Raw genomic sequence first — 161969 nt, 5'->3', positions numbered from 1 at the left:
TTTTGCAGAGGCCGTCCGGATGGTGAACGAGTCGGTGCAGATCTATAACAACGAGCGGCCTCATCTGTCGCTGAAATACAAAACGCCCGATGCGGTGCATCGGGCGTTTTGAGGCTGAAACAGGTGTAAACCTATTTCAGGACTAGACACAATCCAAAATCACTTGCTCAGCCAGGACTCAACAGTCGCGGAGCCCTGTTCTGCTTTCCACTCTTTCAGCGTTTTGTGATTGCCGCCTTTGGTTTCTACCACTTCGCCGGTGTTAGGTTTTTATAGACCCTCACTTGCAGCAGATTACGAGTGCCGACGCTATAGGGTTAGGGCCGAGTGAAACGCTCCATGCTCCCCAGTGAATGCTGAGCATTCAAGGTAACTGATAAAGCCGAGTGCGCACCGTGACTCTATCTCCCACCCTCAGTTAGCCCTCCTGCTACGCTGACTTCTTTCACGGAGGAATCACGATGTCGAACGCAGACCTACTCCCTTCCCTACTCTTCAAGATCAATCAAAAACAGTTGGCTCTCGAAGCCGCCATCATGGAGCTGACGATGTGGGTCGAGCAGCGCGGCTCGGGTGAGATTGGAGGCAATGTGCGCAGCGCGCTGGCAACGATCAGCAAGAACGAGGAATTCATCAACATGACGTTAGCAGTGCTGATGACGCCGGAATGACTTCTTCCTTATAGACACAAATCGGGTAAACGTTCATTTCCCTGGAAATACGTTCTCGGCAGAAGGCCCACGGTGTCTGTGGCGGCTTCTAATCTCAACAGTTGCTGCTGCCATGACTCGCCATCTATACGACCGTCAGAGATAGGCCAATCTCGGTCATCTCTGACGTGCAGACGAGGCATCAATACCTTGGCGCCGATTGTTCCAGTCAGACAGACCACTACACGAGTCACTCTGTTTCGCCGACTCGCCCAAAGGGCGGATACCATAGCTTTTCAGGGCGGGCTAGAGGACACCGCCGGACGGATACAGATTACCGAGTTGCTGCCGCATAGATGGGCGCCCGTTTAACCACGCAAGGTCTGTTGGGCGGACGTTTGCTGTCCAGGGCCTGGCCAGAAGGCTTTAGAAAATGCATAAGGGGGCTTGAAACTTGAAGCAGGCTGCAGCTTCCGCTCTCTAGATGCTGACCGTTCAGTTGGAAGAGTTGTTCAACTGCTGAAGCTCAAGTTGTTTGGCAGCACTGGCTTCGAGGTTTGCACGCTCTTCATCCAGATACCGATAAATACTTTGGAGGTTGGCGATTTTCTGTTTGACTTCTGCCATCTTCTTTTCAATTAGCTTGGCGCCGTCAGCACAATCGATCAGCTTGTTCCGCTGCGCATCCAGAATCTCGCCTATTTCCCCCAGGGAAAACCCCATGCTTTGCGCGCGCTGGATAAAGTCCAGATCCTGCAGAGTTTGCGCTGTGTAATCGCGATAGTTGTTAGTTCGCCGCTGCGGTGAGATCAGGCCGATTTGCTCGTAGTAACGTAGCGTATGGCGGCTGGCACCGCTGCGGGCCTCGAGTTCGCCGATTTTCATGAAAACACCGCTTGACCATAGAGTTGGGTCGATAGTTTACGCTTGGTTCCTCACCTTAAACAAGGAACAGGGAAATGAGCGTGGAGTGCTTTGTCACGGGGGGTACCGGTTTCATCGGTCAACATTTGGTGGCGTACCTGAGTGCAAAAGGTCACACCATTCGGGTGTTGATGCGTCGCCCGGAGCGACTAGCTGAACTGCGGGAGCAAATCGACAATTTGGGCGGGTGCGCAACCCGGGTATTTGCCGTAGCTGGCGATCTGGAACGGGACAACCTGGGGCTGAGTCTTGCTGATCGAGAAGTGCTAAGGCACGCCAGCGTCGTATTCCACCTGGGCGCCCACTTCGCCTGGGGACTTTCAGTGGAGCAATCTCGTGCGGTGAACGTAGAAGGGGCAAAGCGCGTGGCGCTGTTGGCGGCTGAGCAAAAAAGCCGGTTAGTGATGATCGGCGGCTACATGCTGAAAAATCATGAACATCTGCAACGCATCGGGATTGATCCTCGTAATCCGGAGCTGACGAATTGGCCTGCCGTCTACCGGCATGTCGGTGGTTACGAGGCGAGCAAGCTGGAGGCGCATTTTGCGACCCTGGAGGTCATGTCCGCCAAGGGTGGGGAGATTACCGTTGTCCACCCCGCGACGGTCTGTGGCCACAGCCGCACGGGGCATATCGTTGACGGTCAGCCGCTAGTGGAGCTGATACGCAACCTTGTGCAGGGAAAGCTGACTGCAGTGCCTGGTACCGCCAAGCACTGGCTGCCACTGGTCACCGTGGATTACCTGGTTGAACTGGTGGCGGTTTGTGCTTTTGATCCTGCCATGGTGGGTCAGGAACTGCTGGCGCTTGATGACCAAACTCCCAATTTGCGAGAACTCCTGGTACAGGTGGCACAACCTTTGGGCTTAAAGTCTCCCAAGCATTACATTTCACTCCGATTGCTGAAGTTGCTACTGAGTATTCCTCCCGTCGCGCGGATTTTGAATACAAAACCCGAAGCCTTGGACTTTATCCAGACCACTCGTTTTGATACAGCGGCGGTCGAGCAATTTGCCAACAGGTATGGAATAGCCAAACCGGATATACGTCAGTCTTTGCAGCACACTGCAACGTTCGTCAACTCATATTGCATAACCAAGGGCTAAGCCCTCTGACTTCTCCCTTGGGGGCGACAAAGTCGTTAGCCCCGATTAAATGGACTCAGGCGGCTATCTGCGCGTTCCTTGGCATCTTTGTGCTGTTCCACTTCGAAACGTCCGCCTATCGACATTACGCTGCAGCAGGTGTGGTGGTGGTGCTGATGGCCAGTGCCTCGATTTCCTCGATCATTCTGGGGCGCATTTTTCTCAAGGATGCCATCACCGCGAACGCGACCGTGGGCGCCGCACTGGCTATCGCCGGGATCGCGGTGATCTTCGGCGCCGACCTGCAGCAGGGCTTTACCCTGCAAGGTGCTGCGCTAGCCTCCATGGCTGGCTGCGGCTATGGGGCGTTTTCGGTTGCCATGAAGCGGATGGGCGTGTCGGGGGGACTGCACTTCACCCGGCAATTGCTGTTCTTTGGCAGCCTGTACCTGCTGATGCCGGCCGCGGCCGATGATTTCGTGATCGGCGAGCTGTCGCCGCTGGCGATCGCCGCACTGCTGGCGCTGGCCGCGCTGCCGACCATCCTCGGCTTCTTCTGCACCACCAAGGCCATCGAGTATCTCAAGCCATCCCAAGTGCAGGCGCTGGAACTGACCGAGCCGCTGTTCGCCGCCCTGCTGGCGTTTGTGGCGCTCAATGAAGTACCGCGCGAAAGCCTGTACGCGGGAACGGCACTGATCATCGTCGGCCTGTGTTTCTCCAATGAACTAATCCGCTTGGGCAGCAAAGCATCCGTACCTTCGACCGAGTGAGCTATTTTCGGATCCTGATTACTTTAGCAACCAGTGGTTTTTAAGTGTTTTGAGCTACTGACCGCTTCTGGCCGATTCTGTTGAAAAAGTCGGTCTGACCAAACTGCCTGATCATTGACTGGTGAAGACGCCTTTTTTGCAGGCTGCTACGTGAAATCCGAGTCCGGAAGCCTCTGCCAAAAGTGAAGATTTCAATCTCGGACGCGTACTTTTCCGATGCGCAAACCATGGCCGACTTTTTCAACAGAATCGGCCAGGAGCAGTCATTCGACACTCCTCGTGCCAACGTTTAAATTGACCCGTTTAGTTACCTGGCCACCTCAAAAAATGACCGGCACTTTCCAAGGCAGCTGCCTCTGCGGCGCCGTCAGTTACGAAATCAAATCACGCCCCAAAGCGCTTTCACATTGCCATTGCAACCAATGCCGTAAAAGTCATGGGGCAGCGTTTGCCAGCTATGGCAGCGTGCTGCGAACTGACCTGCATATCATCCAGGGCGCGGAGTGCATCACGACTTACCGCTCTTGCGAATCAGCGCTTCGTCAGTTCTGCGGCCAGTGCGGGTCGTCGCTGTTCTGGTCGCAAAGCCGGGGTGAATACGCAGACTGGATATCTATAGCGCTGGGTTCGCTAGACACGACCTTTACTACCGACAAGCAGCAACATGTCGAAGTGACGTCCAAGGTGCCCTGGTATGAAATCCAGGATCAGTGGCCACAGTCTCGATGACAGCTTCGGGTCAACCGCTACCAGTCCTCGACAAAGCGCACGCGCTCAACGGTCAACCCAAACCTGCGACAATGCTGCCTCTTCGGGCTTCGTAACTTGCGTGGCAATCGTTCAGGTATTTGAATAACAAATTCGCGGGGAGCAGCCACATTGGAATTGAGACAACTGCGCTATTTCGTAAAAATCATCGAGCTTGGCAGCCTGGGGCGTGCGGCACTTGAACTGGACGTTGGTGTGTCAGCCCTCAGTCAGCAAATCTCCAAGCTGGAAAGCGAACTGTGCACCCGCCTCCTGAATCGAACCTCTACCGGCGTGACGCCCACTAGCGCCGGATTTGCGTTTTTACACCATGCCCAATTGACGCTACGCCAGGCGGAAAACGCAATCATGGCCGCCCATCGCGGGCGAATGAGCGGTTATGTCAGCGTCGGCTTACCACCGACTACCGCGACGGTGCTCGCGTTGCCGTTGATCAACGCAATGCGTGCGCGTTATCCGGACATACAACTGCATTTGGTGGAAATGCTTTCCGGCCACTTGGCGGCGCAGCTCAACGCACGGCAAATCGACTTGGCCATCCTGTTCCAGCTCGAAGGGGGTAAACGCTGGAGCGTGACTCCGCTGCTGGATGAAAAGCTGTTTGTCATTGCCTCGCCCAGTCTGCCACAAGCGCCCTCTGGTGACAGCGTGCAGTTAGCCGACCTTGGCGGCCTGCCGCTGGTGATGCCCAGCGCGCAACATGGATTGCGCTCGGCATTGATGAGCGCGTTCGAGCGGGTCGGGCTAACACCCAATGTCATTATGGAAGTCGACGGTCTCGCTGTTTTGATGAACGCCGTTCGGGCCGGTCATGCGGCGACGATACAACCGGGGGCGGCCGCTGCATTGAAAGACGGGTCCGGACTTTCACTGATCAGGATTGCCGATCCCCATGTGGGCCGACGCAATCTTCTGGCGACGCTGGCTGACGACGAACTCTCTCCGGCGGCGCTGGCAACGCGGTTGGTCATCGTCGACGTGGCGCGACAGTTGGTCGTCGACAAACAGTGGCCTGGAGCTACGTGGATAGAAGGGGTAGACGCGTAATCCTCCTTCAACCCCGGACACATAAGTCTCTCCTGACGACAAAGCCTTTAGAAAAACTAAACACCCCGCGTCAAAAGCAGCCTTTCGGCCACTCCTTCCCCACCCTATCGTTCTCCCCACTCGCAAGGAGCACTTCGTTCCCGCTTCCTTGCCAATCGAGGAGCGATAATGATCGATGTCTTAATCATAGGGGGTGGCAACGCAGCCTTGTGCGCCGCTCTGATGGCGCGAGAAGCGGGCGCCAGCGTGATGCTGCTGGAAGCCTCTCCGAAAATCTGGCGCGGTGGCAACTCCCAACACACCCGTAATCTGCGGTGCATGCACGACGAACCGCAGGACGTGCTGATCGATGCCTATCCGGAAGAAGAATACTGGCAAGACCTGTTGAAGGTCACCGGTGGCCTCACGGATGAAAAGCTTGCACGCATTGCAATTCGGGCATCGTCTTCTTGCCGCGATTGGATGCGTTCACACGGCGTGCATTTTCAGCCACCGCTGTCCGGCGCGCTGCACGTGGCGCGGACCAATGCATTTTTTATGGGCGGCGGCAAAGCGCTGGTCAATGCGTATTTCCGCAGCGCCGAGCGCCTGGGTGTAAAAGTTCGCTACAACACGCAAGTGACCGACATCGAGTTGGATGAGGGGAAATTCGTCGCCGCCCATGTGGGCGAACATGAGGTCGATGGCCAGCGTTTCGCCGCAGAACGCATTGAAGCCCGGGCCTGCGTGTTGGCGGCCGGCGGCTTCGAATCCAACCGTGAATGGCTGCGCGAAGCCTGGGGTCAGAACGAGCGCGGTGAATGGCCATCGGACAATTTCCTGATCCGGGGCACCCGATTCAACACCGGCATTTTGCTACGGCGCATGCTCGACCTTGGCGCAGATGTGATCGGCGATCCGACGCAAGCACACATGGTCGCGATTGATGCCCGCGCGCCGCTCTACGACGGCGGCATCTGCACCCGAATCGACTGCGTATCGCTGGGAGTGGTGGTCAATCGTGATGGCGAACGCTTCTACGACGAAGGTGAGGATTTCTGGCCAAAACGTTATGCGATCTGGGGACGTCTGGTGGCCGGACAACCCGGTCAGCAGGCGTATTCGATCATCGATCAACAAGCCATCGGCCGCTTCATGCCGCCGGTCTTTCCCGGCACCACCGCCAATACTCTGCAAGACCTTGCCCGCCAGTTGAAGCTTCCTCAAGAAAAATTCGTCAAGACTGTCGAGGACTACAACCGCGCCTGCCGCGTTGGCACGTTCGATCACACGGCGTTGGACGACTGCCACACCCAAGGACTGATGCCCGCCAAAACTCATTGGGCGCGGCCATTGGTGAAACCACCTTTCTACGCCTACCCGCTTAAACCGGGTGTCACGTTCACCTACCTCGGCCTCGCCACCGACGAAACTGCTGCCGTGCATTTCAACGGCAACGCGAGCCCCAACCTGTTCGTCGCGGGAGAAATGATGGCCGGCAATGTTCTGGGCAAGGGCTACACCGCCGGCATCGGCATGGCCATCGGTACCGCGTTTGGCCGCATCGCCGGTGTGCAGGCGGCCGCTTCGGTGGGCTTTGGCGTTTCATCTGCAAACACGGAGTCTCGACATGCAACTGTTTGATCCCCAAGCGTCGGGCGGGTTGATCCCGGTGTTGAATCTTGACGAAAGTGAAGTCCAGCGGCAGATGACCATCTGCAATGCCTGCCGTTATTGCGAAGGCTTTTGCGCGGTATTTCCGGCGATGACCCGGCGCCTGGAATTCACTCAGGCCGACATCCATTACCTGGCGAACTTGTGCCATAACTGCGGCGCGTGCCTGCACGCCTGTCAGTACGCCGCCCCACACGAATTCGACGTCAACATACCCAAAGCCATGGCCAAAGTGCGCCTGGATACTTACGCCGAATACGCCTGGCCGCAAGTGATGGGCAAGTTGTATCAGCGCAACGGCCTGACCCTGGCGCTGGCTTCCGGTGGGGGGCTGACCTTGTTTTTATGCCTGACCCTGATGCTCATGGGCAACCTGTTCACGGCCATTCCCGGGGGCGACTTCTACAAGATTTTCCCGCATAACACCCTGGCGCTGATGTTCGGCTCAGTGTTCGGCTTTGCGGTACTTGCCCTGACCCTGGGGGTACGGCGCTTCTGGCGCAACGTTTCACCGGTCGCAGCGCCACTGCCATTGAAAACGTCCGCTGCATTGGAGGCTACGGCCAACGTCGCGAAGCTCAAATACCTGGACGGCGGCCATGGCGAAGGCTGCAACAACGCCAACGATCAATTCACCTTGTGGCGACGCCGATTCCACCACCTCACCTTCTACGGTTTCATGCTGTGCTTCGCCGCCACCGGCGTCGCCACGCTCTTTCACTATCTGCTGAAGTGGTCGGCACCTTATCCGATCTTCAGCTTGCCGGTGATGTTGGGTATTGCCGGTGGCATCGGCCTGCTGATCGGCCCGGCGGGTCTTCTTTGGCTGAACCTGCGTCGCAACCCTGCGCACGGCGATGAGAACCAAAAACCCATGGATCGCGGCTTCATCGCGCTGCTGTTTCTGGTCAGCGCAAGCGGCCTGGCGCTACTGGCTTTGCGTGAAACCAGCGCTCTGGGCTTGACGCTGGCTATCCATCTCGGTCTGGTCATGGCGTTTTTCTTGACCATGCCCTACAGCAAATTCGCCCATGGAATATTCCGCAGCGCAGCGCTGCTCAAACACGCCATCGAGAAGCGTCAACCCAACCCGATCAACGCCGGCAGCGACTGACGGTTAAAGCACTCATTCCAAAAACAATAGTGAGCATAACGGTAGCCATGATGAAAACGACAACGGCAACAACCCGAGCAAAGGGGTCCAAATTAGGCGCCATTTTGCGGGTCACCAGCGGTAACTTTCTCGAGCAGTTCGACTTCTTTCTGTTCGGGTTCTACGCGACCTACATCTCCCAGACTTTCTTTCCAGCCACCAGCGAGTTTGCCTCGCTGATGATGACCTTCGCGGTATTCGGCTCCGGATTCCTGATGCGTCCGTTAGGCGCCATTGTGCTGGGGGCGTACATCGACAAGGTGGGCCGTCGCAAGGGACTGATCGTAACGCTGTCGATCATGGCCGCCGGTACCGTATTGATCGCCCTGGTGCCGGGCTATGCCGCCATCGGCGTGGCGGCACCGATTCTGGTGTTGTTGGGCAGGCTGCTACAGGGCTTCTCCGCCGGCGCGGAAATGGGCGGTGTTTCCGTGTACCTGGCGGAAATTTCCACCCCTGGTCACACCGGTTTCTACACCAGTTGGCAATCGGCCAGCCAACAGGTGGCGATCGTCGTCGCGGCGGCGTTGGGCTACACGATCAATGCCACGATGCAAGCCGCTGAAATCGCCGATTGGGGCTGGCGTATTCCGTTCTTCATTGGCTGCGTGATCATCCCGTTCATTTTCATTATTCGCCGCTCACTGGAAGAAACCGCTGCCTTCACTGCTCGCAGCCATCGTCCAACAACTCGCGAAGTTTTTCGCTCGATGCGTGACAACTGGCGCACCGTACTGGCGGGCGGCTTGCTGGCGTCCATGACCACCACCACGTTCTACCTGATTACGGTCTACACACCGACGTTTGGCAGGACAGTTCTGAACCTGAGCACCACCGACAGCCTGGTGGTCACACTGCTGGTCGGCATCAGCAACTTTATCTGGCTGCCTATCGGCGGCGCCCTCTCCGACCGCATTGGCCGTCGGCCACTCTTGCTGGCGATATCGTTGCTGTGCATCTTCACCGCCTATCCCGCCATGCACTGGCTGGCAGAGGCGGCGAGTTTCGAACGACTGCTCGCTGTTCTGCTGTACTTCTCATTCTTCTTTGGCATTTACAACGGCGCCATGGTCGCGGCACTGACCGAAGTCATGCCACAGAACGTGCGGGTGGTCGGGTTTTCACTGGCCTTCAGTTTGGCCACCGCGGTGTTTGGCGGTTTTACCCCGGCAATCTCGACGCTGCTTGTCCAGGCCACGGGCGACAAGGCATCACCTGCCTACTGGCTGATGTTCGCGGCGGTGTGCGGGTTCACGGCGACGACGATTCTGTATCGTCGGCAAAAAGCTTTGGCAGTCAGAACCGTTTAGTTCCTCGATCGCCGACGCTTACCACGCGTCGATCCACGGCGGGAACCGAATTAATTTCGGCCGGTAACGTAAGGCAGAAACCGGCCAATAGCACCGTTAACATGCGACAGGGATTATCCCAAAAACAGTCGTCAATTCACTCATAAAGCAGGGACCATAGCCCTCCCCCAGGACACATTCCGGCCTTGATATCTGCTGAAGATTCCACCCAGAGCCAGTCGTTTTGCAGGGGTAAAAACCAAAAAAATAAAAGGGGTCGCGAGATAAAATCTCGCAACCCCTTGAATTATATGGTCGGGACGGAGTGATTCGAACACTCGACCCCTAGCACCCCATCTCCTTTTTCATATTTCTTGAAAGATCCAAAAATTTTACTCTGGATTTTTCCAAGCCAGTATTTGCTTGAGCTCCAGCGGTGTTCTGCTCCACGAGAGTCCAGTAACGTCCATCAAGAGCCGACGTTTTTGTGGGGGGGAAAAGTAGGGGGAGTCCATTTCATGGCCAAAATTACCATCAAAGAACTCGAGTCGCTGACCTCCAATGATGCCGGCCGAATCCTCCGGGAGGATGGCAATCTCGCCGGTCGAATCTCCGTGCGTAAGGACGGTGTGTCGGTCAGCTTTTTCTATCGGTATCGCTGGGGCGAGCAGAACAAAGAGTACGCCTGCGGAACCTGGCCGCGCAAATCCCCGACGGACATCCGTAAGGCGCGTAACCAGGCCAGGGCGCTCATTGATGAGCAGATCAATCCCAACGAACACAAGAAAACCGCCAAGGCACAGGCATACGCCGCGGCTAACGTAGAGGCCGAACAAGTAAAAACGACGAAGGTGCAAACACTGACGGTCCAGGATCTGGCCAAGGCCTGGTTGCTGGATGGCGTGACGCGCAAAGACAGCAATGCCGAGTTGCAGCGCCGTTTTAACAAGGACCTATACCCGGCCCTCGGCAAAACGGCGGTGAGCAGTGTGTCGGAACACGATGTTCGGGCGCTGATCCGCACCGTGGTCAACCGCGGCGCTCACCGGCAAGCCATCAGTTTCTTCGCCGACCTCACCCAGATGTTCAGCTGGGCCAGAAAGCGCCAACCTTGGCGGGCCTTATTGGTCGAGGGCGACCAGGCCGATGCCGACCAGGCCGATGCCGACCAGGCCGAGTTGATCGATCGCCCGGTCGATTTCGGCAATGGAGCCATCGACGCCTTGCAGCGTCGGGTCAATGCCGGCGATGCCCAGCAACTCCTGATGGGGATGGGTGATTGCGTGGATAAGATCATTCGGCAGGTGCTGGCCGGGGGTGTGTCGCCCCACCACCACCGCCTGGCTCAAACCGGCTTCACGCACTTCGGCAATAAAGCCTTCTGGCGTCAGTGAGCGGCGAAATGCTCGTCGCTGCCGCGAGTGCCAACGCGGCGGTTGAGCCAGCGCGCGGTAGCGTATCCCGCCGAGCCGGGATTGGCGCCAAAGAAGTCGTGCAGGTAGGCCGGCCGGCAGCGCATGTCGATCACTTTCATACTGCGGTTTCCTCTTGTTTGGCCTTGGCCCGTACATCAAAGGCTCCGCCCGTGAGTACTTCATTGACGGTCACTGCCTGCTTGCCGGGCAGCAACGGGAACACCAGTTCGGCGAAGCGGTAGGCCTCTTCCAGGTGCGGATAACCCGAGAGCACGAAGCTATCGACACCCAGGTCGACGTATTCCTGCAGCCGGGCGGCGACGGTCTGCGGGTCACCGACCAAGGCAGTGCCGGCACCGCCGCGCACCAGGCCGACACCGGCCCACAGATTGGGGCTGACTTCCAGCTGGTCGCGACGGCCCCCGTGCAGCGCCGCCATGCGACGCTGGCCTTCGGAGTCCATGGTTGCGTAGTTGGCCTGGGCCTGGGCGATGATCTCGTCGTCCAGGTACTGGATCAGTTCGTTGGCAGCAGCCCAGGCCTGCTCGTTGGTTTCACGCACGATCACATGCAAACGCACGCCAAAACGTACCGTGCGGCCATGCTTGGCGGCGCAGGCACGTACATCGGCGATCTTCTCGCCCACCGCCGCTGGTGGCTCGCCCCAGGTCAGGTAGGTGTCCACGTGTTTGGCGGCCAGTTCGTGGGCGGCCGGCGAGGACCCGCCAAAGTACAGCGGCGGATAGGGCTTCTGCACCGATGGGAAGAAGTTCTGCGCCCGCTTCACCTTGATGTGCTTGCCCTCGAAGTCGACCGTTTCCCCCTGCAACACTCGGCGCCAGACAGTGAGAAACTCATCGGCGGCCTCGTAGCGCTCATCGTGCTTGAGGTACACGCCCTCGGCGGCCAGTTCGGACGCATCACCACCGGGCACCACGTTGAGCAGCAGACGCCCACCCAGGGCTTCGTCCAGGCTGGCGGCTTGGCGGGCCGTCACGGTCGGGCTGCTGACTGACGTGCGCAAGGCCACCAGCAATTTGATCCGGCTAGTCACCGGCACCAGGCTGGCGGCGGTGACCCAGGGGTCAAGGCAGCTGCTGCCGGTGGGAATCAACAGGCCATCGTAGCCGAGGCTTTCCGCAGCCACGGCGATCTGCCGCATGTACTGGTTGGTGGCCGGGCGGCCGGACTCGGACTTACCCAGGTAGCGGGTGTCACCGGAGGTGGGGAGAAACCAGAAAATATCCAAACTCATGGTACAGGCCTCAGGAAGTAATACAGGGCTGGATCACCAGGCGCACGACACATCGGCCGGCAGATGTAGAAAACGAGCACTATGTGGCGCTCTGATCAGCACTGTTGCTGGAGAGTCAGGTGCCTGAGCAAGAGGCATACCAGAAGCTCTGAAGCCCTGCGTCGCGGGCCTGCAGGCACCGTACCCAACTATCTGAGCGGCGACGGTGGAAGGTGAATGCCGTACGCTTGGGTCGACCGCACTGTTGCCCGCCCAACAGTGATGCTGAGCCGCTATTGGCTGAGCAACACTTGGCCGCTGCTAGGGGCGCTCCCCGCTGATATCGGCCTGCCAAGGCCAGCCAAAGGCGACTCACCCGGCACTGGCGGCCAGACAAAGCCTTAAGCTAATAACCAAAAAGTATTTATTTTATTATTTTTAGATCATTTACATTCAATTCATGGATGCCGCAGTGTTTCCCGGTAAACAGCAGCGTCATTGTTGCTCAGGCAACAGTCGCTTAACAGTTAGCTGCCCGGGCAACAGCAGCCGAGATAACAAGTTAATCCATCTTATTGTTTTTAATAATTATTTTAACCTTGGAACAACTCTTGCTCTGATGCCTGCACATCCCGCAACTCGAACAGGAACAGACCCCATGAGCACCCCACTTAAAGTCGTCGCCGTTTCCGGTGGAACCTATCGTCCGTCGCGCACCCTGGTGCTGGTCCAGGCCATCGTTGCCGAGCTGAGCCAATACCTGCCAATCGAAAGCCGCATCATCGAACTGGGCGACATTGTCCGCCCGCTGGGCAGCGCCATGTCCCGTCAGGAGCTGCCGGAAACCGTTGAGTACGAGTTGAGTGCGATTGAGTCGGCGGACCTGCTGGTGGTGGCCGCCCCCGTCTACCGTGGCGCCTACCCGGGCCAGTTCAAGCACCTGTTCGACCTGATTGGCCAGGACGCATTGATCGACACCCCGGTGTTGCTGGCCGCCACCGGTGGCAGCGACCGGCATGCGCTGGTAATCGATCATCAGTTGCGCCCGCTGTTCAGCTTCTTCCAGTCGGTGACCCTACCCCTTGGCGTGTATGCCTCGGAGGCCGATTTCACGAATTACCAGATCAGCAGCGAAGCGCTGAAAACACGCATCCGCCTGGCAGTCGAACGAGCCGCACCGCTGTTCACCGCCAATGCCGCCGACTTGCGGAAAACAGCCTGAGGAACAGCCTGTGACTGCTATCCATACATCCAGACTTGAAACCCCGCTGCAGATCGCCCGGACGCTCGCCGCCGAGTTTTCCCGAACCGCCGCCGAACGCGACCATCTGGGCGGCACGCCGAAAGCCGAGCGCGACGAGTTGCGCCGCTGCGGTCTGCTGGCGATGAAAATTGACCAGCAATACGGTGGCCTTGGCGCCAGCTGGAGCGACACCCTGGAAGTGGTGCGCGAGTTCGCCAGGGTCGACAGCTCGATCGCCCATGTGTTCGGCTTCCAGCACTTGATGCTGGCCACGGTACGGCTGTTTTCCCGGCCCGAACAGTGGCAGCCCTGGTTCGAACAGACCGCGCGCAACAACTGGTTCTGGGGTAATGCTCTTAACCCGCTGGACACCCGCACCCTGTCGAAAAAATTTGCCGGCTATCGCGAATTTTCCGGGCGCAAGAGTTTCTGCTCCGGCTCCGCCGATTCGGAAATGCTGATTGCCTCGGCGCTGGATGAATCCACCAGCGGCAAGCTGTTGATCGCCGCCATTCCCAGCCATCGCACCGGCATCACCTTGCACGGCGACTGGGACAACATCGGCCAACGGCAGACCGACAGCGGCAGCGCCACCTTCGAACGGGTGCGCGTGGAAGAGAATGAACTGCTGCTGGATCCCGGCCCGCTGAGCACGCCCTTTGCCTGCCTGCGCCCGCTGATCGCCCAACTGACCTTCGTCAATATCTTCCTCGGCATTGCCGAGGGCGCGTTCGAAGAGGCCCGCAATTACACCCTCAAGGAAACGCGCCCCTGGTTCAAGGCCAACGTCAGCCAGGCCAATCAGGACCCCTATGTCCTGCGCCACTATGGCGAATTCTGGGTCGGGCTGGAAAGCGTGCGCCTGCTCACTGAACGCGCCAACGCCCTGCTCGACCAAGCCTGGAGCAAGGAGCACCGGCTCGGCGCCGAGGAGCGTGGCCAACTGGCCTTGGCCATTGCCACCGCCAAGGTCGCCGCCACCCGCACCGGCCTGGACCTGACCAGCAGCCTGTTTGAAGTGACCGGCGCCCGCGCCACCCATGCCGCGCTGCGCCTTGATCGTCACTGGCGCAACCTGCGTACCCAGACCCTGCACGACCCCGTGGACTACAAGCTCCATGAACTGGGTGACTGGGCGCTCAACACGACGCTGCCCACTCCGTCCTTTTACTCATAGGCCCGACCATGCAACTACTCACGCTGCCGCCCTCACCAGCCCTGGCCACCTCGATACGCGCCACTGCGCAAGTCTTCGAAGACCCGAAATCACAGGCGCTGCTGGCGCACCTGCAACAGGTCGCGCCCAGTGACGCCAGCGTGTTGATCATCGGCGAAACCGGGACCGGCAAGGAACTGGTGGCCCGTCATCTGCACAACCTCAGCGCCCGTCGCAACAAGCCGTTTATCGCGGTCAACTGCGGCGCGTTTTCCGAAAGTCTGGTGGAGGCCGAACTGTTCGGCCACGAAAAAGGCGCCTTCACCGGCGCCCTGAGCGCCAAGGCCGGCTGGTTCGAGGAAGCCAACGGCGGCACGTTGTTCCTCGACGAGATCGGCGACTTGCCGATGCCGATCCAGGTCAAGTTGCTGCGGGTGCTGCAGGAGCGTGAAGTGGTTCGCCTGGGTTCACGCAAAAGCATCCCCATCGATGTACGGGTGCTGGCTGCGACCAACGTGCAGCTGGAAAAAGCCATCAACGCCGGGCACTTTCGCGAAGACCTCTATTACCGGCTGAACGTGGTCAGCCTGGAGCTCAGCCCGCTGCGCGAGCGACCGGGCGACATCCTGCCGCTGATCCGCCACTTCATCGCCGAGTACAGTCGTCGGCTGGGTTATGGCGAAGTGGTGCTGGATACCGAAGCCGAACAGAAGCTGGTGAATTACTCATGGCCGGGCAATATTCGCGAGCTGGAAAACGTCATTCACCACACCCTGTTGATCTGCCGTAACAATCTGATCCGTGTTCAGGACCTGCACCTGTCCAACCTGCGTATCGAACGCCAGGACGCCAGCAATACCGTCCAGGACGACAGTGCCGACGCCCTGTTGCAGCAAGCCTTCCAGAAGCTGTTCGAGGAAGAAAGCGGCGCCCTCCACGAGCGGGTCGAGGAAGCGCTGCTGCGCGCGGCCTATCGCTTCAGCCACTACAACCAGGTACACACCGCCAGCCTGCTGGGGCTGAGTCGCAACATCACCCGCGCGATGCTGATCAAGGTCGGTGAACTGGTGGTGAACAAACGCCGCCCGGCACAAGACGCCCGGACGGTCAAAGTGGTCAACCTGTCGATCTGACTGGTGCTTGCGGTCAAGCAGCAGCTCCTTTACCTGCTGTCCCGCCCCCCAGATAGAAGTCCTGAATATCACTGCGCGCGGCCAACTGCCCGGTCGTGCCTTCGCTGACGACCCGGCCGCTTTCCAGCACGTAGCCGTACTGGGCGTAACGCAGAGCCAGGTTGATGTTCTGCTCGGCAATCAGGAAGCTCACACCGTCGCGCCGATTGAGCTGATGGATGATCTCGAAGATTTCTTCGACGATCTGAGGTGCCAGGCCCATCGAAGGTTCGTCCAGCAACACCAGCTGTGGCCGGGCCATCAGCGCCCGCCCGAGCGCAACCATCTGCTGTTCACCGCCGGAGGTGTAGCCGGCCAGGCTTTTGCGCCGCAGCTTGAGGCGCGGAAACTGGCTGTAGATACGCTCCAGATCGGCCTTCAGTTGCCCGCGGGACACCTGACGCGCAAAGGCACCCGTCAGCAGGTTTTCCTCCACTGTCAGTTGGGCAAAGCAATGCCGGCCTTCCAGTACCTGCACCAGGCCGCTGGCCACCAGGCTATGGGGCGTGCTGCGGGTGACATCCTCGCCTCGATAAATAATCCGCCCCTGCACCACCTCGCCCCGCTCGGCCCTCACCAGATTGGAGGCGGCCTTCAAGGTGGTGCTTTTGCCAGCACCGTTGGCCCCCAGCAACACCACGATCTGTCCTTGCGGCACCGCCAGGGATACCCCGCGCACGGCGAGGATTGCCTGTTCGTACAGGACTTCAATCGCATCGATCTGCAAGATCGGTACTTGGTTCATGTTGCTCTCCCCCAAAAAACCGGGACGCCTCCCGCTTCACATCTCAGCTGTCCTGACTGCAATCGCGCGGTGTGATGCCCTTTTCCCTGGCGTACTGGTGCGACGAGGCTTCGATGATCGGCCTGAGCAAGGCACGGTCGGCCTGCACCCAGTCACTGATCAGTTTCCACTGGCTGCCATCCCACCGCTGGAAGCGCACCGCACCGCCCCCTTCATGGTCCGAGCACGACAGCTGCAAGGGTTGCACCAGGCCCAGTGCACCTAGCTCCTTGAGGCGGGCATCGTCCAGCTTGAGGTGCTCGAAGCCCCAGCGCACCTGCTCGCCGGTGAGCGGCTGCTTGCCGAATTTTTCCTGGGCAATGCGCACGGCTTCAACGTTGAGAATGCCGTTCACCACCCCCAGGTTGTAATACACGGTGCCAAAGCGTTTCGGATCGGCCAGGTCACCATTGCCCTTGGCCACCACCTGCTGCTGGATGCCTTGCAAGACCGGGAAATCGGTGCCCGAGGGGTGCGTGGTGATCGCAATAAAGCCTTTGGCGGCGGCACCGGCCGGGGCGGCATCGTCCTCGGAATTGCTCCAGATGTTGCCGATGATGTGATCCGCCGGGAAGCCGACTTTCTGCGCGGTTTTCAACGCCACCGGGTTCATCACGCCCCAGCCGCGCAGAATCACCCAGTCGGGTTTTTCGCGGCGAATGTTGAGCCATTGCGACTGCTGCTCGTTACCCGGATGGGGCACTTCCAGCAGGGTCAGCTTGAACCCGTACTTGTCGGCCAGGGTCTGCAACACCTCATTGGTTTCCTTGCCGTAGGGCGAGCCGTGATACAGGGTGACGATCTTCTTGCCCTTGAGCTGGTCCAGCCCCCCGGCCTGCTGGCCGATGTAGTTGATGATCGCCGAGACTTCGGAGTACGGGTTCAGCTGCAAGGGGAAGGCGTAGGGGAAAACGCTGCCGTCAGTGGAGTCGGTGCGGCCGTGGTTGATGGTGATCAGCGGCAGTTTGTCCGCGGTCGAGCGCTCAAGGGTGGCATAGGCGATGCCCACCGACAGCGGGTTAGTGGCGGCAGCCGGCGCACCATTGAGGCCTTTTTTCAGACGCTCGTAGCACTCCACGCCCTTCTCGACCACATACTCGGTTTCGCACTCGCTCCAGGTCAGCTTGACGCCGTTGACCCCGCCATTGGCATTGACGTACTTGAGGTAGTCGATAAAACCACCAAAAAACCCGGTACCACCGGCGGCATAAGGACCGACCCGATAGCTCTGCAGCGGGAAGTACTGTTCGTTATCCGCCTGCGCGGTCAATGTGGCAGTGCTCAGGCTGACGGCCAGGGCGAGGCTACTTAGTAGAGATCGTTTCAACATCAATGTTTTCCTTATCAAGTAATCAAGTGAAGGATCAACCAAAGGGATTCAGAGCAACCGGCACTTACGCCGAGTCGCTTAGTAGCGCAGCGGCCACAACCGAGCGCGCTCGCGGAACTTCTGCCAGAGGCGCGCCAGGCCCTCCGGCTCCTTGATCAGGAACACAATGATCAGGGCGCCAAATGCCATCTTCTGCAGGTTTTCTATCTGTCCGGCATCGATCAGCCCGGCCGGCAACAAGGCCACCAGGTTCGACAGCAGCACCGGAAACAACACGATGAACGCCGCGCCCAGGAAGTTGCCGAGGATGCTGCCCAGGCCGCCGATAATGATGATGAAGAGGATCTGGAAAGATCGATTCAGGTCAAAACCGTGGGGCTCCACGGTCCCCAGGTAGGTGAAGGCCCAAAGCGCCCCGGCCACCCCGAGAAAGAACCCACTGATGGCAAACGCCAGCAGCTTTGTCTTGAACAACGCAATGCCCATCACCGCAGCGGCGGTGTCCATGTCACGCACCGCCATCCAGTTACGCCCCAGCTCGCTGCGCACCAGGTTCTTGCCCAGCCAGAACAACGCCACCACCACGCCCAGGGTCAGCAGGTAACGCCCCACCGGCGAGTTCAGATCCACACCAAGAATCTCCAGGTGCGGTGCGCTGATCACTCCCGAAGCGCTGTTATTGGAGAACCAACTGAAGCGGGTCAGCGCCCAGGTCACAAAAAACTGCGCGGCGAGGGTCGACACCAGCAGATAGAAACCCTTGATCCGCAGGCTGGGCAGACCGAACAGCACCGCCACCAGCGCTGCCACTCCCCCGCCCAGGGCCATGCTGAGCAACAACGGCGAGCCCGGCACCCGCAGCTCAACGTTGTAAGTGGCAAAGGCGCCCACCGCCATGAAGGCCGCCGAGCCCAGCGACAACTGCCCGGCATAGCCGGTCAGCAGGTTCAGCCCCAGCCCGGCCAGTGACAGAACCAGAAACGGAATCAGAATGGCGCTGAACCAATAGTCGTTACCCAGATACGGCACACCGACAAAGGCCAACAGCAGCAAGGCAACCAAGCCATAACGGTCCTGGCGCAGGCAAAATACCCGGCGGTCCTGGGCATAGCGAGTACTGAACTGACCGGCTTCCTGATAAAACATCACGCCTCTCCTTAAACCCGCTCGATTGCGCGTTCGCCAAATAACCCGGCCGGCCGCACCAGCAGGAACAGCAACGCCAGCACATAGGGAAACCAGTTCTCGATACCGCCACCGATGACGGGGCCCAGGTACACCTCGGCCAGCTTCTCCGAGGCGCCGATGATCAACCCGCCGACAATCGCTCCACTGATCGAGGTAAAGCCGCCGATGATCAGCACCGGCAAGGCCTTGAGCACCACCAGCGACAGCGAAAACTGCACCCCCAGCCGAGCGCCCCAGAGCAGGCCGGCCACCAGACCGACAAACCCGGCCACCGCCCACACCAACACCCAGACCCGTTGCAGACGGATGCCCACGGCCAACGCCGCCAGCGGGTCATCGGCCACGGCACGCAACGACAAACCGATACGGGTTTTGTTAAACAGCAGCGAAAGCGCCAACACCAGCAACGCGGCAGTCACGGCAGCAAAAATGTCGAACGGCGACAGCAGCATGCCGCCCAGTTCCAGGGGCTCGTCACTGATGCCCAGTTCCAGGCCATGTACCTGGGCGCCCCACATCGCTTGGGCGAACCCTTCGATCACGTAGGACAAGCCGAGGGTCGCCATGAACAAGGTGATCGGTGAACGGTTGACCAGCGGGCGCAACACCACCCGCTCCACCGCCACCGCCAGCAGCACCATCGCCGCCAGGCTGATGACAAACGCCAGCCAAAACGCCACCCCGCGCTCCAGCAGGCTGACAAAGGTCAGCGCCGAAAACAGCACCATCGCGCCCTGGGCGAAGTTGAAGACGCCGGACGCCTTGTAGATCAGAACAAAACCAATGGCCACCAGGGCGTACATCACCCCGGCCAACAGCCCGCCGATCAGCACCTCGAAGAAAAATTCCATGAGCCTTCCTGTTTTGCGGGCAAAGAGTCCCCTGCCACCCGATAGCTGGCGGCGCTGTCGACTCGGGGGTTAGTGGCGCGTGCCGAGATAGGCGGCAATCACCTCGGGATTTTGCCGCACCTCATCGGGCGGGCCGTCGCCGATCTTGAGGCCGTAGTCGAGCACCACAACGTGATCGCTAATGCCCATGACCACGCCAATGTCGTGCTCGATCAACACCACGGTGGTACCCAGCTCACGGTTGATGTCGACGATGAACCGGCTCATCTGCTGCTTCTCTTCGGCGTTCATCCCGGCCATCGGTTCGTCCAGCAACAGCAAGCGCGGTTCGGAGGCCAGGGCACGGGCCAGTTCCACCCGTTTCTGCAAGCCATAGGGCAGCTTGCCGACAAGGGTGTCGCGCCACTGTTGGATGTGCAGAAAGTCGATGACCCGTTCGGCCGCCTCCCGCTGGCGGTCGTCTTCGCCCGCAGCGCGGCCGATGCGCAGGGCCTGCTCGATCCAGTTGCTGCGACGCTTGAGGGTGCGTCCGGTGAGCACGTTGTCGAGCACACTCATGCCTTTGAACAAGGCGATGTTCTGAAAGGTGCGGGCAATGCCGCGCACCGCCATATCATGCGGGCGCATGCGCCGGTGCTCTTCTCCGGCAAAGCGGATGCGTCCCTGCTGGGCCTGGTACACGCCGTTGATCACATTCAGCAGTGAGCTTTTTCCCGCACCGTTGGGGCCGATCAAGGCGCAAATCTCCCCGGCTGCCACGGCAAAGCTGATGTCGGTCACCGCCTTGACGCCCTTGAAGGACAAACCAATGTTTTCCAGCACCAGCAGATGTTCAACCTTTGTCGCCTGTGTCTGTGCCATGAATCATGTCCTTGTCAGGCCGGTTGCGTGCTGTCTTCGATCCAGCCGTTGACCAGCGGAGCTGGCCACGGCGCGGGGCGGTGCCACTGAGCCGGATCCGGCCAGGTGCGTACCTCAATAGCCAACGCCTGGAAAAACGCCAGGGTTGGCGGTGCAAGTGCCTCGCCCACCAGCAACGGCGCACGGGTACGAGAAAAGCCGAGGACATCGCGCAACGGCCGGCGGATCAGCCAATACCCCAGGTGCCGTTGCAGCGCACCGGGGTGCGGCACCAGCGCCCAATCCACCATTCGTCGGCGCCAGCTGCCTGGCTCCGGCAAGCGGGCCAGGACCTGGTTATGCAGGCGCTGGTAGGTTTCCCGGGTGCCGGCCACCAGCGTCGGGCCCAACTCACGACGGTCCTGGTCACGAGTCGACAGGTTCTCCGGAAAGTTCAGGCGAAAGCCGGCAATCAACCAAGGCGCCAGCAAATAACGCGCTTGACCGCCCGCGGCAAACGCTCGCGCCGCCAGGGCTTCGTCCTGCCGCCCCAGCTGCTCGCTATGCACCAGGCGCCGGCCTTCCAGTAGCAACTCGGCGTGGCTGATGCGCTGCTGCTCGATGCCCTGCCCCGCGTCCAAACGATAGAAAGCAAAGGCTGTGCGCTCGGCGCGGGCCTGGGGCTCCAGCCGGTGATCGCTGCCTTGCTGCTGCAGTTGTGCGAACGCCAGGGTGTCACAGGCCTGACTCACCTCAGCCAGGCCGCGGCCGTCGGCGTAAATCAGCAGCCTGGGCGCCAGTCCGGCGGCGCGCAGGCGCTGAATCTCCTCATGACCTTCGGCGAACACCCATTCACTGTGCAGCTCACGCAGCAGCAGCACCTGCGCGGCCGCAGCTTCCAGCGGATCCAACAGCGCGGCCACGCCGCCCAACCACTGTGCCGCCAGGGCAGCGATCAATGCCTCCGGCCGCGGGCGGCTGACAATCACCAAAGTCGCACCAGGCACAAAACCACGCGCCTGCAAGGCCGTGGACAGACGTTGAACCTCAGCGGCCAGTTGGCGCCAGGTAAGCACCTGCCACACCCCCAGGCGCTTATGGCGCAGGGCGACGCCCGTCCCTTGCTGACGTGCCTGCTGTTGCAGCCACTGCGGCAAGGTACCCGCGGCGGGTTGCGGGTTATCGGTGAATGTCGGCATGACCTTTCCCGTCCCTTACGCCAGTGCCGCAGCTTTGGTCGACACCGCCTCGCGCTCCAGCTCACGCACCAGCGGCAACACCTTGCGGCCGAAGTACTCCACCTCCTCCTGAAAGTGCAGGAAGCCACTGAGCACCAGGTCCACGCCCACCGCCTTGAGTGCGACGATGCGTTCGGCAATCTGCGCAGGCGTACCGATCAGGTTGGTCTTGAAACCATCGTTGTACTGCACCAAGTCTTCGAAGGTGGACTTGGCCCAGTTGCCTTCGCCTTCCGGGCTTGCGGCACCGGCGTTCTTCGCCTCGCTGCCGAAACCGTTGACGGCCTCTGGGTCGGCCTTGGCGATAATTTCCTGCAACACCGCGCGGGCCTCGGCCTCGGTTTCACGGGCGATGACAAAGGCGTTCACCCCTACTTTCACCGAGTGGCCATTGATCGCGGCCTTGGCCCGAATGTCGTCGACCTGGGCCTTGATGCCTTCGACAGTGTTGCCGTTGGTGAAGTACCAATCGGAGACCCGCGAAGCCATGTCCCGCGCCGCGCGCGAGCTGCCACCCTGGAAGATTTCCGGGTGCGGTTGCTGCAGTGGCTTGGGTTTGAGGGTGTAGTCGTGGAAGCGGTAGAAATCGCCATGAAAACTGAAGTTGTCCTGGGTCCAGATGCCCTTCAGCGCCTGGATGAATTCTTCCGAGCGACGATAGCGCTCATCGTGGTCCAGCCATGGCTCGCCAATGGCGCGGAACTCGCCCTTGAACCAGCCCGACACGATATTCACCGCGACGCGACCGTTGGTGAACTGGTCGATGGTGGCCAACTGCTTGGCCGCCAGCACCGGACTCCATGGGCCAGGCAGGATGGCCGCGATCACCTTGAGCTTCTCGGTGGCGGCCAACAGTGCGTGGCTGATGGTCACCGATTCGTGTTGGTTTTCGGCGCCATAACCGGCGGTGAAGCGGATCTGTGACAAGGCGTATTCGAAGCCGGCCTTTTCGGCGATTTGCGCCAGCTTGCGGTTGTAATCGATGTCCCAGCCAGTGCGCTGTTCGATCTTGCTGACCACAAGGCCGCCACTGACGTTGGGAACCCAGTAGGCAAACTTGATGTTGTCCTGGCTCATTGCATGTACTCCATTGATTCGTTGAAGTGAGGGTTGACCGGGGACGTCAGGCTGCGCTGGCGTCCGGTTGAACAGTCGGATTGAGGCTCAGGACCGCCGACTCGACAGCGCGCTCGATGCGTTCGAGCAACTGCGGGCTGGTGATCTGGTAGTCGGTGAAATCGGCTTCGGCGGCATACACACCGATGGGCAAGTTCAGGGCCTGGAAAAAGCCGAACAGCGGGCGCAACTGGTGATCGATGATCAGGGCGTGGCGGTCCGAGCCACCGGTAGCGGCCAGCAACACCGGCACGTTGTTCAACGCCTGGTGATGGACGAAATCGAACAGGTGCTTGAACAGTCCAGTGTACGAGGCGCGGTATACCGGGCTGGCAGCAATCAGCAGGTTGGCCGTTTCAATGGCCTGCAGATCGGCCTCGACCGCAGCGGGCAAGTCTTCACGGCGCAGCACCCCGGCAAACTGCGGGCCGACCTCGGACAACTCGATCAGGTGCAGCTCGATCGACAGTTGTTGCGCAAGACCGGCGATCAGCGCCTTGAGCAGCACCAGGGTGCGCGTAGGCCGCTGCACGCTCCCGGATACCGCGACCACTTTCAGTGTGTTGCCCATTGCCTGTCCTCGTGGTGGCAGAGGCCACCGCGGCACCTGCACCAGGACTAGAGCAGCAACCGTGCCACTTCAATAAATCAATATAAATCAACTAGTTATGAAGTTTTCGTAAAACGCCGCAGTGTCGTCCAACACACAGGCTGTTGATCAACTGTTGCGTTCACAACAGTTGTCTCTTGGCGTTTGGCACGAAGCCCCGCCCGGGCCGCTGTTGTCGGGCGGTCAGCGCTTCAACAAGTTGCCCGGCAGGCGACAGGAATGAGCGCCGTTGACACCCCGCACGCCCTGTAAAACGGCTTCTACAGCGCCAGGCACGACCTGTGCACTGACAGCAGTACGCAACAGATCGACCGCTCTGTTGCTTCTCTTGCCTTCCATAAGGAGCTGCACCATGACAGTCCAGCAACAACACCTGCCACACCCCCTCTCCACCGGTACCGACTACCAGGCCCTGGCCGAGCGCTTCCGGCCGATATTTGCACGCATCGCCGCCGGCGCACTGGAGCGCGAGCAAAGCCGCAGCCTGCCCTTTGAACAGGTGAAATGGCTGAAGGAAGCCGGCTTTGGTGCTGTGCGTGTGCCGATCCAGTACGGTGGCGCTGGCGCTTCCCTGCCCCAGCTGTTTGAGTTGCTGATCGAATTGGCCGAAGCGGACTCCAATTTGCCACAGGCGTTGCGCGGTCACTTTGCCTTTGTCGAAGACCGCCTCAATGCCCAGGTCGACGCACCACAGGACACCTGGTTCAAGCGCTTTGTCGAGGGTGATCTGGTGGGCAATGCCTGGACCGAAATCGGCAGCGTCAAGATCGGCCAGGTCGGCACTCGCGTCTCGCGCCTGGGCGAACACTGGGTGGTCAACGGCACCAAGTACTACAGCACCGGTAGCATCTTCGCCGATTGGATCGACCTCTATGCCCAGCGCGATGACAACGGTGCCGACGTGATTGCCGCCGTCCGCGTGCAACAACCGGGCATCACGCAGAGCGACGATTGGGATGGCTTTGGCCAGCGCACCACCGGTAGCGGCACCTCGGTATTCGAAAACGCCGTGGTGGAGCCCGAAAACCTGCTCGACTTCGCCACCCGCTTCAAGTACCAGACGGCCTTCTATCAACTGGTGCTGTTGGCGGTTCAGACCGGTGCCGGCCGTGCCGCGGTGCACGACATCACGCAAGAAGTGCGCAAGCGCACGCGCATCTTCAGCACCGGCAATGCCAGCCACGTCAGCCAGGACGTCCAGGTGCAGCAAGTGGTGGGAAAGGCATCGGCGCAGGTCTACGCCGCACACGCCACCACCCTGCGCGCGGCGGCCGCCTTGCAGGTGGCGTACGAAAGCCGCTTCGCCCATGACGAAGTCGCCGAACGCGAGGCCAACATCGCCGCCGAACTGGAATCGGCCCAGGCCCAAGTGGTGATCGCCGACCTGGTACTGCGCGCCACCAGTGACCTGTTCAACGCCCTCAGCGCCTCGGCCACCAGCACCGGCAAGGCCCTCGATCGTCACTGGCGCAACGCCCGCACCGCGGCCTCGCACAACCCGCTCATCTACAAGGAACGCATCATCGGCGACTGGGAAATCAACGGCACCGAACCGCCCTACGTCTGGCAGATCGGCGCTGGATCGAAGTAAGCCGACATCACGCGGGTGCCAGATACCCCAGCACCTGCATCCGATCGGCCAGCGACGAAGCACGGGGCAGCAACGCGTCTGGCGTCTGGCTCGTCGCTACGCCCAGGAACCAACGTTCCTGGGCGCGGCTCTGGATACGCTCGATACCGCGATGCAGCAAGCTGACCTGCCCACCCAGTGCCTGGGCGCAATCCTAGACACTCAAAACCTCAGGAGGGAAGAGAAAGACCAGACGCCGCCACTGGACCCCTGCTGCCTCAATCGGATAGGTAGGCTTCCCGAATGTATCAACTGAAAGCGGATGGAGGAACGCTCAAGATCGTCAGCCCCCCCTAGGAAAAAAACGAGCCGGGTTGATGTACAGAGATCGACTGACCGGTAATTTTCTCCAGAAACTGTTCTGGAAGAATGCGCTCAACTGCTGAGAGGAACGTCTCGATCAGTGACCTGAAATGATCAAGCTCCCCTTCCTGTATCTGCCGCCATAGGCTTGGACGATAGCGAACCAGAATGGACAACGCATAGAGCAACACCAAACATGTCGCTCGATACTCATTTATCGTTCCAAAGAGAGGCAGCATTAGCGCATGTCTTTTAAACGGACTGTGATGTAGCTGAAGTGCATCCCACCAAATACTCGACTCCGGATGATCAATTGCCACACGGAAATGGCTTGCTGATGACCTAGACGAAACTTGGATGATCTCGCGAATTGCCCCAGGAAAAGCAGCAATATCATCCGCAGTCATTCGCCCAGACTCATCTATCAAAAGAGCGTAGGTCGTCGTCGCACGGTGGTGCCGACCATTACTTTCTTGATCGTATGCAGGAGTAACCCAAGAAGGTTTACCTTCAAATATGTCCTCAAAAAGATCCGCAACCTCAGGTATCCGAGAAAACAGCTGTTCCATCGTAAGCCAGCTTTCAACGGGCAGTGCTTTCAGTGCATCCAGACCGTCTGGTTTCCGTTTGGCAGCGACAAGTGAGTTTGCAGACATCGATTTAACCCAACTTGGGAAAAAACCCGAGACAAGCGCGCCAATGGCCAAACTCTCAAATCGGTCATCTAAGCCATCATGGGTATAAAGGCCATGCCCTTTTTTGGTTGTTGCCTCCAACTCTGAAAGGGTTTGAGGACCACCTGGTGAAGCAAGCATCTCGGCAAATGCGAACGACATTGTGCCGTAATACAGATTGAGTACACGTTGACTGACATTTCTTCGATCAATGGCACTGAAATAATCGGTGGCATTTCGGAGCGCGAAAGCAACGCCCTCTCCCTTTGACACAATGGTCGACGGCTCAAGACTTAGGCTTTCAAGTTGAGCGCGACGGTCGACCATCTTTCGAGCAAGAGTCGCACTTTTTAACTGAGCAAGCCTCGCCCAGACTGCTTCTATCGGAGTTTCTGAAAGCAGCACTCGCCTCGGTGCCTGCAACTCTTCAATGCTCGTCTCTTCTGCTTTCGTTGTCGTAGGAGCAAACTTTCCAGTGCTGCTTTCACGGTTCCATTCGATGAGAAGGGGTTGAAAATCGTCAATCGGCTTAACGGGAATGGATACCCCAAAGCGAATGACTCAACCATGTACGGCTGTCCGTTAAAAAAGATAACGGACACCTCTCCAGCCAGTTGCTTGTATACATTGTTGCTCGTCGCTGACGAATAGAGTACTGCGGCCGAACGCTCCGCCCCGCCTCTAGACGCCTTTACGACCACATACTCTCCTGCGGCAACCTCACGGACTATGGACGCTTCCCAGCCATGTCCGACTAGCTTATCAAGCATATTTCTTTTCACTGCGTCCCGCAGAATATCTAAGCGCGCCTTCCATCCGCTGTCTTACATATGCCTTCTCCATGCTCTGTCTTTCTACTAAACACTATCGCAGCTTCAGTCATAGCATTGATTGATCGAATCCACAGCCAATAACGGCCATTCACGCTACGTTACTGAATAATTGGTTTTCGTAAAAAGCGGGTGGCAGAAGCCGACGCGACATTGCGCTCCGGCTACTTCCATTACCGCCATTTCACTTTTTGATGGATACAATCGTGGCTCGGCCACCCTCTAACCGAAAGGAAAACGACACTCGGTCTCCGGCTGTCAGCCCTTTCAATTGATCCTCCGTTACGGAAAAGGCCATGGTCATCGGTGGCCATTGCACAGCTGGAACAGCGCCGTGAGCGATGGTCACCGTATGCTTCGTAGTATCGATAGCCTTGATCGTTCCGTCGGCGGTGGCGACTGGAGCCTGCTTTGTTTCTTGCTTCATCTGCATGCCCTCCATACCGTCCATTTTCATGCCCGTCATGTCCTCAGCCAAGGCAGAAAAAGACAGCGTAACGACGGTGCTGGCAGCTGCAATCAGGGTCAGTTTCATACGACTTTTCCTTGAGGGGGGTTGGGTTCAACTTGGAGGTGACGGCGACGCATCAGGCGATACGCTGCCGGAATGACAAACAGGGAAAGCAAGGGTGCCGTGACCATACCGCCGACCATGGGCGCGGCGATGCGGCTCATGACTTCGCTGCCGGTGCCGCTGCCCAACAGGATGGGTAACAGACCGGCAATGATCACGGCCACGGTCATGGCTTTGGGTCGAACGCGCTGCACAGCGCCTTCACGAATCGCCGCCACCAGACCGCGCTCAGTGCTGTCGCCGAGGTCTTCACGTTCGGCCCAGGCGTTTTTCAGGTAGAGCAACATAATCACGCCGAACTCGGCAGAAACCCCGGCCAAGGCGATAAAACCGACCCCGGTGGCGACCGACAGGTTGAAGCCCAACAGATAGAGAAACCATGCCCCCCCGGTCAGCGCGAATGGCAGAGTGGCCATGATCAGCAGGGCCTCATCGAATCGGGCAAAAGTCAGGTAGAGCAACACGAAGATGATCAGCAGCGTGGCAGGCACCACCAGTTTGAGGCGTGCGTTGGCCCTTTCGAGAAACTCGAACTGCCCTGAGTAACTGAGGCTCATGCCTGGCTGCAACTTGACCTGCTCATTGACGACCCGGCGTAGATCGGCGACCACCGAGGCAATGTCTCGCCCGCGCACATCGATATACACCCAGCCCGAAGGCCGTGCGTTTTCGCTCTTGAGCATCGGTGGGCCGTCGCTGACCTTGACCTTCGCCACCGTGCCAAGGGTGATCTGGCTACCCAGCGGGGTGTAGATCGGCAGTTGTTCCAGTGCGCCGAGCGAGTCGCGCCACTCCCGTGGGTAACGTACGTTGATCGAGAAACGTGCCAGACCTTCAATGGTCTCCCCGACATTTTCACCACCGATGGCACCGGCCACGATGGACTGCACATCGGCGATGTTCAGCCCGTAACGAGCAGCGGCCTTGCGGTCGATATCCACGTCAATGTAGCGGCCACCGGTCAGTCGCTCGGCCAGGGCCGAACTGACACCGGGCACGTCCTTGGCCACTCGCTCGACCGCCTGAGTCGCGGCATCGATCTCCGTCAGATTGGTGCCGGCAACCTTCACTCCAATGGGGCTCTTGATACCCGTAGCCAGCATGTCGATACGGTTTCGTATGGGCGGTATCCAGATATTGGTTAGTCCAGGGACTCGTACCACTCGATCCAGTTCTTCCACCAATTTTTCCTGGGTCATGCCTGGGCGCCATTGCTCGTGTGGCTTGAATTGAATGGTGGTTTCGAACATCTCCAGCGGTGCCGGATCGGTAGCGGTTTCGGCACGGCCTGCTTTACCGAAGACGTGTTCAACCTCTGGAACGGTCTTGATCAGGCGGTCGGTCTGTTGCAGCAACTGCGCCGCTTTCTGCGCCGACAATCCCGGCAGGGCTGAAGGCATATAGAGCAGATCGCCCTCGTCCAGCGGGGGGAGAAACTCGCCGCCCAAGCGCGACATTGGCCATAGCGCACTGACAAACACCAACAGCGCCACTAGCATTGTGATCTTTGGTCGACGCAAGACTGCGTCCAGGGCTGGCTGATAGATCCGAATCAACCACCGGTTCAACGGGTTCTGTTGTTCACCGGGGATTCGTCCCCGAATCCAGTAACCCATCAGCACGGGCACCAAAGTCACTGACAATCCCGCCGCTGCGGCCATGGCGTAGGTCTTGGTGAAAGCCAATGGGCCGAACAATCGCCCTTCCTGTGCTTCCAGGGTAAAAACCGGAATGAACGACAGGGTGATGATCAACAAACAGAAGAACAGTGCTGGGCCTACCTCCGCTGCCGCTTCAGTCATCACGTGCCAATGATGCTCACCTTTCAGTTCCTCCCCAGGATTGGCCGCGTGCCAGGCCTCAACCTTCTTGTGGGCGTTCTCAATCATCACCACGGCGGCATCGACCATCGCGCCAATGGCGATGGCAATCCCGCCCAAAGACATGATATTGGCGTTGATCCCTTGGTAACGCATGACGATGAAGGCAATCAACACACCAACCGGCAGGGAGATGATCGCTACCAGCGACGAGCGTAAGTGCCAGAGGAAGATCCCGCAAACCAGCGCGACAACGATGAACTCTTCGATGAGCTTGTGGCTGAGGTTTTCCACAGCGCGGTCGATCAGCTTGCTGCGGTCGTAGGTGGTGACGATTTCCACCCCAGCCGGCAAACTGCTTTTCAGTTCGTCGAGTTTGGTCTTGACCGCCGCAATGGTCTCGCGAGCGTTCTTGCCGCTGCGCAAAATAACCACGCCGCCGACAGTCTCGCCCTCACCGTCGAGTTCGGTGATGCCGCGCCGCATTTCCGGACCCAACTGGATCGTGGCGACATCGCCAAGGGTCACCGGCACACCACCCGCACCCAACTTGAGCGGGATCGCCCGAAAGTCATTGAGCGTCTTCAGGTAGCCGGAAGCGCGCACGATGAACTCGGTCTCCGCCATCTCCAGCACCGCACCACCCGTTTCCTGATTGGCCTTGCCGATAGCGTCGGTCACCTCCGTCTGGGTGATGCCAAGGCTGGCCAGTTTGAGCGGATCAAGCTGGACCTGGTATTGCTTGACCATGCCTCCCACCGTAGCCACTTCTGCAACGTTGGGCAGGGTCTTGAGTTCGAACTTGAGGAACCAATCCTGAAGTGCGCGTAGCTGCGCCAGATCGTGTCCGCCACTGCGATCCACCAGTGCGTACTGGTAGATCCAGCCCACCCCCGTCGCATCCGGTCCCAACGCCGGCTTGGCGCCAGCCGGCAACCGACTTTGTATTTGGCTCAGGTACTCCAACACCCGCGAGCGAGCCCAGTACAAGTCAGTGCCGTCTTCGAACAACACGTATACGAAGCTGTCGCCAAAAAAGGAATAGCCGCGTACGGTCTTCGCCCCCGGCACCGAAAGCATGGTGGTGGCCAATGGATAGGTCACCTGATTTTCGACGATTTGCGGCGCTTGTCCTGGGTAAGGGGTGCGGATGATCACCTGCACATCCGACAGGTCCGGCAGCGCATCGATAGGCGTGTTCTGAACCGACCAGATCCCCCAGGCCGTGACGAAAAGTGTCGCCAGCAACACCAGAAAACGGTTGGCCACCGACCAACGAATGAGGGCAGCAATCATGGCTGGCTCCCCGATTTGCTCAGGCGCTCAACGCGTAAACCATCATCGGTCTGGCTCACCGCGACCCGAACCTTGTCACCAGCCTTGAGGCCCTGCATCAGTGCCGGACTGGCGAGAGGGAACGTCATCGTCATGCCAGGCATGCCCAACGTCTTGAAGGGGCCATGGGCAAGCGTGACGTCTTTACTGTTGATCTCAACGATCTGCCCGTCAGCCTCATGAAGAGCGGAGGCTGCTGCACGTGGCGGTGACATTTCCATTGAACTGGCGACAATGCCTTTGAGACTGGCCTCCGAGTCGAGCAGGAACTGGCCAGAGGTCACCACCTGCTGCCCTTCTTCCAGCCCTTTCAATATTGCCGTCTTGCCGTCGTTGTCCTGTCCCAACTGCACCTCTACCGGGCGGTAGCGACCAGCGTCTTCAGCGAGCATTACCAAGGCACGTCGGCCGGTGCGAATGACGGCCTCGCCTGGCACCCACAACACATTTTGCTCCGTCAAACGGTTGAGGCTTACCTGCGCGGTCAAACCTGGTCTGAGATGGCCATCCGGGTTGGGCAACTCGACACGAACGCGAAGCGTGCGGCTGTCCGGGTTGGTTTCAGGCAGAATTGCGCTGACAGTGCCCTTGAGTACAACCCCCGGGAAGGCCGGAAAGTGCGCTTCGGCCGCTTGCCCCATGACGATTGATCCAGCCTCTGACTCTGGAACGGCTACGGCCAACCAGACACTACTCAAACCATTGACACGTGCCAGCGTCTCGCCGGCGACTACCGTCATACCCTCGCGCACATTAAGCTCTTGCAGTACACCGCTGATGGGGCTGGTGAGGGTCAGGTTCGGTTGGACTTTTCCACTGCGTTCTACCTGGGCGATTAACGCAGCCGGCATCCCGGTGAGCCGCAATCGTTGGCGGGCGGCCGTCAGCAAGCCAGCATCGCCATTGCGCTTGAGGGCAAGAAACTCCTCCTGGGCCGCAGCCCACTCCGGTACCAGGATATCCGCCAAGGCGGCATTGGTTTTGAGCACATCGCCAGGAGCACGGGCATAAACCCGCTCAACAAATCCCGCAGTACGGGCCTGAATGACTGCAACGTCTCGCTCGTTGAACGCCAACACACCGACTACGTCCAGGCTCGAGGCAAACACTCCACGGCTGACTGTAGCCAGTCGCACACCGAGATTCTGAGTCAGGCTCGGATCAATGCGCACGGTCGCACTATCCCCTTTGGCATCGGCGTACTGAGGGACCAGTTGCATGTCCATGAAGGGGGACTTGCCCGGCTTATCGAACTTTTGCTGCGGGTACATGGGGTCGTACCAATACAGTGCTTTGCGTTCGTCCGGTGAATTGAGGCTTTGTTCCAGGGCGGTAACAGGTACTGCGCTCACGCCCTGGTGAGCGAACCAATAACCACCGGCAACACCCAATGCCAGCGAGATGCCTACCAGCAATGCCCCGTTCCATTTTTTAAGGATCATTGGCTGGACTCCCCATAAGCAAAATACAGACGCGCACTGGTCAGCGCCCGCTGCTCTTCCACCTCGATCTGTTTGAGGCGCGCTTCGATGAGTTCACGTCGGGCGGCAACAACGGCGTTTAAATCGCCTTTACCGGCACGATAACTGGCCATGCTGAGTTCGACCTTTTCCTTAGCCAGCGGCAACAGACTTTCCTGGTTTCGGCGCACGGCACGATTCAGGCGCTCATAGTCAGCCAGTTCGTTTTCCAGTTGCTGAGTGTGCTCGCGTGACAGGGCATCGCGCTCAGCCTCAAGCTGACTGAGTTCAGCCTGTTTGGCTGCGATTTTGGGATTTTGCCGAGAGTCAGGAAACAGCGGTAGATCCCAGGAAAATTGCACACTGACCATGTCGCCAAACTCACGGCCACGGCGCTGGTAATCCAGTTCCCAGCTCCAGTCCGACTGTTTTTCCGATACGGCTTCACGAACCTTGGCTTGCGCTTCGCGGGTCATCGGCGCAAACGCTGCCAACTCGGGGTGGTGTTGCAGTTTATGGGCGTAGCTTGAGGTATCGACAGGCCACTCCGGCAAGCTGCCCACAGGCTTATCGTTGGCGGCGGAGCCAATCCAGCGTTTGAGGGCCGCTCGGGCCTGCGCTCTCTGGAGAACCAGATCGTCCTGCTGCTCCGCCAGTTGAGCCGCTTCTTGCTTGGGCGTCACCGCATCGGCGGGTTGAGCGCGGCCACCGGCAATCTGGGCGCGGACGGTATCGGTCAGCAGGCGGTTTTCTTTGTAGAAGTCCTGGAACAGCGCATCTTTGCGCTCAACCGAGTAGCTGCTGATCCAGGCCAACGCCGTGGACTGGCGTACCTTCAGGCGTTCGACCCGACGCTCTGCCGCAGCTCGATCAACGGCTGCATCGGCGACCTCAATACGCGCGTTGCGCTTGTCGCTGTTGGGCATCTCTTGCCTGACCCCGACCATTTGCATGGTCATGAAATCCTGGTCAATGCTCCAGCGATCCGGGCCGCCGATGGGGTAGTTCTGCACACCTGCCAGCAACTTGGGGTCAGGTAATTCACCCGCTGGAATTGCCGCACTGCTGGCAGCCTGAATTTTGGCGTCTTGTGCGGTCAGCGAAGGTGCATTGTTTTCGGCCAGCCGCAACGCTTCATCGAGTGTCAATGCGTCAGCGAGGCTCGGCAATGCCAGTACGCTTGCCGCCAGACCGGCCATGAGGGACCAACCTGTGCAATAGCACTTGGAGTTCATGTTTACGATTCCTGTGATCATCCACTGCACGCGTCAAAAGACATACGCGCAGCTAGTCCATCCCGCTAAATGCGGAATGAGGCTCAATATGGAACAGGAATCAAACGCGAGGCGGTCGCCATACCCCGGACGGGGTCTGTACGGGTAAGGAATCACTGAAGAAGGAAAGCACTACGGGGCTGAACACGGTGACAGGAGGCTTGAGGATCGAGACTTGCAGCATGCCGCCGGTCTTGCATTCCTGGCCCGGCTTGCAGGGTTTGCCATGCTCTGTCGGGCTTTTCATATCGTTGCAGCAGTCCATCTCCATGTCGTCCATCATGGCCATGCCCATCGTCTTCATTGGGCAAGGCTCTGTCGGTGCCTGAACGCCCGCCATCCCGCTGAGGGGAAGCGTCAAGCTAATCATGAAGATGATACAAAACCGCAGATAGCGTTTCATGGGCTGGAGTGTAGTCGCTGCAAATGGCTCTTACAATTGAATGCATGGTCTCAATGGCCTCCCGACGGCCCTGATTCCGGCGATATCACCGTATCTGAATTAAGCCAGCATTATCGCCAATATATGATTTACGGAGCATTGAGCGTGAAGGCGGTATTGGCCGTTTGCAACATAGCGGTAGGTTCCAAACGGCCAAAAACAGTCATTCACTAAGCGCGTGACGTGGCAATGCAACCGAAATCAAAGCTGCGAGCAGCACGAAGGCACTCGATATCCACAAGCACGCTCCCAGCCCATACACCTGAAAAACCCACCCGGAGAGCACCGTGCCTATCAACCGTCCCATGGCGTTCGACATGTAATAAAACCCCACATCGAGCGACACGCCGTCTTCCTTGGCGTAGGAGACGATCAGGTAGCTGTGCAGCGACGAATTCACCGCGAACAACGCACCAAAAACCATTAATCCGCCGAGCAGCACCATCTGCTGCGACAGCCCAGTGTTCAGCCCGAGAGCGATTGCCGCAGGCAGACCCGCCAGTGCCAGTGCCCACAGAAATGCCGCACGACCATCCGGTACGTGCCCACGCTTCTTTCCAGTGATGTGGGGCGCGAAGGATTGCACGATGCCGTAGCCAATCACCCAGGCCGCCAGGAAGCCGCCAACCTTCCAGAAGTCCCAGCCGAAAACACTACTCAAGTACACCGGCAAGGCCACCACGAACCAGACATCGCGGGCACCGAACAGGAACATCCGCGCCGCTGAGAGGATATTGATCGCCCGGCTCTTGGACAGGATGTCGCGAAATTTGGGCTTGGCTTTCGCTTTGCCCAGGTCCTTCTTCAACAGGATCAGACTGCTGATCCAGATCAGCGCCAGGACACCCGCCATGGCCAGCAAGGCGCCTTTGAAGCCGATCAATGCCAGCAAGGCTCCGCCAAGAAAGAAGCCGACACCCTTGAGTGCGTTCTTCGAGCCGGTGAGGATCGCCACCCACTGGTAGAGCTTGCCCTGCTGCCCATCCGGGACCAGAAGTTTGATCGAGCTTTTGGCACTCATCTTGTTCAGGTCTTTGGCAATCCCCGACAGCGCCTGAGCGCCCATCACCCACGGGATGGTTAGCCAGGCTACCGGAACTGTCAGCATCACCAGCGCCGCGACCTGGAGACCCAGCCCGATGTTCATGGTTCGGTTCAGGCCTAGCCGGGCGCCGAGGTAGCCACCCACCAGGTTGGTGATCACGCCAAAGAGTTCGTAGAACAGAAACAACGCCGCGATTTGCAGTGGACTGTAGCCCAACGCGTGAAAGTGCAGCACCACCAACATGCGCAAGGCGCCATCGGTGAGGGTGAAGGCCCAGTAGTTGCCCGTCACGAGCAGGTACTGCCGCACTTCCGGAGCGAGGGCTGACAATGCTTTCATGACCGCTCCTTAGACTGCCAGACCGACCATTTTCGCCAGTTCGACGGTGCGGTTGGCATAGCCCCACTCGTTGTCGTACCAGGCATAGAGTTTGACCTGGGTGCCGTTGATGACCATGGTCGACAGCGCATCGATGATCGATGAGCGCGGGTCGGTGCGGTAGTCAATGGACACCAGCGGACGCTCCTCGAAACCGAGGATATCTTTCAGTTCATTCTCGGAAGCGTCCTTGAGGAACTGATTCACCTCTTCGACCGTGGTGGCGCGCTCGACTTCAAAGACACAGTCAGTCAGCGAAGCGTTGGCCAGTGGCACACGTACAGCGTGACCATTCAGGCGCCCACGCAACTCCGGGAAGATTTCGGCAATGGCGGTGGCCGATCCGGTGCTGGTTGGGATCAAGCTCATTCCGGAGGCACGCGCACGACGCAGATCCTTGTGCGGCTGATCGAGAATGCTTTGGGTGTTGGTCAGGTCATGGATGGTGGTGATCGAACCGTGGCGAATGCCCAGCTTCTCGTGGATCACTTTCACCACTGGCGCCAGACAGTTGGTGGTGCACGAAGCGGCAGTAACGATGCGATGTTCAGCAGGGTCGAACAGGTGCTGGTTAACGCCCATCACCACGTTCAAGGCACCTTGCTCCTTGACCGGTGCGCAGACCACCACACGTTTCACGCCTTGGTCGAGGTAAGCCTGAAGCACCGCGACGGTTTTCATCTTGCCGCTGGCTTCAATCACCAGATCGCAGCCCGACCAATCTGTGTCGGCAATCGCCTTGTTGGCCGTTACTTTGATCCATTTACCGTCGATGACGACGCTGTCGCCTTCTGCGCTGGCTTCGTTGTGCCAACGACCATGCACAGAGTCGAAGTTGATCAGGTGCGCATGGGTTACTGCATCGCCTGCCGGATCGTTGATCTGCACGAATTCGAACTCCGGCCAGTTCCAGGCGGCTCGCAGCGCGAGGCGACCAATCCGTCCAAAACCATTGATGCCAACTTTGATAGTCATGTTGTTGTGCTCTGTATCTATTGTCAGTGGGAGTTCGACTGGGTGTCGAACTGGCCGATGTATTCAATGTGGGCAGGATGCTGAATAGCGCGCGGGCGCAGCGACTGAACATCGCGGATGGCATCGCTGAATGGCACACCGCTCTCGATCAACAATTGAGCGGCGACCAATCCGGTACGACCCGAGCCGCCCTTGCAATGAATGGCGATGGTTTTCCCTTCGGTCAGCAGCTGCTTGAGTCGCGGATGGTGTTGCGCCCATGCGGCTTTGAATGCTTCGCCAGGAGCTTGATCATCTTCTACTGGCAAGTGAAACCACTCGATGCCAAGCATCTGACACTCTTCGGGCAGCAGGTCGATCTCGTTCTGGAGCAGCTCCTCGGTCGGCATCAGCGTCAGCAAGGCCGATGCCCCCGCATCCTTGAGGGTCTGCAACGCCTCAAACGGCTTGGTGCCCTTCGTGCCTGGGCACGGGGTAAAGATCAATTGGCCACTGAACTGTGTCAGGGGCAGTACTGAATATGGGTGTTGTTGCACAGTAAAAAATCCTCAGATGGAGCGCTGATCAACACGTTTCATGAGTTCTTCCGCCGACTCCTTGCGCTCGGAATAACGATCAACCAGATAGTCCTGACGGTCGCGAAGCAGCAGCGTGAATTTCACCAACTCTTCCATCACATCAACGACACGGTCATAGAACGGAGAAGGTTTCATCCGGCCGTTGTCGTCGAATTCCATATAGGCCTTCGGTACGGAGGATTGGTTAGGGATGGTAAACATGCGCATCCAACGACCCAGCACTCGCAGCTGATTGACCACGTTGAACGACTGCGAGCCGCCGCACACCTGCATCACGGCGAGGGTTTTACCCTGGGTCGGGCGGACCGCGCCCATTGCCAGTGGCACCCAGTCGATCTGAGCCTTGAAGACGGCACTCATTGAGCCGTGACGTTCTGGAGAGCACCAGACCTGCCCCTCGGACCACAGCATCAGCTCGCGCAGTTCCTTCACACGTGGGTGATCGTCAGGTGCATCATCTGGCAGCGGCAAACCTGACGGATTGAAAATCCGCGCCTCGGCGCCGAAGTGCTCCAGCAGCCGAGCGGCTTCCTCTACCAGCAGACGACTGAAGGAGCGCTCACGGGTCGACCCGTACAGCAGCAAAATGCGCGGCTTGTGGATGGAGGTCTTTTCGATACCAAGCTTGTCTGCCGATGGGAGATCAACCAGTTCGGTATCAAGTTGGGGGATATGGTCATCAAACATAGTCTTTGTCCTGCGCAACGGCGCTGTTGGATTCATCGAACCAGCGGCGTTTCAGCCAGAGGGCAACAGCGACCAGGGAAATCAGTACCGGCACTTCCACCAGCGGGCCAATCACCGTGGCGAAAGCGACCGGGGAAGCCAGGCCGAAGGTGGCAATGGCCACGGCAATCGCCAGTTCGAAGTTGTTGCTTGCGGCGGTGAAAGCCAGTGCAGTGGTGCGTGGGTAATCAGCTTTGAGCAATTTGCCCATCCAGAAGCTGATGAAAAACATCACGACGAAGTAGATCGTCAGAGGAATCGCGATGCGCAATACATCCAGCGGCAATTGCAGCACCACATCACCCTTGAGGCTGAACATGGCCACGATAGTCAACAGCAGTGCCACCAGCGTCAGCGGGCTGATCTTGGGAATGAAACGCTCCTGAAACCAGACTTCACCTTTACGGGCGATAAGGATCTTGCGAGTCAGGAAGCCCGCCAGGAACGGCACACCCAGGTAGATCAGGACCGACTCGGCAATATTGACAAAGCTGGTCTCAATCACGCTGCCTTCCAGCCCGAACAGGGGCGGCAACAGCCCCAGGAAAATCCAGGCATACAGACTGAAAAACAGGATCTGGAAGATGCTGTTGAACGCGACCAGCCCGGCAACGTATTGATTGTTGCCTCCCGCGATCTGATTCCAGACCAGCACCATCGCGATGCAACGAGCCAAACCGATCAGGATCAGGCCCGTCATATATTCCGGTTGGTCTCGAAGGAAGATGATCGCCAGCGCGAACATCAACACCGGGCCGATGACCCAGTTCTGGACCAAAGACAAAACGAGGATGCGCTTGTCCTTGAAGACTTCCGGCAGTTCTTCATAACGAACCTTGGCCAGAGGCGGATACATCATCACGATCAAGCCGATAGCGATGGGGATGTTGGTGGTGCCCACAGAAAGACTGTTGAGCCACTGCGGCCAGCCTTCGAACAGGCTCCCCAAACCGATGCCCAAGGCCATGGCGAGAAAAATCCACAGGGTCAGGTATCGGTCCAGGAAGGAAAGGCGGCTTTTACTCATGATCATTGCTCCTGTGGTTACAGCGTGCCAATCAGGGCCAGCTCTGCCTTGAGCTGTTCGGCACTCAGTTGGGAAAGCGGCAAGGCCAGGAAGGCTTCAATACGGGTTCTGATCTGCTCCAAGGTGGCTTCAAACGCCGCCTCGATCTCTTCTTGAGTTCCGAGGTATTCCGAAGGGTCAGCCAGCCCCCAGTGGGCCTTGGTGGCCGGCCCGAAAAATACCGGACAGGCGTCACCCGCAGCCTTGTCGCACACCGTGATGACGAAATCAGGTACCAAATTCACATGGACATCGCTGGACTTACTGATCAACCCGTCCGTCGAAATACCGGCGTTTTCCAACGTCTTGAGACTCAGCGGATGCACTTCGCCTTTCGGTTGACTACCCGCGCTGTAGGCTTTCATGCCTTCCGGTGCCAAGTGGTTGAAGACCGCTTCACAGAGGATGCTGCGGCAGCTGTTAGCAGTGCAGAGGAACAGGATTTTCATCGAGCGATCTCGTAGTCGAAGGCGGAATCAGATGATTTAGCTTTCACAGCAGGCGAGTGCCCGCTCAGGACGGTCGCCCATTTCATCAAGGCGTTTGGCGTCAGGGCTCAACCAATGCTTGTTGCTTTCGAGCACAGTGGTCAGCACTTGATGGACCCAATCTGGGAGATTCGGGTGCAGTCGGTAATACACCCATTGACCTTGTCGACGATCCGACAGCAAACCGCAACTGCGCAGCTGCGCGAGGTGTCTGGAGACTTTTGGCTGACTCTCATTCAACGCAAAGGTCAGTTCGCAAACACAAAGCTCTCCTTCACGGGTGATGAGCATCATCGTGCGCACCCGAGTGTCGTCAGCCAGGCATTTGAAAACAGTGGTCGGTGTCAGATGGTCAGCCATATCGTTTCTCAGTGTTTGTTTTTGACCAAGACGAACATCTTGATGCGCTCATGGATTTCGTGAAGGGTGTGACGGAAGGCATCGGGTTTGGTGCTCGTAACCGGGTCCTCAAAACTCCAGGTCAATGCCTCACCGGCTCCAGATAAAGACAGGCATTCCGCTGCGGCTTTATCACACAAGGTGATGACGTAATCGAAACGCTCACCACGAAACTCGTCTATCGACTTGCTGCGTAATCCTTCGGTGCTCACACCGATGTGTGAAAGCGCCTCAAGGGTGCGTGGATCTACCTGAGTCGGAATTGTGCCCGCGCTAAACGCCTCGAAATGCTCTGAGTCGGTATGCCTCAGCAACGCTTGGGCCAACTGGGAGCGGGCAGCGTTGGCGGTACAGACGAACAGGACACGGGCTTTGCTGGTCATAGTGAAGCCTCAGCTCATATACGGTTTAACAAATATATGTTTTTCCGTATACAAGGTAAAGAGCCAACCACACATTAATCCATCAAAGCGATTGGACTCCGCAGTTAACCTTCAACCAAAGCCGTGTATTAAGGCGTAAGCTGCGCAAATTGCTTATCGAGACTCTTCAAACATCTGCGGCGTCATATATATGGTTTCTGTAATGAGTCCGTCATTCACGCAGAAACAGGTCGCTCCTCGGCTTAAGGACTACCCGAACATGCAGAAGAAATAAGAAGGTCGCCCCTAACCCGCCCCGGACATCGAGGGCGGGCTTGGTGGCAGTGCACTAGGCTTTGCAACAACCCGGCGAGGTACGAGGTGCAACCTCAGGAATTGTTCCTCCAGTCCTGCAACAAGACGCCTGACTTGCCGAATCCTTCAAGCGATCATCGACTTCTTCGAAATCCGAGTTGCAAATGCCAGTCTCCGGGAGGACCAGCTCAACCCTTTTGGCCGCATCCCAATCGCCCGCCAGCGCCGCGGTGACGGAGCGAACTTGCTCATACCCAGTCATCAACAAGAACGTAGGCGCCCGGCCATAGCTCTTCATCCCAACAATGAACAAACCTTCCTCAGGATGGGCCAGCTCTACCGCGCCATGGGGCTTGACCGTCCCGCAGCTGTGCTCGTTGGGATCGATCATTGGAGCGAGCAACACGGCGCTTTGGGTCGCGGGATCAAGTGCAATACGCAGCTCGGCGAGCAGGCTCAGGTCTGGACGGAATCCAGTCGCCACAATGAGTTCGTCCACTGGTGGAAGCAACTGCTCTCCCGCCTTCACAACCAGCCCTTGGCCATTGCCTGCAACCTGCTCGATAGCGACGTTTTTGAACAATTCGATCACGCCGTCATTCAGTAACTGGCGAATCTTCAGGCCGAGCTTTCCGCGCTCTTCCAACTGGTCATTCGCACCACCACCCAGAATGCGCTCAAGAGAATTGCCCCGGATCGCCCAGAGCACTTTGGTTTGCAGCGCCTCCTGAGTCAGCCGCACCAGATCCTGGAGGGTGTTAAACGCGGAGTGACCACCACCCACCACCAGCACTCTTTTGTTGGCATAGCGATTCCGGGCGCGACCCAGTACCTCCGGAATGCCGTACGCGATGTGTGCTGCATGTTCGATCTCGCCCAAGGCAGGGATACCATGGGCGCCCATCCAATTGGGCGTCAGGTAGGTGCCCGAGGCATCAATGACAGCGCTGGCCAGCACATCCTGCTCACCCGTTGGCCCTGCGACACGCAGCAAAAAAGGCGCTGCCGATCTGCCCTGAGTCTTCATCACATCCTGACCGACGCGAGTGACGGCCAGAACACGGGTATTGAGCTGCAAGTGACGCTTGATCTGATCGAGGTCCGCGAGAGGTCGAACAAAGCGATCCAGCAGTTCACGACCCGTTGGATACTCGTTCTCCGGTGGTGGAGTCCAACCATCGGCCAGCAGAAGCTTGGCCGCCTCCTTGTCCACGTTGAACTGCCACGGAGAGAACATCTTCACATGTGCCCATTCTTCAATGCTGGACCCCGCTTTCGGGCCAGCTTCCAGAATCAGCGGCGTGAGACCTCGGGCCAGCAGGTGAGCGGCTGCCGCCAGGCCCACCGGACCTGCTCCAATGATGGCGACGGGAAGGTGAGTGTTATCCATGATCAACTCCTTCTTCAGGCTGGCTGATTGTTCGGGAACAGGCGCTCGACAATCGCGCAGTCGAGCCAGCGTCCTTCAAGGCAGGCGTGTTTTTCATACACCCCAACTTGGCGGAAACCGCAGGTTTCGCACAATGCTAGGCTGGCGTGATTGAAGGTAAAAATGCGTGACAGGACTTTCCAGAATCCACGAACTTCGGCTTCTTCCAACAGTGACTGAAGTAACTGCTTACCGAGCCCCTGGCCGCGAACACGGCGATCCAGGTAAATGGAAAAATCCGCAATGCCGTCGTAACAGGCACGAGCGCGATAACTACTGAGTCCTGCCCACCCAACCACCAGATCCGCCTCATCGACCATGACCAACACTGGATAACGCTCCATGGAGTTGATGCGATCAAGCATGTCCGCCGGACTTCGAGGCGTCGTTTCAAACGTAGAGCTACGCTCCTCAATTCCCTGGTTGTAGATGGCGGCTATTGAAACAGTGTCTCTGGCTTCAGCTAGACGAACTCGCATTGTTGGCGCCCCATTAAGTTGGTAGTAACAACATTATTGGCAAAAAAAGGGAAGCTCCTCCCTTTCAATCCTTGCTCTTCACGGCTGGGCAGCACTCACTCACGAGCCCGCAGCGAATCTCCGTGGCCCGCGTGATCTGCCTGAGCAAACTCAGCGCTCCCTGCCTGGCTTCAGCCGAGAGGTTCTCGATCATCGCTCGCTCCTCTGCAATCAGGTCAGCTCTGATTTTCTCGTATAGCTCACGCCCAGCATCCGTTGCCTGGATTCGCACCGCACGCCGATCTTCATCATCCTCAACACGGGACACATACCCCTTGCGCTCCAGGGTATCGATCACTCGACTCGCCGTGCTCTTGTCCAAAAACATTTCTTCCGCCAAGACCTGAAGGCGCAGTGCGCCCCTTTTGACCAGCGTCTCGACGGCATAGCATTGGGTGACAGATACGTCGTAACAGCAGATCCGATCACGATCACGGAACTGATGGACGCGAACCAACTGATTCAACGCTTCGTATAGGTCCTCGGAATCCTGAGTCAGTTGATCGTTTTTACGCTTCGTCATAACCGTCACAAATTAGTTGTTAGCTGCAACAATAATCCTGGTATCCCGGAATCGTCAACACCGATCTCTCGGTTGACGATGACCAAAGGAAGGCGCTAGCTTGTTGTTACTGACAACAAAAAACGAGCACGTCGGTCATGACACTTCCAGAACAGATCCATCCCCCGATCAATCGCTCCAGACTCGTATGGGCGATGGGTTTCACTCAAATTCTCGCCTGGGGTTCGACCTACTACTTGCCCGCAGTGCTTGCGTCTCCGATAGCCAAAGAGACGGGATGGTCCATCACCAATGTGGTGGGCGGTCTGTCCTGGGGACTTTTGGTAGCGGGAGCTTCTTCGCCGGCCGTTGGTCGTCAGATTGACCGCCACGGCGGGCGCTCTGTCCTGGCGACCAGCTCACTGCTGCTGGCTCTCGGCATGCTACTGATGGGACTGGCGGGCAACGTTGCCACTTACTATGTCGCCTGGACGTTGATCGGCGTTGCCATGGCGGCGGGTTTATACGACGCAGCCTTCTCAACCCTGGGACGGCTGTTCGGCGAAGGGGCTCGAACGTCAATTACCGGGCTGACCTTGTTAGGTGGGTTCGCCAGTACCCTAGGTTGGCCGGTGATCGCAGGACTGGAAAGTTGGATCGGCTGGAGAAACGCCTGCTTTGTTCTCGCGGCTGCTCATCTCTTGATTGGGCTGCCCATCCACTCGCTGTTGATTCCTGGAAGCACAAAACAACCACCCCACCCCGTCATGACAGAATCACCCAGCGCGTCCGAGCTTCCCCCCGAGACCCCCAATCATTTGCTCTTGTTGATTGGCGCCATGCTGACGGCTCTGGCGCTGGTCGTATCAGGTATCTCAGTACACCTGCTCAATGTCCTCAAGCAACTGGGAATCGCGACCGCTGTGGCCTTGGCCATCGGCATGGTGATTGGTCCCTCGCAAGTCTTGGCACGGGTGGCAGAGTTTTCCATCGGCAGAAACCTTCACCCGACCTGGTCAGCACGGGTCGGTGTGTTTCTATGCCTGGCCGGGTTGGGGCTATTGATCTCAGAGACGCCCTGGTTGGCCTTCGTGGCGATCGCACTCTACGGCGCAGGCAACGGCATCCTGACGATCGCTCGCGGCACCCTCCCCTTGGCGCTGTTTGGCCCGCAAGGCTACGGAGCAAGAATGGGGCTTCTCGCCAGGCCGGTACTCGTGGCTCAGGCCTGCGGCCCGATAGCCGCTGCATTTGTTTTGCAAAACTTTGGAGCGTCGGCACTGCTTGTCGTTATGTGCGGTTTTGTTTTGCTGTGCTTCATCGCCAGCTGGCGCCTACCAACGACTCGTCGCACTGAGTAAATGTTGTTGCGGTTGAGATACGTCAACCACCAAGTTGTCTTCTAAACAGGTAAATTGCGAACAAATCGCATCAAGCTGGGCATGATGTAAGACGCATCCGGTCCGACACCTCTGAGTGTCGCCGAAGCAAAGTTCCGTTGCTTTGGCAGACCGACAAAATACAGCCCAGGCAGGTGCTCGGCCAGCCCGTTACGATGAGCCCAGTATTCATTGCCAGGGCATTTCAACCCGCTCAAAAATTCCAGATTCGGGCGAAATCCGGTAGCAAACACCAGGCTATCGACTTCAGTGTGCTGCCCATCAGCCCAGATCACGCCGGTTGCTGTTATCGCCTCGAACATCGGCTTACGCTCGAAAAACCTTTGCTTAAGGGCTCGACGATAGATCCCCTCATCAAGCACCGGCGTACTTTGGTCGCTCAACCAACGGGTCTTTTCCAGCCCCGACCATTTCAGCCACGCATGAAAATCCAGGCCCAGTATCTTTTGCGGAAAAAACCGAATTGGCTCCCTGCTTGCCAGCACGACTTTACTCACATGGGCCAGTTCATAAGCAATTTGAACAGCCGAGTTTGCAGCACCGACCACAACTACTCGTTGATCACCAAAGCCATTGGCATTTCGATATTCCGCGCTGTGCAAACTGCGCCCGAGAAAGCTCTGAAACCCTTGAATATCTGGAATGAACGGCTGATTGAATCCCCCCGTACACACGACCAGCGCCTTGGAGCAGAAGATTTCTCCATCGTCCGTTTGAAGCTGAAACAGCCCGCGCTCTCTTCGTACATGCTGCACGCGGGTGTACTGACGAACTGGCAATCTGAATGCCTTTGCATAGTCTTCCAGATAGCGTACGACATCATCACGAAGCGGGTAATGATCAGGCTCTGCCGGGAAGCGCATGCCTGGCAATGACGAGTAAGCAGCTGGAGAAAACAGCTTCAGACTGTCGTAGTAATTGCGCCAATTCCCTCCCGGCGACCGCTCAGCATCCAAAATCAGGAACCTGAGGTTTTGCTGCTGTAAGTGCCAACCGCACGCTAACCCTGCCTGGCCTGCGCCGATCACAATGACATCCAGGATTTCATTCATTACATTCATATATGCACACTCATGCACACTACAGAGCAAAAAAACTATCCGGACGTACCTGGGCAGCAAAATGGGGCGAGGCTTTTCATATGCTGAAGAATGGCTTCGAGGCGTGTCACCACCGCCGGACCATCCACCTCGTAGAACATCTGCCTGCTGACCTTGGTGCCGCGGACAATACCTGCCTCTAACAGCACTTGCAGATGTCGGGAAACAACTGAGCGCTCCTGGGGTAGTGCTTCCGCAATCTCTCCGATGTCGGCGCGCCCCAGTTGCATCACGCGCTTGAGCACAGCTACACGCGAAGGCTCGCAAAGCGCCTTGAAGAAAGCGCCATCGAGAGACTCGATTGCAGCGTCAATCGCGCTGGCTCGGTTAAGGATTCGATTGGTCATGCAACTGACTATATGTGCATATCCATGCACACGTCAACACTCTGCAATTGCGCCTCTCCTAGGGCTAGAAGCTGTGCCGTGAAGGTAACTAACTCCCCGAGAAAGCCAAACAATTTAGGGTGTAACTCCATATGGTGTTGGTAAAGATTCCACCGAGAGCCAGTCGTTTTGTAGGGGTAAAAACGCTAGAAAATAAAAAAGGGTCGCGAGATAAAATCTCGCAACCCCTTGAATTATATGGTCGGGACGGAGTGATTCGAACACTCGACCCCTAGCACCCCATGCTAGTGCGCTACCGGACTGCGCTACGCCCCGACTAGGCGTGAAACTCATCCCTCATCTCGAGGAACGCTCAAGAATATATCGCAAGCTTTTGAAAACTGGAAGTATTTAAAAGCAGGAATTTATTTCTTGAGTACCACCAGAACATCTTCGAGCTCGGCGATCATCTGGCGGATCATTTGCTTGTATTGGGTGGTGTCGTCTTTGGCTTCATCACCGGACAAGCGCAGGCGCGCTCCGCCGATGGTGAACCCCTGATCGTAAAGAAGCGCGCGGATCTGCCGGATCATCAGCACGTCCTGGCGCTGATAATACCGACGGTTTCCGCGGCGTTTGACAGGGTTGAGTTGAGGAAACTCCTGCTCCCAGTAGCGCAGCACGTGTGGTTTTACCGCACACAGCTCGCTGACTTCACCAATGGTGAAGTAGCGTTTGCCCGGGATGACGGGGAGCTCGTCGTTATGACTTGGTTCCAGCATAAGCCTCAACTCGGGCCTTCAACTTCTGCCCTGGACGAAAGGTGACCACACGGCGAGCCGTGATCGGGATTTCTTCCCCCGTTTTCGGATTGCGGCCAGGCCGCTGGCGTTTGTCCCGAAGGTCGAAATTGCCGAAACCGGACAATTTGACTTGTTCGTTGTCTTCAAGAGCGTGCCTGATTTCTTCAAAAAACAGTTCGACCAATTCCTTGGCCTCCCGTTTGTTCAGGCCCAGCTCTTCATACAGACGTTCCGCCATCTCAGCTTTCGTCAGAGCCCCCATACGTCACTTCCTTAACGTGGCGTTCAACCTTTGTTCGAGCGAGGTGAGGATGTTTTGCGTTGCGGTATTCACCTCATCGTCATTAAGAGTGCGCGATGGATGCTGCCAGGTCAAGCCGACTGCAAGGCTTTTTCTATCAGGATCAATGCCTTTACCCTGATACACGTCAAATAGCCTGAGGTCTGTCAGCCATTCGCCTGCATTTTCACGGATTACGTCCAGTACAGCCGTGGCTGCAACGTCTTTGTGTGCAATCAGTGCAAGGTCACGACGCACTTCAGGAAAGCGCGATAACTCGTGGAATTTTGGCATTTTGCCCGACGCCACTTCCGCCAGAACCAACTCGAAGACGAAGACCGGACGGTCGAGACCGAGGGTTTTCGACAATTCAGGATGGATCGCGCCGATGAAGCCAACCAGACGACCATCACGCTCGATGCGCGCGGTTTGACCCGGGTGCAACGCTGGGTGTTTGCCCGGCACGAAAGTGAACGCTTCCAGAGCACCGGCGAAGCCCAGCACCGCTTCGACGTCAGCCTTGACGTCGAAGAAGTCGACGGTATCGCGACCCTGCGCCCAGCCTTCCGGCAGGCGACTACCGCAAACAACACCCGCCAACATCGGCTCTTGCTTCAGACCTTCGAGCTGACCAACGAAACGCAGGCCGCTTTCGAACAGACGCACGCGATCCTGCTGACGGTTCAGGTTGTGCTGAAGCGCCTTGACCAGACCTGGCCACAGCGACGAACGCATGGCAGCCATGTCATTGGAGATCGGGTTAGCCAGCAGCAACGGCTCAACACCCGGATTAAACAGTTCGAACTGTTTCGGATCGATGAAGCTGTAGGTAATGGCTTCCTGATAACCACGGGCAACCAGCAGACGACGCAGTTCAGGCAGGTCGCTACGGGCTTCTGCCTTGGCTTGCGGCGCCAGACGCGCTTGCGGATAACGAACCGGCAAACGGTTGTAGCCGTACAGGCGTGCCAGCTCTTCGATCAGGTCGACTTCCAGGCTGATATCGAAGCGATGGCTCGGTACGTCTACACGCCACTGCCCTGCCCCGTCGGCAGTAATGGTCAGGCCCAAGGCATTGAGCAGACGCTCCACCTCAGCCGAATCCATTTCCATACCCAGCATCTGGGTAATGCGCTGGGCACGCAGGGTGATCGGAGCAATTTTCGGCAGGTGCTGTTCGCTGACGGTCTCGATGATCGGACCCGCTTCACCACCGGTGATCTCCAACAGCAAGCCAGTCGCGCGCTCCATGGCTTCGCGGGCCAGTTGCCAGTCCACACCACGCTCATAGCGATGCGATGCATCGGTGTGCAGGCCATAGGAACGGGCCTTGCCTGCTACGGCGATCTGGTCGAAGAAGGCGCTTTCCAGGAACACATCACGGGTGGTCGCGGAAACACCGCTGTGCTCGCCACCCATGACGCCGGCGATTGCCAGTGCGCGGGAGTGGTCGGCAATCACCAGCGTATCGCTACGCAGGCTGACTTCCTGACCGTCGAGCAGCACCAGTTTCTCGCCCTCTTCGGCCATGCGCACACGGATGCCACCGTTGATTTCGGCGAGATCGAAGGCGTGCAGCGGCTGACCCAGTTCCAGCATCACGTAGTTGGTGATGTCGACGGCAGCATCGATGCTGCGCACATCGGCACGACGCAGGCGCTCAACCATCCACAGCGGCGTAGGCCTGGACAGGTCGACGTTACGAATCACACGACCGAGGTAGCGCGGGCACGCGGCTGGCGCCAGCACTTCTACCGAACGCACTTCGTCATGCGCGGCAGGCACCGAAGCCACCACCGGACGAACCACCGGAGCGGCGTACAGCGCACCCACTTCACGGGCCAGACCGGCCAGAGACAGACAGTCACCGCGGTTCGGGGTCAGGTCGACCTCGATGCTGGCATCTTCCAGGTTCAGGTATTCACGAATGTCCTGACCGACCGGCGCATCGGCCGGCAGCTCCATCAGACCATCATTACCTTCACCGACCTGCAACTCGGATTGCGAGCACAGCATGCCGTTGGACTCAACGCCACGCAGCTTGGCCTTCTTGATCTTGAAGTCGCCTGGCAGCTCGGCGCCGATCATGGCGAAAGGAATCTTCAGGCCCGGGCGCACGTTTGGCGCACCGCAAACGACCTGGAAGGTTTCCGAACCGTTGCTGACCTGGCACACGCGCAGCTTGTCGGCGTCCGGGTGCGGTTCGGTGCTCAGCACCTCGCCAACCACCACGCCACTGAAAACACCGGCGGCCGGCGTAACGCTATCGACCTCAAGACCGGCCATCGACAGACGAGCAACCAGCTCGTCGCGACTTACCTGCGGGCTAACCCAGCCACGCAGCCATTGTTCACTGAATTTCATCCTGCTCTCCTAAGAATTCGTTACGACTAGCGAAATTGCGCGAGGAACCGCAAGTCGTTGTCGAAGAACAGACGCAAGTCGTTCACGCCGTAACGCAGCATGGCCAGACGCTCGACACCCATGCCGAAGGCAAAGCCCGAGAACTCTTCCGGGTCGATACCGGACATGCGCAGCACGTTCGGGTGCACCATGCCGCAGCCCATCACTTCCAGCCAGCCGGTCTGCTTGCAGACGCGGCAGCCTTTACCGCTGCACATCACGCACTCCATGTCGACTTCGGCGGATGGCTCCGTGAACGGGAAGTAGGAAGGACGGAAACGCACCGCCAGTTCCTTTTCGAAGAACACCCGCAGGAACTCTTCGATGGTGCCTTTGAGATCGGCGAAATTGATGTCGCGATCGATCAGCAGGCCTTCGACCTGGTGGAACATCGGCGAGTGGGTGATATCGGAGTCGCTGCGATATACACGGCCTGGGCAGACGATGCGGATCGGCGGCTGTTTCGACTCCATGGTGCGGACCTGTACCGGCGAGGTATGGGTGCGCAACAGCATGTTCGCATTGAAATAGAAGGTGTCATGCATCGACCGGGCCGGGTGGTGGCCTGGGATGTTGAGCGCCTCGAAGTTGTGATAGTCGTCTTCGACCTCCGGGCCTTCGGCGATGCCGTAGCCAATACGGGTGAAGAACTGTTCGACGCGTTCCAGAGTGCGGGTAACCGGATGCAGACCACCGGAGGTCTGACCACGGCCAGGCAGGGTCACGTCAATGGACTCGGCGGAGAGTTTGGCAGCCAGATCGGCTTCTTCAAACAATGCCTTGCGCGCATTAAGGACCTCTGTGACACGCTCCTTGGCAACGTTGATCAGCGCACCGACCTGCGGACGCTCTTCTGCCGGTAAATTCCCCAGGGTCTTCATCACCTGAGTCAATTCACCCTTCTTGCCAAGGTAGTGAACCCGGATTTGCTCCAGGGCATTGATATCTTCAGCGCTTTGCACAGCCTCTAGAGCTTGAGAGACGAGCGCATCCAGGTTTTCCATGTACAGACTCCAGATACAAAATAGGGGAAGAGCTTGAAGGCTCTTCCCCTATTTATGACGTTTAACACCTGGCCCCACAGATGCGAGGCCGGGTGACTGTCGGGGGTACTTAAGCCAAGGTGGCTTTAGCTTTCTCGACAATCGCAGCAAACGCCGCTTTTTCGTTCACTGCCAGATCAGCCAGAACCTTACGGTCGATCTCGATGGACGCTTTTTTCAGGCCGGCGATGAAACGGCTGTAGGACAGACCGTTGATACGAGCACCAGCGTTGATACGAGCGATCCACAGAGCGCGGAACTGACGTTTTTTCTGACGACGGTCACGGTAGGCGTATTGGCCTGCCTTGATTACCGCTTGCTTGGCAACACGGAATACGCGGGAGCGTGCGCCGTAGTAGCCTTTAGCAAGTTTCAGAATTTTTTTGTGACGCTTACGGGCAATGACGCCACGCTTTACACGAGCCATGAGTTACTTCCTCTATTCTTGACTAAAATTAACGAAGGCGCAGCATGCGCTCGACTTTTGCCACGTCAGACGGATGCAGCAAGCTGCTACCGCGCAGTTGACGCTTACGCTTGGTCGACATTTTGGTCAGGATGTGGCTCTTGAAAGCGTGCTTGTGCTTGATACCGTTAGCAGTTTTCAGAAACCGCTTAGCAGCACCACTTTTGGTCTTCATTTTTGGCATGTTCGGATACTCCGCATTCAGTTGATAAACATAATCAGAAGGCCTGCCGTGCCCTGTTGATTACTTCTTCTTTTTCGGGGCGATGACCATGATCAGCTGGCGTCCTTCCATCTTAGGATGCTGTTCGACCGAACCGTACTCGAGCAAGTCACCTTCAACTCGCTTGAGGAGTTCCATCCCCAGCTCCTGGTGGGCCATCTCACGGCCGCGGAATCGCAAGGATACCTTGGCCCTGTCCCCATCACTCAGGAAACGTACCAGGTTGCGCAGTTTTACCTGGTAATCCCCTTCCTCCGTCCCTGGACGAAACTTGATTTCTTTAACCTGGATCTGCTTCTGGTTTTTCTTGGCCGCGGCAACCTGCTTCTTCTTTTCGAAGATCGATTTGCCGTAGTCCATCAGTTTGCAAACAGGGGGTACTGCATCGGCGGAAATCTCCACCAGATCCAGCTTGGCCTCTTCAGCCTTAAGAAGCGCGTCTTCAATTGACACAATCCCAAGCTGTTCACCTTCAGCTCCAATTAACCGAACCTCGCGTGCCGAGATATTCTCGTTGATCGGGGCTTTCGGTGCAGCTCGTTTATCTTGTCTCATTTCACGCTTAATAATAATTACTCCGAATCTGGGCGACCACGCCGGGAAACCGCTTGCGCGAGAAACTCAGCGAACTGGGCGACGGGCATCGAGCCCAGGTCAGCACCTTCACGAGTACGCACAGCGACAGTCTGCATCTCGACTTCCCGATCTCCGATAACCAAGAGAAAAGGAACCTTGAGCAAAGTATGCTCGCGGATTTTAAAGCCGATCTTTTCATTTCTCAAGTCAGACTTGGCACGAAATCCGCTTTCGTTGAGGGTTTTTTCAACTTCGGCGGCAAAATCGGCCTGTTTATCAGTGATATTCATCACCACTGCCTGGGTCGGCGCCAGCCACGCAGGGAATGCACCCTCGTAGTGCTCGATCAGAATTCCGACGAAACGTTCGAAGGACCCCAGGATCGCCCGGTGCAACATGACCGGGTGCTTGCGGCTGTTGTCTTCGGAGACGTATTCGGCTCCCAGACGGACAGGCAGGTTAAAATCGAGCTGCAGGGTACCACATTGCCAGACGCGACCGAGGCAATCTTTCAGCGAGAACTCGATCTTCGGACCGTAGAACGCACCCTCGCCCGGCTGCAGATCGTACGGCAGGCCCGCGCTATCAAGGGCTGCGGCCAGCGCAGCTTCAGCGCGATCCCAAAGCTCATCGGAACCGACGCGTTTTTCCGGACGAGTGGACAGCTTCATCTCGACATCTTTAAAGCCGAAATCGGCGTAGACGTCCATGGTCAGCTTGATGAACGCAGCGGATTCAGCCTGCATCTGTTCTTCGGTGCAGAAAATGTGCGCGTCGTCCTGGGTGAATCCACGCACGCGCATGATGCCGTGCAAGGCACCCGATGGCTCGTTACGGTGGCAGGCACCGAATTCGGCCAGGCGCATCGGCAACTCGCGGTAGCTCTTCAGGCCCTGATTGAACACCTGCACGTGGCACGGGCAGTTCATCGGCTTGATCGCGTAGTCGCGGCTTTCCGACTGGGTGGTGAACATGTTGTCGGCGTAGTTGGCCCAGTGCCCGGACTTTTCCCACAGGCTGCGGTCAACGACCTGGGGCGTCTTGATTTCCAGGTAACCGTTGTCGCGCTGCACCTTGCGCATGTACTGCTCGAGCACCTGGTACAAAGTCCAGCCATTCGGGTGCCAGAACACCATGCCCGGCGCTTCTTCCTGGGTGTGGAACAGGCCCAGGCGCTTGCCGATCTTGCGGTGGTCGCGCTTCTCGGCTTCTTCGATGCGCTGGATGTAGGCGGCCAGTTGCTTCTTGTCGGCCCAGGCGGTGCCGTAGACGCGCTGCAATTGCTCATTCTTGGCATCGCCGCGCCAGTAGGCACCGGACAGCTTGGTCAGCTTGAAGGATTTCAGGAAGCGGGTGTTCGGCACGTGCGGACCGCGGCACATGTCGACGTATTCTTCGTGATAGTACAGGCCCATGGCCTGCTCGTTCGGCATGTCCTCGACCAGGCGCAACTTGTAGTCTTCGCCACGGGCCTTGAACACTTCGATCACTTCGGCGCGCGGAGTGACTTTCTTGATCACGTCGTAATCTTTCTCGATCAGCTGCTGCATGCGCTGTTCGATGGCCGCCAGGTCGTCCGGAGTGAAAGGACGCTCGAAGGCGATGTCGTAATAGAAACCTTCGTCGATGACCGGACCGATGACCATTTTGGCGGTCGGGTACAACTGCTTGACCGCATGGCCAACCAGGTGGGCGCAAGAGTGGCGAATGATCTCCAGCCCCTCTTCATCCTTTGGCGTGATGATTTGCAGCGACGCGTCGCTGTCGATGATGTCGCTGGCGTCGACCAGCTTGCCATTGACCTTGCCGGCCACGGTGGCCTTGGCCAGGCCAGCACCGATGGATGCGGCGACCTCGGCTACGGAAACCGGGTGATCGAATGAACGTTGACTGCCGTCGGGAAGAGTAATAGTTGGCATGGCGCCTCCTCTCCTAGTGGTGACCCCTACCAAAGGTCACGTGGGTTGGGATGAGCCAGTACAAGATCCGGTCCAGGCCATTCAATGACGAACGCCTGCCTTACAGCGGCAGGAGCCTTGCGGCCAACCGGAAAACCGAACCAGAGTGACTGGGATTCAAATCAGGGTTAATCGCGCATCTGCCGCCGCCGGGACTGAAGGTCATCCGGAGCTTGCAAACGCCCGAGCGAGGCATGCTAGCACAGATGAACGGTCGTCGATGCACGCAGACTTTGTGCGGGGGCAAATCGGTCATTTTTATGCCAGAGTGATGAACTTGAACACCGCTTCGCCCCTCAGATAACACGTCATTGACCCACAAGGAGCATCCCAGCATGCGTCTGAACCGTTTGTTCGCCGTAGTCGCACCCATCGTTCTGCTGCTGCCATTGGCCGCCCACGCCGACTGGCCAAAGGGTGAGCGCGAGAAATACATGGCGCAATGCGTCCCTGCAGCGGCACAAAAGATCGGTGATGCGAAGGCAAAAGCCGTCTGTGGTTGCGGCGCCGACCAGCTCAAATCCTATCCTGCCAAAGACCTTCAGGCATTGATGGACGGCACGGCAAGTCAAGAACTGGGAAATCAGGCGATGCAGAAAATCGCCACTTGCAGGGTCGATGCCGGGGCGAAGAAATAAGCTTCTCGCATTGATTTTTTCACCTGCAATGACCGAAAAAACAGGCCGAATGTCGCTTTGCCTGACATTTTATGAAGGTTTTACAGCTTTTTTTATCGTCTTTACTTTCGGCTGAAAGCCTTTTAAAACGGGGCTTCCAGCCACATGAAGCACTAAAGAATGCTCGTCTGCAAAGCAAACAACTCGCCCGGGGGGCTCCCAAAGCGAACATTTCGACTATGATATCCGGGTGTGCCCAGTTGGCCTGAGCAGCACAGTACTACTGAAAATATATGTTTCTTGGAGATACACCATGTCTAATCGCCAAACCGGCACCGTTAAATGGTTCAACGATGAAAAAGGCTTCGGCTTCATCACTCCTCAAGGTGGCGGTGACGACCTGTTCGTACACTTCAAAGCTATCGAAAGCGACGGTTTCAAAAGCCTGAAAGAAGGCCAGACTGTTTCCTTCGTGGCTGAGAAAGGCCAAAAGGGTATGCAAGCTGCTCAAGTTCGCCCAGAGTAATTTCCAGGCGCACTAAAAAAACCCCGTCCATGTGACGGGGTTTTTTATGGGCGAAACAAAAGCCGGGCGATCAGCCGCAGTTGACGCGAGTGACCACTTTATTGGCATCGGTGTTCAGGTTAAGACGGTCTGAACGGTACTCCAGCGTCACCATATCGGTTGGCAGCAGGAACCGCGCGTTTTGCGCTCCTGCGCGGGTACGCGCCTGCTCGAGCAGCTGCGGCGATGCCTGTTTGCCGATGGTGAACTCGGCAGCCTTTGCCTCACAGCGACTGTGACCCGTGTCAGTCGTCGCAACATCCGTTGTTGCCGGCTCCGTAGAGGTAGTGCTGCAACCGGCCAGCATGGCAACGGCCAACAAAGTACCCAATGACGCGAGCTTCCAAGGCATGAAGCCTCCTTATTCAATGATTAAGCTGAGATCGTGCGACAACCAGACTGGCGTTTGGTTTCACAGGCAGTGCTAGCACCCTGCCCATGATCCGGACGAGCCGCGATTCTGCCTGAGCGCGGCGCTGCCCTTGATCATTGAATCGTGACTGAATATGAACGACGCTCAATAGACGTCGATGTAGTCGTAAGGAGGGTTGGGCCAGTTCTCATTCAACGCATTGAAGATTTGCATGACCCAGACTTCATCGCTGGCCGCGACCCGCCCGACATAACCGGACCCCTTGGCCCAGGTTTCGAGTCGAAACAACAACCCGTCGATATCGGTACCGCCCACGACACCCGAGGAGATATAGGCAATGCCTCCTTTGGTGACCCGCAACTGGGTGTGCTCATCGTCACTGGCGCCGGCCAGCAACTGACGCACCGCCTCAAGGGTCAGGCCATCCGGGGAGTTCAAATCGATCTGCACAGCGCATTCCTTGAATATTCGTCAGAGACCAAGTGTCGCACAGCCCTCCTTTCATGCCTAAGTCGACGTGTCAAAAGCCCCGTAAAATGGTTAACTCGGCACTCAGACTTCCCCGACCTCACGAGCGCCATCATGACCACCGTAAGCATCGACGCTGACATCAAGGCCAAGTGGCAAGACGGCCACAGCTCCTACAGTCCAGGCAGCACGGAAGAGCTCGCCATTATCGGTATCGACCTGCTGGTCAGGGACCTTGGAACCGAAGCCGCCCAATCGTTCATCGAGCAGATTTTCGAGAAACATCTGTCCGGCCAAAAGGCCGAAGCCGTTAGCGGGCGGGAGTGAAACCCGCTGGCAGGCACCCGTGGGACATTAGGCTCATTTCAGGCGGGCCAGGCGCTCGGTCAGCAGATCGAAGAAGCCCTGGGCATCGCCGCCTTCAACCCAGAAGGCATTCTTTGGCGCTTTCAAGCTGTCATACCAGTCGACGATGGTTTGTCCAAAGGTCGGTCCTTCGCGGCTGTCGACCACCACGTTGACCGAGCGACCGCTGAACAACTGCGGCTTGAGCAGGTAAGCGACGACCGTGGCGTCATGCACCGGGCCGCCCGGAATGCCGTAGTGCTCCATGTCGCCCTTGATGTATTCATTGAGAATGTCGCCCACCAGACGGCTGGCGTTGTTGTTCAGCGCGGCAATCTGGTTCAGGCGCGCTTCGCTGGTAAGGATCTTGTGGGTCACATCCAGCGACAGGTAGGTCAGCTTCACGCCGCTGTTGAGCACCACTTCGGCCGCTTGCGGGTCGGCGAACAGGTTGAACTCGGCCACTGGCGTGATGTTGCCGCCGTTGAAGTGCGCACCGCCCATGACCACCACTTCCTTGATGCCCTGAACGATACCCGGCTCCTGGATCAGCGCCAGGGCCAGGTTGGTCTGCGGGCCTAGCATGGCGATGGTAATGCTGTTGGGCCTGGCCGATTTCAGGGTATCGATCAGGTAGGTGATGGCGCTGCCCTCGGCCAGACCTTGTCTGGGCTCATGCACGGCAATGCCCGACAACCCTTCCTTGCCATGAATGTCCTCGGCGTAGATGGGTGTGCGCATCAGGGGCTTGGGCGCCCCCGCATAGACCGGAACCTCTTCGCGCCCCGCCCACTCCCGGGCCAATCGCGCATTGCGCGAGGTCTTGTCCAGGCGAACGTTGCCGGCAACGGTGGTCAATGCGCGGACATTCAGCTCGTCCGGCGATGCCAGGGCGAACAACAGGGCAACGACATCGTCAGCCCCTGGATCGGTGTCGATGATCAGGTCGATCTTTGGTGCCGCCTGGGCGTTGGTTGCGGTCATCAGGGACAAAAGCAGCAGACTCCGGAGCAGTGGGTGCAGTTTCTGAGCATAGCGATACGGGGCGCACTCCTTGTGCCTGGGACATCAAAACGCGGACAGCCAGTCAAAACGTAACGCCGGCGACCAGCACAATGTTGCAGTACGGTTGGCATTCGCCTGTACGAACAATCGCCTTCGCTTGTCGGCTCAGGACCTTGAATTGTTCATGGGTGAGCACTTCACGCCGACCCAACGCGCCTTCGCCGTTCAGTTCTTCCAGCGCGACCAGGGCCGACGGCTTTTTATCGAAGATTTCCTGTGCCAGCACATGGCTTTCGACCTGCATCTCACTGAGCACGACCTTCAAGGTGCTGACAAAATCCGGTATGCCGGGGGTCAAGGCCAGGTCGATCAGTTCAACGCCCGGTGGAACCGGCAGCCCCGAATCTCCGATGACGACCAAGTCGCCATGTCCCAAAGACGCGATCAGTCGCGACAGCGCAATGTTGAGCAGGGGTGTCTTTTTCATGGAATTTTAAACGCCTGTACATCGCTCAAGGTGGGAATCGAAGGTTGCGCGCCGGCACGGGTGACCGACAACGCCGCAGCCACCTGCCCGAAGCGGATCGCCGACACCTCATCTTGACCCGCGGCCAGCGCCGCAGCGAAACCGCCGACAAACGTATCGCCGGCCGCCGTGGTATCGACAGCCTTTACCACGGGTGCGGGGAAATGTTCGAAGCGTTGGCCATCGGCAAACAGCGAACCTTGCGCACCGAGGGTGATGATCACCTTGCCGGCGCCCAGGGCTATCAGGCGGGTCGCCGCGGCTTGTGCGGTGTCCAGGGAGTCCACCGACAGACCGCTCAGGGCCGACGCTTCGCTTTCGTTGGGAATCAGGTAATCGATGGACGCGTACCAGTCCGATGGCAACGGACGACTGGCCGGTGCCGGATTGAGGATGACGGTCTTGCCCAACTCGCGACCGCGCTTGAGCGCATGGCCAACAGAAGCATCGGGCACTTCCAGCTGACAAATGAGCACATCCGCCGCGTGTATCACCGAATCAAAACGGTCAATGGCTTCTGCGGTCAATGCACCGTTGGCACCGGGGACGATCACGATGGTGTTCTGACTGCTGTCGTCGACCACAATCAACGCCACGCCGCTGGAACCGTCAATGGTGCTCACCGCCTGGCAATCGATCTGCTCGGCCAACAGCGCCCCGCGCAGCGCCTCACCATAGGCGTCACTGCCCACGCACCCGATCATCGACACCCGGGCTCCCAGCCGCGCCGCAGCCACGGCCTGATTGGCGCCCTTGCCGCCGGAGACGGTGGTAAACGACTGACCAATCAGCGTTTCACCGCCCTTGGGCAAGCGCGGCGCCCGGGTCACCAGGTCCATGTTCAAACTGCCTATTACCACTACTTTTGCTGGCATACATTGCTACTCACGATTCTGTTTCGGCGGCGCTGTTGGTTCAGCGACGTTCTATTTTCAACGGCTTTCTGTTTTCAACGGCTTTCTGTTTCAACGGAAGTGGGCAAACACGCCGGCCAGCGGCGCCGTCGATTCACGTATGACGATACTCGGCGTCACGATCCGCTGATCGGTCGCCAGGCCCGGCGTGGCGATTCGCCGTAAAAGCACTTCGGCGGCCATTTCACCGAGTTGCAGGATCGATTGCCCCACCGTGGTCAACGACGGATAGACATACCGACTCATCTGGATATCGTCGAAGCCGATCACCGACAACTCAATCGGTACGCGAATATTGCGCTCGGCGGCGGCCCGTAGCACGCCGATGCCAATCATGTCGTTGGCCGCAAAAATGGCGGTAGGCGGCTTGTTTTCCAGCAAAATCGCGGCAGCGCTGTAACCGCCAGTGCTGGTGAAATCGCTTTCCAGCATGCGCTCGGGAGAGACTTCGACGCCCGCCTCCTTCAAGGCCCGGCGATAACCCGCCAGACGCATCTGCGCCACGCTGGTGTTCTCCGGCCCGCTGATCGTGGCGATATCCCGATGCCCCAGTTCCAGCAGGTGCCGGGTCGCCAGATACGCGCCGTATTCATGGTCGATGCGCACCAGGTCCGCATCGATACCGTCCAGTCCGCGGTCGACGATCACCATGGGCGTGCGGACGCCTTTTAGACCTTGCACCAGGCCACTGTCGCCGCCGGCCGAGGCGACAATCAGGCCGTCGATACGCTTTTCCAGCAGTACACGCAGATAGCTGCGCTGCTTGTCTGGATTGTCGTCGGAGTTGCACAGGATGACGCAGTAACCGTTTCGCTCGCAGTAATCCTCGATACCCCGGGCCAGCTCGGCGAAATACGGGTTGAGGCTGTTGGGCACCAACAGGCCGATGGTCGCTGTGGTCTTGGCCTTGAGCGAACGGGCCACGGCGCTGGGGACGTAGTCGAGGGTCTGGATTGCCGCCTCGACCTTGATCCGGACCTCTTCACTGACCGGGCGGGTCTTGTTCACCACATGGGAAACCGTGGTGTAGGAAATGCCGGCAAGGGCTGCCACATCTTTGATAGTCGCCATGACTCAGGTCCGCCGGCTTGCGCGTTGACTGCGATAGGTGTCCAGCACCACCGCCACCACGATCACCGCGCCGGTAATGATGCGTTTGGTCGGCTCGGTTGCGCCGATCTGCGCCAGCCCCGCGGCCAGCACGGAAATGATCAGGACGCCAAAAAACGTGCTGATCACCGAACCGCGCCCGCCCATCAGACTGGTCCCGCCGATCACGACGGCTGCAATCACCTGCAACTCAAGGCCGGAGCCGGCATTCGGGTCCGCGGCTTCCAGGCGAGAAATCTGGAACAACGCGGCAATACCGGCCAGCAACCCCATCAAGCTGAAGACCAGGATTTTGTAGGGCTTGGGATTGATCCCCGCCAGCCGCACGGCCTCTTCGTTGGTGCCGATACCGATCAGGTAACGACCGAACACCGTGCGGGTCAACACGGCCTGGGCGATGAAAATGATCAGCAACGCGATGATGAACGACGGTGAAATGCCGAAGGCGATCGGGTTGGACAACCAGGCGAACGCATCGCCGATGTAGGCCGTACGCGAACCGGTCATCTGGTACGCCACCCCGCGAGCCATTTCCAGCACGCCCAGGGACACGATGAACGACGGAATCCGCCACGCCACCGTGATCGAGCCGGTGACGGTACCGGCGAACGCCGCAACGGCCATGCCCAGCAGCGCCGCCGGCAGAACGCCCCAGCCCCAGCCTAAAATCGCCACGCTCACGGTCGAAGCCGCCAATGCCAGCACCGAACCTACCGACAGGTCGATGCCACCGATGATCAACACAAAGGTCATGCCGACCGCCAGCACCATCAGGTCCGGAATCTGGTTGGCCAGGGTGCTGAAAGTATCGTAGGACAGGAAGTGACTGCTCAGCACCGAGAACAGCACGATCATCGCCAACAAGGCACCTGCCAGGCCCAGATAGGTGCCCAGGCCGTAGAAGTTGCCATTGCGTTTGCCGGCGAAAGAAGCGGTTTTCATGGAAGATCCCTAGGCGCGGCTTCAAAGAGCTGCGCATCACGTTTTTGGTAGCCGGCAAAAGCAGCGGCGAGCAACTCATCCTGGGTCCAGCTGTCGCGATCGAATGTATCGATCAGCCTCCCCGCCGACAGCACACCGATCCGGTCGCAGATCAGCATCAGCTCGCGCAAGTCGCTGGAGACCACCACCAGCGCCTTGCCCTGGCGGGTCAATTCGCCGAGCAGGTTGTAGATATCGAACTTGGCGCCGACGTCGATGCCGCGGGTCGGCTCGTCGAACAGCAGCACCGAGCAATCGCGCTCCAGCCAACGGCCGATGACGACTTTCTGCTGATTACCGCCGGACAACTCGGACACCAACTGTGCCGGACCGGAACTGCGAATGCGCATGGCGTCGATCTGACGCTGGGCCAGGGCGTTCTCCTCATCGTTGTCGACCAAGCCAGCACTGGAGATGCCGGGCATGTTGCCCAAGGCGATGTTGGCGCCGATCGATTGGGTCAGCAAAAGGCCTTCGCCCTTGCGATCTTCGGTGATCAACGCGATACCGTGCCCCACCGCATCCACCGGCGAACGGATGCCGACAACCTGCGCCGGCGAGCCCAGGGCAATCGTGCCGCTGTCGGCGATATCGGCACCGAAGATCAGGCGCAGCAACTCGGTGCGCCCCGCGCCGATCAAACCGGATATCCCGAAAATCTCACCGGCACGAACTTCGAACGACACGTCGCGAACCTTGTCGGCACGGCTCAGGCCCTTGACCGTCAACACCGCAGCGCCAATCTTGCGCGCCCCCATATCGATGTGTTCGCCGAGTTCGCGACCGACCATCAAGGTAACCAGTTGCTCACTGTTGTAGTTGGCCATCGGCTCGACACAGACCAGGTTGCCATCGCGCAGCACTGCAATGCGTTGCGCCACCCGCGCCAGCTCTTCGAGGCGGTGAGAGATGTAGATGATCGATACGCCGCGAGCCTGCAGGCGGGTGATCTGTTCGAACAGCATTTCGACTTCGCGCGCAGTGAGCATCGCCGTCGGCTCGTCGAGAATCAGCACATGGCAATCGCCAATCAGGTTGCGGGCGATCTCCACCATTTGCTGGTGCCCAATGCCCAGTTCGCCGACCAGGGTGTCCGGGTCAATGGCGTCGAGCCCGACCTGAGCCATGGCCTCGATCGCAGCCTTGCGCAATTGCTTGCGGCTGATCCAGCCACCTTTGCTGGGCAGATTGTCGAGAAACAGGTTTTCCGCCACCGACAGGGTCGGCAGCAGATTGAGCTCCTGCATAACCATGCGGATACCCAGCGCTTCAGCCTGAGCCCGGCTATCCGGACGATAGTCCTGCCCCTGAAACTGCATCTGGCCGGTGGTCGGCGTGACCAGCCCGCCAATAATCTTCGAAAGCGTGCTTTTGCCTGCGCCGTTCTCGCCGGTTAACGCCAGCACCTCACCGCGCATGAGCGTCAGGTCGATGCCGGCCAGGACCGGTTGGGCGTAGGTCTTGCCGATACCGCTGACCGAGAGGACAGCGTTCGGAGCGCAAACTGACATAAAAACTCTCCATGCGCTCGTCCGGCTGGACGAGCGCCGTTATGTCGCCAGAAGGCTACTTGGTGACCAGCTCTACCGGCGTTTCAATCACGCCATTGACGCCGCCGTCGACCTTTTCACCCTTGAGAATTTTCAGTGCAGTCTCGATACCGAACACCGCCTGTTTGGCCGCGAACTGGTCCGCGGTGGCCAGCACGCGACCGTCCTTGAGCATTGGCTGGATGGCATTGATGTTGTCGTAGCCGACCACTTGCACCTTGCCGGCCTTGCCCGCGGCGCGCACGGCAGACACCGCACCGACCGCCATGCTGTCGTTGCCGGCCAACAGGGCCTTGGTTTGCGGGTATTCACTGAGAATCGAGGCGGCCACCTTGTTGCCTTTGTCGATTTCCCAGTCACCGGATTGCAGGGACACGACCTTGATCTGTGCCGCCTCCATCGCATCCTTGAAGCCCGCGGTCCGCTGCTGGGCATTGGTGGTCGTGGACACACCTTCGATGATGCCGACTTCGTCACCGGCCTTCAGCTGTTTGGCCAGGTAATCGCCCACCAACCGCGCACCCTTGCGGTTGTCCGGGCCTACGAACGGCACATTGATGTTTTTACTTTTGACCACGGCGGGGTCCAGCTGGTTGTCGATGTTGATCACGGTGATACCGGCATCGATGGCTTTCTTGATCACCGGGACCATGGCTTTGGAGTCTGCCGGCGCAATCACCAGTGCATTGACCTTGGCCAGGATCATCTGCTCGACGATGCGCGTCTGGCCTGCGGTGTCGGTTTCATCCTTGATGCCGTTGGAGATGAGCTCGAATTCGCCGGAGTGATCTTTCTGGTAGGCCTTGGCGCCGTCTTCCATGGTCAGGAAGAACTCATTGGCCAGGGATTTCATGACCAGTGCGACTTTCGGTTTTTCAGTGGTTTCAGCAAAAGCCGAAGAGACAGGCAGTGCAGCGGATGCGGCAGCCAATATAGCGACAGCGAGAAGACGTCCAGCGAATGGCAGCTTCATGGGTTCACTCCGATCTTATGATTATTGTGAGCAACGCTTGCGCTGGCGTAAGCTTCACGGCCCACTGCGATGAAAAGCCATCACTGGAGCCGCGCAAACGTTTGCGTGAAGCAAACTATGCGAACCCTGCCGGTATTTGTCAACGACCTGAAAAGTGCTTTCAGAGATGTTCAGGGAAAAACGGCATCCCGTTCACGCCGTGGTGTTGACTACCGATCCCGTGCCAGAACCCTTGGCCAGCTCTTTGATCAGGCTCGCACTCACTTGCAGGATGGCGCCGTTGGTGTCGGCAACCTCCCCCTGAATGGCCGCTACCGCGGTGGTCTTGGCTTGCGGAGTCGGATAGGCCGCCGCCTGGGCTTGCGCCAGTTGCTGCTGTTGCTCGCGCAATTGCTGCTGAAGCTCCTTCAAGCGCTTGAGCAGGACCTTCACCGTAACGCTGGTGTTATCGCCGCTTTGCGATTCGGCCTGTGCGCCGGCACTTTCTTCCAGACCTACCGGGCCCGTTTTAACCTGGGTACTGTCGCCTTCCTTTGCACCCAGCGCTTGAGCAGCCGCATCCTCTGTCGCATCGCCCAAAGCACGAATGGTCGTCGCAGACTTTCCCCCGATGGTGATGCCCGCGGCATTTGGGAAGCCAATAGATAACGACATGTGAACTCCTGCAGAAAAAGACCCCTTGAAGGAGCATCGACCGACGCACGCGTTTCTTTAGTCGTTAACGACGATTAGAGGCGTTGAAATCTTAAACAGAACTGCAATCCGTTTCGGAGAGCCGAACGCGAAAGTTAAACATGTTCGGTAATCCGGACGCCAAGACCCAAAACCGCCTCCGGACACAAACAGCAATACCGTTACAAATCATTAAGTTAAGCGTTTTTTTCGATTCAGAGTGTTGCTGGTACAGATCCTGCTCTTCCCCTCGCACCCCAGCGTTCAGATTCGCCTGGGGGCGTATCTAGATGAACTTGCATCTGCACCGCCTCACAACTAGAAGAGAAAAATAATGACATCTGCACTCAAGACCTTTGTTCCGGGCGCCTTGGCCCTCCTCCTGCTTCTGCCCACCGCCCTTCAGGCCAAAGAAGCCGAAACCCAACAGAAACTGGCCAACGTGGTGATCCTGGCCACCGGCGGCACCATTGCCGGCGCAGGGGCCAGCTCCGCCAACAGCGCAACCTATCAAGCGGCGAAAGTCGGCATCGAACAGTTGATCGCTGGCGTTCCTGAGCTGAGCCAACTGGCTAACGTTCGCGGCGAACAGGTCATGCAGATCGCCTCCGAAAGCATTACCAACGAAAACCTGCTGCAACTGGGTCGCCGCGTGGCTGAACTGGCCGACAGCAAAGACGTCGATGGCATCGTGATCACCCACGGCACCGACACCCTGGAAGAAACCGCGTACTTCCTGAACCTGGTGGAAAAAACCGAGAAGCCGATCATTGTCGTGGGCTCGATGCGCCCGGGCACCGCGATGTCCGCCGATGGCATGTTGAACCTGTACAACGCGGTGGCCGTGGCCGGCAGCAAAGACGCGCGGGGCAAAGGCGTGCTGGTGACCATGAACGATGAAATCCAGTCGGGTCGCGACGTCAGCAAGATGATCAACATCAAGACCGAAGCGTTTAAAAGCGCCTGGGGTCCGCTGGGCATGGTAGTAGAAGGCAAATCCTACTGGTTCCGCTTGCCAGCCAAGCGCCACACCATGGATTCCGAGTTCGACATCAAGACCATCAAGAGCCTGCCTGACGTCGAGATCGCCTATTCCTACGGCAACGTCAGCGATACCGCTTACAAGGCCCTGGCTCAATCCGGCGCCAAAGCCATCATCCACGCCGGCACTGGCAATGGCTCGGTATCGTCGCGGGTAGTTCCATCCCTGCAAGCCTTGCGCAAGGACGGCGTGCAGATCATTCGCTCCTCCCATGTCAACGCCGGTGGCTTTGTATTGCGCAACGCCGAACAGCCTGACGATAAATACGACTGGGTCGTGGCCCACGACCTGAACCCGCAAAAGGCCCGTATCCTGGCGATGGTCGCGCTGACCAAGACCAACGACAGCAAAGAGCTGCAGCGGATGTTCTGGGAATACTGATTTGCCCTCGCCCGACCGATCCGGTCGGGCACCCCATGCGCCATTCGCCAGCCTTGGCGAGTGGCTGCCGCTGGATCTGACAAAAAAACTCCCTTCGCCTTATGCCAAACGGAACAAATCGCTGTCAGACGATTTTCTTGATTTTTAAGCAGTTGCGAAATGGCCTACAGTTAAATACTGTATGCACGTACAGCTTAATAAGGATAATTCCGTGGACACCACCTCCTCCTCTCCTGACACCTATGTACGCATGGGCCTGCGCGTTCAGAAAATCATCAACTCTCCCACCGCACAAAAGGCCAGGGCAGCACTGATCTTCCGCCTTCCTGACGAGCCGGTGGATGAATGGGAACGCTTGCTGGAAGAAATCGACGAAAACGACAACGTCACCCTCGCCTATCGCGACGATGGCGGCGTGCAGATTTTCTGGGTTGTGCCGAAGGAAGACTGAGTCGATGAGTGCCCGCTGGTTTGCTTGGTTGTTCCTGTTTTTTGTCATGTGCGCGCAAGCCGACGCCCCGCGCACCTTCACCGAAGCGAAAAAGGTGGCGTGGAAGCTCTACGCGCCCCAATCCACCGAGTTTTACTGTGGCTGCAAGTACACCGGCAACCGGGTGAACCTTGCCGCCTGCGGTTACGTGCCACGTAAAAATGCCAAACGCGCATCCCGCATCGAATGGGAGCATATCGTTCCTGCCTGGCAGATCGGCCATCAACGCCAGTGCTGGCAAGAAGGTGGCCGCAAGAACTGCACCCGCTACGACCCGGTTTACCAAAAGGCCGAGTCCGATCTGCACAACCTGGTGCCCAGCATTGGCGAGGTCAATGGCGATCGCAGCAACTTCAGCTTCGGCTGGCTGCCCGAGCAGTCGGGGCAATATGGTTCCTGCCTGACCCAGGTCGACTTCAAGGCCAGGAAAGTCATGCCCCGCCCGTCCATCCGCGGCATGATCGCCCGAACGTACTTCTACATGAGCAAGCAGTATGGTTTACGTCTGTCGAAACGGGATCGGCAACTGTACGAAGCGTGGGACAAAACCTATCCGGTTCAGGCCTGGGAACGGCAACGCAACCAGAGCGTGGCGTGTGTCATGGGGCGCGGCAACGAGTTCGTCGGCCCGGTAGACATGAAGGCCTGCGGTTGAATCCAGGCGACACCTGAAACAAAAAAGGCCTCGGGACTAACCACCCGAGGCCATTTTTTTCTTCAACGTCTGCGCTACTGAATGTTATTGAGCGGCCGGACGCTCAAGCACCAGCAATTCGATGTTCTGTTTCTTCGCGCGAGTGAGCGCGGCACGGACTTCATCCTGTTTGGCTTCGGCCTCGGCTTTCGAATTGAACGGCCCCATCAGGATTCGTGTATTGCCATTTTCCTTGACGACGCTGGACATGAAGCTGTGCTCGATCAGCCAGCCACTCAAATCGCTGACCGCCTGAGGGGTTTCACCTCGCACTTCAAGATCCCATTGCGGGCCGGACACCGCCGCGGGTACGGCAGCCATGGCCGGTTCAGGCTTCGGCGCATCCACACTACTGCCCTCGCCACATCCCGCCAGCGCCAATATCGCGATTACCAAAACCATTTTGCGCACGGCGTTTCCCTCTAAATCCATAAAGCAGGGATTTTAACATCCATGAATACTTCGCGAGTGCCGTAAAATGGGCTCAAAACAACGAGAATGATGGTTGCGGCCTCTGTATAGTTACGCCTTGGGAATTAATGCCGCATCTGCACGTCAGAAAGAGGCACCCAAACCGCGAGACTTCGCACTAATCTATACGTACCACCGACCTCTGCACTGTCCGAATCAGGTGCCCCACAAAGCAATCAAGGAGAAGACCATGCTGATACTCACCCGCAAAGTCGGTGAAAGCATAAACATTGGTGATGACATTACGATCACCATCCTGGGCGTAAGCGGCCAGCAAGTCAGGATCGGCATCAACGCCCCGAAGGACGTTGCAGTGCATCGTGAAGAAATTTATCAGCGCATTCAGGCTGGCCTGACCGCCCCGGAAAAGCCGCAACCCTGAATCCTGTTGCAGTCAGTAGCCAGCCCGTTCAGTCCGGAATCACGGCTGGCTAAAGATTCGGCATTGCATCGCTTCCGCCTGCTTTCCACACAAGCCTCCAAGGTCCGATACTAGCGACAAGCTCAACGCTCTGGCTGTCAGACATTTCTGGTTCACCCCACGGAAGTACGCGTTAGCTGCGTGATCAACCAAACATCACGCCACGCGCCATACCAGTCGCCGCCACCACCATCAGCAGCACCAGCAGCGCCTCGACATGACTGATCCGCGCAAATAGCTTCGCGCGGCCTGTATCGATCGCCACTTTACGGGCAAGCGCTATCCGCCATTTGATCAGCGTCACCATTGGCGCAATCTCCAGCAGCAAGATCAGGACGAACAGCGTCATCTTCAGATGAAACAGCGGCTGATGCAGGTAATAGTCCGTGCCTTTCTCGTACCCGCCAAAGGCTCGCATCCCCCCGCTGACCAGCAAAACGACAGCTGAAATACCCCAGATATTGTCCGCCATCAGAACACTACGCACTTGCGCGGCCCCATCGGCCAAACGCCGAAAAGCTGTGCCTCGAACCAACACAGCCCAAAATCCCAAGGCAAATGCCAAAAGATGAACCGCCGCTAGAAACCAGTGAGTCAGCATCGAGAAACTCCTGCCAGGTCGAAGTTGTATGAGCCTGTCAGTAGTAGCCCATGAAATGGCTGCTTGCACGGCATCTGCGGACATTGTCCGGAACACAAATGACAGACCGACTAGACTCCATTGCGCTGGTATTGAGTGTCCGTGACAGTACCGGCCCCAACGACAACTCACTCTCACCGCATTGAACTGAGTAAACAAAATCATGTGTGAATCATGTGATTCAAGCTCTGCTTCAAACACAACAGGCCGTCGTCGTTTTCTTCAACTTGCCGGATTGGGCGCAGGCGCCCTGCTGCTGACCGGCACACTGCCCGGCAAGCTCATCCAGGCAGCCGAAAAAGCGTCAGCCCCACCCAAACCTCAAAACGTAATCAGTCCCGATATGGCGCTGAAAAGACTGATGGAGGGCAATGAACGATATATAAGCGGTACTTCCACTACACACGATTTCAAGGCTGAGCGAGAGGCCCTGGTGTCCGGTCAAAATCCGTTCGTGGCAGTACTGAGCTGCTCCGACTCGCGGATCGCCCCGGAATATGCGTTTGATACCGCGCGAGGCGATCTTTTCTCCATCCGCGTCGCGGGCAACTTCGTGACCCCGGAAGGCCTGGCCAGTCTTGAATACGGGGTTGCCGTACTGGGCGCACCGCTGATTCTCGTACTCGGTCATGAGAGCTGTGGCGCCATCGAGGCAGGCATCAAGGCCGTCAAGGATCAGACGATTTTCCCCGGCCACATCCCGAAACTGACTGACGCACTCAAGTCGGCAATCGAGACAGTGCTGAAGCAACCCGGGAGCTTGATGGAAAACGCCACCGCGCAAAACGTCAAAAACTCTGTCAACAGCCTGAAACAGGCCTCGCCATTGCTGACAGATGCGCAGAGCAAGGGCAAGTTGAAGATAGTGGGAGGCATTTATCGCCTGGCAAGCGGCAAGGTAGAGTTGATCGTTTGAACCGCAACACGCCCATCGCCTGCATCGGAGCACAACCCCGCATGCAAAGAGCCCAGCGCGATGGCTGGGCTCTGTTTATTTTCGATTTTCCATCATTTTGTCGGCGAGGGCTTTAGCCCTCTCGATCAACAGGTTCTGCCTGTCTTCGTGCGTAGCACCGCCCACAATCGGGGCAGTCAGATTGCTTTCCGCAATCAATGCAGTGCAGAAGTATTGATCCCAAACAGCCTTGTCCACAGATGCCTGCTTGCTGATTTGATCGACGTTCATAGGCGGCTCCTTTCGATGAGGCAGCCCCACCAGTTTACGCCTGAATGGCAAAGAATCCGGACTATCATCCACAGTGGCCCGCCATTCGTCGCCTACGAAAACACAACGAAGAACTCACCCACATCCGCGGCTTGAGGATTGCTAAGATCGCGCGTAGCAGCGGCCGGAACGACATGATTCTGACGCAGTAGCCATTCAACCAATGCTTAAGGACTCCAGCGATACGCTTGGCCAGTCACCAGGAGATGTAACGTGTCAACGCTCAACGAAATCGCAATGAACCACGCAAGAATGGCTAGGGAAAAGGCAGCAGAATCGACCGAACCGAGCGAGCGGCAGCTCCAGATTGTAGGAAGCATCGAGGTACCGTCCATTGAAGTACAGCAGAACATCCCACTGCACCTGATCGCGGGAGTGCAGGAGGGACATCTTGCCCATGCGACGGGTTTCGCGCTCTGACCTTTTTTGAGGTTCTTCACGCAATCCCGGGAAACTGTAGGAGCCAGCTTGCTGGCGATGGACTCAAGTACGCCGCGTTTATCCGGTTCACACGCGTCTCGGAGCCACACGGGAGTCACTCACCAACAAAAAAGGGCCCTACTTTCGGTGAGCCCTTCCAGACCGCCCGGTAGAGCGGATTTTGCCTGTTAGTCTCGATGACCAATTGATCGATAGCCAAAAGCTACTTCACGACATACCTCGTGCCGTGTGGATCGTTGAGTTTTGCCTGCAATATCCCCCACTCGCGCTGAATGATCGAGTAAGGAATAAAGATGCTGATCCTCTCAGCCTCCTTTACGCCGGAGTGAGTGCTCACATCGTTCAGAGTGGTTGAGTAGAAACCGATATTGATGCCAACAATACAGCCGTCACTGGTGAGGACCGGCCCACCCGACATGCCCTTGATCAGCGGGGCATCATGAATGGCATAGAGATCACCGCTGTGTTCGTCGGCATTGACGAAAGGCGTTTGATACACCTTGCCTTTCCCGGTAGTGGTCATGAGGTAAGGACTCGCCCCAACGGCAGTGATGCTCTCGCCCACACGCGGTGCGCGCCATGATGGGTAGCGGCCGCTGGCCTTGTGCTGGATGAAGACGAGATCGCAGCCTGTACTGCAGCTGTACTTCACGTTGGGGATGAACGGAGTGTGGCGGGTGGTTACCGCATAGTCATCGTTCCATTGCACGGCCGAGGCCACGTATAGATACGGTGCGGGAAACCCCGAGTGGACTAAAAAGTATGAATCATTGGCAGGACCCGAAAAGTCGGGTTTTACGATGCCGTTGCATCCTGCAGTTACAGTTCCAATTAAAAAGTAGGCCATGATCTTGATCATGATATATCACCGACTTAATTGGGAGAATGCGACTGTTTTTTGTTGTCATTATTTTGGCTTTTGTCGGATTGCAGTACTCCTCGCCGCTTGCTCTAGTTGGACGTTTTCTTACTTATGGCTGAGATTGTAATTACGCGTATGAATAAATCGTGCTAAGGCCAATCGCTTTTCGATCAACTTCAAAGTTCAAATATTTGGCGCCTGAAAATTGTTAAAGACGAGAGAAAAAACCAGGCGTTGCTATCGACGCCTTCGTTAATGGCACCAACGATCATGGAAAGCGGCGTCTACCTGAATCAATCGCTATGCCCGTCACCCACAAGAGCGACAAGTGCAAGCGGTCGCGGTCGCAAGCGCGAGAACATTTACATCGGGCACCTATACAACAGGCAATTCGCCAATAGCAAACCCGGACCGTTTCAATATCGACGGAACGGGTTTTAGCGGTAGTACCAAGTCAACTAACCTTTCTAAAGAGCAGTCATCCATAGCCGGCAATCCAGACACTACCGGAGTTAAAGGCATGGTTATTCCTCACTGTTTTATTGATACGTCCAGGCGCCAGGATATTAAGCCGTCACTGACAGGGTTAATGGTAAAAACATTGGAGCCTGGCTGCATGCGCTGTTATGTAGTGGGCACTACGAACATCACGATTGAATATCGGGTGGTAACACCGGCTATAGGGGGGATCATGAGTATCACCGTACAAACGACGGCGCAGTAACGCGAGGCAAGAGGCTTAGGCCTCCTGCTTTTAGCAGACCAGGAAAAATCTCATAAAATTTCAAACAACAAAAAAGGGCCCACCTTTCGGTGAGCCCTTCCAGACCGCCCAGCAGAGCGGATTTTGTTTGGTAGGCGCGATTGGACTCGAACCAACGACCCCCACCATGTCAATGTCTGCTTGAGCAAGCTGCAAGCCTTGGTGCTCAAGGGTTTCACAGAACGCCCATTCACAATATGAGGCGTCAAAAATGGCCAATTTCCGCTTACTTCCGTCCGGCAACTGGAACGCTCAGGTACGGATCAAGGGTAAATCTCCCCAGTCGAAAACTTTCAGCACCAAAGCTGAAGCAGAGTTATGGGCGAGCCAGGTCGAAGCTGTGACGATGGATCGCAAGCATCACACCATCTTTACGCTGGGCATGACCTACTGCGAAACGATGCTCAAGGGCAAAGGCAGCTACGACCACGCACTGAAAATCGTTGAGCATCTGGGCAGGCATTTCACGCAGCCCATTCACGAAATCACCCCGCAGATGATCAACGACTTCAAGATCATGCGATTGAAGAAGGTGAAGCCGTCTACGTGTAGGACGCAGCTCGCATTCATGTCGCGGTTCTACCGTTTCGCAAAACGCGGATTGCTGATCGACATACACAACCCTGTGAGTGATATCGCACTACCGAAGCCTGATCGGTCTTCAGACAAGGTGATCCGTGCTAGCGAGCTTGAGCGACTACTAGCGAAGCTATCTCCAACAATGAAACTGATTGTCGAACTGGCATACGAGACTGCCATGAGGCGATCTGAAATTCTGAAACTGACGAAAGACTGCCTTCACCTCAAAGAACGCATTGCCGATGTAATCGATGGAAAGAACGGCACTCGATCAGTTCCCCTCACCCACCGAGCCGTTGAGATTCTTGAACTCGCCCAACTGTGGGCAACCGTGGAACGCCACCCGAACGGCCAAGTATTCACGGTAACTCCGCACGCCGTTACTCAAGCTGTACGCCTTGCACGTGTAAAGGCTGGACTTGATAGCAGCGTTAGGCTTCATCAGCTCAGGCATACCAGAATCACTAACGTGGCGAAGAAAGGGTTTAACAACGCACAGATCATGATCATATCAGGCCACAGGGACACTCGATCCGTAGCTCGATACTCCCACCTGAACGTCAGGGACGTACTGCACCTCATCGACTGATCAACCGAACGGACTGCCAACCTTGACGAACTTAGTGTTGGCGGCTCCAGAAAACTCGTTAGAAACCATCGATAAACCCGAGCATAACCTGCTCTTGATTCGTCATATTCTTAGTACGAACTTCCGTCCAGCCCAATGTTTACGGGCTTCCATGGCTATCTGGACTAAGCAGGATGCTTTCTCGTCGCAAGAAATTGGTTTTCCTGAAAAAGGTCAATCGAGAAAGTCAATAGGGAAGGTTGACTTTTTACCTAGAAAGTGTATGATGATCGCCTACCCAGTAGGTAGACAGACAACTTAGAAGCCTCCACCGCGACCACCGAATCGGTGCCTTGCAAGGGGGCTTTTTAACGCCTGTGATTTACCAAACCAATCAGGCTCAACCCGAGAGGACAATGCCCATTTATTGAACTGAAGAAGGAGAAATAAAATGCAAGTATTTAATATCGCTACACCTGAAGTGACCCCCCCAGTCGATCTGATCGCCTATTTCCGGGCTAATGGCCAGCACGATACTGCCGATAACATCCTCATTGAAAGTGGCTCATTGGAGCTCTGCTCTGATCAAAGCTATCACCACTTAGATGAGCGCCCCTCCGTCTCCGAGATGGAAAAAGAGCTCGCATTCATTCGCCAGCATATGATCGCGTTAAAGACTCATCCTGAAGAAGTCACGCCAGAACGCTCAGATGCAGTTATTCGGGCTTTGTACCATTTGGCCCAGACCGCCTTGGAGCATTTGACTGACAGCGAATAGCTGTCAGAGAAAGGCTATCGACTTTAGTTTTCGAGTCGTACAGGCACGCTTGAAGTAATAAAACCTTAGAACGCTGATCATCCCCTAGCGGAGTACTCCGCTGGATGTGACTCGTCATACCCCGGCAATTACGCCAACGGCACAACCAATATTAGAGGTGAACGCCAACCAAAATCAACATAGGAGAAATATACAAATGCCTAACTACATCGTCATAGATAAACAATCGAACCTGATCATCAAGGTGATTTGCTCAAGCATCAAACTGAGGGTGATTGCAAAGTATCGAGCAATACGAGTATCCGATGCCATTTTGGCCAAGTACGATAAGCGAGCCAGGCTGAAGTCCCGCAATGGCACCTTGGTAGACGCTGGAGAGCTAGCGAACGTCAGCCCTGCGTTCTTTGAGCTGTTACAGGTTCGCAGCTAACGCCACTGTTTACTGACGCAAATCCATGTAAAAGAGCCTACCCCTACCTACCCTATGGGCTGGGAGTTTTTACATGGGTTTCAGCCAGTGAATACGGGGGTGTAATTGCCGATATCAGGCAAAGCACACCCTCAACAAAATATTGAAATGAACAAACGGCAATACCCGAGGTAACGCCTATCGAAATGAACTGAAGAGGAGAAACGAAAATGACCAGCATCGCCCCCAAAAAAGTGATTCACACCACTGTATCGGCAACCGATATTCGCTCCACACTCATCAAGCACAGCACCTCAACCATTGATAACCTTGTCTTCGACAAGAATACAGGCGAGCTGCTGGGCTGCTACACCTTCTCGGACTATGATCCCGAACCGATTCATTATCCATCGGCGGCCAATCAAGCACAGATTAATTACATTACTGACGAGGATGGTAGTCCAATCCCGCTTTTTATATCAGTAGCGAATAACAATAGTATAGCGAAAGTCTCCGCCCTACCCGCCCCAAATGCTCAACCGCTCACCGGCGTAAAAAGTGGAAAAGGTCGAAAAGAGCAGGTCATTAAGAATCCGATGCACGCGTTATTTTCGATAGCCATGGTTGAAGAGACACCCATCCCTTGGCTGGACGACTATGTCCGAGGGGCCATCAATACGGGGCCAGGAGTGATTAACGGCAAGTACAGCGTATCTCCTGCTGACGTCACTAGATTACTCAGACTGCCGGAAATATCAGTAGATAGCGCGTCAAAATGGTTGCTGAACCACGACCGCAACCCCATGAGCGTGAGACAGATTCAGCGTGTCGTCGAAGCCGCGAGAGTAGCATTGAAGGGGATCGCACTGTATTTGGAGCGTCATCCGAAGACACTCCCCAACCTCGGTGCTGAGATTGACTTCAGCTCGTTCTGGACAAGCTACGCACCTGAGAAAAAGCAGCAAGGGCGAAAGGAGCACCCGAAGCGACAGGAAGTATTACGCCTGCTGGAGCAAGGCGAAGATATAAAAGCGATTGCACGGAATACTGGCGTCTCAAGACACACTATTCGGAAATGGCAACGAGAACTGCTCGCTGCCTGAATCAAGCTTACTCACCCCTGACGGGAAGACTGTCGGGGGGGGGGGGGGGCAGTAACGTGTATTAACGACAGATATATAAGAGAGAGCGAAGCGAACGAAAGCTTTGTACTGGAGACGGGACGTCTCGACGTAGCACAGTCGGCGGAGCCGAAGAGTTAGCACAGTCAAGGCGGCAGCCTGATGGTATTACTCTTGAAAGTCTATCATTGCTAGAATAGTAATAAAAATTACTTATGAACGAATTGAATCACTTCCAACCTAGCACCTACCATCAAGCTTGCTTGATGATTTTATACCTTCTGAACTTCGTTCATGGTTTAGCACGGACAGGCGACAGCCTGAGAGCAACCTTCTTAAGTACGGGATTCACTGACATTCATTAGTACCCGTAATAAATTTCAATTGTGATCCCTCCTACAGCTCACGCTGTACGCTATCTTGGAAGTGGACCGCCAAACCCTTTAACTATCTCCTTATGTGCAAGACCTTCATCAACAACGTACTTTGTTCCTGCTGGAGTGAGCTGAAGCATTCTTCCCTTCTGAAAATTATCATAAGTTTGAATATAGCGATTAATCTCAAGCTCATTACGTGCATGATCGAAATTAACTTGATCCATTCCAGCAAAATCAAAAATCTTCTTAAGCGTGAGCGGCACACCTGCATTAGTTGCATCAGTAACAACCTTCAGAAAATGTCGCTGCTCGTCAGTTACTGTCCATTTAGGCTTGGATTTGGATAACGCAACTTTTGAGCTCGCCTCATCAACTCGCTGCCTGTAAATCAGCAATGCGATGTAGCTCAGCGATAAAACAAGAGCAGCAACCCCTACAATCAACCATACAAGTGCAAAGCTTACAGGCTGCACCAACCAAGCTTTGGCTTCAAGTGCAAACCCATCAACTAATTCTTTAACACTAATTTCATTGAAATACCTGTCAATTGCTAACAGGCTGACAGCAACAAATCCCGCCCAAATCTTGGCCCCCAAGCTTAGGCCAGCAAACCACTTCCAAATCTTCATCCCTGCCGTCTCACTGACTGTTATCAGCCAATGATAGGCGCTTGCACTGATGGCGGGAAGATCATCACACGGACGCTCATAACCCGATAACAACCTAGGGAAACCCTTTCCCCTAGCAGCTTCCATTGAGCCAGTACGCGCCACCTGAGAAGTGAATCCCCGCATTCATTGGGGTTGACCGCCCTTGTGCTAAGCCTGATCACCTGACACATCTCAATAATCGCTTTTGTGCAAAATCGAATCTAAATGCATGCCCACCTGAGCCAAATCCTGGCCTGATCAACAACGACTGCACCCACCCTGTTTGCACCAACTTCAACGTGGACTAGGATCAGTGCCGACTCTTTCAAGGACGATGCCCATGACCACTCAGAATCAAGCCGTAGCCACTGCTGACGCATTAACCCTGATGCTGTACAGCCAACACGGCATCGCTGCTGCGTTAGAAGAACTTGCCGGATGGGTGTACAGCCAAGGAGGCACTGTTGCTGCTGACAATGCTCTGACTGCATTACAAGTGTTGGACACGAACAGCCAAGCCCTCACAGACGCCATCATGCGTCTACGCCAATCGTAGGCATCATCAAACGGTCGTTAAACGATACGATCCACACAGGCGGCATCAGGCATCATCAAATTAGACCTTGTTAATTCTTGATGCCCTGGTACACTGATACCACGTTAAATGATACGCCTCGGAGCTACCCGCCATGTCACGCACCTTCCTTTATGCACGAGTGTCGACTTCCAACCAGTTCACAGAGAACCAGTTGCAGGAGGTGAAATCTGCCGGATTCGATGTACAGGCGAGCCGTGTAGTGGAAGAAACCATTTCAGGCAGCATTGCAGCCAAGGAGCGCCCCGGCTTTCAGAAGCTGCTTGATCGTATGGAATCTGGAGACGTGTTGATCGTTACCAAGCTTGACCGGCTGGGACGTAACGCCATGGATGTACGCGCTACAGTTGAGTATCTGGACTCAAGCGGCATCCGTGTTCACTGCCTAGCTCTTGGCGGCGTAGACCTCACCAGTGCAGCAGGCAAGATGACCATGCAAGTGCTAGGAGCTGTTGCGGAGTTTGAGCGTGATTTGCTGATTGAGCGTACACAAGCTGGACTGGCACGAGCCAAGTCAGAGGGCAAGAAGCTTGGTCGTCCCGAAGCCCTCGACACAACAGCTGATGTGCAACGCCTCAAGGCCAAGGACATGACACAAGCTCAGGTAGCAACAGACCTCAAGATCGGTATCGCTACAGTCAAACGCCATTGGAACAAGGTTGTCTGAGGCTGTAGAAGCTTCCAGCAGCCTAGGGGCTCTCAGGGGCGTCCAATGTTATTTCTGAAAAGCACAGCTTTCTAATTCAGGTCTGTGCTTCTTGCTTAACGGGTGTCGCTCATAAACCGTGCTCACCTTACTGGCGAAGCCGGATGGCGCTAGTCATTATTTTCCCCAGCCCAGTGCTAGAACTCTTTGAAGAAGCTCACTTGCTCCCGGCGGCGGATTTGGGAAATCACATCAGAAGGGACGTGGCTATCCGACCCGGTTTTTCTTGTCATAGGGAGCGGATTCCCAATCCAACTGGTCAAGCTGGTGCTTGATGTTGATGCACTGCTGCCCAATCGTCTCATCGATCCAACCGTATTGCTGGATGATTCGAGGGTTCACCCACCCATTAAAGGCTAGAGACAAAATCTGGTTTCTCCAGCCTTTCAGGTATGCCGGAACGTCAAACCTCCTGCATCCCCTGATCGCATCCTCACCGCCAAGCGTATGCCACGGGCCGTCGTACGCATTTTCGAAGACAGAATTGACGCTCTTCAGTTTCCAATAGTTGTTGATTTCCCGTTGATAGTCTTCGAAGTTGAAATGCCCGCCGTACGTCAACTGGTGCACAGCCTGCTTAACGTGAACCTGGGCCAGCTTACGGGCTTTATAGCGAATGATTTCATCGAAGATAGTCGGCATAGAGGCTCCTTGGTCATTTCTTGCAGGGGTAAGCATTCTGGAATGCTGCCATCGTTAGGAAAGCGCCATCTCGATGTAACGATGCTGGGTTATCTTGTAGATAGTGAACAACAATCCTTGTGAGCTGCTCATTTTTAATACCTTCCGGGAAACAGGCTCTCTCATTCTTAGGTAGATAATCGCCCATGGCATCCATCATATTCCCGACACCATTTACCAAGCCGAAACAATAGCCAACATCGGTTCCGCTTTCGCGCTCTCCATCGAGAAATTGAGCCGTCTTCTGACAAGCCATTAACAGTTGATTTCCATCTCCCGCCATAGCAACCCCACTAGCCAGCATTCCAGCCAGTGCAACCGCCCTAACCCACGCCTTCATGTTGAAATCCTTGTGAGGGAGTTTGCAGATTAATCAGCCCTATCAGCAAATCATTTATCTATGTAATTTTAAATGAGCCTGGGATAGGGACAATGACTGGCATTTCGGCCTCCACTGGAGACAATTCGGCGAGCGATGCGGCCCAAATGCTTAATTTTTCTAGACAAGAGTTAGCATAAGTCAACGAATCTAGGGCTGAAACCGCATCGTCTTTTTCGATGATGTTATGGAAGCGCGCCAGTCGGAGTGAAGGATCGTCAAAATGCTTGCCTGAATTACGGTCATCTTTTAATTTTCCCGGGTCAGACGGCAACGGCAACTTGACGAAAGGTAAAGACTCCGAGTTAGACAGTTTGACGATTCCTGTAATGGCAAAGAGCGTTGCTCCTGCCGTTGCTAATGGCGCTGCGTGAATTATCAAATTCCGGTAACTACCAAGGACATCTAGCCAGTTTCCCGGAGAGGATATCCTTTGAATTTCCACTCCGTGCGGGTCAGTCGGCGGGGCCTTTCTCCAATGACTACATAGTGATCCAATGCTCGTAATGTTTGCTGAGCCTGTAGGCTTAACATGCCAGTAAAATTCGATCAGGTAATCTCGGAGAGTGCAAGCGTCAATAAGAAAGGTTTGGGCGGCCAAGTAACAGAGCTCTGTAAATCCGTCAAGGAAGCGCTGGCCATCCTTGAAGTCTCCCGATTGCAATTTGGCGTTCAACTGATCCATATAGGATTCCGATAGCTGTCGGACTCGCCACTCACAACTCCTGAGCTGATGAGATATACGAGTGGCTATATCATAAAGTTTGCTATCGCCCTTTTTAAACGCACCATTTGCAATAAAGGACCAATCTCTACCTTGATCCCATGTGAGCCAGCCTGAACCTGATGACGGTTTGATGCGCCATTCAGGTCGTGCGTGTGAGTGTGCTCCCGTGAAGAAATCGCATCCTACGATCTCCAATCCGAGCCTTCTAATGTCTGAGAATAGCGAGGTGTAGTTTTGTACTTCAATAGCTGTCCTCTCGCCGGTCATATCGCCCGGATAGAGAAAATTACACGACCTGTCATAACTCAGAACTCTGATGCCTCCACTGATATGAACCTCGCGTACCGATAACCATTCCATGAATCCCCCTCCTTGATACTGTTGGCTTTTATCGCCACTCAGTGCAATCCGTGGAACCCCGTGGGCAAATCCAGTGTTGGTTTTCGGTGACCGCTACGCCAGCACCGTGCCATCACGTCACACGCTCACCCGGGGCTCAGGATTTCTCACTACGACTAGCCATTTACCACCCATCTCGATGATAGCAAAATGACAACAACTCAAACCACGCAGGAAGCAAAGACAATGAAAGACATCGTGATCACCGTAGTAAATTTCTTCGCCTGGATAGGGATCATCGTGGCAACAGCTGTGGGATATTTTGTAATGAAGGGCAATTACGAGTATATCGGCGCCCTGATTGGCTTCGCCGTTGGGTGCCTAGGCTCTGGTGTGTGGTTTGTACTCTCGGCAATCCACCAGAATATCCAGACCATCCGAGACATCGCAGTCAGGCAGTCGCAAGGCTGATCACAACCTTCAACACCCGATTCAACCCCCACCGGTCCGAGCAGAATCCCATCCGTGAATGAACTGATATCGGCGTTCACATTGCCCAGTGTGAACGAACCCGATATTTTGTGAACGTTCTGATGAAATCCAGAAGCACAAAAAAGGGCCCACCTTTCGGTGAGCCCTTCCAGACCGCCCAGCAGAGCGGATTTTGTTTGGTAGGCGCGATTGGACTCGAACCAACGACCCCCACCATGTCAAGGTGGTGCTCTAACCAACTGAGCTACGTGCCTGCTGTGAGGCGGCATTCTACGGAATTCCGGAGGGGTGTCAACACCTTTTTTCGAGCTAACCCTATGAATATGCAAAATATTTAATTTTGCCGGTGCAAAGAAGATTTTCCGGGTGGCTGGCGGGCGATTTTCAACTCGGGTACGATCGGCGCACTCGTAAAATATATTAAACAGAGGCTGCCGGATGGCTAACACTCCCTACCCCGAGTCCTACTACGCCGCATCGGCCAATGCGGTTCCGCCGCGCCCGGCGTTGCAGGATGATGTCGAGACCGATGTCTGTGTGATTGGCGCCGGTTATACGGGGTTGTCCTCTGCCCTGTTTCTGCTGGAGAGCGGCTTCAAGGTCACGGTGCTCGAAGCCGCCAAGGTGGGTTTCGGGGCGTCCGGACGTAATGGTGGGCAGATCGTTAACAGCTATAGCCGCGATATCGATGTCATCGAGCGCACGGTCGGTCCCAAGCAGGCCCAGTTGCTGGGGCAGATGGCGTTCGAGGGTGGGCGAATCATTCGTGAGCGCGTCGCCAAATACAACATTCAGTGCGACTTGAAAGACGGTGGCGTGTTCGCCGCGATGACCGCCAGGCAAATGGGGCACCTCGAATCCCAGAAGCGCCTGTGGGAGCGTTTCGGGCACACCCAGCTTGAGTTGATGGATCAACGTCGCATCCGCGAGGTGGTTGCTTGCGATCAGTACGTCGGCGGGATGCTCGACATGAGTGGCGGCCACATCCATCCGCTTAACCTGGCACTGGGTGAAGCGGCGGCGGTCGAGTCCCTGGGCGGCACGATTTACGAGCAGTCGCCCGCTGTGCGCATCGTGCGCGGCGCGAATCCGGTGGTGCACACGCCGCAAGGCAAGGTCCGGGCTAAATTCATCATCGTCGCCGGCAACGCTTATCTGGGCAATCTGGTGCCGGAACTGGCCGCCAAATCGATGCCTTGCGGCACTCAAGTGATTACCACCGAGCCACTGGGCGAAGAACTGGCGAGGACCCTGCTGCCTCAGGACTACTGCGTTGAAGATTGCAATTACTTGCTCGACTACTACCGCCTCAGCGGCGACAAGCGCCTGATCTTCGGTGGCGGCGTGGTGTACGGCGCGCGGGATCCGGCGAACATCGAAGCGATCATTCGACCGAAGATGCTCAAGGCATTCCCGCAACTCAAGGACGTGAAGATCGATTACGCGTGGACCGGAAACTTCCTGCTGACCCTGTCGCGCCTGCCCCAGGTCGGACGCTTGGGCGGCAACATCTACTACTCCCAGGGCTGCAGCGGCCATGGCGTGACCTACACGCACCTGGCGGGCAAGGTACTGGCCGAAGCGCTGCGCGGCCAGGCCGAGCGTTTCGATGCCTTTGCCGACCTGCCCCACTACCCGTTCCCCGGCGGACAAATGCTGCGCACACCGTTTGCGGCATTGGGTGCGTGGTATTACGGATTGCGGGACAGGTTCGGGTACTAAGCGACACGCAATACATTGTGGGAGCGAGCTTGCTCGCGATGGCGGACTGGCAGGCGACATCCCTGTTGAATGTGCCGGCCTCATCGCGAGCAAGCTCGCTCCCACAATGATTGTTGGATATTCGCAGATGTTGCGTACACCCGCTCCCACAGGGGTTTTGGGTTAGAGCCGATCCCGAGGGATACCGCTGCGAATCCGCAGGATGTCCGCCAGCACTGCCAGGGCGATCTCCGCCGGCGTCTTGCTGCCCAGGTTCAGCCCGATGGGCGCATGAATCCGCGCCAACTCGGCATCTCCCAGACCACCAATGCGCCGCAAGCGCTCGAAGCGCTTTTGCGAGGTCTGCAGGGAGCCCATCACACCGATGTAAAACGCCTCGGTGCGAACAGCCTCCAGCATCGCCAGGTCATCGATACGTGGATCGTGGGTCAACGCCACCACCGCCGTGTCGCTGTGACAGCCGCCATCAGCGATGAACATCGACGGCAGTTGACGGCGAATCTCCACGTTATCCAGCACGACGCCTTCCAGGACTTCGTCCCGCGGGTCACACAGAATCACCTCGAAGCCCAGGCCCACGGCAAACTCCGCACAGGCCTGGGCGACACTGGAATACCCCGCCAGCAGCAAGCGCTGGGCCGCGCCGACGCGCACGCGCACCCGGTCGATTTCACGCTCGATACGCACACCCTGCTCACGATCATCGAACAGGCTGCACGCACCGCTTTGCAGATCCACTTCGCGGATCAACCGCCGTCGGCCCGACAGCGCCGACTCAAGCTCGCGCAGATGCGCTTGCACCTCGCAATCGGCATCCAGCTTCTCGACCAGCACATCGAGCACCCCGCCACACGGCAGGCTGACGCGCGAGCGTGGGTCGTCGCCTTCGCCGTAACGAACAACGCTGACCGGCTGCAGAAACGCGCCCTCGGCGACTCGCTCGAGAAAGTCCTCCTCGACACAACCACCGGACAGCGAGCCAATCCAGTGCCCCTGCGTGTTCACCGCCAGCAGCGAACCCGGTGCGCGCGGTGCCGAGCCATAAGTGGCCAGCACCGTACACAGCCAGATGCGCTGACCGGCCGCCGACCACTCCAGTGCCCGGCGTATCACTTGCAGATCGAGATGCTGCATATCAGTGGGCCTTGTGCTCGAGCGGCGGCGCATCGGCCCGCAGCTTCTGCACGTCGTTCACCGCCAGATCATTCGGCTGACCGCCCCAGCCCTGACGCAGGTAGTTCAGCAGATCCGTGAGTTGCTCGTCGCTCAATTTCCCGGCGAACCCTGGCATCGGTTGCATGTGCTCGAAACCGGAGAACTTCTGCTCACCGATACCGTCGTCGATCACCCGCACCAGGTTGCGCGGATCTTCCAGGCGCAGTGTGGTGTTGCCGCGCATGGCCACGGCGATGTGCGGCTTGCCCTCACCGCCCGGCGCGTGGCAACCGGCGCAGACATTCAAATATTCCTGACGGCCGCGCCGGGCGCTCGGGCTCAGCTTGTCCAACGGCACTTCGGTGAGCATTCTCGCCGCCGGCGGCTGATCGCCGAGCAGGAAAGTCGCCATCGCCGCCAGATCCGGATCGCTGAGGCCCTGGGTGCTGTTGTGGAACACCGGGAACATCTCATTGAACATCGTGCCCTGGGCGCTCATACCGTGCTTGAGGAACGAGCTCAGGTCCTGATGATTCCAGCCACGGGCCGCCAGGTCAGTGGCCAGCAGGCTCGGCGCCAGATAACCATTGAGAATGCCACCGGTCATGCGCTTGTCCTGCTGCATCGCGCCCGGCAAGCCGCGTGGGGTGTGGCATTCACCACAGTGACCCAGCACGTCGACCATGTACTGGCCACGCTTCCAGGCATCGCTCTTGCCTTCAGCCGGCTCCAGCTTCACGTCCTTGCCGTACATCATGTTCCAGCCCATCAGGCCCAGGCGCACGTTGAACGGGAAGCTCAGGCTGGTGACCGGTGCGGCACGCTCGATCGGCTCGACGGTTTTCAGGTAGGCATGAATCGCGTCGGAGTCTGCTCGCGGCATCAGGTGATACGAGGTGTAGGGCATCGCCGGATACAGGTTGGCGCCATCACGGCGCTTGCCTGCGGTCAGCGCGGCGAAGAACTCGTCATCGTTGTACAAGCCGATGCCGTGCTCTTTGCTCGGGGTGATGTTGGTCCCGTAGATCGTGCCGAACGGCGACACGATCGGCAGGCCGCCCGCGTACGGCGCACCACCCGGCGCAGTGTGGCAGGCCATGCAGTCGGCGGCACGGGCGAGGTACTCGCCTTGCTTGACCTGCGCATTATCCGCGTGAGCCACCACCACAGGCGCAGCCAGACCTACCGCCAATGCCAGGCGGCCAAGTAGAAACTTCATGCTTAACCCTCCTTGACCAGGCCGAGATCGGTCAGCACGTTGCGCGTGGCGCTGTAGTAGCGCACGTACCCGGTGCAACGGCAGATGTGATGACCGAGGCTGTCCTCGATGACTTTTTCCAGCTGGCTTTTGACGATGGGCTGACGCTGCAGCTTTTCCACCAGCACGGTCGCGGCATTCACGAAGCCCGGCGCGCAGTAGCTGCACTGGAAGGCGAATTCGTCGACGAAGCGCTGCTGGATCGGGTTCAGCTCGGTGACCTTGCCCTGCTCGTCGCGGGTCGCATGGCCTTCGATGGTCCGAACCTTCTTGCCTTCGAAATAGTGTGCGCCAGTGATGCAGGTGCGCACTTCTTCGCTGGTGCCGTCGGGGTTGTCGACGATCACCACGCAGGCGTGGCAGATGCCCTGGCCGCAGCCCAGGCGCGAACCGGTGAGGTTCTTGTATTCGTGCAGGTAGTCGATCATCGGCAGGTCATCAGGGATGTCCACCGGGCCGACGGATTGACCGTTGAGGGTCAGTTGAAGCGGACGGTTAGCCATTGAGGGCCTCCTTGATGCGTGCAGAAGTGATAGGCAGGTCGCGGACACGTTTACCGATGGCATGGGCCACGGCGTTACCGATGGCACCGACCACCGGGATCATCACCACTTCGGCGATGCCCTTGGACGGGTCGCTCGGCGACAATGGCGGCAAGATGTCCGCCGTCTGTTTCCACACCGCGACGTGACGCGCCATCGGCAGGCGGTAACGGTTGAAGTTCCAGTCACCCTCCCCCGGCCCGCCTTCGTACAAAGGCATTTCTTCCATCAACGCGTGGCCGATGCCCATGGCGATCCCGCCTTCGAGCTGGCCCCTGACCAGTTCGTCCACCAGCACCCGACCGCACTCGACCCACGAGTGATGATTGAGCACCGACACTTCGTTCGAACCCTTGTTGACCTTCACTTCCACCAGCGTCGCCACCGGGCTGTAGTAAGTCACCGCCGCGTTGTTCAACTGGGTTGCCGGGTAGGCGATGTTCTGCCGATCCAGCAGATGGAAACCGGCGCTGTTCATCTGCGCCTTCTTCGCCTTCGGTGCACCGTCGCCGTACTTCACGGCCAGGCCATCGAGCGGCAAGCGCTCACGTACGCCGTCGATGCTGAACTCGGCCTCGGCCCAGCTCCAGCGGTTGAAACCGTGCACGGTGGCGCCGCTCACCAGGCCACGTTCGTGAACGCGCTTGGCGAGCATGGCGAATGGCAGTGGCTCCATGCCGTTGGCGGTGAGCTTGCCGTCGACCCAATGGGCGTCTTCGCGGCGCACCACGTAAGGGTTGGCCTGGCCGCCATAAGGGCCTTGTCGCCAAATCTCCAGCGCCGCCGGCCACAGCCCGTGGTTGAACAGCACGCGCGCCGCTTCGCGGGTGGCGTGGCTGAAGTAGTACGCCGAGTTGGTGGCCGACGAAGCCGAAGCGACCTTGCCGACCCAGCGTGGATTGCGCAGGAAATTGTCCTGCTCGGCCTGGCTCATGATGTACGGGTTGCCGCCACTGATCAGCTGCAACTCTTTCCATTCGGTTTCGCCAGTCTTCACTTCGTGCGCAGGGAGACCAAGGAAGTCGGCCACGACCATGGCCTGGGAGGTGGACATGCCGGTGCCGATTTCGATACCGATGTGGCGCAGGCTGATGCGACCTTCGGCAGTGAATTCAATGCTGGCCATCGGCGCTTCGGAACCGGTACCGAAGTCTTTCTGGCAGATGGCGAAACCCACCCCGTACCAGCTGTCCGGATCGGCGGCTTCGCGCTGCTTCTTGATCGCGTCGCGGTTTTTCCAGGTGTCGTGGACCGCCGCCTTGTCGAGAATCTCGTGCAGGCGCAAGGCACCGGCCGGGATCGCACCCTGGGTGTTTTTCATGCCCGAGCGCAATGCGTTCTTGCGACGCAGCTCAATGGCATCGACACCGAGGCGACCGGCGATTTCATCGACCATCATCTCGGTCGCCGCCATGCTTTGCAGGGTGCCGTAGCCGCGCATCGACCCGGCTTCAACGGCGCGGGAGTGATAGGCCGTGACCTGCAGATCGTTCTGCGGCATGTAGTAAATCGACTGGGCTGCCGTGGCGCCTACCGCAGCCACCGACGGGCTGTAGTTGATTCGCCCGCCACCGTCGACGCTCATTTCAGCGCGGAAAATTTTGAAGCTGTGGTCGGTCTTGTCCACCGCCAATTGATAGCGAATGTCGAACGGGTGCCGCTTGATGCCGCTCTGGAACTGCTCGTAGCGGTCGTTGGCCAGGCGCACCGGTACACCGGCGCCGTACAACGCTGCTAGAGCTGCGTAGTAGACGAAAATGTTGTGGTCTTTGGAGCCGTAACCGACGGTATAACCCGGGTGCATGTTCAGGTTGGCCAGACCGAAACGCGACGGCGCGATCATCTTCGCGGTCTCGGTCGCGGCTTCCAGCGGGCATTGGGTAGCGACGACGAAATGCAGGGTCTTGGTGGCCGGGTCGTACCAGCCGTTGCCGTTGTCCGGCTCCAGGGCGGCCGGCTCGATCGACGGCGTCTTGTAGCGCTCGTCGAACACCAGCCAGTTGTCCGGCGGCGTATCGATCTGCTGCTTCATACGGTCGGCGTAGAACAACCCGCGCTCGGTCAGGTTGCCGTGCAGGTTCGGCTGGGAGTTCCACACCGGACGCCGGTTTTTCAGCATCGGGAACAGGATCGAATCCTTGAGGCTGGCGAACTCGTCTTCGTCGGCCGAGGTCGCACCGCCGACGCGTACGTAGCGGAAGCTGCCGTAAGGATCGCCTTCGTAGAACGGCGCTATATCGCCGTAGCGGATTGCCTTGTCATTGAATTTGAGCTTGTTCTTGGCCTGACGGAAACGCTCGAAGTCGTTCCAGATCAGGATCGCCACCGGGTGACCGATGAACATTGGCACCTTGCCGGCCGGCAGCAGTGGGTCCGGGGCGTGCTCCTCTGGGAACACGATGCCGTCCTTGACCAGGTCTTCGGCGGTGACGATGCGGTCCGGCTGCAACTCGGCACCGAGCCATGAAAGGTCCAGACCCGCGTAGATGCGGTCCGCCTTGATGGTTTTGAGCAGCATGGCGTGGCCTTGCTGCTGCGGCCAGCCCGGCATGTCCTTGGCGCGGATGTCGCGGGCAAAGACTTTGCTGCCGCAGACCTTGGACAAGGCATCGTTACGGGCGCGCGCCTTGCCGTTGTTGCCGAGCCACTGCTCGGACGGCACGGTCACGCTGTTTTCCATCAAGGCGGCCAGCGCCTGGCTGCTCAATGGCGTGAGCGTCACGCTCACGCCCGCTACCAGCCCGCCCTGAAGGAACGAGCGCCGGGATATATCACGGTTGGACATGGATCATCCTCTGGGCGGTTATGGGGTCCGCCCTTCTGGTTATCTACTGGAAAATCTCGAGTCTTGCAGAAGCCCTTTTCGACGATGCAAAGGGCTGTGTTGACAGTGCAAAGCTGACCGAAAGGTTAAGTTTATAGACTTATGACCTTACGGAAAACCAAAAACTGACCGACAAATCAAAAAAATGCGACTATTCAACGCAGCACGTTAACAGTAGCCATGAATCTCGGTAGCGCGAGGTCAGAGGCGCCGCTGAACGACGGCGTCGTCAGCTCCAATCGGCCACTCATGCAAAGGGGCATGCAGAAAGGTCCGTTTGGAAAAAGGCGAGAGGAGAAAAACCTGAATTTCAGACACAAAAAACCCCGGTCTTTCGACCAGGGTCTTTGCTATCGACTCGAAGTAAACCAACGGCTTTCTTCGTAGCTCCAAGGCGTTCAGTGGGCCTCGGGGCAGATATGGCGCAGCGGACGGGACTCGAACCCGCGACCCCCGGCGTGACAGGCCGGTATTCTAACCGACTGAACTACCGCTGCGTATCGCTTTGAGCAGATGCCCAAGTAACTCGTCTGATTGAAAACTCAGTAGCTTTTCAATCTCGAGCCAGGCATGCCCGACTCGGAAAATATGGCGCAGCGGACGGGACTCGAACCCGCGACCCCCGGCGTGACAGGCCGGTATTCTAACCGACTGAACTACCGCTGCGCGTCGGTGGAGGCATTTCAGCCTACCTCTTGCTTTCGCAAGTATCTCGGGAGTGGTGGGTGATGACGGGATCGAACCGCCGACATTCTGCTTGTAAGGCAGACGCTCTCCCAGCTGAGCTAATCACCCGTTTGCATCTCCGAGGCCGCGAAATTTACGCAGGTAGCGAACCTAAGTCAATAGCAGGATTGAAGTTTTTCTGAAAAAGACAAAATCATTTCATTCCGGCCAATGTCGGCAACCATCAGTCCGCCATCGCGAGCAAGCTCGCTCCCACAGTTAAAAGCATGCTCTCTCCCTCTGTGGGAGCGAGCTTGCTCGCGATGAGGGCAGCACATTCAACATCAAATGCTGAAGACCGCACCCTGCCCCCATCACTCGCTGTAAATCATCTTCTTGGTCATGCCGCCATCGACCACGAATTCCTGGCCGGTGACAAACCCGGCATTTCTCGACAGCAGCCAGGCCACCATCGCCGCGACATCCTCGACCGTCCCTACCCTGCCCGCCGGATGCTGGGCATGATCGGCTTCGGTCAAGGGTTCGGCACGCCGCACCGAAGGATCGCGCGCGTCGATCCAGCCAGGGCTGACGGCATTGACCCGGATCTCCGGGCCAAGACTGATTGCAAGTGCATGGGTCAGAGCCAACAAACCACCCTTGCTCGCCGCATAGGCCTCTGTGTCGGGTTCCGACTGCCCGGCGCGGGTCGAGGCCAGATTGACGATGGCACCGCCATGAGCGCGCAGGTACGGCGCACAGTGCTTGGCCAGCAACATCGGCCCGCTGAGGTTCACCGCCAACACCCGATTCCAGTGAGCCAGATCGAGGCTTTCCAGGGTGATGTTATGCGGATCGGCAACCGCGGCATTGCAGACCAGCGCATCCAGGCGCCCGAACTGGCCGAGCACCTCGGCCACCCCCAGCGCGACCTGCCCTTCATTCGAGACATCCATGGCGATGAACCAGGCGTTGTCACCCAGCACTTTCGCCACTTTCGAGCCGCGCTCGCGGTCCAGATCCGTCAGCACGACTTGCCAGCCTTCGCTGAGCAGCCAGGCCGAGATCCCCAGGCCAATGCCCCGCGCAGCACCGGTCACCAGCGCTACGCGGCCATTTGAGCCTGCGATCGGCGCAGACAAGTCGATCACAACGCAGCCAAGCCGCGCGCCAGATCGGCTTGCAGGTCCGCCACGTCTTCCAGACCGACCGCAATGCGGATCAGGCTGTCACGAATACCCGCCGCTTCACGCTCCTGCGGCGCCAGGCGGCCATGGGACGTGGTGCTCGGATGGGTGATGGTGGTTTTGCTGTCGCCCAGGTTGGCGGTGATCGAAATCAGGCGCGTGGCATCGATAAAGCGCCAGGCGCCCTCTTTGCCGCCCTTCACCTCAAAACTGACGACCGCACCAAAACCCTTCTGCTGGCGCAGCGCCAGTTCGTGCTGCGGATGGCTCTTGAGGCCGGCGTAATGGACTTTCTCGATGCCTGCCTGCTGCTCCAGCCACTCGGCCAGTTGCTGGGCGTTGGCGCAATGGGCCTTCATCCGCAGGTTCAGGGTTTCCAGGCCCTTGAGGAAGATCCACGCATTGAACGGGCTCAGGGTCGGGCCGGCGGTACGCAGGAAACCCACCACTTCCTTCATCTGCTCGCTGCGACCGGCAACCACGCCGCCCATGCAACGGCCTTGGCCGTCGATGAACTTGGTGGCCGAGTGCACGACGATGTCCGCGCCCATCTTCAGCGGCTGCTGCAAGGCCGGGGTGCAGAAGCAGTTGTCGACCACCAGCATCGCGCCTTTGGCGTGGGCGATTTTCGACAGTTCGGCGATATCTACCAATTCGGCCAGCGGATTGGACGGCGACTCGACGAACAGCAATTTGGTGTTGGATTTGATCGCTGCATCCCAACCGGACAAGTCCGCCAGGGCCACGTAATCGACTTCGATACCGAAACGCTTGAAGTACTTCTCGAACAGGCTGATGGTCGAGCCGAATACGCTGCGCGACACCAGCACATGATCACCGGCGCTGCACAGGCTCATCACCACGGCCATGATGGCCGCCATGCCGGTGGCGGTCGCCACGGCCTGCTCGGCGCTTTCCAGCGCGGCGATGCGCTCTTCGAACGCGCGCACGGTCGGGTTGGTGTAGCGCGAATAAACATTGCCCGGCACTTCGCCAGCGAAGCGCGCAGCGGCGTCGGCGGCGGTACGGAACACGTAGCTGGAGGTGAAGAACATCGGATCACCGTGTTCGCCTTCCGGCGTACGGTGCTGACCGGCGCGTACGGCCAGGGTATCGAACGCTACACCTTCGAGGTCGCTGTCCAGCCGACCGGCATCCCATTCCTGACTCATGCTGTCACTCCTTGCCTTATTCGATAGTAGGTACGAAACCGGCCTTGAGGAGAGACGCCTTTTGTAGGAGCTGGCTTGTGTAGGAGCTGGATTGCCAGCGAAGGCGGTATCACAGGCAACGGTGATGTTGAATGTGACGCCCTCTTCGCTGGCAAGCCAGCTCCTACAGCCAGCTCCTACAGGGCCGGTGTTAAATCAGTTGTTGTACAGATCGATGATCGCACTGACTGCCTGCGTCTTGACCTTGGAGGCATCGTTGCGTGCCTGCTCGATCTTGTTCAGGTAAGCCTCGTCGACGTCGCCGGTGACGTACTGGCCATCGAACACCGCGCAATCGAACTTGTCGATCTTGATCTTGCCGCCACCGACCGCTTCGATCAAGTCAGGCAAGTCCTGATAGATCAACCAGTCAGCGCCGATCAGGTCTGCTACGTCCTGGGTCGAACGGTTATGCGCGATCAGTTCGTGGGCGCTCGGCATGTCGATGCCATAGACGTTCGGGAAACGCACCGCTGGCGCTGCGGAGCAGAAGTAGACGTTCTTGGCGCCTGCTTCGCGAGCCATCTGGATGATCTGCTTGCAGGTGGTGCCGCGAACGATGGAGTCGTCCACCAGCATCACGTTCTTGCCGCGGAATTCCAGCTCGATGGCATTGAGCTTCTGGCGTACGGATTTTTTCCGCGCGGCCTGACCCGGCATGATGAAGGTCCGGCCGATGTAGCGGTTCTTCACGAAGCCTTCGCGGAACTTGACGCCCAGGTGGTTCGCCAGCTCCAGGGCCGCGGTGCGGCTGGTGTCCGGGATCGGGATGACCACGTCGATATCGTGATCCGGACGCTCGCGCAGGATCTTCTCGGCGAGCTTCTCGCCCATGCGCAGGCGGGCCTTGTAGACCGAGACGCCGTCGATGATCGAATCCGGACGCGCCAGGTACACATGTTCGAAAATGCACGGAGTCAACGACGGGTTGGTCGCGCACTGACGGGTGTGCAGCTTGCCGTCCTCAGTGATGTAGACCGCTTCGCCCGGTGCCAGGTCGCGAATCAGGGTGAAGCCGAGCACGTCCAGGGAAACGCTTTCGGAGGCGATCATGTACTCGACACCTTCGTCGGTGTGACGCTGGCCGAACACGATCGGGCGGATGCCGTGCGGGTCGCGGAAACCGACGATGCCGTAGCCGGTCACCATCGCCACGACAGCGTAGCCACCGACACAACGGTTGTGCACGTCAGTCACGGCGGCGAACACGTCTTCTTCGGTTGGCTGCAACTTGCCGCGCTGGGCCAGTTCGTGCGCGAACACGTTGAGCAGCACTTCCGAATCGGAGCTGGTGTTGACGTGGCGCAGGTCAGATTCGTAAATCTCCTTGGCCAGTTGCTCAACGTTGGTCAGGTTACCGTTGTGCGCCAGGGTGATGCCGTAAGGCGAGTTGACGTAAAACGGTTGAGCTTCGGCCGAGGTCGAGCTGCCCGCGGTCGGGTAGCGCACATGGCCAATACCCATGTGACCGACCAGACGCTGCATGTGACGCTGATGGAACACGTCACGCACCAGGCCGTTGTCCTTGCGCAGGAATAACCGGCCATCATGGCTGGTAACGATACCGGCAGCGTCCTGGCCGCGGTGCTGGAGGACGGTTAGCGCGTCATACAGCGCCTGATTGACGTTCGACTTACCGACGATACCGACGATGCCACACATGCGACGCAACCCCTACTTAATGGATCTGAACTGAACACAACTCACTGAGGCGTTTTGGCCATCGGCAAGAGGTGCTCCTTGAACGGAATATCAGCGGGTACGCTGATTCCGCTGGCAAGCCACTGACTGCTCCACCCGAGGATCAGGTTTTTGGACCAGTCGGCGACCAATAAAAATTTTGGCACGAGCTGTGACTCTTTCCACCACCCGTCCTGCTGTACCGGCCCCAGGCTCAACAGCCCGACGGCGATAACCACCAGCAACCCGCCACGCGCGGCGCCGAAGGCCATGCCGAGGAATCGGTCGGTCCCGGAGAGCCCGGTGACGCGAACCAGTTCGCCGATAAGATAATTGATCATTGCGCCTACGATTAAAGTGGCGACAAACATGATTCCACAGCCCGTGATTATACGAGCCGATGGCGTTTGAATGTACCCGCCGAGGTACTCGGACAGTGAGCCACCGAACATCCAGGCAACGACTCCTGCGATGATCCAGGTCAGCAGCGACAATGCTTCTTTGACGAAGCCGCGGCTCAGACTGATCAATGCGGAGATGGCGACGATTGCAACGATCGCCCAGTCAACCCAGGTAAATGGCACAGTGCAGCCTACAGACGGATAAGGCGGCGCATTTTAGCAGAGCCCGTGCTTATCGGTAAGCTGCGATTGTCTGTGCGTTTCATATCGGGGCGATAGTTTTAGCCACGTTCTGGCTGAAAGCGCACGACAAACCCCTTGAGGTTCTGCTGGCGGTTCAGCAAGTCACGCAGCCGGTCGGCTTCGGCACGCTCGATCAGCGGCCCGACAAACACCCGGTTTTTGCCGTCGGCGGTACGAATGTAGGCGTTGTAACCCTGGCTGCGCAGGGTTTTCTGAAGCTTTTCCGCGCTTTCACGACTCGACAGGCTGGCCAGTTGCACCGACCAACTGACAGACAAGCCATTGGCATCGACACGGCTTTGCGTGGTGTCCGGTTTGCCCGGTGCCGCCGTGATCGGCTGGGCAGGCGCTGTCGCAGGCTTGGCCGCCAAAGCCGGGACCGGTGCGGGCGCAGCCGGTTTGGCCGCTGGCGCTGGAGCCGCATGCGCTGGAACCACCGGCGCAGCTGGCACCGCCGATTCCTGCTGGGCGATTTCCTCATCGCTCGGCACAGGCTCCTGAGGCAAGGCTTGCGGCTCGGGCACCACCACGGGCTCGACCTGTACCTGGGGCATCACAGGCGCCTGCGGAGCCGCAGGCGCTTCGACTGTCACCCGGCGCTGTTCGTCCTGGCGGGAAAACAGCATCGGCAGAAAAATCACCGCCAGCGCGACCAACACCAGGGCGCCAACCATGCGCTGCTTGTATGCCTTATCCAGCAATGCCATTCGCCGCGTCCTCCGTGGAGCGCCGGGCCAGCCATTCAAGGGCCTCGGCGACACAATAAAATGATCCGAACAACAGGATTTCGTCGTTGCTCGTGGCCTGCGCGCACTGCCCTTCCAGGGCGGCCGCTACACTTTCGTAGGGCGTGACCGACGCACCAAGACCTTGCAACGCATCGTGCAAATCCGCAACCGGACGCGCCCGAGGCGAATCCAGAGGTGCTACTGCCCAGTGCTGGACACTAGCATTCAATTCGCCGACAACACCATCCAGATCCTTGTCCGCCAGCAGACCGAACACCGCCAGACGCTTGCCGACCGGCGGACGACTGGCCAAGCGACGCGCCAGATACTCCGCCGCATGCGGGTTATGCCCCACATCCAGCAATAGATTCAAGCGCTTGCCTTGCCACTCGAACTCACGGCGATCCAGACGACCAACCACCTTCGTTGCCCGCAGCGCCTCGATAATCTGCGCATCCACCCAAGGCAAGCCGAGCAGCAGGTACGCCTGCAACGCCAGCGCAGCGTTTTCCATCGGCAGATCGAGCAGTGGCAGGTCGCGCAGTTCAACCGCACGCCCTTGCGCATCGACACCACGCCACTGCCAGTTGTGATCGGTGACGCCGAGATCAAAATCGCGCCCACGCAGGAAAAACGGGCATTTGAGCTCGCGCGCCTTGTCCAGCAACGGTTGTGGAGGATTCAGATCGCCGCAGAGCGCAGGCGCGCCCTGACGGAAAATACCGGCCTTCTCGAAGGCCACGGACTCACGGGTATCACCGAGGTAATCCGCATGATCGACACCAATACTGGTGACCAGCGCCACGTCGGCGTCCACCACGTTGACCGTGTCCAACCGACCGCCCAGACCGACTTCCAGCACCACCGCATCGAGCCCTGAGCGCTGGAACAGCCAGAACGCCGCCAGGGTGCCCATTTCGAAGTATGTCAGGGAAGTATCAGCGCGCCCGGCCTCTACCGCAGCAAAGGCCTCGCACAGCTCGGCGTCCGTGGCTTCGACACCATTGAGCTGCACCCGCTCGTTGTAACGCAGCAGGTGTGGGGAGTTGTAAACCCCCACGCTCAAGCCCTGGGCTCGCAGCAAGGACGCCACGAACGCACAGGTGGAACCCTTGCCGTTGGTCCCGGTGACCGTAATCACCCGAGGCGCCGGCTTGCCCAGTCCCATGCGGGACGCTACCTGCTGCGACCGCTCCAGGCCCATGTCGATGGCCGAAGGGTGCAACTGCTCGAGGTAGGCGAGCCATTCGCCAAGGGTACGTTCGATCATAGGCTGGCTGGCACCGGCGGAACCACGATCGGCTCGATGGGTGCAGCAACGAACGTCGGCGTCGGCAGCCCCATCATTTGCGCCAACAGATTGCCCAGACGCGGACGCAGCTCCTGACGATCGATGATCATGTCGATGGCACCGTGCTCCAGCAGGAACTCGCTGCGCTGGAAGCCTTCCGGCAGTTTTTCACGCACGGTTTGCTCGATCACACGCGGACCGGCAAAACCGATCAACGCCTTCGGCTCACCGACAATCACGTCGCCCAGCATCGCCAGACTGGCGGAAACGCCGCCGTAGACCGGATCGGTCAGCACAGAGATGAACGGGATGCCTTCTTCACGCAGACGCGCCAGCACCGCAGAGGTCTTGGCCATTTGCATCAGGGAAATCAGCGCTTCCTGCATCCGCGCACCGCCGGAAGCGGCGAAGCAGATCATCGGGCAACGTTTTTCCAGGGCGTAGTTGGCGGCACGAACGAAACGTTCACCGACGATGGCGCCCATCGAACCGCCCATGAAGGAAAACTCGAACGCCGAAACCACGACCGGCATGCCCAGCAAAGTGCCGCTCATGGAAACCAGCGCGTCTTTTTCGCCGGTCTGCTTTTGTGCAGCGGTCAGGCGGTCCTTGTACTTCTTGCCGTCGCGGAATTTCAGACGGTCAACCGGTTCCAGGTCTGCACCCAGCTCGGTACGGCCTTCAACGTCGAGGAAGATGTCGATACGGGCGCGGGCGCCGATACGCATGTGATGATTGCACTTGGGGCAAACGTCCAGGGTCTTTTCCAATTCCGGGCGATAAAGCACAGCCTCGCAAGACGGGCATTTGTGCCAAAGACCTTCAGGCACCGAGCTCTTCTTGACCTCGGAACGCATGATCGAAGGGATCAGTTTGTCTACTAACCAGTTGCTCATGCTTTCTTTCTCCAGTACCGGCGGCCCGAACGCTCTGGTTCGCGGCCCCGTGTATGCCCTAGCGCTAAATTCATGTGTGCGGCGACGGTCGATGGACTGCCACGGTCAGCGCGAAACATGACCTGCGTGCAACCACAAACCCTCGGATCTGCCTGCTGTGTGCAGTGCATCCGCTTTTTACAGTGCAGTGGACGGCGGCAGTCTGCCAGCCGTCACATCAACAGGTGCTACCGCGTACCGCTTTGATAAATGCCTGAATCTTTGCGTGATCCTTGATGCCCTTGCTCGCCTCTACCCCGCCGCTGACATCCACGGCGTAAGGTCGAACGCGCGCAACCGCTTCGGCGACGTTGCCCGGCGTCAGACCGCCCGCCAGAATGATCGGCTTGCTCAGGCCTTGCGGTATCAGTGACCAGTCAAATGCCTCACCGGTTCCTCCGGGAACGCCTTCGACATAGGTATCGAGCAAGATGCCGCTGGCACTGGCATAGGCATCACAGGCCGCGGCGATGTCATCACCCGCCTTGACCCGCAGCGCCTTGATGTACGGGCGATGCCAACCTTCGCACTCGGCCGCGCTTTCATCGCCGTGAAATTGCAGCAGGTCCAGGGGCACCGCGTCGAGAATTTCACCCAATTCGCAACGGCTCGCATTGACGAACAAGCCCACGGTGGTCACGAACGGCGGCAGCGCCTTGATGATCGAGCGCGCCTGCTGGAACGTCACCGCGCGAGGGCTTTTGGCGTAGAACACGAATCCGATGGCATCCGCCCCGGCCTCGACGGCTGCCAACGCATCTTCCATGCGGGTAATCCCACAGATCTTGCTGCGAACGGCTGACATGTCGACACAACTCCAAGACAAATCCGGGAAAGTCCCGGATGGTAACAAAAGCATTCGAGGGCGTCAGCCGCCAAGTTCCGAGAAACCGGTCAGGAAGTGTGGACCGATGTAACGCTCGGGCAACTGGAACTCGTCACGGTACTCGACCTGCACCAGATACAACCCGAACGGATGCGCCGTCACGCCACCGGTCCGCCGAATCCGGCTCTCCAGCACCTCTTTCATCCACTCCACCGGACGCTCTCCGGCGCCGATGGTCATCAGCACGCCGGCAATGTTGCGCACCATGTGATGCAGGAAGGCGCTGGCACGAATATCCAGCACGATCATCTTGCCGTGACGGGTGACGCGCAGATGATGCAGTTCCTTGATCGGTGACTTGGCCTGGCACTGGCCGGCGCGAAACGCGCTGAAATCATGGGTGCCGAGCAGGTACTGGGCGGCCTCGGCCATGCGCTCGACGTCCAGCGGACGGTGGTTCCAGGTCACTTCTTCGTTAAGGTGCGCCGGGCGGATCTGATCGTTGTAGATCACGTAGCGATAACGCCGGGCGATGGCCTTGAACCGTGCATGGAAATGCGCCGGCATGACCTTGGCCCAACTGACACTGACGTCGTGGGGCAAGTTGATGTTGGCGCCCATGGTCCAGGCCTTCATCGAACGCTCGACCTGGGTGTCGAAATGCACCACCTGTCCGCAGGCATGCACCCCGGCGTCGGTACGCCCGGCGCACATCAGCGAAACGGGTGAGTCGGCGACTTTGGACAAGGCGTTTTCGAGGGTTTCCTGCACGGTCAGCACCCCGGACGCCTGGCGCTGCCAGCCGCGGTAGCGCGAGCCTTTGTATTCGACGCCCAGCGCGATCCGGAAAAAGCCGTCGGCTGCCATTTCGGCGACCGGGTTATCTATATTTGCCAAGGAGGGACAGCCTGCTGATGTACCAAAGGCGGGCATTATAAGGCCGCCGGGCGGGGATGCCAGAGGGATCTCCTTTGACTGTTCCGGCCCTTTCGCGGGCAAGCCCGCTCCTACAGGGTTCTATGGGCGACATAAATCACTGTAGGAGCGGGCTTGCCCGCGAAGAGGCCCGAGCAAACAACGTCAATTCATCGGCCAAACAAAAACGGCAGCCTCAATGGGCTGCCGCTTTTCTTACAACATACCGATCACTCAAGCCAGGCGCGAAAGCATTTCCTCGGCTTCGCTCTTCTGCTCGACACTGCCTTCGCTCACCACCTCATTGAGAATGTCGCGAGCGCCATCGCTGTCGCCCATGTCGATATAGGCCTGAGCCAGATCGAGCTTGGTAGCGGCTTCGTCAGTGCCCGAGAGGAAGTCGAAGTCATCATCGTCGCCCAGCGCGGCATCTGCTTCGGTGAAGGTCGGCTCGCCGATGCTGCTGGACAGGCTCTCCAGCTCGGCGTTGACATCATCCAGCTCAGCCGCGAACGCATCCGGTGCGTCCATTTCGTCGGCCAGCGACAGATCGAAATCGGCCGGCAATTCCAGGTCATCCAGCGCGACCTCAGGAACAGCCGGGGTTTCAGCGACCGGAAAATCCTTCACGCCTTCGTCCAGATCCAGCAGGAAATCGTCTTCAGCCAGTATCGCCGGCGACGGTTGCGCACCGAGATCCAGGTCGAGATCGAAGTCCGACAGGTCGTCGAGGTTTTCCTTGATTTCAGTCTGTTGCTGCAACACCGACTCAAAACTCAGATCGTCATCCAGCGGGAACTCGTCCAGGTCCGCCAGCGCCGTCACTTCAGGCTCCGGCGCAGGTGCAGGCGCCACAGGCGTGATCGCGTCCAGATCATCCAGGCTCAGGTCGAAGGCGCTGTCGAGGTCATCCTCGAACGGCGCTGGCACCGGCTCTGGCGCCGCTGCTTGCGGCTCATCGAGCAACAGGTCCTTGACGTATTGCGCATCCAGCTCGGCAGCAACGGCGGCTGCGGCGATGCCACCGGCAGCCACCAGCGCCATGGCCGGGAAGCGGCTTTTGAGCTTTTCAACCTGGGCGAAGTTGTCGCCATTGGCCACCAACTGACGCTCCTGGCCGACGAACGCATCGCGGTCGCCTTGCTGGCCGTAGACTTCCATCAGTTTCAAGCGCAAGTCGCTGCGCTTCGGCTCTTGCTTGACGCCGTCCTCCAGCAACGCGGCAGCCTGGTTCAGGCGACCGGCATTGATGTGCGACTGAGCCTGGCCCAGCACATCGTCGGAACGCTCGGCAGCCGGCGCCACCAATGGCGCGGCGATCGGCGTGGTCATCACGACCGGGGCAACCACCGGCGCTGGCGCGGGAGCAGGCGTCGGGGCAGTCGCCAGCTTCACGCTCGGCGATGGAACTTCCAGGCCTTCGAAGCTGGTGTCCGGCAAGTCGAAATCGGCCGAGAACGGCTGTTCTTCAGCCAAGGCACGGGCCATGCGCATATGCTTTTCGGCTTCTTGCCGGGCTTTGCGGCGGCGCGCCAGCAACAGCAGCAAGAGCAGCAGAACCACCGCACCGCCACCCACCAGGCCCAGCAGCACCGGATTGCTCAGCAACTCATTGAATTTCTGATCGTCGGATGCTGCCGCAGTTGCCTCTGGCGCGGTGACCACTGCTGCAGCTTCAGCCGCAGCAGGCGCAGCAGGCGCTGCCGGGTTGGCAGCCAGCTCGGCCGACATCGCCGGAGCTGTCGCAGCCGCTGGCGCACCCGCAGCGCCCTCGGTTTGCAACTTGGCCAGTTGATTGTTCTTCAACTCGATCAGGCGCTGCAGCTTGTCCACCTGGCTTTGCAGGTCGGTCATGCGACTTTTCAGTTCGGCGTTATCACGACGACTGGTATCGAGGCTTTCCTGGGTCATCGCCAGCTTGTTGCTGAGGGCCGTGGCATCTCCAGCGGCCCCTTTGCCATGGTTCTTGCCGGACTCGGCAGAAACCAGGCTCAGTTTGTCGGTGGCCGCTTGAGCGGGCGCACCATCGGTGCGAGCGCGATTGGTAGCGTCGAGCTGTTGCTGCCCTGCCCCGGGTTTGGCCACGTAGCGACGCCCCTGGCGCCATGCGGTGTTCTGTGCAGCCACTTCGGCAATGGCCTTGGCTTGCGGCAGGCCCGCGCTCTGCACCTGGTCCGGCAGGCGCAGCACCTGGCCGGTTTTCAAGCGGTTGATATTGCCGTCAATGAAGGCGTCCGGGTTCAGCGCCTGGATGGCGAGCATGGTTTGCTGGATCGAACCGCCATTACGCGCCTTCGCGGCGATTTCCCACAGGGTATCGCGCGGTGTGGTGGTGTATTGGGACGCTTTGGTCGCACCGGTGACGGGCGCGGCAACCGTTGACGTTGGTTGCGCAGCCGCTTCAGCGGTTTGCGGCGAGAATTTGGACGGATCGAGCAATACACTGTAGTCGCGCAGCAAACGACCGTTCGGCCACATGACCTGAACCAGGAACTTCACCATGGGTTCGGAGAGTGGCTTGCTGGAGGTCACGCGCAGGATGCTTTTGCCGCTGGCGTTAAGCACCGGGGTGAAGGTCAAGTCGTTGAGAAACGCCTGGCGGTCGACACCGGCCTTGGCGAAATCGTCTGGTGAGGCCAGGCTCGGCACCACTTCGGCGGCGGTGAGATCCTTGACATCGAGCAGCTCGATTTCCGCTACCAGCGGCTGGTTGAGCGTCGATTTCAGGGTCAACTCCCCGAGCCCGAGGGCATGCGCCATACCGGAGGACAGCGCCGAGGCGGCCGCTATTGCTAACACCAGTTTGCGAACTTGAACCATTAGCTCATCCTTAGTTGAACATTCCTCGGCCAGCGAGAAGTATTGATAGCCGCTGCCGTAAGGCATTGCGCGCAACGGCGAGGGTCGTCGCGCGCGGTCATTTCATTGATGCCCGGCAAAGCCCCGCAGAGTGGCTCGCCTTCAGCACTCCGGCAAGCATAGGCTCGCGCGGAATCATTCGACAAATTGTTGCAAAGTATCTTTTACAGCAGGTCTTTAAGCAACAACTCGGCCAGCTGCACAGCGTTGAGCGCTGCGCCTTTGCGTACGTTATCTGACGTCAGCCACAGATTAAGTTCCGACGGGTCGTCGATACCCAGGCGAACCCGACCGACGTAGACCACATCCTGCCCTACCGCATCGCCCACCGGGGTCGGGTAATCGCCGGCTTCCACCAGCTCGATGCCGGCTGCGTCCTCCAGGGCCACATTGATTTTCGCCAGGTCGATTTCATTCGCGGACTGCAGGGTCACGCTATAGCTATCGCCAAAAAACACCGGGGCTTGAATGCAAGTGACGGAAATCTTCAATGCAGGCAGCGCCATGACCTGGCGCAGTTCACGCACCAGGCGTTTTTCCAGCAATGTATGACCTTGCTCATCCGGTTTGCCGACCTGGGCCAACAGGTTGAAGGCCATCTGCCGATCAAAGAATTTCGGCTCCAGCGGCCGCACATTCAGCAGTTCGGCGGTTTGCCGGGCGAGCTCGCTCACGGCTTCGCGGCCCTGGGCCGATACCGCCAGGCTGGCGGTCAGGCTGATGCGCTGCAAATCGAGCAAATCCATCAGCGGCGCGAGCACTACCGCCAGCGTGGTGGCCGACGGACTTGGACTGCTGACCTGAAACGGTTTTTTCAAGCCGGCCAACACCTGAGCGTTGGCCTCAGGCACGACCTGCGGCGCCTTTTCGGCCGGCAAGGCGCCGGAGAGATCGATCACCGAGCATCCGGCATCGATCGCGCGGGAAGCAAAACTCAACGAAACCGCCGGGCCGGCCACGAAAAACCCAAGCTGTACCTTGCTGAAGTCGAACTCATCGACTTCCCGCACCCGTACGTTCTTGCCGCGAAACGGTACGGAACTGCCGGCCGATTCGCTGCTGGCCAACAGATGAAGGGTGCCGATCGGGAAATCGCGCTCTTCGAGAATCTGCACGAGCGTTTCGCCGACAGTACCGGTGGCGCCGATCACGGCAATATCAATGGACTGGCTCATGGGTTTTACCTCTGGCGAAACGGGGGGAGCGGCACTTTACCGGGTGGGTGGCATGCAGGCAATTCTGTGGTGCCTGACCTGCCCCCATCGCGAGCAAGCTCGCTCCCACAGGGATTGATGGTGTACACAAAATATCTATTCAACTCCAACTCACTGTGGGAGCGAGCTTGCTCCGGGCGGCGCTCCGACGATGGCGCCCGTTCAGACAGCAGATCACCCAAAGCAGATAACCATAAAAAAACCCGCACCTCTCTCAAGGCACGGGTTCTTTCATTGCATCAACCGATCAACGTTCGAGCAGGATCCGCAGCATGCGGCGCAGCGGTTCGGCCGCGCCCCACAGCAACTGGTCGCCAACAGTGAACGCGCCGACGAACTGCGAACCCATGTTCAGCTTGCGCAGACGGCCAACCGGGATGTTCAGGGTGCCGGTGACCTTGTTCGGGCTCAGCTCCTGAATGCTGGTCTCACGGCTGTTCGGTACCAGCTTGACCCAAGGGTTGTGCTGGCTGATCAGCCCTTCGATATCAGCGATCGGCACGTCTTTGTTCAGCTTGATGGTCAGCGCCTGGCTGTGGCAGCGCATGGCGCCAATGCGTACGCAGATGCCATCGACCGGGATCGGGCTCTTGAAGCGACCGAGGATCTTGTTGGTCTCGGCCTGGGCCTTCCACTCTTCGCGGCTCTGGCCGTTCGGCAGTTCCTTGTCGATCCACGGGATCAGGCTGCCGGCCAGCGGTACGCCGAAGTTTTCGGTCGGGTACGCGTCGCTGCGCATGGCTTCGGCAACACGACGGTCGATGTCGAGGATCGCGCTGGCCGGATCGGCCAGTTGATCGGCAACAGCGGCGTGGGTCGCGCCCATCTGCTTGATCAGTTCACGCATGTTCTGCGCGCCGGCACCGGAGGCCGCCTGATAGGTCATGGCGCTCATCCACTCCACCAGACCGGCTTCGAACAGGCCACCCAGACCCATCAGCATCAGGCTGACGGTGCAGTTGCCGCCGATGTAGTTCTTGGTGCCCGCGTCCAGCTGCTGGTCGATCACCTTGCGGTTGACCGGGTCCAGAACGATCACCGCGTCATCCTGCATGCGCAGGCTGGAAGCGGCGTCGATCCAGTAACCCTGCCAGCCGGCTTCACGCAGCTTGGGGAAGACTTCGCTGGTGTAGTCGCCACCCTGGCAGGTCAGAATCACGTCGAGGGTTTTCAGCTCTTCAATGCTGTAAGCGTCCTTGAGCGGAGCAATGTCCTTGCCCACGGACGGGCCTTGGCCACCGACATTGGAAGTGGTGAAAAACACCGGCTCGATAAGATCGAAATCCTGCTCTTCCAGCATCCGCTGCATGAGCACGGAACCGACCATACCGCGCCAACCGATCAGACCTACACGTTTCATCGCAACTACACCTTCTTGAAATGTGGGCCGCTGCCTTGTCTTGAATTTGGCAGCGGGCCCGAGAGATTACAGATTCCGCAGCGCGGCGACTACTGCGTCACCCATTTCCTGCGTACCGACTTTAGTGCAACCTGCCGACCAGATGTCGCCGGTGCGCAAGCCCTGATCCAGCACCAGGCTGACGGCTTTCTCGATGGCATCGGCCGCGGCCTGCTGGTTGAAGCTGTAACGCAGCATCATCGACACCGACAAAATGGTCGCCAACGGGTTGGCGATGCCCTTGCCCGCGATGTCCGGCGCCGAACCGTGGCACGGCTCGTACATGCCTTTGTTGTTGGTGTCCAGGGACGCCGACGGCAGCATGCCGATGGAACCGGTGAGCATCGAGGCCTGGTCGGACAGGATGTCGCCGAACATGTTGTCGGTGACGATCACGTCGAACTGCTTCGGTGCGCGCACCAGCTGCATCGCGGCGTTGTCGACGTACATGTGGCTCAGTTCGACTTCAGGATAATCCTTGGCCACTTGTTCGACCACTTCACGCCACAGCTGGCTGGAGGCCAGTACGTTGGCCTTGTCCACCGAGCACAGCTTCTTGCCACGGACCATGGCCATGTCGAAACCGACACGGGCGATACGACGAATTTCGCTTTCGCTGTACGGCAGGGTGTCATAGGACTGACGCTCGCCGTTTTCCAGGGTACGGGTACCGCGTGGCGCGCCGAAGTAGATGCCGCCGGTCAGCTCACGGACGATCAGGATGTCCAGGCCGGCCACGATTTCCGGCTTCAGGCTGGAAGCCTCGGCCAGTTGCGGGTACAGGATCGCCGGGCGCAGGTTGCCGAACAGGCCCAGTTGCGCACGGATTTTCAGCAGGCCGCGCTCAGGGCGGATGTCACGTTCGATGGCATCCCATTTCGGGCCGCCAACGGCACCCAGCAACACGGCGTCGGCCGCGCGGGCACGCTCCAGGGTCTCGTCGGCCAGCGGCACGCCGTGCTTGTCGATGGCAGCGCCGCCGATCACGTCGTGGCTCAGCTCGAAGCCCAGGGCGAACTTGTCGCTGGCCAGCTCCAGCACCTTGACCGCTTCGGCCATGATTTCCGGGCCAATACCGTCACCTGGGAGAATCAGAATCTGCTTGCTCATGCGTTCCTCATGTCATCAGTCGGTGCGCCCATGGACGCACCCGGAAAAATTCTATCGCTCAGCCATCAGCACCAATACATCGGTACTGAACGAACCATCGGCCTCAATCTCGAAATATTCGCGTACTTCGTTGCCCATCGACTGCTGCAACGCGCGGATCGCCGCGCGCATCACTTCAGGTGTGCGCATGCGCTCGACCCAGCTGTCGTACTCCAGACGCAGGCGCTGACGAGTGGTACTGCGCGTGTGCAGCCCCGCCTCGCTGACCTGGCGCAACCACTCGCCAGCGGAATAATCGCGCACATGGCTGGTGTCGCGCAGCACTTCGACGCTTTGCAGGTAAGTGTCGAACAGCGGGCTACCCGGTGACAATACGTCGACGAACGCCGCTACACCGCCCGGTTTCAACACCCGGCGCACTTCCCGCAACGCCACGCCGAGATCGCTCCAATGGTGCGCCGAATAACGGCTGAAGACGAAATCGAATTCGCCATCGGCGAACGGCAGGCGCTCGGCGGCACCGTTGACCGTGGACACGTTGCTCAAACCACGATCGACAGCGGCAGCGGTCACCACGTCGAGCATCTGCTGCGACAGGTCGTAGGCCACCACTTCTTTCACCAATGAGGCTACGTGAAAACTCACGTGACCGGCGCCGCAGCCCAGATCCAGGACCCTGGCATCACCCTGCCCGGCCAGCTCGGCCTGTAGCAGCGCGAATTCAGTGCCTTGAGCGTGTACGGCGCTGCTCAGGTAGGCCGAGGCCTGTTCACCGAATTGCTTCTGGACTACTTGGGTGTGTCGGGCGGTGCTGGTCATGGGGACTTCCTTTTTTGGGGTGAGTCTTGGGGTGTCTGGGCGGGCCTCTTCGCTGGCAAGCCAGCTCCTACAGGGGAATGCGTTTCAACTGTAGGAGCTGGCTTGCCAGCGAAGGGGCCGGCCCTGACTACATCAATCTCGGATCAATCAAGCGTCACGAAACAACCAAGGCTGGCTCGCCCGGTGCTTGGCTTCAAACACCGCAATCGCATCGCCGTCCTGCAAGGTCAGGCCGATATCGTCCAGGCCGTTGAGCAGGCAATGCTTGCGGAAGGCATCGATTTCGAAGCTCAACACCTTGCCGTCAGGGCGGGTCACGGTCTGGGCTTGCAGATCGACCTGCAATTGATAGCCCGGATTGGCCTCGACCTGCTGGAACAGCTCATCGACTTCAGCATCGCTCAAGATGATCGGCAGCAAGCCGTTCTTGAAGCTGTTGTTGAAGAAGATGTCGGCATAGCTCGGCGCGATGATGCTGCGGAAACCGTACTCTTCCAGCGCCCACGGCGCGTGTTCACGGCTGGAGCCGCAACCGAAGTTCTCGCGGGCCAGCAACACGCTGGCGCCCTGATAACGTTCGGCATTGAGGACGAAGTCCTTGTTCAGCGGACGCCTGGAGTTGTCCTGATAAGGCTGGCCCACATCCAGGTAACGCCATTCATCGAACAGGTTCGGGCCAAAACCCGTGCGCTTGATCGACTTCAAGAACTGCTTCGGGATGATCTGGTCGGTGTCGACGTTGGCACGATCCAAAGGCGCGACAAGACCAGTGTGCTGGGTAAAAGCTTTCATGCTGCGCTCCTTCAGATCAATTCACGGACGTCGACGAAACGACCGTTTACAGCAGCGGCCGCGGCCATGGCCGGGCTGACGAGGTGAGTACGACCACCGGCGCCCTGACGGCCTTCGAAGTTACGGTTGGAGGTCGAAGCGCAATGCTCGCCACTTTCCAAACGGTCCGGGTTCATCGCCAGGCACATCGAGCAACCCGGCTCACGCCATTCGAAACCGGCTTCGAGGAAAATCTTGTCCAGGCCTTCCGATTCAGCCTGGGCTTTAACCAGACCCGAGCCCGGCACGACGATGGCCTGCTTGATGGTCGAGGCCACTTTGCGGCCCTTGGCGATCACGGCCGCCGCACGCAGGTCTTCGATCCGCGAGTTGGTGCAGGAACCGATGAACACGCGGTCGAGCTGAATGTCGGTGATCGCCTGGTTGGCGGTCAACCCCATGTATTTCAAGGCGCGGACGATGGAGTCGCGCTTGACCAGGTCCATTTCCTTCGCAGGATCCGGCACGTTCTGATCAACAGCCAAGACCATTTCCGGCGAGGTGCCCCAGCTGACTTGTGGCTTGATCTGAGTGGCATCGAGCTCGACGATGGTGTCGAACTTGGCATCCGCATCGGAAACCAGGTCTTTCCAGGCCTCGACAGCCAAGTCCCATTCCGCGCCTTTCGGTGCGAAAGGACGGCCCTTGACGTAAGCCACGGTTTTTTCGTCAGCCGCTACCAGGCCCACACGAGCGCCAGCCTCGATGGACATGTTGCAGATGGTCATGCGGCCTTCCACAGACAGGTCGCGAATCGCGCTGCCGGCGAACTCGATGGCGTGGCCGTTACCGCCGGCGGTGCCGATCTTGCCGATCACGGCGAGCACGATGTCCTTGGCGGTCACGCCGAACGGCAATTGGCCTTCGACACGTACCAGCATGTTTTTCATTTTCTTGGCGACCAGGCACTGAGTGGCGAGCACATGCTCGACCTCGGAAGTACCGATACCGTGCGCCAACGCGCCGAATGCGCCGTGGGTCGAGGTGTGGGAGTCGCCGCAGACCACGGTCATGCCCGGCAACGTTGCGCCCTGCTCCGGGCCGATGACGTGGACGATGCCCTGGCGAACGTCGTTCATCTTGAACTCGACGATGCCGTATTCATCGCAGTTGTCATCGAGGGTCTGCACTTGCAGACGCGAGACCTGGTCAACGATGGCGTTGATGCCGCCCTTGCGCTCCGGCGTAGTCGGTACGTTGTGGTCCGGGGTCGCGATGTTGGCATCGATGCGCCATGGCTTGCGCCCGGCCAGACGCAGGCCTTCGAAGGCTTGCGGCGAGGTCACTTCGTGGATGATGTGACGGTCGATGTAAATCAGCGCAGAGCCATCGTCGCGCTGCTTGACCAAATGCGAATCCCAGAGCTTGTCGTAGAGCGTTTTGCCGGCCATCAGACGGTTCCTCATCAGCTTTTTCTATGCCAGTGAGGTCTGTATAGCGAGTTTCGTTAGTCAACTTCGGCGCCAGAAGCCCATATCCTGCGTTGCTGCTCCTCGCCATAGCGCGCTATGACTCGTCGCAGCGCCTTGGCTATGGACTTCTGGCATCCGAATTTGAACTAACAAACTCGCTACACAGACCTCTGGGTCTTGAAAGTCTCAATAACCCTTTGGCTTGTGAGGCTGATCCTATGGGGTTACATTAAATAACTCAAATTCATATTTTTTATGCTTTGGATAACCAACTGGAATACAACCATGGACCTGGCCAACCTCAATGCTTTTATTGCCATCGCCGAGACCGGAAGCTTCTCCGGCGCCGGCGAACGGCTGCACCTGACCCAGCCGGCCATCAGCAAACGCATCGCCGGGCTGGAGCAGCAATTGAAGGTGCGGCTGTTCGATCGCCTGGGTCGTGAAGTGGGCCTGACCGAGGCCGGGCGCGCCCTGCTGCCGCGGGCCTACCAGATTCTCAATGTCCTCGATGATACGCGCCGCGCCTTGACCAACCTCACAGGCGAGGTGACCGGTCGTCTGACCCTGGCCACCAGTCACCACATCGGCCTGCACCGCTTGCCGCCTTTATTAAGGGAGTTCACCCGACGCTACCCACAAGTGGCGCTGGATATTCAATTCCTCGACTCGGAAGTGGCCTACGAGGAAATTCTCCATGGCCGCGCCGAACTGGCGGTCATCACCCTCGCGCCAGAGCCCCATGCGCTGGTCAAGGCCACCCCGGTGTGGGACGACCCGCTGGATTTCGTGGTCGCCCCGGAGCATTCTCTACTCAACAACGGCAAGGTCAGCCTGGCAGACATCGCCCGGCACCCGGCGGTCTTTCCCGGCGGCAATACCTTTACCCACCACATTGTGCAACGGCTGTTTGAAGCCCAGGGCCTGACGCCAAACATCGCCATGAGCACCAACTATCTGGAAACCATCAAGATGATGGTCTCGATTGGCCTGGCCTGGAGCGTTTTGCCGCGCACCATGCTCGATGACCAGGTAGCACGCATACCTTTGCCGGGCATACAGCTCACTCGCCAGCTAGGCTATATCCTGCACACGGAAAGGACGCTGTCGAATGCTGCGCGGGCCTTCATGGCCTTGCTGGACGCTCAACTCGATCCGCCAGGGACTCAAGGCTAACTTGTGCTACTCCTATAGAGCCGAGAATTCCTGCAACAAACGCCCAAACTCAGCTCAAGGCTTGCCAATGCCGAAATCTGTAGACCGTATTCCGCCGATGCCGCGAATTCAGGCACTTGATCCGAAAAGCTCCGAACAGAGCTGGGAAAGTGCCTCGCAATTACTGGCCGCGCTCAACGGCGCGCGCCTGGGCGCCTGGTATTGGGACATCGAGCGCGGGCAGATCAGCTGGTCCCGGGGCACGCAGGCGCTGTTCGGCTTCGACCCCCGCAAACCATTGCCATCGGATCTGGAATACCTCGACCTGCTGCCCCCGGAAGATCGCGCGAAAACCCTTCGCGCCTTCCACGCGGTCATCGCTGGCGCGCCACTGGAGCAAGCGATGCATCACCGCATCCGCTGGCCCGATGGCAGCCTGCACTGGCTGGAAATCAACGGCAGCCTGTTGCCGGACAAGCACGGCAGGCCACGAATGATCGGCGTGATCCGTGAGATTACCCACCAGCGCCAGCGCGAGCAGGCGTTGAGCAGCTCGGAAAAACGCTTCGCCACCCTGTTTCACCTGTGCCCGAACATGGTCCTGCTGACCCGCCAGGAAGACGGCCTGATTTCCGAAGCCAACCAGCATTTCGAAAGCCTGTTCGGTTGGCCGGTACAAAACGCGATCGGCCGCACCACCCTGGAACTGGGGCTGTGGGTGCATCCCGAGCAACGGGCCGACCTGGTCAAGGCCACCAAGGCCAAAGGCGACCTGGTGAGCATGGAAGTGCAGTTTCGCGCCAGCAATGGCCAGGTCCATGACGGTATCCTCAGTGCGCAAAAAGTCGAGCTCGAAGGCCAGCCCTATCTACTGAGCACGTTCCTGGACACCACCGAACGCAAAGTCGCCGAACATGCCCTCAAGGACAGCCAGGAACGCCTCGACCTGGCCCTGGACTCCGCGCAACTCGGCACCTGGGACTGGCACATTCCCAGCGGCATGCTCTACGGATCGGCACGGGCCGCCCAACTGCACGGCCTGGACGCCAAACCCTTTCACGAGTCCTTCGACGAGTTTTTCGAAGGCGTGCCCGGCAAAGAACGCGACACCATGCGCGACGCTTACCGCAGCCTGCGTGAAGGCCCGGCCGGCAACTATCAATTGACCTACCGCGTGCAATTGCCTGACGGCAGCTCGCGCTACCTGGAAAGCCGCGCCCGCCTCTACCGCGATGACAACGGCGTGCCGGTGCGCATGGCAGGCACATTGCTCGACATCACCGACCAGGTGGAGCGCGAACAACGGCTGGTGGCATCCGAAGAGAAATTCGCCACGCTGTTCCAGGTCAGCCCCGACCCGATCTGCGTCACCCACCAGGACAGCGGCCAGTTCATTGAAATCAACTCCAGCTTCACCCAGACCTTCGGCTGGAGCACCGCCGATGTGATCGGCCGCAGCGCCGACGAAATAGGCCTGTGGGACGCTTCAGCGAAAAGCCTGCGACGGATCGAACAAGTGATCCGCGAACAAGGCCTGAACAACGTCGCCATTCTCGTCCAGCACAAGGACGGACAGGTCCTGACTTGCGTGATTTCCAGCCGCCAGATCAGCGTCGGCGACCAGCCCTGCATTGTCACCACGCTGCGCGACATCACCCAGCAACAGCGCTCGGAAGCGGCGCTCAAGGCCAGTGAAGAGAAATTCGCCAAGGCGTTCCACTCCAGCCCCGACGCCATCACCATCACCGAGCGCGACACCGGGCGCTATCTGGAGGTCAACGACGGCTTCTGCCGCCTGACCGGCTACCGCGCCGAAGAAGTGGTGGGCCGCACGGTGTATCAGGTGGGGATTTGGGCTGAAGAAAAACAACGCTCGGCGCTGCTGGCGGAATTGCAGATCAAGGGCCGGGTTCATCACCAGGAAATGCTCGGGCGTAACAAGCGCGGCGAACTGCTCACTGTCGAAGTCTCGGTGGAGCCGATCACCCTCAATGAAACCGCCTGCCTGCTGTTGACCGCGCGAGACGTCAGCCTGCTGAAAAACGCCGAAGCGCAGATTCGCCACCTGGCCTACCACGACTCACTGACCAACCTGCCCAATCGGGCATTACTGATGGACCGCCTGAGCCAGCAAATCGCCCTGCTCAAACGCCATAACCTGCGCGGCGCGCTGATGTTCCTCGACCTCGACCATTTCAAGCACATCAACGACTCCCTCGGGCATCCGGTGGGCGATACCGTGCTGAAAATCATCACCGCGCGCCTGGAGGCCAGCGTGCGCATGGAAGACACCGTTGCGCGCCTGGGCGGTGACGAATTCGTGGTACTGCTCAGCGGTCTCGAAGGCTCGCGCAGCGAGGTCAGCGATCAGGTACGCCAACTGGCCGACACCATCCGCGAACTGCTGTCCGAACCGATGTTCCTCGATGGCCAGCGCCTGCAAGTGACACCAAGCATCGGCATTGCGCTGATCCCCGATCACGGTTCGACCCCGACCGACCTGCTCAAACGCGCCGACATCGCGCTCTATCGCGCCAAGGACTCGGGGCGCAATACCGCGCAGATGTACCACAACACCATGCAAAAGGCCGCGAGCGAACGCCTGCGCATGGAAACCGACTTGCGCCTGGCGCTTTCCCGGGGCGAGTTTCGCGTGCATTACCAACCCCAGGTCGACGCCCGGGGCGACCGCATCGTCGGTGCCGAGGCCCTGGTACGCTGGAATCATCCGGAGCTTGGCCCGCAGTCACCCAACGAGTTCATCAAGGTACTGGAAGACAGCGGACTGATTCTGGAAGTCGGCACCTGGATCCTCGACGAAGCCTGCCAGGCCTTCAAGCAATTGATCGAAAACGGCCTGATAGACCCGCTAAGATTCAGCCTGTGTGTGAACATCAGCCCGCGCCAGTTCCGCCAGAACGACTTCGTCGAGCGCGTCGAAAACAGCCTGAACAGCTATGGCCTGCCCTGCTCCCTGCTGAAGCTGGAAATCACCGAAGGTATCGTGATCCAGAACCTGGAAGACACCATCAGCAAAATGCGCCGCCTGAAAAAACTCGGTGTGAGCTTCGCCATGGACGACTTCGGCACCGGCTATTCCTCGTTGACCTACCTCAAGCGCTTGCCGGTCGACACCCTGAAAATCGACAAGTCGTTCATCCGCGATGCCACCAGCGACCCGAACGACGCCGAGATCATCCGCGCCATCGTCGCCATGGCCCACAGTCTGGACTTGAAGGTGATTGCCGAAGGGGTGGAAACAGCAGAGCAACTGGAGTTCTTGCAGGGGCTGGATTGTCACTTTTACCAAGGGTATTTGCACAGCCAGCCGTTGCCTGTGGAGGAGTTTCAAAAACTATTGAAATAACCCCACTCCTGTAGGAGCGAGCCTGCTCGCGATGCACGCGAACGATTACGCGTGCTGGCTGGAAAAATCCGGTTTCCTTCAAACTTATCGCCGGAAGACCGTAGCAGAAAGCCATTGATTCTCCATTTCCTACACCCATCTCGGAAACATCCCATTTACGTTTATTTCCCCCGCGTTAACCCTGTGCGTCGCACTTTGCCATGCCTCCATTTTCACTCGGGGCAGGCGCAAATTGCTCGTAGGCGGGCGCACTGGAGCTGCTCGCTCAAGTCGCAAAAAGTCAGGAGTTAGTGCATTGGCAAAGGGATATTTCATTCGCAAGGGTGACAAGACCAGCTGCGGCGGCGAGGTGTTGGAGGCCGATACCCGCATCATGATGTTTGGCTTCGCCCATGCTCGTGCAGGGGACCCGGTGTCCTGCGGCAAGGACAACAAAACCTACGAAATCATGGGTGGCGTCTCATTCATGGACAGTCACGGGAGGCTGGTGGCCGGCACATTGGACAGTGTCAGCAGTTGCCCCTGCAAAGCCACACTGAAGCCCTCGCTTTTCGATGCCAGTTATGTCGGGAAGGATGCCCCTGCCCCTCGGACTGCCAGGGCAGCCGCTCAACCCGCACCACCACCCGCCCCCAGCCAACCGGTCGCGCCTCGCCAATCCGGGTTTACTTCAGCACCGAAGACTGCCACGCCTTCCTTCAGCGAACGGCCGGGAACGGCCTGCGAGAACCTCTGGCGCGGCTACCAGCAACGGGTCGAAAACGTCGTGGCGCCGGGCGGCCAGCTGATCACCGACCCGAAAGCGCGTAACAAGGCGATCAATGCCGCCTACGCCCAACTGTGGCGCCATGATCAGCGCTTCCAGTGGGCGGGCCTGGCCGCCTTCGCTTCCAAGCAGGTGGGCTGTGGTCTGCTGCACGCGGCGGAGTCGATCGAGAAAATGCAGGCTGAAGAAGAGTCGATGCAGCAGTTGAGGGACAGCGCCAGGCAAGGGCTGGTGGGTTTGCTCAGCCCCAGTGAGCGGGAAAAGCGAGCGACAATACGGGAATTTGAACAGCGCCAACGCGACTACGAACAGGCCAACCGTGACAACCCGGTGTGGGGCTTCACCCATTGGGGCGTCGACAGTGCATTGCCCCTCGCGCAACGGATGTACCGGTTCGTGCACGAGATGCTGGCCATGGGCAATACCACGCTGTTCCTGGATGTGTATCCGTTGCATGTGTTTTATGCGGAGCGGGGGTTGGAGGCGCTTAAGGCTTGTCTGGAATCACGGAAAAATATCTACGGAAGTGGCGAGTATCCAGTGTTGTGGCCAGTGGGACAGGAAACACTGAAATTCGGGATTGACCATGAGGAAATCCTCCTGGCCTTCGAGGCAATTGATACTGGCAATATTGCCGAAAGTGTTGAACATCTCGCCAAACATGAACAGCGGAACATCCTGCAACCGGCGATGTACGACGACACTGGGCTGAAATGGTTGCTGCGCGGTAACCATTTCTCCTACGTCACCGATGTGCCCTCTGGGGCCGCTCAGGCCATTGAACTGACTCTGGCCAGCCAGTGCCGTCCCGTCGAGGACGTGCGCACCATTGGTTTTAGCAACTTTCCCTTCGCCGACCTGGCCGACGTCGAGCGGCGCATGGCCTTCGTGCTTAAAGCCGCGGCGCAGTTTGATGATTTGCTGCAAAGCGACCAGCGTGACCAGATTGAGCAGTCGATTCGGGAAATCGCCGTGGGTGGGGGCGTGCGATGAGTTTGAAGCACCATCTGAGCTGGCGGCGTGGCATTTTGGTATTGGTGGTCGCATCCCTCCTGACGCTGTCAGCAATTGAGTTGCTATCGGACGAACCGGAAATCGCCTTGGTGATTGGTGAGCCATACGAGACCATGCGCCAGCGCTCCAGCGCACGCATCGGCCCAGCCATACCGGGGCACTCCTGGTTCAACGTCCCAAAGTCTGATGCCCGTCTTCGTTTCGCTGATCCTCAGTTCGGTTTTGTGACCCCACTGGCCCGCTTCTTCACAGTGGGTTTCGGTCGCGATCAGCGGATCGACGGCGTCCGCATGTCCCCGCAAATCGAGCCACTACTGCTCGACGACACCCTCAACGTCGTGCTGGATTTGCAGGAGCAATGGCGCAACGCTGGTTGGATACCTGCCCGAACCGAGAACTTCCCATCGTTCGCCGACACCCCGCAATGGCGAGCCCAACTGCGCGACGTCAACAAAGGCGGTACAGCCTACTGGCGAGCCGGTAACAAGTACCAACTGATGCTGGTGGTCAGTCGCTTCAGGGACAACAAGCGTCCCACCGAGGAACGCTACCTCATCACATTGGGAATCCACCGATCACGGGGCGTGCAATGATTATTTTGCAGTGCATGGGGCTGGACTTGAGTCAAAAAAAGACCCCGACAAGTCGGGGTCTTTTCGTTTCGGCCGGCTACCTGATCAATCACACGACCCGGCTTCGGGCTCGACTCAGTGTTGCAGAGCCTTCTTCTGCGTGCCGTTGATCGGGATGCGCTTGGCTTTCGCTTCTTCCGGTACCACTCGCAGCAGGTCGATGCTCAACAGACCGTTGCTCAGTCCGGCAGCCTTGATCTCGATGTGGTCCGCCAGGCGGAAGGACAGTTTGAAGGCACGTTGCGCAATGCCCTGATACAGATAAGTGACGTCTTCATTCGCGTCGCGTTTACCGCCACTGATGGTCAGCACACCTTTCTCGACTTCGAGCTCCAGATCTTCTTCCTGGAAACCTGCCGCGGCAATGACGATGCGGTATAGATCGTCGCCGTGTTTCTCCACGTTATAGGGTGGATAGCTGCTGCCTGGCTCGTTGCGCAGAGCGGTCTCGAACAGATCGTTGAAACGGTCGAAACCTACCGAGGAACGGAACAGTGGGGCCAGGGAAAATGTAGTAGCCATGATTCAAATCTCCTGAAAACAATCAGCAAGGTTTTTTGTCTCCGCGACCCGAATTCGGCATCGCGTAATCCTTAGATAGGGACCGCTGATTGCATTTCAAGAGATTTTTTTGAGCTTTTTTTAAAAAGTTTCAGGCCGCTTCCGCCACGGGCAGCCCCAGCAAACGCGAGACGTTATCCAGCTCGGTCTCACGGCGCAGCAGGGTGAACAGCTCCACCGCCTCGGGATAATTGCGGGTCAGCATCGCCAACCACTGCTTCAAGCGACCCGGCGATTGACGCGGCGTCATCTGCGCCTTGGCTTGCAGCCAGAAGTCCTGGATCAGTGGCAGCAACTCGGCCCAGGTCATCTCGACTACCTCCTCCCCGGCCCGCGCTGCCGCGATCTGCCGGGCGAGATCCGGGCGCGACACCAGGCCACGACCGAGCATGATGTCTTCCACGCCGCTGATCTCGCGGCAGCGACGCCAGTCTTCGACGCTCCAGATATCACCATTGGCGAACACCGGCACCTTGACCACGTCCTGCACCCGTGGAATCCACTCCCAGTGCGCGGGCGGTTTGTAGCCGTCAACCTTGGTCCGCGCGTGCACCACGATATGCTCCGCACCACCTTCGGCCAGGGCCGTGGCACACACCAGCGAACCGTCCGGGCTGTCGAAGCCCAGGCGCATCTTGGCAGTGACCGGAATGTGTGCAGGAACGGCGCGGCGGACGTGTTCGACGATCTGGTTGAGCAGTTCGGGCTCCTTGAGCAGTACCGCGCCACCACGGGATTTGTTGACGGTCTTGGCCGGACAGCCGAAGTTCAGGTCGATCACTTCAGAACCCAGCTCGCAAGCCAGCGCGGCATTTTCTGCCAGGCACACAGGATCGGAACCGAGCAGTTGCACACGCAGCGGCACACCGGAGGCCGTCCGGGCACCGTTGAGCAACTCCGGGCCGAACTTGTGGAAATAGGCAGGTGTGAGCAACTGGTCGTTGACCCGAATGAACTCGGTCACGCACCAGTCAATACCACCCACGCGGGTCAGCACATCGCGCAGGATGTCGTCGACCAACCCCTCCATGGGCGCCAAAGCAATTTGCATGAAAAACACACTCGAGGAAAAACGTGCGGCAGTTTACTGGTTTCAGCAGGACTCTGCAGAACATCGCAGATCCCCTGTAGGAGCAGCCGGTCGACGCTCGATTGCTCGCGATGGTCGTCAACGTTAACGCGACCAGCCTGACGCCCCGCGGCGGTCTCAGGTTTTTCGCGAGCGAGCTCGCTCCTACATTGGTTAGAGCGATAGCAATGCCGGAGCATAGCCCTCGATAAACTCCGCCGGCATGCGCTTGGGCTTGCCGCTGGACAGCTCGATACAGACGAAGGTGGTTTGCGCGCGCAGCAAGGTCGAATTGTCGCTGGGTCGCTTCAACTGGAAATGCCGGGTCATTCTCAGGCGCTGATCCCAATCGACAATCCAGGTCGCCAATTGCAACTCATCGCCTTCATAGGCTGCCGCCAGGTAATCGATCTCGTGGCGCACCACTGCCATCGCCCGGTCCAGCCGCCGGTATTCGACCAGGTCCAGGCCAAGGCGTTGGGAGTGGCGCCAGGCACAGCGTTCGAGCCAGGTCACGTAGACCGCGTTGTTCGCGTGCCCCAACCCGTCAATGTCCTCGGCGTCCACTTGCAGATCAATGATAAATGGCGTTTCCCGATCCCAGCCCATGCCCGACTCCCTGGTCAGATAATTTCGACCAGGGCAGTGTAACGGATGCTCAAGCGGATTGGCGCGATTGCAGACGGCGACCGGCCAGCAGTGATAACACGCCATCAATCACCCGAGGGTCAGCCAGCACCCGCTGATGCCCACCTTCTTGCAGGCGCAGCAAACGGCTGTCGAACCACGCTTCGTGAATCAGCTGGGATTCCTTCACAGAGACAAGATTGTCGTCTTCGGCGTGGACAATCAGTCCGGGCATGTCGAGTTGATAGTGTGCGACATCCAGCGTCGCGGCGCGCATGCCGACGTCTTGCTCGACCTGGCGAATGAACGCCGAACGGGCTTTTGGTGGCAGTCCGACGTAGCGGGCGAACCCACGCAACACACCAAGAATCCGCGCCGGGGCAGCGATGCAGACCAGGGTTTCCGTGCGCAGGCCCAACTGCACCGCTAGCATCGCACTGGCGCCCCCCATGGAGTGGCCGATGACCGCTTGCAGTGGCGGCAGTTCGGCGGCGGCTTCGAGCATGGCACGCGCAAAGAGCACCACATTCGCCTCGCTGCCCGGCGAGCGCCCATGAGCCGGACCATCCAGCGCGACCACGGAGTAACCGGCATCGACCAACGCCGTGATCAGGCTGGCAAACTGCGTTGGCCGCCCTTCCCAACCGTGCATCAGCAACACGGCCGGGCCTTGCCCCCAACGCAACGCCGAGAGGCCGAAACGCAAGGTGATCCGCTCGGACCTCGCCAACAGCGGCAGCTCCCAGTCACGGGGCGGCAGATCCCGCGGTGTCATGAAGGCCAGTCGCATTTTGCTAGCGACCAGTTTCGGGGCAAACCAGCCCAAGGTGCCATTAACGCCACGAACCCACTTTAACGCGCTCATCGCATTCTCCTCAGGCCGCAGCCTTCAGGTCAACGCACTGCCGATTTGGCGGCGCGCAGTAATCGATCGGACAACTCTCCCGGCCCCAGCGCCCGCGCCAGAGCCAGCCCACCCACCATCAAGGCCATATCGGCCAGGGCTTTTTCGGTTTCTTCAGGACTGGCCGCCAACTGCGCGACCATCATTTCGACGTGTTCATTCAATGCAATACGAAACGCTTCCGGCAGCCGTCCCAGTTCACCGACCGATGCCGGGATCGGGCACGCCGATTCGGAGGAATCACGGTGCTTGCGCGACAGGTAAAACGCTGCCACCAGAGTGCGGCGCTCTTCGCCGGTCAACTCCGCGTCCATGTCGGCAATCAGGTCGCGGCGGTGACCGAGCAATTGCTTGAACGCCTCCAGCATCATCGCGTCCTTGCTTTCGAAGTGTGCGTAGAAGCCGCCGACCGTCAGGCCCGCCGCGCCCATCACTTCGCCCACGCTTGGCTCGGCCGGGCCGCGCTGAATCAGCGCTGCGCTGGCAGCCTTGAGGATGCGTTCGCGGGTTTGAGCTTTTTTATCGTTCATCGTCGCCTCCGAATATTACGATTGAAATATTATTCTCATAATAAATTTTAGCAAGTCATGGGTGTGACCGCTGGTCTGAAGAACAGTTTTTTGGGAAATGGAGGAATTTGGCCAAACGCCAGACAAACAAAAGGGCCATTCAATAATTGAATGACCCTTATAAATCCCGCAGAGCGGGTAATCGTGGCGTCCCCTAGGGGACTCGAACCCCTGTTACCGCCGTGAAAGGGCGGTGTCCTAGGCCACTAGACGAAGGGGACACAAACCCTTCTATACAACTGATCAGTGCTGAGAGCTGATCGATTCAAGGCCGGTGTGGCCAGACCTTGAACTGTAAAATTGGTGGAGCTAAGCGGGATCGAACCGCTGACCTCCTGCATGCCATGCAGGCGCTCTCCCAGCTGAGCTATAGCCCCGGATTTTTCGCCTCGCGGCGGAGCGACATCTTGCAACATCGCTTCTGTAAAACTGGCGTCCCCTAGGGGACTCGAACCCCTGTTACCGCCGTGAAAGGGCGGTGTCCTAGGCCACTAGACGAAGGGGACGCAAACCCTTCTATACAACAGATCAACGCTGAGTGTTGATCGCTTCAAGACCGGTGTGGCCAGGCCTTGAAGTGTAAATTGGTGGAGCTAGACGGGATCGAACCGTCGACCTCTTGCATGCCATGCAAGCGCTCTCCCAGCTGAGCTATAGCCCCTCATCGTTGATGTCATCGCTGAGGACGGGGCGAATCTTAAGGGTGTATCGAAAGCCTGTCAAACTTATTTTTCAAAAAATTTAAAATTTTTTGCCGACATAACAATCACTTACCGCCCTCCCCCGGAAAATCCGGGAGGTTTGCAACCAACGCAGACCTGTAGGAGCTGGCGCAGCCTGCGATCTTTTGGCTTTGCTTTTTGAAAACAAGATCAAAAGATCGCAGCCTTCGGCAGCTCCTACAGTAGACCGCAAGCGCTTAAGCGATAGCGCCCAACAGCTTTTCCCACTCTTTGTTTTCTTTCTTCGACACACCGCCCAGCAGGTCGATCGCTTGGCGCAGACGGAAACGGGTCAGGTCCGGCCCGAGGATTTCCATCGCATCGAGCACCGACACCGAACTGGCCTGGCCGGTGATCGCAGCGAACATCAGCGGCATGGCATCACGCAGCTTCAGCTCCAGGGACTCGACCACCGCCTGAATGGTTGCGGTGATGCTGTCCTTCTCCCACTGACGCAGGCTTTCGAGCTTCCACAGGATCAACTGCATCAACTGGCGGACCTGATCGCCCGACAGCTTCTTGGATTCGAACAGCCTGGCATCGGGGTTCACGCCACCGGCAAAGAAGAACCCGGCCAGCGGTGCCACCTGGCTGAAGGTTTCGACGCGGCCCTGCACGTGCGGTGCGATCTTCATCATGTAATCGGAATTGAACGCCCACTTCTGCACGCGCGCAGCGAACTCTTCCACCGGCAGGTCACGCAGCCACTGACCGTTGAGCCAGGACAGTTTCTCGATGTCGAAGATCGGCCCGCCGAGGGACACGCGCTTCAGATCGAAGTTGTCGACCATTTCCTGCAACGAGAACTTCTCGCGCTCGTCCGGCATCGACCAGCCCATGCGGCCCAGGTAGTTGAGCATCGCTTCGGGCATGAAGCCCATGCGCTCGTAGAACGTCACCGAAGTCGGGTTCTTGCGCTTGGACAGCTTGCTCTTGTCCGGGTTACGCAGCAGCGGCATGTAGCACAGCTCCGGTTGTTCCCAGCCGAAGTACTCGTAAAGCAGGATCAGCTTCGGTGCCGATGGCAGCCACTCTTCGCCGCGCAAGACATGGGTGATGCCCATCAGGTGATCGTCGACCACGTTCGCCAGGAAGTACGTCGGCAGGCCGTCGGTCTTCATCAGAACTTGCATGTCCATGCGGTCCCACGGGATTTCAACGTCACCGCGCAGCATGTCCGGCACCACGCAGACGCCTTCGCTCGGCACCTTCATGCGGATAACGTGGGGCTCACCAGCGGCCAGGCGACGGGCGACTTCTTCCTTGGACAGCAGCAGCGCGCGGCCGTCGTAGCGCGGGGTTTCGCCACGGGCCATCTGCTCGGCGCGCATCTGGTCCAGTTCTTCGGCGGTGCAGAAGCACGGGAACGCATGGCCCAGGTCGACCAGTTGCTGGCAATACTTCTGATAAATATCGCCGCGCTCGCTTTGACGGTATGGACCGTGCGGGCCGCCGACGTCAGGGCCTTCGCTCCATTCGATGCCGAGCCAGCGCAAGGCGTCGAAAATCTGCTGTTCGGACTCGCGGGTCGAGCGCAGTTGGTCGGTGTCTTCGATCCGCAGGATGAACTCACCGCCGTGCTGCTTGGCAAAGCAGTAGTTGAACAAGGCGATGTAAGCGGTACCTACGTGGGGATCCCCGGTAGGCGATGGCGCGATGCGAGTGCGGACGGTGGTCATGGCATGTCTCGAAAAGAAAAAAGCAAAGTTCAAACAAGGCGCGAATGGTAACAGGCGACACCCGCCCGGCTCCAGCGAACAGGGCATTTAAGCCAAGGTTGCGGCTGTAACGCCCGTATGCCGCGGATATCGGCCGACGGCATTTACCGTTTATCGGCTGTATGCCAGATTCACCTGCTGATAACTTCCCTTACAATTTCTCGACTACAGTTTTCCCCATGCCTGCCCAACTCAAGCGTCGCCTGTCCTTTTTCCTGCTGATCATCCTGTTGATTGCCGGGGGCCTGTTTGCCCACTGGTTTTTAAAGGGGCGCTTTTATGAAAGCACCGACAACGCTTATGTCCAGGGCGAGATCACCCGTGTGTCGAGCCAATTGGGCGCGCGTATCGATCAGGTGCTGGTGCAGGACAACCAGCATGTCGAGAAAGGCCAGTTGCTGGTCAAACTCGAAGGCGACGACTTCCGCCTCGCTGTCGACCGCGCCAATGCCGCCCTGGCCACCCGCCAGGCCGAGCGCCTGCAAGCCCAGAGCAAACTGACCCAGCAGGCCAGCCTGATTGCCGCCAGCGAAGCGCAAGTCGCGTCCAGCCAGGTCAGCCTGGGCCGTTCGCAGATCGACCTGACCCGCGCCGAGACCTTGCGCAAACCCGGTTATGTCTCGGAAGAACGGGTGACCACCCTCTCCGCCGAATCCCACATTGCCCGCTCGCAAGTGGCCAAGGCCCAGGCCGACGCGCAAAGTCAGCGCCAGCAGGTCAATGCACTGACCGCCGAGATCAAACGCCTCGACGCGCAGATCGCCAACGCCAGGACCGACCTCGCCCAGGCAGAACTGAACCTGACCCGCAGCGAAATCCACGCACCTATCAGCGGCCTGATCGGCCAGCGTGCAGCCCGCGAAGGCCAATACGTGCAGGCCGGCGCTTACCTGTTATCGATCGTGCCGGATGAAGACATCTGGATTCAGGCCAATTTCAAGGAAACCCAGATCGGCCACATGCAGCCCGGCCAGAAAGCCGAGCTGACCTTCGACGCCTACAGCGACACCCCTATCGAAGCCCGGGTCGACAGCCTGTTCGCCGCCTCGGGGGCGCAGTTCAGCCTGTTGCCGCCGGACAATGCCACGGGCAACTTCACCAAGGTCGTACAACGGATTCCGGTAAAACTGACCTTCGCCGCGGACAACCCGTTGCGCGGCAAGATTCGTCCGGGCATGTCAGTGACCGCCAAGGTGAACATCAAGGACGCGCCTGAAGATGTCACCAGCAAAGTGAGCAGCAAAGACGCCGCTGACAATGGCCGGTGATCAACTGATCCGCCCGATCGGCGAACCGACCCGGCGGGACTGGATTGCGGTGATGAGCGTGATGCTCGGCGCCTTCATGGCGGTGCTGGACATCCAGATCACCAACTCCTCGCTCAAGGACATCCAGGGCGCGCTGTCGGCGACCCTGGAAGAAGGTTCGTGGATCTCCACCTCGTACCTGGTGGCGGAAATCATCATGATCCCGCTCACCGCCTGGCTGGTGCAGTTGCTGTCGGCGCGACGGCTTGCCGTGTGGGTGTCCCTCGGGTTTCTAGCGGCCTCCCTGCTCTGCTCCATGGCCTGGAGCCTGGAAAGCATGATCATGTTTCGCGCCTTGCAGGGCTTTACCGGCGGCGCGCTGATCCCGCTGGCATTCACCCTGACCCTGATCAAACTCCCGGAACACCACCGCGCCAAGGGCATGGCCATGTTCGCCATGACCGCCACCTTCGCCCCCTCCATCGGCCCGACCCTCGGCGGCTGGCTGACGGAAAACTGGGGCTGGGAATACATCTTCTACATCAACGTCCCGCCCGGCCTGATCATGATCGCCGGCCTGATGTACGGCCTGGAGAAGAAAGAAGCGCACTGGGAGTTGCTCAAAAGCACCGACTACGCCGGCATTCTCACTCTCGGCGTCGGGCTTGGTTGTTTGCAGGTTTTTCTGGAGGAAGGCCATCGCAAGGACTGGCTGGAGTCGAACCTGATCGTGACCCTGGGCAGCATCGCGCTGGTCAGCCTGATCACCTTTGTGATCGTGCAGTTTTCCAAACCCAATCCGCTGATCAATCTCGGCATCCTCGGCAACCGCAACTTCGGGCTATCCAGTATTTCCAGCGTCGGAATGGGGGTCGGGTTGTACGGCTCGATCTACCTGCTGCCGCTGTACCTGGCGCAGATCCAGAACTACAACGCCCTGCAGATTGGCGAAGTGATCATGTGGATGGGCGTGCCGCAGCTGTTTCTGATTCCACTGGTGCCCAAGCTGATGAAGTTCGTCTCGCCAAAATGGCTGTGCACGCTGGGCTTCGGGCTATTCGGGTTGGCGAGCTTCTCTTCGGGCGTGCTGAACCCGGACTTTGCCGGGCCACAGTTCAATCAGATCCAGATCATCCGCGCCCTGGGCCAGCCGCTGATCATGGTCACCATCTCGCTGATCGCGACCGCCTACATCCTGCCCCAGGATGCGGGATCGGCATCGAGCCTGTTCAACATCCTGCGCAACCTCGGCGGCGCCATCGGCATCGCCCTGCTCGCCACGCTGCTGGATGCGCGGGCCAAGGTGTACTTTGACTACCTGCGTGAATCCATCGTGCCGAGCAATCCGCAGGTGGCCGAGCGCATTACCTCGTTGACCGACCGACTGGGCAGTGAAACGGCGGCACTGGGCAAACTCAGCGAGATCGCGCATCAACAGGCGTCGATCATGGCCTATAACGATGCGTTTCATTTTGTCGGGATCGCGCTGGGGATCAGCATGGTGGCGGTGTTGCTGACCAGGAAATTGCCGGAGGGGTTGAAGGCTGGCGAAGCGCATTGACTCACCACTCTACCTGTAGGAGCGAGCTCGCTCGCGAAAAACCCGAGAACGCCGCAGCGTGTCAGGTTTTTAGCGTTATCGTTGACGACCATCGTCGGAACGCCGCCCGGAGCAAGCTCGCTCCTACAGGGTTTGTGTCAGACCGTCAGAAGTCTTTCGCGCAACTTGGCAATCTCGTCGCGCATCTGCGCCGCCGCTTCGAACTCCAGGTCGCGGGCGAGCTGGTACATCTTCTCTTCCAGGGCTTTAATGCGCTTGGCGATCTCGCCCGGCGAGCGCAATTCGGCCTCGTATCGGGCGTTTTCCTCGGCGGCCTTGGCCATGCCTTTGCGCTTCTTGCTGCGCGAACCGGGCACGGTGGCGCCTTCCATGATGTCGGCAACGTCCTTGAACACGCCTTTGGGCGTGATGCCATTGGCCAGGTTGAAGGCGATCTGCTTGTCGCGACGGCGCTCGGTTTCACCGATCGCCCGTTCCATGGATCCGGTAATGCGGTCGGCATAAAGAATCGCCCGGCCATTGAGGTTACGTGCCGCGCGCCCAATGGTCTGGATCAGTGAGCGCTCGGAACGCAGGAAGCCTTCCTTGTCGGCATCGAGGATCGCTACCAGCGAGACTTCCGGCATGTCCAGACCTTCACGCAACAGGTTGATGCCCACCAGCACATCGAAGGTGCCGAGGCGCAGGTCGCGGATGATCTCGACCCGCTCCACGGTGTCGATGTCCGAGTGCAGATAACGCACGCGCACGCCGTGATCCGCCAGGTAATCGGTCAAATCCTCGGCCATGCGCTTGGTCAGCGTGGTGACGAGCACCCGCTCCTCGACTGCGACGCGCTTGCTGATTTCCGACAGCAAGTCGTCGACCTGGGTCAGTGCCGGGCGGATCTCGATTTGCGGGTCCACCAGCCCGGTCGGGCGCACCACCATGTCAATGACGCGCCCGGCGTGTTCGGCTTCGTAGTTGCCGGGGGTCGCCGAGACGAAAATCGTCTGTGGGCTGATGCTTTCCCACTCATCGAAACGCATCGGCCGGTTGTCCAGGGCCGAAGGCAGGCGGAAACCGTATTCGACCAGGGTTTCCTTGCGCGAGCGGTCGCCCTTGTACATGGCGCCAACCTGCGGAACGCTGACGTGGGACTCGTCGATCACCAGCAAGGCATCGGCCGGCAGGTAATCGTAAAGGGTTGGTGGCGCCGCGCCGGCTTCACGACCGGACAGATAGCGCGAGTAGTTTTCGATGCCGTTGCAGTAACCCAGTTCGAGAATCATCTCCAGGTCGAAACGGGTGCGCTGCTCCAGGCGCTGGGCTTCCACCAGTTTGTTGTTGGAGCGCAAGTATTCCAGGCGCTCCTGCAACTCGACCTTGATCCCTTCGACCGCGCCCATCAGGGTTTCCCGTGGCGTCACGTAGTGGCTCTTCGGGTAGAAGGTGAAACGCGGCAGTTTGCGAATGACTTCGCCGGTCAGCGGATCGAACGCCGACAGGCTTTCCACTTCATCGTCGAACAGCTCGATGCGGATCGCCTCGAAATCGGATTCCGCCGGGTGGATATCGATCACATCGCCACGCACGCGGAAGGTCGCGCGGGCAAAATCCATGTCGTTGCGGGTGTATTGCAGGTCGGCCAGGCGTCGCAGCAATTCACGCTGATCGAGCCGGTCGCCGCGATCCACGTGCAACACCATCTTCAAATAGGTTTCCGGGCTGCCCAGACCGTAGATGCAGGACACCGTGGTGACGATGATCGCATCCTTGCGCTCAAGCAATGCCTTGGTCGCCGACAGACGCATCTGTTCGATGTGGTCGTTGATCGAGGCGTCTTTCTCGATGAAGGTGTCCGACGACGGCACATAGGCTTCGGGCTGGTAGTAGTCGTAGTAGGAAACGAAATACTCCACCGCGTTGTTCGGGAAGAACGCCTTGAACTCACCGTACAACTGCGCCGCCAGGGTCTTGTTCGGCGCCAGCACCAGAGTTGGGCGCTGCACCTGGGCGATCACATTGGCGATGCTGAAGGTCTTGCCCGAGCCGGTCACACCGAGCAGCGTCTGGTGCGCCAGCCCGGCCTCGATACCCTCGACCATCAGGCGGATGGCTTCCGGCTGATCGCCGGCGGGCTCGAAACGGGTGACTAGCTGGAATTCAGACATGAAATACCTCTGGATCACTCTTGCCGGCAAAACCGGCACGAACGAGAAAGACCGCAAACGACCGATGTCGCCCAAGGAAAAAACTGGATTGTGCTCAATGTGGAGCCGATTGCCAGCGCTTTCAAGGCAAACGTCCTACATCGCGCTAAACCTTTGCCGACGCCATTCGACTAACGGTCGATAAATAATCGGAAAAACTTACCCGAAATGCTGATTCGCCTGTCGCCAGCAATCGCCGATGGCCTCTATACTAGCTCCCCGTTTGTGCACCGCTCTAGTGCATTCGGCTGGAGCGCGACACGTCCCTCCACTCTCCATTCAGAGCCGCCGCAATAATGAGCCTGTTCTCCGCTGTCGAAATGGCACCACGCGATCCAATCCTGGGCCTCAACGAAGCATTCAACGCCGATACCCGTACCAACAAGGTCAACCTGGGGGTCGGTGTTTACTGCAACGAGGAGGGGCGAATTCCACTCCTGCGCGCCGTTGTCGAAGCCGAAACCATTCGCGCCGCTCAACACGTTTCCCGTGGCTACCTGCCAATCGACGGCATCGCTGCCTACGACCAGGCCGTGCAGAAATTGCTGTTCGGCAATGACTCGCCGCTGATCGCCGCTGGCCGCGTAATCACCACCCAGGCCGTCGGCGGTACTGGCGCACTGAAAATCGGTGCCGACTTCCTCAAGCAACTGCTGCCGAACGCCGTTGTGGCAATCAGCGATCCGAGCTGGGAAAACCACCGCGCGCTGTTCGAAACCGCCGGTTTCCCGGTACAGAACTACCGTTACTACGACGCCGCGACCCACGACGTGAATCGTACCGGCATGCTGGAAGACCTGAACGCGCTGCCAAACGGCTCGATCATTGTGCTGCACGCCTGCTGCCACAACCCGACTGGCGTGGACCTGAGCCCGGCCGACTGGAAAAACGTCCTGGAAGTCGTTAAAGCCAAAGGCCACGTACCATTCCTCGACATGGCGTATCAAGGTTTCGGCGATGGCATCGACGAAGATGCCGCTGCCGTACGCCTGTTTGCTGAATCGGGCCTGACTTTCTTCGCGTCCAGCTCGTTCTCCAAGTCGTTCTCGCTGTACGGCGAGCGCGTTGGGGCCCTGTCGATCGTCAGCGAATCGAAAGAAGAAAGCGCGCGCGTGCTGTCGCAAGTCAAACGCGTGATCCGCACCAACTACTCCAACCCACCGACCCACGGCGCCAGCGTTGTTGCTGCCGTACTGAACAGCCCGGAACTGCGCGCCCAGTGGGAAGCCGAACTGGCCGAGATGCGCCTGCGCATTCGTGGCATGCGCACCCAGATGGTCGATCTGCTGGCACAAAAAGCGCCTCAGCGCGATTTCAGCTTCGTCGGTCGTCAGTGCGGCATGTTCTCGTACTCCGGCTTGAGCGTTGAGCAGGTTCACCGCTTGCGCAACGAGTTCGGCATCTACGCCCTGGACACCGGCCGCATCTGCGTGGCCGCGCTGAACCAGAGCAACATCAAGGCCGTTACGGATGCCATCGTTCAGGTGATCTGAATCGCGTCGTGATACGAAAAACGGGAAGCCATGGGGCTTCCCGTTTTTTATTTGTCGCAGATAAATCTCAAAGCCTTGTCCCACCCCTCTAAACTGCACACATCTACCCTGTAGGAGCCGGCTTGCCGGCGATGGCGGTCGATCCACCAACATCAATGTTGACCGTTATGGCCTCTTCGCTGGCAAGCCAGCTCCTACAGGTTGTCTTCACCCGGATGTTTCGAGAACCCACATGAAAAACGATGACCTTCGCGCCGACCGCGATGACCTGGATGACCTGGATCACTTCATCCCCCGCCCCCCGACAAAGCGCGGCAACAACCTGGTGATGCAAGTGGCCGCTGGTGTGTTTCTCGGCGGCTTGGCCCTGTGGCTGGTGCAAATGGGGGCCACGGCGCTCTACGCCAAACTGATGCTTGGCACGATTACCTTCGGCGGTTAAGCCAGTTCGGTCGCACGCTGGCTGGCAGCGTCGTCATAGGCGACGTAGAGCGATTCGGCGATCTGACTCTTGATCGCCTTGGTGCTTTCCAGCCCGAGGACGAAGCCTTCCGCCTTGCCACCCGCGCGGTTCAATGCTTCAGCGGTGCCGGCCTGAGTGATGGCGTCGAACAACTTTTCGGCGTGGGGGCCGACACCTTTGGGCAGGCTGATCTGAGCGATGCTCATGGGTGCACCCCGTGGTGTCGAGGTGTGAGGGTCAAATGATTCATGGCGCGTACCTTTTCGGCGAATGGCCGGCAGCGCGTGTCACCACTTCCGGGCGGCCATGGTAGACCTCTGGGGCGATCCTGGTAACCGCCAATCGCCGCTAAACCACCGCCCGTCCCAATGATTCGCTCCAATTGTCATTCATTGCTTGACTTCTCTTTTTGAATCAGTAAGATACGCGCCATTCCGCGATAGCTCAGTTGGTAGAGCAAGTGACTGTTAATCACTGGGTCCCTGGTTCGAGTCCAGGTCGTGGAGCCAGACAAGGTTCCAGAGAAAGCTTTCAAAATCTCTGAAACCACCGAAAAACCCGCCTTCTCAGGCGGGTTTTTTCGTTTTGGCGTTCCGTGGCATCCCGGTGGGTACCACAATTCTGTTCAGTTAAGCGAATGTTGTCTCTGTAGGAGCGAGCTTGCTCGCGATGGCCGTTAACGATAACGCGTATTTACTGGTTAAACGCGGCGCTCTTGAGTCCATCGTCGGAACGCCGCCCGGAGCAAGCTCGCTCCTACAATTTCCTTAACTGAACAGCATTGCGGTGGGTACCAGCCGTTTCAAGGGTAGAGCCTGGGATAAAGGTCAGTTCGATAAAAGGGAGCACCCTTATGTCGCGCACTACTGCCCCACTCTCCGACGCCGCTTGCCGTTCGGCCAAGCCCACCGACCGCGCCTACAACCTTTTCGACGGCGACGGCCTTTACCTTCCAGTCCAACCCAATGGCCGCAAAGGCTGGCGCCTGAGATACGTCAAACCTGATGGCCGGGAAGGACTGACCTCATTCGGCAACTACCCCATCGTTGTCCTCCCCCGATGCGCGCCGCAAGCGCTTGCAGGTCAAGCGAAATTGCGTTGATAGTGAACATCAGCACGAGCACTTTGTTTGCCTACCAACTGGATGGTAGTTTATTAGCAAGTTTTAAATAACTGCAATCAACACCATCCCTGTGAGAATCCCATGCACGATTGGAAGCAAACCCGCAAAGACATCAATACTCGCCTGGTAGAACTAAACGGCCTGTCTCCGGAAACAATGAAAGGCATGGCGTCGCTCGGCGCTGCCGGCGGCAAGACCAATCACCTGGACGCGAAGACCCGGGAACTGATCTCCCTCGCCGTGGCCGTGACCACCCGCTGCGACGGTTGCATCGCCTTCCACGCCGCCGAAGCCAAGAAACTTGGCGTCACCAGTGAAGAAGTCGCCGAAGCGCTGGGCGTGGCAATCAACATGAACGCCGGTGCCGCGTTGGTGTACAGCACACATGTGCTGGACGCATTCGACAAGTCGTAAATCAAACGCTGACTTTCAACCTGTTAACGACTTCGAGACTAATCATGAATAAGCTGCTCACCCCTTACGATCTGTCCGGTACTGCGCTGAAAAACCGGGTCGTCATGGCCCCAATGACCCGCACCCGGACCCTGGACAACATCCCTGACGAGTTCACCGCGCTGTATTACGCACAGCGTGCTTCTGCTGGTCTGCTGATTACCGAAGGCCTGCCGATTTCCGACGAAGCCCGTGGCTACCTGTACACCCCAGGTATTTATGCCGACGAACACTTGCCAGGCTGGCGTCAGGTCACCGACGCGGTGCATGCCAAGGGCGGGAAGATCTTCGCGCAGTTATGGCACGTTGGCCGTATGTCCCATATTTCGGTGCATGGCATGGTTCCGGTTTCTTCGGGTACTCAGCCGGCGGTCGATACCACGGTATATGCCTGGATCGAGCCTGGCGAATCCGGTCCTGTGCAACCCAGCGCGCCCCGTGCATTGGAAACGGATGAAGTGAAACGTGTCATCGCTGACTTTGTGAAGTCGGCGCGCATGGCGATGGAGGCTGGTTTTGACGGTATAGAAATCATGGCTGCCAACGGGTTCCTGTTCGATCAGTTCCTCAGCAGCGCCTTGAACACCCGTACCGACCAGTACGGTGGCTCGATCGCCAATCGCCAGCGCTTTCTGCTGGAAACCATTGACGCGATTTCTGCCGAAATCGGCGGCTCGAAGATTGGCGTACGGTTCTCGCCGTTTGGCCGCCTGTATGACTTTGGCGTGTACGAAGGTGAAGCAGAAACCTGGATGAGCATGGCGGCAGCGCTTAATGAACGCGAACTGGCCTACGTCCACCTGAACTACCAACCGACCATCGTCGCCGCGCAAACGCCGCCTGGTTTCAGCGCTGCGTTCCGTGAAGCCTACAAGGGTACCTTGATGGCCGCCGGTGGGTTCACCCAAGCCCTCGCTGAGTCGGAACTGGTTAAAGGTGAACTCGACTTGATCGCCTTCGGTACGGCCTACATCGCCAACCCCGATCTGGTGGAGCGCATGCAGAACGGCTGGCCACTGGCAGAGGGTGACCGCGCGACTTACTACGGTGTCAGCGATCGCATTGCCAAGGGTTACACCGACTACCCGGAATACGTTGCAGCCAAAGCCTGATTATTTGCACGGCCATGACTGGCAGAGAACGACCCAATATAGCGGCCTGTCGTAGCTGGCACACAAACGCCGCTGCCTCCAAAACAGCGACGTTGTCTTGAGTCGTTACTCGGCCTGGTAATCGGCAACGAGCTTGTCCAAAAATACGAATAGTTTCTGGTTCATCTCATCGTAATCGTTAGCCCGCAACGCGGCTGGTTGCTGAACAAAACGCCGGTCAGTGAGCGTTATCAGTTCCGCCTCCGATGCCTGGATCAGCAGTTCCACGACGTCTTTGGTGAGTTCCATATGGCATTGAAAGCCGTACACCAGGTTGCTGTACTCGACGATTTGACGCGGGCAGCCCTCGCTGTACGCAATGATCCTGGCGTCCTGGGTGAGCCCTGGCATGTCATTGTGCCAATGGCCGACTTCCAGGGTTTCCCCGAAGTGCGAAAACTTCGGATTAGCCAAACCCTCTTGGGTTAAATAAATCGGGAATTTGCCAATTTCTTTTTCGGGGCTGTGGTTAAAAGTGGCACCCAGTGCTTCCCCGATCAATTGCGACCCCAGACAAACTCCAACCACAGCCCGCCGGGCCGAGATGGCTTTGCTAATGAGTTCCCGCTCGGCCAAGGCATTGAAATGCGGGCATTGCTCCAGCGTAATCGCCGGATCTTGCGGGCCACCCAACACCACCAGAAGGTCGAACGATTCTGCGGTATCTGGCAGGACATCATGTTGGTAGACGCGGGAATAGGTGGCTTGATAACCGCGAGCTTTTACCCAGTCCTCAAATGCACCGGGTGCTTCGAAGGACTCGTGCATCACGAAATGGACTTTCAACGTTTTACCCTCGGCTTCCAGATATTCAGGTCTATGGTGATCGCGCTTGCGCAATCACGAAAATAACAACGCTCGCTGCCCTGTAGGCAGCGAACGCCTCTACGCTGCGTCGACCAGCGACTACGATGCCAACTCGTCCAGCAGCCCTTTCAGGAAGATGCAACCTTGAGTATCGAGCGGTTGAAGTGGAAGGCGGGGGCCGCCGACGTCAAGCCCCTGCATCTTCAAACCTGCCTTGATAGTGGTCGGCAGGCCACGACGAGTGATGTATTCCAGCATTTCGTACTGGCGATAAAACAGCGTACGGGCTTCTTCCAGCTTTCCACTCTGCACGGCATGCCAGAGCGCCAGGTTCAGTTCGGGAATGAGGTTGGGTGCGGCGGTACACCAACCCGTGGCACCGGCAACCAAGGCCTCCAGGGCCAACGGGTTGCAGCCGTTGTAGAAGGCCACCTTGCCATCTGTTGCCTTGAACAGGCGGTGCATGCGTTGAATGTCGCCAGTGCTTTCCTTGACCATGGTGACATTCTTCACTTCGCTCAGAATGCGCAGGATCAGATCGACCGACAGGTCAGTGCCGCTGGTGCCTGGATTGTTGTAGAGCATGATCGGGATGTTGATGGCCGCACCTACAGCCTTGAAATGATCGACAATTTCCGTATCAGTCAGCTTCCAGTAAGAGACCGCAAGCACCATCACAGCCGTGGCACCACAAGATTCAGCCAGTTGGGCACGCTGTACGGTACGGGCAGTGGTCAGGTCTGAAACGCTGACTACAGTCGGAACTCGACCAGCAATCTTTTCCTGGCTGAAGCGGACAACCGACTCCCATTCGCTCTCGGAAAGATAAGCGCCCTCTCCGGTACTCCCCAGAGGGGCGATGGCATGCACGCCGGAAGCGATCAGCCTATCGATGGATTGCCCCAAGGCGACCAGATCCAGTGAGCCGTCGACTGCGAATGGAGTGATGGTGTAGCCGATAACGCCGCGAATTACAGAAGTAGACATACAGGCACCTTTGCCGTTTCTATGAATGAGTGGAGGTACGGTCAGGCCAGGCAGTCGCCATGGGCACGCAGTGCGCGCCGTGCGTAGTAGCTGAATGCAGCACCGTGACGTTTCGGGGTGGAGATCCAGTCGTGAGCTTCTTTGCCCAGCGCTTCGGGAATGGGGCGAATTTCCCCCGCGCTCATGGCCAACAATTGCATCCTGGCCGCACGTTCGAACAACAGCGCCAGCACGCAGGCCTCTTCAATCGAACCACCCGCAATCAGCAAGCCATGGTGGGAGAGCAAGATGGCGCGCTTGTCGCCGATAGCCTTGGAAATAATCTCGCCTTCTTCATTGCCCACCGGGACACCTGGCCAATCCTTGAGAAAAGCGCAGTCGTCGAACAGCGGGCAGATGTCCATATGGGAAACCGCGAGCGGCACCTCCAGCATCGACAGCGTGGCGCTGTGCAGTGGGTGCGTATGGATGATGCAGTTCACATCCGGGCGGGCCCGGTAGAGCCAGCTGTGAAAGCGATTGGCAGGGTTCGCCATGCCCTGCCCCTTAAGCACCTTGAGGTCTTCATCGACCACCAGCAGGTTCGACCCGCAAATCTCGTCAAAGCCCAAGCCCAGGCGCTGGGTATAATAGGTGCCCGGCGTTTCGGCACGGGCGGTGATCTGCCCGGCCAGCCCTGAATCATGGCCGCCGTCAAAAAGTATTCGGCAGGTGAGTGCAAGCTTCTGTCTCGGGGTATATTCGTTATCGATCAGCGCAGTCACCATTTGCTTCTCAGCGAGGGTGACGAGTTGATCCTTCGGGGTCTGCATGGTCGTGGTCACGGTCAGCACCTGGTCGAAAACAGTTCAAGTTGCCAAGGAGTCGCTGTAACGACCCTCAAGGACACAGAGTGATCCTAATGACACCTTGTGTCATAATCAAGCCAAGTGTCATTATTTTTCAAGGAACAGCGTTGGATGGCGGTACAGCTGAGAATTTTGCGTAAGAAGATGGGGATAACCCTGGAGCAGCTGGCCGGGCAAACCGGATTGACCAAGAGCTACCTGTCGAAGGTGGAGCGAGGTGTGAGTTCGCCCTCCATTGCGGTGGCGCTCAAACTGGCCAAGGCATTGAATGCCCAGGCCGAAGAGTTGTTCAGCACCGAAGCGGTGCCCGCCGAAGGCTACAGCCTGGTTCGACGCCAGCAGCGCGAGGCCAATGAAGGCGGTGTACCAGCGGCTCACGTACCGCTGGCGCGCCATATTGGCCATCGGGCATTGTTGCCATTTCTGGTCTATCCGCCACGCTCGTTTGGCCAGTCCGCCTTCAAGGAACACCTGGGAGAGGAGTTCATCTACGTGGTTCGTGGCCGTGTCGAAGTCGATTTCGGTAACGAACGGCAGACCCTGGATGAAGGCGACGCCCTGCATTTCAATGCGCAGAAATCTCACCGTTTGCGCACAGTTTCTGACGAGCAAGCAGAGTTGCTCGTAGTCGTACATAGCTCGGATTAGGCGCTAGTCAAATCCGATGCAATCGGTAGTCAGAACGAATGCAAACGGGTGGTCAAGTGGAGTGCAATTTCGCAAATCGCTGGCGAACCCGTGACTGCGCAAGACGTATTGATACTGCAAGTACGTAAATAAAGGACGCCATCCCCACCGCTGATGGAGGAGGTTCGGTTAAATCGCCTCCTCCAACTCCGTAAGAATGGCTTTTTTCATGGCTCCAACTGAACGGGATCCGGGCATGACCCGCAGCAGCCGCCCCTCATGGAACACCGCCAAGGATGGCACCGCCCGGATACCGTACATTTGCGCGATCGTCGGAGACACCGCCACATCAATCTTTGCAAAAGCCGCCAGGGAGTGAAGCTTTTCTTCCAAAGCATGAAAGACCGGCTTCATCTCCTGACAAGGCTTGCACCAGGACGCAGAAAACAGCACGACGCTGCTGCCTTTGGCCACATAGCGGGCGAACTGCTGAGCACTCAACTCAACGATACGGCTCATTTGGATCTCGCTCTCAATACGGATGAAGGGCGGCACAACCCGGTGCCGCACTGCTTCTGCTGATCAAATTTTGCAGCCATCCATGCCGCAGACTTGACCGCTGAACGCGTCATCTTCGACTTTCGACTTCTCCTGCATCTTGTTCAGCGCTTCAAGAAAAGCAGCCTCAGGCTGAGCACCGGACAATGAGAAGGCATTGTCGAATACAAACAAAGGCACGCCCGAACCTGGTTGCGCGGCGATATGTTCGTCCTCCTCCATCTCTACGCGCAATTCAGCGGATGACCACGCCCGTTGAATTGACGCGTCCGAAACACCTACGGCCTTGGCTATGGCCTCCAGGCTGCCGCGATCAAACAGCGACTGACCATGGGAGGTGCTTTGCTCATACAACGCCTCGACCAGGCGTTTTTTAACGGCTTCGTCCGCAACCGCCTTGACCAGTACATGGGCATCTGCAGTATCGCCAAACAGCATGCTGTCAAAGCGATAATCAAGCCCATCGGCCCGGCCATATTTACTGACGGTGTTCATCATCGCGACAGCGGAATCCGGATTGCCGAGCTTGCGTTCAAGGGCAGCGATCATAGGCTCCGGCGCGTGATTCGCCGCCAGACGATAGGCCCTGACGTTGATTTGTACATTGTCTTTTTCAGTAAATTTATCGAGCGCCTGCTCGAATCGACGCTTGGCTACCCAGCACCAAGGGCAAACAAAATCAGACCAGATATCCACTGCATATTTTTTCGAAGAAGTTTGCATGACTCGTCCTGTACCCAAAGAAATCAAGACCGCGTTACCAGCATTCAGCCTACTTTCACTTGTACGACTCAAGAGCGCCGCGTTTAGCCAGTAAATACGCGTTATCGTTAACGACCATCGTCGGAACGCCGCCCGGAGCAAGCTCGCTCCTACAATTTCCTTAAGTGAATAGCATTGCCTGCGATGGGAGCTTTCATCAGGCCGCGCTCGCCACTGTGGTCAGGCCCTAACAGCCATAATTCCAGCATCTACGTCCCAGATTGCGCCGGTCACCCAGGACGTCTTGTCCGACAGCAGGAACAGGATGGTGTTGGCGACGTCTTCGGGAACGCCGACTCGTCCCAGGGGGTGGAAATCGTTCAGCGACTTCATCGCTTCCGGGATCGCCTCTTTGTCCATGAACCCTTCATAGATCGAGGTGTGAACGATCCCTGGCGAGACGGCGTTGACCCGGATACCCGAGTGAGCCAATTCAATTGCCAGGTTGCGTGTCAGCGCATGCAGACCTGCCTTTGCCATGGAGTAGGCAGAGGCCGGTGAACCTGCCAATGCGGCCTGTGCACCGATGGAGCCGACGTTGACAATTGCCCCTTCAAGCCTGGCGGCCAGCATGTTCTTGACCACGGCCTGAGTGATGAAGAAGGTCGCACGATTGAGAGACAGGTACATGTCGTACTCAGCCTCATCGTGCTCGGTGAACGGCTTGGGAATAAAGATCCCGGCGGAGTTCACCATCAGGCTGATATCGCTATGGTTGGCATTGATTTCCTTGCGAACGAAATTCATGCCTTCTTCAGTCATCAGGTTGGCGACGATCACCGACACTGGGCCCAACGGGCTCAGTTCGTTACGCACCTTATCGGCCTTGTCTTGCCTACTGCCGGTGAGCACCACGCTGCCGCCTGCCTTGAGCACCATGCGGGCCGTTTCCAAGCCCATGCCACTGGTGCCACCGACAACCAGCAGTTTTTTACCTTTGAAAAAATCGTTCATTGCAGACTCCGGTTATCCAGAACTAATTAGGGTCGGCACCAAGGCGGCTGGCTGCCTGCTGGTGCACGCAAGGTTTGAATCTCTTTGAAACGAGCGAATCAGCCCTCACGCACTTCCAGGGTCGGCACCATACGGATAGCTTTCGAAAAATTGGCGTAGTTGACAGAGGTTTTGAGCACCACGTTGTGCAGCTCTTCAACACGCTCACGGGAGGCGTCGGTATGCAGGCGAATCACAACACTCACTTCGTCGTAGCCGGGGTTGACGCTTTCGTCGATGCCCAGGAAGCCACGCAGGTCGAGGGTGCCGTCAGTCTCGATTTCCAGGCTGTGAATCTTGATCCCCATCATCGCGGCATTGGCGGCATAACCGACCGACATGCAGGCGTTGAGAGCGGCCATCAGCAGCTCTTGAGGGTTAGGCGCAGTGTTTTGGCCCAGCAATTCATTAGGCTCATCGGCGACGATTTCGAAATCCCGCGAATAGGTTTCACCGGCCAGACTGTAGCGATTGACTTTGGCCACAGAGCGAGTCTGGCCTTTCCACTGAGTCTTGACGTTGAAGCTCGCGTGGCGCTTGGTCGCATCCTCAGCAACGCCTTGGGCAAACTGCTGGAGTGCGGCGACATCGATACCATTCAGGTTGTTGCTCATGTGTTCGTTCCTCTTCGGATGGACCGGGCGTTCGGCCCGGAAGAGAAACAAGCCTACCAACTAGTAGGTTGACTATCAATGGATTGTTCTTCTAACCAATCACCTCCAAAAAAAACAGCTTCGACAGAGTTTTCCTGAATAGGGATAACTGCGATAACAATGCAGTAATTTCTACTTAATCTTGTACTTCTGGTCACACACCGGAAGTGTAGACATGGGTAGGTATCCGCAGCCCAAACGCGAGACTAGACGTACGCTCGTCAGATTGAGTGCGCGCAAAAAGAATTCAGAGAGTGTGAGCTGAGCGGCTGAAACCACTTACGAGGCGGGAAAACGGACCGAGCCAGCAGGGGCAGAATCGGTCGTTTTATGACGCAGAAAAAGGCTGATCGAACCTCAGTGATGCGTTTCGGTAACCCGAAGTCCATCTAAAATGAAATCAAATCCTGAAAACTGTTCGTAATTGTCGCTCAGCGCCCAAGATACAAAGCTGCCACCTTCCAACGTATTCAAGATGAACCTGGCAACCTTCACGCCGTCCAGTTCGGCTTTGAGTTCCCCTGCCGCTTGGCCCAGTGCGATAGTGGCCTGAAGCCAATTGAGATGGATTTCGAAAAAGTCCCGCGTCAATTCCTTCAGGCTTTCAGGCAAAGCCAGCAATTCCGCCGCCAGGGCGCCGCAGAGCGGAAGCATCGCGTTTTTACTGCTTTGCGCGAACATCAAGGCGAAGGCATTGAGCCGATCGATAATGCCGGTATTTTCATCATTGATGCATTCCAGCTGATTCTTGAACCGGAACAGATAACTCTCAACGATGGCAATCGCCAGACTTTCCTTGGTGGGAAAGTGGTGGTGAATACTCGCCTTCTTGATACCGATGTCTTCCGCCAGATCGGCATAGCTGAAGGCTGCGTAGCCCTTGGTACGCAACAGAATCTCAGCGCTGGTCAGGAGATCGGAACGTGTACTCATGATGCCGTTTCCAGATTTATCAATGCGGCATCATAAATTAGTACTTCTTCATAAGACAGCGCTCAGGTTGCGCACCTATGAACCACCCTCCGAAAAACCCGCCTTCTGGCGCAATGCTGATTCTTTGTAGGAGCGAGCTTGCTCGCGATGGTCGTTAACGATGACGCGTATTTGCTGGCTAAACGCGGCGCTCTTGAGTCCATCGCGAGCAAGCTCGCTCCTACAAAGAATCAGCATTGGCCTTCTCAGGCGGGCTTTTCCGTTTTGGCGTTCCGTCGGATATGACCTACGGCTAAAGTTTTGTGGTCAGGTGAGCGGCGAGAGGACGGGGTGGCGTCCTATCCACCAGGCTTGCTTGCTTATTCGCTGTTTCAGTTTGACCCGTATTGTCAGGACGGATCTTGAACCAGATGGCGTACATCGCTGGCAGGAACACCAGCGTCATGATGGTTCCGACGAACGTGCCTCCGATCAGCGTGTAGGCCAGCGTCCCCCAGAAGACGGAGTGTGTCAGCGGAATGAATGCCAGGATTGCCGCCAGTGCTGTCAGCAGTACCGGGCGGGCACGTTGTACCGTGGCTTCGACCACTGCATGAAACGGGTCCAGCCCTTCTTGCGCGTTGTGATGGATTTGCCCAATCAGAATCAGCGTATTGCGCATCAAAATGCCCGAAAGGGCGATTAGACCGACCAGAGCGTTGATACCAAACGGCTGCTGGAAGATAAGCAGTGTCGGCACCACACCAATCAACCCCAGTGGCGAGGTGAGGAACACCATGATCATCGCCGAGATCGAACGGACCTGCACAATGATGACCAGCAGCGTCATGGCAATCATGATCGGGAATAACGGCAACATCGCTTTACCGGCCTTGCCCGACTCCTCGATGGCACCCGCCTGCTCAATCCGGTATCCGCCAGGCAGCTTGTCGATGACCGGCTGTAGCTCCTTCATGATCACGCTCGAGACGTCCGGTGGCTGCAAGCCTTCGGCAATGTCACCACGCACGGTGATGGTCGGTGTGCGGTCACGACGCCGCAGGACCGGATCTTCCATACGCACATCGACCGCTCCCACCTGGGACAACGGAATCCGCTGACCCGCCGTACCTACCAACGTAAAGCCTTCTATCTTGGCGGGATCGAGCCGGATATCACCCGCTGCGCGACCCACCACCTGCACCGAACGAATGTCCTCACGAACCGCGGTGATCGGTACTCCGGCCAGCAGGAACTGCAATTGCTGCGCGACTGAATTTGACGTCAACCCCACCGCCTCCAGGCGATCCTGATCCAGAGCAAAATGCAGCGTCGGCGTCAGCGGCCCCCAATCGGTGTTGACGGTTCTCATCATCGGGCTCGACTGCAACACGTCCTGTACCTGGCCCGCAATCTCGCGCAACGTTGACGGATCAGGTCCCATCACCCGGTAGGCAACAGGGAATGGCGAGTACGGCCCGAACACAAGCTGAGTCACCCTGACACGCGCTTCTGGGGCAAGTCCCTCGGCCGCCGCTTCGCGGATACGGAACTTGAGGGTCTCGCGCGCCTCCTGGCTGTCCGTCAGCACCACAATCTTCGCGAACGACGGATCAGGGAGTTCCGGCGCCATTGCCAGATAGAAGCGCGGCGCGCCTTGCCCGATATAGGCCGTGACGATCTTTGCCTCAGCCTGCTTTTGCAGCCAGGTCTCTATCTTGGCGGTGGTGGCGCTGGTCTGCTCAATGGAGGCTCCATAAGGCATTTGCACTTCAATCAATACCTCGGGACGGTCCGAGGTAGGAAAGAACTGCTTCTTGACCAGGCTCATGCCGAGGATCGCCACGACAAACGAAGCGATGACAGTGCCGGCCACCAGCCATTTGCGAGCGATGACTCGCGTCAAAACCTGGCGGAAGCGGTTGTAGCCAGGGGTGTTGTAGATGGCCGCGTGACCACCCTCGACTTTCTTGATGTTCGGCAACATCTTCACCCCCAGGTATGGGGTAAAAGCGACCGCAACCACCCAGGAGGCAATCAGGGCAATGCCCACGATCCAGAACATGTTGCTGGTGTACTCGCCGGCTGTCGATTGCGCGAAGCCGTTGGGCATAAAGCCGATAGCCGTCACCAGCGTACCGGAAAGCATCGGCGCGGCGGTATGACTCCAGGCGTACGCGGAAGCTTTGATGCGGTCGTAGCCCTCTTCCATTTTCACCACCATCATTTCGATAGCGATGATGGCGTCGTCCACCAGCAGTCCGAGCGCCAGAATCAACGAGCCGAGGGTAATACGGTCAAAGTTCTTTCCTGTGGCCGCCATCACCACAAACACCACGGCCAACGTCAATGGCACAGCCGCAGCGACCACAACGCCTACCCGCCAGCCCATGCTGAGAAAGCAGACAAGCATCACCACAAGCAGCGCGACGAAGAATTTGACCATGAACTCGCCGACGGCCGAATCGATATTTACAGATTGATCGGTGACCTTGGAGAGCGTCATGCCCAAAGGCATGCCTTCATTTATCTTGACCGTCTCCGCGTCCAACGCCTTGCCGAGGTCAAGGCCGTTCCAGCCCTCACGCATCACGATCCCCAGCAACAAGGCTTCTTCACCGTTATTGCGCACGAGAAAGGTTGCCGGATCTTCATACCCACGTTCGATCGTCGCCACGTCGGCGAGTTTGAGCGTGCGCCCCTGAACCGCAATGGGTGTGTCACGAATCTTTTGCACCTTATCGAGGGCGCCATCCAGCCGGAGGAAGACCTGTGGCCCATTGGTTTCGATCGAACCGGCGGGCGTGAGCACGTTTTGATTATTCAGCGCGGCAAAGATGTCCTGAGGAGATACGCCCAAGGTGGCCAGCCGATCATGGGAAAAGGAAACAAAGATACGTTCCGGCTGCTCCCCAATGATGTTGACCTTTTTCACGCCCGGCACATGCAACAGTTGTTGGCGCAACGACTCTGCATCACGCACCAACAGTCGCTGCGGCTCGCCTTTGGCTTTCAGGGCGAAAAGCGCAAATGTCACGTCCGAAAACTCGTCGTTGACCATTGGCCCGATGACACCCGCCGGCAGCTTCCTGGCCTCGTCGTCGAGTTTTTTACGCGCCTGATAGAACTCCTCCTGCACTTGCGAGGGCGGCGTACTATCGAGCAGTGACACCATCGTGAAAGCAAGGCCAGGACGGGTGTAGGTTTCCGTGCGGTCGTACCATTTCAGTTCTTGCAGGCGTTTTTCAAGTGGCTCTGCTACCTGATCCTGCATCTCCTGTGCCGTGGCGCCCGGCCACGCGGTAATGACCGTCAACTGCTTGACCGTAAACGGAGGATCTTCCGCACGCCCCAGCTGAAAGAACGACAAGATGCCCGCAACGGCAATCAGGAAGATCAGAAACACCGTGATAGAGCGCTCACGAACGGCGATCGCGGAAAGATTGAAGCGCCCCTCGCTCATGGACGACCCCCGGCAACTTTGACGCCATCCTGTTGAGGCAATCTCACCTCTTCACCTTCGCGCAACAGATGTGCGCCTAACGCTACGATCTGCTCGCCGACTTTAAGGTCGCCCGCGACTCGCACTGTGTCGTCGCTCAAGCCCAGGACTTGTACAGGTCGCCAGGCCACCTTCGCCGGTGTACCGGCGATGACCCACACGCCAGTGCCTTGGCCTGGGTCATAAACGGCTGCAATCGGTACTTGCAGCCCCTGCCCTTGCGTGGTGCCCTCAGCGATCCGAAGCGTGACGGTCGAACCTATCGGTGCATTGGCCAGCGCGCCGTCAAGCACATACCGCGCCTCGAAGGTACGTGTCATTCGGTCGGCCGAGTCAGAAAGCAGCCTCAGCTTCGCTGTAACAGCATCCGTGGCATTGCCATAAAGCGTCGCCTGCGCGGTGGATCCTGCTGCGGGGCGCAACGTCTCGGGCAGGTGCACGATCGCTTCGCGCTGCCCTGCCCGCGCCAGTCGAACCACGGGCTGTCCCGGGCTGACAACTTGTCCTGGCTCGGCGAGCGTCTCCACCACAACGCCGTCGGAATCCGCAAACAGCACCGCATAACCAGAAGCATTACGGGCAACGTCAGCCTGCGCGTCTGCAGCGCTGAGCTGCGCCTTTGCCGTATCGGCTGCGGCTTTGATCTGGTCATAGGCCGATGCAGAAATAGCGCCTGCGGCAACCAGACTGCGGTATCGCGCCTCGTCATCGGCTGTCTGCCTGGCTCGGGCCCGAGCCGCTATGACCGACTCTTGCTGTGCTCGCGCCTGCAACCCCAGGTCGATTGGGTCGAGGCGCATGAGTGGCTGACCACGCTTAACGGTCTGACCGGTATCAACCAGACGCTCAAGTACCTTGCCTGATACCCGAAAGCCAAGGTCGCCCTGGACGCGGGCAGCCACTACACCAGTGAAGGAACGCGAGACGTCGGACGAAGCCTGAACAGCAGTGGACCTCACCAAAGGGGCATGCGTGCGTGGATCTTCAACGGTGGATGAATCACCGCACGCCGTCAGGACGAGAGGCAACAAGCAAGCGGCAATAGGGAAAGGTCGAAGCCGGCGCATAGGTTCCCTTACTTAAAAATAGGACGAGCGTCATATTCTCAGCCAGGTGACTATAAGTGTCAATGGTCACAAACCATGAAACATCCAGTGTCTCAAGCTCAACACAGAAACCGCCGTTATCAACGAGGAAAACCAAAAATTTGCTCAAATCGCCTCAATTGACAGAGTGTGACTATTGCGTAATATGGTCACAAACATCCTCTATCGAAGGAATCTCAATGCCGCCCCTCCGTCCCATTGCTCTTTTGGTCAGCGCCGGCTTATTGGCAGGTTGCGCGGTCGGTCCGGACTACCATCGTCCAGAGGCTCCGCTTTCGGATCGTTACCTGGGTCAGCCTTCTGTCGAACAGCGGCGTGGAGCGACGCCGACCAACCTTGCAGCCTGGTGGGAAGGCTTTGGCGATCCAGTGCTAACCGAATTCATCTCCAAGGCGCTTGAGCAGAATCTGGACCTGGCGCAGGCGTCGGCGCGAGTCACGCAGGCGCGGGCCGGACTAGGTGCTGCAAATGCCGCTTTACTCCCCTCAGGGAACATCAACGGACAGGCCGCGCGCTCCTACCAGTCAATCGAGACGCCGCTCGGCCAGGTGTTGAACTCAACGCCTGGCAATGATCGGTACGCAAGTTCCTACGAGGCCAACCTCGATGCCAGCTGGGAGGCAGATGTCTTTGGCGGATTGCGCCGCGCACGCGAAGCTGCCCTGGCCGAGTACCAGGCTTCCCAGGCGGGCGCCGCTGCCACACGACTGGCCATCGCCGCGCAGACCGCTGATATCTACATCACTATCCGCGGACTGCAGGCCCGGCTGGACATTGCGAATCGGCAAGTCAAAACGCAGCAGGCGCTACTAGAGAAAGTCCAATTGCTCTACAGCAAGGGGCTCGCCGCCAACTACCAGGTTCTCCAGACCGAGGGGGAGCTATCGCAGGTCCAAGCGACAGTGCCGGTCCTGCAGACCGGTCTGGATGCTGCCATGAATGCGCTGGATGTGATGCTCGGCACGCCACCCGGCACTCACCGCACGCAACTGGCAAGTGCGGGGAGCATTCCTGTAGCACCGCAGTTGAAGGCGATGGGAACGCCGGCCGATTTGCTGCGCCGCAGACCAGATCTCATTGTGGCTGAGCGCCGTCTCGCCGCCTCAAACGCACGCATCGGGGAGGCGATTGCCGAGTACTACCCGAAATTCTCCCTTAGCGCATTGCTGGGCAGTGCCACGGCTGTATCCGCAGGCAACCTTTTCACCAGCGGCGCCAGCCAGTCGGCGGGCGTATTGGGTCTACGCTGGAGACTCTTCGACTTCGGTCGTATTAACGCCCAAATCGACCAAGCCAAGGGACAGGAAGCCGAAACCCTGGCCGCTTACCGTCAGTCCGTGCTGCGCGCCACCGAGGATGTCGAGAACGCGCTCTCCGCCCTGGTGAATCGGGAAGCTCAAGCAACCATCCTCACCGGGGGAGAGGCGTCTCTGACGCAGGCTCGCCAATCGTCGTTCATTGCCTATGAGAAAGGCACGGCCAGCCTGATCGATGTGCTGCACGCCGACGAGACGATGCTGCAGGCTTCTGATGCCCGAGCGCAAGCACGAACGGAATCGGCACGAGCGGCGGTTGCGGCATTCAAGTCGCTAGGTGGTGGCTGGCAACCTCTTGAAGCCCAGCCTGTTGCGACACGATGACCTGATAAGGTGACGTAGCACTACAGAAAGGCTCGAGATGTGCTCTTAAAGGTCGGGAGGCAACGCGTGCTCCCGACCGGACAGTTATCGTGTAACAGTACTCAACTAGAAACGGTAACTGACAGAAGTACCGAGCCCGCTCGCACTGTTCTTGTATTTGGCACTGTATGCACCTCTGGTCGGCGAGGTTTCGTTGACCTGCACGCTCTCCTCCCACAGGTAGGAATAAGCAACATCGATCGTGACGTTGTCCGCCGGAGTCCAGCCAGCACCGAAGCTGACAACCTTCCGGTCGCCTGTAGGAATGCGTGGTCCCCGGTTGGTGTTGTTGGTGGGCGACTGATCAACCGACAAACCTGCGCGAAGTACCCATTGGTTGTTCAGTTGATACGCCGTACCAATAGCGTGAGCCCATGTATCGTGCCAATTCTGTTCTTCGGTAATGGTGCCTAGCGCGCCGCTCAACGCAGGGGGTAAACCTGTGTTCTCGATGGTTAACTCTTTGAAGCGACTCCAGCGAGTCCAGGTGCTCCCCAAGTAGAGGGTCCAGTCGTTATCAAGCTGATGAGTCACCGAGAAATCCACTGACTCTGGTGTATCCACATCCAGCGAAGCGTCATAACTCCGGCCGCTGACCCCCAACACGCTAAAGATGCCGTCAGTGACCTTGGTCTTGGCATCCAATTGATAACTGACCCTGGAATGGTAGGTCATGCCCAAACGGGTTCGGTCTGTAGCCTGCACCAGGATACCGGCGTTGAAACCGAGGGCCGTGTCGTCGCCAGAGCTTTTGAGTTTTCCGTCGTTGCGACCAGGACTGAGTGGGTTGGGCACCATACCGGACAGCTCACCGCTGATACGGTTGATGGTCGGACCGAACCCGATCGAAACTTTGTCGTTAAAGGCATAGCTGATGGTGGGCTGGAACGTAAAAGTCGTGACCTCGCTTTTATTGGCGTAGTAACGCCCGGCAAAACCGCTGCCATAGTCAGTCATCAGACCGAAAGGTACATAAAAACCCACACCAAACGCCCAATGCTCATCGATAGGTTTGACGTAGTACCCCATAGGTACCGTGGTGGTTGGAACCATGTCGCCGTCTTCCTGGCCTCCGAATGTACTGCGGGTTTGGCTTATGTCGGACTTGGCGAAAAGAGTCGCCGCCCCCACGCTGACCTGCTCTCTTTTCAAGCGAGACATTCCCGCGGGATTACCGAAGACCGTGCTCGCATCTTCAGCGGAGGAGGCGCGACCGGCAAACCCGGATCCCATCCCACTGATGCTTTGTTCATTGAGAGCGAAGCCGCTTGCAAAAACGTTTGAGGATGCGAGCACGACAGCAAGGCCCAATGGGCTCTTGAGCAATATTGTTTTCATTGTTTGAACTCTATGGGTATCACTGAGATGAAACAGTAGAAGCGACGCATCCCCATACTTATTCATGTGACCAATTCAGTCAATAGTCACAAAGCAGATAAATAAAATGCCCTTCGACGGATGAGAAGAAGGGCAAAGTGAAAAGCCGTTTTGATGATCTGGTGCTTACCCGGGTATGCCGTAAACCTTTAGCCGAGGGTCAAGGCATGAGGCTACGCAAGATGAGGTTGGAGGTGAGCGTGGGCGCTTCCTCGACGAAATCGAGGTTGTACTGCAGCAGCAAAGGATTGACGAATGGCCGCAGCGCGAGATGTATCGCTTCTACTGTCTCGTCCAGTGGAGTCTTGCGTTCAAATTCGCCAATTTCTCGCCCTTCCCGCACGATTTGCAACACGAAGTGTTTGATCTGTGCGTCATAAACCTGCGAACTGGGCCAGCTTTCCGACGCCGCGAACGCTGCAATGTCATACAGCTTTCGGTCGTTGAAGAACAGATTCACACCTGTGGCGATCACAGTTTTGACCAAGCGTCGAAAGCGCTCCGTCGGCGACAGGTCTTCTACATTGATTGCCTGCTCCACAGCCGCGACGATTTCTGCCAGACAATTTGCGCAGATGGCTTCACCGATCGCCTGCTTGGAATCAAAAAATTTGTAGATGTAGGCCTTTGAAAACCCGATGGCCTTTGCCAGGTCGGAAACCGTGGTTTTGCCGTAGCCGTACTGACTGAAATGTTCATTGGCCGCCGCGACAATCTGGTCTCGAATGTCGTGATCGGCTGGGCCACGGGGGCTGGGCGAAGATGAAGATTTTGATGGCTGATTCATGAGCACAGCTTACTCACCCTATCGAAGACTGACAACTTGTGACCGATTAGTTTTATAGTCACAAATCGACCGTTTTGAACGACTTTTCCGAGCGATCACACATGCTGCGGCCCTGTTCATGGGGTATCGAAAGGATCAGGGGCTTTTTTGTAGTTTTTCATAAAGTCAAAAGATCGCAGCCTGCGGCAGCTCCATGTAGGAGCTGCCGCAGGCTGCGATCTTTTGATCTACCGGCCTTTAGACATGCTCACTGCTTTTCGCGTGCACCGCCCGTGGTTCTGCCACGCCGTGTTCCGATTCCAGCACCGGAATCTCCTTGCCGTCGCAATCGTGCAGTTTACCGTCGCTGAAGTAGTCCCCTTCGCGCAACGCCGCCAGATCCTGATAACGCAGCACCCGCTCGGTACCGGCCGCAAACACCGATTGCTGGTCAGAGTTACCGGCGGTGAGATGGTTGAAGGTCAGGTTCAGCACGATAGCCATGATCGCTGACGAGCTGATGCCCGAATGGAAAATGGTCGCGAACCAGCTTGGGAAGTGATCGTAGAAGTTCGGCACCGCGATCGGGATCATGCCGAAGCCGATGGAGGTGGCGACAATGATCAGATTGACGTTGTTGCGGTAGTCGACCTTGGACAAGGTCCGAATGCCGCTGGCCGCGACGGTGCCGAACAGCACGATGCCGGCGCCACCCAGTACCGAGGTCGGCACGGCGGCGATAACCCGGCCCATGAACGGCAGCAGGCCGAGGATCACCAGGAACAGACCGCCAGTGGCCACCACGTAGCGGCTCTTGATGCCGGTGACCGCCACCAGGCCGACGTTCTGGGCGAAAGCGCTCTGGGTGAAGGATCCGAAGATCGGCGCGAACATGCTCGACAGCATGTCGGCACGCAGACCGTTGCCCAGGCGCCTGGAATCGACCTTGGTGCCGATGATCTCACCGACGGCCAGAATATCCGCCGAAGTTTCCACCAGCGTCACCATCACCACGATGCACATCGACAGGATCGCAGCGAAGTGAAAGGTCGGCATGCCGAAATGGAACGGCGTCGGGAAGCCGAACATCGGGCCCTGGGTTACAGACGAGAAATCCGCCATGCCGAGGAACACCGCGATCACCGTACCGATGACCATGGCCAGCAGAATCGACAGGCGGGAGATGGTCGCACTGCCGATCTTGCTCAGCAGCAGTACCAGCACCAGCGTTACCGCCGCCAGACCGATGTTCGCCATGCTGCCGAATTCCGGCGCGTGGCTGTTGCCGCCCATAGCCCAGCGCGCGGCTACCGGCATCAGCGTCAGGCCGATGGTGGTAATCACGATCCCGGTCACCAGCGGCGGGAAGAACCTGGTGATACGCGAGAACACCGGGGTTATCAGCAACCCGATCAGGGACGCCGCTATCACCGCACCCAACACCGACTGAAACCCGCCCTCCCCGCCACTGCTGACAATCGCCACCATGGTCGCGACACCAGAGAAGGACACGCCCTGCACCAGCGGCAATTGACAACCAAAAAACGGTAAGCCCAGGGTTTGCAGCAGTGTTGCCAGCCCCCCCGCAAACAATGAAGCAGCAATCAACAAACCGATGTCCGCCGGCGAGAGCCCGGCCGCCTGGCCGATGATCAATGGCACCGCGACAATACCGCCATACATGGTCAGAACATGTTGCAGGCCATAAGCCATATTCGCGCCGATCCCAAGATTTTCGTCCTCGGGCCGTTGGTGTGAAACATGGGGCGTTTTCATGGTAGGGGGTTCCCTGGTTTTTGTTATTCGCACACTGTATGCAATAGTCAGGACAAATGTCTATAGAGTTGTATACAACTTATCAGTCACAAAATGGATACCTGTCCATTTCCACCTGCTACCCACCCTCCAGGCCCCGCCAAAAAACCTTGAAATACATCCCTCCCTGTCCAGACACGGGTGCTGGCTAGTCTTTCGAATTCCTGGCGACCATCGGTAAGGCCTGCCCCTTTCATATACATATAAAGTATGCATAATGAAGTCATTCGAGATTCAGTTCCACAAGGCAAAGAACGCAGCCAACAAACTCAAGCACCAAGGCATCAGCCTCGCAGAGACTGAACCGGTATTCCATGACGAACGGGCGCTGACCATCGAGGACAACCACCATGATGAACAACGCTGGATCACCCTGGGGCTGGATGCCAAAGGTCGATTGCTGGTCGTCGCGTACACCCATCGCGATCCGGATTTCGTTCGAATCATTTCCGCGCGCATCGCCACCAAAAGCGAGCGCCGTCAGTACCTGGAGGCATGACCGATGAAAGACGAATACGATTTCAGCAACGCCAGGCGCGGGGCCGTGGTGCCCGCCAAAGGCAAGACCCGCATTACCATCATGCTCGATGACGCTGTCATCGAAGCCGCCCGCGCACTGGCAGAAAACGAGGGGTACGGCTACCAGACGGCGATCAACAATACGTTGCGCCGGGCCCTGCTCAACGAAGGCAAGACCACACAACTGAAACCAACCCTCACCCCTGCCGAACTCAAGGGCCTGGAGCAGAAACTGGCAGAGGCCTTGCGCGAAATTCAACGGGTGATGGAGCCGGGTATTCGGCCCTGAAACACCAAGGGCCGATCAATCGGATCAGCCCTTGGTGATGTCTACGATCAGCCCGCTATTGCGGCGCTGCGATCAATCGTTCCAGTGTCCGCACCAATTGCGCCTGTTCCGGTACGCGAATGCCGAACTCGCTGCCCAGCAGGCCGATCAATTCCTGCACATCCGTCACCTGCCGCCGCTCGCTGTCGTGGCCAATCCGGTGGATCGCGAAGTTGCCGTTGTTGAGCGTACGCCGCCACCCCTCCCCGGTGCGCGCCACCATCAATTGCTCGGCGAAAGCCGACTCGGGGTGGGTCGAGACGTACCAGTTGCCCACGGCAAAATCGATATCCTCCTGGCGTTGCAGGTCGAAGATGTACATCGCTCGCCATTCCCCCGCAACGTTGGCGCGCAGGGTAAAGCCGTCGACGTGCAGGTCGATGCGATACGGCTCGTGAGGGGTGAGTTGTTCGGCGCGGGAATCGAGCAACAGGGGCGCGGTCGGTACCATGCCGCCGAAGCCGACGTCGGTGATGTAGCGCACGTCATCGATGATGACCAGGCTCAAGCGATGGGTCCGGGCAGTCCAGGCGCCCTCCGGCTGGCCCATCACCACCCGGCCGCTGATGGCACGGGCGTCGAAACCCAGCGCTTGAAGCAAGGCCAGGAACAGGTTGTTGAGTTCGTAGCAGTAACCGCCACGACCGTCATGCAAGACCTTCTGCTCGATGGACGGCAAGTCGATCAGCACCGGATCGCCGGATAATGTGGTGAGGTTTTCAAACGGGAAAACGCCGGTATGGCGCAGTTGCAGTTGGCGCAAGGTTTCCAGGGTCGGTGCCGGAGGTGCGTCGAAGCCCAGGCGTCGCAGATACAAAGCACGGTCAGTCAGGCATGGCTCGCTCATCGCTCAATCCTTTTGCACGCAAGCGGCGGATTACTCCGCCAGTGGCCGCTATGTATACGGGATCAAGCACTGCCGCCGACAATTGATTTAGCCAATCACCGGAAATGAAAAAACTCTACTGCGCTTGCGCAGCCCTACACACCAGCATCAGGTAACGACTCATCCCTGGAGACGACCATGATGAACATCAGAATGACTTCGCTGCTCTTGGCGGGATTGTTGTCGGCAACGCCCCTGGCCACGCCCCTGGCCACGTTGGCGGCGTCCGGCAATGGCAATGGCACGCCCGGTACGACATCGGGCGCCACCCGCAACCCAACCATGCGGCCAGACAACAACCGACCCAGCGCACCCTCGGGTGACTACAGCCGCAGTCATGGCCCCGGCTCGTCAATCGGCAGCACCGGCGTCAATGGTCCGGGTAGCGGCGCGGGTGGTGGAACCGGCGCCCCCGGAGGTGGAACCGGCGGTGCTGGCGGCGGGACGGGCAGCTGGACAGGCAAAAGCAGCCGATGACGTGCAGTCATTGGCTGTTTTTTGTCGCCAGGGGCTTACATCGGCTTGACCGCCGGCGGGTTCCATTGGCCATTCAGCGCCTCGGCTTTCGGGCCGTACAAACGCATCGTCAGGTTGAACGGGCCTTTGGGCGCCGGCAGCCAGTTGGCCTCCAGATCCTTGCCGGGGCTTTCGTTCTGGAAATAGAGGTCCAGCGAGCCATCGGCGTTGGCCTTGAACGGCATCCAGCTACTGACCGCAAAACGATTGAGCGAGTTGCCGACCTGGAAACCTTCCGGGTCATACAGGGTGATCGACCAGAAGGCGTTCACCGGCGGCGCCTCGCCCTTGTTGAAATGCAGCACGTACTTGTTTGCACCCTCGAGCGGCTTGCCGTCACTGTCGCCGATGTTCAACGGATAAATCGCATCCTCGGGCAGGTTGGCACCGAGCCCCATCTGCGTAACGATGGCGCGCTTAAGGTAGTAGTTGCCGTAGACGCCCATGGTGTCGGTGTTCATCGACCAGCCATTGACCTCCCGCGCCAGGGTCGGCACTTTCCAGGTCATCAAGGCCTGCGCATCCTGCGGCACCGTTTGCAGCGCGGCCCGGATCTGCGGGTCCAGCGCGTCCATGTCGAACGGCTTGCCGGCTTCGATGCCGATACGCTTGATCTGCGCCAGCATTGGCTGGTCGGTGCTGTGCGGCGGGTTCACCTTCAGCAGGTCAGCCGCGTAAGTGAAGTAATTGGCAGCCGACATGGAATCGACCTGAATCTTCGGCGGCGTTTTCATGTCCACCGCCGGGTCGACCTTCACGGTGACGGCTTCAGGCTCCTTGCCCAAGCGGGACAACGGCGTCACCGTGTAGCCGGCCTGGATCTTGTGCACCGCCGCGTAATCCGCCGCACCGTCGGTCTTGGTTCGGCCGATGATCCAGACAAAGGGCGTGGGTGCCGGCAGGTGACTCATCCCGGCGGGCACCGTGCCGGTCCACCCCGGTGGCGTCACCAAAAATTGCCCGGCCTCGGTGCCCGTGGTGCGCCAGCCCGGCGAAGCGAACACATCAGTCCACATATCCAGCATCGGTAACAGGTAGAAGCGCCCGTCGGTATCCGGCGCGGCGATCACCAGCGGTTCCTTGGTCAAGTCCAGCCAGGCAATCGAATACAAGGTGTCGAAATTAGCCCGCACCACCCCTTTGAACTCGGCCGGCGGATACTGCGGCACACTCACAAACATGTTCATCGGGCCTTTGCCGAATTCCTTGCCCGGTTCGATGTTGGTGAACTGCTTGCGGGTAATGTCCATGCTCAGCAGCGGGTAAAAATAGATGTAGGCATCCACGCCGATCGCGTGAGCTTCTGCGGCAGTGATTTTCGATTGCGCGTGGCTGGCCAGCGGGAAGATGGCAGCGGCTGCGACGGTCAGAGCAACGGCTGTCAACGCTTGGGGTATCAACATGTTGGCGATCGTCCGTGCGAGGGGGAGCCTGCCGGGTTCGGCAGCGCTAACGGAACTCTAGACGATCAATTCAGCCAGGCCCGGGAGGCGGACCACCGGCAGGAAAAGCACTTCAACGATCGGAACGCATCAACGCCTCGACACCACCGGCCATCGACAACGTGGCCACGCGGTTTCGCCCCGAATGCTTGGCCTGATACAACGCCGCATCCGCCCGCTCGACAAACACGTCCATGCTGTCACGCCCCGACGGCACGAACGAATAGCAACCCAGACTGACCGTTACGTAGCCATTGGGCGAGCCGGTGTGACTGATGCTCTTGTCAATGACGCTGCGGCGGATCTGCTCGGCAATCGTCATGGCACCGTGGATGTCGGTGTCCGGCAGCAACACCGCAAACTCTTCACCGCCGTAACGCACCGCCAGATCGGCCTTGCGGTGGCAACAACTCTTCAACGCGCGTGCCACTTCGGCCAGGCAGTGATCCCCCACCACATGGCCGTAGGTATCGTTGTAGCGCTTGAAGTAATCGATATCGAGCATGATCAGGCTCAAGGGGCTGGCCTGCCGGGCGCCGCGCCCGAACTCGATGCCCAGCGCCCGCTCGAACAATCGGCGGTTGGCCAGCCCGGTCAGGCTGTCGTGGGTGGCGATCAGCTCCAGCGCTTGCTGGGCCCTGCGCAAATCCGACTCGACCCGCTCGCCAACACGCACCTGATACAGGAACACCCACCCGAACAAACCCACGACCAGCAACACCAGGGCAACGATAAGACTGGAGCGAAACGCCGTGTCGTACCAGCCCGCGAGAATGGTCTCCGTGGACGACGCAGCGGCTACTACCAGCGGATACGCCTCCAGCTGGCGGTAACCGTACAGGCGTGTCACACCATCGATGATGGACGTGAACATCGCATTGCCGGAGGTGGCCAGTGGCAGGAACTTCTGGAAAATCTCGCCCTGGGCCAGCGACACGCCGATCTGCGCCTCTACAAAAGGTCGACGCGCCAACAGCGTGCCATCGGTCAGGCCGAGAAACATCGAGCCGTTGTCGTCGAGGCTGAAACTTTTGAAGAACTGGTCGAAGTACGACATCTTGATGCCGGCCAGCAACACGCCCTGGAAATGCCCGTTCCTGTCGTTGACCCGTTTGGAAACCGGAATGATCCACTCGCCGTTTTCCCGGCTGCGGATGGCCGGGCCGATGTGCGCCACCGACGATACGTTCTGCTGGTGATACTTGAAGTACTCGCGATCCGCGACCCCGGCACCCCGGGGCAGGTTCTCAAACGAGGTCACCACCCACTGGCCCTTCTGGTCGAACAGCAGGATGCCGTGCAACTGATCCAGCGCCAGCACCCGCCGGGCGAAGGTCTGCTGCAAGCGTGGTTGTTGGTCCGGGCCGAAACCGTCGACCTGAATCCAGTCCACCAGACTGGTCAGCACCAGGTCGGCCTTCATGAAGGTGTCTTCGGCTTGCTGCGCCATGGCCCGCGTCAGGTTCGAAGACGCCACTTGCGCCAGGCTCAGATCATGGCGACGGGACTGTTCCAGTTGCAGGTAGAGCAAACCGCACAGGCACAGACACACCGTGGCAATGAACAACACCGCGGCCTTGCGCAGCGGTATGCGTTTCAATGCGACGCCAGGGGCGTGGTCCGGGTCGTTAAAGCGAGTGGGCAAAAGTTCATCCTGTCGGGGGCAAGGCATGGGCACCGACCCAAAGCCCTCAATCTTTATGGGCCGTAGTTTACGGGGTTATCCATGATAAATGGGTGGCCACTTGCCCAGCGGTATCACACCTGCCCGGGGGTGCTGCCCAAGCACAGCGCCTGCACCCTGCATGTGCCGCAAACATGACCCAAGGCAAGCGCGCCCCCCGCATCAACGAGCTACGATTAGTCTGAACTCCACACAGGGAATCGACATGAGCAAGGCAGACGAGCTCGCGGCAAAATTGAAACAGACACGGCTGACCAGCGCGGATCAGGCGATCGATGCCTGGCCGAGCCAGGTCTACGAACTGTATCAACGGATAGAAACCTGGCTGCTGCCCCTGACCGAAGCGGGCCTGGTCCTGCGGCGCAACCCCACCCACGTGTTCGAGAGTCACCCCAATGGCGACGCTTACAACTACGCCATCGACCAGTTGGTGATTGCCGGCAACGAGCACAGCCTCACCTTTGACCCGGTTGCACGCTTCACTGCAGATGGCGATGGGCGGGTCGAGATTCACTCCCAAGGCAACGAATTCGCCCTGTTGCGTACCGTGGACGAACACGGTGAAACACACTGGTGGCTACAAACGATCGAGCAGGCCACAGCGCAGCTGGATGCGGTGGCGCTGACGGAAAGCGATCTGCTTTTAGTCGTGCAACAAGGGCTGGCGCTTTAGGGGGGAGCTGAATACCGCCCTTCCTTGTAGGAGCGAGCTTGCTCGCGATGGACCTGAGGGCGACGCGTTCATCCAGACAACACGCGTTATCGTTAACGTCCATCGCGAGCAAGCTCGCTCCTACAGTGTCCGCGTCTATTCATTACTGTTGGTTCTGTCCCTTCACCACCAGCGGTACCTCTGCTCGACGCAAGTCCAGAGCGGGCAACTTCACAGGCTGACTCAAGCCCTGCAGCACCCTGGCATCGTAATCATAGATGTCAGGCTTGAACGTCACCCGCCCGTCCTTGCTCAGGTCCACGGTCCAGTAAGCCAACAGCACCGGCACTTTCACCGGTAGCTGGATGTTCTCGGTCCTGCCATTGGCCAACTGCTTCTGAATGCCGGCGCTGTTCCAGCGCACCGGGTCGTTGAACAACAACTCGACCAGTTGCAATGGGTTTTCCACGCGGATGCAGCCTGAACTGGTGGCCCGAACCGTTTTGGCAAACAGTTCGCGGTGCGGCGTGTCATGCAGGTAAATCGAATAGTCGTTGGGGAAGCGGATCGCCACCTGCCCCAGCGAACTGTCGGGCCCGGCATCCTGACGCAGGTGGATGCCTCGCGGGTTGCTCCAGTCAACGCTCGACGGATCGAGCACATTGCCTTCGCGATCAAGCACGCGAATCCGGTTGGCCTCCAGATAGCCCGGATCGTTCTGGACTTTTGGAATCACGTCCTGCTTGAGAATGGTCGGCGGCACGGTCCAGGTCGGGTTGAACGTGATGTAGGTGATTTCGGCCTGGAACACCGGCGTGCTGCGCACCGGTTTACCGACTTGCACCCGCGAACGCCAGATCGGCAGACCGTCGCGGTACATCGCCACCTTGTATCCGGCGATATCGACGATCACGAACGTGCCCTGAAGCTTGTACAACAGCCACCGGGCGCGCTCCATGTTGACCCGCACCTGATCGATCCGCGCCTCGACCGGCACGTTCAGTGCCGCCAGCGTCGCCGCCCCCGCCACGCCATCGGCACCCAGGTATTGCTCGGTCTGATACTTCTTCACCGCGGCAATGACCTTATCGTCGTAACCGGCCTTTTTCGACAGCTGCGGGTCCAGGTATCCGCCCGCCACCAGACGCGCACGCAATTGTGCGACAGCCGCCCCGTCCATGCCGGGCTTGAGCGATTGCCCTTCGGTGACTTTCGGCCAGCCGCCCGCATCACGAACCTGGCGCAACCGGGCCAGGCCCTCACGCAAGTTGCGGTAAATCTCTTCCTGAGGAGGCGCCTCGGCAAAGGCACGCGCCACGTCATGGGCATCGAGGGCGGCGAACAGGTTGTTCATGTCTTCGCGGGCATCACCGCCGGAAGGCTCGAAATTCCAGTGAATGTCCAGCCGCGACGGATCGACCTTGCCCCGCCGCAGTTGCAGCAGCGCGGTGATGAACGTGCGGGTCGCCGCCATGTCGAACATCGCCCGTTGCGCCGTGGAAGGCATGGCCACTACCAGCGATTCATGGGCCTGAGCCAGTTCGGAGATGCGGAAATCCGCCGGATTCAGGCCGTCGATCCGGGTGTCTTCAAGGCTCTTGAGTAACTGGGCCACGTCACGTTCATCTGTCCACGCGGCGCGATAGTTGCGATGCATATAGAAATCCAGCACCACCCGGCTGACATCCACGCGCTGATAGCGCCGGGAAGTGAGCAACGGCGGAAAGGCCGAACGCAGCGGTTCCAGTGTTGCCTGAATCGCCTGGCCGACCGCATCGTCGGGCGCTGCGGCATCGATTGTGCTGCTTGCTGCAGATACCGGCTCAATCGGCGAAGTTTGCCCAAACGCCGCACCGCTGATCAGAAAGCCCATAAAAAATATGCGGCTTATGACGAATGACCTTGTTAATTGCACCATGGATAATCCTTAATCACCCGTTTCAAACGGCTAGCTTTCTACTCGCTGCCAGCTAGACTCGAAATTATCATGATGAGACCCGACTATGGCGCTCAACCGCTTTGGCCCTTTGTTTGCCATTTTACTGACGTGCCTTTCAGTAACGTCAGCCTACGCCGATTCGCTTGAAAACGCGCTGGTCAAAGCAGCTCCAGGCGCCGACGCCAAAGTGATTGCCCTGGCGGTTCGCGCAACCCAATGCAGCCGCGCCCAAGGTGTCGCCCCCGCCCAAAGACTGGCGGTGATCGATTATTCCCTGCCTTCGACCGAACAACGCCTGTGGGTCTTCGACCTTAAACGGCGCAAGTTGCTGTTTCACGAACTGGTCGCCCATGGCCGCAACAGCGGTGAAAACATGGCCACGCTGTTCTCCAACCAGAATGAAAGCCACGCCACCAGCCTCGGCCTGTTCCGCACACAAGAGAGCTACCTCGGCCAGAACGGTTACTCGCTGCGCATGGAAGGCCTGGAGCCCGGCTTCAACGATAACGCCTTTGACCGGGCCATCGTCATTCACGGCGCGCCCTATGTCAGCCCGGTGCTGGCCCGCGCGAATGGCCGGATCGGCCGCAGCCTGGGTTGCCCGGCCGTCAGACCGGCGATTGCCCATCGACTGATCGATTCGATGAAGGACGGGCAGTTGCTGTTTTCCTACTACCCGGACCAGCGCTGGTTGAAGTCGTCTTCCTACATCAACTGCGGCAGCGATACCGTGGCCTCGAGGGAAAAGACCACTTCGCGCCAGTAAGCAACGCCCCAACCTGTCAAAACTGTAATCCCCGCCTCAGCCTGCTGAAAGGCACCGCCCGTTAGCCTCGTCGACAAGTTCAACAGGCTGACGGGCGGAACAAACGGCATGCACTCCCACACTTCAAGACGCACCTTCGTCAAAGGCCTGGCCATCGGCGGGCTCTTCGGCGGCCTCGGGTTATGGCGCACGCCGGTCTGGGCGATCAGCAGTCCCGGCGAACCGCAGGTGTTGGCCGGTCACGATTTCGACCTGTACATCGGCGAATCCCCGGCCAACTTCAGCGGCAGCCCACGCACCGCGATGACCATCAACGGCGGCATCCCCGGCCCGCTGCTGCGCTGGCGTGAAGGCGATACGGTGACGCTGCGGGTGCGCAACAAACTCAAGGACAGCACCTCCATTCACTGGCACGGCATCTTGCTGCCGACCAACATGGACGGCGTGCCGGGGCTGAGTTTCAAGGGCATCGAGCCGGGCGGCATGTACGTCTACCAGTTCACCGTGCGACAGAACGGCACCTACTGGTATCACAGCCATTCGGGCTTTCAGGAGCAATCCGGCGTCTACGGCCCGCTGGTGATCGACGCCAAAGACCCGGAGCCGTTCCAGTACGACCGCGACTACGTGGTGATGCTCAGCGACTGGACCGACGAAGACCCGGTCGGCCTGATGAAGACCCTGAAAAAGCAGTCCGATTACTACAACTTCAACAAACGCACCGTGGGCGACTTCATCCACGACGTCAGCGAAAAAGGCTGGGGGCCGACCGTCGCCGACCGCAAGATGTGGGCCGAGATGAAGATGAACCCCACCGACCTGGCGGACGTCGGCGGCGCCACTTACACCTACCTGCTGAACGGCCAGGCGCCGGACATGAACTGGACCGGGGTATTCCGCCCGGGGGAAAAGCTGCGGCTGCGCTTCATCAACGGCTCGTCCATGACCTACTTCGACGTGCGCATCCCCGGCCTGAAAATGACCGTGGTCGCCGCCGATGGCCTGCACGTCAAACCGGTGAGCGTCGACGAGTTTCGCATTGCCGTGGCGGAAACCTTCGACGTCATCGTCGAACCGATCGAAGCGGCCTACACCCTGTTCGCCCAGGCGATGGATCGCACCGGATTCGCACGCGGCACCCTGGCGGTAAAAGCGGGACTGATTGCGCCGCTGCCGCCACTGGACCCGCGCCCGCTGGTGACCATGGATGACATGGGCATGGCCGGCATGGGTATGGCCGGCATGGACCACGGCAGCATGGCGGGCATGGATCACGGCAACATGGCCATGGGCGACATGCCCGGCATGCAGTCCCACCCGGCCTCGGAAACCGACAACCCGCTGGTGGACATGCAAGCCATGTCCACCTCACCGAAACTCGACGATCCCGGCATGGGCCTGCGCAACAACGGTCGCCGTGTGCTCACCTATTCCGACTTGCGCAGCACCTTCGAAGACCCGGACGGCCGCGAGCCCGGCCGCACCCTGGAACTGCACCTGACCGGGCACATGGAAAAATTCGCCTGGTCGTTCAACGGCGTGAAGTTCTCTGATGCAGAACCTCTGCGCCTCAAGTACGGCGAGCGGCTGCGGATCGTGCTGGTCAACGACACGATGATGATGCACCCCATCCACCTGCATGGTTTGTGGAGCGACCTCGAAGACGAGAACGGCCAGTTCATGGTGCGCAAACACACCATCGACATGCCACCGGGCTCCCGGCGCAGCTATCGGGTCACCGCCGATGCGCTCGGCCGCTGGGCCTATCACTGCCATCTCCTGTACCACATGGAAATGGGCATGTTCCGTGAAGTTCGCGTGGAAGAATGAGGCGCACCCCATGATTCGATTCACCCCGGTTTTTTTCGCACTCGCGACCTCGACGGCGATGGCCGCCAGCGATGACATGCAAGGCATGGATCACAGCCAGATGGACCACAGTCAGATGCAAAGCATGGACGAGGGCCAGATGCAGCCCGCCGCCCCCAGCGAAAGTCGCACACCGATCCCGGTGCTGACCGATGCCGATCGCGCTGCCGTGTATGCCGATCCCGCCGGTCACCACGTACATGACAGCACGCTCAATTCATTCTTCCTCGCCGACAAACTGGAATGGCAGGACGCCGATGACGGCAGCACCCTGGCCTGGGATTTGTCCGGCTGGGTCGGCGGTGACATCGATCGCCTGTGGCTGCGCTCCGAAGGCGAACGCAGCAACGGCGTGACCGAGGATGCGGAAATCCAGGCCCTGTGGGGCCACGCCATTTCCCCGTGGTGGGACGTCGTCAGCGGCGTGCGCCAGGACTTCAAGCCCGGCGCCCCGCAAACCTGGGCCGCGTTCGGCGTGCAAGGCATGGCGCTGTACAACTTCGAGGCCGAAGCCACGGCTTTCATCGGCGAAGGCGGCCAGAGCGCCGTGCGGCTGGAAGGCGACTACGACATCCTGCTGACCAATCGGCTGATCCTGCAGCCAACCGTCGAACTCAACGCCTATGGCAAAAACGACCCGCAACGGGGCATCGGCGCGGGGCTGTCCAACACCGAAGCCGGCCTGCGCCTGCGCTACGAAATCCGTCGGGAATTCGCGCCCTACGTCGGCGTGACCTGGAACCGCACCTACGGCAACACCACCGACTTCGCCAGTGACGAAGGCGAGGACCGCAGCGAAACACGCCTGGTGCTCGGTGTTCGGCTGTGGTTCTGAACAGACTCACCTCAAACCAACAACCGCTTCAAGCGGTAAAGGACCTTGCATGCGCCTCATCAAACCCACCGCCGTCGTTATCACGTTGCTCAGCGGCCTGCTCATGAGCACCCTCGCTCAAGCGCACCCCAAACTGCTCGCCTCCACCCCAGCGGAAGGCGCAGAAGGTACGCCGCCCGACAAGATCGAGCTGCACTTTTCCGAAAACCTCGTCACCCAGTTTTCTGGCGCCAAACTGCTGATGACCGAAATGTCCGGCATGGCCCACGCCCCGATGCCGGTCAAGGCCAAAGTCAGCGGCGGCAGTGATCCGAAGACCATGTTAATCACCCCGACAACCCCCTTGACTGCCGGCACCTACAAGGTCGAATGGCGCGCGGTGTCGTCGGACACCCACCCGATCACCGGCAACGTCACCTTCAAAGTGAAATGATCGATGAGCGACTCGGCCAACGTCGTGCTGCGGTTTGTGTTGTATGTGGATTTGATGCTGTTGTTTGGCGTGGCGCTGTTTGGGCTGTATAGCCTTAAAGGACGGGAACGACGTTCGGGGACCGTGCTGCCCTTTTGCGGATTGTTGGCGGGTTTTGCCGGACTCGGGGCATTGTTGTCGAGCGCCGGCATGGTGCTGATGGCCAGCACCATGAGCGGCGAATCAGACGTTGCCGAGTTGCGCCCTCACATCGAGATGATGCTGTTCGAAACCGACGTCGGGTTGGCCTGGGCCGTGCGGATGATTGCATTGGCGGTCGTGGGGCTGGCATTGACGTTCCACTCACGCGCCCCCGGCATCAGCCTGGTGATCGCCGCCACGGCCGGCGGCATCGCCCTCGCCAGCCTGGCCTGGAGCGGGCACGGCGCCATGGACGAAGACAGTCGCCGCTACTGGCACTTCACCGCGGACATCCTGCACCTGCAAATAGCGGGCGCCTGGCTCGGTGCGTTGCTTGCGTTTGCCCTGATGGCGCAAACCCGGGCCCTGCAAACCGAAGCTCACATACGGTTGCTGGCTCGCGCGATCAAGCGATTCGAACTTGCCGGCGCGCTGATCGTCGTGATCATCACCCTGACGGGCGTGGTGAACTACCTGTTCATCGTCGGGCCGAAGCTCGATGAGGTTTTACTCAGCCACTACGGAATTTTGCTGACGATCAAAGTGTTGCTGTTTGCCGGGATGCTGGTGTTGGCGGCGTTGAACCGCTTTCATCTTGGGCCCTTGCTGGAGCGGTCGTTGCGAGAGGGCCAATATCGCGTGGCAGCCCATGCACTTCGACGCAGTGTGGTGCTGGAAATGATCGCGGCGGTATTGATTGTGGGCTTGGTGGCGTGGCTGGGGACGTTGAGTCCGGAAGTGGAAATGAGCAATGTTCAGGGGGAAATCTCTGACACTTAAGTACTGATTTAAATTTGGGCCACCCAGGCCTGGGCAAAGGCCCAGGCGTTGGGATCTTTGCTGGTTGGCATTTTCATCCTCCCGAGTACGAATTTTCTCTAAATTAGCCGTACGTCTCGGCGGACTTGCCAATGAGGAACTCTTGATTCAATGTAATGACAAATGTCATTACATGAGAATCTATCCCATGGCATCTATCAACATCCGTATCGATGACGACCTCAAGGCTCGCGCCTTTCTCGAACTGGAAAAGCTCGGCGTCACGCCTTCCGAACTGATTCGCCAGGCCCTGCAATATGTGGCGGAGCGTGGTCAGTTGCCTTTCAAGCCTGTCTTGATGACTGAAGACGATGAGGCTTTATTGGCTACCGTGCGGGAACGGCTTGCATCTCCTCAACGAGTAAAGGTTTCTATAGATGACCTATAGCCTTGAGTTTGATGCCCGTGCATTGAAGGAGTGGCAAAAACTTGGCGACACAGTCCGACAGCAGCTCAAAAAGTAACTGGTGGAGATCCTGAACAATCCACGCATTGAAGCTAACCGCCTGCATGGTTTTCCCGACTGCTACAAGGTCAAACTACGTAGCAGCGGTTACCGCTTGGTCTATCAAGTGATTGACCAGGAAATTACTGTGTTTGTGGTAGCCGTGGATAAACGGGAACGTGAGCAGGTTTATCGCAAGGCGGCTGAACGTTTGAAGTAGTGGTCGATTTTTCACACCGGTGAAAGTTTCACTACACTCCCCTTCAAAACCACTCCAGCACAAAAGCCCGATAACAATGAAGAAAATCAACAGAGCAATGATGCTCGGCGGCTTGCTCGCACTCGCCCTTGGCGCTCAGGCAGAACCTTCGCATCTGGACAGCGTCATGCAACAGGGACAACTGCGCGCCTGCACCACCGGCGACTACAAGCCCTACACCCTCAAAGCCGGGGACGGCGAATATTCCGGCATCGACATCGCCATGGCCCGCACCCTGGCCGACAGCCTGGGCGTCAAGGTCGAGTGGGTGCCCACCACCTGGAAAACCCTGATGCCCGACATGCTCGCCGGCAAGTGCGACATCGCCATGGGCGGCATCTCGGTCACCCTGGAACGGCAGAAAAAAGCCTTCTTCAGCACCACCCTGGAAGTCGACGGCAAAATCCCGCTGGTGCGCTGCGAAGACCAGGCGCTGTACCAGACCGTCGAACAGATCAACCAGCCCTCGGTTCGCCTGGTCGAACCTGCCGGCGGCACCAACGAAGCGTTCGTTCACGCCTACCTGCCCCAGGCGCAATTGCAGCTGCACGACAACATCAGCATTTTTCAGGAACTGCTGGATAAAAAGGCCGACGTGATGATCACCGACGCATCGGAGGCGTTGTATCAGCAGAAACTCAAACCGGGCCTGTGCGCCGTCAACCCCACGCACTACCTGCAATACGGCGAAAAAGCCTACCTGCTGCCCCGCGACGACATCACCTGGAAGCTGTACGTCGATCAATGGCTGCATCTGGCCAAGGCGACGGGCAACTACCAGAAGATTCGGCGGCAGTGGCTGGTGGTGCCTGAAGCGAAGTAACGGGACACCCGCACAAAAAAAGGGCGCTCCCGTGGAAGCGCCCTTTTTTCATTGCGGACCGCGTATCAATCGTCGTGCAGCAATCCTGAACTGTATTCGCCGAAGCTATTGCCGAGCGCGCTGCCATGGAAATTCATCTTGGCGGCATTGCTGTGGGTCGGCCCCGGGCCAAAGCCGGCCGGCTGCACCGAGTCGGTCGAATAATCGCTATGGGAGCTCACACCGGAACAGGCACTCAGCAACAAAGCACCGGCAATCAGCGAAACTTTGACGAGGTTTGCGATCATTTTTTTATTCCTGTGGGTTGAGGCGCGGGGGGCATGACCTTTGGCAGTTATCCTACGCCTCGTCTGCGCCGGGGATCATGAAATTTTGTGGGGCGACAGCATTGGTTCAAGAACCGTGTGCACCTGGCAATATCTCACTCCCATTGCCTTGCGGATCGACATTGTCCAAGGCTCGATTCACCAACAACTCCCCCACCACCGCCAGTTGCTGAATCGACAGCGCCAAACTGCGGGTTGAACCTTCGAGCTTGCAAGCCAGGTCAGTGGTCAAGACGTTCAACGAGGCGAGGGTTTCGCAGGCATGGCACAGGAGCGTTTCAGTGTCGACGTTGGGAAGAATGGTGAACACATGGCACACGGGATCAGCGTGATTCGGGTTTCGCAGGCGTTTGCTGACCACCCGCTGAGAGTCAGCGGATAGTTGAGGAAGATCGAGAGAATCGGAAGCCATTGCGGTTTCCGGAGGGTCAGGCGTTATCTTTTTCATCGTTTTCGTTCCTAGAATTAACCAAAGGAACTGCCAGCATCACTTCCACATGATGGGGTGGCAGCTGTGCACGGGTGTGGAAGACCGGGGATCTAGATCGGCATAGGGGACGGCCTTGCCGTTCCCCTGCCACACCACCCGGCATGCGGGTCCGCACCGGGCGGTTCGAGAGATTGAGGTCAGGAGAGACGCGGCAATCCCAGGCGATCAAACCAAGCCAGATTCAGCACCCGATTCAACCAA

Annotated in this window: 157 protein-coding genes, 10 tRNA genes and 5 pseudogenes; 58 read left to right on the top strand and 114 right to left on the bottom strand. The window is 58.4% G+C overall.

The window, feature by feature from the left end:
* Positions 1-112, top strand: a 112-nt coding sequence (locus tag AC1DKH_RS18425; protein WP_477798863.1) for an integrase core domain-containing protein, incomplete at its 5' end; no start/stop codon positions are given.
* Between the two features lie 47 nt (positions 113-159).
* Here AC1DKH_RS18425 and AC1DKH_RS18420 read toward each other — a convergent pair.
* Positions 160-267, bottom strand: a pseudogene (locus AC1DKH_RS18420) (transcriptional regulator); the annotation flags it as partial.
* Between the two features lie 194 nt (positions 268-461).
* Here AC1DKH_RS18420 and AC1DKH_RS18415 point away from each other — a divergent pair.
* The gene (locus tag AC1DKH_RS18415; protein ID WP_477798860.1) at positions 462-671 is read left to right on the top strand and encodes a hypothetical protein; all 210 of its coding nucleotides are present in this window, start codon (positions 462-464) and stop codon (positions 669-671) included.
* 474 nt (positions 672-1145) lie between these two features.
* Here the strand turns inward: AC1DKH_RS18415 and AC1DKH_RS18410 are convergent, their stop codons facing one another.
* Positions 1146-1535 (bottom strand): MerR family transcriptional regulator, encoded by a 390-nt coding sequence (locus AC1DKH_RS18410; protein WP_110625627.1) that lies wholly within the window; start codon positions 1533-1535, stop codon positions 1146-1148.
* A gap of 74 nt (positions 1536-1609) precedes the next feature.
* On the opposite strand from AC1DKH_RS18410, the gene AC1DKH_RS18405 reads away from it, so the two are divergent.
* The 8 genes and pseudogenes from AC1DKH_RS18405 to AC1DKH_RS18370 all read left to right on the top strand — a co-directional run.
* On the top strand, positions 1610-2680 hold the full coding sequence (locus AC1DKH_RS18405) for an SDR family oxidoreductase (protein WP_477764384.1): 1071 nt from the start codon (positions 1610-1612) through the stop codon (positions 2678-2680).
* A 5-nt stretch (positions 2681-2685) separates the two neighbouring features.
* Positions 2686-3432 (top strand): EamA family transporter, encoded by a 747-nt coding sequence (locus AC1DKH_RS18400; protein ID WP_477798862.1) that lies wholly within the window; start codon positions 2686-2688, stop codon positions 3430-3432.
* Positions 3433-3759: 327 nt separating this feature from the next.
* Complete coding sequence (locus AC1DKH_RS18395; RefSeq protein ID WP_477798859.1) at positions 3760-4161, top strand: GFA family protein; 402 nt, start codon at positions 3760-3762, stop codon at positions 4159-4161.
* Between the two features lie 150 nt (positions 4162-4311).
* Positions 4312-5247, top strand: coding sequence for a LysR family transcriptional regulator (locus tag AC1DKH_RS18390; RefSeq protein ID WP_121102046.1), 936 nt, complete (start codon positions 4312-4314; stop codon positions 5245-5247).
* 168 nt (positions 5248-5415) lie between these two features.
* The gene (tcuA, locus tag AC1DKH_RS18385; protein ID WP_477798858.1) at positions 5416-6870 is read left to right on the top strand and encodes an FAD-dependent tricarballylate dehydrogenase TcuA; all 1455 of its coding nucleotides are present in this window, start codon (positions 5416-5418) and stop codon (positions 6868-6870) included.
* The gene (gene tcuB / locus AC1DKH_RS18380) at positions 6857-8014 is read left to right on the top strand and encodes a tricarballylate utilization 4Fe-4S protein TcuB (protein ID WP_477798857.1); all 1158 of its coding nucleotides are present in this window, start codon (positions 6857-6859) and stop codon (positions 8012-8014) included. The genes tcuA and tcuB overlap by 14 nt, the downstream gene beginning before the upstream one ends.
* A gap of 47 nt (positions 8015-8061) precedes the next feature.
* Positions 8062-9363, top strand: coding sequence for a tricarballylate/proton symporter TcuC (tcuC, locus tag AC1DKH_RS18375; protein WP_477756421.1), 1302 nt, complete (start codon positions 8062-8064; stop codon positions 9361-9363).
* Positions 9364-9860: 497 nt separating this feature from the next.
* Positions 9861-10490: pseudogene (locus AC1DKH_RS18370) on the top strand (integrase arm-type DNA-binding domain-containing protein); the annotation flags it as partial.
* A 6-nt stretch (positions 10491-10496) separates the two neighbouring features.
* On the opposite strand, the pseudogene AC1DKH_RS18365 reads toward AC1DKH_RS18370, so the two are convergent.
* Both AC1DKH_RS18365 and ssuD read right to left on the bottom strand, forming a co-directional pair.
* A pseudogene (locus AC1DKH_RS18365) lies at positions 10497-10876 on the bottom strand (amidohydrolase family protein); the annotation flags it as partial.
* A complete protein-coding gene (gene ssuD / locus AC1DKH_RS18360; RefSeq protein WP_477798856.1) occupies positions 10873-12012 on the bottom strand; it encodes an FMNH2-dependent alkanesulfonate monooxygenase in 1140 nt (379 codons plus the stop codon). The gene ssuD and the pseudogene AC1DKH_RS18365, both read right to left, overlap by 4 nt.
* A 637-nt stretch (positions 12013-12649) precedes the next feature.
* Between ssuD and msuE (AC1DKH_RS18355) the strand changes: the two genes are divergently transcribed.
* The 3 genes from msuE (AC1DKH_RS18355) to AC1DKH_RS18345 are packed head-to-tail and all read left to right on the top strand — an operon-like array spanning position 12650 to position 15523.
* A complete protein-coding gene (gene msuE / locus AC1DKH_RS18355) occupies positions 12650-13213 on the top strand; it encodes an FMN reductase (protein ID WP_008073835.1) in 564 nt (187 codons plus the stop codon).
* Between the two features lie 10 nt (positions 13214-13223).
* On the top strand, positions 13224-14411 hold the full coding sequence (locus AC1DKH_RS18350) for an acyl-CoA dehydrogenase family protein (RefSeq protein WP_223540893.1): 1188 nt from the start codon (positions 13224-13226) through the stop codon (positions 14409-14411).
* Positions 14412-14419: 8 nt separating this feature from the next.
* On the top strand, positions 14420-15523 hold the full coding sequence (locus AC1DKH_RS18345) for a sigma-54 interaction domain-containing protein (protein ID WP_008073833.1): 1104 nt from the start codon (positions 14420-14422) through the stop codon (positions 15521-15523).
* A gap of 13 nt (positions 15524-15536) precedes the next feature.
* On the opposite strand, the gene AC1DKH_RS18340 is transcribed toward AC1DKH_RS18345, so the two are convergent.
* The 8 genes from AC1DKH_RS18340 to msuE (AC1DKH_RS18305) form a co-directional block, all read right to left on the bottom strand.
* Entirely contained in the window at positions 15537-16307 is a 771-nt protein-coding gene (locus AC1DKH_RS18340; RefSeq protein WP_477798855.1) for an ABC transporter ATP-binding protein, read from the bottom strand.
* Positions 16308-16350: 43 nt separating this feature from the next.
* Complete coding sequence (locus AC1DKH_RS18335) at positions 16351-17676, bottom strand: ABC transporter substrate-binding protein (protein WP_477798854.1); 1326 nt, start codon at positions 17674-17676, stop codon at positions 16351-16353.
* Positions 17677-17754: 78 nt separating this feature from the next.
* Positions 17755-18822: a branched-chain amino acid ABC transporter permease gene (locus AC1DKH_RS18330; protein WP_477798853.1), complete on the bottom strand. Its 1068-nt coding sequence runs from the start codon at positions 18820-18822 to the stop codon at positions 17755-17757.
* Positions 18823-18833: 11 nt separating this feature from the next.
* Positions 18834-19715, bottom strand: coding sequence for a branched-chain amino acid ABC transporter permease (locus tag AC1DKH_RS18325; protein ID WP_477798852.1), 882 nt, complete (start codon positions 19713-19715; stop codon positions 18834-18836).
* Positions 19716-19784: 69 nt separating this feature from the next.
* Positions 19785-20576 carry an ABC transporter ATP-binding protein gene (locus tag AC1DKH_RS18320; RefSeq protein ID WP_477798851.1) on the bottom strand — a complete coding sequence of 264 codons (792 nt, stop codon included), beginning with the start codon at positions 20574-20576 and terminating at the stop codon, positions 19785-19787.
* Between the two features lie 14 nt (positions 20577-20590).
* Positions 20591-21754 (bottom strand): AMP-binding protein, encoded by a 1164-nt coding sequence (locus AC1DKH_RS18315; RefSeq protein WP_477798850.1) that lies wholly within the window; start codon positions 21752-21754, stop codon positions 20591-20593.
* Positions 21755-21769: 15 nt separating this feature from the next.
* Positions 21770-22870: a dimethylsulfone monooxygenase SfnG gene (gene sfnG / locus AC1DKH_RS18310; protein WP_477798849.1), complete on the bottom strand. Its 1101-nt coding sequence runs from the start codon at positions 22868-22870 to the stop codon at positions 21770-21772.
* 46 nt (positions 22871-22916) lie between these two features.
* Positions 22917-23480 carry an FMN reductase gene (gene msuE / locus AC1DKH_RS18305; protein ID WP_477798848.1) on the bottom strand — a complete coding sequence of 188 codons (564 nt, stop codon included), beginning with the start codon at positions 23478-23480 and terminating at the stop codon, positions 22917-22919.
* A 391-nt stretch (positions 23481-23871) separates the two neighbouring features.
* Here msuE (AC1DKH_RS18305) and AC1DKH_RS18300 point away from each other — a divergent pair, with 391 nt between their 5' ends.
* A complete protein-coding gene (locus AC1DKH_RS18300) occupies positions 23872-25110 on the top strand; it encodes an acyl-CoA dehydrogenase family protein (protein ID WP_477798847.1) in 1239 nt (412 codons plus the stop codon).
* A gap of 332 nt (positions 25111-25442) precedes the next feature.
* Here the strand turns inward: AC1DKH_RS18300 and AC1DKH_RS18295 are convergent, their stop codons facing one another.
* The 17 genes from AC1DKH_RS18295 to AC1DKH_RS18215 all read right to left on the bottom strand — a co-directional run bounded on the left by AC1DKH_RS18295 (position 25443) and on the right by AC1DKH_RS18215 (position 42663).
* On the bottom strand, positions 25443-26531 hold the full coding sequence (locus AC1DKH_RS18295) for a YaaC family protein (RefSeq protein ID WP_477798846.1): 1089 nt from the start codon (positions 26529-26531) through the stop codon (positions 25443-25445).
* A gap of 609 nt (positions 26532-27140) precedes the next feature.
* Complete coding sequence (locus AC1DKH_RS18290; RefSeq protein WP_477798845.1) at positions 27141-27491, bottom strand: copper-binding protein; 351 nt, start codon at positions 27489-27491, stop codon at positions 27141-27143.
* The gene (locus tag AC1DKH_RS18285) at positions 27488-30646 is read right to left on the bottom strand and encodes an efflux RND transporter permease subunit (protein ID WP_477798844.1); all 3159 of its coding nucleotides are present in this window, start codon (positions 30644-30646) and stop codon (positions 27488-27490) included. The genes AC1DKH_RS18290 and AC1DKH_RS18285 overlap by 4 nt, the downstream gene beginning before the upstream one ends.
* Positions 30643-32127: an efflux RND transporter periplasmic adaptor subunit gene (locus tag AC1DKH_RS18280; RefSeq protein WP_477798843.1), complete on the bottom strand. Its 1485-nt coding sequence runs from the start codon at positions 32125-32127 to the stop codon at positions 30643-30645. The genes AC1DKH_RS18285 and AC1DKH_RS18280 overlap by 4 nt, the downstream gene beginning before the upstream one ends.
* A complete protein-coding gene (locus AC1DKH_RS18275) occupies positions 32124-33380 on the bottom strand; it encodes a TolC family protein (RefSeq protein WP_477798842.1) in 1257 nt (418 codons plus the stop codon). Before AC1DKH_RS18275 ends, AC1DKH_RS18280 begins: the two co-directional genes overlap by 4 nt.
* 100 nt (positions 33381-33480) lie before the next feature.
* The gene (locus AC1DKH_RS18270) at positions 33481-33822 is read right to left on the bottom strand and encodes a hypothetical protein (RefSeq protein WP_477798841.1); all 342 of its coding nucleotides are present in this window, start codon (positions 33820-33822) and stop codon (positions 33481-33483) included.
* 202 nt (positions 33823-34024) lie between these two features.
* Complete coding sequence (gene arsJ / locus AC1DKH_RS18265; protein WP_477798840.1) at positions 34025-35245, bottom strand: organoarsenical effux MFS transporter ArsJ; 1221 nt, start codon at positions 35243-35245, stop codon at positions 34025-34027.
* A 9-nt stretch (positions 35246-35254) separates the two neighbouring features.
* Positions 35255-36259, bottom strand: coding sequence for an ArsJ-associated glyceraldehyde-3-phosphate dehydrogenase (locus AC1DKH_RS18260; protein WP_477798839.1), 1005 nt, complete (start codon positions 36257-36259; stop codon positions 35255-35257).
* A 23-nt stretch (positions 36260-36282) separates the two neighbouring features.
* Positions 36283-36795 (bottom strand): cyclin-dependent kinase inhibitor 3 family protein, encoded by a 513-nt coding sequence (locus AC1DKH_RS18255; RefSeq protein WP_477798838.1) that lies wholly within the window; start codon positions 36793-36795, stop codon positions 36283-36285.
* 12 nt (positions 36796-36807) lie between these two features.
* Positions 36808-37524: an arsenical resistance protein ArsH gene (gene arsH / locus AC1DKH_RS18250; protein WP_477798837.1), complete on the bottom strand. Its 717-nt coding sequence runs from the start codon at positions 37522-37524 to the stop codon at positions 36808-36810.
* Positions 37517-38590, bottom strand: coding sequence for an ACR3 family arsenite efflux transporter (gene arsB, locus AC1DKH_RS18245; protein WP_477798836.1), 1074 nt, complete (start codon positions 38588-38590; stop codon positions 37517-37519). Before arsB ends, arsH begins: the two co-directional genes overlap by 8 nt.
* 17 nt (positions 38591-38607) lie before the next feature.
* Positions 38608-39078, bottom strand: a complete 471-nt coding sequence (locus AC1DKH_RS18240) for an arsenate reductase ArsC (RefSeq protein WP_477798835.1) — start codon at positions 39076-39078, stop codon at positions 38608-38610.
* 36 nt (positions 39079-39114) lie between these two features.
* Positions 39115-39477: a metalloregulator ArsR/SmtB family transcription factor gene (locus AC1DKH_RS18235; protein WP_477798834.1), complete on the bottom strand. Its 363-nt coding sequence runs from the start codon at positions 39475-39477 to the stop codon at positions 39115-39117.
* A gap of 8 nt (positions 39478-39485) precedes the next feature.
* The gene (locus AC1DKH_RS18230) at positions 39486-39899 is read right to left on the bottom strand and encodes an arsenate reductase ArsC (RefSeq protein WP_477798833.1); all 414 of its coding nucleotides are present in this window, start codon (positions 39897-39899) and stop codon (positions 39486-39488) included.
* 328 nt (positions 39900-40227) lie between these two features.
* The gene (locus tag AC1DKH_RS18225) at positions 40228-41583 is read right to left on the bottom strand and encodes an FAD-dependent oxidoreductase (RefSeq protein ID WP_477798832.1); all 1356 of its coding nucleotides are present in this window, start codon (positions 41581-41583) and stop codon (positions 40228-40230) included.
* A gap of 14 nt (positions 41584-41597) precedes the next feature.
* On the bottom strand, positions 41598-42101 hold the full coding sequence (locus tag AC1DKH_RS18220; protein ID WP_477798831.1) for an arsinothricin resistance N-acetyltransferase ArsN1 family A: 504 nt from the start codon (positions 42099-42101) through the stop codon (positions 41598-41600).
* 64 nt (positions 42102-42165) lie between these two features.
* Positions 42166-42663, bottom strand: coding sequence for a MarR family winged helix-turn-helix transcriptional regulator (locus AC1DKH_RS18215; protein WP_477798830.1), 498 nt, complete (start codon positions 42661-42663; stop codon positions 42166-42168).
* 137 nt (positions 42664-42800) lie between these two features.
* Between AC1DKH_RS18215 and AC1DKH_RS18210 the strand changes: the two genes are divergently transcribed.
* Complete coding sequence (locus tag AC1DKH_RS18210) at positions 42801-44003, top strand: MFS transporter (RefSeq protein ID WP_477798829.1); 1203 nt, start codon at positions 42801-42803, stop codon at positions 44001-44003.
* 41 nt (positions 44004-44044) lie between these two features.
* Here AC1DKH_RS18210 and AC1DKH_RS18205 read toward each other — a convergent pair whose 3' ends face one another.
* The 11 genes from AC1DKH_RS18205 to thrS form a co-directional block, all read right to left on the bottom strand.
* The gene (locus AC1DKH_RS18205) at positions 44045-45103 is read right to left on the bottom strand and encodes a flavin-containing monooxygenase (protein ID WP_477798828.1); all 1059 of its coding nucleotides are present in this window, start codon (positions 45101-45103) and stop codon (positions 44045-44047) included.
* 35 nt (positions 45104-45138) lie between these two features.
* A complete protein-coding gene (locus AC1DKH_RS18200) occupies positions 45139-45489 on the bottom strand; it encodes an ArsR/SmtB family transcription factor (protein WP_477798827.1) in 351 nt (116 codons plus the stop codon).
* Between the two features lie 238 nt (positions 45490-45727).
* Positions 45728-45804, bottom strand: a tRNA-Pro gene (locus AC1DKH_RS18195).
* Positions 45805-45893: 89 nt separating this feature from the next.
* On the bottom strand, positions 45894-46250 hold the full coding sequence (locus tag AC1DKH_RS18190) for a MerR family transcriptional regulator (protein WP_003179985.1): 357 nt from the start codon (positions 46248-46250) through the stop codon (positions 45894-45896).
* Positions 46231-46533 (bottom strand): integration host factor subunit alpha, encoded by a 303-nt coding sequence (ihfA, locus tag AC1DKH_RS18185; protein ID WP_002553164.1) that lies wholly within the window; start codon positions 46531-46533, stop codon positions 46231-46233. The genes AC1DKH_RS18190 and ihfA overlap by 20 nt, the downstream gene beginning before the upstream one ends.
* A 3-nt stretch (positions 46534-46536) precedes the next feature.
* On the bottom strand, positions 46537-48915 hold the full coding sequence (gene pheT, locus AC1DKH_RS18180) for a phenylalanine--tRNA ligase subunit beta (RefSeq protein WP_477798826.1): 2379 nt from the start codon (positions 48913-48915) through the stop codon (positions 46537-46539).
* A gap of 26 nt (positions 48916-48941) precedes the next feature.
* On the bottom strand, positions 48942-49958 hold the full coding sequence (pheS, locus tag AC1DKH_RS18175) for a phenylalanine--tRNA ligase subunit alpha (RefSeq protein ID WP_007975711.1): 1017 nt from the start codon (positions 49956-49958) through the stop codon (positions 48942-48944).
* Between the two features lie 109 nt (positions 49959-50067).
* A complete protein-coding gene (gene rplT, locus AC1DKH_RS18170) occupies positions 50068-50424 on the bottom strand; it encodes a 50S ribosomal protein L20 (RefSeq protein ID WP_007905879.1) in 357 nt (118 codons plus the stop codon).
* Positions 50425-50452: 28 nt separating this feature from the next.
* A complete protein-coding gene (gene rpmI, locus AC1DKH_RS18165; RefSeq protein WP_002553160.1) occupies positions 50453-50647 on the bottom strand; it encodes a 50S ribosomal protein L35 in 195 nt (64 codons plus the stop codon).
* A 60-nt stretch (positions 50648-50707) separates the two neighbouring features.
* Positions 50708-51259 carry a translation initiation factor IF-3 gene (gene infC, locus AC1DKH_RS18160; RefSeq protein WP_172668659.1) on the bottom strand — a complete coding sequence of 184 codons (552 nt, stop codon included), beginning with the start codon at positions 51257-51259 and terminating at the stop codon, positions 50708-50710.
* Complete coding sequence (gene thrS, locus AC1DKH_RS18155; RefSeq protein ID WP_477798825.1) at positions 51259-53181, bottom strand: threonine--tRNA ligase; 1923 nt, start codon at positions 53179-53181, stop codon at positions 51259-51261. The genes infC and thrS overlap by 1 nt, the downstream gene beginning before the upstream one ends.
* Positions 53182-53555: 374 nt before the next feature.
* On the opposite strand from thrS, the gene AC1DKH_RS18150 reads away from it, so the two are divergent.
* Complete coding sequence (locus tag AC1DKH_RS18150) at positions 53556-53858, top strand: hypothetical protein (RefSeq protein WP_477754767.1); 303 nt, start codon at positions 53556-53558, stop codon at positions 53856-53858.
* A 292-nt stretch (positions 53859-54150) separates the two neighbouring features.
* Complete coding sequence (locus AC1DKH_RS18145) at positions 54151-54363, top strand: cold-shock protein (protein ID WP_003179963.1); 213 nt, start codon at positions 54151-54153, stop codon at positions 54361-54363.
* A 70-nt stretch (positions 54364-54433) separates the two neighbouring features.
* Here the strand turns inward: AC1DKH_RS18145 and AC1DKH_RS18140 are convergent, their stop codons facing one another.
* On the bottom strand, positions 54434-54754 hold the full coding sequence (locus AC1DKH_RS18140) for an I78 family peptidase inhibitor (protein ID WP_477787315.1): 321 nt from the start codon (positions 54752-54754) through the stop codon (positions 54434-54436).
* Positions 54755-54919: 165 nt separating this feature from the next.
* On the bottom strand, positions 54920-55225 hold the full coding sequence (locus AC1DKH_RS18135; RefSeq protein WP_477798824.1) for a hypothetical protein: 306 nt from the start codon (positions 55223-55225) through the stop codon (positions 54920-54922).
* Between the two features lie 132 nt (positions 55226-55357).
* Between AC1DKH_RS18135 and AC1DKH_RS18130 the strand changes: the two genes are divergently transcribed.
* Positions 55358-55570: a hypothetical protein gene (locus AC1DKH_RS18130; RefSeq protein WP_477754770.1), complete on the top strand. Its 213-nt coding sequence runs from the start codon at positions 55358-55360 to the stop codon at positions 55568-55570.
* 33 nt (positions 55571-55603) lie between these two features.
* On the opposite strand, the gene AC1DKH_RS18125 is transcribed toward AC1DKH_RS18130, so the two are convergent.
* The 8 genes from AC1DKH_RS18125 to AC1DKH_RS18090 form a co-directional block, all read right to left on the bottom strand.
* Positions 55604-56572, bottom strand: a complete 969-nt coding sequence (locus tag AC1DKH_RS18125; protein WP_477798861.1) for a nucleoside hydrolase — start codon at positions 56570-56572, stop codon at positions 55604-55606.
* Between the two features lie 103 nt (positions 56573-56675).
* Entirely contained in the window at positions 56676-57080 is a 405-nt protein-coding gene (gene rbsD / locus AC1DKH_RS18120) for a D-ribose pyranase (protein WP_477754771.1), read from the bottom strand.
* Complete coding sequence (gene rbsK / locus AC1DKH_RS18115; protein WP_477798823.1) at positions 57077-57994, bottom strand: ribokinase; 918 nt, start codon at positions 57992-57994, stop codon at positions 57077-57079. The genes rbsD and rbsK overlap by 4 nt, the downstream gene beginning before the upstream one ends.
* Positions 57995-58084: 90 nt before the next feature.
* Complete coding sequence (locus AC1DKH_RS18110; protein WP_477798822.1) at positions 58085-59104, bottom strand: LacI family DNA-binding transcriptional regulator; 1020 nt, start codon at positions 59102-59104, stop codon at positions 58085-58087.
* A gap of 3 nt (positions 59105-59107) precedes the next feature.
* Positions 59108-60085 (bottom strand): ABC transporter permease, encoded by a 978-nt coding sequence (locus tag AC1DKH_RS18105; protein WP_477798821.1) that lies wholly within the window; start codon positions 60083-60085, stop codon positions 59108-59110.
* Positions 60082-61635: a sugar ABC transporter ATP-binding protein gene (locus AC1DKH_RS18100; RefSeq protein ID WP_477798820.1), complete on the bottom strand. Its 1554-nt coding sequence runs from the start codon at positions 61633-61635 to the stop codon at positions 60082-60084. Before AC1DKH_RS18100 ends, AC1DKH_RS18105 begins: the two co-directional genes overlap by 4 nt.
* 55 nt (positions 61636-61690) lie before the next feature.
* Positions 61691-62647 carry a substrate-binding domain-containing protein gene (locus tag AC1DKH_RS18095; RefSeq protein WP_477754776.1) on the bottom strand — a complete coding sequence of 319 codons (957 nt, stop codon included), beginning with the start codon at positions 62645-62647 and terminating at the stop codon, positions 61691-61693.
* Between the two features lie 192 nt (positions 62648-62839).
* Positions 62840-63301 carry a hypothetical protein gene (locus tag AC1DKH_RS18090; protein WP_477798819.1) on the bottom strand — a complete coding sequence of 154 codons (462 nt, stop codon included), beginning with the start codon at positions 63299-63301 and terminating at the stop codon, positions 62840-62842.
* Between the two features lie 352 nt (positions 63302-63653).
* Here AC1DKH_RS18090 and AC1DKH_RS18085 point away from each other — a divergent pair, with 352 nt between their 5' ends.
* The 3 genes from AC1DKH_RS18085 (at position 63654) to AC1DKH_RS18075 (ending at position 65887) form a co-directional block, all read left to right on the top strand.
* Positions 63654-64742 (top strand): asparaginase, encoded by a 1089-nt coding sequence (locus AC1DKH_RS18085; RefSeq protein ID WP_477763548.1) that lies wholly within the window; start codon positions 63654-63656, stop codon positions 64740-64742.
* 181 nt (positions 64743-64923) lie between these two features.
* Positions 64924-65193, top strand: coding sequence for a DUF1654 domain-containing protein (locus AC1DKH_RS18080; RefSeq protein WP_223535198.1), 270 nt, complete (start codon positions 64924-64926; stop codon positions 65191-65193).
* Positions 65194-65197: 4 nt separating this feature from the next.
* On the top strand, positions 65198-65887 hold the full coding sequence (locus AC1DKH_RS18075; protein ID WP_477798818.1) for an endonuclease: 690 nt from the start codon (positions 65198-65200) through the stop codon (positions 65885-65887).
* An 84-nt stretch (positions 65888-65971) separates the two neighbouring features.
* Here the strand turns inward: AC1DKH_RS18075 and AC1DKH_RS18070 are convergent, their stop codons facing one another.
* A complete protein-coding gene (locus tag AC1DKH_RS18070) occupies positions 65972-66337 on the bottom strand; it encodes an SPOR domain-containing protein (protein ID WP_477756027.1) in 366 nt (121 codons plus the stop codon).
* Positions 66338-66587: 250 nt separating this feature from the next.
* On the opposite strand from AC1DKH_RS18070, the gene csrA reads away from it, so the two are divergent.
* Complete coding sequence (csrA, locus tag AC1DKH_RS18065; protein WP_053161267.1) at positions 66588-66779, top strand: carbon storage regulator CsrA; 192 nt, start codon at positions 66588-66590, stop codon at positions 66777-66779.
* A 184-nt stretch (positions 66780-66963) separates the two neighbouring features.
* Here csrA and AC1DKH_RS18060 read toward each other — a convergent pair whose 3' ends face one another.
* Positions 66964-67419 carry a DUF2214 family protein gene (locus tag AC1DKH_RS18060; protein WP_477756026.1) on the bottom strand — a complete coding sequence of 152 codons (456 nt, stop codon included), beginning with the start codon at positions 67417-67419 and terminating at the stop codon, positions 66964-66966.
* A gap of 202 nt (positions 67420-67621) precedes the next feature.
* Between AC1DKH_RS18060 and AC1DKH_RS18055 the strand changes: the two genes are divergently transcribed.
* A complete protein-coding gene (locus tag AC1DKH_RS18055; protein ID WP_477798817.1) occupies positions 67622-68374 on the top strand; it encodes a carbonic anhydrase in 753 nt (250 codons plus the stop codon).
* Between the two features lie 75 nt (positions 68375-68449).
* Here the strand turns inward: AC1DKH_RS18055 and AC1DKH_RS18050 are convergent, their stop codons facing one another.
* On the bottom strand, positions 68450-68644 hold the full coding sequence (locus tag AC1DKH_RS18050) for a hypothetical protein (RefSeq protein WP_477756024.1): 195 nt from the start codon (positions 68642-68644) through the stop codon (positions 68450-68452).
* A gap of 252 nt (positions 68645-68896) precedes the next feature.
* Between AC1DKH_RS18050 and AC1DKH_RS18045 the strand changes: the two genes are divergently transcribed.
* Positions 68897-69103 carry a hypothetical protein gene (locus AC1DKH_RS18045; protein ID WP_108217769.1) on the top strand — a complete coding sequence of 69 codons (207 nt, stop codon included), beginning with the start codon at positions 68897-68899 and terminating at the stop codon, positions 69101-69103.
* Positions 69104-69326: 223 nt separating this feature from the next.
* On the opposite strand, the gene AC1DKH_RS18040 is transcribed toward AC1DKH_RS18045, so the two are convergent.
* Positions 69327-69983, bottom strand: a complete 657-nt coding sequence (locus AC1DKH_RS18040) for a trypsin-like peptidase domain-containing protein (protein WP_477798816.1) — start codon at positions 69981-69983, stop codon at positions 69327-69329.
* 977 nt (positions 69984-70960) lie between these two features.
* Here AC1DKH_RS18040 and AC1DKH_RS18035 point away from each other — a divergent pair.
* From AC1DKH_RS18035 to AC1DKH_RS18020, 4 genes are all read left to right on the top strand, one after another.
* The gene (locus AC1DKH_RS18035) at positions 70961-71917 is read left to right on the top strand and encodes a tyrosine-type recombinase/integrase (RefSeq protein WP_477798815.1); all 957 of its coding nucleotides are present in this window, start codon (positions 70961-70963) and stop codon (positions 71915-71917) included.
* A gap of 430 nt (positions 71918-72347) precedes the next feature.
* Positions 72348-72674 (top strand): hypothetical protein, encoded by a 327-nt coding sequence (locus AC1DKH_RS18030; protein ID WP_477798814.1) that lies wholly within the window; start codon positions 72348-72350, stop codon positions 72672-72674.
* Between the two features lie 196 nt (positions 72675-72870).
* Positions 72871-73104, top strand: a complete 234-nt coding sequence (locus AC1DKH_RS18025) for a hypothetical protein (protein ID WP_477798813.1) — start codon at positions 72871-72873, stop codon at positions 73102-73104.
* Between the two features lie 209 nt (positions 73105-73313).
* Complete coding sequence (locus AC1DKH_RS18020) at positions 73314-74186, top strand: helix-turn-helix domain-containing protein (protein WP_477798812.1); 873 nt, start codon at positions 73314-73316, stop codon at positions 74184-74186.
* Positions 74187-74619: 433 nt separating this feature from the next.
* On the opposite strand, the gene AC1DKH_RS18015 is transcribed toward AC1DKH_RS18020, so the two are convergent.
* The gene (locus tag AC1DKH_RS18015; RefSeq protein ID WP_477798811.1) at positions 74620-75210 is read right to left on the bottom strand and encodes a hypothetical protein; all 591 of its coding nucleotides are present in this window, start codon (positions 75208-75210) and stop codon (positions 74620-74622) included.
* 361 nt (positions 75211-75571) lie between these two features.
* Between AC1DKH_RS18015 and AC1DKH_RS18010 the strand changes: the two genes are divergently transcribed.
* The gene (locus AC1DKH_RS18010; protein ID WP_477798810.1) at positions 75572-75787 is read left to right on the top strand and encodes a hypothetical protein; all 216 of its coding nucleotides are present in this window, start codon (positions 75572-75574) and stop codon (positions 75785-75787) included.
* Between the two features lie 133 nt (positions 75788-75920).
* Positions 75921-76493, top strand: coding sequence for a recombinase family protein (locus AC1DKH_RS18005; protein WP_477798809.1), 573 nt, complete (start codon positions 75921-75923; stop codon positions 76491-76493).
* A gap of 246 nt (positions 76494-76739) precedes the next feature.
* Here AC1DKH_RS18005 and AC1DKH_RS18000 read toward each other — a convergent pair whose 3' ends face one another.
* The 3 genes from AC1DKH_RS18000 to AC1DKH_RS17990 are packed head-to-tail and all read right to left on the bottom strand — an operon-like array spanning position 76740 to position 78679.
* Positions 76740-77174, bottom strand: coding sequence for a hypothetical protein (locus tag AC1DKH_RS18000; RefSeq protein ID WP_477798808.1), 435 nt, complete (start codon positions 77172-77174; stop codon positions 76740-76742).
* A 13-nt stretch (positions 77175-77187) separates the two neighbouring features.
* Positions 77188-77553: a Rap1a/Tai family immunity protein gene (locus AC1DKH_RS17995; RefSeq protein ID WP_477798807.1), complete on the bottom strand. Its 366-nt coding sequence runs from the start codon at positions 77551-77553 to the stop codon at positions 77188-77190.
* A 58-nt stretch (positions 77554-77611) separates the two neighbouring features.
* Positions 77612-78679 carry a hypothetical protein gene (locus tag AC1DKH_RS17990; RefSeq protein ID WP_477798806.1) on the bottom strand — a complete coding sequence of 356 codons (1068 nt, stop codon included), beginning with the start codon at positions 78677-78679 and terminating at the stop codon, positions 77612-77614.
* A 225-nt stretch (positions 78680-78904) separates the two neighbouring features.
* Here AC1DKH_RS17990 and AC1DKH_RS17985 point away from each other — a divergent pair, with 225 nt between their 5' ends.
* Positions 78905-79129, top strand: coding sequence for a hypothetical protein (locus AC1DKH_RS17985; RefSeq protein WP_148060165.1), 225 nt, complete (start codon positions 78905-78907; stop codon positions 79127-79129).
* Between the two features lie 198 nt (positions 79130-79327).
* Here the strand turns inward: AC1DKH_RS17985 and AC1DKH_RS17980 are convergent.
* Positions 79328-79404, bottom strand: a tRNA-Val gene (locus AC1DKH_RS17980).
* Between the two features lie 184 nt (positions 79405-79588).
* On the opposite strand from AC1DKH_RS17980, the gene AC1DKH_RS17975 reads away from it, so the two are divergent.
* On the top strand, positions 79589-80872 hold the full coding sequence (locus AC1DKH_RS17975) for an NAD(P)/FAD-dependent oxidoreductase (protein WP_477798805.1): 1284 nt from the start codon (positions 79589-79591) through the stop codon (positions 80870-80872).
* Positions 80873-81034: 162 nt separating this feature from the next.
* Here AC1DKH_RS17975 and AC1DKH_RS17970 read toward each other — a convergent pair whose 3' ends face one another.
* The 23 genes from AC1DKH_RS17970 to leuC form a co-directional block, all read right to left on the bottom strand.
* Positions 81035-82006 (bottom strand): XdhC family protein, encoded by a 972-nt coding sequence (locus AC1DKH_RS17970; RefSeq protein ID WP_477798804.1) that lies wholly within the window; start codon positions 82004-82006, stop codon positions 81035-81037.
* A gap of 1 nt (position 82007) precedes the next feature.
* Positions 82008-83246, bottom strand: a complete 1239-nt coding sequence (locus tag AC1DKH_RS17965; RefSeq protein ID WP_477798803.1) for a c-type cytochrome — start codon at positions 83244-83246, stop codon at positions 82008-82010.
* A gap of 2 nt (positions 83247-83248) precedes the next feature.
* Positions 83249-83788 (bottom strand): (2Fe-2S)-binding protein, encoded by a 540-nt coding sequence (locus AC1DKH_RS17960; protein ID WP_007982256.1) that lies wholly within the window; start codon positions 83786-83788, stop codon positions 83249-83251.
* Entirely contained in the window at positions 83781-86612 is a 2832-nt protein-coding gene (locus tag AC1DKH_RS17955; RefSeq protein ID WP_477798802.1) for a xanthine dehydrogenase family protein molybdopterin-binding subunit, read from the bottom strand. The genes AC1DKH_RS17960 and AC1DKH_RS17955 overlap by 8 nt, the downstream gene beginning before the upstream one ends.
* Positions 86613-87071: 459 nt before the next feature.
* Positions 87072-87148: transfer RNA gene (locus AC1DKH_RS17950), tRNA-Asp, on the bottom strand.
* A 92-nt stretch (positions 87149-87240) separates the two neighbouring features.
* Positions 87241-87317 (bottom strand) — tRNA-Asp (locus tag AC1DKH_RS17945).
* Between the two features lie 53 nt (positions 87318-87370).
* A tRNA-Val gene (locus AC1DKH_RS17940) sits at positions 87371-87446 on the bottom strand.
* A gap of 245 nt (positions 87447-87691) precedes the next feature.
* On the bottom strand, positions 87692-88468 hold the full coding sequence (locus AC1DKH_RS17935) for an SDR family oxidoreductase (RefSeq protein WP_477754002.1): 777 nt from the start codon (positions 88466-88468) through the stop codon (positions 87692-87694).
* On the bottom strand, positions 88465-89676 hold the full coding sequence (locus AC1DKH_RS17930; protein ID WP_477798801.1) for an O-succinylhomoserine sulfhydrylase: 1212 nt from the start codon (positions 89674-89676) through the stop codon (positions 88465-88467). Before AC1DKH_RS17930 ends, AC1DKH_RS17935 begins: the two co-directional genes overlap by 4 nt.
* 195 nt (positions 89677-89871) lie before the next feature.
* Positions 89872-91377 (bottom strand): amidophosphoribosyltransferase, encoded by a 1506-nt coding sequence (purF, locus tag AC1DKH_RS17925; protein WP_020795479.1) that lies wholly within the window; start codon positions 91375-91377, stop codon positions 89872-89874.
* Positions 91378-91418: 41 nt separating this feature from the next.
* Entirely contained in the window at positions 91419-91979 is a 561-nt protein-coding gene (locus tag AC1DKH_RS17920) for a CvpA family protein (protein ID WP_477754000.1), read from the bottom strand.
* A 98-nt stretch (positions 91980-92077) separates the two neighbouring features.
* The gene (locus AC1DKH_RS17915; RefSeq protein WP_477798800.1) at positions 92078-92746 is read right to left on the bottom strand and encodes an SPOR domain-containing protein; all 669 of its coding nucleotides are present in this window, start codon (positions 92744-92746) and stop codon (positions 92078-92080) included.
* Complete coding sequence (gene folC / locus AC1DKH_RS17910) at positions 92730-94037, bottom strand: bifunctional tetrahydrofolate synthase/dihydrofolate synthase (protein ID WP_477798799.1); 1308 nt, start codon at positions 94035-94037, stop codon at positions 92730-92732. The genes AC1DKH_RS17915 and folC overlap by 17 nt, the downstream gene beginning before the upstream one ends.
* Positions 94034-94954: an acetyl-CoA carboxylase, carboxyltransferase subunit beta gene (accD, locus tag AC1DKH_RS17905; RefSeq protein ID WP_477753997.1), complete on the bottom strand. Its 921-nt coding sequence runs from the start codon at positions 94952-94954 to the stop codon at positions 94034-94036. Before accD ends, folC begins: the two co-directional genes overlap by 4 nt.
* A gap of 217 nt (positions 94955-95171) precedes the next feature.
* Positions 95172-95798, bottom strand: coding sequence for a phosphoribosylanthranilate isomerase (locus AC1DKH_RS17900; RefSeq protein WP_477753996.1), 627 nt, complete (start codon positions 95796-95798; stop codon positions 95172-95174).
* 63 nt (positions 95799-95861) lie between these two features.
* Positions 95862-96686, bottom strand: coding sequence for a tRNA pseudouridine(38-40) synthase TruA (truA, locus tag AC1DKH_RS17895; protein ID WP_095943676.1), 825 nt, complete (start codon positions 96684-96686; stop codon positions 95862-95864).
* A gap of 282 nt (positions 96687-96968) precedes the next feature.
* Positions 96969-99554, bottom strand: a complete 2586-nt coding sequence (locus AC1DKH_RS17890; protein WP_477798798.1) for a motility hub landmark protein FimV — start codon at positions 99552-99554, stop codon at positions 96969-96971.
* Positions 99555-99757: 203 nt separating this feature from the next.
* Positions 99758-100768 carry an aspartate-semialdehyde dehydrogenase gene (locus tag AC1DKH_RS17885; protein ID WP_477798797.1) on the bottom strand — a complete coding sequence of 337 codons (1011 nt, stop codon included), beginning with the start codon at positions 100766-100768 and terminating at the stop codon, positions 99758-99760.
* A gap of 286 nt (positions 100769-101054) precedes the next feature.
* The gene (asd, locus tag AC1DKH_RS17880) at positions 101055-102167 is read right to left on the bottom strand and encodes an aspartate-semialdehyde dehydrogenase (protein ID WP_007975660.1); all 1113 of its coding nucleotides are present in this window, start codon (positions 102165-102167) and stop codon (positions 101055-101057) included.
* Between the two features lie 66 nt (positions 102168-102233).
* Complete coding sequence (leuB, locus tag AC1DKH_RS17875; protein ID WP_007997553.1) at positions 102234-103316, bottom strand: 3-isopropylmalate dehydrogenase; 1083 nt, start codon at positions 103314-103316, stop codon at positions 102234-102236.
* 51 nt (positions 103317-103367) lie between these two features.
* The gene (locus AC1DKH_RS17870; protein WP_477798796.1) at positions 103368-104135 is read right to left on the bottom strand and encodes a class I SAM-dependent methyltransferase; all 768 of its coding nucleotides are present in this window, start codon (positions 104133-104135) and stop codon (positions 103368-103370) included.
* Positions 104136-104282: 147 nt separating this feature from the next.
* Positions 104283-104927 carry a 3-isopropylmalate dehydratase small subunit gene (gene leuD, locus AC1DKH_RS17865; protein WP_477798795.1) on the bottom strand — a complete coding sequence of 215 codons (645 nt, stop codon included), beginning with the start codon at positions 104925-104927 and terminating at the stop codon, positions 104283-104285.
* 11 nt (positions 104928-104938) lie between these two features.
* Positions 104939-106357, bottom strand: coding sequence for a 3-isopropylmalate dehydratase large subunit (gene leuC / locus AC1DKH_RS17860; RefSeq protein WP_477798794.1), 1419 nt, complete (start codon positions 106355-106357; stop codon positions 104939-104941).
* A 306-nt stretch (positions 106358-106663) separates the two neighbouring features.
* On the opposite strand from leuC, the gene AC1DKH_RS17855 reads away from it, so the two are divergent.
* From AC1DKH_RS17855 to AC1DKH_RS17840, 4 genes are all read left to right on the top strand, one after another.
* Positions 106664-107554 (top strand): LysR family transcriptional regulator, encoded by an 891-nt coding sequence (locus tag AC1DKH_RS17855; protein ID WP_008047336.1) that lies wholly within the window; start codon positions 106664-106666, stop codon positions 107552-107554.
* Between the two features lie 67 nt (positions 107555-107621).
* Positions 107622-110900, top strand: coding sequence for a sensor domain-containing protein (locus AC1DKH_RS17850; RefSeq protein WP_477760701.1), 3279 nt, complete (start codon positions 107622-107624; stop codon positions 110898-110900).
* 349 nt (positions 110901-111249) lie between these two features.
* Positions 111250-112659 carry a PAAR domain-containing protein gene (locus tag AC1DKH_RS17845; protein ID WP_477798793.1) on the top strand — a complete coding sequence of 470 codons (1410 nt, stop codon included), beginning with the start codon at positions 111250-111252 and terminating at the stop codon, positions 112657-112659.
* Complete coding sequence (locus AC1DKH_RS17840) at positions 112656-113273, top strand: hypothetical protein (protein WP_477798792.1); 618 nt, start codon at positions 112656-112658, stop codon at positions 113271-113273. The genes AC1DKH_RS17845 and AC1DKH_RS17840 overlap by 4 nt, the downstream gene beginning before the upstream one ends.
* Positions 113274-113387: 114 nt before the next feature.
* On the opposite strand, the gene AC1DKH_RS17835 is transcribed toward AC1DKH_RS17840, so the two are convergent.
* The 10 genes from AC1DKH_RS17835 to gltX form a co-directional block, all read right to left on the bottom strand.
* The gene (locus tag AC1DKH_RS17835; protein WP_108217792.1) at positions 113388-113834 is read right to left on the bottom strand and encodes an Hsp20 family protein; all 447 of its coding nucleotides are present in this window, start codon (positions 113832-113834) and stop codon (positions 113388-113390) included.
* Between the two features lie 130 nt (positions 113835-113964).
* Positions 113965-114924, bottom strand: coding sequence for a tRNA dihydrouridine synthase (locus AC1DKH_RS17830; protein ID WP_477798791.1), 960 nt, complete (start codon positions 114922-114924; stop codon positions 113965-113967).
* Between the two features lie 192 nt (positions 114925-115116).
* On the bottom strand, positions 115117-115551 hold the full coding sequence (locus AC1DKH_RS17825; RefSeq protein ID WP_477798790.1) for an acyl-CoA thioesterase: 435 nt from the start codon (positions 115549-115551) through the stop codon (positions 115117-115119).
* Positions 115552-115600: 49 nt separating this feature from the next.
* On the bottom strand, positions 115601-116434 hold the full coding sequence (locus AC1DKH_RS17820; RefSeq protein WP_477798789.1) for an alpha/beta fold hydrolase: 834 nt from the start codon (positions 116432-116434) through the stop codon (positions 115601-115603).
* Positions 116435-116463: 29 nt separating this feature from the next.
* Entirely contained in the window at positions 116464-117003 is a 540-nt protein-coding gene (locus AC1DKH_RS17815) for a TetR/AcrR family transcriptional regulator (RefSeq protein WP_477755760.1), read from the bottom strand.
* A gap of 184 nt (positions 117004-117187) precedes the next feature.
* A tRNA-Glu gene (locus AC1DKH_RS17810) sits at positions 117188-117263 on the bottom strand.
* An 80-nt stretch (positions 117264-117343) separates the two neighbouring features.
* Positions 117344-117419: transfer RNA gene (locus tag AC1DKH_RS17805), tRNA-Ala, on the bottom strand.
* 53 nt (positions 117420-117472) lie between these two features.
* A tRNA-Glu gene (locus tag AC1DKH_RS17800) sits at positions 117473-117548 on the bottom strand.
* Positions 117549-117627: 79 nt separating this feature from the next.
* A tRNA-Ala gene (locus AC1DKH_RS17795) sits at positions 117628-117703 on the bottom strand.
* Between the two features lie 258 nt (positions 117704-117961).
* The gene (gltX, locus tag AC1DKH_RS17790; RefSeq protein ID WP_477760802.1) at positions 117962-119443 is read right to left on the bottom strand and encodes a glutamate--tRNA ligase; all 1482 of its coding nucleotides are present in this window, start codon (positions 119441-119443) and stop codon (positions 117962-117964) included.
* 218 nt (positions 119444-119661) lie between these two features.
* On the opposite strand from gltX, the gene AC1DKH_RS17785 reads away from it, so the two are divergent.
* Together AC1DKH_RS17785 and AC1DKH_RS17780 are read left to right on the top strand one after the other, a co-directional pair.
* Positions 119662-120750: an HlyD family secretion protein gene (locus AC1DKH_RS17785; RefSeq protein WP_477754972.1), complete on the top strand. Its 1089-nt coding sequence runs from the start codon at positions 119662-119664 to the stop codon at positions 120748-120750.
* Positions 120740-122290, top strand: a complete 1551-nt coding sequence (locus tag AC1DKH_RS17780; RefSeq protein WP_477798788.1) for an MDR family MFS transporter — start codon at positions 120740-120742, stop codon at positions 122288-122290. Before AC1DKH_RS17785 ends, AC1DKH_RS17780 begins: the two co-directional genes overlap by 11 nt.
* A gap of 137 nt (positions 122291-122427) precedes the next feature.
* Here AC1DKH_RS17780 and uvrB read toward each other — a convergent pair whose 3' ends face one another.
* On the bottom strand, positions 122428-124443 hold the full coding sequence (gene uvrB / locus AC1DKH_RS17775; RefSeq protein ID WP_477798787.1) for an excinuclease ABC subunit UvrB: 2016 nt from the start codon (positions 124441-124443) through the stop codon (positions 122428-122430).
* A gap of 335 nt (positions 124444-124778) precedes the next feature.
* On the opposite strand from uvrB, the gene AC1DKH_RS17770 reads away from it, so the two are divergent.
* Together AC1DKH_RS17770 and AC1DKH_RS17765 are read left to right on the top strand one after the other, a co-directional pair.
* Positions 124779-125975, top strand: a complete 1197-nt coding sequence (locus AC1DKH_RS17770) for an amino acid aminotransferase (protein ID WP_477763500.1) — start codon at positions 124779-124781, stop codon at positions 125973-125975.
* Positions 125976-126207: 232 nt separating this feature from the next.
* Positions 126208-126417, top strand: a complete 210-nt coding sequence (locus AC1DKH_RS17765) for a hypothetical protein (protein WP_477754977.1) — start codon at positions 126208-126210, stop codon at positions 126415-126417.
* On the opposite strand, the gene AC1DKH_RS17760 is transcribed toward AC1DKH_RS17765, so the two are convergent.
* The gene (locus tag AC1DKH_RS17760) at positions 126414-126644 is read right to left on the bottom strand and encodes a hypothetical protein (RefSeq protein ID WP_477798786.1); all 231 of its coding nucleotides are present in this window, start codon (positions 126642-126644) and stop codon (positions 126414-126416) included. The genes AC1DKH_RS17765 and AC1DKH_RS17760 overlap by 4 nt on opposite strands.
* A 227-nt stretch (positions 126645-126871) precedes the next feature.
* Between AC1DKH_RS17760 and AC1DKH_RS17755 the strand changes: the two genes are divergently transcribed.
* The 4 genes and pseudogenes from AC1DKH_RS17755 (at position 126872) to AC1DKH_RS17740 (ending at position 129126) form a co-directional block, all read left to right on the top strand.
* Positions 126872-126947: transfer RNA gene (locus tag AC1DKH_RS17755), tRNA-Asn, on the top strand.
* Between the two features lie 344 nt (positions 126948-127291).
* Positions 127292-127541: pseudogene (locus tag AC1DKH_RS17750) on the top strand (integrase arm-type DNA-binding domain-containing protein); the annotation flags it as partial.
* Positions 127542-127642: 101 nt separating this feature from the next.
* The gene (locus AC1DKH_RS17745; RefSeq protein ID WP_477798785.1) at positions 127643-127975 is read left to right on the top strand and encodes a carboxymuconolactone decarboxylase family protein; all 333 of its coding nucleotides are present in this window, start codon (positions 127643-127645) and stop codon (positions 127973-127975) included.
* A 44-nt stretch (positions 127976-128019) separates the two neighbouring features.
* Positions 128020-129126, top strand: a complete 1107-nt coding sequence (locus AC1DKH_RS17740) for an alkene reductase (protein WP_477798784.1) — start codon at positions 128020-128022, stop codon at positions 129124-129126.
* Positions 129127-129231: 105 nt separating this feature from the next.
* Here the strand turns inward: AC1DKH_RS17740 and AC1DKH_RS17735 are convergent, their stop codons facing one another.
* From AC1DKH_RS17735 to AC1DKH_RS17725, 3 genes are all read right to left on the bottom strand, one after another.
* Complete coding sequence (locus AC1DKH_RS17735) at positions 129232-130005, bottom strand: type 1 glutamine amidotransferase (protein WP_477798783.1); 774 nt, start codon at positions 130003-130005, stop codon at positions 129232-129234.
* A gap of 66 nt (positions 130006-130071) precedes the next feature.
* Positions 130072-130959, bottom strand: coding sequence for a dihydrodipicolinate synthase family protein (locus tag AC1DKH_RS17730; RefSeq protein WP_477798782.1), 888 nt, complete (start codon positions 130957-130959; stop codon positions 130072-130074).
* A gap of 41 nt (positions 130960-131000) precedes the next feature.
* The gene (locus AC1DKH_RS17725; protein ID WP_218428878.1) at positions 131001-131783 is read right to left on the bottom strand and encodes an aldolase; all 783 of its coding nucleotides are present in this window, start codon (positions 131781-131783) and stop codon (positions 131001-131003) included.
* 135 nt (positions 131784-131918) lie between these two features.
* Here AC1DKH_RS17725 and AC1DKH_RS17720 point away from each other — a divergent pair, with 135 nt between their 5' ends.
* The gene (locus AC1DKH_RS17720) at positions 131919-132455 is read left to right on the top strand and encodes a helix-turn-helix domain-containing protein (protein ID WP_108217810.1); all 537 of its coding nucleotides are present in this window, start codon (positions 131919-131921) and stop codon (positions 132453-132455) included.
* 168 nt (positions 132456-132623) lie between these two features.
* Here AC1DKH_RS17720 and AC1DKH_RS17715 read toward each other — a convergent pair whose 3' ends face one another.
* The 8 genes from AC1DKH_RS17715 to AC1DKH_RS17680 form a co-directional block, all read right to left on the bottom strand.
* Entirely contained in the window at positions 132624-132953 is a 330-nt protein-coding gene (locus tag AC1DKH_RS17715; protein ID WP_477798781.1) for a thioredoxin family protein, read from the bottom strand.
* Positions 132954-133016: 63 nt separating this feature from the next.
* On the bottom strand, positions 133017-133715 hold the full coding sequence (locus AC1DKH_RS17710) for a DsbA family oxidoreductase (protein ID WP_477798780.1): 699 nt from the start codon (positions 133713-133715) through the stop codon (positions 133017-133019).
* A 219-nt stretch (positions 133716-133934) separates the two neighbouring features.
* Entirely contained in the window at positions 133935-134708 is a 774-nt protein-coding gene (locus AC1DKH_RS17705; RefSeq protein ID WP_477798779.1) for an SDR family NAD(P)-dependent oxidoreductase, read from the bottom strand.
* A 98-nt stretch (positions 134709-134806) separates the two neighbouring features.
* On the bottom strand, positions 134807-135361 hold the full coding sequence (locus AC1DKH_RS17700) for an OsmC family protein (RefSeq protein WP_104910643.1): 555 nt from the start codon (positions 135359-135361) through the stop codon (positions 134807-134809).
* A 396-nt stretch (positions 135362-135757) separates the two neighbouring features.
* A complete protein-coding gene (locus AC1DKH_RS17695) occupies positions 135758-136333 on the bottom strand; it encodes a TetR/AcrR family transcriptional regulator (protein ID WP_477798778.1) in 576 nt (191 codons plus the stop codon).
* 292 nt (positions 136334-136625) lie between these two features.
* Positions 136626-139775, bottom strand: a complete 3150-nt coding sequence (locus AC1DKH_RS17690) for an efflux RND transporter permease subunit (RefSeq protein ID WP_477798777.1) — start codon at positions 139773-139775, stop codon at positions 136626-136628.
* Positions 139772-140881 (bottom strand): efflux RND transporter periplasmic adaptor subunit, encoded by a 1110-nt coding sequence (locus tag AC1DKH_RS17685; RefSeq protein ID WP_477763494.1) that lies wholly within the window; start codon positions 140879-140881, stop codon positions 139772-139774. Before AC1DKH_RS17685 ends, AC1DKH_RS17690 begins: the two co-directional genes overlap by 4 nt.
* Positions 140814-141029: a hypothetical protein gene (locus AC1DKH_RS17680; protein WP_477754083.1), complete on the bottom strand. Its 216-nt coding sequence runs from the start codon at positions 141027-141029 to the stop codon at positions 140814-140816. Before AC1DKH_RS17680 ends, AC1DKH_RS17685 begins: the two co-directional genes overlap by 68 nt.
* Positions 141030-141099: 70 nt before the next feature.
* Here AC1DKH_RS17680 and AC1DKH_RS17675 point away from each other — a divergent pair, with 70 nt between their 5' ends.
* Complete coding sequence (locus tag AC1DKH_RS17675; protein WP_477798776.1) at positions 141100-142560, top strand: efflux transporter outer membrane subunit; 1461 nt, start codon at positions 141100-141102, stop codon at positions 142558-142560.
* A 105-nt stretch (positions 142561-142665) separates the two neighbouring features.
* Here AC1DKH_RS17675 and AC1DKH_RS17670 read toward each other — a convergent pair whose 3' ends face one another.
* The 3 genes from AC1DKH_RS17670 to AC1DKH_RS17660 all read right to left on the bottom strand — a co-directional run bounded on the left by AC1DKH_RS17670 (position 142666) and on the right by AC1DKH_RS17660 (position 146518).
* The gene (locus AC1DKH_RS17670; protein WP_477798775.1) at positions 142666-143937 is read right to left on the bottom strand and encodes an OmpP1/FadL family transporter; all 1272 of its coding nucleotides are present in this window, start codon (positions 143935-143937) and stop codon (positions 142666-142668) included.
* 199 nt (positions 143938-144136) lie between these two features.
* Complete coding sequence (locus tag AC1DKH_RS17665) at positions 144137-144763, bottom strand: TetR/AcrR family transcriptional regulator (RefSeq protein ID WP_477754065.1); 627 nt, start codon at positions 144761-144763, stop codon at positions 144137-144139.
* A gap of 237 nt (positions 144764-145000) precedes the next feature.
* Positions 145001-146518 carry a nucleobase:cation symporter-2 family protein gene (locus AC1DKH_RS17660; RefSeq protein WP_477798774.1) on the bottom strand — a complete coding sequence of 506 codons (1518 nt, stop codon included), beginning with the start codon at positions 146516-146518 and terminating at the stop codon, positions 145001-145003.
* A 256-nt stretch (positions 146519-146774) separates the two neighbouring features.
* On the opposite strand from AC1DKH_RS17660, the gene AC1DKH_RS17655 reads away from it, so the two are divergent.
* Positions 146775-147056: a BrnT family toxin gene (locus tag AC1DKH_RS17655; protein WP_150755163.1), complete on the top strand. Its 282-nt coding sequence runs from the start codon at positions 146775-146777 to the stop codon at positions 147054-147056.
* A gap of 3 nt (positions 147057-147059) precedes the next feature.
* Positions 147060-147365 carry a BrnA antitoxin family protein gene (locus AC1DKH_RS17650; RefSeq protein WP_477754067.1) on the top strand — a complete coding sequence of 102 codons (306 nt, stop codon included), beginning with the start codon at positions 147060-147062 and terminating at the stop codon, positions 147363-147365.
* A 55-nt stretch (positions 147366-147420) separates the two neighbouring features.
* Here the strand turns inward: AC1DKH_RS17650 and AC1DKH_RS17645 are convergent, their stop codons facing one another.
* Positions 147421-148251: an arylamine N-acetyltransferase family protein gene (locus tag AC1DKH_RS17645; protein WP_477798773.1), complete on the bottom strand. Its 831-nt coding sequence runs from the start codon at positions 148249-148251 to the stop codon at positions 147421-147423.
* Between the two features lie 177 nt (positions 148252-148428).
* Between AC1DKH_RS17645 and AC1DKH_RS17640 the strand changes: the two genes are divergently transcribed.
* Positions 148429-148767, top strand: coding sequence for a hypothetical protein (locus AC1DKH_RS17640; RefSeq protein WP_477798772.1), 339 nt, complete (start codon positions 148429-148431; stop codon positions 148765-148767).
* Positions 148768-148802: 35 nt separating this feature from the next.
* Here AC1DKH_RS17640 and AC1DKH_RS17635 read toward each other — a convergent pair whose 3' ends face one another.
* Positions 148803-150209, bottom strand: coding sequence for a DUF1254 domain-containing protein (locus AC1DKH_RS17635; RefSeq protein WP_477798771.1), 1407 nt, complete (start codon positions 150207-150209; stop codon positions 148803-148805).
* 112 nt (positions 150210-150321) lie between these two features.
* Complete coding sequence (locus tag AC1DKH_RS17630; RefSeq protein ID WP_477798770.1) at positions 150322-151920, bottom strand: sensor domain-containing diguanylate cyclase; 1599 nt, start codon at positions 151918-151920, stop codon at positions 150322-150324.
* Between the two features lie 217 nt (positions 151921-152137).
* Between AC1DKH_RS17630 and AC1DKH_RS17625 the strand changes: the two genes are divergently transcribed.
* Entirely contained in the window at positions 152138-152605 is a 468-nt protein-coding gene (locus tag AC1DKH_RS17625; RefSeq protein ID WP_477798769.1) for a hypothetical protein, read from the top strand.
* 142 nt (positions 152606-152747) lie between these two features.
* Here AC1DKH_RS17625 and AC1DKH_RS17620 read toward each other — a convergent pair whose 3' ends face one another.
* Positions 152748-154502 (bottom strand): L,D-transpeptidase family protein, encoded by a 1755-nt coding sequence (locus AC1DKH_RS17620; RefSeq protein ID WP_477798768.1) that lies wholly within the window; start codon positions 154500-154502, stop codon positions 152748-152750.
* Between the two features lie 85 nt (positions 154503-154587).
* Here AC1DKH_RS17620 and AC1DKH_RS17615 point away from each other — a divergent pair, with 85 nt between their 5' ends.
* From AC1DKH_RS17615 to AC1DKH_RS17580, 8 genes and pseudogenes are all read left to right on the top strand, one after another.
* Positions 154588-155289 carry a murein L,D-transpeptidase catalytic domain family protein gene (locus AC1DKH_RS17615; protein ID WP_477754074.1) on the top strand — a complete coding sequence of 234 codons (702 nt, stop codon included), beginning with the start codon at positions 154588-154590 and terminating at the stop codon, positions 155287-155289.
* A gap of 108 nt (positions 155290-155397) precedes the next feature.
* Positions 155398-157119 carry a copper resistance system multicopper oxidase gene (locus AC1DKH_RS17610; RefSeq protein WP_477798767.1) on the top strand — a complete coding sequence of 574 codons (1722 nt, stop codon included), beginning with the start codon at positions 155398-155400 and terminating at the stop codon, positions 157117-157119.
* A gap of 10 nt (positions 157120-157129) precedes the next feature.
* On the top strand, positions 157130-157993 hold the full coding sequence (locus tag AC1DKH_RS17605; RefSeq protein WP_477798766.1) for a copper resistance protein B: 864 nt from the start codon (positions 157130-157132) through the stop codon (positions 157991-157993).
* 49 nt (positions 157994-158042) lie between these two features.
* Positions 158043-158426, top strand: coding sequence for a copper homeostasis periplasmic binding protein CopC (gene copC / locus AC1DKH_RS17600; protein WP_477798765.1), 384 nt, complete (start codon positions 158043-158045; stop codon positions 158424-158426).
* Between the two features lie 3 nt (positions 158427-158429).
* On the top strand, positions 158430-159386 hold the full coding sequence (gene copD / locus AC1DKH_RS17595; RefSeq protein ID WP_477798764.1) for a copper homeostasis membrane protein CopD: 957 nt from the start codon (positions 158430-158432) through the stop codon (positions 159384-159386).
* 187 nt (positions 159387-159573) lie between these two features.
* Positions 159574-159813: a type II toxin-antitoxin system RelB/DinJ family antitoxin gene (locus AC1DKH_RS17590; RefSeq protein ID WP_477798763.1), complete on the top strand. Its 240-nt coding sequence runs from the start codon at positions 159574-159576 to the stop codon at positions 159811-159813.
* Positions 159803-160090: pseudogene (locus AC1DKH_RS17585) on the top strand (type II toxin-antitoxin system RelE family toxin). The gene AC1DKH_RS17590 and the pseudogene AC1DKH_RS17585 overlap by 11 nt, the downstream one beginning before the upstream one ends.
* Before the next feature lie 76 nt (positions 160091-160166).
* Positions 160167-160952, top strand: a complete 786-nt coding sequence (locus AC1DKH_RS17580) for a transporter substrate-binding domain-containing protein (RefSeq protein WP_477798762.1) — start codon at positions 160167-160169, stop codon at positions 160950-160952.
* A gap of 65 nt (positions 160953-161017) precedes the next feature.
* Here the strand turns inward: AC1DKH_RS17580 and AC1DKH_RS17575 are convergent, their stop codons facing one another.
* Both AC1DKH_RS17575 and AC1DKH_RS17570 read right to left on the bottom strand, forming a co-directional pair.
* Positions 161018-161239 (bottom strand): hypothetical protein, encoded by a 222-nt coding sequence (locus AC1DKH_RS17575; protein WP_477798761.1) that lies wholly within the window; start codon positions 161237-161239, stop codon positions 161018-161020.
* A 106-nt stretch (positions 161240-161345) separates the two neighbouring features.
* Positions 161346-161726 carry a DUF6124 family protein gene (locus tag AC1DKH_RS17570; RefSeq protein WP_477798760.1) on the bottom strand — a complete coding sequence of 127 codons (381 nt, stop codon included), beginning with the start codon at positions 161724-161726 and terminating at the stop codon, positions 161346-161348.
* Between the last annotated feature and the right edge of the window lie 243 nt (positions 161727-161969).

The organism is Pseudomonas sp. 05L36, from assembly GCF_056398125.1.
The sequence above is the reverse complement of the archived record's forward strand: the minus strand, read 5'-3'. Positions and strand labels throughout refer to the sequence as shown.

Bases quoted from the DNA above. Each gene is read 5' to 3' on its own strand.
- AC1DKH_RS18415 (WP_477798860.1), top strand. From the start codon at position 462: ATGTCGAACGCAGACCTACTCCCTTCCCTACTCTTCAAGATCAATCAA.
- AC1DKH_RS18410 (WP_110625627.1), bottom strand. From the start codon at position 1,535: ATGAAAATCGGCGAACTCGAGGCCCGCAGCGGTGCCAGCCGCCATACG.
- AC1DKH_RS18405 (WP_477764384.1), top strand. From the start codon at position 1,610: ATGAGCGTGGAGTGCTTTGTCACGGGGGGTACCGGTTTCATCGGTCAA.
- AC1DKH_RS18395 (WP_477798859.1), top strand. From the start codon at position 3,760: ATGACCGGCACTTTCCAAGGCAGCTGCCTCTGCGGCGCCGTCAGTTAC.
- tcuA (WP_477798858.1), top strand. From the start codon at position 5,416: ATGATCGATGTCTTAATCATAGGGGGTGGCAACGCAGCCTTGTGCGCC.
- tcuB (WP_477798857.1), top strand. From the start codon at position 6,857: ATGCAACTGTTTGATCCCCAAGCGTCGGGCGGGTTGATCCCGGTGTTG.
- tcuC (WP_477756421.1), top strand. From the start codon at position 8,062: ATGATGAAAACGACAACGGCAACAACCCGAGCAAAGGGGTCCAAATTA.
- ssuD (WP_477798856.1), bottom strand. From the start codon at position 12,012: ATGAGTTTGGATATTTTCTGGTTTCTCCCCACCTCCGGTGACACCCGC.
- msuE (WP_008073835.1), top strand. From the start codon at position 12,650: ATGAGCACCCCACTTAAAGTCGTCGCCGTTTCCGGTGGAACCTATCGT.
- AC1DKH_RS18345 (WP_008073833.1), top strand. From the start codon at position 14,420: ATGCAACTACTCACGCTGCCGCCCTCACCAGCCCTGGCCACCTCGATA.
- AC1DKH_RS18340 (WP_477798855.1), bottom strand. From the start codon at position 16,307: ATGAACCAAGTACCGATCTTGCAGATCGATGCGATTGAAGTCCTGTAC.
- AC1DKH_RS18335 (WP_477798854.1), bottom strand. From the start codon at position 17,676: ATGTTGAAACGATCTCTACTAAGTAGCCTCGCCCTGGCCGTCAGCCTG.
- AC1DKH_RS18330 (WP_477798853.1), bottom strand. From the start codon at position 18,822: ATGTTTTATCAGGAAGCCGGTCAGTTCAGTACTCGCTATGCCCAGGAC.
- AC1DKH_RS18325 (WP_477798852.1), bottom strand. From the start codon at position 19,715: ATGGAATTTTTCTTCGAGGTGCTGATCGGCGGGCTGTTGGCCGGGGTG.
- AC1DKH_RS18320 (WP_477798851.1), bottom strand. From the start codon at position 20,576: ATGGCACAGACACAGGCGACAAAGGTTGAACATCTGCTGGTGCTGGAA.
- AC1DKH_RS18315 (WP_477798850.1), bottom strand. From the start codon at position 21,754: ATGCCGACATTCACCGATAACCCGCAACCCGCCGCGGGTACCTTGCCG.
- sfnG (WP_477798849.1), bottom strand. From the start codon at position 22,870: ATGAGCCAGGACAACATCAAGTTTGCCTACTGGGTTCCCAACGTCAGT.
- msuE (WP_477798848.1), bottom strand. From the start codon at position 23,480: ATGGGCAACACACTGAAAGTGGTCGCGGTATCCGGGAGCGTGCAGCGG.
- AC1DKH_RS18300 (WP_477798847.1), top strand. From the start codon at position 23,872: ATGACAGTCCAGCAACAACACCTGCCACACCCCCTCTCCACCGGTACC.
- AC1DKH_RS18290 (WP_477798845.1), bottom strand. From the start codon at position 27,491: ATGAAACTGACCCTGATTGCAGCTGCCAGCACCGTCGTTACGCTGTCT.
- AC1DKH_RS18285 (WP_477798844.1), bottom strand. From the start codon at position 30,646: ATGATTGCTGCCCTCATTCGTTGGTCGGTGGCCAACCGTTTTCTGGTG.
- AC1DKH_RS18280 (WP_477798843.1), bottom strand. From the start codon at position 32,127: ATGATCCTTAAAAAATGGAACGGGGCATTGCTGGTAGGCATCTCGCTG.
- AC1DKH_RS18275 (WP_477798842.1), bottom strand. From the start codon at position 33,380: ATGAACTCCAAGTGCTATTGCACAGGTTGGTCCCTCATGGCCGGTCTG.
- AC1DKH_RS18270 (WP_477798841.1), bottom strand. From the start codon at position 33,822: ATGAAACGCTATCTGCGGTTTTGTATCATCTTCATGATTAGCTTGACG.
- arsJ (WP_477798840.1), bottom strand. From the start codon at position 35,245: ATGAAAGCATTGTCAGCCCTCGCTCCGGAAGTGCGGCAGTACCTGCTC.
- AC1DKH_RS18260 (WP_477798839.1), bottom strand. From the start codon at position 36,259: ATGACTATCAAAGTTGGCATCAATGGTTTTGGACGGATTGGTCGCCTC.
- arsH (WP_477798837.1), bottom strand. From the start codon at position 37,524: ATGTTTGATGACCATATCCCCCAACTTGATACCGAACTGGTTGATCTC.
- arsB (WP_477798836.1), bottom strand. From the start codon at position 38,590: ATGAGTAAAAGCCGCCTTTCCTTCCTGGACCGATACCTGACCCTGTGG.
- AC1DKH_RS18240 (WP_477798835.1), bottom strand. From the start codon at position 39,078: ATGAAAATCCTGTTCCTCTGCACTGCTAACAGCTGCCGCAGCATCCTC.
- AC1DKH_RS18235 (WP_477798834.1), bottom strand. From the start codon at position 39,477: ATGGCTGACCATCTGACACCGACCACTGTTTTCAAATGCCTGGCTGAC.
- AC1DKH_RS18230 (WP_477798833.1), bottom strand. From the start codon at position 39,899: ATGACCAGCAAAGCCCGTGTCCTGTTCGTCTGTACCGCCAACGCTGCC.
- AC1DKH_RS18225 (WP_477798832.1), bottom strand. From the start codon at position 41,583: ATGGATAACACTCACCTTCCCGTCGCCATCATTGGAGCAGGTCCGGTG.
- AC1DKH_RS18220 (WP_477798831.1), bottom strand. From the start codon at position 42,101: ATGCGAGTTCGTCTAGCTGAAGCCAGAGACACTGTTTCAATAGCCGCC.
- AC1DKH_RS18215 (WP_477798830.1), bottom strand. From the start codon at position 42,663: ATGACGAAGCGTAAAAACGATCAACTGACTCAGGATTCCGAGGACCTA.
- AC1DKH_RS18210 (WP_477798829.1), top strand. From the start codon at position 42,801: ATGACACTTCCAGAACAGATCCATCCCCCGATCAATCGCTCCAGACTC.
- AC1DKH_RS18205 (WP_477798828.1), bottom strand. From the start codon at position 45,103: ATGAATGTAATGAATGAAATCCTGGATGTCATTGTGATCGGCGCAGGC.
- AC1DKH_RS18200 (WP_477798827.1), bottom strand. From the start codon at position 45,489: ATGACCAATCGAATCCTTAACCGAGCCAGCGCGATTGACGCTGCAATC.
- AC1DKH_RS18190 (WP_003179985.1), bottom strand. From the start codon at position 46,250: ATGCTGGAACCAAGTCATAACGACGAGCTCCCCGTCATCCCGGGCAAA.
- ihfA (WP_002553164.1), bottom strand. From the start codon at position 46,533: ATGGGGGCTCTGACGAAAGCTGAGATGGCGGAACGTCTGTATGAAGAG.
- pheT (WP_477798826.1), bottom strand. From the start codon at position 48,915: ATGAAATTCAGTGAACAATGGCTGCGTGGCTGGGTTAGCCCGCAGGTA.
- pheS (WP_007975711.1), bottom strand. From the start codon at position 49,958: ATGGAAAACCTGGATGCGCTCGTCTCTCAAGCTCTAGAGGCTGTGCAA.
- rplT (WP_007905879.1), bottom strand. From the start codon at position 50,424: ATGGCTCGTGTAAAGCGTGGCGTCATTGCCCGTAAGCGTCACAAAAAA.
- rpmI (WP_002553160.1), bottom strand. From the start codon at position 50,647: ATGCCAAAAATGAAGACCAAAAGTGGTGCTGCTAAGCGGTTTCTGAAA.
- thrS (WP_477798825.1), bottom strand. From the start codon at position 53,181: ATGCCAACTATTACTCTTCCCGACGGCAGTCAACGTTCATTCGATCAC.
- AC1DKH_RS18150 (WP_477754767.1), top strand. From the start codon at position 53,556: ATGCGTCTGAACCGTTTGTTCGCCGTAGTCGCACCCATCGTTCTGCTG.
- AC1DKH_RS18145 (WP_003179963.1), top strand. From the start codon at position 54,151: ATGTCTAATCGCCAAACCGGCACCGTTAAATGGTTCAACGATGAAAAA.
- AC1DKH_RS18140 (WP_477787315.1), bottom strand. From the start codon at position 54,754: ATGCCTTGGAAGCTCGCGTCATTGGGTACTTTGTTGGCCGTTGCCATG.
- AC1DKH_RS18130 (WP_477754770.1), top strand. From the start codon at position 55,358: ATGACCACCGTAAGCATCGACGCTGACATCAAGGCCAAGTGGCAAGAC.
- AC1DKH_RS18125 (WP_477798861.1), bottom strand. From the start codon at position 56,572: ATGACCGCAACCAACGCCCAGGCGGCACCAAAGATCGACCTGATCATC.
- rbsD (WP_477754771.1), bottom strand. From the start codon at position 57,080: ATGAAAAAGACACCCCTGCTCAACATTGCGCTGTCGCGACTGATCGCG.
- rbsK (WP_477798823.1), bottom strand. From the start codon at position 57,994: ATGCCAGCAAAAGTAGTGGTAATAGGCAGTTTGAACATGGACCTGGTG.
- AC1DKH_RS18110 (WP_477798822.1), bottom strand. From the start codon at position 59,104: ATGGCGACTATCAAAGATGTGGCAGCCCTTGCCGGCATTTCCTACACC.
- AC1DKH_RS18105 (WP_477798821.1), bottom strand. From the start codon at position 60,085: ATGAAAACCGCTTCTTTCGCCGGCAAACGCAATGGCAACTTCTACGGC.
- AC1DKH_RS18100 (WP_477798820.1), bottom strand. From the start codon at position 61,635: ATGTCAGTTTGCGCTCCGAACGCTGTCCTCTCGGTCAGCGGTATCGGC.
- AC1DKH_RS18095 (WP_477754776.1), bottom strand. From the start codon at position 62,647: ATGAAGCTGCCATTCGCTGGACGTCTTCTCGCTGTCGCTATATTGGCT.
- AC1DKH_RS18090 (WP_477798819.1), bottom strand. From the start codon at position 63,301: ATGTCGTTATCTATTGGCTTCCCAAATGCCGCGGGCATCACCATCGGG.
- AC1DKH_RS18085 (WP_477763548.1), top strand. From the start codon at position 63,654: ATGACATCTGCACTCAAGACCTTTGTTCCGGGCGCCTTGGCCCTCCTC.
- AC1DKH_RS18080 (WP_223535198.1), top strand. From the start codon at position 64,924: ATGCACGTACAGCTTAATAAGGATAATTCCGTGGACACCACCTCCTCC.
- AC1DKH_RS18075 (WP_477798818.1), top strand. From the start codon at position 65,198: ATGAGTGCCCGCTGGTTTGCTTGGTTGTTCCTGTTTTTTGTCATGTGC.
- csrA (WP_053161267.1), top strand. From the start codon at position 66,588: ATGCTGATACTCACCCGCAAAGTCGGTGAAAGCATAAACATTGGTGAT.
- AC1DKH_RS18060 (WP_477756026.1), bottom strand. From the start codon at position 67,419: ATGCTGACTCACTGGTTTCTAGCGGCGGTTCATCTTTTGGCATTTGCC.
- AC1DKH_RS18055 (WP_477798817.1), top strand. From the start codon at position 67,622: ATGTGTGAATCATGTGATTCAAGCTCTGCTTCAAACACAACAGGCCGT.
- AC1DKH_RS18050 (WP_477756024.1), bottom strand. From the start codon at position 68,644: ATGAACGTCGATCAAATCAGCAAGCAGGCATCTGTGGACAAGGCTGTT.
- AC1DKH_RS18040 (WP_477798816.1), bottom strand. From the start codon at position 69,983: ATGATCAAGATCATGGCCTACTTTTTAATTGGAACTGTAACTGCAGGA.
- AC1DKH_RS18035 (WP_477798815.1), top strand. From the start codon at position 70,961: ATGGCCAATTTCCGCTTACTTCCGTCCGGCAACTGGAACGCTCAGGTA.
- AC1DKH_RS18030 (WP_477798814.1), top strand. From the start codon at position 72,348: ATGCAAGTATTTAATATCGCTACACCTGAAGTGACCCCCCCAGTCGAT.
- AC1DKH_RS18025 (WP_477798813.1), top strand. From the start codon at position 72,871: ATGCCTAACTACATCGTCATAGATAAACAATCGAACCTGATCATCAAG.
- AC1DKH_RS18020 (WP_477798812.1), top strand. From the start codon at position 73,314: ATGACCAGCATCGCCCCCAAAAAAGTGATTCACACCACTGTATCGGCA.
- AC1DKH_RS18015 (WP_477798811.1), bottom strand. From the start codon at position 75,210: ATGAAGATTTGGAAGTGGTTTGCTGGCCTAAGCTTGGGGGCCAAGATT.
- AC1DKH_RS18010 (WP_477798810.1), top strand. From the start codon at position 75,572: ATGACCACTCAGAATCAAGCCGTAGCCACTGCTGACGCATTAACCCTG.
- AC1DKH_RS18005 (WP_477798809.1), top strand. From the start codon at position 75,921: ATGTCACGCACCTTCCTTTATGCACGAGTGTCGACTTCCAACCAGTTC.
- AC1DKH_RS18000 (WP_477798808.1), bottom strand. From the start codon at position 77,174: ATGCCGACTATCTTCGATGAAATCATTCGCTATAAAGCCCGTAAGCTG.
- AC1DKH_RS17995 (WP_477798807.1), bottom strand. From the start codon at position 77,553: ATGAAGGCGTGGGTTAGGGCGGTTGCACTGGCTGGAATGCTGGCTAGT.
- AC1DKH_RS17990 (WP_477798806.1), bottom strand. From the start codon at position 78,679: ATGGAATGGTTATCGGTACGCGAGGTTCATATCAGTGGAGGCATCAGA.
- AC1DKH_RS17985 (WP_148060165.1), top strand. From the start codon at position 78,905: ATGAAAGACATCGTGATCACCGTAGTAAATTTCTTCGCCTGGATAGGG.
- AC1DKH_RS17975 (WP_477798805.1), top strand. From the start codon at position 79,589: ATGGCTAACACTCCCTACCCCGAGTCCTACTACGCCGCATCGGCCAAT.
- AC1DKH_RS17970 (WP_477798804.1), bottom strand. From the start codon at position 82,006: ATGCAGCATCTCGATCTGCAAGTGATACGCCGGGCACTGGAGTGGTCG.
- AC1DKH_RS17965 (WP_477798803.1), bottom strand. From the start codon at position 83,246: ATGAAGTTTCTACTTGGCCGCCTGGCATTGGCGGTAGGTCTGGCTGCG.
- AC1DKH_RS17960 (WP_007982256.1), bottom strand. From the start codon at position 83,788: ATGGCTAACCGTCCGCTTCAACTGACCCTCAACGGTCAATCCGTCGGC.
- AC1DKH_RS17955 (WP_477798802.1), bottom strand. From the start codon at position 86,612: ATGTCCAACCGTGATATATCCCGGCGCTCGTTCCTTCAGGGCGGGCTG.
- AC1DKH_RS17930 (WP_477798801.1), bottom strand. From the start codon at position 89,676: ATGAGTCAGGAATGGGATGCCGGTCGGCTGGACAGCGACCTCGAAGGT.
- purF (WP_020795479.1), bottom strand. From the start codon at position 91,377: ATGTGTGGCATCGTCGGTATCGTCGGTAAGTCGAACGTCAATCAGGCG.
- AC1DKH_RS17915 (WP_477798800.1), bottom strand. From the start codon at position 92,746: ATGGCATTGCTGGATAAGGCATACAAGCAGCGCATGGTTGGCGCCCTG.
- folC (WP_477798799.1), bottom strand. From the start codon at position 94,037: ATGATCGAACGTACCCTTGGCGAATGGCTCGCCTACCTCGAGCAGTTG.
- accD (WP_477753997.1), bottom strand. From the start codon at position 94,954: ATGAGCAACTGGTTAGTAGACAAACTGATCCCTTCGATCATGCGTTCC.
- AC1DKH_RS17900 (WP_477753996.1), bottom strand. From the start codon at position 95,798: ATGTCAGCCGTTCGCAGCAAGATCTGTGGGATTACCCGCATGGAAGAT.
- truA (WP_095943676.1), bottom strand. From the start codon at position 96,686: ATGGCAGCCGACGGCTTTTTCCGGATCGCGCTGGGCGTCGAATACAAA.
- AC1DKH_RS17890 (WP_477798798.1), bottom strand. From the start codon at position 99,554: ATGGTTCAAGTTCGCAAACTGGTGTTAGCAATAGCGGCCGCCTCGGCG.
- AC1DKH_RS17885 (WP_477798797.1), bottom strand. From the start codon at position 100,768: ATGAGCCAGTCCATTGATATTGCCGTGATCGGCGCCACCGGTACTGTC.
- asd (WP_007975660.1), bottom strand. From the start codon at position 102,167: ATGAAACGTGTAGGTCTGATCGGTTGGCGCGGTATGGTCGGTTCCGTG.
- leuB (WP_007997553.1), bottom strand. From the start codon at position 103,316: ATGAGCAAGCAGATTCTGATTCTCCCAGGTGACGGTATTGGCCCGGAA.
- AC1DKH_RS17870 (WP_477798796.1), bottom strand. From the start codon at position 104,135: ATGACCAGCACCGCCCGACACACCCAAGTAGTCCAGAAGCAATTCGGT.
- leuD (WP_477798795.1), bottom strand. From the start codon at position 104,927: ATGAAAGCTTTTACCCAGCACACTGGTCTTGTCGCGCCTTTGGATCGT.
- leuC (WP_477798794.1), bottom strand. From the start codon at position 106,357: ATGGCCGGCAAAACGCTCTACGACAAGCTCTGGGATTCGCATTTGGTC.
- AC1DKH_RS17855 (WP_008047336.1), top strand. From the start codon at position 106,664: ATGGACCTGGCCAACCTCAATGCTTTTATTGCCATCGCCGAGACCGGA.
- AC1DKH_RS17850 (WP_477760701.1), top strand. From the start codon at position 107,622: ATGCCGAAATCTGTAGACCGTATTCCGCCGATGCCGCGAATTCAGGCA.
- AC1DKH_RS17840 (WP_477798792.1), top strand. From the start codon at position 112,656: ATGAGTTTGAAGCACCATCTGAGCTGGCGGCGTGGCATTTTGGTATTG.
- AC1DKH_RS17835 (WP_108217792.1), bottom strand. From the start codon at position 113,834: ATGGCTACTACATTTTCCCTGGCCCCACTGTTCCGTTCCTCGGTAGGT.
- AC1DKH_RS17830 (WP_477798791.1), bottom strand. From the start codon at position 114,924: ATGCAAATTGCTTTGGCGCCCATGGAGGGGTTGGTCGACGACATCCTG.
- AC1DKH_RS17825 (WP_477798790.1), bottom strand. From the start codon at position 115,551: ATGGGCTGGGATCGGGAAACGCCATTTATCATTGATCTGCAAGTGGAC.
- AC1DKH_RS17820 (WP_477798789.1), bottom strand. From the start codon at position 116,434: ATGAGCGCGTTAAAGTGGGTTCGTGGCGTTAATGGCACCTTGGGCTGG.
- AC1DKH_RS17815 (WP_477755760.1), bottom strand. From the start codon at position 117,003: ATGAACGATAAAAAAGCTCAAACCCGCGAACGCATCCTCAAGGCTGCC.
- gltX (WP_477760802.1), bottom strand. From the start codon at position 119,443: ATGACCACCGTCCGCACTCGCATCGCGCCATCGCCTACCGGGGATCCC.
- AC1DKH_RS17785 (WP_477754972.1), top strand. From the start codon at position 119,662: ATGCCTGCCCAACTCAAGCGTCGCCTGTCCTTTTTCCTGCTGATCATC.
- AC1DKH_RS17780 (WP_477798788.1), top strand. From the start codon at position 120,740: ATGGCCGGTGATCAACTGATCCGCCCGATCGGCGAACCGACCCGGCGG.
- uvrB (WP_477798787.1), bottom strand. From the start codon at position 124,443: ATGTCTGAATTCCAGCTAGTCACCCGTTTCGAGCCCGCCGGCGATCAG.
- AC1DKH_RS17770 (WP_477763500.1), top strand. From the start codon at position 124,779: ATGAGCCTGTTCTCCGCTGTCGAAATGGCACCACGCGATCCAATCCTG.
- AC1DKH_RS17765 (WP_477754977.1), top strand. From the start codon at position 126,208: ATGAAAAACGATGACCTTCGCGCCGACCGCGATGACCTGGATGACCTG.
- AC1DKH_RS17760 (WP_477798786.1), bottom strand. From the start codon at position 126,644: ATGAGCATCGCTCAGATCAGCCTGCCCAAAGGTGTCGGCCCCCACGCC.
- AC1DKH_RS17745 (WP_477798785.1), top strand. From the start codon at position 127,643: ATGCACGATTGGAAGCAAACCCGCAAAGACATCAATACTCGCCTGGTA.
- AC1DKH_RS17740 (WP_477798784.1), top strand. From the start codon at position 128,020: ATGAATAAGCTGCTCACCCCTTACGATCTGTCCGGTACTGCGCTGAAA.
- AC1DKH_RS17730 (WP_477798782.1), bottom strand. From the start codon at position 130,959: ATGTCTACTTCTGTAATTCGCGGCGTTATCGGCTACACCATCACTCCA.
- AC1DKH_RS17720 (WP_108217810.1), top strand. From the start codon at position 131,919: ATGGCGGTACAGCTGAGAATTTTGCGTAAGAAGATGGGGATAACCCTG.
- AC1DKH_RS17715 (WP_477798781.1), bottom strand. From the start codon at position 132,953: ATGAGCCGTATCGTTGAGTTGAGTGCTCAGCAGTTCGCCCGCTATGTG.
- AC1DKH_RS17710 (WP_477798780.1), bottom strand. From the start codon at position 133,715: ATGCAAACTTCTTCGAAAAAATATGCAGTGGATATCTGGTCTGATTTT.
- AC1DKH_RS17705 (WP_477798779.1), bottom strand. From the start codon at position 134,708: ATGAACGATTTTTTCAAAGGTAAAAAACTGCTGGTTGTCGGTGGCACC.
- AC1DKH_RS17700 (WP_104910643.1), bottom strand. From the start codon at position 135,361: ATGAGCAACAACCTGAATGGTATCGATGTCGCCGCACTCCAGCAGTTT.
- AC1DKH_RS17695 (WP_477798778.1), bottom strand. From the start codon at position 136,333: ATGAGTACACGTTCCGATCTCCTGACCAGCGCTGAGATTCTGTTGCGT.
- AC1DKH_RS17690 (WP_477798777.1), bottom strand. From the start codon at position 139,775: ATGAGCGAGGGGCGCTTCAATCTTTCCGCGATCGCCGTTCGTGAGCGC.
- AC1DKH_RS17685 (WP_477763494.1), bottom strand. From the start codon at position 140,881: ATGCGCCGGCTTCGACCTTTCCCTATTGCCGCTTGCTTGTTGCCTCTC.
- AC1DKH_RS17675 (WP_477798776.1), top strand. From the start codon at position 141,100: ATGCCGCCCCTCCGTCCCATTGCTCTTTTGGTCAGCGCCGGCTTATTG.
- AC1DKH_RS17670 (WP_477798775.1), bottom strand. From the start codon at position 143,937: ATGAAAACAATATTGCTCAAGAGCCCATTGGGCCTTGCTGTCGTGCTC.
- AC1DKH_RS17665 (WP_477754065.1), bottom strand. From the start codon at position 144,763: ATGAATCAGCCATCAAAATCTTCATCTTCGCCCAGCCCCCGTGGCCCA.
- AC1DKH_RS17660 (WP_477798774.1), bottom strand. From the start codon at position 146,518: ATGAAAACGCCCCATGTTTCACACCAACGGCCCGAGGACGAAAATCTT.
- AC1DKH_RS17655 (WP_150755163.1), top strand. From the start codon at position 146,775: ATGAAGTCATTCGAGATTCAGTTCCACAAGGCAAAGAACGCAGCCAAC.
- AC1DKH_RS17650 (WP_477754067.1), top strand. From the start codon at position 147,060: ATGAAAGACGAATACGATTTCAGCAACGCCAGGCGCGGGGCCGTGGTG.
- AC1DKH_RS17645 (WP_477798773.1), bottom strand. From the start codon at position 148,251: ATGAGCGAGCCATGCCTGACTGACCGTGCTTTGTATCTGCGACGCCTG.
- AC1DKH_RS17640 (WP_477798772.1), top strand. From the start codon at position 148,429: ATGATGAACATCAGAATGACTTCGCTGCTCTTGGCGGGATTGTTGTCG.
- AC1DKH_RS17635 (WP_477798771.1), bottom strand. From the start codon at position 150,209: ATGTTGATACCCCAAGCGTTGACAGCCGTTGCTCTGACCGTCGCAGCC.
- AC1DKH_RS17630 (WP_477798770.1), bottom strand. From the start codon at position 151,920: ATGCCTTGCCCCCGACAGGATGAACTTTTGCCCACTCGCTTTAACGAC.
- AC1DKH_RS17625 (WP_477798769.1), top strand. From the start codon at position 152,138: ATGAGCAAGGCAGACGAGCTCGCGGCAAAATTGAAACAGACACGGCTG.
- AC1DKH_RS17620 (WP_477798768.1), bottom strand. From the start codon at position 154,502: ATGGTGCAATTAACAAGGTCATTCGTCATAAGCCGCATATTTTTTATG.
- AC1DKH_RS17615 (WP_477754074.1), top strand. From the start codon at position 154,588: ATGGCGCTCAACCGCTTTGGCCCTTTGTTTGCCATTTTACTGACGTGC.
- AC1DKH_RS17610 (WP_477798767.1), top strand. From the start codon at position 155,398: ATGCACTCCCACACTTCAAGACGCACCTTCGTCAAAGGCCTGGCCATC.
- AC1DKH_RS17605 (WP_477798766.1), top strand. From the start codon at position 157,130: ATGATTCGATTCACCCCGGTTTTTTTCGCACTCGCGACCTCGACGGCG.
- copC (WP_477798765.1), top strand. From the start codon at position 158,043: ATGCGCCTCATCAAACCCACCGCCGTCGTTATCACGTTGCTCAGCGGC.
- copD (WP_477798764.1), top strand. From the start codon at position 158,430: ATGAGCGACTCGGCCAACGTCGTGCTGCGGTTTGTGTTGTATGTGGAT.
- AC1DKH_RS17590 (WP_477798763.1), top strand. From the start codon at position 159,574: ATGGCATCTATCAACATCCGTATCGATGACGACCTCAAGGCTCGCGCC.
- AC1DKH_RS17580 (WP_477798762.1), top strand. From the start codon at position 160,167: ATGAAGAAAATCAACAGAGCAATGATGCTCGGCGGCTTGCTCGCACTC.
- AC1DKH_RS17575 (WP_477798761.1), bottom strand. From the start codon at position 161,239: ATGATCGCAAACCTCGTCAAAGTTTCGCTGATTGCCGGTGCTTTGTTG.
- AC1DKH_RS17570 (WP_477798760.1), bottom strand. From the start codon at position 161,726: ATGAAAAAGATAACGCCTGACCCTCCGGAAACCGCAATGGCTTCCGAT.